Below are 224,652 nucleotides of genomic sequence, written 5' to 3'. Positions count from 1 at the left end.
TACCGGGCACCTGGCGGGGCTTCGACCACACCGGCATGGCCCGGCGGCTCGGCGCGAAGGGGGTGTTCGAGGCGTACGACGACCTGCCCGACGGCGACCCGTCGGTCCTGCCCGCGCCACCCGCGCGCGGCACCGACGTCCGCTGGATCCACTGGACCTCCGGCACCACCTCCGACCCCAAGGGCGTCCTGCACACCGACCGTTCCCTGATCGCGGGCGGCAGCTGCCTGGCACACGCCCTGCGCCCCACCGCCGACGACGTGGGGTCGATCGCCTTCCCGTACGCGCACATAGGCGGCCCCGACTACACGGTGATGCTGCTGCTGTACGGCTTCCCGGCGCTGCTGGTGGAGCAGTTCGCGCTGCCCGGCGCCCTGCCGGCGTACCGCGCGCGGGGGGTGACGATCGCCGGTGGCTCCACGGCGTTCTACTCCCTGTTCCTGGCCGAGCAGCGCAAGCGGCCCGGCACCCCCGTCGTTCCCTCCCTGCGGCTGCTCGCGGGCGGCGGGGCGCCGAAGCCGCCCGACGTCTACCACGCCGTCGTCCGCGAGATGGGCGTTCAGCTCACCCACGGGTACGGCATGACCGAGGTACCGATGATCACCATGGGCGCGCCGGACGACACCCCGGAGAACCTGGCGACGACCGAGGGACGGCCGCCGCGGGGCATGGAGATTCGGATCGTCGACGGGGAGGTGCGGCTGCGCGGGGAGGCCGTCTGCCGGGGCTATCTGGACCCGGCGCAGACGGCGGAGTCCTTCGACGAGCACGGCTTCCTGCGCACCGGCGACCTCGGGCATCTCACCGCCTCGGGGCACCTGGTCCTCACCGGCCGCCTCAAGGACGTGATCATCCGCAAGGGGGAGAACATCTCCGCCAAGGAGATCGAGGAGCTGCTGCACCGGCATCCGGCGGTCGCGGACGTGGCGGTGATCGGCCTGCCGGACGCCGACCGCGGGGAGCGGGTGTGCGCGGTGGTCGAACAGCCGCCTGGCGCCGGTGCGCTGACCCTGGAGAAGGTGACCGCGTACCTGCGCGCGGAAGGGCTGTCGGTCCACAAGCTGCCGGAACAGCTGGAGGTGGTCGACGCCCTGCCGCGCAACGACGCCCTGCGCAAGGTGCTCAAGTACAAGCTCAGGGAGCGCTTCTCGGCTACTGGGGGACGGTGAAGTACCGGGCGAACGCGGGGATGATCTCCGCCTCGCTCACCTTGCCGTCGCCGTCGCCGTCGAGCGAGGCGGCCGCGGCGCGCGCGACGTCCTCGGGCACGCCGAGCGCCCGCAGCACGCGCGCGAGGTCCTCGACGGCCGCCTCGCCGTCCGGAGCGGCGACGGCGAAGGCGGCGTGCAGGAAGGGGCGGGCGATCTCGGCGAAGCGGTCGGGGTTGTCGCGCAGCCGCTTGACCGCGCCGTTGACGAACTCCTCGCGGGTGATGCGCTGGTCACCGTCCCGGTCCGCTATCCCGGCCATGCCCTGCCAGAAGGCCTCCGCGCCGCCGTACAGCGCCTGTCCCTTGTCGGAGCGGGGCGTCGTGCCGAACTCCGCGAGCAGCGCCTTGGCCGCGCCGCTGAAGTCCTCACGGTCGATGTAGCCGTTGCCGTCCTGGTCGAAGGTGGCGAACCGGGCCGCGATCCTGCGCTCGTACTCGCTGCTGACCATGTCTTTCAGGCCGCCTCACGTCATGTCGGGGTGCTTCTCGCCAGGGAGCGTACGACGCCGCGGGCGGTTCAGGAGCGGGAAAACGACGGTTGTGCCAAGACCGGGGGAATTTTGGAACAACGGTGTGGCAGAGAGTTCACGCGGAGAGAGGACTGGCGTCGTCCGAGGTCGCGGAGGCCAGGTCGGGATGGACGTCGAACAGCCGCCGCACCCCCAGTGCGCCCAGCACACGGTTGACGTGCGAGCCGTCGGCCGCACCCTGGGCCGGGAGTATCAGCCGCAGCCGCCCTTGACAGGAGCGCAGCAGCCGGCGGGCCGCGATCAGCACCCCCACTCCGCTGGAGTCGCAGAACCAGACCTCGGAGAGGTCGAGGACGAGACTGTGACGCCCCTCGGCCACCGCGTCGTGCACGCGCTGACGCAGCACCGGCGAGGTCACCAGGTCCAGCTCGCCCGACACATGGAGCACGGCCCAGTCGCCCTGCTCGCCGCCGGTCACTTTGAACGCCACCACCATGCCCTTCGTCGCCGGAACGTGCGGAAACGGCCGGAACCACCTGGAAACGGAACCAGTTCCTACGCTTCCTTGCGGCGCGGCTGCCCAGCGGCCGTTCCCTGAAACACCTTGCCGAAAACGAAATCCGAACGAAAAAGGCTTGATTCTGTCGCATTCGATCCGGTTCGATCAGGTCTGGTCTCGCCCACCCTGGGTAGGCGCGGCCGGAAAGCGCACTACCACCTGCGCTTCGCCAAGGGGCGCGCATTGCCACAAAGGGGCGTGCGTTGTCAGACGTGCCGACTACATTCGAGGTGGCGATGGACGCAGGCTGGACACCGGGACGAAGCAGGGGGAGGGGGCCGCATGGCGAAGAAGGACGCACCGCCCCGCTGGGACCGCAAGATGCAGCAGCGACTCGCACGCGGTGAGGCGGCCGCCCTGGGCGAGCTCTACGACCGGTTCGCCTCCCTCGTGCACGGCCTGGCCCACCGCGTGCTCGACGACGAGCGGGCCGCCGACGGCATCACCCGCGAGGTCTTCATACACCTGTGGGAGCACCCCGACGCCTACGACCCCAAGCAGGGCCCCCTCCGCTCCTGGGTGGCCACCCTGACCCACCGCCTGGCCGTGCAGCGCCTGCGGGCCACCGAGACCGCCGCCCTCGCCGAAGGCGGCCACGGCTCGAGCGAGGACCTGGAGCTCAAGGTCCGCCACGCCTCCGTCGCCGCCCGCGCCGACTACATCGTCCAGTCCATGCCGGCCCCGCTGCGCGCCGCCCTGGAGCGGGCCTACTTCCAGCGCCGCGACTACCGCCAGACCGCCACCGACCTCGGCATCACCGAGGACGAGGCACGCCGCCGCCTCCGACTGGGTCTGCAACTGCTGTCCACGGCCCACGACGCCGCCCCGCCCGGATACGGAGGTGCGGTGTGACGGACCCGGACCACCACGAGCCGCACACCCCCGCCCACCAGCCCCGCATACCGATGCCGAGGGCCTCGGTCGAGGACACCGGGCTCCCCCTCCCCACGCTCCGCCCACCCCTCGGACACCACGTCCTGAAATCCCTGCTGGGCGCCTGGGCGCTGGCCGCCTGCTCCCCCGAGGAGACGACGGCGGTCGAGGACCACCTGGGCCTGTGCGGAAGCTGCGCCGACGAGGCGCGGCGGCTCCGCGAGGCGGTCGGCCTGCTGCAACGCCCCGACAGCCTCGACCTCGACCCCGGACTGCGCACCCGCATCCTGGCGTCCTGCCTCGACCGGCGCCCACCGCGCATCCCGGTCCCCGACTGGGCCAGGCCCTACGACGCCGAGACCGCGCGTCTCGACGCCCTGCTCCAGGACTTCGGCGACGCCGAGTGGCACGCGCCCGTACGGCTGCGCTGGTTCGACGGCACGGAACCGGCCAGCCGCCGCACGACCGTCGCCGGCGTCATCGCCCACCTCCTCGCGGTCGACGGCCTGATCGCCATCGCCCTCGGCCTGGACGACCCCCTCGGGGACACCGAGGCCGACCCACCGACGCCCACGGTCCGCACGGAGGCGTACTGGCGGGCCTCGCACTTCCCACCGACCCGCACGGTACGGGCACCCTGGCGCGAACAGGGCCACGGCATCGTGCGCACGGTGTCCTTCACCGGCGGCAGCACGGGCAGGCTGGGCGTGCCCTACGGCGTGGGCGAGCTGCCGCTGCACGACGCGATGATCGAGCGAGCCTTCGAGTGCTGGGTGCACGCGGAGGACATCGCGGACGCCGTGGACTACCCCTACGACCCGCCGTCCGCGCGCCACCTCAACAGCATGATCGACCTGGCGGCCCGCCTGCTCCCCACCACCCTCGCGGCACGCCGCAAAGCGGGCCTGGCATCTCCCGCCCACACCCCGCGCCACCTGGTCCCGGCCGGCACCCCCGGCCGAACCCTCCGCCTGGAGATCGAGGGCTCGGGCGGCGGCGAGTGGCTGATCCCGCTGGACTCCCCCGCCGAGACCGGCTCCGCCGATCACGAGGTGGCCCACGTAGCCCTGGACGGCGTCGAATTCTGCCGCCTGGCCGCGGGCCACGTCTCCCCCGACGAGGCGGCAGCGGGCCAGCTGGGCGACCGCGAGGCCATCAGAGACGTCCTGTTCGCGGCCGCATCCTTGAGCCGCATGTAGCACATGGGCCCCGGGCGTGGCCCCACGGACCCGCAGTCGCGTACGGCGAGAAGGGGCCGTGCCGGACCACCGCACGCGCTACAGCAACCCCCACCGGACAGCCGCAGGCACCGGCACCGGCACTACGCGAACACGACCGTCCGGCGCCCGTTCAGCAGAATCCGCCGCTCCGCATGCCACTTCACGGCCCGCGCCAGAGCCTGGCACTCCACGTCCCGCCCGATTCCGACCAGTTGGTCCGGATTGACATCGTGACGCACCCGCTCGACCTCCTGCTCGATGATCGGCCCCTCGTCCAGATCCGCCGTGACGTAGTGCGCCGTGGCGCCGATCAGCTTCACACCCCGCGCATGCGCCTGGTGGTACGGCTTCGCCCCCTTGAAGCTGGGCAGGAACGAGTGGTGGATGTTGATGATCCGCCCGCTCAGCTGCTTGCACAGATCGTCGGAGAGCACCTGCATGTAGCGGGCCAGCACGACCAGCTCCACACGCTCCTCCCGCACGATCTCCAGCAGCCGCGCCTCGGCCTGCGACTTGCTGTCCTTCGTCACCGGAATGTGGTGGAACGGAATCCCGTACGAACCCACGAGCTCGGCGAACTCGGTGTGGTTGGACACCACCCCGGCGATCTCCACGGGCAAGGCACCGATCCGCGCCCGGAACAGCAGATCGTTCAGGCAGTGCCCGAACTTGCTGACCATCAGCAGGATGCGCATCTTCTGGTCGGCCCGATGGATCTGCCACTCCATGCGGAACGAGTCACCGATCGCCGCGAAGCTGGCCCGCAGCTTCTCCACGGTCACCGGCGCCTCCGCCGAGAAGTGGACGCGCATGAAGAACAGCCCCGTGTCGTGGTCACCGAACTGCTGGCTGTCCTCGATGTTGCAGCCGGTCATGAACAGGTAGCTCGACACGGCGTGCACGATGCCCTTCTTGTCCGGGCACGAGAGGATGAGGACATACTGATCGGCCTCTGTGGCCTCTACGGCCGCGGCTCGATTGGGCTGCTCGTTCATGCACCACAGGGTCCCACAGCGACCTGAGCAGGCAGAAACCCGACCGACCGCCCCGCCTAGGCCGACCGCGTCAAGATCCGCAGCACCTCGAGCGTCCGAGGCGCCACCTCCGGATCCTCCCCGTCGCTCGTGGCCATCCGCACATGCGCGTCCCGAGCCGCCCGCACCGCCTCCGGCCAGGCCGGATGCTCCATGTACGAGGACACCGGCGCGTCCGGCCCCACCTGGTGCATGATCCGCAGCACCCGCAGCACCGCGGTGTCGACCAGCGCGGCCTCCTGCGAGTCCCGGAATATGGTCCCGACATACTTCTCGGCGGACCAGTGATCGAGCCAGGTGTCCTCGACCAGCCGGTACACGGCGTCGGTGACGTCCCCGTATCCCTCGACGCCCGCAAGCCAGACGTCCCGCTGGAACACCGGATCGGAAAGCATGTGCAGCGCGGAGCGCACATTGCTGCGCCAGCGCCACCACGGCATGTCGTTCAGTGGCATGCCACCCATCGTGGATGAGCGATGCCCGCGACGGGAAGGGTTCACCGAACCTTGTACTCCTTGCACACCTTGCACGGTCATCGATCGTACGTTCCTCGCCACAAGCCGTTCACCGGACCCCGTAATTCACCTGGACGCCACCTCGCGTTATGCAAAGGTCACTCAGAGATTAGTGATGTGGCGGAATCGTGCGTGTGCATGACCGGCAGGCGACGCAGCAGCAGAACACTCCTCTCCGTACTCACCAGGCCCGCCAAAGCCCTGCGCGCAGCGGGCGCCCTGGTGGCGTGTGCGTCGCTCACCGTCGGGTGCGGGGTGGTCCCCGGCCTCTCGGGCGGTGCGGGGGGCGACGAGATCACCGTCATGACCTGGGCGCCGCAGGACACCAACGCGACGAACAAGCCCGGCATGCCCGCCCTGGCGCTCGCCTACGCCCGCCACGTCAACGCGGGCGGCGGCATCAACGGCCGCAAGCTCAAGGTCGTGATCTGCAACGACCGCAACGACAGCGTGCACGCCGCGAAGTGCGCGCGCCGCGCGGTCAAGCAGAAGGTGGCCGCGGTGGTCGGCTCCTACAGCCAGTTCGCCGACTCGTTCTTCCCGATCCTGGAGGGAGCGGGCATCCCGTACATAGGTGGCTACGGCATCACGAACGCCGAGTTCACCAGCCCGCTGTCGTACCCGGTCAACGGCGGCCAGCCCGCGCTGCTGGCGGGCCTCGGCAGGCAACTGGCGAGCAGCTGCGGCCCGGTCGCGCTGGTCCGGCCGGACACCATCGCCGGTGACGAACTTCCCAACCTGCTCAATGCGGGCCTCGAAGCGGGGGGTCACCAGGACGCGACCGATCTGCGCGCGGCGGAGGAGGCCACCGAGTTCTACGCCCAGTCCGAGCAGGCCCTGACCCGGGCCACCGAGGACCCGTCGGCCCGCGGCTGTGTGGTGCCGGCGCTCGGCGACCGCACCAACACCTTCATGGACTCCTTCCGGCGCGACCGCGAGGACTACGAGGAGGTGCGCATGGGCACCGTGCTCGGCAGCGTCGACCAGACGGTCATCGACGCGACCGGCGGCGCGTCGAGCCCGTACGAGGGGGCGCACATCACCGGCTGGTATCCGGTGGAGACGGACAAGCGCTGGGACGGGATGAAGAAGGTCATCCGCGAACAGGCCTTCACCGACACCCGGATCGACCCCGCGGACGCGGGCGTGCAGACCACCTGGATCGCGTACACGGTCCTGGAGGCCGTCGTGAAGTCGCTCGGCGAGAACGAGGTGTCCGCCGACACGGTACGGCGCACCCTGGACGACGGTTTCAAGGTCACCACGGGTGGGCTCACGCCGACCCTGCGCTGGCAGTTCCAGGACGTGCTGGCCTCCGTCGGCCTGCCGCGCCTGGTCAACACCGACGTGACCCTCCAGATGGTGAAGGAGGGCCAGCTGGTGGCGGAACGCCAGGGCTCCATCGATGTGACGAAGACGCTGCAGGGCGCCGAGGACGAGGACTGACGCTCCCGCGCCTCGCGCCCGCCACCGTCCGCCCGTCACCGACTTCCCGCTCCCCGCCCCAGGGCCCTCACAGCTGGGTCGGCTGGCGCTCGGTCAGGCCGTACTTCCGGGCGATGGCGTTCCACAGCTTGGCGGCCTCGCCCTTCTGCGTGGTGGCGATGCCGCTCTGCTGGTTGCCGGCCGCGGTCTGGCCGGTGCTGCGGGCCTGCCCCTTCTTGCAGAGCTTGCCCCGCTGCCCGGCGACCTGGTCCGCCCAGGCCGCGTAGTGGTTGTCCGCGGACGCGGAGGCCTTCCAGGCCTTGTTCAGCGCGGCGGTCAGCGCCGCGTGTTCGGGCAGTGCGTCCACGGAGAGCCCGGCCAGCTGGGTGACGAGGCTGTTGCGCTGCTCGGCCGCGCCGCGCAGGTCCTTGGCGGCCTGGGCGAGATTGCCGCAGGACTTCACGTCACCGACGGCCCTGATCACCGTCGCCCGGCTGTCACCGCTGTCGGCGAGCAGCTTGTCCAGGGCGACGGCCTGCTGCTCGGCCGGGTCGGCGGACGGCGAGGACGAGGCCTCGTCGCCGGCGTCGGAGGAGGCCGTGGCGGACACGGGCTGGGGGTCCTTGTCCTGCTCACCGCCGCCACCGGCGAGCAGCGCCCCGGCGCCGATGCCGACCACGACGATGGCCACCCCGCAGGCCGCGATCAGCGGCACCTTGGAGCGGCCACGGCCTCCGCCGTCCCGGGCGGCCCGCCGCCCCTGCGCCGGGCCGGGCGTGTCGTAGGACGGCTGCGGGGCGGCATGCCCGGTGCTCTGCGGCCCCTGGTAGCGGGGCATGTGCTGGGTCGCGCCGGCCTGGCCCGCGTCGCCGCCCGGCCCGCTGCGGAAGAGGTTGTCGAACTCGGCGGGCGGCTGCCGGTCCCCGTACGCGCCCTGCCCGGACACGGGCGGGATGTACTGCGTGGCGTCGGCGTCGGATCCGGACGGCATGGGGCCGGCCGCCCCGCCGCGCTCCGGGGTCCGGCCGAGGTACGCCGTCGTCTCGGCGGGCCGGCCCGCCGGCCCCCCGGACGGCATCTCCGGCGGCAGCGCCCCCGGCCCGACCGGCGGGATGTACTGGGTGGCACCCTCGTCGTGCGAGGCGGGGCCGTAGGCCACGGGCGGCAGGTACTGGGTGGCCCCTGCGTCACCGGGTCCCCCGGTGACGGGCGGGATGTACTGGGTGGCGCCCTCGCTCCCGGACCCGCCGTGGGCGGGGTAGTGAGCTCCCACCGGCGGGATGTACTGCGTGGCGCCCTCGTCGCCGGACGCGGCCGCGACCGGCGGTATGTACTGGGTCGCGCCGTCGTCGGCCGGGGGCAGCGGCATGCCCGGCGTGCCGTGACCGGCGGGCGGCAGCGGAGCCGAGGCGCCCGGCTCGGGCAGCGGTGCGCCCTGGCCCGGCGCCCCGTACTCGCCGTACGACGCCGGTGCGCCACCGCCGTACGCCTCGTCGTGCGCTCCCGCGGGCGGGAGCGGGCCCGGCTGGTCCTGCGCCGCCCACGGGGCCGGCTGCTGCGCCTGCCACGGCTCGGCGGGCGGGGTCTGCCAGTCCTGGCCGGGCTGCGGGCCAGGGGCCTGGTGCTGTTCGGGGCCCCACGGCCGGCCCCAGGCCTGGCCGCCGGGCGGCGCCGACGCACGGGCGGGGCCGCCGTGCTGCGTGCCCGCGGGCCGGTCGGCCGGTCCGCCCGTCATACCCGGCAGCAGCGGCTCGCCACCGTCGGAGGGCAGCACGATGCCTTCGCGCGCGGGTCGCGCCGAGGGCTCCTCGCCCTGTCCGCTCTGCGTCACCGGGACTCCTACGAATGGGGGACCATCGGAATCGTCGGCTCACGCTACCGGGTCCCCCGAGCGGGTCGCCACGCAGCACAGGACCTGACCACCTGCCCTGTGACCGCCGTAACAAAACCGGCCCGCGGCACGCTGTTTACGTCACCTCCCACCTCCGGCGGCCTGGTTCGCCGCGCGTTCACGCCCATGCGAGGCACATTTCACGCGGCCGCCTGGAGGTCCAGCCGGGCCCCGAACTCCCTTACCACGGACTCCTCCTGGAACGGCTCCAGCCGCTGCTGGAGGTCCTCCAGATACTCGGCGCCCCGGTTCGAACGCAGGGTCCCGAGCAGTTCCACCGCCTTCAGCCCCGTCTGGCAGGCCTGCTCGATCTCGCGCTGCTGCACCTGTGCCGTGGCGAGCAGTACATAGCCGATCGCCCGCCGGCGCGCCCGCGACTCGGGGTGGCCGTCGAGTGACTCCCGCGCGCACCGGGCCGCCGCCTCCGCCTGGCCGAGGTCACGATGGCAGTGGGCCAGTTCGTCGGCGAGGTAGGCCTCGTCGAAGTGCTTGATCCACGCCGGGTCGTCGCCGGAGGCCCCGTCCGCCTGCTCCAGGGCGGTCACCGCCCGCCCGGCGGCCTCCTGGGTGGCGCGCGCGTCGCCCATCAGGGCGTGCCCGCGTGCCTCGGCGGCGAGGAACATGGCCTGCGCACGCGGCGTCACGCGCCCCCGCGCCCCCTCCTGCGCCGCCCGCGCCAACTGCGCGATCTCCCGCGGGTTTCCGAGCTGCGCGGCCAGGTGGCTCATGGACGCGGCGAGGACATAACCGCCGTATCCACGGTCACCGGCGGCCTGCGCGAGCCGCAGCGCCTGGATGTAGTAGCGCTGGGCGAGGCCCGGCTGGCCGGTGTCGACCGCCATGTACCCGGCGAGCTCGGTCAACCGGGCCACGGACGCGAAGAGTTCCCGCCCGACGGCCTCCCGGTACGAGCCGGCGAGCAGCCCCGAGACGACGCTGTTGAGGTAGTGCACGACGACCGGGCGCACATGCCCGCTGCCGAACCGGTGGTCCAGATCGACCAGCGCCTGCGTCATCGCCCGCACGGCCTCGACGTCCGACTGGCCCACGCGCGGGCCCGCCGAGCGCGCCACCTGCGCGTCGGGCGCCGAGATCAGCCAGTCGCGGCTCGGCTCGACCAGCGCGGAGGCCGCGACGGACGAACCGGACAGGAAGTCCCGGCGCCCCACGTCGCTGCGCCAGAGCTCGCAGACCTGCTCGATGGCTCCCAGTACCGTCGGCGAGAACTGGAGGCCGACGCCCGAGGCGAGGTTCTTGCCGTTGGCCATGCCGATCTCGTCGATCGTGACGGCACGGCCGAGCTTGCGGCCGAGCGCCTCGGCGATGATCGCCGGCGCGCGTCCGCGCGGTTGCTGTCCGCGCAGCCAGCGCGCCACGGACGTCTTGTCGTAGCGCAGGTCGAGACCGTGCTCGGCGCCGCACATGTTGACCCGCCGGGCCAGCCCGGCGTTGGAGCAACCCGCTTCCTGGATGAGCGCTTGCAGCCGTTCGTTCGGCTGCCGTGCGACGAGAGGCCTTGCGGCCATGGCGTACCCCCTGAGGCTGCGGTGCCCGCCCGCACACCGAGTTGTCGTGTCTTCCACGACCGGGACCCGGGCCCTTCGCGGGCGCCCGGGAGTTCCGGCCGTGAAGATCAATGCCCCGCTGACATACCGAAAATGCGAGACATGCGAGGATTGCCGGGGTACCGGCGGTTGCCGACCCCACACCTGGCTACCCAGCTGCCGCCGCGGATCCTCCCGCGCGCCCCCGGACATGCACCCGTGCGCCCCGGATGCCGAATCGATGCTCCTCCCCGGCGCCCGGTCCGGCCGTAACCCGAGGTGGGGCTGGGAGTTGTGTTGAGCGTGGAAGAGACGATCCCGGCCACCGAAGCCGCACAGATTCCGAAGCAGCGCGGGGAATCGCTGCTGGAAACCGCCGTTCGCTACGCCGAGGAGCGCCACTGGGACGTGTTCCCCGGCACCTGGCTGGAAGCCGTCGACGGAGTGCAGCGCTGCTCCTGCGGGGACGCCGCGTGCGGTGCGCCGGGGGCGCATCCGGCCCGGCCGGACTGGGCGACGCAGGCGACCGGCAGCGCGACGGTCGCGCGGCGGATGTGGCAGAAGCAGCCGAACGCCTCGATCCTGCTGCCGACGGGCCGGACCTTCGACGCGCTCTCCGTGCCGGAGACCGCCGGTTTCCTTGCGCTCGCCCGCATGGAGCGGATGGAGCTGACACTGGGACCGGTGACGCTGACCCCGGACCGGCGGATGCAGTTCTTCGTGCTGCCGGGCGCGTCGGTGAAGGTTCCCGACCTGGTCCGGAAGCTGGGCTGGTCGCTGGGGTCGCTCGACCTGGCCGCGCTGGGCGAGGGCAGTTACGTCGCCGCGCCCCCCACCCGCTACGGCTCACGCGGCGCCGTCCAGTGGGCCTGCCGCCCCACCCCCGCCAACCGCTGGCTGCCGGACGCCGAGGAGTTGATCTCCCCGCTCGCGTACGCCTGCGGACGGGACCGCTGACCAGCCCCCACGGAGCAGGGCTCCCCTTAGGGTTCTCATATGAACGAGGGAGCACAGGCGGCGACGGCGGCCGTACGCGTACACGGGCTCTGGAAGCGGTTCGGGGAGCACGTGGCGGTCTCCGGGATCGATCTGGAGCTGCCCGCCGGACGGTTCATCGGTCTGGTCGGGCCCAACGGCGCCGGGAAGACGACCACGTTGTCGATGGTGACCGGGCTGCTGCGCCCGGACCAGGGGTCCGTCGAGGTCGTCGGGCATGACCTCTGGCGCGATCCGGTGGAGGTCAAGGCCCGCATCGGGGTGCTGCCCGAGGGACTGCGGCTGTTCGAGCGGTTGTCGGGGCGTGAACTGCTGGCGTACACGGGCAGGCTGCGCGGTCTGCCCGGCAGCGAGGTCGACAAGCGGGCCACGCAGTTGCTGGACGTGCTCGATCTGGCCGGCGCGCAGCACAAGCTGGTCGTCGACTACTCGACCGGCATGCGTAAGAAGATCGGGCTCGCCGCCGCCCTGCTGCACAACCCCGAGGTGCTCTTCCTCGACGAACCGTTCGAGGGCGTCGACCCGGTGTCCGCGCAGACCATCCGGCGGGTGCTGGAGCGGTACACCGCCTCCGGCGCCACCGTCGTCTTCTCCTCCCATGTGATGGAGCTGGTCGAGTCGCTGTGCGACTGGGTGGCCGTCATGGCCGCCGGGCGGATCCGCGCCCACGGCCCCCTCGCCGAGGTCCGTGGCGACGCCCCCACCCTCCAGCAGGCCTTCCTCGAACTCGTCGGCGCGCACGACCGCGACGCCGGCTCCGACCTGGACTGGCTGGGCGGCGGCGCCCGATGACCAGCACCACGGCCACCCTCGTTCAGCTGAAACTGTCGCTGCTGCGGGGCGGCCTGCGGCAGTCCGCGGGGCGGCGCGCCGCCTACATCGCCTCCGCTGTCGTCACGCTGCTCTTCGCCGCGCTGCAACTGCTCGGCCTGATCCTGCTGCGCGGCAACGACCACGCCGGCGCCGTGATCGTGCTGCTGGTCGCCGTACTGGCACTGGGCTGGGCGGTGATGCCGCTGTTCTTCCCCGGCGGCGACGAGACCCTCGACCCCACCCGCCTCGTGATGCTGCCGCTGCGGGCCGGGCCGCTGGTGCGGGCGCTGCTCGCGGCCTCCCTGGTCGGCATCGGGCCCCTGTTCACGGTGTGCATGCTCGTCGGTTCGGTGATCGCGGTGGCGCGCGGTGCCGTGGCGTACGCCGTCGGCGTCGTCGCCGTGGCGCTGGCGCTGCTGGTCTGCGTGGCCCTGGCGCGGGCCGTCGCCGCCGCCAACATCCGGCTGCTGACCAGCCGCAAGGGACGCGATCTGGCCGTGCTGAGCGGCCTGGTCGTCGCGGTCGGCGCCCAGGTCGTCAACTTCGGCGCCCAGCGGCTCGGTTCGGCCGGTCTCGGGCAGCTCGAACCGGCCGCCGACGTGCTGCGCTGGGTGCCGCCCGCCTCGGCGCTGGGCGCCGTCGACGCGGCCGGGGACGGCTCGTACGGCATCGCCGCCGCCCAACTCGCCCTGACAGCACTGGCCCTGGCGGCGCTGGTCATGGTGTGGGCGCGGCACCTGGACCGGCTGATGACCGCGCCGGACGGCTCGACGATCCAGGCCATGGCCGACACCGCCGTACGCGACCGGTCGTCGCGCGGATGGGCGCGGCTGCTGCCGGGCGGCCGGACCGGGACCGTCATGGAGCGCAGCCTGCGCTATGTCTGGCGTGACCCGAAGACCAAGGCGGCCTGGGTGACCTCGCTGGCCATCGGGCTGATCGTGCCCGTGTTCAACGCGTTGCAGGGCACCGGGTCGATCTACTTCGCGTGCTTCGCCGCGGGCATGCTCGGCATCCAGATGTACAACCAGTTCGGGCAGGACACGTCCGCGTTCTGGATGGTCGCCATGACCATCTCCTCCACCCGCGACGCCTACGCCGAACTGCGCGCGCGGGCCTGTGCCCTGCTGCTGATCACCCTGCCGTACGCCGCCCTCGTCACGGTCGCGACCACGGCGCTGCTCGGCGACTGGGCCAGGCTGGCGGAGGTGCTGGGGCTGTCGTTCGCGCTGCTCGGCGCGATGCTGGCGACCGGGGCGTGGACCTCGGCGCGCTTTCCCTACTCCATCCCGCAGGAGGGCTACAAGAACGTGGCCCCCGGCCAGGCCGGCCTCGCCTGGATCGCGATCTTCGGCGGGATGGTGGCCGCGGCCCTGCTCTGCGCGCCCGTCATCGTGCTGACCATCCTGATCAACACCAGCGCGGACGGCGGCACATGGAGCTGGCTGCTGTTGCCGGCCGGGACCGGCTACGGGGCGGCGCTCACCTGGCTCGGGCTGCGGCTGGCGGCACCGCGCACGGCCCAGCGGCTGCCGGAGATCCTGGCGGCCGTCAGCAAGGGCTGAGCCGCGCCCCGGCGTCAACTCCTTTTGCGCGCCTGCCATTCGGGCTTACGATCCGGAGACGGCAGTCGGCGTTGGGGGGCGCGAGTGGCCAGATGGTTCGGCAAGTCCCGAGGACGGCAGCCCGGCGACGACGACCCGCTGGGCACCGCGGACGAACTGCGCCTGGCGTACGGGCAGACCGGCGACCCGGCCCTGCTGCGCCGGGCGGTCCAGGCGGCGGAACGGGCACGCGAGGGCTGTCCGGCCGACGACCCGCGCCACGCCGCAGCCCTGTCCGCGCTGTGCATGCTGTACCGGCTGCGCTGGGAGCGGGAACGCGACGCCCGGCTGCTGGACCGGTCGGTGACGTACGGCCGGGAGGCCGTCGAGGCCTCCCCGCCCGGCGATCCCGAACTGGGCCGGCACATGTCGTCGCTGGCCACCTCGCTGCAGGAAGTCTTCGACCGCACCGGCCGGCAGCGGGACATCGACGAGGCGATCGCCCTCTACCGCGGCTGCCTCGACCTCCTCGCGCCCGGCCACCCCGAACACGCCGGGCAGGAGTCCAACCTCGCCAACGCGCTGCTCCGCCGGTCCCAGAAGTTCCCCGACCCGGCCGCGCTGGAAGAGGCCGTACGGCACGCCCGCGCCGCGCTCGACCACACCCCGGCCCACGATCCGATGCACCCCGTGCGGCTCGTCAACCTCGGCGGCGCGCTGCTCGGGCTCGTGCAGAGCGGTCAGGTCCGGCACGCCGCCGAGGCGCAGACGCTGTACGAACGCGCCCTGCGCGAGTTCCCCCGCACCCATCCCGCGTACGCCTCCGTCCAGGGGGCGGTGGAGCGGATCCGGCACCTGCGCAGGGCACTCGGCAGCTGAGCCGCGAGAGGTCTGCGGTGACTGAACTCTGCTTGAAAATAAGGGACTTCGCCGGGCTCGACCGCTGGCGGTGGGAGCTGACCGATCCGGCCGACGGGCGCGTACTGGCCCGGCACGAGGTGCGGCTCGACCCCGGCTGCGCGCAGTACGAGGCCTTCCTCGACGTCCCGGGCCACCTCCGGCGGCACGCCGCGCCCGACCAGCGGACCGTGCGGGAGCGGGAGATCGTGCGGGAGGTGGGCGCGTGGATCGGCGCGGAGATCCTCGGCCCCGCCGCAGGCGTCCTGCCGGCCGCCGCCCCCGTGGTCGTACGGGTCGTGGTCCCGGCGGATGTCCCGGAGGCACGGCGGCTGCTGTACGTGCCGCTGGAACTCGCCCACCTCGACGGGCGGCCACTGGCCCTGCGCGGCGTCTCCCTCGTGATGCAGGTCGGGGACTGCGGTGACCCGCCCGGACCGGCGGCGGCCCGGCCGGTGCGGATGCTGGCGTTGTTCAGCCAGCCCCAGGGGAGCCGGGCGCTGAACCTGCGGCGGGAACGGCTGGCACTGACCGGGCTGTTCACCGGCGCCGGTCGGGACGTCGAGCTGCGGACCGTGCAGTACGGGGTGACGCGGGAGCGGCTGCGGGAGGTGCTGGCGGAAGGATGGGACGTCATCCATGTGTCCGGGCACGGGGCGCCCGGTGAGCTGCTGCTGGAGACCGCGGCGGGCGGGCCGGACCGGATCCGGGCACCGGAGCTGGGGGCGCTGCTGAGCGAGACACGGGGGGTCTCGCTGGTGACGGTGTCGGCGTGCTGGTCGGGGGCGTCGGCGGTACGGGAGCAGCGGCGGGCGCTCGGGGTGCCGACGGCCGGGGTCCCGGACGACGAGGCAGCCCACCCGGACGTGGTGGGCACGCTGGCCGGGGAGCTGGTGGGGCGGCTCGGGTGCGCCGTACTCGCCATGCGGTATCCCGTGACGGACCACTTCGCGATCGCTTTGGCGCAGGGGCTGTACCGCCGCCTGCTCGTCGACGGGGAGCCGCTGCCGGGGGCGCTGCGGGGGGTGCTGACGGAAGGGTGGTCGGCGCTGGAGGCGGGGACCCCGGCGCTGTTCGGGGCACGGGCCGCGCGGCTGCGGCTGGCGGCGGCACCCCTGCGCACGCCACCTGCCGATCCGCCACCCCCCGAACTCCCGCCCCCGCCCCAGCACTTCGTCGGCCGGGTCCCTCTCATGGCGCGCGCCGGTGCCGTGCTCGCCCCGCGCAGCGGCCGGTGCGGCGTACTGCTGCAAGGCATGCCGGGGGTCGGCAAGACGGCCTGCGCACGGGAGCTGGTGGCGACGCACGCGCACACCTTCGAGGAGGTCGTCTGGTTCAAGGCGCCGGAACGGACGGAGACGGACGCGCGGGAAGTCCTCGCGGCATTCTCGTCGATGTGGGAAGGGCTGGTGCCGGAACTCCCCAACGCCGAGGAACAGTTCGCGGAGTTCGCGGACGCCCTCGCCCGGTGTCTCGCGCGGCGGCGGGTGCTGCTCGTCGTGGACCATCTCGACGGGCTCCTCACCCCGGCCGGCGCCTGGCGGGACGAACGGTGGCAGGTGCTGCTCGCCGCCCTGTCGGAACACTCCGGGCCCGGTCGCCTCATCCTGACCGGCCGCGTACGCCCGCCCGGCCCGGGCCCCCGGGTGCCGACGGAACCGGTCGACCTGCTGAACCCGGACGAGGCCCTGCTCCTCGTGCGTGAACTGCCCCACCTCGCCCGCCTCGCCGACGGCCGCGCGCCCGGCGTGACCCCCGCCGCAGGCCGCCGTCACCTCACCGGTCTGCTGGACCTCACCCAGGGCCACCCCAAGCTGCTCGAACTCGCCGACGGCCAGGCGGCCGACCCGGCGCGGCTCACCGCGCTGCTGGGCTCCGCAGTACGCGCCCGGGCGGAGGCAGGCCTGGTGCCCGAGGGCTTCTTCACGGCCGGCCCGTCCGCCATCCGCGACGACGACCACGTGCGCGTGCTGCGCGTGTGGGCAGGCGGCATCGCCGACGCCCTCGCCCCCGCCCCGCGCGACCTTTTCCACGTCCTGTGCTGTCTGCAGGAGACCGACCGCACCCGCCCCGTCCTCGACCACAACTGGCCCGATCTGCGCGCCGGCCTCGGCCACCCCGACGCGCCCCTCGACCCGCTCCTCGACACCCTGGTCAGGTGCGGGCTGCTCACCCGCCGGTCCGCCCCGGCACCGCACAGGACGCGGGAGTCGTACGACATCCAGCCCGCCGTGGCCGCCGAGGGGCGGACGCGCGCCGGGGAGACGTTCCGGCAGCTGGTCGACACGCGGATGGCCGGGTACTGGGTACGGGTCTTCGAGATGGCGTGGCGCCGGGAGGGCACCGGCGCGGAAGGCGCCCACCTCGCCGGGCCGGTACTCGCGCGCGCGGGCCTGTCGGCGGCGCCCTACCTGATCCGGCAGCGGATCTGGCAGGGCGCCGAGGCGCTGCTCCAGGCCGTGCTGCGCCGGGACGGCAGCCGGGCGACCAGGGCGCGGGTGCTGCCCGTGCTGCGCCGGCTCGCCGCCCTGGCTGCCACCGGCACCGGCGCACCGCCGCCGCACGGCTCGCTGGCCGAGGTGCTGTGGGCGACCGACCCGGCGGCAGCCGAACGGCAGGCACGGGTGGCCCTGGCCGAGGCGCTTCAGCGGCAGGACCACGCGGGCGCCGCCACGGCGGCCGGTGCCCTGGCGGGTCTGTGTCTGCGCACCGGACGGCCCGCCGACGCGCTCGCCTTCGCCGACGCCGAGATCGCCCATGCCCGCGAGGCCGGGCTCGGCGTGTGGACGCGGCTGCTCGGCGAGGTGCACCGGCTGCACGTGCTGGTCGAACAGGGCGAGTCCGGCCGGGTCGTGGCCGAGGCAGCCGTACTGCTGCGGCGGATGCGCGAGTTGCCCAGGAAGCAGGTCGGCGCCGAGGGCGTGCTGTGGTGGGAGGTCTGGGAGGAGCTGTGCGACACCGCCCAGCGGGGCGCCGTGGACGCCGGGGAGTGGCGGACGGCGCTGGAGTACAACGCCGAACTGTGCGCGTCCACGGCGGGCCGTGGCGCGCCGGCCGCCGAACGGGCGCAGGCCCGCCTGCCCGCGTACATGCCCCTGCTGCGGCTCGGCCGCGTCCAGGAGGCGCTGGACCTGCTGGAGGAGTGCCGGGAGGTCTTCGAGGCCGCCGCCGACGATCTGCTGCTCGGCGAGGTGTTCGGCGCGCTCGCCACGGTGGAGGACGCGCGCGGGCGGGGCGAGGCGGCGCTCGCCCGGGGGCGGGACTGTCTGCGGTACGCCTATCGAGCGGGCGTCCCCTCGACCGTCGCCGTCGGCCACGCCAACTTCGGCACCTACCTGCACTCCCACGCGCGGGACGGCTCCGGTGCCGTCGCGCACCACCTCGCCGGGGTGCTGCTGGGCGTCCTCACCGGGGGCCGGACCGCCGGCGCCCTGGGCGCGGTCGTGGGTGATCTGCGGGAGTTCGGGACGGACGCCCGTCTGCCCGGCGGTCCGGACGCCCTGCACGCGCGCGTGGGGCTGGTTCCCGGCGTCGACCTCGCGGGGCTGCTCGGCCGGCTGGTGTCCGACGGCGGGCGGGTGCGGGAGGTACTGGCGGAGCTGGTGCGCAAGGCCCGCGAGGAGGCGGACGGGGGCGCTCTGGCGGCAGCGGTGTGGCGGATGGTGTGGGAGCCGGCGGTCGCGGCCCTCGTCGCCGCCGAGCGCGGCAACACCGCGGCCGGGGTGAAGCTGCGTCAGCATCTGGCGCGCCACGGGGCGATGACGCCACAGTTCGCGCCGCTCACCGGCGTACTGCGGGACATCCTCGACGGGGAGCGCGACCCGGGTGTGACGGCCGGACTGGGGCCGCTGGACGCCGACGTGGCCCGCCGCGCTCTCGGGGTGCTGCGCGGCGAGGAGGAGATCGCCGCCGAGCTCTGGCCCGCCCTGCATCTGAGCCTGGTCCTGGGCAACTTCGTGGCCACCGCCGCCGGCCACCGCGGAACCGCCGACGCCAACCGGGCCACCCTCGACGACTTCCACGCCGATCCCGCCCTGCGGGCGCTGGCCCCGGTGCTGGAGGAGATCCTCGCCGGGAGCCGCGACCCGGCACTCCCGGGACGGTTGCGGGAGCCCGCGCAGCGGGCGGTGGTGGGGGCGGTGCTGCGGTGCCTCGACGGGATCGAGGGAAGGCTGGGTCGAGAGACACGGTGAAGGGAGGGGCTGTGACGGAGGAACCGCGGCTGAACGACGTACGGCTCGGGCCGGACGGTTCGCTGGAGTACTTCGACGGGGCGCAGTGGAGGGCCTACCCAGACATACCGGACGACGAGGAGGCTCCGCCGCTCGCGGTGAGCCGGGACGACGAGCTGAGGCCCGCCGCCGGGAGTCGGGGCTACGACGGGCCGGACGCCGGGAGCCCGGAGGGCGGCAGGGGGCGGTGGCGCGGCGGCGCACGCGGGGACGACGGTGCGACGTGACCGTACCGCCGCCACCGGAAGGGTCCCCGGGCGCCCTCGGGACGCAGTTCGACGCGCTGCCCTCACCCCTGGACGCCGTGCCCGAGCTGCGGGCGGCGGCGCGGTGGATGATCGCCGCGTTCGGGGCGGTCGGGGCGGCGTTGATCGGGGCCGGTCCGCTGGTCGCCGTGGGCAAGGTGCACGGGCTCGGTGACGCGGTGGTCGCCGGCGCCGCCCTGGCCCTCGCCCTGAGCGGGGTCGCCCTTGCCGTCTGGCAGGTCACCCGGGTGCTGGAGCCGCCGGTGACCACGACGGCCACGCTCTCCGATCCCGCAGTACGCGGCCTGCGCGAGCTGATCGACGCCGCGCCCGCCGACTTCTTCGGCTCCGCCGCCACCGGCGTGGACGACCTGCTGCGGCACCGCACCGTCGCCGCGAACATCCAGCGCGCGATCGCCCGCGAACCCGACCCGCACCGGCGTGAACTGCTCCGCCGTCACCTGGCCCGCGCCCGCGCCAACATCGCCCGCACCGATCCCTATGTGCGCTGGCTGCTCGCCATGGCCCACGTCTGGCAGATCCGCGCGGCCCTGCACACGGCCCGGCGCTGGTGTCTGCTCGGGATCCTGCTGGTCACGACCGGTGCGGTGGCGTTCCTGACGGTCACGGGCAAGTGACACCCGGGCCAGCGGGGCAACGGGGCGACGAGGCGAGGGGAGACGCGGCAGCGGGCCAGCGCGGCAACGAGGCGAGGGCGACGAGACAAGCGGGCCAGGGGGCAATGGGGCAACGCGGCAGCGGGCCAGCGCGGCAACGAGACGAAGAGGCAGCGGAGCGCAGGAGCACCGGCGGCCTCGGGCGCCTCACCCGCCGAACGCCGACTCCAGGAACGGCTCGATCGCCGCGCGCCACGCCTCCGGCTGGTCGTAGTGGATGAGATGACCCGCGTCGGCGACCTCGGCGTACTCACCGCGCGGGAGGACGCGCACCATCTCCTGGGCCTCCGCCCTGCCGAGCTCGCCGTCGAGGCCGCGGACGACGAGGGCCGGGCAGCGCACCTGGGCCAGCTCGTCCCAGTGGGCGTCGTACACCCAGGTCTCGCGGGACTTCAGCATCTGCTCGACGTCGAAGACCGGCCGCCAGCCGTCCGGCGACTCGTGCATCACCTCGGCGTAGAACGCGCCACGGGCCGGATTCGGCCGCTCGACCCAGGGGTCGTCCTCGCCGAACCACTTGCGCACGTCGGCCAGGGTGGCGAAGGGGACGGGCCAGGACCCGAACCAGTTGACCCACTCACGCTGCGACGCGGCCCCCAGGGCGGAGGCCCGCATATCGCAGATGATCACGCCGCTGACCAGGTCGGGGCGTTTGGCGGCCAGCTGCCAGGCGGTGAGCGCGCCCATGGCGTGGCCGATCAGTACGGCGGGGGCGAGGCCGAGCTGTTCGAGGGCGGCCTCGGCGTCGTCGACGTACGCCTCACGGGTGTACACGGCCTGCGGGGGCTTCTCGCTCTGGCCGTGACCGCGCTGGTCGAGCGCCACGGCACGGTGACGTCCGGAGATCCAGCGGGCGGTGGAGGCCCAGTGCGAGGCGCGGCCCATCAGGCCGTGCAGTAACAGCACGCCGGGCGAGGGGTCGGGGCCGGTCGCGGAGCCGGCTGCGGGGTCGCCCGTCACCGGCTCGGGGTCGGTCTTCGGTGGGTCGCCGAACTCCCAGGCCGCGAGTCGTACGCCGCCCGCCCCGATCACGTCGATGCGTCGCGCCATTGCTTCCGGCACCCCCAAGCTCCGCTCGGACCCGCTCGTACCCGTCCTGGCCGTGCTGCTCGCCCTACGGCCCTACTGCCTCTGCTTGTCCTACTTGTCGTACCGCGCGCCCCACGGGACCGGTTCTGCCCCTGCAGACTATCGAATGGGCTTTCGAGAATGGGCTTTCTGCGGGCAACACCCCTCGTTTGAGTGACGCCGCTGCAGGAATGATCCCGCCGCCCCAGGGGAGATCTTCAGCGGGAGGCGGACCGCTCGGGGAAAAACGGTCCGAGGGGGATGACCCTGAGAGCTCGGGGCTCCGGGTCAGAACAGGGGAGGACAGGCCCCGGCGCCACACGGCGCCGGGGCCCTCCGTTCGCCTCCGGCACATCCCCACCCCGCCCCCTCGAACCCTCCGCTCAGGCGACAGCCTGGCACGCCGGGCGTCCGGGCGCTGCGATTCGGCATACCGAGTCCAGGATTCGACGAGAACCACCCGCCGGGTTGCTCGTCAGGTGAGCTGCGAGAGCCCCGCGAGCGGGGAGAACTCAGCGCTTGGCGACGAAGACGTGGGAGGCGACGTCCGACTCCAGTTCGGCAGCCTCGCCGCCGCTGCCCACCAGGACCCCGCCCGCCGACTCCGTCACGCTCACCACCGAACCGGGCTGCACACCCGCCCGGCGCAGCGTGTACATCAGCTGGGCGTCCGTCTGGATCGGCTCACCGATGCGGCGTACGACGACGGTCTTGCCTTCCACGCCCGGGTCGAGGTCGGCGAGCGAGACCATGCCCTCGTCCAGGAACGGGTCGGCGCCGTCCTTCTCGCCCAGCTCCTCCAGGCCCGGGATCGGGTTGCCGTACGGCGACTCGGTGGGGTGGCGCAGCAGCTCCAGGACCCGGCGCTCCACCGCCTCGCTCATCACGTGCTCCCAGCGGCAGGCCTCGGCGTGCACCTGCTCCCACTCCAGGCCGATCACGTCGACCAGCAGACATTCCGCGAGCCGGTGCTTGCGCATCACGCGCGTCGCCAGCCGGCGGCCCTCGTCGGTGAGCTCCAGGTGGCGGTCGCTGGCCACGGACACCAGGCCGTCGCGCTCCATGCGCGCCACCGTCTGACTCACCGTCGGCCCGCTCTGGTCCAGCCTCTCGGCGATACGGGCGCGCATGGGGACCACACCTTCCTCTTCCAGCTCAAGGATGGTGCGGAGATACATCTCCGTGGTGTCGATCAGTCCGGACATACGTGCCCCTTGATTAGCTCTGCCGAAGGCTCGACCGCTCTCCGGCGCGTGCGCTGGCCCTGGCTTCAATTCTGCCGGATACCACCGACAACCGTGCCGCGCCGCCGAAACCAGGTGGTACATGCTGATACGTGACCGCGGGACCCACGGCGCGAACGCCGCCCCCCGCGCCCGTATTGACATCCCACTGGTCCAGACCGCACCGTGATCCGCGACACAGTGCGTCACTGTGCGACTCAGTGCGAGACAGTGCGACTCAGTGCGAGTGCGTGAAGCGGAGCGAAGGAGCTCAGATGGGCGACAGCACGCCGGCCGACCAGTACCTCGACGCCGCTGTCGGTCTGCTGCAGCGTGTCCGTGCGGAGGAGTCCGGGAACATCGCGGCCGCCGGTCGGCTCCTCGCCGACACCGTCGCCGCGGGGGGCCGGCTGTTCGCCTTCGGCGCCGGGCACTCCTCGCTCGCCGCCCAGGACGTGGTCTACCGCGCGGGCGGTCTCGCGCTGATGAACCTGCTCGTCGTGCCCGGTGTCGTCGGCGTCGACGTCATGCCCGCCACCCTCGGCTCCGCACTGGAGCGCGTCGACGGCCTCGCCGCCGCCGTCCTTGACTCCTCCCCACTGCGCGCGGGTGACGTCCTGGTGATCATCTCCCTGTCCGGCCGCAACGCCCTCCCGGTGGAGATGGCGCTCAACGCCCGCGCCCTGGGCGTGCGGGTGATCGGCGTGACCTCGGTCGCGTACGCCGGCGAGACCTCGTCACGGCACTCCTCCGGGACGTATCTGAAGGACCACTGCGACATCGTCCTCGACTCGAAGATCGCGGTCGGCGACGCGGAGCTCACCCACGACCTGGTCCCCGCCCCCTTCGCCCCCGCCTCCACGGTGGTGACCGCGGCCCTGCTCCAGTCCGTCATGGCCACGGCGGCCGTCGAGCTGGCCGGCCGCGGCATCGAGCCTCCCCTGCTGCGCTCGGGCAACGTGGACGGCGGCCACGACTGGAACGGGCGGGTGCTGGAGGAGTACGGGGACCGGATCTTCTACCGGCACTGAGACCCCGTACCGGCACGGAGACCTCGTACCGGCACTGAGGGCCCCGTACCGGCACTGAGGCCCGGGGGCGCGCCGACCGAGCCCCGGCAGACGATCAGCCCGCCGCTCCGCCGGTCAGTCCCGCTGCTCCGCCGGAGGCCGTTCAGCCCCGGCCCTCCCCCACAAGCCCCGCCAGGTCCAGCGCCGTCGCGATGCGGACGGCCACGTCCTCGGCGTACACCGTGTCGGAACGCTCGAACGCACTGCGCCCGCTTCCCCGCAGAAACGTCACGACACCGAGCGTGCGCCCCCGGCTGCGCAGCACCGCGCACAGCGCGTGCACCGCGTCCGGCGGCCACTGCCTGGTCGTCGCCCACGCACGCGCCCGCTCGGCCGGCACACTGCCGACACTGGCCCGGACGGTGCCGATGCGCTCCACGCACTGCAACGCCGGATGCCCCTCGCCGTACCGCGCGGGCAACCCGGCGCGCCCCGAAAGCAGACTCGGCCCGGGCGCACCCGACGGCGTACCGGCAACCCGCACCAGCCGGACCGGCCCCACGGACTCCGCGTCGGACAGCGCACCGCCCGCCACCCGGTCGATCAGCGCATGGTCCGCGAAGCCGGCCAGCGCGAAGTCCAGGTGGACCGTCGCCGCCTCCGCCGCGTCCTCGCACTCGGCGGCCGCACGGGCGGCCCGGTGCAGCTGATTGCCGCGGAACCGCAGCAGCGCCGCCTCCTGCTCGCCCTGCTTGGCCTCGGTGACGTCCTGGAAAAGCCAGCCCACCCCGAGCGGAACCGGCTCCTCCGCCAGCGGCGAGGCCAGCCGCAGAAACCCGCTGCGCCAGCAACGCCGCTTCTCGCCCTCCGGCGTGCGCACGCTCACCCATATCTCCGCCGGCGCGGGCGGCGCGCCCTCACCCAGCACATGTGTGAGCGCGCTCTCCAGCTCCTCCACGCCCTGCGCCAGCAACTCGCCGAGCGGCCGTCCCAGCGCGGCCGTACGCCCGATGCCCAGCGCGCGGGCCGCGTGCTCGTTCACCACGGCGGGCCGCAGATCGGCGTCGACCAGGACCACCCCCCAGCTCGCGTCCTCGAACAACGCCTCGCTCAGCGCGATGGACCGCTCCAGATCGATCTGCGCGTGCACCTCACTGAAGGCGCAGTACACCCCCGCGGGCTTGCCGTCCGGGCCCGGCACCGCAGCCGACTGCGTCCGCACCAGCACCCGCCCGCCGTCCTTGGTCAGCAGCGCGAACTCGTGCACCTGGCGGCCCGGCGCGTTCATGGCGGACAGCAGCCGCCCCTCGACCTCCTCGGCGTCGGCGCTGCGCACGGCCCACCCGGCGAAGCCGTGCCGTCCCACCGCCTCCTCGGCCGTCCAGCCGAGAATCCGCTCCGCCTCGCGGTTCCAGTGCGTCACGACCCCGTCGGCGTCGAAAGCGCACAACGCCGCGTCCATGCCGTCCAGCAGGGCGGCAAGCAGATCCGAACCACCCGAACCCTCAGGTCCGTCCGGACCCTGCGGCCCCTCCGGGCCGTCAGGTCCCTGCGGACCGGGCTCGTCCGGTCCCAGTTCGTCCGTGGTCCCACTACGCCGGGAAGCACTCACCTGAACCCCCTGCAGGCTGCGTCAGCACGAACGGCGCGTCGGTTCGTTCACTTGCCATCATTCAACTCGAACGTGACGCAGCCCACATATGGTTCCCGCAAGATTGCCGGAATCGTTGTGCGGCGGAAACCCCGCGACAGCCCCGCGACAACCGCGCGACAACCGCCGACTAACTCTCGATGACCGAAAGCCGCAGGTCAACCCACTCGTCCTGCTCCCCGGGCAGCACATACCGGTCAACCTCGGCAAACCCACGCGCGGCGGCGAACCGCAGACCGTCCCCGTTGGCCGCCAGAACGCAGGTCTCCACCACACCGGCACCGAGCACGCGCGCGTGCGCGAGCCCGTCGTCGTAGAGCACACGGCCGATCCCCCGGCCCCGCCACTCGGGCAGCGCCCGGGCGATCACGGTCACCGCGCCGCCCTCCCGCTCCGGGGGCCGCACGGTCGAGCACCCCACGAGCGCCTCACCGACGTACGCGTTCACCAGCCGGTACCGCCCGCTCCGCTCCCGCACCTCCGCCAGGGAGAGCGCGCCGGGCGGCACCACGGTGTTGTGCACATGCCGCCACTCCTCCAGCATCCGCTCGCCCTCGACCGCCTCGATCCGCACCCCGGCGACCGGCCCACGCCGCGCGTACACCTCGATCTCGATCTTCATCCGGACGTCCGCCAGCCCGCACACCATCATGGTCGCGGCCGGCCGCACCTCCCCGAACACCCGGCGCAACACCGGCCAGCAGGGCTCGAAGTCGTCCCGCTCGGGCAGCAGGTACCGCACGCGCACGACATCCGCGAACGTACAGCCGGCCTCCGCCAGTGCCGCGCCTATGTTCCGCAGACACTGCTCGGCCTGCTCCACCACGTCGTCCGAGATGGACATGGCCGCGTAGTCGAACCCGGTCGTCCCGGACACATGCACCCAGTCCCCGTCGACGACGGCCCGCGCATACCCGATCCGCTCCTCGAACACCGACCCACTGAGAACCACCCGCCGCATTGTCATGCGCAGAACGCTAACGCGGGTCCCGTCAGCTTCACGGAAAAACGGTTGATGGCCGCCGGATGGCTTCCTAAGGTGGCGCGTACACGAGAAGGGAGGTGGTTCGGCACATGTATGCATACCGGACGCGTGAGGTGGCTGCGGGCTAGCGGCCCGGCACCACACTCTGTGCGGCGCCGGACCAGCACGTGAAAGACGCGTGCAGCCGGCCCAATCCCGAGCAGTCACCCGACCCGCGAGTCGCCGGTACGTCCGGCCGGCTCCTCCTTGGAGGAACCAGACTCGCGGGTCGTCTGCGTTCAGGGGGCCTTCGCGGGGTCAGCGGGCGATGTCGTCGTAGCCCGGGATGGAGCGCGGGTCGCGGGGGCCCGGGCCGATGTAGCGGGCGGAGGGGCGGACGAGGCGGCCGGTGCGCTTCTGTTCGAGGATGTGGGCGGACCAGCCGGCCGTACGGGCGCACGTGAACATCGAGGTGAACATGTGGGCGGGGACCTCGGCGAAGTCGAGCATGATGGCCGCCCAGAACTCGACGTTGGTGGCGAGGATCCGGTCGGGGCGGCGGTTGTGGAGTTCCTCCAGGGCCGCCTTCTCCAGCGCCTCCGCGATCTCGAAGCGGGGTGCGCCGAGTTCGCGGGCGGTGCGGCGCAGGACGCGGGCGCGGGGGTCCTCGGCGCGGTAGACGCGGTGGCCGAAGCCCATGAGGCGTTCGCCCCGGTCGAGGGCCTGCTTGACGTAGGCCTCGGCGTCGCCGGTGCGTTCGATCTCCTCGATCATGCCGAGGACGCGGGAGGGGGCGCCACCGTGGAGGGGGCCGCTCATGGCTCCCACGGCTCCGGAGAGGGCCGCCGCCACGTCGGCGCCGGTGGAGGCGATGACCCTGGCGGTGAAGGTGGACGCGTTCATGCCGTGCTCGGCGGCGCTGGTCCAGTAGGCGTCGACGGCCGCCACGTGCTTGGGGTCGGGCTCGCCGCGCCAGCGGATCATGAAACGTTCGACGACGGACTGGGCCTTGTCGATCTCGCGCTGCGGAACCATGGGGCGGCCCTGGCCCCGGGCGGACTGGGCGACGTAGGAGAGGGCCATCACGGCGGCCCGGGCGAGGTCCTCCCGGGCCTGTTCGGCGTCGATGTCGAGCAGGGGTTTCAGGCCCCACACCGGGGCGAGCATGGCGAGTGCCGACTGGACGTCGACGCGGATGTCGCCGGAGTGCACGGGGATGGGGAAGGGCTCGGCGGGCGGCAGGCCTGGGTTGAAGGCGCCGTCGACGAGCAGTCCCCAGACGTTGCCGAACGAGACGTGACCGACCAGGTCCTCGATGTCGACGCCCCGGTACCGGAGGGCGCCGCCCTCCTTGTCCGGTTCGGCGATCTCCGTCTCGAACGCGATGACTCCTTCGAGTCCGGGTACGAAGTCGGACATCAGGCGGCTCCTCGGATGTGTGCGACGGGCGGTTGTGGGCCACGGAGTGGTGCGGCACCCCGTGTGTGACCGGTCCTGCCGGTGCTGGTGACCGTGTCCGGGTGTGGAAACGGGTGATCGCCCGGGGGATCCACGGTCGGTCTGCGGACTCGCGGTCCTGGGCGGTCATGGGGGGTGATGCCCCGTGAGGCGGGCGGTCATCCAACCGGAAGGGCATCTGCACGATATCCCCGGGTGCCATCCTTGGGGAGAGGTGACGGCACCCAGTGCCAATGCGTGACGCACCACACCATGCCGAAGCCCTGCCGTGCATACGGCAAGATGACCGCGTGACCGACGAAGACACCGTCCCCGCTGCGCCCGATCCGGCCGCGATGCGCAAGCACTACCGGGCGGAGGGGCTGTCCGAGACCGAGCTGGCCGCCACGCCGGTGGAGCAGTTCGCGCGGTGGTTCAAGCAGGCCGCGACCGAGGGCCGGCTGTTCGAGCCGAACGCGATGGTGGTCTCCACGGCCGACGCGGAGGGCCGCCCCAGTTCCCGTACGGTGCTGCTGAAGCACTTCGACGACGCGGGCTTCGTCTTCTACACGAACTACGACTCCCGCAAGGCGCGTGATCTCGCCGAGAACCCGTACGTCTCGCTGCTCTTCCCCTGGTACACGATGGCCCGCCAGGTCATCGTGACGGGCATGGCGCGGCGCACGGGCCGGGACGAGACCGCCGCGTACTTCCGCACCCGCCCGCACGGCTCGCAGCTCGGTGCGTGGGCGAGCGCCCAGTCGACGGTGATCGGCACCCGCGCGGACCTGGACGCCTCCTACGCCGAGCTCGCGGCCCGCTACCCCGAGGGCGAGCAGGTCCCGGTCCCCCCGCACTGGGGCGGTTTCCGGGTGGTCCCGCGGACGGTGGAGTTCTGGCAGGGCCGCGAGAACCGCCTCCACGACCGCCTGCGCTACGTGTCGCAGGCGGACGGGGGGTGGGGGGTGGAGCGGCTCAGTCCGTGAGGGGCGGGCGCCGCGACCCGACGGGCCTTCGCCTCACCCCAACGTCTCCCCCAGCAGTGCCGCCCACTGTGTGACCACCCGGTCGCGGCGGGCGGTGTCGTCGGTGAGGAGGTTGGCGAGGCCGAGGCCGCGGGCCATGTCGAGGAGGCCCTGGACGGATTCGCGGACGCCGGGGCGGGATTCGTCGGCGGCGAGGAGGTCGACGGCTATGCGGTGGGTCTCGCGGCCGACGCGGGCCTCGAGTTCGGTGACGCGGGGGCGCAGCTGGTCCTCGTTGGAGGCGGCGACCCACAGGTGGAGGGCGGCGCGGAACAGCGGGCCGGTGTAGAGGTCGACGAGGGCGGCGACCACGGCGCGGCGGTCGCCTGCCGCGCCGTGCGGGAACAGGGCGCGCAGGGCGCCCGAGCGTTCCTCGGCGACGTACTCGACGGCGGCCGTGAAGAGGTCCTCGCGGGTCGGGAAGTGGTGCTGGGCGGCGCCGCGGGAGACGCCGGCGCGTTCGGCGACGACGGTGACGGTGGAGCCTGCCCAGCCGTGTTCGGCGAGGCAGGCCACGGCGGCTTCGAGGAGGCGCTGCCGGGTGGCGCGGCTGCGGTCCTGCTTGGGTACGCGGTCGGCGCGGTCCCCGGCGGTCACCGTCGTGACCGCGCCGGCCGCGCCGGCCGGGTTCACAGCACCCATGGTGGATCCCGTCGTTCTAGGAAGGCTGTCATGCCCTCGCGGGCGTCGGCGGAGGCGAACATCCGGGCCGAGAGGGCGGTCAGCTCCGCCGCGTCCCGGTCGAATGTCTGAAGCACCTTAGCCGTGAGCAGCCGTTTCGTCTCGGCCAGTGCCCGCGGTGCGGAGCGCCGCAGTCCGTCGAGGATCGGTTCGAGTACGGCGTCGGCGTCGTCGCCGGCCGCGGTGAGCAGGCCGATGCGGGCGGCCTCGGCGGCGTCGAAGCGTTCGCCGGTGAGGTAGTGGCGGGCGAGGGCGCGCGGGTCGGTGCGGGGCAGCAGGGGAAGGGAGATGACGGCGGGCGCCACGCCGATCCTGACCTCGGTGAACGCGAAGGTCGCCGTGCCGGACGCGGCGGCGATGTCGCAGGCGCCGAGCAGGCCGAGGCCGCCCGCCCGGACGTGGCCGGTGACGCGGGCGACGACGGGTCGGGGCAGTTCGACGATCTGGCGGAGGAGACCGACGAGGGCGTCCGGGTCGGGTGGGTCGCGCAGGTCGGCGCCGGCGCAGAAGGTGTTGCCGGTGTGAGTGAGGAGGACGGCGCGGACGTCGCCGTCCTTGCCGCAGTCGGCGAGCGCGTCGGCGAGTTCCCCGACGAGTGCGGCGGACAGGGCGTTGCGGTTGGCCGGGGAGTCGAGGGTGAGGGTCTCGACTCCCCGATCGCGTGTGCGGCCGATCAGCGTCACGCGGTCTCCCGGAGTTGGCGGCGCAGTATCTTGCCGGAGGCGGCGCGGGGGACGCCCGCGATGAAGCTGACCTGGCGGACGCGCTTGTAGGGGGCGACGCGTTCGGCGACGTGCAGCATGACCTCGTTCTCGGTGAGGTCGGGCGCGGTGGGGTGGCGGACGACGTAGGCGCGGGGGATCTCGTTCCCGTCGTCGTCGTACACGCCGATGACGGCGGCGTCGGCGATGCCCGGGTGGGTGAGGAGGAGGGCCTCCAGTTCGGCGGGGGCCACCTGGAAGCCCTTGTACTTGATCAGTTCCTTGACGCGGTCCACGACGAACAGCCAGCCGTCGCCGTCGACGTGCCCGACGTCCCCGGTGTGCAGCCAGCCGTCGGCGTCGATCATCGCGGCGGTGTCGTCGGGGCGGCCGAGGTAGCCCTTCATCACCTGGGGGCCGCGGATGAGGATCTCGCCGGGTTCGCCGGTGCCGAGGTCCTTGCCGGGGTCGTCGAGGGAGACGATGCGCATCTCGGTGCCGGCGATGAGCCGGCCGACGGTACCGGGCGGGGCGTCCGTCATGGCGTCCAGGGGGACGACGTGGGTGCCCGGGGAGAGTTCGGTCATGCCGTACGCCTGGCCGACGGGCGGCAGGTTCAGGCGCCGGGAGCAGGCGGCGGCGAGGTTCGCGTCCAGCGGTGCGGCGGCGCTGATGACGTACTTCAGGGACGACAGGTCGTACTGCGTGACCGCGGGGTGCTTGGCGAGGGCGAGGACGATCGGCGGGGCGACGTACAGGCCGGTGATGCGGTGGTTCTGGATGGCGGCGAGGAACTGCTCCAGGTCGAAGCGGGGCAGCACGACGACGGTGGCACCCACTCTCAGGGGAGCGTTCATCAGGGCGGTGAGGCCGTAGATGTGGAAGAAGGGCAGGACGGCGAGGATGCGGTCGCCTGGGCCCGCGCTGATCGCCGGCTGGAGCTGGGCGAGGTTGGTGGCGATCTGCCGGTGGGTGAGCATGACGCCCTTGGGGACGCCGGTGGTGCCAGAGGAGTACGGGAGGGCGGCCACGTCCTCGGCGGGGTCGATGGCGATCTGCGGCTCGGGGGCCGTGGAGGCCAGCATGTCGATCAGTGAGCGGTGTCCGGGCGCGCTGTCGCAGACGAAGATCTCCTGGACGCCGCCCGCGAGTTCGGCGGCCCGGCGGGCGGTGTCCAGCAGCGGGGAGACGGTGACGATCCAGCGGGCCGCCGAGTCGCGCAGCTGCTTGGCGAACTCCTCGGCCGTGGCGAGGGGGTGCACGGTGGTGACGGCGGCACCCGCGCGCGTGGCGGCGTAGAAGGCCGTGGGGAAGGCGATCGTGTTCGGGCTGTGCAGGGCGAGGACGTCGCCCTTGCGCACGCCGGCCTCGGTGAGCGCGGCGGCGATCCGCCGGTGGAACCGGTCCACCTGTTCGTACGAGAGGGTGGTGCCGTCGGTGCCGTCGACGAGGGCCGGCAGCTCGCCGAAGTCGGCGGCTCGGCCCAGTACGGCTTCGTGGATGGGGAGTTCTACGGGCGGGACGTCGGCGTACGCGCTGCGGAACACGGTTCCTCCAAGCGGTGCGGCCCGGCTCGGCCGAGCGTGCGGCTCAGTACGACTTGGGCAGGCCCAGGGTCTGGTGGGACACGTAGTTGAGAATCATCTCCCGGCTCACCGGCGCGATACGAGCCACGCGCGCGGCCGTTATCAGCGAGGCGAGGCCGAACTCGCGCGTGAGGCCGTTGCCGCCGAGGGTGTGCACGGCCTGGTCGACGGCCTTCACACAGGCCTCGCCCGCCGCGTACTTGGCCATGTTGGCGGCCTCACCGGCGCCGATGTCGTCGCCCGCGTCGTACAGGTGCGCCGCCTTCTGCATCATCAGGCGGGCGAGTTCGAGGTCGATGTGGGCCTGGGCGAGGGGGTGGGCGATGGCCTGGTGGGCGCCGATGGGCGTCTTCCACACGGTGCGCTCGCGGGCGTAGTCGAGGGCCTTGGCGAGCGCGTACCTGCCCATGCCGATCGCGAAGGCGGCGGTCATGATGCGTTCGGGGTTGAGCCCGGCGAAGAGTTGCAGCAGGCCGGCGTCCTCGTCGCCGACGAGCGCCTCGGCGGGCAGGCGTACGTCGTCCAGGGTCAGCTCGAACTGCTTCTCGGCGGCGTTGAGTTCCATGTCGATGGGACGCCTGTGGAAGCCGTCGGCGTCGGTGGGGACGATGAACAGGCAGGGCTTGAGGTTGCCGGTGCGGGCGTCCTCGGTGCGGCCGACGATCAGGACGGCGTCGGCCATGTCGACACCGGAGATGAACACCTTGCGCCCGGTCAGGAGCCAGTCGGCGCCGTCCCGGCGGGCGGTGGTGGTGATGCGGTGGCTGTTGGAGCCGGCGTCGGGCTCGGTGATGCCGAAGGCCATGAGGCGGGTGCCGTCGGCGAGTCCCGGGAGCCAGTCGCGCTTCTGCTCCTCGGTGCCGAAGCGGGCGATCACCGTGCCGCAGATCGCCGGGGAGACGACGAGCATGAGCAGGGGGCTGCCGGCCGCGCCGAGTTCCTCCAGGACGATGGCGAGTTCGGAGATGCCGCCGCCTCCGCCGCCGTACTCCTCGGGGAGGTTGACGCCGAGGTAGCCGAGTTTGCCCGCCTCCAGCCAGAGTTCGGTGAGGGGTTTGCCTTCGGCGACCGTCTTCGTGAGGTACTCGCGGCCGTAGCGCTTGCCGAGGGCGGCGACGGCCTCGCGCAGAGCCTTGTGCTCCGCGGGTTCGATGAGGGTGGTCATGCGGTTCCTCCGGGTGCGGGTGGTGGGTGGCTGGTCGCGCTCACGCGGCGGAGCCGCATGTTTCATGCAGCCCCGCGCCCCTCAGGTCGGCTGCACCACCGCCAGCAGCAAGCCCGGCTCCACCTGCTGTCCCGGCTTGGCGTGCAGTGCGGTGAGTGTGCCGTCGGCCGGCGCCGAGATCTGGTGCTGCATCTTCATCGCCTCCAGCCAGATCAGTGGCTGCCCGGCCGTCACTGCGACGCCCTCGGTCAGGCCCTCGGCCACGCGGACGACCGTTCCCGGCATGGGGGCGAGGAGGGAGCCGGGGGCGTGCTGGGTGGTGGCGTCGGGGAAGCGGGGCAGGGCGGTGAGGCGGGTGGCGTCGACGTACACCTGGTCGCCGTACCGGGCGACCTCGAACCGGCGCCGCACGCCGTCCACTTCGAGGACGACGGTGCGCGCGTCGGCGTGCACGACCCGTACGCCGTCCGCGACGATGCCGTCCCTCGTGTGCCGGTACCGGACCTCGATCTCCTCGCCCGCCCGCTCGTAGCGCTTGACCTGGGGCTGTGACGGGACGTTGCGCCAGCCGCCGAACCGGGAGCGGCCGTGGGCGTCGGCGAGGGCGGCTGCCAGCGGGGCGCAGGGGTCAGGGGTGGGTTCGGTGACTTCCTGAAGGTGGCGGTCGTAGAAGCCCGTGTCCATGCGGGCCGTCGTGAACTCCTTGTGGCGCAGGGAGCGGATCAGGAGGTCGCGGTTGGTGGTGGGGCCGTGGATCGTGGTGCGTTCCAGGGCGCCGGCCAGTTTGCGGACGGCCTCCGCGCGCGTGGGGGCGTGCGCGACGACCTTCGCGAGCATGGCGTCGTAGTGGACGCCGATCTCGTCGCCGCCGGTGCAGCCGGTGTCGAGGCGGACGCCTTCCGGGGCGTCGAGGCGGTGCAGGGTGCCGGTCTGCGGGGCCCAGTCCCGGGCGGGGTCCTCGGCGTAGAGGCGGGCCTCGACGGCGTGGCCGCGCGCGGGCGGCGGGTCCTGCTCCAGGGCGTGCCCCTCCGCGACGCGGATCTGCCCGGCGACCAGGTCGACCCCGAACACCGCCTCCGTCACCGGGTGTTCGACCTGAAGGCGGGTGTTCATCTCCAGGAAGTGCGCGCGGCCGTCCGCGACCAGGAACTCGACGGTCCCGGCGCCCTCGTAGGAGACCGCGCGGGCGGCCCGCACCGCCAGGGCGCACAGCTCCCGCGCGAGTTCCTCGGGGAGACCTGGTGCCGGGGCCTCCTCGATCACCTTCTGGTGGCGGCGCTGGAGGGAGCAGTCGCGGGTGCCGAGCGCCCAGACGGTGCCGTGGGCGTCGGCGAGGATCTGCACCTCGACGTGCCGGCCGTTCTCGACGTACGGCTCGATGAACACCTCGTCGTCACCGAAGGCACCGAGCGCCTCCGCGCGGGCAGCGGAGAGTTCGCCGTCCAGGTCCTCCAGGCGCCGTACGATCCGCATCCCGCGCCCGCCGCCGCCCGCGGCCGCCTTCACCAGGACCGGCAGGTCGGCCTCGGTGACCTTCTGCAGGGGTGCGAGCCCGAGCAGTTCCTTGGCGCGGGTCTTGGACGCCATCGTCTCGATGGCCTCCGGCGGCGGTCCGATCCAGCGCAGCCCCGCGTCGAGGACCGCGCGCGCGAAGCCGGCGTTCTCGGAGAGGAAGCCGTAGCCGGGGTGTACGGCGTCGGCACCGGCGGCGAGCGCGGCCTTGACGATCAGGTCGCCGCGCAGATACGTCTCGGCGGGCGCCGCCCCCGGCAGCCGTACGGCGGCGTCGGCCACGCGCGCGTGCAGGGCGTCTGCATCCGCGTCCGAGTGCACCGCGACAGTGCGGATGCCGAGTTCACGGCAGGTGCGGAAGATCCGGCAGGCGATCTCGCCCCGGTTCGCGACTAGAACGGAAGTAATCACTGGGCCTCACATCCGGAAGACGCCGAAGCCGCCGCGCACGCCCTCGTACGGGGCGGTGTGGAGGGCGGACAGGCACAGGCCGAGGACGGTTCGGGTGTCGCGCGGGTCGATGACGCCGTCGTCGTAGAGGCGCCCGGACAGGAACATCGGCAGGGACTCGGACTCGATCTGCTGCTCGACCATCGCGCGCAGGGCGGCGTCCGCCTCGTCGTCGTACGGCTGCCCCTTGGCGGCGGCGGACTGGCGGGCGACGATGGAGAGCACGCCCGCCAGCTGCTGGGGGCCCATGACGGCGGACTTGGCGCTGGGCCAGGCGAAGAGGAAGCGCGGGTCGTAGGCGCGGCCGCACATGCCGTAGTGCCCGGCGCCGTAGGAGGCACCCATGAGGACGGAGAGATGCGGGACGCGCGAGTTGGCGACCGCGTTGATCATCATGGCGCCGTGCTTGATGATGCCGCCCTGCTCGTACTCCCGGCCCACCATGTAGCCGGTGGTGTTGTGCAGGAACAGCAGCGGGATGTCGCGCTGGTTGGCGAGCTGGATGAACTGGGCCGCCTTCTGCGACTCCTCGCTGAACAGCACCCCTTGGGCGTTGGCGAGGATGCCGACGGGGTAGCCGTGCAGGGTGGCCCAGCCGGTGGCCAGGCTGGTCCCGTACAGCGGCTTGAACTCGTCGAAGTCGGAGGCGTCGACGATCCGGGCGACGACCTCGCGCGGGTCGAAGGGCACCTTCAGGTCGCCGGGCACGATGCCCAGCAGCTCCTCCGGGTCGTACTTGGGGGGCTCGGCCGGGCCCGGATCCTCGTACGCCTTGCGGTGGTTGAGGCGGGCCACGACCCTCCGGGCCTGGCGCAGCGCGTCCCGCTCGTCCACGGCGAAGTGGTCCGCGAGGCCCGACACGCGCGCGTGCATGTCGGCGCCGCCCAGGGACTCGTCGTCGCTCTCCTCACCGGTCGCCATCTTCACCAGGGGCGGACCGCCGAGGAAGACCTTGGCGCGCTCCTTGACCATGATCACGTGGTCGGACATGCCGGGGACGTACGCGCCCCCGGCCGTGGAGTTGCCGAAGACGACGGCGACGGTCGGGATGCCGGCCGCCGACAGCCGCGTGAGGTCCCGGAAGATGGCACCTCCGGGGATGAAGATCTCCTTCTGGGACGGCAGATCGGCGCCCCCGGACTCCACCAGGCTGATGCAGGGCAGGCGGTTGGCGAGGGCGATGTCGTTGGCGCGCAGGGCCTTCTTCAGGCTCCACGGGTTGCTCGCGCCGCCGCGTACGGTCGGGTCGTTGGCGGTGATCAGGCACTCGACGCCCTCGACCACGCCGATGCCGGTGACGAGGGAGGCGCCGACGGTGTAGTCGCTGCCCCAGGCCGCCAGCGGGGACAGTTCCAGGAAGGGCGTGTCAGGGTCGAGGAGCAGCTCGATGCGCTCGCGGGCGAGGAGTTTGCCGCGCCCCCGGTGCCGGGCGACGTACTTCTCGCCGCCGCCCGCGAGGGCCTTGGCGTGCTCGGCGTCCAGCTCGGCGAGCTTGCCGAGCATCGCGTCACGGTTCCCCCGGTACTCGGGGCTCGTGGTGTCGAGGGCGGAGGTCAGGACGGTCACAGGAGGGCCTCCGGGATGTCCAGGTGGCGGGAGCGCAGCCATTCGCCGAGGGCCTTGGCCTGCGGGTCGAAACGGGCCTGCGCGGCGACGCCTTCGCCGAGGATGCCCTCGACGACGAAGTTCAGGGCGCGCAGGTTCGGCAGGACGTGCCGGGTGACGGGCAGGTCGCGGGCCTCGGGGATCAGTTGCCGGAATCGGCCGGCGGTCAGCTCGTGGGCGAGCCAGCGCCAGGCGTCGTCGGTCCGCGCCCACACGCCGACGTTGGCGTCGCCGCCCTTGTCGCCGCTGCGGGCTCCGGCGACGAGGCCGAGGGGGGCGCGGCGTACCGGCCCGGCCGGCAGGGGCTGCGGCAGCGGCGGTTCCGCGAGGGGTTCCGGTACGAGGGTGGCGGCGGCCGGCGCGACCGGCATACGGCGTCCGTCGTCGAGGACGGCCGTGTGATCGACGGCGTCCTGAGCGACGTACCCGGCCTCGAAGACCCCGTAGGGAGAGCCCTTTCCCGGGGGCGCCACGACGTGGAAGCCGGGATAGCTCGCGAGGGCCAGCTCCACGGCAGCCCCGCTCAGCGCCCGCCCGGTCTTCGTCTCGTCCGGGTCCCGTACGACCAGCCGCAGCAGGGCGCTCGCGGTCTCCTCGGTACCGGCGTCGGGCCGGTCGGTGCGCGCCAGGTCCCAGCGGATCTCGGCGGGCGGCGCCTTGGCCAGCGCGTCCGCCATCTGCTGCCGGACGAGGGTGGCCTTGGCGTCGATGTCGAGTCCGGTCAGGACGAAGACGACCTCGTTGCGGAATCCGCCGAGCCGGTTGAGGCCGACCTTGAGGGTCCCGGGCGGCGCCTCGCCCCGCACGCCGTCGATCCGCACGCGGTCGGGGCCGTCCTGGGTGAGCCGTACGGTGTCGAGGCGCGCGGTGACGTCGGGGCCGGCGTACCGGGCGCCGCCCGTCTCGTACAGCAGCTGTGCGGTGACCGTGCCCACGTCGACGAAGCCGCCGGTTCCGGGGTGCTTGGTGATCACGCAGCTGCCGTCGTCATGGATCTCGGCGAGTGGGAAGCCGGGCCTGTGGGCGTCGGCCTGCCGCTCGTGGAAGAAGGAGTAGTTGCCGCCGGTGGCCTGGGTGCCGCACTCCAGGACGTGCCCGGCGACGACGGCGCCCGCGAGGCGGTCGTGGTCCCCCGGCTGCCAGCCGAAGTGGGCGGCGGCGGGCCCGGTGACCAGCGCCGCGTCGGTCACCCGGCCGGTCACCACGATGTCGGCGCCCTCCCGCAAGCAGGCGGCGATGCCGAAGCCGCCGAGGTAGGCGTGCGCGGCGAGGCTGCCCGGGTAGCGGGCGGTGAGGTCGTCGCCCTCCACGTGCGCGACCCGCAGGGGGATGCCCAGGCGGTCGGCCAGCTTCCTCACGGCTCCGGCGAGTCCGGCGGGGTTGAGCCCGCCCGCGTTGGTGACGACGCGGACACCCCGCTCGTGGGCGAGACCGAGGCACTCCTCCAGCTGGCGCAGGAAGGTCCGGGCGTATCCGGCGCCGGGGTCCTTCAGCCGGTCCCGGGCCAGGATCAGCATCGTCAGCTCGGCGAGGTAGTCGCCGGTGAGGACGTCGAGTTCGCCGCCGGTGAGCATCTCGCGCAGGGCGTCGAAACGGTCTCCGTAGAAGCCGGAGGCGTTGCCGATGCGCAGGGTCACCGGGCGTCACCCTTCGGCGGGCGGCCGTCGCCGGGCGGGCCCGCGAAGGCCTGGGCGATGCCGAGCCAGCGGTCCGCGTCCGCACCCTCGGCGCGCACGTCCACGTCGTCGCGGTGGGCGCGCTGGGTGACCAGGAGCGCGAAGTCGTAGGCGGTGCCGGTGACGCGCTGGGCGGCGCCGTCGGGACCGTACGTCAGCAACTCGCCCGAGGGGGCGACCAGCTCGACCCGGAACTCCTCGCCGGGCGCGGGCAGGCCGTGCGCCGCGAAGGCGAAGTCGCGGGCGCGGACGCCGATGCGGACGACGTGCTTCAGCCGGTCCGTAGGGGTGCGCTCGACCCCGAGGGCGTCGGCGACGTCCTGGCCGTGGGCCCACGTCTCCATGATCCGTCCGGTGGCCATGGAGGCGGCGGACATGGGCGGGCCGTACCAGGGGAAACGGGCACCGCGCGGTGCGGTGCGCAGGGCGGCGTCGAGGGCGGTACGCCCTTCCCTCCAGCTCGCGAGCAGTTCGGCGGGCGCCAGCCGCGCCCCCTCCTCGGCGCCGTCGTCCACGAAGGAGTCCGGCGCGGCGAAGGCCTTCTCGACCAGCGTCCGGAACGCGTCCTCGTCGGTGACGGCGAGCAGGGCGGAGCGGTCGGTCCAGGCGAGGTGGGCGATCTGGTGGGCGACGGTCCAGCGGGGCGCGGGGGTCGGCAGTGTCCAGCGCTCCGGCGGCAAGTCGGCGACGAGCCGGTCGAGTTCGTCGCTTTCGGCACGCAGGTCGTCGAAGACGGGGGTGGGGTCGGCCATGGGCAGGAGCGTGGCAGCGACACCGGAACAAATCAAGCACGCTTGCATGATTTTGTTTTGCCGATTCGCGGTGCCGGTGCGCATCGCTTTGACTACTCTCCGCCATGAGAGGTGGTCGGATTGCGGAGCCGCGAACTGGACCCGGGCGCATCGCCGTTGGACTACTACGGCTACGAGCTGCGGCGCTGCCGGGAGGCGGCCGGACTGACACTGGCGCAGCTCGGCTCGATCGTGTTCTGCACGGGGTCCCTGATCGGGCAGATCGAGACGGCGGCGAGGGTCCCCCAACGGGACTTCTCGGAACGGGTGGACGCCGCGCTGGGGACGGACGGGTTGTTCTCGCGGCTGGTGGGGCTGGTACTGCGGAGCCAGTTGCCGGGGTGGTTCCAGCCGTATGCGGAGATGGAGGGGCGGGCTACATATATCTCGACGTACCAGTCGCAGGTGGTGTACGGGCTACTGCAGACGCAGGAGTACGCGCGAGCGGTGCTGGGCGCGCCCCAGCCGGCGACTCTGGGCGAGCTGGTCGCGGCTCGCATGGAACGGCAACGCGTCCTCCGGAAGGAGAAGCCGCCGCTGGTGTGGGTCGTGCTGGACGAAGCGGTGCTGAACCGGCCCATGGGCAGCCGGGAGGTTATGCGGGACCAGCTGGCGCACCTGCTGAGCTTTCGTGACCAACGACGTGTGAAGGTACAGGTGTTGCCTTTTTCGGCGGGCGAACACCCCGGGTTGCCCGGCGCCTTCAATCTGCTGCGCTTCGGCGACGACCCGGACATTGTGTACACCGAGGACTTCATCCAAGGCCACATGACGGCCAATCCGGACACTGTCAGCGAGGGCTGGCTCCACTACGATCAACTCCGAGCTGCCGCGCTCTCGGTACGGGACTCGGCACAGCTGATCGCCCACGTGATGGAGGAGCGCTATGGGGAGCAACCCGAACGTGACGCAAGCGCGGTGGCGTAAGTCATCCCACAGCAGCAGCAGCGGCGGCGACTGCGTCGAAGTCGCCGCCCTCGGAGCCCACATAGCCGTCCGCGACTCCAAGCACCCCACCCACGGCACCCTCACCCTCGGCACGGACGCGTTCACCGCCTTCGTGGCAGCGGTCTCGCAGGTAGGCATCACAACGGGTCGGGCGTGACCTGCCAAATGGTGACGAGTTCCGCGCGCGGCGTGATCATGTAGAAGCCGCACCCCGATAGATTCCGGCGGCAATGCTCAGGTGCTCGCGGGCCTCTTGTCGCGAGCCCGCGAGTTGCGCGAGGTACGCGGCCCGGTGATATTCCTTCGCCGTCCCAGGGTGGCGTTCGATCTCGATCAGCGCGGACCAGTGCCGCAGGCAGGCGTGCACGGGGGCCAGAGAGCCATGCTCCACCGCCTCGGCGAGGGCCTTGTCCTTGGCCTGGTCGTACGCGGACAGGAGCTGCGGGGCCACCACGGCACACGCCGCGCGCAGGGCGTCCGGCGTCCGCTCCGGGCGCGGGATCAGCGGTCCGTCACCGGCTGTCTCGGTGTGCTGCACGCTCATGCTGACGTTCCCTTCGTGTCCCCTGCGCATCGCCGGTCACGCATCCGACTCCAGCCCCCAAGCCCCCCGGCGCGCCGCCCCGATCGTCAGGAAGGTGTTGCCGTCAGTGGTCGCTTGCGGCGGCCCACCTGGGTGCGTACCGCGCCCATGCTCGCCGCGATGACCAGGGCGATGGCCGCGGCCTCCATAGCGGTCAGGGACTGGTTCAGGACCAGGAAGCCGGCCGTCGCGGCGATGGCGGGCTCCAGGCTCATGAGGATGGCGAAGGTGGGGGCGGGCAGGCGGCGCAGGGCGAGGAGTTCGAGGGTGTAGGGCAGGACGGAGGACAGCAGCGCGACAGCCGCGCCGAGAGCGAGGATCTCCGGATCCAGCAGCTTCGTGCCCGACTCGGCGATGCCCAGCGGCAGGAACAGCACCGCCGCCACCACCATGGCGAGCGCCAGCCCGTCGGCCTGTGGGAAGCGGCGTCCCGTACGCGCGCTGAAGAGGATGTACGCCGCCCACATGGCGCCCGCCCCCAGCGCGAAGGCCGCGCCGACGGGGTCGAGGCTTTCGAAGGTGCCGCCGCCGAGCAGGAAGACACCCGCCAGAGCGAGGCCCGCCCAGACGAGGTTGATCGCGCGGCGGGAGGCGATGACGGACAGGGCGAGCGGGCCGAGCACCTCCAGGGTGACCGCCGGGCCGAGCGGGATGCGGTCCACGGCCTGGTAGAAGAGGCCGTTCATCGCGCCCATGGTGATGCCGAAGACGACGACGGTGCCCCAGTCGGTGCGGGAGTGCCCGCGCAGCCGGGGCCTGCACACCAGCATCAGCACGAGCGCGGCCACCGCCAGTCGCAGGGTCACGATGCCGAGCGCGCCGGCCCGCGGCATGAGGGTGACCGCGAGGGCGCCGCCGAACTGCACCGACAGCCCGCCGGCCAGCACGAGGCCGACCGGGCCGAGGGAGCCTGTGAAGCGGCCGCCCTGTCCCCCCTTCACCGGCGAGGGCGCGCTCGCCGCGGTCGGCGCGGAGGGGGACGTCGCCGGGGACGAGGGGCTGGCGCTGGGGGTGCTCACGGGGGCCTTCCAGGGGACGGGGGACGGATCCGGGGAACGTTCACCTCGCTGTACTTACCAGTCCAGGGTAATGGACTTGGTCAGGCGTGTGAACTTGTTTTGCCACTGACCACTGTGCCCTCCCCCACGGGCCCCGCGAAACGCCGTCTCACCCGGCGGACGACGCTTCGACCACGTTTCCCCCAGCGGATAGTCTCGCCTCGTGGCTGAGATCCGGATTCCCTCTGACATCAAGCCCGCGGACGGTCGTTTCGGCGCGGGTCCCTCCAAGGTGCGGACGGAGGCGCTGGACGCCCTGGCCGCGACCGGCACGTCCCTCATGGGCACCTCCCACCGCCAGGCCCCGGTCAAGAACCTGGTCGGCTCGGTGCGCGAGGGCATCCGCGAGCTGTTCCAGCTCCCCGACGGCTACGAGGTGGTCCTCGGCAACGGCGGCTCGACGGCGTTCTGGGACATCGCGACGCACGGCCTGATCGAGAACAGGTCGCAGCACCTGTCCTTCGGCGAGTTCAGCTCGAAGTTCGCCAAGGCCGCCAAGCTCGCCCCCTGGCTGGCCGAGCCCGACGTCATCTCCGCCGACCCGGGCACGCACCCGCAGCCGGAGGCCGCCGCGGGCGTGGACGTCTACGCGTTCACCCACAACGAGACCTCGACCGGCGTCGCCATGCCCATCAAGCGGGTGGCCGGCGCCGACGAGGGCGCGCTGGTCCTCGTGGACGCGACGAGCGGCGCCGGCGGCCTGCCGGTCGACATCGCCGAGACGGACGTCTACTACTTCGCCCCGCAGAAGTCCTTCGCCTCCGACGGCGGCCTGTGGATCGGCGTCTTCTCGCCTGCCGCGATCGAGCGCGCCGAGCGGATCCACGCGTCCGGCCGGCACGTGCCGGAGTTCTTCAGCCTGCCGACGGCGATCGACAACTCCCGCAAGAACCAGACGTACAACACCCCGGCGCTGGCCACCGTCTTCCTGCTCGACCAGCAGCTGAAGTGGCTCAACGGCCAGGGCGGCCTGGACTGGGCGGTGCGGCGTACGGCGGCCTCCGCGCGCACGCTGTACGGCTGGGCCGAGGACATCAAGTACGCCAACCCCTTCGTCGCCGACCCGGCCAAGCGCTCGCAGGTCATCGGCACGATCGACTTCACCGACGAGGTGGACGCGGCGGCCGTCGCCAAGGTGCTGCGCGCCAACGGCATCGTCGACACCGAGCCGTACCGCAAGCTCGGCCGCAACCAGCTCCGTGTGGCGATGTTCCCGGCGATCGACCCGGCGGACATCGAGGCGCTGACGAAGTGCGTCGACCACGTGATCGAGCAGATGTAGTCCCGCAACGGCATGCCCGCAACGGCACGAGGGAGGGCCCGGAGCGACGCTCCGGGCCCTCCCTGTTCTACGGCGTCAGCGGCTCAGCTTCTGGAAGCGGCGCACCGCCAGCGGCAGGAAGACCAGGGTCAGCACCACCGGCCACACCCCCGCCATCAGCAGCGCGTGCTGCTCGATCCAGGTCTCGCCCCCGCCGACCGGCGTCCCGAACAGCTCGCGGGTCGCCGCGGCCGTCGAGGAGATGGGGTTCCACGCGGCCACCCAGCCCAGCCAGTCCGGCATCAGCTGCGGGGCGACGAAGATGCTGGAGATCATCGTCAGCGGGAAGGCCACGGCGAACAGACCACCGGCCGCCTCCGGGTTGGGCACCAGCAGGCCGAGCCACACGCCGATCCAGATCAGTGCGAACCGCAGCCACAGCAGCAGCCCGAACGCGGCGAGGAAGCCCAGGCCCCCGTCCGGCCGCCAGCCCATGGCGAACGCGGTCAGCATCATGATGGCCAACTCGGCGCAGGCGACGATCAGATCGGTCACCCCGCGCCCGGCGACCACGGCCGAGGAGGCCATCGGCATCGAGCGGAACCGGTCGATGACGCCCTTGGTGGAGTCGTACACCACCACCGTGGCGGTGTTGATGAAGCCGAACGCCATCGTCATCACGAACATGCCCGGCATCAGGAAGTCCTGGTAGCTCCCGCCGCCGGGCACCTTCATGGCGCTGCCGAAGACATAGCCGTACAGCAGGACGGACAGGATCGGGAAGCCGAGCTGCCAGGCGATGTTGACGGGCTGGCGCTGGTAGTGCGTCAGGCCCCGGCGGACGATGTTCCAGCAGTCGGCGAGCAGCCAGTACATACGTCCCCGGGTGGCCGGTGCTGCCAGGTCGGCGGTACTCACGCGACGGTCTCCTTCGCTTCCGTGCGGTGTCCGGTCAGGTGCAGGAACACGTCGTCGAGGCTCGGCCTGCGCAGCCCGATGTCCTCGACCCGGACCCCCTCGTCCTGGAGGGTGCGGGCGACGTCCGTCAGCGCGGTCACCCGGTCGGCGACGGCCGCGTGCACACGCAACTCGCTCTCGTCCGCCTCCGGTTCACCGTCCGAGACGCGGGCGACGGCCTTCACCGCCCGTGCGATGTCCGCCCGCTCGGCGACCACGACCTCGATCCGGTCGCCACCGATCCGGTTCTTCAGCCCGTCCGGGGTGTCGTCGGCGATCGCGCGCCCCTGGTCGATGACGGTGACGCGGGAGGCCAGCTTGTCGGCCTCCTCCAGATACTGGGTGGTCAGCAGCACGGTCGTGCCGCCCGCCACCAGCTCCCGCACCGACTCCCAGACCTCGCCGCGGCTGCGCGGGTCGAGTCCCGTCGTCGGCTCGTCGAGGAAGAGGACCGCCGGGGCCAGGATCATCGACGCGGCCAGGTCGAGGCGGCGCCGCATGCCGCCGCTGTAGTCCCCGACGCCCTTGTCGGCGGCGTCGGTCAGGTCGAACTGCTCCAGCAGTTCGGTGGCGCGCAGCTTCGCCCGCTTCCCGCCCAGATGGAACAGCCGGCCGAACATCTCCAGGTTCTGCCGGCCGGTGAGCACCTCGTCCACCGCCGCGTACTGCCCGGTGAGACCGATGCGGGCCCGCACCTGGCGCGCCTGCCGCGCCACGTCCAGCCCGGCCACCGTCGCCCGGCCGCCGTCCAGCCGCAGCAGCGTGGCCAGGATGCGCACGGCGGTGGTCTTGCCCGCGCCGTTCGGCCCGAGCAGGCCGTGCACCGCGCCCTCACGCACCGTCAGGTCGAAGCCGTCCAGCGCGCGTTTCTCGCCGTAGCGCTTCTCCAGGCCCTCGGCCCGTACCGCGTATCCGTCACTCATGGGGTCCCCCTTCTCCTCGCAACCGAGTACACCGTACCCGATTACGCGTACGGTGTACTCGGTTTTTCTTCCGGCACCTAGACTGAGCCGTATGACGAGCGGCAAGGACGGCACCCGCGCCAGCGGCAGCGGCGACATCCAGCGGACCCTCGAACTGCTGTGGGACACCGGCCGGCGGCCCAGCCGCGGCCCCAAGCCGGGCCTGACGCTCGAGAGGATCGTGGAAGCCGCCGTCCGGGTCGCCGACGCGGAGGGCCTGGACGCGGTGTCGATGCGGCGCGTCGCGGCCGAGCTCGGCACCGGCGCGATGTCGCTGTACCGCTACGTCCCCGGCAAGGGCGAGCTGCTCGACCTGATGCTCGACCGTGTGCAGCGCCCGTCCCCCGACCCGTCCGGCCTCGGCGACACCTGGCGCACCGCCCTGGAGGCCCTGGGCCGCGCCACCCTCGACCTCTACCGCCGCCACCCCTGGCTGCTGCACGTCAACCAGTCCCGCCCGATCCTCGGCCCCGCCGCCATCGAGGGCATGGAGATCGTTCTCACCCGCATCCGCCCGATGGGCCTGTCCGACCGTGAACTGGTCTCGGCGATCATCCTGGTCGACTCCTACGTCGTCGGCGCCGCCCGCACCCAGGTGCACCAGCAGGAGGCGGAGCGCCGGACAGGCCTGACGGACGCCGAGTTCTGGCAGGCGCAGGTGCCGGTGCTGGAGAAGGTGATGGCCAGCGGCCGCTACCCGGTCATGGCATCCCTCGACGAGGACACCTGGGGCCCCGACTTCGACCACTTCGAGTTCGGGCTCCAGCGCATCCTGGACGGCCTGGAGGCGATCGTGGCCCAACGGCAGGCGCCGGCCTAGCCTTTGCGCCGCAGCCGGCCCAGTCCGAGGATCAGGGCGCAGGCCACGACCAGCGCGACCGCCCCGGTGCCGACCGAGAGGCCGCCGTCCTCACTCTTCCCGGCTGCCGAACCGCCCTCCCTGGAAGGGGACTTGCCCGAGCCGCCGGCCGGGGCACCGGGGGCGTCCATGGGCTCGACGGAGCTTCCCTCGCCCTCGTTGCCGAACATCACCTTCGTCCCGTCGGCGGTGTACGTCACCGACTCGCCCTGCCCCAGGGACGGCACGCCGAGCCGCCCGGTGCTCTTGATCCGGCCGTCGTTCCAGTCGTACGCGAGTGAGCCGAAGTAGCTGCGCACGACCAGTCGTCGGCCGTCCGGGGAGAAGGCGGCGTCGGTGGCCTCCAGGTCGGGGACGGCGGCGACGGGCTCGAAGACGTTGGTGCCGGAGGCCGACAGCTGCGCCGGCCCCTCGTAGAGATGGCCGCCCGCCTCGTTCTTGTCGATGATGTACGCGCGTCCGGTCCTCGGATGCACGACGAGGGACTCGGCGTCCCGCGCCCCGTCGGCGTACTCGACGACGTACTGCGTGGCCCGGACGGTCTCGTCCTTCAACTCCTCCGGCTCGGGGAGCCGGTAGATCCAGACGTGGTCCCAGGTGCCGCCGAGGTTGTCGCCGATGTCGCCGACGTAGATCTGGTCGCCCGGCCCGATGGAGATGGCCTCCACGTCGCGCGGGCGGCCGACGCCGGTGAGGGTGAGGGTGGCCACGGTCTCGCCGGTCGCGCCGTCCACGGCGTACAGATAGGCGCCGTCGTCGCTGTCGTTGTGGGTCCAGTAGATGCCGGGGTGCAGGCGGGAGGCCGCGAGGCCACTGGACTCGGTGATGCGCGGGTCCTTGATCGTGAACCCCTCGTCCCCGTCGGCGGCGGAGGCGGTCGGCACGGTGAGCGCGCCCGCGAGAAGGGCAGCGGCGAGGACGGTGAGTGATCGGCGCATGCCCCAAGACTGCCACTCCGAGCGGCTTTTCACCGGCGTGGTCGGCCTCACACCCCGCCCGCGGCGCCGATCGTCCATCATGAGCGGATGCTCAGGTTCATGCCCGTAGGCGACTCCATGACCATCGGCAGCGCGGGCGAACACACCTGGCGCTACCGGATGTGGCGGCACCTGTGCGAAACGTACGGCGGGCCCTTCACCCTCGTCGGCCCGCGCGAGACGCTGTACGACAAGACGGCCGAGGAGCCGGTGTCGTACGCCTACGCCGAACCGGACTTCCCGCGCGCCCACCTGGCCGGCTGGGGCGAGGGCTGGCTGCACATGGCGCCGCTGATCGGCGGGGCGGTACGCGAGTGCCGGGCGGACGTGCTGCTGGTCTCCCTCGGCCTGATCGACCTCGGCTTCTACACGAACGCCGAGCAGACGGCGCAGAACGTCCGCGCCTTCGTCGCGGGCGCGCGCGAGACGAAGGACCGCATCCGGATGGTCCTGCTGCCGGTGATCCCGAACGTGCGCTGCGTGTCCGACGCGCCCTTCGCCGAGCAGGTCACCGCCTTCAACGAGCTCCTCGCGAAGGCGGTCGCCGACCTGGACGAACCCCGCTCGCCACTGCTGCTGGCGACGCCGCCGGCGTCGTACGACATCCACACGGACACCTACGACGGCACCCATCCGAACGCGAGCGGCGAGCACAAGATCGCTCAGGCGTTCGCGGAGGCGCTGTACCAGGGGTGGGGCCTGGGCGGGGGCTACGAGGGCTGATCGGCGACGGCGCGCAGGCGCCGCACGAGGGCGTCGGCGCACCGGCGGGCCCCCTCGGGTGCCGCGCCCACGTCCAGCCCCAGGTACTCGGCCCGTGCCCGGGCAAGCGCCGGGCGCTGCTCGGGCGGAAGCCGTTCGAGGGCCCAGTCGGCGGCGGCGTCCTTGGAGCGGATGGTGCCGGTGGCGAGCGTGACCCGGACCCGGGCGAGGGCGAGCAGGTCAGCGGGCGGCGGGCCGTGGAGGGGCGCGTCGCCGTGCAGAGCCATGGTGAGCAGCGGAGCGAGATCCGGCATCGTCGCGGGCCCGGGCACGAACCCGCGCTCGTACTCCTCCCGCAGCCATTCGCCGCACAGGAACTCGCAGTTCGGCGGGTATCGCCAGGGGTTGACCTCGTCGCGACGCACGACGACCAGCTCGACCAGCAGATCGATGTCACTCTGCGGACGCAGCCCGGCGAGGGTGGCGGAGCCGTGGAGGCAGAGGCCGAGGATGTTGTTGCCGAGGGTGTGACGGAGGAGGCGTACGAGGGGGGTGGTACGGGCGGTCGGCATATGCGTTCCTCCCCGCGTCCTGGTTCCGTGCGTATCGTTGTACCGCGCGGCTGTGCCCGCTCGTGGGGCGGCCGGGGAGGAGCGCCACGATGACCGTCGTAATGACCGACAGGATCGAGATGGCCGACGACAACGCCCAGCGTCTGGACGAGTGGTTCGAGCTGCTGGAGCGGATGGTCCCCGAGGGAATCAAGGCTGAGGTCGTCGAGGGGGCCGTCCACATGGTGCCGCAGCGGAACACGCACTGGCAGATCATCCGCCGGATCATCCATGCGCTGGAGGACAGGTTCGGCAGGGACATCGAGGTGACGACCGACGTGCGCATCGACTTCCCCGGTTTCGAGAACGGCTTCTGCCCCGACGTGATGAAGCTGCGCGACGACGCGGAACGCGACCCGGAGCGCGGCTGGCGCCACGAGGACGTCGAGTTCGTCGCCGAGGTCATCTCCCGCGGCACCGGGATGAACGACTACGGCCCGAAGAAGGCCGCGTACGCGGAGGCCGAGGTTCCCGTGTACCTCATCGCCGATCCCTACCAAGGGCGCTGCCACCTCTTCACCGACCCCAAGGACGGCGAGTACCGCACCGAGTCCCGGTTCGACTTCGGCGAGCGTATCGACCTGACCCACACCCTCCTCGATCTCACCCTGGACACGGCCAAGTTCCCCCGCGACTGACCCGGCCGCCGCACCGCTTGCCTTGAGCCCACTTCAAGACGTTGGCTGTGGACCATGAAGTACACGCAGCTCGGACGCACCGGACTCAAGGTCAGCCGTCTCGTCCTCGGCACGATGAACTTCGGCCCGCAGACCGACGAGGCCGACAGCCACGCGATCATGGACGCGGCGCTGGACGCGGGCATCAACTTCTTCGACACCGCCAACGTCTATGGCTGGGGCGAGAACAAGGGCCGTACCGAAAGCATCATCGGCGACTGGTTCGCCCAGGGGGGCGACCGGCGGGACAAGGTCGTCCTCGCCACCAAGGTGTACGGCAACATGGCCGGCGACGGTTCCCCCGCCTGGCCCAACCACGACAAGCTCTCCGCGCTGAACATCCGCCGCGCCGTCGACGCCAGCCTCAAGCGCCTGCAGACCGACTACATCGACGTCTACCAGTTCCACCACATCGACCGCGCCACGCCCTTCGACGAGATCTGGCAGGCCATCGACGTCCTGATCCAGCAGGGCAAGATCCTGTACGTCGGCTCCAGCAACTTCCCCGGCTACAAGATCGCCCAGGCCAACGAGACCGCCGCCCGCCGTGGCGGCACCATCGGCCTCGTCAGCGAGCAGTGCCTGTACAACCTCTTCGAGCGCCGCGCCGAGATGGAGGTCATCCCGGCGGCGCTGGACTACGGCCTCGGCGTCATCCCGTGGTCGCCGCTGCACGGCGGGCTGCTGGGCGGTGTCCTGAAGAAGCAGGCCGAGGGCGGGCGCCGGGCCTCGGGCCGGGCCGCCGACACCCTGGCCGACCCGGCGGCACGCGGGCGGATCCAGGCATACGAGGACCTGCTCGACAAGCACGGAGCCGAACCCGGCGAGGCCGCCCTCGCCTGGCTGCTCACCCGCCCCGGCGTGACCGGCCCGATCGTCGGCCCGCGCACCACCGGGCAGCTGGACTCCGCGCTGCGGGCCGTCGAGCTGGAGCTGTCGGAGGAGCTGCTGGCCGGGCTGGAGGAAATCTTCCCGGGCCCGGGCCCGTCGCCGGAGGCGTTCGCCTGGTAGCCGAGGTCACACCTGGACACCCGAGGGGCGGGAACTGCGCGAGCCACAGCCCCCGCCCCTCGGGAGGTGCCGCAGCGCTACCTGACGGCCGACGCCACGGCCACCACAGCGAACATCAGTACAAGCGCACCGGCCATGATCCGGTTCCGGGTTTTCGGGTCCACGTACCGAGACTAACCGGCGCCGCCGAGCGGCCAGCGGCCGACCGCCTCGTAGCGGGGCTGCTCGCCCGGCACCCCGGACCGGGGCAGGTCGCTGCGCACCAGCGCCAGCTCGGCCACGGTCCAGGTGCGGCTGGTGAACCCGGCCAGGGCGTCGAGATACGGCCGTACGTTCCTGGCGTCCCGGCTGCGGGCCAGCGTGAGGTGGGCCTTGTACCTCCGGTGCTCCCCCATCTCCACCCCGGCCTTGCGCGCCGCCGCCTCCGCCCGCTCGGCCAGCAGCCGCAGCGTCGCGAGGTCGCCCTCGGCCCCGGCCCACAGGGCCCGGCCCTGCCCGAACTGACCCCCGCCCCGCACGGCCAGCTCGAACGCCGGCGTCCGCCGCGCGGCCCGCTCCAGCCGGGCCGACAGCTCCGGCACGACGTCCTCGGCCACCTCCCCGTAGAACGCGAGCGTGAAGTGCCAGCCGGGCCGGCCGGTCCAGCGCAGCCCGTCGGCACCGGGCAGCCCCCGCAGAGCGGTCACTTCCGACGCCAGTTCGCGAGCGACGTCCTCGGGGGGCAGCACGGCGGCGAAAAGTCTCATGGGGCCAGTCTGCCCGCGCGCACCGGCGTGTCCCGATCACCGTGCGTATCGTTGTACCGCGCGGCTGCACTCGGGTGAGCGGCAGCCGGGGAGGAGCGCCACGATGACCGTCCTCGCAGAGAGGATCGAGATGGCACACGACGGCGGCGACGAGCTCACGCTCGACACCTTGTTCGAGTGGCTGGAAGAGATGCCCATCCCCGAGGGATACCGGACCGAGATCGTCGGGGGGAACATCTGCATGGCACCGCAACGCGGCACTCATTGGCAGATCATTTTCGCCATTCTGGACCAACTGAGGACCAAGTACCCCCGCACACGACTGCTCTCCGACGTGCGCATCGACTACCCCGGACACCTCAACGGGTTCGCGACCGACGTCACCCTGATCGCCGACGGCGCGAAGGAGGACGTCAACGGCCGCTGGCACCACAAGGACGTCGAGTTCGTCGTCGAGGTCATCTCCAAGGGCACCGCCGTCAACGACTACGGCGCCAAGAAGACCGCCTACGCCGAGGCCGAGGTGCCGGTGTACCTGATCGTGGACCCGTACAAGGGCGAGTGGTGCCTGCACACCCTGCCGAGGGACGGCGAATACCACGGGTACGTCAGCTTCCCCTTCGGGGACGAGGTCGACCTGACCGGCACGGTGGTCGGCCTCGTCCTCAAGACCGACGAGTTCCCCCGCGACTGACCCGGCCCGCCGGATCAGGCCGCCGGCGCCAGTTCCTCCCGGCGTTCGCGGGGCACGAAGCGCACCCTCGGGTGGCCGCGGTGCCAGCCGACCGACAGCCGCAGGTTCCCGGCGCGGGCCAGGATCAGGCCGATGGCGGTGGCGGCCAGCGCCGCCACCGCGCCGCCGGTCGCGAGGCCGACGCGGGCGCCGTAGGTGTCCGTGATCCAGCCGACGATCGGGGCGCCGACCGGGGAGCCGCCCAGGAAGACCATCATGTACAGGGCCATGACACGGCCCCGCATCGCCGGGTCGGTGGCCATCTGGATGCCGGTGTTGGCGGTGACGTTGACCGTCATGCCGAAGACACCGAGCGGGATCATCAGCAGGGCGAACAGCCACAGCGACGGGGTCACCGCGGCCACGATCTCCACCGTGCCGAAGACCAGCGCCGCCGCGGCCAGCAGCCGCATCCGCGCCGTGCCCCGGCGTGCGGCGAGCAGCGCGCCGGTCACCGAGCCGACCGCCATCAGGGTGTTGAACAGGCTGTAGGTGCCGGCGCCGGCGTGGAACACGTCGTCCGCGAAGGCCGAGAGGTAGACGGGGAAGTTGAACGCGAACGTCCCTATGAAGCCGACCAGCACGATCGGCCAGATCAGCTCCGGGCGCCCGGCGACGTAGGTCAGTCCCTCACGCAACTGCCCCTTGCCGCGCGGGGCGCGCCGGACGGGGTGCAGTTCGCGCCCTCGCATCAGCAGCAGGCCGACCAGCGGGGCGACGTAGGACAGGCCGTTGAAGAGGAACGCCCAGCCCGTGCCCACGCCGGTGATCAGGATGCCGGCGACGGCGGGGCCGATCATGCGGGCGGACTGGAAGTTCGCGGAGTTCAAACTGACGGCGTTCTGGAGCTGGTCGGGGCCGACCATCTCGCTCACGAAGGACTGGCGGGCCGGGTTGTCGACGACCGTGGCGAGGCCGACGGCGAAGGCGGCGACGTACACGTGCCAGACCTGCACGTGGCCCGTCAGTGTCAGGGCGGCGAGTGCCAGGCCCGTGAACGCCATCGCCGTCTGGGTGACCAGCAGCGTGGGGCGCTTGGGGAGGCGGTCGACCAGGACCCCGCCGTAGAGACCGAGGAACAGCATCGGAAGGAACTGCAGCGCCGTCGTGACGCCGACGGCGGTCGCGGAGCCGGTCAGGCTGAGGACCAGCCAGTCCTGGGCGATGCGCTGCATCCAGGTGCCGGTGTTGGAGACGACCTGGCCGAGGAAGAAGAGGCGGTAGTTGCGGACCCTCAGCGAGCTGAACATCGAGGACTTGCGGGTGTCCCCGGCGGCGATGTCCGGCGGGTCGGTGGTGGGCGGGGCGTCGTGGGTGGTCGGTGCGGGGGCGGAGTCTGCTCCGGATCCCGTACTCAAAAGGGTTCGCCTCCCTACGGCGGTGCGGTTACAGGTGCGCGAGCTTCTCCAGCACGGGGGCGGCGGCGCGCAGTTTCGCCCACTCGTCCTCGTCGAGGTCCTCGGCCAGCGAGGCCAGGAACGCGTTCCGCTTGCGACGGCTCTCCTCGAGCATCACCTCGGCGCGCTCCGTCTGCGTGACGACCTTCTGGCGCCGGTCCTCGGGGTGCGGCTCCAGACGGACCAGCCCCTTGGCCTCCAGCAGCGCGACGATGCGGGTCATGGAGGGCGGCTGCACATGCTCCTTCCGGGCGAGTTCGCCCGGGGTGGCGGTGCCGCAGCGCGCCAGGGTGCCCAGTACCGACATCTCGGTAGGGCTCAGTGACTCGTCGACCCGCTGGTGCTTGAGCCGACGGGACAGCCGCATCACGGCCGATCGCAGGGAGTTCACGGCGGCAGCGTCGTCGCCATGGGTAAGGTCCGGCATGTGTTTAGCTTAACTCATTACCCTGGCTAAAGAACACCCGCGACACGCCCGGCTGCCCGTGAGACACGCCACGAAACCCTACCTTCACCCATACGAGTGATCCAGCCGCGGAACGTGACACGCCGCCCGGCGGCGCCCCCGACCCTCGTGCACATGGGGACCAGTGTGCTCAGCCTGCGAATAGACGGTGACCTGCTCGAGCGCCTGCGGCACCGGGCGGCCACACGCGGAATGAGCGTCCAGGACTACGTCGTCCGGACGCTCGTTCGCGATGACTTCGACGAGCGGTTCCAGGCCGCCGTCGAGGAGACGGAGCGGTTCTACGGGGTCACGTGAGACCCAGCGCCGGCATCAGGTAGTAGAAGGCGAAGACCGCCGCCACGGCGTACATCGCCGCCGGGACCTCCCGGCCCCTGCCCGCGGCCAGGCGCAGCACCACGAAGGTGATGAAGCCCATGCCGATGCCGTTGGTGATCGAGTAGGTGAACGGCATCATCAGCATCGTCACGAAGGCCGGAACGGCGATCGTGTAGTCCGACCAGTCGATCTCCCGGATCGAGCCGGCCAGGATCAGGAAACCGACCGCGACCAGCGCGGGCGTGGCCGCCTGCGAGGGGACCATGGTGGCGACCGGCGTCAGGAAGAGCGCCACGGCGAACAGACCACCCGTGACCATGTTCGCGAAGCCGGTGCGGGCGCCCTCGCCGACACCGGCGGTGGACTCCACGAAGCAGGTGGTGGCCGAGGACGAGCTGGCGCCGCCCGCGGCGACGGCGATGCCGTCGACGAACAGGACCTTGTTGATGCCGGGCATCTGCCCCTGGGCGTCGGTCAGCTTGGCCTCGTCGCTGACGCCCATGATCGTGCCCATCGCGTCGAAGAAGCACGACAGCAGCACCGTGAAGACGAACAGGATGCCGGTCAGCACCCCGACCTTGGCGAAGCCGCCGAACAGGCTGACCTGGCCGAGCAGGCCGAAGTCGGGGGTGGCGAGGGGATTGCCGGGCCACGTGGGCGTGGTCAGACCCCAGGACGGGACATCCGCGATCGCGTTGACGATCACGGCGAGCACGGTCATCGCCACGATCGAGATCAGGATCGCGCCGGACACCTTCCGCACGATCAGCGCCAGCGTGAGCAGTACACCCAGCACGAAGATCAGCACCGGCCAGCCGTTGAGGTGCCCGGTGGCGCCGAGCTGGAGCGGGACGGTGGTCTGGGCGGCGTCCGGAATGCGGGAGACGAAACCGGCGTCGACGAGACCGATCAGCATGATGAACAGGCCGATGCCGATGGCGATGGCCTTGCGCAGGCCGTAGGGCACGGCGTTCATCACGCGCTCACGCAGACCGGTGGCGACCAGCAGCATGACCACGAAACCGGCCAGCACCACCATGCCCATGGCGTCCGGCCAGGACATCCGCGGGGCGAGCTGGAGGGCGACGACCGAGTTCACGCCCAGACCGGCGGCCAGCGCGATCGGCACGTTGCCGATGACGCCCATCAGCAGGGTCGTGAACGCCGCGGTCAGTGCCGTCGCGGTGACCAGCTGAGCGTTGTCGAGCTGGTTGCCGTACATGTCCTTCGCGCTGCCCAGGATGATCGGGTTCAGCACGATGATGTAGGCCATCGCGAAGAAGGTGGCGAAACCGCCCCGGACCTCCCGGGCGAGCGTGCTGCCGCGTTCCGAGATCTTGAAGTAGCGGTCGAGGGCGCCGTACGCGGGCGCGCCGCCCGGCTGCTCGGGCGCGGGAGCCTTGGGTGAGGCCGAGGTGGGCATTGGTACTTTCCTACGAGCAGAACCGGTCAAAGGCAAACGGTTTCAGTATGAACATATGAGGGTCGATGTGCCATCTCCGCGCGTAGACCCTGCGCGCCACACCGGCGCGCAGCCCCGCCCACCCCGCCGGCCACGCGCCTCCCGGACCCGCGCGGCGGCCTCGTAAGCTGTCCCCATGGCGAAGTGGACCCCCAAGCACGAGGCGCCGGAGCCCCTGGAGGGCCCGGTGGTCGGCACCATCATCGGCGGCACGATCGTCTGGTTCGCCCTCTTCCTGGTCCAGTTGCCCTTCTACGGCTGGTTCGACGAGCACGGCCACACCTGGTGGCTGTGGACCTGCCTGGCCGGCGGCGGTCTGGGTTTCCTCGGCATCTGGTACGTCCGCAGGCGCGACGCCGCCATCAAGCGCGCGCAGACCCCCGAGGCCGCAGCCACCGACTCCCGGGCCAACTGAGCCCTCACCGCCGGCGGTCGTCGCGGCGTCCGTCTCGTGCCAGGCTGACAAGCGTGGGCCGAACGTCGCGGCGACGCGTACCGCCGTGGCCGCACCGGTGAGGAGCACAGTCATGGCGCAGCAGACCGACACCACCGAGGCGGACCGGGCCCTGAAGGCCAAGCACCGGGCGATCTGGGCCTCGGGCGACTACCCCTCCGTCGCCGCCGAGCTGATTCCGGAGCTGGGTCCGCTGCTGGTGCAGGCGTGCGGGGTGAAGGCGGGCGACCGGGTCCTGGACGTGGGCGCCGGGACCGGCAACGCCGCGATCCCGGCGGCGCTGGCCGGTGCGGACGTGGTGGCCGCCGATCTGACGCCCGAACTGCTGGAGACCGGACGCCGGACGGCCGCCAGGAGCGGCGTCGACCTGAGATGGCGGGAGGCCGACGCCGAGGCTCTGCCCTTCGCGGACGCGGACTTCGACACCGTGCTGTCCTGCGTCGGCGTCATGTTCGCCCCGCATCACCAGGCCGCCGCCGACGAACTGGTCCGGGTCTGCCGGCCGGGCGGCACCATCGGCCTGCTCAGCTGGACACCCGAGGGCTTCCTGGGACGGATGCTGGCAGCGCTGAAGCCGTACGCGCCACCGCCGCCGCCCGGTGCGCAGCCGGCCCCGCTGTGGGGAGACCCCGATCATGTGCGCGCGCTTCTCGGGGACCGGGTGACGGACGTGACCGCCGTGCGCCGGACGGTCGTGATCGACCGCTTCGGGACACCCGAGGACTTCCGCGACTACTTCAAGGAGCGCTACGGCCCCGTGATCGCCGTGTACCGGGCCAACGCCGCGGACCCGGAGCGCACCGCCGCACTCGACCGCGACCTGGCGGAGCTCGCCCGGCAGCACGACCGGGCGTCGGGTGGCGGACCCACAGTCATGGAGTGGGAGTACCTGCTGCTCACCGCGCGCCGCACGGACACCGCCCCCTAGGGCCGCCGCCCGGCCGTCGTACAACCGCCTTACGGCCACGGCACGGTCACGGTCCTTGCGAGGTCGGATCTTCCGCGCACTCGGCAGGTGAAGCGGTAGTTCCACACGTACCGTCGAATGCATGACGCACATCGACGCGGGCGCCGGTCTCGACCCCGTGCACCCCTTGCGCCTGCCCTCCCGCACCAGCGGACTGACCACCGCCGAGGTCGCCGAGCGGGTGGCGCGAGGGCAGGTCAACGACGTGCCGGTGCGCAGCAGCCGGTCGATGGCGGACATCGTCCGCGCCAACGTCTTCACCCGGTTCAACGCCATCATCGGCGTGCTCTGGGCGATCATGCTGGTCGTCGCCCCCATCCAGGACAGCCTGTTCGGCTTCGTCATCCTCGCCAACACCGGCATCGGCATCCTCCAGGAGTGGCGGGCGAAGAAGACGCTGGACTCACTGGCCCTCATCGGTGAGGTGCGGCCGACCGTACGGCGGGACGGGGCCGCCGCCGAGGTCGGCACGGCCGAGATCGTGCTGGACGACCTGATCGAGATCGGCCCGGGGGACAAGGTCGTGGTCGACGGCACCTGCGTCGAGGCCGACGGGCTGGAGATCGACGAGTCGCTGCTCACCGGCGAGGCCGACCCGGTCGTCAAACGGCCGGGGGACGAGGTCATGTCCGGCAGCTTCGTGGTCGCCGGGGCCGGAGCCTTCCAGGCGACCAAGGTGGGGCGGGAGGCGTACGCCGCCCAGCTCGCCGAGGAGGCGTCGCGGTTCACCCTGGTCCACTCCGAGCTGCGCTCGGGCATCTCCACGATCCTCAAGTACGTGACGTGGATGATGGTGCCGACCGCCATCGGCCTGATCATCAGCCAGCTGGTGGTGAAGGAGACCGACTTCAAGGACTCCGTCGCCCGCACCGTCGGCGGCATCGTCCCCATGGTCCCCGAAGGCCTGGTGCTGCTCACCTCCGTCGCCTTCGCGATCGGCGTGATCCGGCTCGGCCGCAAGCAGTGCCTGGTCCAGGAGCTGCCCGCGATCGAGGGTCTCGCCCGCGTCGACACCGTCTGCCTGGACAAGACGGGCACCCTCACCGAGGGCGGCATGGACGTGACCGAACTGCGCACGCTGGACGGCAACGACGAAGCGTACGTGCGGCAGGTGCTCGGCGCCCTCGGCGAGTCCGACCCGCGCCCGAACTCCTCCCTCCAGGCGATCATCGACGCCTACCCCGACAGCGAGGACTGGCGCTGCGTCGAGGCGCTGCCCTTCTCCTCCGCCCGCAAGTACAGCGGCGCGGCCTTCAGCGAGGGCAACGGCGAGTCCAGCACGTGGCTCCTCGGCGCCCCCGACGTACTGCTCCACGAGGACGACCCGACGCTCGCCGACACCGACCGGCTCAACGAACAGGGCCTGCGGGTGCTGCTGCTGGCCCGCGTCTCGGGCGAGCTGGACTCCCCCGGGATCACCCGCGACGCCAAGCCCGCCGCGCTCGTCGTCCTCGAACAGCGGCTGCGCCCCGACGCCGCCGACACCCTGCGCTACTTCGCCGACCAGGACGTCGCCGCCAAGGTCATCTCCGGCGACAACGCGGTGTCGGTCGGGGCGGTCGCCGGCAAGCTGGGCCTGACCGGCACGACGGTGGACGCGCGCCGGCTGCCCGCCGAGCGCGACCGGATGGCGGGGGCCCTGGACGAGGGCACCGTCTTCGGGCGGGTCACCCCGCAGCAGAAGCGGGACATGGTAGGAGCGCTCCAGTCCCGCGGGCACACGGTCGCGATGACCGGCGACGGTGTGAACGACGTGCTCGCCCTGAAGGACGCCGACATCGGGGTCGCGATGGGCTCGGGTTCGGAGGCGACACGGGCGGTGGCGCAGATCGTGCTGCTGAACAACAGCTTCGCCACGCTGCCGTCGGTGGTGGCCGAGGGCCGCCGTGTCATCGGCAACATCACGCGCGTGGCGACCCTGTTCCTGGTCAAGACGGTGTACTCGGTGCTGCTGGCGATCCTGGTGGTGTGCTGGCAGGTCGAGTACCCGTTCCTGCCGCGCCATCTGACGCTGCTGTCCACTCTGACGATCGGCGTCCCGGCCTTCTTCCTCGCCCTGGCGCCCAACAAGGAGCGGGCGAAGCCGAATTTCGTGCGGCGGGTGATGCGGTACTCGATCCCGGGCGGGGTGCTCGCCGCGGTGGCGACGTTCGCGACGTATCTGATCGCCCAGCGGTACTACACCGGGCCGGGGGCGCTGGCCGCGGAGACCAGCGCGGCGACGCTGACGCTGTTCCTGATCGCCATGTGGGTGCTCGCGATCGTCGCCCGGCCGTACACGTGGTGGCGGGTGGCGCTGGTGGCGGCGATGGGCGCGCTGTTCATGGTGGTGCTGGTGGTGCCCTGGCTCCAGGACTTCTTCGCGCTGCGGCTGGTGGGGATGACGGTGCCGTGGATCGCGGTGGGGATGGCCGCGGCCGCGGCGGTCGCCCTGGAGTTCCTCTGGAGGTGGGTCGACCGCCGCTTCCCCGCGTAGTTACTGGACGTCGACGTAGTCGCCGGTCGCGTTGACCGCCGGGACCGTCGTCTTGCCCTTGAACGTGAAGCGGTAGTAGCCGTCCGCCGACGCCGTGACCGTCGTCCTCAGCTCGCCCTTGCTGTTGGTCTTGATGCCCTTGACGTTGGTGTACGTCGTGACGTCCTTCTTGCGGTACTGAAGGGCGACCGACTGGTTCACGTACCCGACGTACTTGCCGGTCTCCCAGTTGGCGAGGGAGAGCTTGCCGGTGATGGTGAGGGTCTTGCCCTTCTTCACGGGCTCCGGCGAGGCGTTGACCGAGAGGGTGGAGGCACGCTGGATGAGGGTGGTCCCGAGGTCACCCTGTTCGGCGTAGCCGACCTTGGACATGTCGAAGTCCTCGCCCTCCGGGTCCTGGCCGTTGAGCGCGAGCGCGCCGGCGCCTGCCTTCCAGGTACCGGCCTCGGAGTTGAGCAGGTCCTCGCGCGGGTAGAAGTCGATCTTCCCGGTGCAGGTGGCGGTGGTGGCCGTGTTCACCGTGCAGGTCGCGGGCCTGACGCCGACCAGGGGGGCGCTGCTCGGGGCAGCGAGGTCACCGCGGTAGAGGACCGGGTTCGTCAGGAAGTCACTGGCCTTGACGTCGATGTCCGCGGCGTGGGTCATCTTGTAGGTGACCGTGGTGGAGTAGTGCGTCCCCGAGCCGAGCTTGACGGCCTTGGCGATCTTGAAGTCCGAGAACGTGACGTCCATGTCGTACGGCTGACCGGGGGCCCGGTCGCTCTTGTGCGCGGCCTGGCTGATCTTCGCGAACGCCTCGCGGTGGTCGAAGCCGTCGCCGCCGGCGGCGTGCGTGGCCGGTACGGCGAGGGCGGAGAGGGCCAGGGCGCCGGTGACGGTGGCGACAGTGGCACGTATGCGCATGCGTTCCCCAGATGGTCGCGAGTGATCTCGGAGCCTGTTGGCTCTCCTGATCAGATAGGCGAGTACGGGGAACGGTTGCCCGGGTGGGGGAAGTTGGCGGATTTCGTGGAGTACCGGTCCACCCGGGCGAGCCGTCGCCTACTTCACGTCGACGTAGTCACCCGCGACGCTGACCGCCGCGGTGCTCGGGATGCCCGAGTAGTTGAAGCGCCAGTAGCCGTCGTAGGACGCCTTGTAGGTGGTCTTCAGCGCACCGCCGGTGGCGGCGGTGATGCCCTTCACGTTCGCGTACGAGGTGGGACCGGACTTGCGGAACTGCAGGGCCACCTTCTGGCCGCTGAAACCGACGTACTTACGGGTCCCCCAGTCGGCACGGGTCAGCTTGCCGGTGACGGTCAGGGTGCCGCCCTTCTGCACCGGCTCAGGGCCGGCGTTGACCGTGAGCACGGAGGCGCGCTGGACCTTGTGGGTCTTGTAGAAGTCCGTGTAGAAGACCTCGCCGTCGTTGGCCAGGACGCCGACGGAGACGTTCCAGGTGCCGGCGAGGATGTTGGCGTAGAGGTCGCCCACCCCGTCGCCGTCCGCACCGGGCGTGGCGGTGATGGTGAGCATGCAGGTCGACGTCGTGGCACTGCTGGCCGTGCAGGAGGCGGCCTGCTCGTTCGGCGGGAGCCAGCCGTCGATGTCGTACTCGGGGTCGCTGCCGTGCCACAGGTCGATGTAGGCGTCCGAGATGCCGCTCGGGTGGCTGGCCTTCACGTACACCTTGATCGTCTTCGCGCCGGTGCCGACGACCACGTTGGTGTTGGAGTTCACCGTCACCGCGGTGATGGTGGGCGCTGCCGTCGCGCCGGTACGGAGGGACGGCTTGGCGGAGGAGGTGCCGAAACGCTCGGCGATGCCCGGACGGTTCAGCTCGACACCGTGCGGATCGGCCTGCGCGATCGGCGCGGCGAGGGCGGACAGGGCCAGGGCGCCGGTGACGGCGGCCACGGTGGCTCGTATACGCATGTGTTCCCCATGGAGGAGAGGGCCTCGCTGCCCTTCGTTCCCTGTGGCGCGTGAGCGCGACGAGGCCCAAGCGATCGTGGAGTCTGTTGACTCACGCGATCAGACCCACGCAGGTGGTGAAAGGTTGTACCACCCGTGAGGAAAATACGCGGCGACCGTGCACACCGATCCGCCCCGTCGACTCAGTCGAACCAGCGGTCCCGCGCCAGTTCCTCCGTCCGCGAGGGATCCTCCAGCAGGGCCGCCACCTCGAACCGCCGTGGCCACTGGCCCGCCGCCCAGGCGAGGCCGGCCGCGACGCCCTCCAGCGTGGCGGCGTGCAGCACCCCGTCGTCCGTGACCCGCCAGTCGATCTCCACCCCGTCGACGACCAGTTCCTCGTGCTCGACGTACGAGTCCGGCGTCCGCGCCCCCAGCAGGACCCGCACCGAGTCGGGTACGTCGTGCTCCGTGCCCTGCGAGTCGACCTCGCCCGTGACGGACTCGCTCAGCCGCCGCACCTGGAACAGCTCCGCCAGCTCGGCCGCCCGCGCCGGCGGGACCGGCAGCAGCGGCACGCCCGCCGTGAAGGGCAGCAGGTCGGGCGAGTCGACGACCACCGCACCGGCCGCGTCGACCACCTCGACCCGCCCGTCCACGACGGCCCGCAGCTCGTCGGGCAGGGTCACCTGCTCGGGGTCCAGCTCGGCCAGCGCGCCGTAGAGGGCGTGCAGTTGGGCGCCGGTGACCGGCCGCTCGGGGTCGGCGAGCCGGTCCAGCAGCTCGGCGCCGCCGCCCGGTTCGGCCAGGAGGGCCGCCACCGAGGTGCGGACGCCCAGCGCCCGGAGCACCTGCTCGTCGTCGAACCCGGTCGCGTCGGCCTCGTCGTACAGGCCGCGCAGCAGCGGATCGCCGCCGGAGGCGAGGAGACCGGCCGGGCGCCGGCCGTCCAGCACCGGGTGCCCCCGCAGCCACCAGGCCGTGTACGGGCGTACGACTTCATGGGTGCCGTCGGGCAGCAGGATCCGCACCGGCTGGGTGAGGGCGTCCCGCAGCGGCGGCCGCGCGAGCAGGGTCAGGGCCTGCGGCCACTTGTCGTCGTCGACGAGGTCCAGGTCCCGCACCGCGACCAGTTCGGTGGCGACCGGCGGCACCGGGGAGTCGGGGAAACGGTCGAGGATGTCCTCGCACCAGACGTCCACCGCGTCCAGCAGTCCGGGGTCGTCCGGCTCTGCGTACTCCCCTTCGCGGGGCTCCAGTTCGTCCGGGTCGAGGACGACGTCCGTGGCCCGGACGAGCGTGAAGTCGACCAGCACCCCGCACGCGGCCAGCGGCTGCTCACCGAAGCGCTCGGCGAACTCGGCATCCACGAAGGCGAGTTCGCCCTCGCGCATGACCTGCGCGAACGGGCCGCCGGGGAAGACCAGCTCACCGGCCGGCGCCGGCTCCCCCTCCTCGTCGGGGAGGGCCAGGGCACCGAGCCACGGCTCGTCCCCCGGTTCGAGACCGGCGTCGCGGACCAGGGTGAGCACGGTGTCCGCCAGCTCCTCGGCGTCCAGGGCGTCCTCCTCCCAGGACAGGGCACCCTCGTCGTCGAGCGAGGCGGCCACGGCGGCGCGCACCTGCGGCGTGGTGAGGACCGCGCGCGGCGTCGCGGGCAGCGCACCGAGCTTCTCCAGCAGCGGGTGGGCGGCGTCGGGGTGGGCGACCTTGAGGCCGAGCCGGGTGAGGGTCCCGGGTTCCACGCTCACGGCGTCGGGCGTGGGCAGCAGCACCTGCCGGGGCCCGATGGTGGTGCGGCCGTCGGCGAGCGGCACGGGCAGGCCGGTGAGCCGGTCGGGATCGACGCCCGCCAGGCTGTCGTACAGCCGCCGCCACCAGCCGGGCTCCTTCTCCAGCCCGGCCAGCCGGTCGACGGCGTCGGACAGCCGGAGCCGGGCGACCCCCAGCGTCCTCAGCTCCACCCGGCGTTCCAGACCGGCGGGCAGCAGGGTGGGCAGCACCTCGGCGAGCACCCGCACGGTGTCCGCGCCGGCCCCCTCGACGACCTCGGCGTCACGCGGCCGGAGCGACTCGGGCAGTTCCTCGTCGGGACCCGTGTGGGCCGGGGGCAGGAAGGACGTGCGCGGCAGCCGTTCCAGGATCGCCTGCCGCAGCGCCCCGTCCAGCTCGCCCTTGCCCAGCGGGCCGGGCACGAGGTCGATGATCCCGGCGGTCACCGGCCGCCAGCCGGCGAGCAGTTCGGCGTACACGTCCGCCGCCTTCTCGACCAGGAACCCGGTCAGCGGGCCGGGCGCGGCGTGCCGGCGGGTGGTGTCCAGCGGGAACGACGCGATGAGCAGCGCGGGCACACCGAGGGGCTCGTCGCTGGGCGTGGGGGCGTGCACGACGGGGCTGGTGCGCGGGTGCACGGGAGTGCCGTCGCCGTCCACGGGCACGGCCCAGGTGACCGACCAGTGCGGGCGCAGCCGCTCCTCGACGGGCCGGTCGGCGAGCAGTTCGGGCGTGAGCGGGCCGTGCGCGGCGGCGGTGCGCCACCGGTGGGCGCCGTCCCGCGAGTCCTCCACGACGGTCAGGGCACCCTCGGCCCGGCGGCGCAGCGTGCGGGGCGCGTCGGCGCCGGTCTCGATGACGACCTCCTCGAGACCCGGCAGGGAGAGCAGCAGGGAGTCGTCGACGGCGTGCAGCAGGCGCTCGGCGAGACCGGCGGCGGCCGTGTCGCGCAGGGGGAGGATGACGACGGTGTCGTACGGGTCGGGAGCGGTGCCCTCGGCGGCGAACGGCAGCCGCAGCAGGGGTACGTGACCGTCCCGGCGCCGGATCTCGTCGCCCAGGCCGGGGCTGTGCCGGGCGGTTTCGGCGGCGAGGTCACGGGCCTCGGCGAGGGACCAGCGGACACCGCCGTGCCGGCCGACCACCGCGGGCTCGTCGGTGACGGCGAGGACGGCCGCGAAGCCGACGCCGAACCGGCCGATCGAGGGCGTGTCCCGCTTGGCGGAGGCCCGCAGGGTGGCGAGCGACTCGACGCCGGCCGCGTCCAGGGGCGCGCCCGTGTTGGCGGCGACGAGGACGCCGTCGCGGAGGGTGAGGCGCAACCGGCCCGGCACACCGGCGCGGGCGGCCGCGTCGGCGGCGTTCTGGGCCAGCTCCACGACGAGCCGGTCCCGGTACCCGCCGAGTACGAGGTCCTCCTCGGCGTTGGCGTCCTCCCGGAAGCGGGCCGGACTGGTGGCCCAGGCGTCCAGTACACCGCGCCGCAGCCGGGCGGTCCCGAACGGATCGGCACCCTCGGCCGCCGGCCGCACGAACTTGCTCACGTTGACTCTCCTCATCGCCGTGAGGAGAAGGTATCGCCCCCGGCCGGTGAGACGCCGCCTGGCCGCCTCCGGGGCGGGGCGGGGCCAGGCACTCCCGCGCCCCTCGCGACGGCACCGACCCCACCACCGCCCGGCAGCGTCTCAGGCAGCGGAACGACCACCTGACGGCCCCTTCAGGGGCTTCTGGGGCCGCATTCACCCCTCGGAGTGAAGGCCGCCAACTCGCCCGTATGCAGCCGGAATTGCGGCCCTACGCTCACCACGGAACGCACTCGCGGCATGCGCCAGAGGCATAACCCCCCGGCCGCAGAATTGTGGAGGAACCTGGTGGCCGTGGATCTCTCCTTCTACACGTCATCCCTCTCACAGGAACTCCTGGCCGAAGGCGAAACGCGCCGTGCCTCGGAGGACGTCCTGGACGTCCTGGACGTGCGCGGTATCGATGTCCCCGAAGAGGTCCGCCGGCGCATCACCGACTGCGCCGACCCCGAGGTCCTCCGCCGCTGGCACCGGCGCGCGGTGACCGCGCCCTCGGCGGAGGCCATCTTCGTGGACGAGCAACCCTGACATCGGCGCCAGGGGCCCGGGACATCGACATCGCACGACCCGACGTGTCGCGCGAGCGAGCCGGGGCGGCCAAGTCGTGGAGCCCTACGAATGCCCCAGTTCCGCCGCCGCCTCGTCGGAGACGTCCGGTACCGAGCCGGAGTCCCGCGCCGGTCGCAGCGGGAACGGGTCCACCCGCGTCTCGTCGATCACCGGCGGGGCCGGCTGGGGCGGCTTCGGCATGACCGCGGCCTCGGAGTGCCCGCCGCAGCCGTAGGCCAGCGACACCACCCGTCCGTCGGCCGGGGAGAACTCGTTCGCGCAGACCCCGAAGGCCTGTCCCAGCGACCCCCCGATCGGCGCCAGGAAGCCACACGTCACGCACGCCGCGGGGGCCGCCTGGGCCATCGGGGTCTTCGGCCCGAACGACTCCTCCCAGCGGTCGGCCGCCACATGCAGGCCGTACCGCGACAGCACCCGGGCGCGCCGCATGCCCAGTTCCTCCGCGACGGCCGCGATGGAGCCCCGGGTCGGCACCGCCGGCAGGCTGGCCGGCGGTCCCGCGGTGACCTCCGCGTCCTCGGCCTCGACCAGTTCCGCCATGTCCTCGGAGACCGCGGAACTCGGCAGCGGCGTCTCCTCGCCGATCCAGCCCGGCTCCAGCCGCAGATCCTCGGCGTCCGTGGGCAGCAGATCGCCGGGCCCCATGTCCCCGGGCCGCAGCCGCTCGCTCCACGGCACCCATTCCGGCGCCAGCAGCGCGTCCGGGCCGGGCAGCAGCACGACCTCGTCCAGCGTCACGACCTTCGCGCGCGAGGCCCGCGCCACGGTCACGGCCCAGCGCCAGCCGCGGTACCCCAGTTCCTTGCACTCGAAGAAGTGCGTGACAACGCGGTCGCCCTCGGAGACCACCTCGGCGTGCTCCCCGACGACCCCGGGCGCGGCGGCCTCCTCGGCCGCGGCCCGTGCTAGGTCGACGGCCTCGGCGCACAGGCGGTCGGGGGTGCGGCTTCGCGTTGTCGCTGCGCTCACAGGTATCGCTTCTCTCCTACGCCGTCTCTCGGTGCGCCAGCCTGAAGGCGACGAGGCGGACGGAGCGGACCTGGGGACCGCGTCGACGTCCGCGCCCTGTCGCGCTCGGGCGCACCTGTGTCATCCATTCTGCGGGATGGCCGAGAGGCGCGCGGCCGAGAACGTTCGCCACGGCGCGCTACGCACGCTACCCCTTCGGCGCCGCTGGGCCTACACCGACGGGACATGATCGCCACTAAGTGCGCGTCCATACGCGCCGGAACCGCACTACTGACGCCCATCTCAGGGCACTATGAACGTCGTGGCAACCGCAAGGTCGCCCCAGGGCGCCACCGGAACCGGCGGCGTCAAGGGGAACAACCGAGGCGGCGGAGCGGGCCGTACGGGCGGCCGGCTCCGCTCGTTCACCCGTGCCCTGCACTTCCCGGTGACCGGCACCGCCCGCGGTATCCGCAAGGCCACCCACGCGCACGGCGCCGGCGAGTCGGGCCTCGGCAAACTGATCGAACTGCACGCCGTGAACGGCGCGGGCGACGTCATGATCACCATCGCCCTCGCCTCCACCGTCTTCTTCTCCGTCCCCACCGACGAGGCGCGCGGCCGCGTCGCCCTCTACCTCGCGATCACGATGGCGCCGTTCACCCTTCTCGCCCCCGTGATCGGCCCCCTGCTCGACCGGGTGCCGCACGGCAGGCGCGCGGCGATGGCGGGGGCGATGCTGGCCCGGGCGCTGCTCGCGCTGGTGCTGTCCGGCGCGGTGATCACCGGCGGTATCGAGCTCTACCCGGCGGCACTCGGCGTGCTGGTCGCGTCCAAGGCGTACGGCGTGGTCAGAAGCGCGGTCGTGCCCCGGCTGCTGCCACCGCGCTTCTCCCTGGTGAAGGCCAATTCCCGGGTCACCCTCGGCGGCCTGCTCGCCACCGGCGTGGCCGCGCCCGTCGGCGCCGGACTCCAGGCGCTCGGCCCACGCTGGCCGCTGTACGGCGCCTTCGTGATCTTCGTCGCCGGAACGGTTCTCTCCTTCACCCTGCCGCACAAGGTCGACTCGGCCAAGGGCGAGGACACGGCGCTGCTCGCGGCGGACGAGGCCCATCTGCACGGCCCGCACCGCAAGCCGCTCAAGCGCCCGGGACTGCGCACGGTCGGCATCGCGGTCACACACGCCCTCGCGGTCAACGCGGCGATCCGCTGTCTGGCCGGGTTCCTGATCTTCTTCCTGGCGTTCCTGCTCCGTGAGCATCCGCTGGCCGGGCAGAGCGCGGCGGTCTCGCTGGGCATGGTGGCCGTCGCCGCCGGCGTGGGCAACGCGCTGGGCACGGCGGTCGGAGCGTGGCTGAAGTCGCGGGCGCCGGAGGTGATCATCGTGACCGTCGTCGCGATCGAGCTGGCGGTCGCGGTCACGGCGGCACTGTTCTTCAGCGCGTTCCTGGTGGCCTGCCTCGCGGCCGTCGCCGGATTCGCGCAGGCGCTGGCCAAGCTGTCACTGGACGCGCTGATCCAGCGGGACGTGCCGGAGCTGGTGCGCACCTCGGCGTTCGCGCGCTCGGAGACGTTGCTCCAGATGGCCTGGGTGCTCGGCGGCGCGATCGGCATCGCCCTGCCGCTGAACGGCACCCTGGGCATGACGGTGGCCGCCGCCGTACTGGCCGCCGGCTGGCTGACCACCGTCCGCGGCCTGCTCGGCTCCGCCCGCCACGGGGGCCGCACCCGCCCGCGAGTGGCCTAACCACCGGCACGCCCCGTACCCCGCATGGGGAGGGGGCTGGACGTGCCCGATAGCCTTCGACCATGACCATGCAATCCGCTGTGCGACGCCGCCGCGCCGTCGCCGCCGCCGGCGCCGTTTCCGCCGGACTGCTCGTCCTGTCGGCCTGCGACAAGCCGTCGCCGATGTCGACGATCACCGTCGGCAGCTCTTCGCTCAGCGCCGAGGCCACCTGCGGAGGTGAGGGCGACGTCCTCAAGCCCGCGGATCTCACCAAGTGCCTGCAGGACGAGGACATCAAGTCGATCAGCGTCGGCCAGGACGAGACCGTCCGCTTCGGCGTCGACCCCGAGGTCGCCGACGAACGCTGGACGATCCTCTTGAACGGTCAGCCCCTGACCGACGACAGCGACAAGACCTACCGCACGATCCCGGGCAACGCGTTCTTCAACGCCCAGTACGGTGCCCAAGGCGACTCGACCCTGGTCTCCATCAAGGCGGGCGACGGCAAGAAGGACAGCCAGGCGGTCACCGGCCTGTGGTCCTTCAAGCTCAAGAAGGAAAACTGACCACGTCTCGCGCACAGTCCACCCCACACGTCCTCGTGGCCACCGCCGTCCCCGCCGAACGGGACGCGGTGGCACGGGCGTTCCCGGGCCCCGCCACGGAGGTCCCGCTGCCCGGCGCGGACCCCCTGCACCGCCTCCCGGCCGGCCCCGACCTGCTCGCCGCCGGTGTCGGCCCCGCCCTGGCCGCCGCCCGCACGGCGACCGCGCTCACCGCCGCCGCACTGCGCGGCAGCCCCTACGCCCTGGTCCTCTCGGCCGGCATCGCGGGCGGCTTCGCTCCCGGGGCGCCCGTCGGCTCGCTCGTCGTCGCCGACGAGATCACCGCCGCCGACCTGGGCGCCGAGACCGGCGAAGGCTTCCTCCCGGTCACCGAACTGGGCTTCGGCACCGTCACCCACCGTCCGCCACAAGCACTCGTACGGGACGCCGCGACCGCCACCGGAGCCCGCCCCGGCACGGTTCTCACCGTCTCCACCGTGACCGGCACCGCCGCCCGCGCAGCCGCCCTGCGCGAGAGCCACCCCCGTGCCCTCGCCGAGGCCATGGAGGGCTTCGGCGTCGCGGAGGCCGCCGCCGCGCACGGCACGCCCGTCCTGGAGCTGCGCGCTATCTCCAACCCGGTGGGCCCGCGTGACCGCGCCGCCTGGCGGATCGGTGAGGCGCTCGCCGCACTCACGGACGCCTTCGGGAAGCTGGCCCCCGTACTGGAGAGTTGGAAACCGGCATGAGCCGACTGCACATCGCGTACTCGCCCTGCCCCAACGACACCTTCGTCTTCGACGCCCTCGCCCACGGCCGCGTCCCCGGCGCGCCCGGCCTCGACGTGACCTTCGCGGACATCGACATCACCAACGGCATGGCCGAGCGCGGCGAGTCGGACGTGCTGAAGGTGTCGTACGCCGTGCTGCCCTACGTCCTTCGCACCTACACCCTGCTGCCGTGCGGCGGCGCGCTGGGCCGGGGCTGCGGCCCGCTGGTGCTGACCCGGGAGCCGGGCACCGACCTGACCGGCCGGACGGTCGCGGTGCCGAGCGAGACGTCGACGGCATATCTGCTGTTCCGGCTGTGGGCCGCCGACACTCTGCCCGGCGGGGTCGGCGAGATCGTCGTCATGCCGTTCCACGAGATCATGCCGGCGGTGCGGGACGGGAAGGTGGACGCGGGCCTGGTCATCCATGAGGCGCGGTTCACCTACCAGAACTACGGCCTGCACAGGCTCGCCGACATGGGCGGGCACTGGGAGGACACCACCGGGCTGCCGATCCCGCTGGGCGCGATCATCGCCAAGCGGTCACTGGGGACCCGGACGCTGACCCGGCTCGCCGAGGCCGTCCGCACATCCGTGCACATGGCCTGGGAGGATCCCGAGGCGTCCCGTCCGTACGTCATGGCACACGCCCAGGAGATGGACCCGGCCGTCGCGGACCAGCACATCGGGCTCTACGTCAACGAGTTCACCGCCGGTCTCGGCGAGGACGGCTATGCGGCCGTACGCGGTCTGCTCACACGTGCGGCGGCCGAGGGGCTGGTGCCGCCCCTCGGCCCGGATGCGCTGGATTTCCCGTAGAGCGGGTCTAGACGTCGAGCTGATCGGCGACCGCGCGGAGCAGACCGGCGATCTGCTTGCCGGAGGTCTTGTCGGGGTAACGGCCCTTTTCCAGCATCGGCGTGATGTTCTCCAGGAGCGTGGTCAGGTCCTGGACGATGGAGGCCAGTTCGTCCGGCTTCTTGCGCTGGGCGGCGGCGAGCGACGGGGTCGGGTCCAGGATCGTGACCGAGAGCGCCTGGTCGCCACGCTGACCGGCGACCACCCCGAACTCCACGCGCTGACCCGGCTTGAGGGTCTCGACTCCGGCGGGGAGAACCGAGGAATGGACGAAGACGTCACCGCCGTCGTCACGGGAGAGAAAGCCGAAGCCCTTCTCGCTGTTGAACCACTTGACCTTGCCGGTAGGCACGTCTGTCCTCGTCCTCGTACTCGTCGGAAAACTGCTTCTGAAACGGCTCTTGATAGCACTTGGGCGGGTCGTCCATGACCCGCCGGTACCAAGGCTAATGGTCTTCAGGCCGGTGACAAGACGTCGCCCGGTTGTTCCTTCGCGCTGGGAACTACCCTGGTCGGGTGCGTGACAAAACCCAACCGAATTCCGCCGGGCCCGGTGACCGACTGATCCGTGCCGGTGCCGTCGTCTTCCTCGTCGGAGCCGTGGCCACTCTGGTCACGGTGGCTCCGCTGTTCCTCGGTACGACGCCTTTTCCGACGTACATGTTCGGATTGAGCATGCTCATGGGCGCCGGCTTCCTCATCGCCGGGGCGGGGATGCTCCGGGCGATCGCGGCGGGCCGGCGTCAGGCGCGCGGCGCGTCGAGATAGGCCGAAAGCCATTCCGGGAACTCGCCCAGGCCGGTGAGTACGGCGTCGGCGCCCGCCAGCCGCAGCTCCTCGGCGTCACAGGGGCCGGTCGCCACCGTCACCGACAGCGCGCCAGCCGCGCGGGCGCCACGGACGTCGCCGGTGTGGTCGCCGACGTAGACGCCCGCGCCGTGCTCACGCAGCGCCGCCGCCTTCGCCTCCGCCCACAGGTCGCCGACCACCGCGTCGGGCTCGATGCCGAGGTGGGCGAGGTGCAGCTTGGCGTTGGGCTCGAACTTGGCGGTGACCACGACCGTGCGCCCACCGGCGGCCCGGACCGCCGCCATCGCCTCGTGCGCGCCGGGCATGGCAGGGGTCGCGGCGATCGCGATGTCCGGGTACATCGACCGGTAGACGCCGGCGATCGCGGGGATCTCGTCCGCCGGGAACCAGTGCCGCAGTTCCTGCTCCAGCGGCGGCCCCAGCCGGGTGATCGCGAGATCGGCGTCGATGTACGTCCCCGTCCGCTCGGCCAGCGCCGTGTAGCAGGCGTGGATGCCGGGGCGGGAGTCGATGAGCGTCATGTCGAGATCGAAGCCGACGGTGAGCGGGCGCGAGGTCATGCCCGCCATTGTGCCGACCGAAGACACGGCCAGATGAACGGGGTGTGAGGGAGCCCCCCGACCCGTCGCCCCCCCAGGGGCGCGGGGAACTGCGCGACCAGCCCCACGAACCCGCACCCCACCACGACCCGCACCACGCACACCCCCAGGGCGCGGGGAACTGCGCGACCAGCCACGATGGCGCCGCACCCGACCACGCACCACCGCACCCCACCCCCCAGGGGCGCGGGGAACTGCGCGACCAGCCCCCACGAACCCGCACCCCCGCAACGGCCACCGCGCCCCCGCTCACCCCTTCCTCTGTGACCGCCACACCAGGAACAGCGCCGACGCCACCGCCGCACCCCGCAGCACCCAGGGCCAGGTCCCGGACAGGGCGTCGTGCATCTGCCCGTCGGCGATCGGGGCGCCCCAGCGGCCGTCGAGTCGGCCCCACAGCCAGCCGAAACCGACGGCCACCGCGGCGCCGGGCAGGATCATCACCGCCCACTTCATCTCCCACCTGGTCAGCCGGCGGGAGGCGTACGCGATCAGCCAGCCGACGGCGAGCGGGAGCAGGTTGCCGAGTACGGCCCCGGCGGCCAGGAGGGCGGCGGCGAGCAACAGGAGGGGGTTGTTCCAGTTCCCGGGTGACGGCCTGAGACGGCGACGCGCCGGGGCCTGACCGGCACCGGACTCCACGTCCGCCTCCGCGGCGGCGTCCGACGTCTCCGGCGCGCCCGGCGCGGGCTCGGCCCCCTTCTGCTCCACCGGCGGCTTGAGCAGCTCGGGGATCTCCACGCCACCGACGAACCCCGGCACGCTGTCGCCGACCCCGAAGGGGCTGCTGTCCACTCGCCACCAGTCGGGCCGGGTGGCGTCGTCGCCGAGTTCGTGCTCGCCCGCGCGGTGCGGCGGAGCGGGCGCGTCGGCGGGCGGCACCGGCGTCTGCGGACCGGCGGGCCGGGGCGGCGGCACGACCCTGCGCAGCCCCCTGCCCCTCGGCTGCGCCTCCCTCTCCGGCGTCTTTCGCGGTTCGGGCACGGCGGCGCCCGGCGTCTGCACCGACCCGCCGCTCCCACCGTCGCCGGCCGCGGCGACCACCTCGTCCGGGTCGCCGATGCGGGAGAGGATGCGGCGGACGGCGGCGGGGCTGTCGACGACGGACCTGGCGCGGCGCCGGCCGATCTCGTCGCGCAGCTGGGAGACCAGGCGCATACGGGTGGCGGAGGGCAGCTGACGCTGCTGAGCCACGTCACCGACGCGGCTCAGATACTCGTAGACGACCTTGTCGCTCTCGATCCCCACGCTGTCCCCTCCGGGGCGGGTGTGCCGGTTTCGCCGTATCGCACGACGTTAGCGCAGGGCGGCGCACCCGACGCCCGGTCAGGCCCGCCCCGCCACACTGCCGACCCGCTACCGTGGACCGGATGAGCACCGAGGAGAAGCCGGCGGCCCCGCGTTCCCTCGCGGAGGCGCTTCGCGCGCGGGACGACGACTCGCTGTCCGCGCTTCTGCGCGCCCGGCCCGATCTCGTCACGCCCGTCCCCACCGACCTCACGCAGCTCGCCACCCGTGCCGGCACGCGTGCCTCGGTGGTCCGCGCCCTGGAGCGGCTGGACCGCTTCGCCCTCCAGACGGCCGAGGCGCTGGCCGTGGCGGCCGACCCGGCGACGTACGGGGAACTGCTCGGGCTCATGGCCGGTGACGACGGCGACCCCCTCGTCACCGCCGCCCTGCCGCGCGCCCTCGGCACCCTGTGCGAGCAGGCCCTCGTCTGGGGTCCCGACGACCGGCTGCGCCTGGTGCGCACCGCACGGGAGCTGCTCGCGCCGACGCCTCAGCATCCGTCACCGACCGGGCTGGGCCCGACCGTCCAGGAGGCGACGGCGGGGATGTCGCCCGGCCGGATCCAGGAGCTCGTCACGGCCGCCGGACTGCCCTCCACGCACGACGCGGTCTCCGCGACGGCCGCCCTCGCCGCCCTGTTCGGCGATCGCACCCGGATGTCCGCGCTGCTCGACGAGGCTCCGGCCGACTCGGTGGCTGTGCTGGAGCGGCTCGTGTGGGGGCCGCCGTACGGCCAGGTCACCGCCGATCCGGCGCCCCGGCTGCGCTGGCTGCTGGACCGCGGGCTGCTGCTGCCGACGGCGCCCGGCACGGTCGTACTCCCCCGCGAGGTCGCCCTGCACCTGCGGGGCGGCCTGGCGCACCGCGCGCCGGAGCCGGTGGCGCCGCCCGTCGAGGTGGCGGCCACCCATCGTCCACAGGTTGTGGACACCACGGCGGCCGGGCAGGCGTACACGACGCTGGCGACCGTCGAGGAGCTGCTGAAGGACTGGGACGAAGGCGGCCCGGCGGTGCTGCGGGCGGGCGGGCTCAGCGTCCGCGACCTGAAGCGGACCGCCGTCGCGCTCGACGTGTCCGAACCCGTCGCCGCGTTCTGGGTCGAGCTCGCCTACGCGGCGGGCCTGATCGCCTCCGACGGCGAGGCCGACGAGCGGTACGCGGCGACCCCGGCCTACGACGAGTGGCTGGAGCAGCCCGCGGCCGAGCGCTGGGCCCGGCTCGCGCAGACCTGGCTGACGGCGACCCGGACGGCCGGGCTGGTGGGCGGCCGGGACGCCAAGGACCGCGCGCTGGCCGCCCTGGGCCCGGGACTCGACAGGTCGGCCGCCCCTGAGGTCCGGCACCGGGTGCTGGGCCTGCTGGCGGAGTTGCCGGAGGGGGCGGCGCCGACGGGCGAGTCGGTGCTGGCACGGCTGCGGTGGGAACGGCCGCTGCGACGGGACCCGCAGCGGGACGGCCCGCGGGACACCGGCCCCGACGCCGACCTGCGGGTGCGGCTCGCCCGGTGGGCGCTCTCCGAGGCCGAGTTGCTCGGTGTGACCGGGCGGGGGGCGCTCTCGGCGCAGGGGCGTGCTCTGGTGGGTGCCCACGCCCCGGCGCACGCGCCCGACGAGGAGCCCGAAGGCCCCGGCGACAAGCTCCCCGTCCACCACCGCCCCGCTCCTCCCCTCGAACCCCTCACCCCAGCCGAACAGTCCGTCGCCTCCGCCACGGCCGCCCGGCTGCTCGCGCCGCTGCTGCCCGAGCCGCTGGACCACGTCCTGCTCCAGGCCGATCTGACGGCGGTGGCGCCGGGCCCGTTGCAGCGGCACCTCGCCGACACGCTGGACGTGCTCGCCGACGTGGAGTCCAAGGGCGGCGCGACCGTCTACCGCTTCACGCCCGCCTCCGTACGCCGCGCCCTGGACGCCGGCCGGGCCGCCTCCGACCTGCACGCCTTCCTCACCGAGCACTCCCGTACCCCGGTCCCGCAGCCGCTGGCGTACCTCATCGACGACGTGGCCCGCAGACACGGGCATCTGCGCGTGGGCGCCGCCTCGGCGTACGTGCGCTGCGACGACGACGCGATGCTGGGCGAGATCCTCGCCGACAAGCGGTCCGCCGGACTGCGGCTGCGCCGCCTGGCGCCGACCGTGCTGGCCGCGCAGGCCGATCCGGCCGCCCTGCTGGAGGGGCTGCGCGCGATGGGCTTCGCGCCCGCCGCCGAGTCCGCCGAGGGCGACGTGCTGATCACGCGCGCGCACGCTCGCCGTACCTCACCGCGCACCCCGCCCGAGCCGGTGCCGGAGGGCCCGCCCACGCCCGACGCCACGCTCCTGACCGCCGCCATCCGCGCGATCCGGGCGGGCGACCTGGCCTCGACGACGCCACGGAAGGTCCCGGCGCCCACCGCCGCGGGCGGCGGCCTGCCGCGCACCGGGTCCGCCGAGACCCTCGCCACCATGCAGGCCGCGGTCCTGACCGGCCAGGCCCTGTGGATCGGGTACGTCAACGCCGAGGGCGCCGCCAGTCAGCGGGTGATCGCGCCGGTGCGGGTGGAGGGCGGCTTCGTGACGGCGTACGACCACACCGCCGACGAGGTCCGCACCTACCCGCTGCACCGGATCACGGGCGTGGCCGAGCTGGCGGACGAGTAGCCGCCGCCCGCCTCACCTCTTCGGGCGTACCGCGGGATTCATGCGCGCCACGCCGGACACTTCCCACCCATGAGGGAGCTTGGGGAACGTCCCGCATCGCCGTGCCGTGGGCCGGGCAGCCAACGGAAGTCCTGATCATGCCCGGGCCGCCCGTCCAGGGACCCGGGCGAGCACAGCCGAAAGGAAACCCCCCATGCGAGCTGCCCGTCGTGTCGCCGCCGTGCTGTCCGCCACCGCCGTGATGCTCGGCGCCCTCACCACCCAGGCCGCCGCCATCGCCATCGACGTGGCCGGACTGGTCCTGGAGACGCCGCAGATCTGACGCCCGCGTGTTCCTCGGGCCGGTCCCCGCGTCCCGGGTCCGGCCCGCCCCTACGGACCCCCTGAAAGGCCCTCACGTCCCCATGCGTTCCAAGCTCCCCGTCAGTGCCCGGTCCGCCGTCGCCGTCTCCGCCGCCGCGCTGGTGACCGCGGCCGCCCTCGTGGCGGCGCTCGCGCCCGAGGCCTCGGCGGCACCGGCCGCGCCGCTGCCCCTGCCGATCGCGCAGCCCGGAGGCGAACCGCTCGTCAACATCGACGGGCACGTCTTCGCCCAGCCGCTGATCAACAACCTCACCCTGCCCACTCCGAGGTAGCCCGGCGCAACCGGTAGCTGTCCCCCTCCAGGCGCACGATCTCGGCGTGGTGGGCCAGCCGGTCCACCATCGCCGGGGCGGCGGGGCCGCCGAACACCTCGTCCCACCGCGCCGGTGGGCGGTCGCCGGTCACGATCAGCGAGCCGCGCTCGTAGCGGTGCGCGACCAGCCGGAAGAAGAGCTGCGAGGTGGCGGTGTCGAAGGGCAGATAGCCGACCTCGTCGACGATCAGCAGGGCGTAGCCGTCGAGGTGGCGCAGCTCGTCCACGAGCCTGCCGTCGCTCTGTGCCGCCGCCAGCCGGGCCGCCCACTCGCCCGCGGTCGCGAACAGCACCCGGTGCCCCGCCTGGCAGGCGCGCACCCCGAGGCCGACGGCCAGGTGCGTCTTGCCGGTGCCGGGCGGCCCGGTGAAGACGACGTTGCGCCGGGCGGTGACGAAGTCCAGCTTGCCCAGCCGGGCCACCGCTTCCCGGTCGAAGGACCGCAGATGCTCGGCGTCGAAGTCCTCCAGCAGCTTCCGGGCGGGGAACCCGGCGGCGCGCAGCCGCTCCTCGGCGCTCGGTGCCTCCTCCCGCTGGGCCGGGATGACGACCCGCTCGGCCCGGCCTTCCTCGGCGGCGTGGTGCTGCGAGGGCTGGGGCGCGCTGTGGTGAGCCCGCTCGGCCTGCGCCGCCATCGGCCCCGACATGTACGCCAGGATCGCCGCCGACACGATGAACGCCATGTGGATCACCGTCCCCCACAGCAGGGAGTGCCGGGAGGTGTGGTGGACATCCACGAACATCTGGAGCAGATGCACCGACGAGATGCCGACGATGGCCGTGGCCAGCTTGACCTTCAGCACGTTGGAGTTGACGTGCGAGAGCCATTCCGGCTGGTCACGGTGGCCCTGGAGGCCGATGCGCGACACGAAGGTCTCGTAGCCGCCGACGATCACCATGATGAGCAGGTTCGCGATCATGACGACGTCGACGAGCTTGAGCACGGCGAGCATGACGTAGGTCTCTGTCGCCGCCCCGGTCACGCACCGGAGAATTAAGGTCCAGAGCTCGTTGAAGAACTTGTAGACGTACACCCCCTGGGCGGCCACGAGGCCGAAGTACAGGGGAGCCTGCAGCCAGCGCGTGGCGAACAGCGCGTAGCCGAGAGTCGTGGACGGCGGGGACGGGGCACTGGTGATGTCCTGCACGCCGTGCACAACGATCAGGCACACTGGACGTTTGGCCCGCGCGGAAGGAATGTAAGTACGTGAACGGTCCACTCATCGTCCAGTCCGACAAGACCCTCCTGCTGGAGGTCGACCACGAGCGTGCCGACGACTGCCGCCGGGTGATCGCGCCGTTCGCGGAACTGGAGCGGGCACCGGAGCACATCCACACCTACCGGGTGACGCCGCTCGGGCTGTGGAACGCGCGCGCCGCGGGGCACGACGCGGAGCAGGTGGTGGACGCGCTGGTGCAGTACAGCCGCTACCCGGTGCCGCACGCCCTGCTCGTGGACATCGCCGAGACCATGGACCGCTACGGGCGGCTGACGCTGAGCAAGCACCCGGCGCACGGCCTGGTGCTGACCAGCACCGACCGGCCGGTCCTGGAGGAGGTGCTGCGCTCCAAGCGGATCGCGCCGCTGGTGGGCGCCCGCATCGACCCGGACACCGTGGCCGTGCACCCCTCCGAGCGCGGGCAGATCAAGCAGGTGCTGCTGAAGCTGGGCTGGCCGGCCGAGGACCTCGCCGGGTACGTCGACGGCGAGGCGCACCCGATCGAGCTGGACGAGGACGGCTGGGCACTGCGGCCGTACCAGAAGCAGGCCGTCGAGAACTTCTGGCACGGCGGGTCCGGGGTCGTCGTCCTGCCCTGCGGTGCCGGCAAGACGCTGGTCGGCGCCGGGTCCATGGCGCAGGCGAAGTCGACGACGCTGATCCTCGTGACCAACACGGTCTCGGCCCGGCAGTGGAAGCACGAGCTGGTGAAGCGGACCTCGCTGACCGAGGAGGAGATCGGCGAGTACAGCGGCACGAAGAAGGAGATCCGGCCGGTCACCATCGCCACCTACCAGGTGCTGACGACCAGACGGAAGGGCGTCTACCCGCACCTGGAGCTGTTCGACTCCCGGGACTGGGGGCTGATCGTCTACGACGAGGTCCACCTGCTGCCGGCGCCGGTCTTCAAGTTCACGGCCGACCTCCAGGCGCGGCGGCGGCTGGGGCTGACCGCGACGCTGGTGCGCGAGGACGGCCGGGAGTCCGACGTGTTCTCGCTGATCGGGCCGAAGCGGTTCGACGCCCCGTGGAAGGAGATCGAGGCGCAGGGCTACATCGCGCCCGCGGACTGCGTGGAGGTCCGGGTCAACCTCACCGACTCCGAGCGGCTGGCGTACGCGACGGCGGAGCCCGAGGAGAAGTACCGCTTCTGCTCGACGACCGAGACCAAGCGCAAGGTGACCGAGGCGATCGTGCGCCGGTTCGCCGGACAGCAGATCCTCGTCATCGGGCAGTACATCGACCAGCTCGACGAGCTCGGGGAGCATCTCGGCGCGCCGGTGATCAAGGGCGAGACGTCCAACGCCCAGCGCGAGAAGCTCTTCGACGCCTTCCGCGAGGGCGAGATCAGCGTGCTGGTCGTCTCCAAGGTCGCCAACTTCTCCATCGACCTGCCGGAGGCGACCGTCGCCATCCAGGTCTCCGGGACGTTCGGATCGCGGCAGGAGGAGGCGCAGCGGCTGGGTCGTGTACTGCGCCCGAAGGCCGACGGCCACCAGGCGCACTTCTACTCCGTCGTCGCCCGCGACACGATCGACCAGGACTTCGCGGCCCACCGCCAGCGGTTCCTGGCGGAACAGGGCTACGCGTACCGGATCGTGGACGCGGACGAGTTGCTGACCGAGAGCTGACGCCCCAGCAGTGTGCGCAGGGCCGCCGCGGTCAGTGCCGCCAGGCCCAGGAGCGGGTAGGGCGAGGCCAGCGGCTGCTGCCACCAGGGGAGCTGCAGATCCAGGTCGCCCTGATGGGGGACGAGCCACATGGTGCGCGCAGTGAAGAGGAACGTCACGGCGAGCGCCAGCCAGGCGCGGCCGTCCGCCAGCAGTACGGCGATGACGGGGACGCACCAGACCCAGTGGTGGGACCAGCTGATCGGAGAGACCAGCAGCGCGGTCACGGCCGTCATGAGCAGGGCGTGGCGGTCGCCCGGCGTGCGGCGGATCAGCCACAGGGCGCCGGCCACGACGGCCAGGGCGGCCGCCACCCAGGCGGGGCCCGGCGCCGGGTCGCCCAGGGCACGGGCGAACAGGCCCTGGAGCGACTGGTTGTCGATGATCCACGGCTTGCCCACCCGGTCGGTCTCGTACAGCCGGCGCAGCCAGAAGTCCGCGCTGGCGGCAGGCAGGGCCAGCGCGCCGAGGGCGACGGTCGCCGCGAACGCGGCCGTGGCGACGGCGGCCTCACGGCGGCGGCCGCGCAGCAGCAGGTACGCGATGAAGACGGCCGGCGTGAGCTTGACACCGGCCGCGATGCCCACGGCAAGGCCCTTGGCGGGGGCGCCGGGCGGGCGGGTGAGGTCCCACAGGACCAGGCAGGCGAGGGCGAGGTTGATCTGGCCGTAGAGGAGGGTCTGGAAGACCGGCTCCAGCCACAGGGCGAGGGCGGTGATCGCGCAGAGGGCGGGCAGGCGCAGCGGGCGGCCCGCCAGACGGGCGGAGAGGTGCACCAGGAAGCCGGTGAGCCACGTGTTGGCCGCGAGGAACCCGGCCTTGAGGACCGCGACCGGGACACAGGCGGCGGGGGTGAACAGGAGTGCGGCGAAGGGGGGATAGGTGGCGGGGAGATGCCACCGGGTGACGGTGAAGCCGTACAGGTCCTGGCCGTGCAGTACGGCCGCGCCCTCGGCCCGGTACACCAGGGCGTCGGCCATGGCCGGGCGTTGCACGACGCACAGGACGGCGAAGGCCGCAACGGAGACGGCCAGGAGTGTCGCGGGTGCTGCCGAGCGTGATCGTCTCGTCACCCCGTGACACTAGACGCTCACTTGCGGCGGACGCCCGCCTCCTCGCCGTACTCGCCGAGGATGACCACATCGAAGGCGGCACCGGCGAACACCCGCACGGCCCGCAGGGCTTCGCCGAGACGGTGCCGATGGCTGCCGGTGAGGGCCGTGGCTCCGGAGGGGCGGTGCGGGGCGGGGGCCGGGGTGAAGGTCGCTGCACTCATGTGTCCATGGTGGATTTCGCACCGTGCAGGCGGCATCGGTCTCGGGACCGAACCTCGGTGACCCGGGGTAGCCCCTGAGAGGGAGCGGTGGGCCTGAGGGGGGAGGAGCCAGGAGAGCGCGTCCCCTAGGGGGCCGTAGGGCGGGGACGGGCCCGCGGGGCGGACCGCGTGCGGGCGGGCGGGCGGATATTCGGTGGCCCGCCCTGTGCCGCTCACCTAGAATCTCCGCTCTTGCCCGCCTCCCTCGGGGAGCGCCGCCGCCCGGCCGGAAACCGGGGGCATCCCGCACCGCCACCCCTGGCCCCCCGGAGGCACCGCCGTGTCCACGCCCGCCGACGATCCGCTCGCCCGTGAGCGCTCCCACCTCGCCGCGTCCCGTGCCGCGCTGCGGGCGATGCGGGAGGACGTGGAGTCGCTCGACATCGGCGACGTCACCGCGAACTGGGTCAACGCCCAGATCCTGGAACGCCAGATCGGCGAGCGCATCAAGGCCCTCGCCGACCTCAGCGACACCCCGCTGTTCTTCGGCCGCCTGGACTATCTGCACGCTCCGGGCGCGGAGCGGGCCGAGCGCGCGGGCGGGGAACGCCCGCGGCCGGAGGAGGCCTATCGGACACTGCACATCGGGCGTCGGCATGTGCACGACGCGGACGGCGACCCCATGGTCATCGACTGGCGGGCGCCGGTCTCGCAGCCGTTCTACCGGGCCTCCAAGAAGGACCCGATGGACATCGGACTGCGCCGCCGGTTCGGTTACACCGGCGGGGAGCTGACGGCCTACGAGGACGAGCACCTGTCCGACCCGGCCGAGGCGGCACGGGCCAGCAGGCTGCTCCAGCAGGAGATCGAGCGCCCCCGAGTCGGCCCGATGCGCGACATCGTCGCCACGATCCAGCCGGAGCAGGACGAGATCGTGCGCAGCGGGCTGGGCGGCTCGGTGTGCGTCCAGGGCGGCCCCGGCACCGGAAAGACCGCCGTCGGCCTGCATCGCGTGGCCTACCTGCTCTACGCCCATCGCGACCGGCTGGCCCGCACCGGCACCCTCGTGATCGGCCCGAACCGCTCCTTCCTCCACTACATCGAGCAGGTGCTGCCGGCACTGGGCGAGTTGACGGTCCGGCAGGCGACGGTCGACGACCTGGTGGCGCATGTGGAGGTACGCGGCACGGACGACGCGGCGGCGGCGCTCGTCAAGGGGGACGCGAGGATGGCGGAGGTCGTCCGCCGGGCGCTGTACGCGCAGGTGACGATGCCCGCGGAGCCGGTCGTCGTGGTGCGCGGCGCACGGCGGTGGCGGGTGCCGGCGTACGAAGTCGAGGAGATGGTGCGGGAGTTGCTGGACCGGGGCATCCGGTACGGCGCCGCCCGCGAGGCCCTGCCGCAGCGGATCGCGCATGCCGTGCTGGTGCAGATGGAGCGGTCGGGTGAGGCGCCCGACGACCGGGTGCAGGACGCCGTGGCCCGCGACAGCGCCGTGAAGGCGGCGGTCAAGGCGATCTGGCCGGCCGTGGACCCGGCGAAGCTCGTGCTGCGGCTGCTGACCGACGCGGGCTTCCTCGCCGAGCACGCGGAGGGCGTGCTCAGTGAGGACGAGCAGAAGACGATCCTGTCGGCGAAACCGGCGCGGTCGGTGAAGTCGGCGAAGTGGTCGGCGGCGGACGCGGTGCTGATCGACGAGGCGAAGGACCTGATCGACCGCACGCCGTCCCTGGGCCATGTCGTCCTCGACGAGGCGCAGGACCTGTCGCCCATGCAGTACCGGGCGGTCGGCCGCCGCTGCACCACCGGGTCCGCGACGGTCCTCGGCGACCTGGCGCAGGGCACCACACCGTGGGCGACACGCAGCTGGCAGGAGGCACTGGCCCACCTGGGCAAGGACGACGCGGTGGTCGAGGAGCTGACGGCCGGTTTCCGTGTCCCGGCGGACGTCATCGCGTACGCCTCGCGTCTGCTGCCGCACATCGCGCCCGGGCTGACGCCGGTGGCGTCGGTGCGGGAGAACCCCGGCGAGTTCCAGGTGCGCCGGGTCGCGGGCGACACGGACGTGGTGGCGGCCTGCGCCGAATCACTCACCCACGAGGGCTCGATCGGCCTGATCGCCGCGGACGCCCGCGTCCCCGCGCTCGCGGAGGCGCTCGGCTCGGCCGGCATCGGCCATCTGGCCCCCGGCGAGGAGACGTCGCGGGAGACCCGGCTGACCCTGGTCCCGGCCTCCCTGGCCAAGGGCCTGGAGTACGACTACGTCGTCCTGGACGAGCCCCAGGCCGTCGTCGACGGCGAGCCGGACGAACGGACGGGACTGCGCCGCCTGTACGTGGCACTGACACGGGCGGTGTCCGGCCTGACGGTGACACACACGGCCCCCCTCCCGGCCCAGCTCACCTGACACCACACGGGCCGCCGTGCCTCCCGACGCCCGCCCGGCGGTTGGCGTCACGGGGTCGGCCCACCCGGCCTCCCCGGCCCGGCTCACCCGACGCCGCGCGGATAGCCGCTGCCGCCCGGCCCAGCTCACCTGACACCACACGGGCCGCCTTGCCGCCCGGCGGGTCGTCGCTCGGGCTTCCGGGCGGCTGGCGGCACGGCGGGGGGCGGGCGGCGACGGGCAGGGGCCGAGCGCGGGAGCTGCCGGTCAGGCTCCCTGGGGGGTGCCGTCCAGCACGGCCCGCCACTCGGCGACCGCCGGCGCCGACACCGGCTCCTGCCAGCCCCCCGGCCGCGCCGCCCCGCCGATGTGGAACGCGTCGGCCCCGGCGGCCACCAGTTGCGGCACGTGCTCCAGGCGCAGGCCGCCGCCCACCAGGATCTGCTGCTCGTACCCCGGCTCGCCGCGCCGCCCCGCCTCGGCGAGCAGCACCGGCAGTCCCTCGTCCACGCCTCCGGCCGCCCCGGCCGTGAGATAGGTGTCCAGGCCGGGCATACCGTCCAGCGACTTGCGCAGCGCGTCCCGGTCGGCCGCCCGGTCGATGGCCCGGTGGAAGGTCCACCGGCACCCGGCCAGCGCGCCGGCCACGCTTTCCACCGCGTCGAGGTCCACCCCGCCGTGCGCGTCGAGGAACCCGAGCACGAACTCCTCGGCCCCGGCCTCCCGCATCCGCCCGGCCACCTCGACGAGCCGCCGCACCTCACCGGCCGCGAACCCGTCCGCCAGTCGCAGCATCACGCGCAGCGGAATGTCGACGGCGGCCCGGATCGCGACGAAGGTCTCGACGGACGGCGTGAGCCCGTCCGCCGCCATGTCGGTGACCAGTTCGAGGCGATCCGCGCCTCCGGCCTGGGCGGCGATCGCGTCCTCGGCGTCGAGGGCGATCACCTCCAGGACTGCACGCGTGCTCATGGCACCCCTTTCTTGGGCATTCCCCGAAGCGGCTACAGGTCTAGTCCAATATCAGGGTACGCCCGCGGGGAACGAGCCCGCGAGACCGCGTCGCGCCCCCACCGGGGCCCAGCGCCGCGCCGGTCAGCCGATGATGTTCAGCTCCCCCACCTGCACGCCCGCCAGCTCGAACCCGGCCGCGTCCACCGAGCGCCCCGAGTACAGCCGCACGAGCGTCGACGCGTCGCCGATGTACCGCCCCGGCGGCCGGTCCCCGCTCGCGTCACCGAGCCTCAGCGGCTCGTCCATGTCGTCGAGGTCGGCGTGCAGCGCCACGTGCCCCCGCTCCCGCGTGATCCGGACCAGCAGTTCGAGCGCGTACGGCAGTCCCTTCCCGGCGTACGCCCCCGGCTCCCCGAGCGCCGCGCGCACGTCCCCCGCGTGCACCCACGCGCCCAGCGCGAGCCCGTCCAGCGCGCCGCCCGCCTCGGCGATCACGGGCCCCGCCCCGGTCATCCCGCGCTCCAGCTCGTCGACGATCTGCGCGTTCGTCCATCCGGCGCGCTCCGCGATGTGGCGGACGTTGGACTCGGGCGAGAACACGCCCTCCTCGAACCGCCCCTCCACCGCCCGCAGGAGCGCCGACGAACAGTGCGCCAGCACGTCCCGCACCGTCCACCCCGGACAGGCGTCGGCGGGCCTGGCGAAGTCCGCGTCCGCCCGCTCCCGCAACCACGGGATCAGCTGATCCCGCTCCACCACCAGCAGCCGTCCCGGCAGTTCCGGGTCCCGTACCTCGCCGTGCATGTCAGCTGAAGTCATGCACCCACGCTAGGCGCAGAATTGACGGCATGCCCGAACCCCGCACGCTTCGCGTCCGCTTCCGTCAGGCGCTGGAAGCCGCCCGGGCCCCCGAGGGCGGCCCCGATCCGGTTCCGTACGCCGACAATCTGATCACCCGCTGGCAGGAGCCGCAGCGGCACTACCACACGTTGACCCACCTCACGGCGGTGCTCGACCACATCGACGTGCTGGAGGAGTACGCCGACGCCCCCGATCTCGTCCGCCTCGCCGCCTGGTTCCACGACGCGGTCTACCTCCCGGACCGCTCCGAGAACGAGGAACGGTCCGCCCGGCTGGCCGAACGCGCGCTCGCCGAGGCGGGTGTGCCCGAGGCGAGGACCGCCGAAGTCGCCCGTCTGGTCCGCCTCACCGCGGGCCACGCGCCCGCCGACGACGACCGCAACGGCCAGGTCCTGTGCGACGCCGACCTCGCGATCCTCGCCTCGCCGCCGTCGGCGTACGCCGCCTACACGGCCGCCGTCCGCGAGGAGTACGGCTTCGTCCCCTCCGAGGCCTTCCGCGCGGGCCGGTCCGCCGTCCTGCGCGACCTGCTCGCCCTGCCGCGCCTCTACCGCACCCCCTACGGCGCGGAGCACTGGGAGGCGACCGCCCGCTACAACGTCACCTCCGAGCTGGAAATCCTGTCGTCCTGAGGACCTTTCGTCACCTACCCTGCGCCGCATGGCAGACACGGGTGGGGACATGGTTCAGCAGGCCGTCACGAGCGCCGTCGCGGTGCTGGGGACGGTCACGGACCGCGACTGGCGAGAGGTCGACGCGGGCAGAACGGCGTGGAGTTGCCGCCGGACGGCCGAGCACGTCGCGAGCTGCCTGCTGGCGTACGCGGGGCAGCTCGCCGGACGCGCACGGGACGCGTACGTGCCCTTCGAGATCACGCTCGACGGCGAAGGCGGCCTCGACCCGGCCGGCAACGACGGCGTGCTCCACGTCCTGGAGACGACGGGCGCGTTGCTCACCGCGGCGATCCGCACCACGCCCCGTGAGGTGCGCGCCTTCCACCCGTACCCCTTCCGCAGCGCGGGCCGCGAGGGCTTCGCGGCGATGGGCGTCGCGGAGGTGCTGCTCCACACCCACGACATCGCCGAGGGCCTCGGCCTCGCCTACGAACCACCGGCCGGTCTGTGCACCTACGTCCTCGGCACGATCTTCCCGCACGTCCAGCCCGCCGCCGACCCCTGGCGCACCCTCCTGTGGGCCACCGGCCGCGGCGATCTCCCGGGCCGCGCCCCGGTCACGGACTGGCGCTGGTGCAACAACCTCGTCATCCCCGCCGGCCGCCTCACCCTGGAGGGCGTCACCCCGCGCGCCGCCGCCGACCTCGCCACGGGCGGCGACGGCGGGTTCGAGTGGGTCGAGGGCGGCCCCTTCGAGGGCACGCGCGAGGCCGCCGGGATGACGGTGAAGGCGTACGAGTCGGGCGTGCACCGCCCGGAGTTCGGCCTCTACGTCCTGGTGCGGCACGAGGACGGCCGGGCGATCGGTGGCATGGGCTTCCACGGCGCGCCCGGCGAGGACGCCCGCGCCGAGATCGGCTACGACCTCACCGAGCCGGCCCGCGGCCAGGGCTACGCCACCGAGGCCCTGCGCGCCCTCGCGGACTGGGCCCTGGCCCGGGAGGACGTACGGTCCCTGTTCGCGACGGTGGAACGGGACAACGCACGGTCCCAGGGGGTGCTGGAACGGACCGGATTCACCCGGGTGAGCGCGGACGACGAGGACCAGGTCGCCTACGAGCTGCGGCAGCCGTGAGTCCCCGGGCGGCTGCCTACCGCCCCTTCGGCCTGCGCAACCCCGCCCCCTGCAACAGCCGCACCACCTCCCGGCTGCTCACCTCCACCGCTCCCGCGTCGACCGCGTCGGCGTAGCGGTGGGACGGGATGTCGTAGTGGTCCCGCTCGAAGGCACGGCGGGGGACGCCGAGACCCTCGGCAAACGTGTGCAGCTCGTCGTACGAGACGTCGCTCACCAGGTGGGACCACATACGGCCGTGGCCGGGCCAGGTCGGCGGGTCGATGTAGACGGTCACGACGGAGACGGCTCGCCCGGGCACGACGCGAGCGAGCCGACCGCCGCGACCTTCACGCCGGCCTTGTGGCACACCCAGTGCGGATCGGGTCCGAGCTCCGGTTCGACGTCCAGGGCGTGCGGGTCGCCGGAGCCGCAGACCGGGCAGAGGGGCCAGCGGCCGTAGCGGTCGAGCAGGGCGTCCTGCACGTCCTGGGCGATCAGGCCGGCGACGTACTCCGCGCCGTCCGGCCACTGTTCCACCCACCAGCGCCGCTGGACGACCGACTCCTCGACCAGCGAGACGACGTCCGCCTCGGCGACCTGGCTCGCGACCAGGTCGGCGAGCACGAGGGCGCGGGCAGCGTGCAGCGCCTGCTCCAAGGGGCTGATGGGATCCATGCCCCTATTGTGCGCACTCTTGACCGCGACGCCGAGCCGAAAATATCTTTCACCTGTGACCCGTGAAGTGAAGGAAACTTTCGGCAACGGCACCCGGACCGGACCGGCCCCGGCATCCGGGCCCGGCCCGGCGCCCCGCACGAGTCCGCCCGCGCCCGCCGCCCTCGCCGCCAAAGTGCGCACACTCGCCCCGTCGATGACCCGCTCCATGCAGCGCGTCGCCGAGGCGGTGGCGAACGACCCGGCCGGCTGCGCGGCCCTCACGGTCACCGGCCTCGCCGAGCTCACCGGCACCAGCGAGGCGACCGTCGTGCGCACCGCCCGCCTCCTCGGCTACCCCGGCTACCGCGACCTGCGCCTCGCACTCGCCGGCCTGGCCGCACAGCAGCAGTCGGGGCGCGCACCCGCCATCACGACCGACATCGCGGTCGACGACCCGATCGCCGACGTCGTCGCCAAGCTCGCCTACGACGAGCAGCAGACCCTCGCCGACACGGCGGCCGGACTCGACACCGCCCAGCTCGGCGCGGCGGTCACCGCGCTCGCCGCCGCCCGGCGCACCGACGTGTACGGCTTCGGCGCGTCCGGTCTGGTCGCGCAGGACCTCACGCAGAAGCTGCTGCGCATAGGGCTCATAGCCCACGCGCACAGTGATCCGCACCTCGCCGTGACCAACGCCGTGCAGCTGCGCGCGGGTGATGTCGCCATCGCGATCACCCACTCGGGGTCGACGACCGACGTCGTCGAGCCGCTGCGCGTGGCCTTCGAACGCGGGGCCACGACGGTGGCGATCACCGGCCGCCCGGACGGGCCCGTCGCGCAGTACGCCGACCACGTCCTGACGACGTCCACGGCCCGGGAGAGCGAGCTGCGGCCCGCGGCGATGTCCTCCCGGACCAGTCAACTGCTGGTGGTGGACTGCCTGTTCGTGGGGGTGGCGCAGCGGACGTACGAGTCGGCGGCGCCGTCGCTGGCCGCCTCGTACGAGGCGCTGGCGCATCGGCATCGCAGTGACCGAGGCAGGCCGTAGGGCTTGCCGCCGTGATGTGTCCGCGGGCCGTCCGTGGCTGGTCGCGCAGTTCCCCGCGCCCCTTGGCCGACGTGACCTGAACCCATATTGGAAAGAGCCGCTTGTCATGACTTCCATGTCCGAGCCCCAGGATCTGCAGGCCCAGCTGGAGACCCTGACCACCGAGGCGTTCCGCCCGGAGCTGTCGGAGATCGACCGGCTGCCCACCCTGGAGATCGCCCAGCTGATGAACGGCGAGGACGCTCTCGTGCCCGCCGCCGTCGCCCGGTGCCTGCCCCAGATCGCCGCGGCGATCGACGCCGTCGCCGCCCGGATGGCCCGCGGCGGCCGGCTCGTCTACGCCGGCGCCGGTACCGCGGGCCGCCTCGGCGTGCTGGACGCCTCCGAGTGCCCGCCCACCTTCAACACCGACCCCACCCGGGTCGTGGGCCTGATCGCGGGCGGCCCCGCGGCCATGGTCACCTCCGTCGAGGGCGCCGAGGACTCGGGGGAGCTGGCGCGGCAGGACCTGGACGCGATGCGGCTCACCCCCGACGACAGCGTGGTCGGCGTCTCCGCCTCCGGCCGCACCCCGTACGCCGTCGCCGCCGTCGAGCACGCCCGCGCGCACGGCGCGCTGACCGTCGGCCTGGCCTGCAACGCGCACAGCGCCCTCGCGGCCGCCGCCGACCACGGCATCGAGATCGTCGCCGGCCCCGAGCTGCTCACCGGCTCCACCCGCCTGAAGGCGGGCACGGCTCAGAAGCTGGTCCTCAACATGCTGTCGACGATCACGATGATCCGGCTGGGCAAGACGTACGGGAACCTGATGGTCGACGTACGCGCCTCGAACGAGAAGCTGCGCGCGAGGTCCCGCCGTATCGTCGCCCTGGCCACGGGCGCGTCGGACAAGGAGATCGAGCAGGCCCTGGCCGCCACCGACGGCGAGGTCAAGGCGGCCATCCTGACGATCGCCGGCGGGGTGGACGGCGGCACCGCCGCCCGCCTTCTGGAGGAGTCCGGCGGCCATCTGCGCGCGGCACTCGGGGCGGCGGCCCGCTGACCCGCACCCTCGGGTCATGCGCACTGACCCTGCCGAAGCCGCCGCCGCGATCCTGTCGGGAGTCGGCGGCCCCGCCAACGTCACCTCCGTCGCCCACTGCATGACCCGCCTCCGCCTGGGCCTGGCCGACCCGGCCCGGGTGCGGGAGGAGGCGCTGCGAGCGGTCCCGGGCGTGCTGGGGGTGGTCGTGGACGGGGACGCGTACCAGGTGGTGCTGGGGCCCGGCGTGGTGGCCCGGGTCACGGGCGAGTTCGAGGCGCTGGTGGGCGGACGGGCGCCGGCGGACTGCGAGGCACGGACCGGCGGGCGGGCACCGCAGGAGGGCGGCACGTCGACGGCCGGGCAACTGGCGGCGCAGGGCGCCGCGTTGAAAGAGGCGCAGCGGCGGCGCAACGCGACTCCCGTCAAGCTGGCACTGCGCCGGGTGGCGAACATCTTCGTCCCGCTCATCCCCGCCCTGATCGGCTGCGGCATCCTCGCGGGATGCAACGGCCTGCTGGTCAACGCCGGTTGGCTGCCCGCGATCACCCCCGCGCTCACCGGTGTCGCCTCCGCCTTCATGACCCTGATCGCGGTGTTCGTCGGTCACAACACGGCGAAGGAGTTCGGCGGCACGCCGGTGCTCGGCGGCGCCGTCGCGGCGATCGTGGTGTATCCGGGGGTGGTGAAGGTGACGGCGTTCGGCGTCGCGCTCTCCCCCGGCCAGGGCGGAGTGCTGGGCGCACTGGCGGCGGCGCTGCTCGGGACGTACATCGAGAAGTGGTGCCGCGGCCGGATCCCGCCGGCCCTGGACGTGCTGCTCACCCCCACCCTGACGATCCTGCTCGCCGGCCTGGCGACGCTGTACGGCCTCATGTTCGTGGCCGGCGCCCTGTCGACGGCGATCGGCACCGCCGCGAACTGGCTCCTCGCCACCACCGGGGCCCTGGCCGGCCTGGTCCTGGGCGGCCTGTTCCTCCCGCTCGTCATGCTGGGCCTGCACCAGGCCCTGATCCCCATCCACGCCACCCTCATCGAGCAGCAGGGCCACACCGTCCTCCTGCCCCTGCTGGCCATGGCGGGCGCGGGTCAGGTGGGCGCGGCGGTCGCGGTGTACGTCCGGCTGCGCCACGACACCTCCCTGCGTACGACCATCAGGTCCGCGCTGCCGGCCGGGCTGCTCGGGGTGGGCGAGCCGTTGATCTACGGCGTCTCCCTCCCTCTCGGCCGCCCGTTCCTCACGGCCTGCGTGGGCGGCGCGGCGGGCGGCGCCTTCGTCGGCCTGTTCGCGATGCTCGGCGACCCGGTGGGGGCGACGGCGATCGGGCCCTCGGGGTGGGCGCTGTTTCCGCTGCTGGCGGGGCGTGGGGGGATGGCCACGTCGCTGGCCGTCTACGGGGGCGGGCTGCTCACGGGCTATGTCGTGGGCTTCCTGGCGACGTACGCGGTGGGCCTGACGTCCGCTTCCACCGGGGCGCCCGGCAGCGGCCGTCCCAACGGCCTTGGTCCGCGGCAGGATTGAGCCATGCCCACCGAGACGGACGAGAACGGCGACGGCAACGAGATCGAGCTGAGCGAAGACGAACTCCGCGAGATCGCGGGCTACGCCGCCGGCTGCGCGCGCAAAGTGCTGACGCTCTTCGAACAGAGCCTTCCCGACGACCCGCGCCCCCGCGAGGCGATCGACGCCGCGGACGCCTTCGCCGGGGGTGGCCGGCGTACGGCCGCCCTGCGCCGGAGCGCCTGGGCGGCGTACAGAGCGGCGCAGGAAGCGGATGCCATGGTCACCGCCACCCCCGCCGCAGCCACCGCCACCGCCGCGGCCGCGGCTGACGCGGCGCGGGCGGCGAGCCATGCGGCCGCCGCCGGCTATCTGCACCCCCGGGCGAGCGCGCACCAGGTGAAGCACATCCTCGGCGCGGCGGCGCACGCGGCGCGGGCGCAGGAGCTGGCGTCCGGCGAGGACCGGCAGGTGACCTCGGGCACGCTCGACCGGGCATGCCGGCACGCGCCGCCCGCCGTCACCGCCGTGCTCTCCCGGCTGCCCGGCGCGCCTGGCGGAGGCGGGCGTGTGGGCGAGTTGATCCGCGCACTCGACGCAGCACTGCGCGCCTGAGCACACCGGACCCTGACCGGCGAGGTCGCCGGCGCCGAATGCCTCAAGGGGCACGGGTCGTTGCACCCGGGGAGGTACGTGGTCCTCTGCCCCTCCCCTGCCTCGTGCCGGATGATCCGAGGTCGACCGACGACGGAGGGACACGGAGATGCGGGCGAACGGGAAGCAGCGAACGGCCGGTCAGGAGAACTCCGGCGCGCAGTCCACCACTCGCCGGATGCCCACGGCCGCCGGCACGGGCCGTACGGACGCGGACACCGCGGCCGCACTGCAACGCAGCATCGGCAACGCCGCGTTCGCGCGGATGATGAGCGAGCGGCATCAGCACGACGCGGGGTGCGGACACGACGACGCGGTGCAGCGCACCGCCGCCGACGAGGTGGGCTCCGTGGTGCGCTCCGCGGGCAGCCGGCTGGCGCCCGCGTTGCGGCGCGAGATGGAGGACCGCTTCGAGGGTGAGGACTTCTCGGACGTCACCGTGCACACCGGCAGCGCGGCCCGGCGTTCCGCCGAGGCGGTCGGGGCCGAGGCGTACACCACCGGCACCCACCACATCGTGTTCCGCCGCGCCGTCGACAAGAAGACGCTCGCGCACGAACTGGAACACGTCCGGCAGCAGCGAGCGGGAGCCGTGGCCGGAACCGACGACGGCGGCGGGCTGCGGGTCAGCGACCCCTCCGACCGGTTCGAGAAGGCGGCCGAACGCAAGGCGGAGCAGGTGATGCGGGGCGGGCAGGCGCGGGGGCCTGCCGAGACGGGGGCACCCGGCGCGGCGGCACGTCCGGCGGCCGGTCCCGCGGCCGCGGTGCAGCGCATGCCGAGGAAGAAGGGCGCGTCGAACAACGCGACGGCGGGCCAGTCCACCACGGAGGTGTCCGCCGCCCCCAAGAGCGAGTTCGAGAAGATAGTCGACTACCTCGAGGAGCTCAGCCCGGAATTCCAGGCGAAGAAGCCGAACGAGAAGGAAGACATCCTCTCGGACCTCGGCATCACCCCGGACAGTGACCTCTACACGCTCACCGACGTGGACACCGAGGATTTCCGGACCGATTTCCTCGCGGCGGTCGAGACGACGAAACACGCGTCCGGCTACTCCGGGACGGGTGGCGGAAGCAGCGACTGGGCGGCGAGCGCGGTGACCGCCGCGCACAAGCAGATGCGCATCGACCATCCGCACTGGGGCGACAACACCACCCTCCATCACAAGATCGCCCGTAGCGAGCTGGACGCGATCCTCGCGTCGGCCGACCGGGACGGGGCGCGGGCGAGGCCGCTCTTCGACTTCCTGGACGAAGTGCGGGCGGTTCTCGACTCGACGGCCGGAAACAAGAAGGCACTGCACAACATGCCCGCCAACCTGGAGATGGGGCCGTCGAGCGACACCCGGACGGGGGACCCGGGCTCCGGTACCGACTACAACTTCACGCCTCAGGGCGCGATGACGCCACGGTCGAACGAGCTCGAGGAGGCCCGGAAGCTGGCGACCCAGCCGCCCGTGGACTGGCAGGCCGTCGCGGACAGGCTCCGGGAAGCGCAGCGTCTTCACGTGGCCCAGCACCAGGGCGCCATACTGTCCCCGCCCGACCTCGCCCGCTGGCAGAGGGTGGGCGCGAAATGGAAGAAGGCCTCCGACTGACGTAGGGCCTGTCGGACAGGCCCTGGGGGCGCCGTGCGTCCGCGGGCTGGTGTTCGGTCACCATTGCCTCGTACCGTCGCAGGCCCGCGCCGGTCAGGAAGGACCACAGGCGACCGCTCATGAATCACGCTCAGCTCACCGCCCTCGGGCGCGCTCTCCGGCTGCTCGGGGAGCATGGCGAGGCCCTCACCGGTGACACCCCCGACGCACGGCTGCACGAGGTCAGGACCGATCTGCGGCGGGCTCTGGACCTGCTGGAGGAGAGCGTCACCACCGCCGCGCCCAGCACCCGCTGTGCCGAGCATCCGGCGGGTCCCGTCGACGAGAGCGCGCCCGACCGGTGCCTGCTGTGCGAGACCCGGCGCCGCGCGGCGCGGCGTGCCGAGTTCAACGGGCCCGCGGCGCCCGCCGCGCACACCGGTTCCGCGCCGTCCCGGTACGGCGTGCGCGGTGACCGGCCGCAGCCCCAGCAGCGGTGGCTGCCGGAGCTGTGGAACGGGCAGGAGTGGCAGTTGTGCGGCACCCCGCGCCGGGACCGCCGGGAGGCCGAGCTGTACCTGGCGGCCCAGCGGCGCGGTTCGCGGCCCGCGACGGCGTACCGGCTCGTGCACGAGTTCACCGACTACGAGGTGCTCCGGGTGTGGGGCACGCCGGTGCGCGTCGACATCGAGCCGATGGGCAATCCGTGACCGGCGGCGGTCACGCCTTCGCGGACTCCGGCAGCGGCCTGTGCGCCGTCGGGGGCGCCGCCCCGGACGCCTTGCCGCCGGACTGCTGACGCGGCAGGAACGACGCCCAGCTCAGCTCAGCGACCCCAGCGACGCCGCGTCCCACGGCGTGAGCTCGTCGAGCCGGCCCGCGAGCACCTTCGCCGCCCACCGCGGATCCTGCAGCAGCGCCCGCCCCACGGCGACCAGGTCGAACTCGTCACGCTCCAGCCGGTCCAGCAGGTTGTCGATGCTGCCCACACCGGCGCCCTTGCCGGCGAACGCGCCGAGGAACTCCCCGTCCAGGCCCACCGACCCGACCGTGATCGCGGCCTTGCCGGTGAGCTTCTTGGTCCAGCCCGCGAGGTTGAGGTCCGAACCCTCGAACTCCGGCAGCCAGTGGCGGCGTGTCGAGGCATGGAAGCCGTCGACGCCGGCCGCCGCGATCGGGGCGAGGATCGCCTCCAGCTCCTGCGGGGTCTCGGCGAGCCGCGCGTCGTACGCCTCCTGCTTCCACTGCGAGTAGCGGAAGAGGACCGGGAAGTCCGGCGAGACGGAGGCACGTACGGCGGCCACGATCTCGGCGGCGAACTTCGTACGGGCCACCGGGTCACCGCCGTAGGCGTCGGTACGGCGGTTGGTGCCGGCCCACAGGAACTGGTCGATGAGGTAGCCGTGGGCGCCGTGCAGTTCGACCCCGTCGAAGCCGATCCGCTCGGCCGCGGCGGCCGCCTCGGCGAAGGCCTCGACGACGTCGTCCAGGTCCTGCTGGGTCATCACCCGCCCGGTGCCCTCGGAGCCGTCCGGCCGCACCCCGGACGGGCCGACCGCCGGGGCGTCGGGGTACGGCGGCTCGCCCTGACGGCGCACCATGCCGATGTGCCACAGCTGCGGCACGATCTTCCCGCCCGCCGCGTGCACCTGCTCCGCGACCTTCGCCCAGCCCGCCAGCTGCTCCTCACCGTGGAAGCGCGGGACGGAGTCGCTCTCCCCGGCGGACTCGTGCCCGACGTAGGTGCCCTCGGTGACGATCAGGCCGACGCCCGCCCCGGCCCTCCGGGAGTAGTACGACGCCACGTCCGCGCCGGGTACGCCGCCCGGCGAGAACTTGCGGGTCATCGGCGCCATCACGATCCGGTTGGGGACGGTGAGGCCGCCCACGGTGAAGGGCCGCGCAAGGACCTGGGCCGCTCGGGAGAGGTGGGGGGAGGCGGTGACGGTCACGTGGTAACTCCTCGGAATGCCGGTTGACGTCTCACGCACACGCACGGGCTTCACGGAAGGTTCATGCGTATGCGAATTATGCGCATGCATGGAAGCACACCTCCGCGTCAACCACCCTGCGGCGCGCGCCATTCCGTCCCGCACGACAAACCTTCTGTGATCCGGGCCACGATGAACCGGGAGCACGGTCGGCCGGGGTCGACAGCTACGCCCGCGAGCTGGGCATGGACCCCCTGAGCCGGCTGGCAGGAGGCCGTCGCGCCGGTCGGGACCTGGGCGCCGGACCGGACGTACGACCTGCTCACCTGCGTGCACGGGCTGCACTACGTCGGCGACCAGCTCGGCCTGCTCGCCCGCGCCGCCTCCTGGCTCGTCCCGGACGGGCTGCTGATCGGCGCACTTCGACCCGCACTCGGTGCGCGGCGCGGACGGCTCACCGGCCGGGCGGGCGGCGGTGCCGAACGACGTCCGTCAGCCCGCCGTCGCCACGGGCACTACGCCCCCGGCGTGTGAAACGCCCGAGGGCGGCACCCCCTGTCTCCAGGGGGTGCCGCCCTCGGTACTTACGGACGGGTCCGATCCTCGAAAAGGATCAGAAGTCCATGTCACCGCCCGGCATGCCGCCGCCGGCCGGGGCCGCGGCCTTCTCCGGCTTGTCGGCGATGACGGCCTCGGTGGTGAGGAACAGCGCGGCGATGGAGGCGGCGTTCTGCAGGGCAGAGCGGGTCACCTTCGCCGGGTCGATGATGCCCTCGGCGATCATGTCGACGTACTCACCGGTCGCGGCGTTCAGGCCGTGGCCGACGGGCAGGTTGCGCACCTTCTCGACGATGACGCCACCCTCGAGACCACCGTTGACGGCGATCTGCTTGAGCGGGGCCTCCAGGGCGAGCTTCACGGCGTTGGCGCCGGTCGCCTCGTCGCCCTCCAGGTCCAGCTTCTCGAAGACCGTGGAGGCCTGGAGCAGGGCCACGCCACCACCGGCGACGATGCCCTCCTCGACGGCCGCCTTCGCGTTGCGAACGGCGTCCTCGATGCGGTGCTTGCGCTCCTTGAGCTCGACCTCGGTGGCGGCACCGGCCTTGATGACGGCCACGCCGCCGGCCAGCTTCGCCAGACGCTCCTGGAGCTTCTCGCGGTCGTAGTCCGAGTCGCTGTTCTCGATCTCGGCGCGGATCTGGTTGACCCGGCCCGCGACCTGGTCGGCGGAGCCGGCGCCGTCGACGATGGTGGTCTCGTCCTTGGTGATGACGACCTTGCGGGCGCGGCCCAGGAGGTCCAGGGTCGCGTTCTCCAGCTTGAGGCCGACCTCCTCGGAGATGACCTCGCCGCCCGTGAGGATGGCGATGTCGCCGAGCATGGCCTTGCGGCGGTCACCGAAGCCCGGGGCCTTGACGGCGACGGACTTGAAGGTGCCACGGATCTTGTTGACGACCAGGGTCGACAGGGCCTCGCCCTCGACGTCCTCGGCGATGATCAGCAGCGGCTTGCCCGACTGCATGACCTTCTCCAGGAGCGGGAGCAGGTCCTTGACGTTGGAGATCTTGGAGTTGGCGATGAGGATGTAGGGGTCCTCGAGCGACGCCTCCATGCGCTCCATGTCGGTGGCGAAGTACGCCGAGATGTAGCCCTTGTCGAAGCGCATACCCTCGGTGAGCTCCAGCTCCAGACCGAAGGTCTGGGACTCCTCGACGGTGATGACGCCTTCCTTGCCGACCTTGTCCATGGCCTCGGCGATGAGCTCGCCGATCTGGGTGTCGGCGGCGGAGATGGAGGCCGTGGAGGCGATCTGCTCCTTGGTCTCGACCTCCTTGGCCTGGTCGAGCAGGGCGCCGGAGACGGCCTCGACGGCCTTCTCGATACCGCGCTTGAGGGCCATCGGGTTGGCACCGGCGGCCACGTTGCGCAGGCCCTCACGGACGAGCGCCTGGGCGAGGACGGTGGCGGTGGTCGTACCGTCGCCGGCGACGTCGTCCGTCTTCTTGGCGACTTCCTTGACCAGCTCGGCGCCGATCTTCTCGTACGGGTCCTCGAGCTCGATCTCCTTGGCGATGGAGACACCATCGTTGGTGATCGTGGGGGCGCCCCACTTCTTCTCGAGGACGACGTTGCGGCCCTTGGGGCCGAGCGTCACCTTCACGGCGTCCGCGAGCTGGTTCATGCCGCGCTCGAGGCCGCGCCGCGCCTCCTCGTCGAACGCGATGATCTTGGCCATGTGAAGTGGTCCCTCCAGGACTGGGGGTGATTCCTTCGGACCGCGCCCGCGCCCGCGACGGACGGCTCGCCTGCCTCGTGGTTCCTTGCCCCACCCGGCCTGCGGCCTCACCGACCCGGTCCTTCTTTGTCACTCTCACCTTCAGAGTGCTAACGCAATGATTAGCACTCGCCCCTGCCGAGTGCAAGCGCCTCCCCGGATCCGGGCCGGGGGCTCCGCCACCCGCGAACACCGGATGCGGGCACAAGGCGGGCACAGGGGGGGCACAAGGCGCGCCCCAGGGGGCGCACGCCGAAGGGCCCGCCCCTCCGGAGAGGTACGGGCCCTTCGAACAAAAACGTCACATGCGGTGGTCGCGCGCTTAAGCGGTGACGCGAACCATGTCGGCCTGCGGGCCCTTCTGACCCTGCGAGATCTCGAACTCGACCCGCTGACCCTCTTCGAGGGTCCGGTAGCCGTCCATCTGGATCGCGCTGTAGTGGACGAAGACGTCCGCACCACCGTCGACCGCGATGAAGCCGTACCCCTTCTCCGCGTTGAACCACTTGACGGTGCCCTGAGCCATGCCTAACTCCCCTATTACTGGCCCTTGCACAGATCCGCACTTCGCGGATCCGGGTCAGACCTCGCCCCCTGTTCACCGGGGGCGTGCGCCGGAACGCGTCGACCGCGGCTGAATGTATCTGTCCAACTGCCGTCTGCAACAGGTCAATCGGACGAGAAATCTGGGTGCAGACGGTCGGCAATTTAGGGAGAATCTGCCCGAATTCAGGGCAAGTCGGGCTCCATAAAAGGAATGAAAGGCGCAAAAGAGCCACACACTTTGGCTACTTCTCATCGCACCGGAGCCGGAACTCATATGCGTCCGGCATGTCACCTCGCGACGCGTTCCCCAACTCTACCGCGCTCAACCACACTGAATTGCCCCCTCCGCTTCTCTCACGGAGGGGGCAATTCGATGAACATTGAGTAACCGGACTTACTCACGGTAACGCGTGGGCGGTTTCGGCGGCCTTTCAGCCTCCGGCCACCGCCGGAATGATGGACACGCCTGCGCCGTCCGGGGTCGCCGTCTCCAGCCCCTGCTCGAAGCGGACGTCGTCGTCGTTGACGTACACGTTGACGAACCGGCGCAGCTTGCCCTGGTCGTCCAGGACCCGGGCGGCGATGCCGGTGTGGTTCTTCTCCAGGTCGTCGATCACCTCGGCGAGGGTCGCCCCGTCGGCGGTGACTTCGGCCTGGCCACCGGTGTAGGTGCGCAGGATGGTCGGGATACGGACAGTGACGCTCACGTGGAACCTCCGGTCAGGGTGACGCCCCAGGGGGCGGGGACTGGGAGCCGGCGCCCACCGGCCCGCAGACGAAGTGCAAAGCTCTCTTACGCGAGACCAGCCTCGCGGAACGAGTCGAGGCTCGGCCGGATCGTCGCCGTGAGTCCCGTCCCCGCCACCGCGTCCAGAGTCTTCAGACCGTCACCGGTGTTGAGTACGACGGTGGTGAGCGACGGGTCCAGCGCCCCGTTCTCGGCCAGCTTGCGCGTGACCCCGACGGTCACCCCGCCCGCGGTCTCCGCGAAGATCCCCTCGGTCCGCGCGAGCAGCTTGATCGCGTCCACGACCTGAGCATCCGTCACGTCCTCCACCGCGCCGCCGGTACGCCGCGCGATGTCCAGCACGTACGGCCCGTCGGCCGGGTTGCCGATGGCCAGCGACTTGGCGATGGTGTTCGGCTTCTGCGGCCGTACGACGTCGTGCCCCGACTTGAACGCGGTCGACACCGGCGAGCAGCCCTCGGCCTGCGCCCCGAAGATCTTGTACGGCCTGTCCTCGACGAGACCGAGCTTGATCAGCTCCTGGAGCCCCTTGTCGATCTTCGTCAGCTGGGAGCCGGACGCGATCGGCACCACGATCTGGTCGGGCAGCCGCCAGCCGAGCTGCTCGCAGATCTCGTACGCCAGGGTCTTGGACCCCTCCGCGTAGTACGGCCGCAGGTTCACGTTGACGAAGCCCCAGCCCTCGCCCGCCGGATCGCCGATGAGTTCGGAGCAGAAGCGGTTCACGTCGTCGTAGTTGCCCTCGATGCCGACGAGTTCGCCGCCGTAGACCGCGGCCATCACGACCTTGCCCTGCTCCAGGTCGTGCGGGATGAACACGCAGGAGCGGAAGCCGGCCCGGGCGGCGGCGGCGCCGACGGCACCGGCGAGGTTGCCGGTGGAGGAGCAGGAGAGAGTCGTGAAGCCGAAGGCCCGCGCGGCCTCCAGGGCCTGGGCGACCACCCGGTCCTTGAAGGAGTGGGTCGGGTTGCCGGAGTCGTCCTTGACGAACAGCTTGCCGGGCTCCACGCCGAGTTCACCGGCGAGGCGGTCGGCCTGGACCAGCGGGGTCCAGCCCGGGTTCAGGTTCGGCTTGCCGGCCACGTCGGCGGGGACGGGCAGCAGCGGCGCGTAACGCCAGATGTTCGACGGGCCCGCCTCGATGCGCTTGCGGAGCTCCTCCGCTTCGTACGCGGAGAAGTCGTAGGCGATCTCCAGCGGGCCGAAACACTCCTCGCACGCGAAGACCGGGCCGAGCGGGACGCGGTGGCCGCATTCGCGGCAGGACAGCGCCGCGGCGGGACCGAGGTCGACGGTGGGGTTGCTGGTGCTGCTTGCGACAGTCTGCACAGCCATGTGAGGCGAGGCCCTTTCTCCTCATCTTCCTCACGACGCATCTCGCCGTGAGACGGAATTGGCACCTTCCCTAGCCGGGAGCCTCGCGGAACGATCGAGAACGATCTACGAGAACCGACTGGAGGGTTGCCGGGGCTTCAACGGGCCGTTTCCCTCTGCCCCTCTGGATGAGCTGTATGTGGTTGTCATGCCGTGGTGCGCGCCGACGGCCCCCGACATGCGATGGTCACCAGCGTTGTTCAAGACTGTAACCGAAGGCCAGGACTGCTGAGATAGTCGTCCGAACCGCGAGATGGATCACGAAATGCAGAGGAGCACCGGACCGTGCTGGAGGAAGTCGAGCGCTGGCTGAGCACCCGCTCCTGGTCGCTGGCCGACCGGCCGCTCCACACGGTCCTGGCCGCGAAGCACGGCACGGGCCAGACGATCAGTGTCGTGCTGCCCGCGCTGGACGAGGAGGAGACCGTCGGTGACATCGTCGCCGCGATCCGGCACGACCTCGTGGAGCAGGTGCCGCTGGTCGACGAGATCGTGGTGGTCGACTCCGGATCCACCGACCGCACCTCCGAGGTGGCCGCCGCGGCGGGCGCCCGGGTGGAACACCGCGACGGGATACTCACGCGCGTCGCGCCCGTCCCCGGCAAGGGCGAGGTGCTGTGGCGCTCGCTGCTCGTCACCCGCGGCGACATCGTCTGCTTCATCGACGCCGACCTGAAGGAGTTCTCCTCGGACTTCGTCACGGGCATCGTCGGACCGCTGCTCACCGATCCGGACATCGCCCTCGTCAAGGGGATGTACGACCGCCCCCTGGGCGACGCCGCCGGGCAGGGCGGCCGGGTGACCGAGCTGGTGGCACGCCCGCTGCTGAACCTGCACTGGCCGCAGCTGGCCGGCTTCGTGCAGCCGCTCGGCGGTGAGTACGCGGCCCGGCGCTCGCTGCTGGAGCAGCTGCCGTTCCCGGTCGGGTACGGCGTGGAGCTGGGCATGCTCGTGGACTCCCTGCATCTGGTCGGGCTGGACGCCCTCGCCCAGGTGGACGTCGGCGTGCGCAAGCACCGTCACCAGGACGGGCAGGCGCTCGGCCGGATGGCGGCGGCGATCTACCGCACGGCCCAGCTCCGGCTGGCCCGCGGCCACCTCGTCCGCCCGTGCCTCACCCAGTTCGAACGGGTGGAGGACGGGTTCGAGCCACGGACGTACTCGGTGGACACGGAGGAACGCCCGCCGATGGTGGAGATCGCGGAGTACGCGGCCCGGAAAGTGGCCTGAGCGCTGGGTACGGCAGCGTACGGCTGTATACGGCCGCCTTTCGGTCTCGAACCGTACGTTTGAGCGGATCAGGAGAGGGCTAGGTTGAGGCGTATGGCTTCGACGTACGGTCCTGCGCAGGTACTGGTGGCCTCCAACCGGGGCCCGGTCTCGTACGAGGTGCGTGACGACGGCTCGCTGCACGCCAGGCGTGGTGGCGGCGGGCTCGTCTCCGGCCTCTCCGCGATCGGCCCCGACGCCGGCGCGCTGTGGGTGTGCTCCGCCCTCGGCGACGGCGACCGCGAGGCGGTGCGGCGCGGCGTGGGCGAGTCCGGTGTGCGGATGCTGGACATCGCGGCCGGGGTGCACGCCGACGCGTACAACGGCATCGCCAACTCCGTGCTGTGGTTCGTGCACCACATGCTGTACCAGACGCCGCTGGAGCCGGTCTTCGACGCGGAGTTCCGGCGGCAGTGGGCGGCGTACGAGGCATACAACCGGTCGTTCGCCGAGGCGCTGGCCCAGGAGGCGGCCGAGGGCGCCGCGGTGCTGGTGCAGGACTACCACCTGACGCTGGTGCCGGGGATGCTGCGCGCACTGCGGCCCGACGTGCGGATCGGCCATTTCTCGCACACCCCGTGGGCGCCGCCGGAGTACTTCCGGATGCTGCCGGACGACGTCGCGGGACAGGTGCTGCGCGGGATGCTCGGCGCGGACCGGCTCGGCTTCCTCACCCGGCGGTGGGCGGACGCCTTCACGGCCTGCTGCGAGACGTTCACCGGAGGGCTCGGGGACACACGGATCGGCGTGCACGGGCTCGGGGCCGACGCCGACTTCCTGCGCAAGCGCGCCCACGAGGCCGACGTCGAGGAGCGGATGGCCGCGCTGCGGGCGGAGGTCGGCGAGGGCCGCAGGACGATCGTCCGCGTCGACCGGACCGAGCTGTCCAAGAACATCGTGCGCGGACTGCTGGCCTACCGGCAGCTGCTCGACGACCGCCCCGAGTGGCGCGAACGGGTGGTTCACGTCGCCTTCGCCTACCCCTCGCGGCAGGACCTCGCCGTGTACCGCGACTACACGGCCGAGGTGCGGCGGGTGGCCGAGGAGATCAACGAGCGCTACGGGACGCCGGGCTGGACGCCGGTCGTGCTGCACGTGAAGGACGACTTCGCCCGCTCGCTCGCCGCCTACCGGCTCGCGGACGTGGCCCTGGTCAACCCGATCCGCGACGGCATGAACCTGGTCGCCAAGGAGGTGCCGGTGGTGTCCGACGAGGGATGCGCGCTGGTGCTGTCCCGGGAGGCGGGGGCGTACGAGGAACTGCGCGAGGACGCGATCGCGGTGAACCCGTACGACATCACCGGCACGGCCGGCGCGCTGCACGAGGCGCTGACCATGCGGGCCGGGGAACGCGCCGAGCGGACGAAGCGGCTGGCGGCCGCCGCCACCGCCCTGCCTCCGGCCCAGTGGTTCCTCGACCAGCTGACCGCCCTGCGCGATCAGCCCTCCAGCTGAGCCGCGAGACCCGCGAGCAGTCCGACCACGCCCTGCGGGCCGGCGACCACCAGGTCGGCCCGCTCCCGCAGCTCGGTCACCTCGTCGCTGCCGCTGCACACCAGCAGCCCCGGTGTGCCCTCCGAGCGGAGCGTGCCGACCGCCGCGTACGCGGGGAGGTCGCCGAGGTCGTCGCCCGCGTAGAGGACGGACTCGGCGCCCCGTTCCCGGAGGTAGTCGAGGAGGGCCACGCCCTTGTCCATGCCGGGCGGGCGCAGTTCCAGGACCATGCGGCCGGGCTCGACGATCAGTCCGTGCCGGGCGGCGAGGTCCGTCAGGGGTCCACGCAGGGCCTCGAACGCGGCCTGCGGGTCGCCGGCGCGGCGGGTGTGGACGGCGATCGCGCGGCTCTTGTCCTCGATCCACGTGCCCGGCCCGGCGCCTTCGCGGCCGAGCAGTCCCGGCAGCTCGTCCCGGACGGCGGCGACGCCCGGGTGCGGGGCGGGCGCGCTGACCTCGCCGCTGACGGCGTCCCAGCGTTCGGCGCCGTAGTGACCGAGGACGACGAGGTGCTCCAGACCGGGGACGCCCGCGAACCCGCCGTGGCGTACGGCGACGTCGGCCGGGCGCCCGGTGATCACCGCGACGGCGGCCACCTTCGGGGCGAGGGCGGCGAGCGCCGGCACGGCGTCCGGGTGGGCGCGGGCCTGCTCCGGGTCGGGCACGATCGGGGCGAGCGTCCCGTCGAAGTCGAGCGCGATCACCGCCTTGCCGGGCCGTGCGAGGATCGCGTCGAGCCCGGCCCGCCCGGCGGAGGTGGCGGGCGTGGGGAGAGTCTTGCCGGTTTCGGTCTCGTGGCTGCCCATACCGCGACCCTATCCATCCTGACGCCGGTCCGGCGGCCCCGCCGGACCGGCGCTACCGCTCCGCCCGGCGCCGCTGCCGTATCCGCCGCAGGCGGTTGACCGTCACCGGGTCGTGCGCCAGTGCCCGCGGGTCGTCGAGCAGGGCGTTGAGCAGCTGGTAGTAGCGGACCGGGGCCAGGCCCAGCTCCTCACGTATCGCGCGCTCCTTGGCGCCGGGGCCCAAGAAGCCACGGCGCTCCAGGGCGAGGACGTCCTGTTCCCGTCGGGCGAGCTGCTGCTGGTCCATGCTCAGCACGGTAGCCGCCCCCACCGACAACGGGTCCGGCCCCGGCCGGTCCTGCGCTAGCGGGCCGTCGAGCTCTCCGCCGTCGTGGCCGTCGACTGGAGCCGGCCCAGGATCGCCGCCGGGCTGCCGCCCGGTGCCACGGCGGAGCCGATCCGCTTCTTGACCTCCGCGCTGACCGACGCCCACGACGTCTTGCCCACGGGATAGATCTCGGCGAGGGCGAGTTCGTCGAGGAAGGGCTTGAGGTCCCGGTCCTGCGGCGCCCCGCTCATCGCGTCGGAGGCGGAGTTGGTGACCGGCAGCAGGTCGTACTCGCGGGAGAAGTCGAGGACGTTCTGCTCGCTGTACACGAAGTCGAGGAACTCGCCGACCTGCTCCTTGTGGCCGTTCTGCTTGAAGGCGAGCATCCAGTCGGCGACCCCCATGGTGGCCTTGGACTCGCCGTCCACGCCGGGCATCGGCACCATGCCGTACTCCACGCCCTGCTTCTCGGCCATCTTCATCAGGGACGGATGCCCGTTCAGCATGCCGACCTCGCCCTTGGCGAAGGCGGCGAAGGCGTCGGCCCGGTCCAGCTTGCCGGGGGCGACCGGCCCGGTGAGCCCCTCGCCGACCAGCTCGTCGCGCAGCCAGGTGAAGGTCGCGACGTTCTCCGGGGAGTCGATGGTGTACCTGCCGACCGCGTCGGCGTAGCCGCCGCCCCCGCTGAGCAGCCACTGCATGGTCTCGGCCTGCGCCTCCTCCGAGCCGAGCGGCAGGGCGTACGGGTACTTCACACCGTCCGCCTCCAGCGCCTCGGCGGCGTCGGCCAGCTCCGCCCAGGTGGCCGGCGCGGTGAGACCGGCCTTCTCGAAGAGCTCCTTGTTGTAGAAGAGCAGCCGGGTGGAGGCGGCGAACGGCATGCCGTACTGCACCCCGTTGACCTGCCCCGCCCCCGCGAGCGCCGAGGAGAACCCGGCCTGGACGGGTATGGAGAGCAGGTCGTCCGCGGTGTAGAGCAGATCGTCGGCCGCGTAGTCGGCGTACGCCCCGATCTGCGCCATGTCGGGCGCCTTCCCGGCGTCGACCATCTCCTTGACCTCGCGGTCGACGTCGCTCCAGGAGTACACGCTGACCTCGACCTGGACGCCGGGATGGTCGGCCTCGTAGGCGTCGACCAGCTTCGCCCAGTACTTCTCGGAGCTGTTCGCCGCGCTGTCGCCGTAGTCCGCGGCCACGAGTCTGAGCGTGACGTCGTCGGAACCTCCGGTGAGGCCGCAGCCGCCCAGGACCGCCGTCATGCCCAGTGCGGACATCACCGCGATCATTCCTTTTCTGCGCCGCCGCTGCACGCTGTAGCCCACCCTGTCCATACGTCGTTCACGTCGTCCGAATTACGGATCAAGGTCTACACCACGCAAGTGGACTAGACCTCTTCCGGGTGCACGGGCCACACTGTCCCCCGTGAGACACGTCATCGCCCTCGATGTGGGCGGCACCGCGATGAAGGCCGCCCTGGTCGGGGCGGACGGCGCCCTGCTGCACCAGGCACGCCGCGCGACCGGCCGCGAGCACGGACCGCAGGCGGTCGTCGACGGCATCCTCGACTTCGCCGCCGAGCTGCGCGCGTACGGCGACCGGCACCTCGGCTCCCCCGCGTCCGCCGCCGGAGTCGCCGTCCCCGGCATCGTCGACGCACAGCGGGGCATCGCCGCCTACGCGGCCAACCTCGGCTGGCGTGACGTACCGCTGCGCGCGCTGCTCACCGGGCGGCTCGGCGGCCTCCCGGTCGCCCTCGGCCACGACGTGCGCACCGGCGGACTCGCCGAGGGCCGGATCGGCGCGGGCCGGGGAGCCGACCGCTTCCTGTTCGTCGCGCTGGGCACCGGGATAGCGGGCGCGATCGGCATCGACGGCCGGGTGGAGTCCGGCGCCCACGGCTTCGCGGGCGAGATCGGCCATGTCGTCGTACGTCCCGGCGGGACGCCCTGCCCGTGCGGCCAGCGCGGCTGCCTGGAACGGTTCGCGTCCGCGTCGGCGGTCAGCGAGGCGTGGGCCACGGCGACCGGTGACGTCCAGGCGGACGCGGCGGACTGCGCGAAGGCGGTCGAGTCCGGCGACGCCCGCGCCGTGGAGGTCTGGCAGCAGGCCGTCGACGCCCTGGCCGACGGCCTGGTCACCGCCCTCACCCTGCTGGACCCGGGCACGCTCGTCATCGGTGGCGGGCTCGCGGAGGCGGGGGAAACCTTGTTCACACCACTGCGCGACGCGGTCCGGCAGCGCGTCACCTTCCAGAAGCTGCCGGCGATCCTCCCCGCGGCCCTCGGGGACACCGCGGGATGCCTGGGAGCCGGCCTGCTGGCCTGGGATCTCCTCGACCGAACCGACCGCAAGGAGGCAACGCCCTGATGGCAACCCCCACAGGGGCGCGGGGAACTGCGCGACCAGCGACCACGCACCCGCAGCCCGCGACGGCCGGAGCACCCCTGGTGCTGACCGGCGCCCACGTGGTCCTGCCCACCGGAACCATCGAGAACGGCCGAGTGGTCGTCGAGGGCACCCGTGTGGCCGCCACCTCCGCACCCGGCGTCCAGGGGGTCGACCTCACCGGCCACTGGATCGTCCCCGGCTTCGTGGACATCCACAACCACGGAGGCGGCGGCGCCTCCTTCACCTCCGGCACCGTCGACGAGGTCCTCCAGGGCATCCGCACCCACCGCCTGCACGGCACGACCACCCTGGTCGCCTCCACCGTCACCGGCGACATGGACTTCCTCGCCCACCGCGCCGGCCTGCTGTCCGAGCTGGCCGAGCAGGGCGAGATCGCCGGCATCCACTTCGAGGGGCCCTTCATCTCGCCGTGCCGCAAGGGCGCCCACTCGGAGGAACTGCTGCGCGACCCGCAGCCGGCGGACGTGCGCAAGCTGATCGACGCGGCCCGCGGCCAGGCCAGGATGCTGACCCTCGCCACCGAACTGCCGGGCGGCATCGACTCGGTACGGCTGCTGGTGGAGCACGGCGTGATCGCGGCGGTCGGCCACACGGACGCTACGTACGAGCAGACGGTCGAGGCGATCGACGCGGGCGCGACCGTCGCCACGCACCTCTTCAACGCGATGCCCACGCTCGGCCACCGCGCCCCCGGCCCGATCGCCGCCCTGCTGGAGGACGAGCGCGTCACCGTCGAGCTGATCAACGACGGCACGCATCTGCACCCGGCCGCCCTGGAACTGGCGTTCCGTCACGCGGGCGCGGAGCGGGTCGCCTTCATCACGGACGCCATGGACGCGGCCGGTTTCGGCGACGGCCGCTACATGCTCGGCCCGCTCGAGGTCGAGGTCAGCGAGGGCGTGGCCCGGCTGGTGGAGGGCGGCTCGATCGCCGGCTCGACGCTCACCCAGGACCGCGCGTTCAAGCGGGCGGTGACCGTCGACCGCATTCCGGTCGAGGACGTCGTGAAGGCCCTGTCCGCCAACCCGGCACGGCTGCTCGGCCTGGACGACCGGATCGGCTCCCTGGAGCCCGGCAAGGACGCCGACCTGGTCGTCCTGGACGCGGACTTCGACCTCAAGGGCGTGATGCGCCGGGGAGAATGGGTGGTCGATCCCCAACTGGACTGAATGTTCCGCCAGTAGCCGGACGGCGGCCGCCCCGGGGACTGGGCGGCCCGCCGTCTCTTTGGCATGATCGACCCTCCGGAAAACGAGAAACGCATCCTCGGGGGAGGTCGGCACGGGTGATCCTCACGGTCACGCTGAACACCGCTCTCGACATCACCTACCGCGTACGGTCCCTGCGGCCCCACACCAGCCACCGCGTCTGTGAGGTGAGCGAACGCCCCGGCGGCAAGGGCCTCAACGTGGCCCGGGTGCTGGCGGCGCTCGGGCACGAGGTGACGGTCACGGGCTTCGCCGGCGGCGGTACCGGACGGATCGTCCAGGACCGGCTCACGGCCACGCCCGGCGTGGTCGACGCGCTGGTCCCGATCGGCGGCGCGACCCGGCGCACGATAGCCGTGGTCGACGAGCGCACCGGCGACACCACCCAGCTCAACGAACCCGGCCCGGCGATCACGCCGCCCGAGTGGTCCGCCTTCCAGGAGGCCTACGAGGACCTGCTCACGCCGGCCTCGGCGGTCGCCCTGTGCGGCAGCCTGCCGCCGGGGGTGCCGGTCGGCGCGTACGCGGGCCTGATACGCACCGCCCGCGCGGCCGGTGTACCGGTGCTGCTGGACACCAGCGGCGAGCCGCTGCGCCGCGGGGTCGCCGCCCGGCCCGACGTGGTCAAGCCCAACAGCGACGAACTGGCCGAACTCACCGGCGCGCACGAGCCGTTGCGCGCCGCGCACGCCGCCCGCCGGCGCGGCGCCCACGCGGTCGTCGCCTCCCTGGGCCCGGAGGGCCTGCTGGCAGCCACCCCGGAGGGCACCTGGCGGGCCACCCCGCCCACCCGGATCCACGGCAACCCGACCGGTGCCGGGGACTCCGTCACGGCGGGCCTGCTGGCCGGACTGGTGGAACGCCTGCCGTGGCCCGAACGCCTGATCCGCGCGGTCGCCCTGGCGACAGCCACGGTGCGGGCCCCGGTCGCAGGCGAGTTCGACCGGGGGACCTACGAGGAACTGCTGGGGAGGGTCGCGGTGACAGCGCACGAGGCCGCAGCGTAAGCACCTACCTGGGTACTGCCCGCACTTGGAGGGTGGCCGCACTCAGTTGCACGGTCGGCCACGCTCGCCGTGGCCGACCGTCACTTCCAACCTGCGATGAGCCGCAACTGGTCGATGTTGGCATCGCACGAGTTGCCGGTCTCACACGAAAGCTTGATCGTGTTGGTCCCCTTGTTCAGCTGGACGTTCCCCCACGTCTCGGTCCAGCCCTTCTCGTAGGCCCCCTCGGGAGCCTTCGCGAAGTTGGCCATGTTCAAGGGCCGGGTCTGGGCCGTGCCATTGATCGTCAGGGTGGCGTTGGCGTCCTTGCCGGGCACGCCGTAGCCGACGAACAGCGTGTACTTGCCGGACTCGGGGATGCCGTTCACCGTCCAGGTGGCCGAGGCGCCGACGGCGTTGAAGCCGGTCACGTAGACACCGCCGTCCGCCTTGGCGCCCTCGATGTCGGACGCGGTGGTGGCACCGCCGCCGAGCTGAAGCGCCTTGGCGTCGATCGCCGGCAGGTCGGCCTCGCTGTCCGCGCTGCTCTCGCCCGACGGAGTCGACTCGGCGCTCTGCTCGGCGGTCGGGGTGGGAGCCGGCTGGTCGCCGGCGTTCTTGTCGTCGTCGCCGCCCAGCATGGCCACGCCGATGCCGATGACGACCGCCGCGACCACCGCGATCGCGCCGATCAGCAGGCCCTTGGTGTTGGGCCCGCGGCCGCGGCCGCCGCCGCCCGAGCCGTGGCCGGGCATCGGGGACTGGGTGGTCTGCGCGCCGCCGGGGAACGTCTCGGGTGCGGCGTAGTGCGCGTTCGGCCGGCCGTAGGTGCCCTGCTGCTGCGGCGGCACGTTCGGCTGGCCGTAGGCCTGCTGACCGTACGGCCGCTCGCCGACCGTACGCACCCTGCTGACCGAGTTCGGGTAGCCGTAGCCGCCGGACGGGGGCTGGGCGCCGTTGGCCTGACCGTCGGCGTACAGGTAGCCGAACGGGTCGTCGTCCTCGGGCGTGCTCGCGCCGTTGTTGCCGGGCGTCATCCCTTGGTACTCCTCAACAGGTGCGGAACGGATGCGGTACGTGTGGTGAGAATGGCGAGCCTACCCGCTTCCGGTGGCCCAAACGGGTGACCCGAGTCGCATCACCCTGTCGACCTGCTGATCATCCCGCACGGCGGTGCTGTCTGGGACGAGATCGTTTCTCGACGTACATCCGCTCGTCGGCGGACTTCAGCACCTCGTCCGCCGTCATGCCGCAGTGCGCCCAGCCGATGCCGAAACTGGCCCCGACCCGGACGGCCCGGCCCTCGGCCCGGATCGGCTGGATGATCTCGTTGCGCAGCCGTACGGCGAGGTCCTGGGCGTCCGCCCGGCCGAGCCCGTCGGCGAGGATCACGAATTCGTCGCCACCGAGCCGGGCGACCGTGTCGCCGTCCCGGACGCCGTTGCTGAGCCGCCGGGCGACCTCGATCAGCACGGCGTCGCCCGCGTTGTGGCCGAACCGGTCGTTGATCGACTTGAAGCCGTCGAGGTCGCAGAAGAGCACCGCGAGCCCCTTCGTGCCGTCGTCGTGTTCACCCTCGGGGGCGACGGTGTGCACATGGTGGTCGTAGACGTCGTACGCGTCCTTGCCGCCCGGCACGAAGTCGAAGCCGTGCCCGCCGGCGTCGTAGACGGGATGGCCGAAGGCCGCGTCCTGCGACGCGAAGGCGCCGTGGTGCCCCGTCTGCGGGCGCTGGCAGAGCCGGGCCGCGAGCCGGGAGCGCAGCTCGGCGGAGTTCGGCAGGCCGGTGAGCGAGTCGTGGGAGGCGCGGTGGGCGAGCTGGAGCTCGCGGCGCTTGCGCTCCTCGATGTCCTCGACATGGGTGAGCAGGAAGCGGGGGCCGTCGGCGGCGTCGGCGACGACGGAGTTGCGCAGGCTGACCCAGACGTAGGTGCCGTCCCGGCGGCCCAGGCGCAGCTCGGCCCGGCCGCCCTCCGCGGAGGTGCGCAGGAGCGTGCCTATGTCCTCGGGGTGGACGAGGTCGGAGAAGGAGTAGCGGCGCATCGCGGAGGCCGGGCGGCCCAGGAGCCGGCACAGAGCGTCGTTGGTGCGCAGTATGCGGCCGTGCTGGTCGCCGCCCATCTCGGCGATGGCCATGCCGGAGGGCGCGTACTCGAACGCCTGCCGGAAGCTCTCCTCGCTGGCCCGCAGGGCCTGCTGCTCGCGCTCCAGGCGGACCAGCGCGCGTTGCATATTCGCACGTAGACGCGCGTTGCTGATGGCGATGGCGGCCTGGAAGGCGTACATCTGGAGCGCCTCGCGGCCCCATGCGCCGGGGCGGCGGCCGTTGCGCGGCCGGTCCACGGACAGGACGCCGATCAGTTCGCCGGAGGTGGCGCCGCCCTGGGCGCCCGGCGCGTACATCGGCGCGAAGAGGCGGTCCGAGGGGTGCCACTCGTCCTCGAAGCGCGGCGCCGGCCCCTCGGTGTACCACTGCGGAACGTCGTCGTCGTCGAGGACCCAGCCCTCGGTGTGCGGTATGAAGACGAGGTCGCCCCACTGCTCGCCCATGCTCAGCCGGCGCTCCCAGGACTCCCGGGAGCCGACCCGGCCGGTGATCAGGGCCTCGGCGGCGGGGTTGCCGGAGAAGGCGGCGACGACGAGATCGCCGTCCGGGCGTACGAGGTTGACGCACGCCAGCTCGTAGCCGAGGGCGCTGACGACCCCGTTCGCGACCGTCTGCAAGGTGTCCGCCAGGCTGCGGGCCGTGTTCATGTCGGCCATGACCTGGTGCAGTTGTCGCAGGGACGCAAGGCGGACGTACGGCTCCGACTCGGTCTCCATGCTCGCCCTCCCCCCGAGTCCTAGCGGCGATTCAAGGGTTCTCTTCGGCGCCCTTTTCTGAGTGGTGCCCTTACAGCTTCCAGTACAGCTTCCCGCCACTGAATCACAGCGCGCTGCTCACTCGGTACACAGGGTCAACAATTAATGCCCCTTGTGACTCAAGTCACAGTAGAAGATGAACAATTGAGTGGAGTTTCTGCGTTTTTCCCGTGCGTTTAACGAACGCAAAATTTGTGCGAGTGTCCCGCGAGTGTCCATCGTGTGTCCATGACCGTCCGTCGCAGGTCCTAGGACCGCCTTCGGGCCGGGGTCCGATGCGGAGCGCACGCATCGGAGATTAGCGTTTCGGGTGTGCCGAACACACACGCAGCCGTACCGCCCGTCACCGTTCCCGCCCAGCCGTCCCCGGCCTCGGCCGTTGGGCATGCTGTGGGGGTGACCAACGACGAGTTCCGTGCCGCGATGTCCCGGCTGGCCGCAGGGGTGGTCCTGGTGACCGCGCGCGAGCCGGCGCTCGATCCCGACGACCCGCGGGCGCCGGCGGGCGAGGACGTGGGCATGACGGCGACGGCCTTCATGTCCGTCTCCCTCGACCCGCCCCTGGTCATGGTCAGCCTGCGCGACGGCTCCCGCATGGACGACCTGCTCGCCGAGCAGCCCGAGTGGGCGGTCTCGGTCCTGTCCGAGAGCCAGCGGCACATCGCCGGCCGGTTCGCCATGAAGGGCCGCATCAGCGACCGCCTGCTGTTCGAGGACATCCCCTACGTCCGCGGTGAGACGACCGGAGCGCCCCTGGTGGGCGGCGCGCTGGCCACGCTGGAGTGCCGGACGGAGCAGCGAGTGGCGGCCGGTGACCACACGCTGGTGATCGGGCGGGTGCTGACGGCCCGGGTGCCCAGCGCGGACGGGGGACCGCTGCTGTACTTCAAGGGGCGGTACCGGCACCTGGGGTGAGCCGCCGAAGCGCCGGGCGCCGCCGTGGACGCCGACAGGACCCTGACGGATGGGCGGCGGGAAATGTGACGGGGTGCACCGGGCGCGAGAGGGGAATCCGGCACCGGACGGCTCGGCGGCCGCTGATTTTTTGTTCAGTACATGCTGACCAATTGTTTAGTAGCCGCCGCTCGCCCTACGCCGTGACAGCCGGCCGTTTCCTACCTCCCGCCAATCGGCGGTCAATGCCAGTCGCGGCCGGACCGCCCTCGCTTGGTGTCGGACCGCTGCTTCTTCTCACGGAGCCGGCGTTCGTTGATGCCGCGCGGGATACGGGTGGGCCTGCGCGGCCTGGGCGGGGGCGCGGTGGCCTCGGCGAGGAGCGCGGCAAGGCGCACGGCCGCCGCCTCACGGTTGCGCCACTGGGAGCGGTGCTCGGAGGAACGTACGGTGACGACCCCGTCGACCAGCCGGCCCGCCAGCCGCTCCAGCGCACGCTGCTTCCACACCTCGGGCAGGGCCTCGGTGGCCGCCAGGTCGAACCGCAGCTCGACGCTGGTGTCGCTGGTGTTGACATGCTGGCCACCGGGCCCGGAGGAGCGCGAGAAGCGCCACTGGAGCTCGGCCTCGGGGAGCGGGACGGAGCCACGGATGACGTGCGGGCGACCGGACATGACTGACATGTTCCCGCCTGAACGGGGTCGGAGTCACCCGAATAACGCCGCCGGACGCGGCAGCCGGGTAAAGAAAGTAAAGCGCGGGGAACCCATGGCACCACCTGCGGCGTTCATAGGGGTAGCTGTAGCTTCAGCAACGGCACCGCATAGCGCACGCTTCGAGGGAAGGAACTCCCGACCATGGCTGTAAGCCTGTCCAAGGGTGGCAACGTCTCGCTCACCAAGGAGGCTCCGGGCCTGACCGCCGTCACCGTGGGCCTCGGCTGGGACGTCCGCACCACCACCGGCACCGACTTCGACCTCGACGCCTCCGCGATCGCGGTCAACACGCAGGGCAAGGTCTTCTCGGACCAGCACTTCGTCTTCTTCAACAACAAGCAGACGCCGGACCAGACGATCGTCCACACCGGTGACAACCGCACGGGCGAGGGCGCGGGCGACGACGAGCAGATCAACGTCAACCTGGCCGGTCTGCCCGCCGACATCGACAAGATCGTCTTCCCGGTCTCGATCTACGACGCGGAGAACCGCACGCAGAACTTCGGCCAGGTCCGCAACGCCTACATCCGCATCATCAACCAGGCAGGCGGCACCGAGATCGCCCGCTACGACCTCTCCGAGGACGCCGCCACCGAGACCGCCATGGTCTTCGGCGAGCTCTACCGCAACGGCGCCGAGTGGAAGTTCCGCGCCGTGGGCCAGGGCTACGCCTCGGGCCTGGTCGGCATCGCCCAGGACTTCGGTGTGAACGTCTGAGCGACGCTCACCCCGGCAGCCTGAACACCGGGCCCCTCATCGCCCCGCGGTGAGGGGCCCGTGGCATGCGCGGCCCCACATCCGTCCCGGATGCCGCCCGCCCTCGCCCGGCAGAGCGCGCCGCCGGCGGCCAGCATCGCCGCCGGCGACACGCATTCCCTCGCGTGGAGCGCGCCCCCGGCCTCACGGCCGATCCGGCTTCCCCTCCCCGTACAGCCAGTCCTCCCAGACGCCGCCGAAATCCTTCTCCGGCGCCTGCTCCTCGACGAACTTGGTGAAGTCCTCCGTGCTCGCGTTGCCGTGGCGGTGGGCCGTGGCCCAGTCACGGAGCAGGGCACGGAAGGCGGTGTCGTCGGCGAGCGTCCGGCGGATCTTGTGCAGGACCATCGCGCCCCGGTCGTACACCGGGCTGCCGGAGATGTGCGCGGCGCCGGGCGGATCCGCGGGCGGGAAGGACCAGACGGCCGCGTTCTCCTCGGGGGTGGTGTAGCGGGTACCGGCGTAGAGCTCGTCGAAGGTGCGCTGGGCGCTGCCGCCGCCGTGGTCCTCCGCCCACAGCCACTCCGCGTATGTGGCGAAGCCCTCGTTGAGCCACATGTCCCGCCAGGACTTGGGCGTGACGGAGTCGCCGTACCACTGATGGGCGAGCTCGTGGACGAGGAGCGGGACGTCGGGGGCGCCGGGGAAGACGGGACGGGTCTGGGTCTCCAGGGCATAGGCGACGTCGCCGGGACGGTCGACGATCACGCCGGTGGAGGTGAAGGGGTACGGACCGAAGCGCTCCTGCGCCCAGGCGAGGACCTCGGGGAGCCGCGCCAGGACCTCACGGCTCCCGGCGGCCTCGGCCGGGTCGACGGCGGTGTACACGGGCAGCCCGTCCGGGGTCTTCGTGCGGCTGATGTCGTAGCGGCCGACGGCGACGGTGGTGAGGTAGCTCGCCATGGGCCGGCCCATGTGCCAGGTGGCGGTCGTACGGCCGTCGGTGGTGCGCTCGGACCTCAGTTCGCCGTTGGACACCGCCCGCAGGCCCTTCGGCACGGTCACCTCGATGTCGTACGACGCCTTGTCCGAGGGGTGGTGGTTGCCGGGGTACCAGGCCATCGAGCCGACCGGCTGGCCCAGCGCCAGCGCGCCGTCCGCCGTGGGCAGCCAGCCCTCCCGCGAGCTGTCCGGGTCGGTGACGGTGGCCGGCGTACCGGAGTAGCGGACCGTCACGCGGAAGGTGCGGCCCTCGGTGAGGTCGTCGTGGGGGCGGACGGTCAGTTCCTGGCCCGCGCGGTTCCAGCGGGCGGCGGTGCCGTCGACGGTGACCTTCTCGACGCGCAGTCCCCTCAGGTCGAGGTTGAAGGCGGAGAGGTCCTGTGTCGCACGTGCGGTGATCGTCGTACGGCCGGTGAGGTGGCGGGTGCCGGGGGTGTAGTCCAGGGCCAGGTCGTAGTGGGTGACGTCGTAGCCGCCGTTGCCCGCCTTCGGGAAGTACGGATCGCGCAGGCCTGAGCCGCCGGGGGTGCCCCCCTCGACACCGCTGCTCGCACACGCGGTCAGTGCGAGGGCCAGCAGGGCGGCGGGGACGACCGGTACAAAACGGGACACGTCTTTGATCCTACGAAAGGCGTGACACCATCGCGTACGTGCTCGACATCGGCTACGCCCTCTCCAACCGCTTCCCGGACCCACCCCAGACCGACTACCGCCGCGCGGACGTGCACGCCCTGCGCCACGACCTTTTCTGCGGTGACGTCTATCTCGCCGACACCAAGTCGGACCGGGAGCTTTCCACAGCCTGGGGATGGGTGCCGGTACTCGACTTCGCGTGGGCACTGTGCGACATCGTCGAGCAGCTGGACCGTGATCCGGCGGGCTCTCGCGCCTCCCGCCCCCAGCACGCGGAACTGGACTTCACCGAGTCCACCGACCGTCTGCTCTTCGAGCGCCGCTTCGGCTGGGTCGACGTCGAGGCCGACTGGCAGCCGGCCGAGGAGCCGCCCCTCACCTTCTCCCACAGCGAACTGCGCCGCGAAGCACGGGACTTCCTGCACGACCTGGTCGCCGACCTGTGCGATCTGCACGAGGACCTGGAGGAGAACCCGGCGATCTGGTCGCTGCAGGCAAGGTTCCCGCGGGTGCCGTGACGCGGCGGGGGGCGGGGATGCGGCGCGCGCCCCGCGCCGGGGGCGCTCACTGGGGTGCCTGCGCCGGGGGCCACCAAGCCGGGGCGGTCACCTGCACCGGGGGCCGGCTCACTGAGGGCGGTCACCTGCACCGGGGGCCGACTCACTGAGGGCGGTCACCTGCCCTCGTGGCCACCACCCGGCAGGCACTCACCTGCACCCGTCGCCCACCACACCCGACACGGCAACCTGCGCCAACGAGCCACCCCCCGGCAGACGCTCACCTGCACCGATCGGCCACCCCCGGCAGACGCTCACCTGCACCGATCGGCCACCCCCGGCAGACGCTCACCTGCACCGATCGGCCACCGCACCGCACCCGGTCCCCCGCACCGCACCCGTCATCCCCCTTCGACCCTGATCCCCAACTCCCCCGCCAGCACCGGCGCCAGATCCAGCAGCTGGCTCGCGCTGATCACAGCCCCCGACAGCCGGTCGATCCCCCGCGTGATCTCCAGCGGCGCCGCTCCGCGCAGGTCCACGTCGGTCAGGGTGGCCGTGGTGAAATCCGCACCCGTCAGAGCGCAGTCCACGAACTCGACGCGCTCCAGGGACGCGCCCCCGAAGTCCGGCTCCACCAGGACGCACCCCTCGAAGACCACGTCCTTCAGCCGGGCCCCCCGAAGGTTCAGGAAGTCGAGCTTGCCACCCCGGACCAGGACGCGTTCCAGTGCGGAGCCGTGCAGTTGCGTGCCGCCCAACCGGGCGTCGAGCAGTTCGACGTCGCGCAGAGTGACCTCCGACATGTCCGTCCCGACGCCGCGCGGGGCGGTGAGCACCGAGTCCAGGAAGCGGGCCCGGTGCAGTCGCGTCTCGTCCAGAGCGCATCGCGTCAACGCGCAGTCCATGAAGCGGGCGCCCCCGCCGTCCTGCCCACCGAGCTCCGCACCCTGGAACTCCACCCCGTCGTAGTCCCCGTCCGGCTCCAGCCCACCCCCTCCGTACGCCTCCAGCTCCGGCAGCCTCAGCTCCGGTCGTCGTGCCGCCTTCACGCCGCCCGCCGCTCGCCTCACCATGCCCCCATCCTGCACCCCACCACTGACAATCACCCTGACCTGCGCAGACGCCCCGCCCCGAGAGTGGGAAGCGCCCCGATCGACCGTCGATGTCACATCGGAGGCGCCTCGCGCAGTCGTACTTCCGGAAACAGAGAGGCGAACCCGAGCAAGGGAGACCGACCCCATGCCCCACCTCACCGTCATCGGCGGCGGCTTCGCGGGCCTCACCGCCGCCATCGCCGCCGCCGAAGCGGGCGCGAAGGTCACCGTCCACGAGGCCCACCACACCCTCGGCGGCCGGGCGCGCACCGCGGAGGGCCCCTACCGGACGAACGAGGGCCCGCACGCCCTCTACAACGGCGGCCCCCATTGGACCTGGCTCTCGCGTCGCGACCTGATCGGCCCCCTCGCCGCGCTTCCGCCCTGGGAAGCCGCCCGGCTGCGGCTGCGGCACAAGGGCGTGCTGCGCCGCCTCCCGCCCTTCGCCATGCTGAAGCTGCTGCGCCACCCGGCGCGTCAGGCGCCCGTCGACATCGACTTCCTTACGTGGGCCACCGAACAGGTGGGCGAGGAGGGCGCACGGGCCGCCGCGCACTACGCGGCCGTCGCTCTCTTCCACCACGACCCCGGCATCCTGTCCGCCGCGTTCGTGCAGGAGCGACTGCGCCGGTCCACGAAGTTGCCACCCGAGGCGCACTATCCGCGCGGCGGCTGGTCGGGCGTCGTCGACCGGATGGCCGCGCGTGCCTGGAATCTGGGCGTCCGGATCGAGACCCTGTCCCGGGTCGACACCCTCCCCACCGGCACGCCCGTGATCGTCGCCACCTCCCTCGACGCCGCCCGCCGCCTCCTCGGCGACGACTCGCTGACCTGGCCGAGCGGCCGTACGGCCCTCATCGACCTGGCCGTACGCACCCGGCGCGGCGACCCCTTCGTCATCAGCGACCTGGACGCGCCCGGCTGGCTCGAACGCTTCACCGCGCAGGACCGCTCCCTCGCCCCCGCCGGCGAGCAGCTCGTCCAGGGCCAGATCCCGATCGCCCCGCACGAGTCCCGCGCCGACGGCATCGCCCGCGCCGAGCAGTTGCTCGATCTCGGGTACGACGGCTGGCGCGACCGCGTCGCCTGGCGGCGCGAGGCGATCGCGAGCGGCCGTACCGGCGCCGTGGACCTGCCCGGGACCACCTGGCGCGACCGGCCCGCGGTGCGACGCGGCGACGGCGTGTACCTGGCAGGCGATCAGGTCGCCGCGCCCGGCGTCCTGTCGGAGGTGTCCTTCAACAGCGCCCTGACCGCCGTATCCCTGGCACTTGGACAGCACGGCACCCGGCCGCTTGACCTCGAGCGCGCTTGAGGTCGAAGAGTGTCAGTCACCACCGGCCACCGGCCACCGGCCACCAGTCACAGGGGGACCCATGCACGCCATCCGCCTCCACGCCTTCGGACCCGCAGAGAACCTCGTGGCCGAGGAGGTCGAGGACCCCGTACCGGGTCCCGGCCAGGTCCGTGTCGCCGTCGCGGCCGCCGGCGTACACCTGCTCGACGCGGCGATCCGCGCGGGCCACGCCGGGCCGGGCCCCGCGCCGGCCCTGCCCACCGTCCCCGGCCGCGAGGTCGCCGGAGTCGTCGACTCGCTCGGCGAGGGCACCGACGAGTCCTGGCTCGGCAAGCGCGTCGTCGCGCACCTGGGCTTCGTCCCCGGCGGCTACGCCGAACTCGCGGTCACCGACACCGACCGCCTGCACGAGATCCCGGCGGGCCTCGACTTCGCCGAGGCGGTCGCCATGATCGGCACAGGGCGTACGGCGATGGGCATCGTGCAGTTCGCCGAGCCGGGCCCGGGCGACGTGGTCGTGATCCCGGCCGCCGCCGGGGGCCTCGGCACCCTCCTCGTGCAGTACGCCAGGAACGCGGGCGCCACCGTCATCGGCCTGGCCGGCGGCCCGGACAAGACGCGGCGGGTCGCCGCGAACGGCGCCGATCTCGCCGTCGACTACCGGGACCCCGCCTGGCCGGAACAGGTCCGGGCGTACGACGGCAAGGTCACGATCGTCTACGACGGGGTCGGCGGCGACATCGCCCGTACGGCCGTACGGCTGCTCGCCCCCGGCGGCAGACACGTCGTCTTCGGCTGGTCCGCCGAGGGCATCCGGGGCGGCGGACCGCTCGTCGTCGAAGGCGTCACGGTGCAGGTGCTCGGCCCACCGATGCTGGAGAAGGCGGGCGGCCCGAATCCCCTGCGCACCCTGGAGCTGCGGTCTCTCGCCGAGGCAGCCGCGGGCCGGCTGACCCCCGCGGTCCACCGCTTCCCGCTCACCGAGGCCGCCGCCGCACACCGGGCGCTGGAGAACCGCGACACGACCGGCAAGGTGGTCCTGGAACCGTAAAGACCTGACCGGGTGGGGCGTGGCATCACGGGAGGTACGCCCTGATTCATGGTCTTCTGTCCGAATGACCGCGCCTAGGACCGGAGACCCCAGGGCTTCCGCCGATGCCGACCCCCACCGCTGGTGGGGGCTGGTGGTGATCGCCCTCGCCCAGCTGATGGTCGTCCTCGACTCGACGATCGTGAACATCGCGCTGCCGTCGGCCCAGGAAGAACTCGGGATGTCCGACGGCAACCGCCAGTGGGTGATCACCGCGTACACCCTCGCCTTCGGCGGCCTGCTGCTGCTCGGCGGGCGGATCGCCGACCTGATCGGCCGCAGGCGCACGTTCGCCATCGGGCTGATCGGCTTCGCCGCCGCCTCCGCGCTGGGCGGCGCCGCCGTCACACCGGGGATGCTGTTCGGCGCCCGCGCCCTTCAGGGCGCGTTCGCGGCCGTGCTCGCCCCGTCCGCGCTGAGCCTGCTCGCCACGACGTTCACCGACCCCAAGGAGCGCGGCAAGGCCTTCGGCATCTTCGGCGCTCTTGCGGGCAGCGGCTCCGCCATGGGCTTCATCGTGGGCGGGGTGCTCACGGAGTACCTCAACTGGCGCTGGTGCCTGTACGTCAACACCCCCATCGCGTTGCTCGCGCTGCTCGGCGCCTTCACCGTCCTGCGCGACCGGCCCGGGCGGCCGGGCGCCCGCCTCGACGTGCCCGGCGTACTGCTCGGCTGCGGCGGACTGGTCGCGCTGGTCTACGGCTTCAGCGAGGCCGAGTCCCACGGCTGGGCCCACCTGTCCGTCCTCGGACTGCTCGCGGCGGGCGTCGCGCTGCTGGCGGCCTTCGTGTGGTGGCAGACCCGGGCACCGCTGCCGCTGCTCCCGCTGCACATCGTCAGGGACCGCAACCGCGCGGGCTGCTATCTGACGATGATGCTGGCCATCATGGGGATGTTCGGCCTGTTCCTCTTCATGACCTACTACTTCCAGGTCGTCCTCGGCTACTCGCCGGCGTGGAGCGGCCTCGCCTTCGTGCCCATCACCGCCGCGACCGTCATCGGCTCCACCCAGATCGCGGGCCGCCTGCTCCAGCACGTGCCGCCCCGCACCATGATGGCCCCGGGGATGTTCCTGTCCGCGTCCGGCATGGTGCTGCTCACCCAGCTCACCGTGGACTCCTCCTACGTCGTCGACATCCTGCCCGGCCTGATCCTGGTGGGCCTCGGCATGGGCCTGACCTACATGCCGGTGTTCGCCACGGTGACGGCGGGCGTCGCCCCGCAGGACTCGGGCGTCACCTCGGCGACCCTCAACACCTCGCAGCAAGTGGGCGGTTCCATCGGTACGGCCCTGCTGAACACCATCGCCAACACCAGCACCGCCGCCTTCCTCACCGCCCAACTCACCCGGTCCGCCGAACCCGCGGAGGTGGCCCGCGAGGCCGTCGTCCACGGCTACACGGTCGCCCTGTGGTGCGCTGCCGGCCTGATGCTCATGGCGGGCCTGGTCACGGCCCTGATGGTGACGGCACGGGCCCCCAAGCACGCGGCGGCGCCGAAGGCACCGGTTCCGGAGGCCGCGGGCTAGCCGCCGTCCACGGCCGCGCACCGCCCCCCGAGGCAACCGGCCGACCGCCGGCCATGGCCGCCGCGGCTCTGTCCCGGCCGGCGCCCGTCTGTCAGCAGGACGGCGTCACTCGCCCCCACTCGCGCTCACACCCGGCCCCGCAGCCGCCGCGCGATCTCCAGCTGCTCGGCCTGCACGGGCCGGCCGTCCTCGATCTCCCACAGGCAGTTCTGGAGCACGCGCCCGAGGGTCCATGCGCGCGCACGCGCGCGTTCCAGCCCGATCACGTCCGTCATGGCGTCGAACCGGCGGCGGACCTCACCGGCGTCGAACCGGTTGTCGATGGCGGGCAGCAGGTCGAAGCCGGGGTCGCCGGCCAGCGGCTTGGGGTCGATGGCGAGCCAGGGAGCGCGGTCGGAGGCGAGGACGTTCTCGAAGTGCAGGTCCCAGTGCAGCAGACGGTCCCCCGGCTCGTCCACGACCTCCCGTACGGCGGCGGCGCAGTCGGCGATCAGGCGGCGGGCCTGCGGATCCGGGACCCGCTCCAGCGCCCAGGGGGTCTGCTCCAGCATCGCCCGCGCGATGTCACCGAGCCTGCGCATGCCGGCCGGGGCCGGGCCGGAGGTCAGGTGGGCCAGCAGCCGGGCGATGACCAGCACGGCCTCGTGGGAGTCGGGCAGGTGGGACAGCATCCGGGCGGGGTCGAGGCGTTCGAGGAGCATCGTGCCGGTCTCCGGGTCGTGGTCCAGCAGCCGTACCGCCCCGTCGCCGTCCCACACCCGCAGGGCGACGGGCTCGCCCACGCTCTCCTCGTCGAGCAGCTGCAGCTTCAGCACCGCGCGCGTGCCGTCCGCCCGGACCACGGGCAGGACCAGCGCGGACACGCCGTACATCGAGGGACCCTCGATCCGCAGCTCCCAGCGCTCCAGGAAGGCGGCCACCAGCCGCGGCAGCCCGGCGACGAAGGCGCTGCCCTCCTCGCCGTTGTACATCGCCTGGGACGCGGCCAGTTCCTCGGGAACATCGATCACGGAGAAGACCCTACGGACGGACCGGCGACCGCTTCGACCCCATTCCGCCGAACCGCTCCGCCCCCATTCCACCGCACCACGTCTCCCGGGGCCTTGCGCACGCTTCGAGTGCCGACCGGCCCACAGAACGACGAAATCCGAAGGAGACAGCTCCCGAGACCACGGGTAACGTCCCGGCCATGAGCAGCTCGGCAAGCGGCGTGGTGAACGGCGGCGTCTCCTTCTGGTTTGCCCAGGAAGGCTTCCCCGTCCCCCGGGAGCCCCTCTCCGGCGACGCCTCCGCGGACGTCGTGATCGTCGGCGGCGGCTACACGGGGCTGTGGACGGCGTACTACCTGAAGAAGGCCGCGCCCTTCCTGCGGGTCACCGTCCTGGAGCAGAAGTTCTGCGGCTACGGCGCCTCCGGCCGCAACGGCGGCTGGCTGTACAACGGCATCGCGGGCCGCGACCGGTACGCGCGCGTGCACGGCCACGAGGCCGCCGTACGCCTTCAGCGGGCCATGAACGACACCGTGGACGAGGTCATCAGGGCCGCCGGCGAGGCGGGCATCGAGGCCGGCATCCACAAGGGCGGCGTCCTGGAAGTCGCCTGCACGCCCGCCCAGCTGGCCCGTCTGAAGGCGTTCCACGCGCACGAGTTGTCGTACGGCGAGAAGGACCGCGAGCTGTACGGCGCCCGCGCGACCGCGGAACGGATCAGGGTGGCCGGCGCGGTCGGCTCCTCCTGGACACCGCACGGGGCCCGGATCCACCCGGTGAAACTGGTGACCGGCCTGGCGCGGACCGTGGAGGCCCTCGGTGTGACCATCCACGAGGCGACGCCGGTGACGGAGATCCGCCCGCAGCACGCGGTCACCCCGTACGGCACCGTCCGCGCGCCCTACGTGCTGCGCTGCACGGAGGGCTTCACAGCGTCCCTGAAGGGCTTCAGGCGCACCTGGCTGCCCATGAACTCCTCGATGATCGCGACCGAGCCGCTCACCGGGGAACAGTGGGAGAAGGTGGGCTGGGAGGGCCGCGAGACGCTCGGCGACATGGCCCACGCCTACATGTACGCCCAGCGCACCGCCGACGGCAGGATCGCGCTCGGCGGCCGCGGTGTGCCGTACCGCTTCGGCTCCCGCACCGACAACGACGGCCGTACCCAGGACGCGACGGTCGCGGCCCTGCGGGAGATCCTGGAGCGCTTCTTCCCGGCCCTGACCGGCGTCCGGATCGAGCACGCCTGGTCGGGTGTCCTCGGCGTACCCCGCGACTGGTGCGCCACCGTCACCCTGGACCGCGCCACGGGCCTCGGCTGGGCGGGCGGCTACGTCGGCTCCGGCGTCGCCACCGCCAACCTCGCCGCCCGCACCCTGCGCGACCTGGTCCAGCTCGACTCCGGCCAGGGCACCCGCACGGAACTGACGGACCTGCCCTGGGTCGACCACAAGGTCCGCAAGTGGGAACCGGAACCCCTGCGCTGGCTGGGCGTCCACGGCATGTACGCCACCTACCGCACCGCCGACCGCCGCGAACTCACCACCCACAGCGCCGAGCCGTCCCGACTGGCCCAGCTGGCGGACCGGGTGGCAGGACGCCACTGAGCCCGGGGCACGCCCGCGCGATCCATGATCACGGGGGCGTCGACGCACGTCACACCAAGAGCCCCCTGTCGGATTCGAACCGACGACCTTCGCTTTACAAGAGCGGCGCTCTGACCAGCTGAGCTAAGGAGGCCTGCACGCGCGCGTGGGCGGCGTGCCCGTGCAGTGTACCCAGCTCCCACGCCCTCCCTGTCGAAAATTCCCGCGAAGTTCACAGGGGCTGGGGTACTGACAGAACACGTGAACGCGGGGTACCGTCCTCACGCAGTTCACGCGTGTGGACTACACCACCTTCCTACAACGGATCGTCCGGCACGTTCCTGCCGGTAGAAGGGGGCCCATTCACCATGGCCACTGTCTCGTTCGACAAGGCGACCCGGATCTACCCGGGTTCCGACAAGCCCGCCGTCGACGCACTCGACATCGAGATCGAGGACGGAGAGTTCCTCGTTCTGGTCGGCCCGTCCGGCTGCGGCAAGTCCACCTCCCTGCGGATGCTGGCCGGCTTGGAGGACGTGAACTCCGGCGCCATCCGCATCGGCGACCGCGACGTCACGCACCTGCCGCCGAAGGACCGGGACATCGCCATGGTGTTCCAGAACTACGCGCTCTACCCGCACATGACCGTCGCCGACAACATGGGCTTCGCGCTCAAGATCGCCGGCGTCAACAAGGCGGAGATCCGGCAGAAGGTCGAGGAGGCCGCGAAGATCCTCGACCTCACCGAGTACCTGGACCGCAAGCCGAAGGCGCTCTCCGGTGGTCAGCGCCAGCGTGTCGCCATGGGCCGCGCGATCGTGCGTGAGCCGCAGGTCTTCCTCATGGACGAGCCGCTGTCCAACCTGGACGCCAAGCTCCGCGTCTCCACCCGTACGCAGATCGCCTCGCTGCAGCGCCGCCTCGGCATCACCACGGTCTACGTCACCCACGACCAGGTCGAGGCCATGACCATGGGCGACCGGGTGGCCGTGCTGAAGGACGGTCTGCTCCAGCAGGTCGACTCCCCGCGCAACATGTACGACCGCCCGGCGAACCTCTTCGTCGCCGGCTTCATCGGCTCCCCCGCGATGAACCTCGTCGAGGTGCCGATCGCCGACGGCGGTGTGAAGTTCGGCAAGAGCGTCGTGCCGGTCGACCGGGACGCCCTGTCCGCCACCACCGACAAGACGGTCACCGTCGGCGTCCGTCCCGAGCACTTCGACGTGGCCGGCGCGGAGGCCGAGCAAGGCCTCGCGATCACGGTGAACGTCGTCGAGGAGCTCGGCGCCGACGCCTACGTCTACGGCACCGCCCAGCTCGGCGACACCGCCAAGGACCTGGTGGTCCGCGTCAACGGCCGCGACGTCCCGGAGAAGGGCAGCACGCTGAACGTCGTGCCGCGCTCCGGTGAGACGCACGTCTTCTCGACGTCGACGGGTGCGCGCCTCTCCGACTGAGCCGCCTGCCGGTCGACCGGCCGACGGAAACACCCAACCCGGGTAATTCACCCAGGTTGACGAATCGGGCCCCGCAGCATGGCCGCGGGGCCCCTTTTCGTGTCGACAAATACCCCGGCACACTGGGCCATTTCGAGCAGCGTGCGTCAACCTCGCACTCAGAAAAAGCCGTCTCTTCGTCACCCGTACCGGTGACCAAATGTCGCCAAATCATTACCGGGCGCTACCCTCACTCGCGTGAAGCACTCCACCACCTCACTGACGCGACGCGGCCAGGGCCCCGCCCGCCGGATCGGCCGCTCACTCGCCCTCGTTCTGCCCGTCGTCCTGGTGCTCTCCGGGACGCTCGCCGTCACGCGGGTCAACTGGTCGGGAGATCCCGAGAGCTCGGTGCTCACCGCAGCAGACGTCTCGGCCTCCGGACCCCACGCCCGCACGGCGCACCGCGCACCTCACGAGGTGCTGCGCGACCAGCTCCTCACCGAGCTCCAGGAGACCAACCCGGGCACCGCCCTCACCCACCTCCAGCAGGCGGTGGACGAGCGCCCCTCGCTGGCCCGCCACTGCGCCTCGATCGCCCGCGCCCTCGGGCAGGCCGCGGTCCGTATCTACGGCCCGACGCGCGCCCAGTCCTACTCCCGCCCCGTTTGCGACACCTCGTTCGCCTCGGGCGTCCTGGCCGCCCACGGCTGACCCACGAGCACCAGAGCGACCTGGAGCCCCGCTCCGGCCCCCGGGCCACCGGCGGGGCTCCCACGCGCCACCACAGCCCGACGCAGTCCACCCCATGAGCCACCTCACCCACAGACCCGCCACGCCCCGCACCACCGCAGGGCAGCGAAACCGCTCGCCCGTCCGCCCGTCCGCGTCCATCCAGCCGACGCCCCGCGACCACCGACCCGTGTAACAGCTCCCTCCGCCACCGCAGGGCTCCACGCCCGCCCCACCGGCCGGTGTGACAGCCCCCTCCGCCACACCACGCCCGCCCAGCCACCCCTCCACCGCCACCGGCCCGGAGCACCGCCCCTCCACCGCCACCGGCCCGGAGCACCGCCCCTCCGATGACCGCCCCCCTCAGGGCCCGGCGACCGCCCCTCCGACCACCCGGCCCCCACGACCCCCGGCCCCCGGGGCGCACCCCCTCGGCCACCGCGCCCCCCGCCACCACCGGCCCCCAGGACCCACCCCTCGGCCACCGCGTCCCCCACCCCCCAGGCCCCCGGAATCACCCTGGCCGGTGCCGCGTACAGTGCCGGGCATGACCGATCCGAACGCCGCCTCGCGTCCCGTCCAGGCCGTCATCCTGGCCGGAGGCCAGGGCTCCCGGCTGCGCCCCTACACCGACGACCGTCCCAAGCCGATGGTCGAGATCCCCGGCACGGGCACGCCGATCATCGGCCACCAGCTCAACTGGCTCGCCGAGGAGGGCGTCACCGACGTCGTGGTCAGCTGCGGCCACCTCGCCGAGGTCCTGCAGGAGTGGCTGGACTCCGCCGACCTGCCGGTCCGCGTCACCACCGTCGTCGAGTCGGAACCCCTCGGCCGGGGTGGCGGCCTGAAGTACGCCGCCGCCCAGCTCCCCCACCCGGACCGCCCCTGGTACGCCACCAACGGCGACATCTGGACCCGCTTCTCGCTGCGCGACATGGCCGACTTCCACACCGAGCGCGACGCCATAGCGACCCTCGCCCTGGCCCGCCCCCGCATCCCCTGGGGCGCGGTGCAGACGGACGGCTTCGGCCACATCACGGACTTCATCGAGGCCCCGCCGACGACGTACGAGGTCAACGCGGGCGTGTACGTCTTCTCGCCGGAGTTCGCCGGGATGCTCCCCGAGCGCGGCGACCACGAGCGCACCACGTTCCCGCACCTGGCCCGTGAACACCGCCTGGCCGGCTTCCCGCTCCCCCAGGGCGCGTACTGGCGCGCCATCGACACCGCGAAGGACCTCACGGAGGCAGCGAAGGAACTGGCCGCGCTGGGCCGTTGAGCGCAGGACCCTCGCAGGCCCCGCCGCTCACGCACGACAGCACGACAGCACGACAGCACGACGGCGCAACGGCACGACGAAGGGGCCCCGCGCTCACACAGGCGGGGCCCCGTCGTCGTACCGAGGAAACGGTCTAGCCCAACAGCCCCCCGACCAGCCCGGGCTGCCCGGCGGACGACTCCTCCTCGCCGGACCCCGTACCGCCCGTGGATCCCGAACCGCCCGTCGAGCCGCTGCCGCCGCCCCCGGACGTGGGACCGCTGCTGGTGCTCGGAGCCTCTTCGACGGGGGACGTCTGCTGCGGTGGCGCCTGCCCCGCCGGACCCTGCGTCTGGCTGGGCGAGCCGCCGGTCGCCGTCCCGGATTCGCGGGTCGCACCCGGCGTGGTCGCCGCGCCCGCGGTGGGCGCGGCCGAGGTCGCGCCCTGCGTAGGCGAGCCGGCCGAGGCCGACGGCGTGCTGCTCTGCCGGCGTTCACCGGGCGTGGAGGGCAGCGGCGAACCGGGCAGTTCGTTGCGCGGCGCCTCGCCGGGCCCCGGGACGACGACCCGGTCGGAGTCCCGCACCGCGCCACCGAGCAGTGAGCCCACCAGCAGCGTGATCCCGGTGACGATCGCGGTGACGAGGGCGCCCCGGCGCAGCACGTACCGCCGCAGCTCCCAGATGTCGGAGCGGGGGCCCAGCCGCCGCCAGGCGAGCCCGGCCAGCCGCCCGTCGACCGAGTAGACGGGCGCCCCGGCGATGATCAGCGGCGACCAGGCGGCGAGGTAGATGATGTCGGGGGCGTCGTAGACGGGGACGCTCTTCCAGCTGACGGTGACGAGCAGCGCGGCGGAGAGCAGCGCACCGCCGACCGCGGCGACCCGCTGCCAGCAGCCCAGGACCGTGAGCACGCCCACGATGACCTGCGCGAAGGCGATCACGAGGCCGGAGCCGACCGGGTGCTGGAGCGCGAACTGGCGCAAGGGCTCGGCGACTTCCCAGGGATGCAGGGTGTTGAGCCACTTGACCATGGAGCCGCGGTCGCCGCCGTCGAAGTAGACGGGGTCGCAGAGCTTGCCCATGCCGGCGTAGACGGAGATGGCGCCGAGGAAGACGCGCAGCGGTAGCAGGACGACACCGAGGTTCATCCGGCGGCCGGGGAAGTAGGCGTGCCGCGCCGGATCCTCGCCGTGCCGCCGGGAGCGCGGCTCGGCGTCCTCGTCGTCCAGGCCGGCATCCTCGTCGACGTCGTCGGCGTAGCCGCCGTCGAAACGCTCCCCGGCGTAGGCGGGGGGTGCGTCGTACGCGCCCTCGACGGTCCGCATGGCCGGCAGCAGTCGCGTACCGAGGCCCTCCGGGGTGCGCTGGGCGCCGACCACGGGGGTCTCGACGGTCTGGTCGAGGTCGCCGTAGCCGTCGTAACCGTCGTAGCCCTCGTAGCGGCCGTATCCGGGGCCGGCGTCGACGCGCGGGATGACCTGGGTGGCTCCGGCGTCCGCGGACGCCTCCTCCGGGTGGCGGACGCCCGCACCGCGCACAGCCTGGAGCAGGCGGTGGGCGCCGGTGTCGTCGGGAGCGGACCGGCCGCTCCACACGACCGGGCGGCGGCGGGCGTCGCCGGCCTGGGTCGCTCTGCCCGCCGTCCCGACGACCGGCATGCGGGCGGCGTCCTCGGTGGCGCTCAAGTACCGTGCGACCCGCGGCGACTGGGCGCGGCGCGAGGAAGTGCCCAACTGCACGCGGAAGCTGGCGTGATTGACGATGATCTGCGCCGGGTCGCTCGGCACCTTCACCATGCTCAGCGCGGGAGCGTCGTCGAATCCCGACGAACGGTCCCCCGTGGGTGTGCGGGGTGTTCTGGTGTCCACACTCATCTAACCGAGTGACGTGTGTTTAGGACACTGCTTTGACCCGCCGGATCTGTCCGGACCGCGTCAAGCTTGCCCGGACCGCCCGGAACACCCCGAGTGGGTGACTATGACGAACGCTTGTTCAGGCCCGCCGCCGCGCCGCCTCGTACAGCACGATCCCCGCCGCCACACCGGCGTTGAGCGACTCCGCGCCACCCGGCATCGGAATCCGCACCCGGTAGTCGCACGTCTCGCCGACCAGCCGCGAAAGGCCCTTGCCCTCGCTGCCGACCACGATGACGACCGGCCCTCCCAGGGCTTCGAGCTCCCCGAGTTCGACCTCGCCGTCGGCGGCGAGCCCGACCACGACGATCCCGGCCTTCTTGTACGCCTCCAGCGCGCGCGTGAGGTTGGTGGCGCGCGCGACCGGCGTACGGGCGGCCGCACCGGCGGACGTCTTCCAGGCGCCGGCGGTCATACCGGCCGCGCGCCGCTCGGGCACGACGACACCGTGGCCGCCGAACGCGGAGACGGACCGCACGACCGCGCCGAGGTTGCGCGGGTCGGTCACCCCGTCCAGGGCGACGATCAGCGGGTCCTCGCCCCCGTCGGCGGCCGCGTCGGCCAGGTCCTCGGGGTGGGCGTACTCGTACGGCGGCACCTGGAGGACGAGGCCCTGGTGGTTGAGCCCGTTCGTCATCCGGTCGAGCTCGGGGCGCGGCGCCTCCATGAGGTTGATGCCGCCGCGCTCGGCCGCGAGCTGGAGCGCTTCGCGGACCCGCTCGTCGCTGTCGATGAACTGCTGGACGTACAGCGTGCTGGCGGGCACCCCGTCGCGGAGCGCCTCGAAGACCGGGTTGCGCCCGACGACCAGCTCGGACGTCCCCTTGCCACCGGCGCGCCGCTGCTGCGGACGCCCCTGCGTGCGCCGCACCTTGGCGGCGGCGGCACGCTGCTTGGCGTGGCCCTTGCGCATCTCGGCGGGGGGCGTCGGCCCCTTGCCCTCGAGGGACCGGCGCCGCTTGCCGCCGCTGCCGACCTGCGCGCCCTTCTTGCCGGACATGCGGCGGTTGTTCGCGGCCATGATCTACCTGTCTGTGGGTGCGTACGTACGTCTATGAAGTGTGCCGCCCGGATCCGCGAGCGGCACACCGTGGTGCCGGAACCTCGGCTCTCGCGTCGGCTCCTGCCTGCAGCTCGTCACCTCGGCTCCCGCCTCGGGCCGCCGCTCAGCGCGAGCCGAGACTCCAGCGGGGCCCCTGCGGGCTGTCCTCGATGACGAGGCCGGACTGCTTGAGCTGGTCGCGGATGGCGTCCGCGGTGCCCCAGTCCTTACGGGCGCGGGCCGCCTCACGCTGGTCCAGGACGAGGCGTACGAGGCTGTCGACCACGCCGTGCAGATCCTCGCTGCGGTCGCCCTCGCCCGCCCAGTGTGCGTCCAGCGGGTCCAGGCCGAGGACGCCGAGCATGGCGCGCACCTCGGCGAGGCGGGCGACCGCGGACTCCTTGTCGTCGGCGGCCAGGGCGCTGTTGCCCTGCCGGACCGTGTTGTGCACGACCGCGAGAGCCTGCGGCACTCCGAGGTCGTCGTCCATCGCCTCGGCGAAGGCGGGCGGCACCTCGGTGGCGGGGTCGACCGGACCGCCGGCCAGCTCCACCACGCGCTGCACGAACCCCTCGATCCGCGCGAACGCGGACTCGGCCTCGCGCAGGGCCTCCTCGCTGTACTCGATGGTCGAGCGGTAGTGCGGCGTGCCGAGGTAGTACCGCAGCACGATCGGCCGCCACTGCTTGACCATCTCCGACACCAGCACCGAGTTGCCCAGCGACTTGGACATCTTCTCGCCGCTCATGGTGACCCAGGCGTTGTGCAGCCAGTACTGGGCGAAGTCGTCGCCGAAGGCCTTGGCCTGGGCGATCTCGTTCTCGTGGTGCGGGAAGATCAGGTCCAGGCCGCCGCCGTGGATGTCGAAGGCACTGCCCAGGTACTTGTGCGCCATGGCCGAGCACTCCAGGTGCCAGCCGGGGCGCCCACGGCCCCACGGCGTCTCCCAGTCGGGCTCGCCGGGCTTGGAGGCCTTCCACATGGCGAAGTCGCGCGGGTCGCGCTTGCCGGTGATGCCGTCCTCGGCGGGCTGGCGCATCTCGTCCAGGTCCTGCCGGGACAGCTCCAGGTAGTCCGGCCAGGACCGCACGTCGAAGTAGACGCTGCCGTCGGCCTCGTAGGCGTGCCCGCGCTCGATGAGGCCGCGCATCATCTCGACCATCTCGGTGATGTGGCCGGTGGCGCGCGGCTCGTACGTCGGCGGCAGGCAGCCGAGCGCGCGGTAACCGTCGTCGAACGCGCGCTCGTTCTCGTACCCGATGGACCACCAGGGGCGGTTCTGCTCGCCCGCCTTCCAGATGATCTTGTCGTCGATGTCGGTGACGTTGCGGACGAACGTCACGTCGTAGCCGCGGTACTCGAACCAGCGGCGCAGGATGTCGAAGTTGAGTCCGGAGCGGATGTGCCCGATGTGCGGGGCCGCCTGCACGGTGGCACCGCACAGGTAGATCGAGACACAACCCGGCTGAAGCGGGGAGAAGTCACGGATCTGCCGGGCGCTGGTGTCGTACAGGCGAATGGTCACCACTCCAGGGTAGTGGGCCGGGAGCTATGCCTCGTGCCCCTTGTGGACAAGGGCGCCTGTTCGTCACATGCCCTTCGGGCCGGCCTCAGCCGCTGCGCACCACCAGTGCCGTGGCCACCGCCATCAGACCTTCGCCGCGGCCGGGGAAGCCGAGCCCGTCCGTGGTGGCGCCGGAGACGGAGACCGGGGCGCCGGCCGCCTCGGAGAGCACCTTCTGGGCCTCGTCCCGGCGCTTGCCGATCTTCGGACGGGGGCCGACGACCTGCACCGCGACGTTGCCGATCCGGAACCCCGCCGCGCGCACGATCCGGGCGGCCTCGGTGAGCAGCGCCACGCCCGAGGCCCCGGACCACTCCGGCCGTCCGGTGCCGAAGTGCTGTCCCAGGTCGCCGAGCCCGGCAGCGGAGAACAGCGCGTTGCACGCGGCGTGCGCCACGACGTCGGCGTCGGAGTGCCCGGCAAGACCGGGCCCCGCGTCCTCCCATCTCAGGCCGGCGCACCACAGCTCGCGGCCCTCCTCGAAGGCGTGGATGTCGGTGCCGATGCCGACCTGCGGGAGCGGTGCCTCAGAAGCCATCGTTGAGCCTCCTGCGGGCGAGGACCGCCTCGGCGAGCACCAGGTCCAGCGGGCGGGTGACCTTGAACGCCTCTTCGTGCCCCGGCACGACGACGACGCGTTCGCCGAGCTGCTCGACCATGCCGGCGTCGTCGGTGACGTCGCTCGTGACGGTCCCGTGCGCCCGCAGCAGTGTCTCGCGGTCGAAACCCTGCGGGGTCTGCACGGCGCGCAGCCGCGCCCGCTCCGGCGTGGCCAGCACGGGCTCCGGCTCGCCGGGCGTCCGCGCGGGCTCGACCTCCTTGACGGTGTCCGCCAGCGGCAGCGCCGGCACCACCGCGGGCGCGCCGTCGCGGACCGCCTCGATCACCGCGTCGACGGTGTCGACCGGGACGAGCGGGCGGGCGGCGTCGTGCACCAGCACGATGTCGTAGCCGGGCGGCAGCGCGTCGAGGCCGAGCTTGACCGACTCCTGCCTCGACTCGCCGCCGGGGACGACCAGGAAGTCGGTGCGCTCGGGCAGGGCGTGCGCGTCGAGCAGGGACTTGACCTCGGCGGCGCCGTCGGGCGGGGCGACGACGACCACGAGGGAGACGGCACGGGATGCGGCCAGCGCGCGTACGGCGTGGATGAGCATGGGCGTGCCGTTCAGCGCGCGGAGCGCTTTGGGGGCTCCCGGACCGAGGCGTACGCCTCGGCCGGCGGCCGGGATGACCGCAGCGGTACGGACTCCTGCGGGCGAAGGGCGCGAAACGTCAGACATCGGTTCCTGTCAGGTTTGTGTGCTCGGCCTACATGGGTATGGCCTCAGCGTGCAAGAGTGCGGGCGCGCACCGCTCTGACCGGACCCTTCCGTGACCCTGGTCGAGCCGGCCGCCCGGGCACGGCACGCACAGTACCGGGGGGAGTTTTCCTCGGCGTAGGCGGACGTACGGGACGTACGACGGCCATCCGGCAGGGGACGCGCGGATGGCCGGAATACGACCATATGGTTCGGGTACGAACATGCCGCAGCGCCCGGCGACTGGAATTCCGTCATCGGGCACCGCGGCATTTCGATGTGCTGAGCGGAGCGGGCCTGCCTCACGTCAGGAGGCGAGCACCTCGTCGAGCAGAGCCTCGGCCTTGTCCTCGTTCGTGTTCTCCGCGAGGGCGAGCTCGCTCACCAGGATCTGGCGGGCCTTGGCGAGCATGCGCTTCTCACCGGCGGAGAGTCCACGCTCGCGCTCACGACGCCACAGGTCACGCACGACTTCCGCGACCTTGATGACATCGCCGGAGGCGAGCTTCTCCAGGTTTGCCTTGTAACGACGCGACCAGTTCGTGGGCTCCTCGGCGTACGGCGCGCGCAGCACCTCGAAGACCCGGTCCAGCCCGTCCTGACCGACCACATCACGCACGCCGACGAACTCCGCATTGTCCGCTGGCACACGTACTGTCAGGTCACCCTGGGCGACCTTCAGCACCAAGTAGGTCTTGTCCACGCCTTTGATCTGGCGAGTTTCGATGGCCTCGATCAGCGCGGCCCCGTGATGGGGATAGACCACGGTGTCGCCAACCTTGAACGTCATGTGACAGGTACCCCTTCCGTGGCTATCCAGGGTAACACGGAAACGGCGGCTTCTGAATGGCGTTTTCGCAGGTCAGGGCATATCTCGGGGCTTGACAACAGCAACAGGAACGTGCTTCGGACGGCCTCCGGAACAAGGTATTCGCAGGTCGGAGCGGCTCTCCGGGCCGACTGAAACGTGCACGTCACACTCGTCCGGCACCCCTGCCAGGCGCCTGAACATCCCTAAATGTCTGGTTCCAAACGCTCGAGTTCCGCTACTCCGTTCGGCGCCCTGGGGCCGGTCCGAGACGTTTCCAGAATTGATCACGACACTCCGCCACGCCTCTCCGGTGATCAATTTCCGGGTGGCCGCGCATTCCTTCACGTAAATTTCGCGAAGGCTTATGTGAATGCCGTACCGGCGCCGACGCGCCCGGACAGGGAGGGCCCGCGTACCCCCTGCGGAGGGAAGCCTGGTGGTCGTGGGGGAGGGTCGGGTGCGGCCGCCCGGGAACGGCTCGGTAACCTGAGGCCGCTGACAGCCACTTAGGGCGGCTTTACAAGGAAAGCTGCCCGTGCGTTCAAGGAGTTGCCGCCGCCGTGAGCAGCAGCCTTCGACGCGGCGCCCTCGCCGCCTCCGCCATCGCGTTCTCGATCGCCTCGCTCGCCGCCTGCGGCGCCGGCAACAACTCGCAGACCCTGGAGATCAGGCCGGACAACGCGGCCACCAGCGTCGGCGACATCAAGATCCAGAACGCCGTGGTGATCACCCAGGCCGACCCGGAGGCGACCGGCCCGGCCGCCGTCTCCGCCACCGTCTTCAACTCCAGCGACCGGGCCCAGACGCTCGAGTCGATCAGCCTCGACGGCACCGAGCAGGTCAAGCTGACGCCCGCGTCGGGCAAGGGCGCGCTGTCCATCCCGGCGGGCGGCTCCGTCGTCATCGGTGGCAAGGGGAACGCCTCGGCGGTCCTGCAGAACGCGGAGTCCCTCACCGACGGCAACGCCCACAAGGTCACCTTCGCGTTCAGCGAGACCGGTGACGTGAGCCTGGAGGCGTTCATCGTCCCGGCCGAGGGCTACTACGCCTCCTGGGGCCCGAGCGGGTCTCCGGCGGCGAGCGCCTCCCCGTCCCCCACGGCGACCGCTGGGGCCGGTGAGGGCGCTGAGGCCGGCGACGAGGGCGCGACCGGCACTCCGGAGGACACCGCCTCCGGCACGCCCGCCGATCCCGCCTCCGGCTCGGACGCCGGGTCGGCGGAGGGTGACGCCGGTCACTGACCGCCGCACACGGACGCACACGGGTACACGAAGAAGGGCGGGACCTCACGAGGAGGTCCCGCCCTTCAGTGCTGGTACGTGGGCCGGTCTACGGCTCGAACTTGTAGCCGAGGCCGCGCACCGTGACCAGGTAGCGCGGCGCGCCCGGGTCCGGCTCGATCTTGGCGCGCAGTCGCTTGACGTGGACGTCGAGGGTCTTGGTGTCACCGACGTAGTCGGCGCCCCAGACGCGGTCGATCAGCTGCATACGGGTCAGCACCCGGCCCGCGTTGCGCAGCAGCATCTCCAGGAGGTCGAACTCCTTCAGGGGCAGGTCGACCTTGGAGCCGGCGACCGTGACCACGTGGCGGTCGACGTCCATGCGGACGGGACCGGCCTCCAGGGCCGCCGGGGTCACCTCCTCCGGCTCACCGCGGCGGCGCAGGACGGCCCGGATACGGGCGACCAGCTCACGCGAGGAGAACGGCTTGGTGACGTAGTCGTCTGCTCCTATTTCCAGCCCGACAACCTTGTCGATCTCGCTGTCCTTGGCCGTCACCATGATGACGGGGACGTTGGAGCGGCCGCGCAGCTGGCGGCAGACCTCCGTGCCCGGCAGGCCGGGCAGCATCAGGTCGAGCAGGACGAGGTCGGCGCCGTTGCGCTCGAACTCGTCGAGACCGTCGGGCCCCGTGGTCGCGACGGCGACCTCGAAGCCCTCCTTGCGGAGCATGTACGACAGGGCGTCGGAGAAGGACTCCTCGTCCTCGACGACGAGCACACGGGTCACGGAAGGACCTCCGGGGCGGGAAGCGGTTCGTACGATGGTCTGGCGGGGGACGAGTCGGCGGACTGCCCGGCCTCGTCGTCGAGGGAGGGGTGCTGGTGCGCCCGGTCGCGGGCCAGACCCGCCTCCGGCAGCCGCAGCGTGAAGGTGGAGCCCTGTCCCTCGGAGCTCCACACCGTGACCTCCCCGCCGTGCGAGGCGGCCACGTGCTTGACGATGGCGAGCCCGAGGCCCGTGCCACCGGTGGCACGGGAGCGGGCGGGGTCGACGCGGTAGAAGCGCTCGAAGATGCGCTCCTTGTCCTTGTCGGAGATGCCGATGCCCTGGTCGGTCACGGCGACCTCGATGGTGTCCCCGCCGGAGCCGCTGACCCGGCGGGCGGCGATGCCGACGCGGGTGCGGGCGGGGGAGTAGTTGACGGCGTTCTCCACCAGGTTGCCGAGGGCGGCCGCCAGCTGGCTGCGGTTGCCCCAGACGTGCAGGTCGGCGGTGCCGCCGGCGGCCATGGTGATCTGCTTGGTGCCCGCCTGGTGGCGGCAGCGGTCGACGGCCTCGGCGACCAGTTCGTCGACCCGGACCGGCTCGGCGTCCTCCAGCGGGTCGTCGTTCTGGACCCGGGAGAGGTCGATGAGCTCCTGCACCAGGTTGGTCAGCCGGGTCGCCTCGATCTGCATCCGGCCGGCGAAGCGCTGCACCGCCTCCGGGTCGTCGGAGGCGTCCATGACGGCCTCGGAGAGGAGGGAGAGCGCGCCGACGGGGGTCTTGAGCTCGTGGCTGACATTGGCGACGAAGTCGCGCCGTACCGCCTCTATCCTGCGGGCCTCGGTGAGGTCCTCGACCAGCAGCAGCACCAGCCGGGAGCCGAGGGGCGCGACCCGGGCGGAGACGGCGAGCGCCTCGCCGCGGCCGGAGCCCCGCCGGGGCAGGTCCAGCTCGACCTGGCGTATCTCTCCGTCACGCCGGGTGTCGCGGGCCATCTGGAGCATGGGGTCGACCGCGAGCCTGCCGCCCCGCACCAGCCCGAGGGCGTACGCGGCGGAACTGGCCTTGACGACCGCGTCCGCCTCGTCGAGGACGACGGCCGAGGAGCGCAGCACGGACAGCACGGTGTCCACGCCGGGCGGCAGCACGGGGTCGGTGTGCAGGGAGGTTCGGGTGGGTCGCTTCAGGTCGCGTTCGCTCCAGCGGAACGCCAGCATGGCGATGACACCGGTGAGCACACCGGCGATCGCTGCCGCTGCGGCGACCGCCGCGTTCACGTCCATGCACCCAGGTTAGGCATGCGCTACCCCTTACCCACAGCCGTCCGAGTGGGACCTCGAACACTCGTCGCCCAGAGTTCACCTTGGAGCCAGTATTGATTCATTTGGGGTGGCCGAAACGGACGCGTAGGGACCGGAACGTGGGAGCGTGGGGTTCGCACCACCGGTTCACGACGGGGTCCCGGCATGTCCGGGTGCTTCGGCAGGCCCCCATGAATCCCCCAGGACATCGCACGAGAGGGAAACCTGATGCGGGACGCGTACCATGAGGAACTTGACTCGATCGGCGACGGCCTGGTCGAGATGGCCCGCCTGGTCGGGTCGGCGATCGGACGCGCCACGACGGCCATGCTCGACGCCGACCTGAAGCTGGCCGAAAGTGTCATCGAGGGCGACAAGAAGGTCGACGACCTGCAGCACGACCTGGAGGCCCGGGCGATAGCCCTGCTGGCCCGCCAGCAGCCGGTGGCCACGGACCTGCGCATCGTGGTGACGTCGCTGCGGATGAGCGCCGACCTGGAGCGTTCCGGCGACCTCGCCCAGCACGTCGCCAAGCTCGCCCGCCTGCGCTTCCCCGAGCGCGCGGTCCCCCAGGACCTGCACGCGACGCTGCTGGAGATGGGTCAGCTCGCGCAGCGTCTGATGGCGAAGACGGCCGAGGTCATCATCACCAAGGACATCGACCTGGCGATGCAGCTGGAGCAGGACGACGACGAGATGGACCAGCTGCACCGCACGCTGTTCCAGCACCTGATGGAGGACCGCTGGAAGCACGGCATCGAGACGGCGGTCGACGTGACGCTGCTCGGCCGCTATTACGAGCGGTTCGCGGACCACGCGGTGGCGGTGGCCAAGCGGGTGGTGTTCCTGGTGACGGGTGAGCACGCGGATGAGCTCCAGGCGGATGTCGTGCCGGGGGTTGAGGGGGCCTGAAGGCGGGGCCGAGGAGCCTGAAAGGGGCTCCTGAGGTCCGTCGGGGGCGCATTTCCGCCTCTGTGCGCCGTTGATGCGCCCGGAGAAGCGGGCATGGAATGGGCACAGGCACAGTGCCTTGAGGAGGGACCCATGGCCGAATCCCCCAGCACGCCCCGTACGCCCACGCCCGACCCCACGCAGGAACGCCCCACCGAGCAGCCCGCCGACATCAGGAGCCTGAACCTGATCGGCGCGTGCGGCTGCGGCTCGGGGTGCACGTGCGGGTGCCAGCAGGGAAATCCCTGCCAGTGCGGCTGATGTTCTTACGCAGGTGAAGGGCCCCCGGCGAAACCGCTGGGGGCCCTTCGCGCTTCCCGCGTCGCCGTGGCCCCGCGTGCGGGCGCAGCATGGAGGAGGAAGCGACCCAGCGGGCAGCACGGAAGGAGGTGCGAGGCCATGCCCCAGTTCATGGACGTCCACCGCGGCATGCGCGGCATCACCGCGGACGAGCTCCACTCGGCCCACCAGGCCGACCTCGCCATAGAGAACGAGGAGAGCGTGCACTTCAAGCAGGCCTGGGCGGACCCGGACTCCGGAATCGTCTACTGCCTCTCCGAGGCACCTTCGGCAGAGGCGGTCCAGCGCATCCACGAGCGGGCGGGACACAAGGCGGACGAGGTCCACGCGGTACCGCTGACGATCTGACGCGCGGCCCTTGTCACGGATCGGGCCAGGTCGCTGACGCCCGGAGACGGCCCCGGCACAGGAACAAGCCCCCCGCCTGTAAAAGCCGCAGGCAGGGGGCTCACTTGGAGGCGGCCTCACCTCACGGAGACATCAGCCGCCGTCTGGACGCGGGGCGCGCAGGTGCGCCCGTTCCTTCAGCTCTTCCTCGTCGACCAACGTGAGCATCGGCTGACCCGGCGCACACACCATGGTCACGACGAACTTGTCCGGTTCGTCGGCGCTGGCGTTGCCGTCCTGGTAGTGGATCACGTCACCGCCCGGCTCCCAGAACGTCTCCCCGGCCTTGACCACGCGCTCCGGCTCACCCTCGATCTCGAACCGGACCGCGCCCTCCATCACGTAGCCGAACGCCGGCCCCGAGTGGCGATGCGGAGGGAGCCCGGGGTGACCAGGAGGCCACTCGACGAGGATCGTCATCGCCGATCCGCCTTCGGGGAAGAAGGGCGGATTGACTTCCTGCAGCATCTTGACCTCGGGTGGCAGCGAGACCTGGTTGCCCTCGGCCGGGGACTCGTGCGCTGGGTTCTTCTCCGACATCTACCCCACCTCCGTAGGCCTGCCGGGAATGGACGCCGGCCACAGCTCACATCCGTGGCACACCACTCCCAGACCCACCCTGCCTCACGCCGGTGGGCGCCACAATCCGGAGGCCATGTCCGAGCGGGTCGGTGAGATCAAGGCGCCTTGGCATACCAGGCGCTGTCCGGTGGATCATGTGGCTGCGACGGCCCCAGGCCGGTTCCCGCGGGCCGGACTTCGCCGGTTGCGATTCTGCCCCCGGGCACGGGCAGGACCGCCAGTGCGGTGTCCGCGATGTTCCGCAGCGTCTCCGGGTCCAGGCCGGCCTTGCCCACCGCCTCGATACCGCGGACCACCGTCAGCAGCAGTGCCGCCAACCGCTCCGGATCCGCCTCGCTGTCAATGTCGCCGTGGCGCTGGGCGGCACTGATCTCCGTCCGCAGCAGGGTCAGCAGTGCGGTCATGGTCTCGGCCGACCGTCCGGCGACCGTCGGATCGTGCTGGGCCAGTTCCGCCGCGCCCTTGGCCAACAGGCACCCGCGGCGCTCGGTGTCGGAGGCGGTGTTCTCCGCCATGAGGTGCACGTATCCGGACAGCCGGGCCAAGGCCTCCGCGTCCGGGCCACCTGCCAGCCGTCCCTCGGCAACCTCGACGACCGCGGTGCACCAGTCGCCGAACACACGGTGGAACAGCTTGCCCTTGTCGCCGAACGCGCCGTACAGGCTGCCCTTGCCCAGGCCGGTCGCCTGCGCGATGTCGTCCATCCGGGTTCCTGCGTAGCCGGTCGCCCAGAACTGTTCCCGGGCCCGCTCCAGGACTTGGCGTTCGTCGAATGCGCGTGGTCTCGGCATGGTTTCAGCCTACCCATTCTTGACTCGATCGTCCATTACGGCATACGTTATGGACGATCCATTCCAGAACTTAGGGGTTCGACATGCCAGGCGTGCTGCAGGACAAGGTGGCCGTGATCACCGGAGGGACCAGCGGGATCGGGCGGGCCATCGCCCACCGTTTCGTCCAGGAGGGCGCACGGGTCTTCGTGACCGGCCGGGACATCGACCGCATCGAAGCGGCGGTCAAGGAGATGGGGCCTGCGGCCACCGGCGTACGGTCCGACGTCTCGGTCCTGGCCGACCTGGACGCCCTCTACGCACGAGTCCGCGAGGAGGCCGGACGCATCGACGTGCTGGTGGCCAACGCGGGAATCGTCGCGGACGCCGCGCTCGGCGCCCACACCGAGGCGAACGTCGACCTGACGCTCGCCGTCAACGTCAAGGGCCCGCTGTTCACCGTCCAGAAGGCGCTTCCGCTGCTGGCGGAGAACGCCTCCGTCCTGGTCGTCGGCTCGAGCAACAGCGTGCGGCCCCATGAGCAACTCGAGGTCTACAGCGCCTCCAAGGCGGCGGTGAGCAACCTCGTGCACAACTGGGCCCGGCAGTCGCGGGAGCGCCGATTCCGGGTCAACGTGCTCAGCCCGGGACCCACGCGGACCCCTGGCCTGCTGGGCGCCGCGGGACCGGACGCCGACCGGTTCGCCGAGGCCGTCGTGCCACTGGGGCGGCTGGCCGACGCCGAGGAAATCGCCGAGGCCGCCCTCTTCCTGGCCTCGGACGCCTCGTCGTTCGTCACCGGCGCCGAACTCTTCGCCGACGGCGGCTACACCCGGGCCTGAACGACGGCCGGTGGCGCGCGTCCGGCCCCCTCGAAGTCACGGGCGCACTCCCGGTTCCGGTCGGGGATCACTCCGGCGGCACGAGTGCGCGCCGGTGTCCCCGCGCAGGCGCCAGAGCGGAGTGGAGACAGGAGCCGGAGCCCGGAGAGCGCACGGCCCCATCGCCCTGCCGGCCCGATGACCGCCCCAAGAGAGCCTCAAGCCCCCTACTCGCGAAGAATCGCAGGTAGGGGGCTTGATCAATACCGGCTGGTACCGGCTACTTCTTCTTGCCCTGGTTCTTGACCGCCTCGATCGCCGCCGCGGCCGCCTCCGGGTCGAGGTACGTGCCGCCGGGGACGACCGGCTTGAAGTCGGCGTCGAGTTCGTAGGACAGGGGGATGCCCGTGGGGATGTTCAGGCCCGCGATCTCGGCGTCTGAGATGCCGTCCAGGTGCTTGACCAGGGCGCGCAGGGAGTTGCCGTGGGCGGCGACCAGGACCGTGCGGCCGGTGAGGAGGTCGGGGACGATCGCGTCGAACCAGTACGGGAGCATGCGGACGACGACGTCCTTCAGGCACTCCGTCTGCGGGCGGATCTCCGGCGGGAGGGTCGCGTAGCGCGGGTCGGAGAACTGGGAGTACTCGGCGTCGCGGTCCAGCGCGGGCGGCGGGGTGTCGTAGGAGCGGCGCCACAGCATGAACTGCTCCTCGCCGAACTCGGCGAGGGTCTGCGCCTTGTCCTTGCCCTGCAGGGCGCCGTAGTGGCGCTCGTTCAGGCGCCAGGAGCGGTGGACCGGGATCCAGAGGCGGTCGGCGGCCTCCAGGGCCAGCTGCGCCGTGCGGATGGCGCGCTTCTGGAGGGACGTGTGGACCACGTCGGGCAGCAGGCCGGCGTCCTTCAGCAGCTCACCGCCGCGCGTCGCCTCCTTCTCGCCCTTCGGGGTCAGGTTGACGTCCACCCAGCCGGTGAACAGGTTCTTCTCGTTCCACTCGCTCTCGCCGTGGCGGAGGAGGATCAGCTTGTACGGTGCGTCGGCCATGGCTTCGAGCCTACCTAAGCCCGAGCGGCCCGAGAGGGCCGAGGGGCGGCGGCAGAAAGGGCCCGTGTGGCCCGGAGCACGCACCCGCCGTGTCCACCTTCCCGCTGAATTTTTGGTTAACTCCTACGCAACCCTCCCCCACAGTCGACTGTCTGTTCATCGCAGGACCGGTATGGGGGTACACGAAGAGGAGCTCTGAACGTGACCGTGCGTTCCTTTGCGCGGCGGATGAAACCGCGAGTCGAGCGGAAGGCCGCCGAGCAGGTGTGGCAGCTGCGTACCATGCGGCGGCGCCGCAGAGCAGCGGTCGGCGATCCGGTTCTGCGCCCGGTGGCGGTGCGAGGCCAGCGGCTGTACGGCCGGGTCGTGACCCGGTTCACCGCCGCCGAGGCGGCCGCCGCCAACCTCGACCTGGTGGTCTCAGCGCTGGAGCAGGAGGGGATCTCGTACTTCCTCGTGCCGGTCTCCCGGGTCCGTCACACCGTGGGTGTGAACGCCGTGGACCGGGAGCGGTTCCTGGCCGCCCTGGAGGCGCGGAACACCGGAAAGGCCGTGTTCATCGGCAGGCCGGTGGCCGGCGGCCAGCTCAAGCACCCCGCGATGTTCCTGGACGGCGTACTGCCCGCCAAGCTGCGTACGGCTCCCGTGCTGCGGATCGGCGAGAACCACCTCGGTCCCGCCGGCCAGCTGCTCGCCGGACCCGAGCTGGCCTGCGACGTCGAGTTCTGGGAGGACGGGGCCGAACTGCTCGCCACCGAGCAGGGGGAGCAGCGACTGGCGAAGGTGCAGCCGCAGGCGTCCGAGGACGTCTTCCGCGAGTCCCTGATCACGCCGCGCAACAACGGCGTCACCGACGTGCTGCCGGCGGCCGAGCAGAAGCCCGCCACGGTGCGGGTCGGCGATCGGGAGCTGCCGAGCTTCGCCCCGCTCACCCTGCCGACCGTGAATCGCGTCACCTTCCCGGTGGATGTCGTCTACACCTGGGTCGACGGCGAGCAGCCGGAGATGCGGGCCAAGCGGGCCCGGTACCAGGGCCGCGGCACGGCCGAGATCCTGGACAAGGAGACCAACGCCTCCCGCTACACGAGCCATGACGAGCTGAAGTACTCGCTGCGCTCGCTGGCGATGTACGCCGACTTCGTCCGGCACATCTACATCGTCACGGACGGCCAGAAGCCGCACTGGCTCGACGACTCGGCCGAGGGCATCACGGTCGTCGACCACCGCGACATCTTCCCCGAGGGCGTGCTGCCCGTCTTCAACTCGCACGCGATCGAGACCCGGCTGCACCACATCCCGGGCCTGTCGGAGCACTACCTGTACTTCAACGACGACGTGTTCGTCGGCCGCCGGATCACCCCGGAGCACTTCTTCCACGGCAGCGGCCTGATGAAGATTCCGGTGTCCCCGCTGAAGATCGGCATCGGCAAGCCGCACGCCGAGGAGACGGCCACCAACTCCGCCAGCAAGAACGTCCGCGCGCTGCTGCTGGAGAAGTTCGGCCGGATGACGACGAACAACTTCATGCACACCCCGTTGCCGCAGCGGCGCGAGACGCTGCTGGAGCTGGAGGAGCTGTTCCCGGAGGACGTCACCCGCACGATGGCGTCCCGTTTCCGCTCGCCCACGGACATCGCCATGACGGCGCCGCTGCTGTACCAGTACGCGCTGATGACGGGCCGGGGCGTGCCGGGCAAGTTCGGCTTCCGGTACGTCAACATCAGCCGTCCGGACGCCGACAGCCGCCTGGACGACCTGCGCAAGAACCGCCGCTTCGACTTCTTCTGCCTGAACGACGTCGATGTGCCGCCGCAGGAGCGGGAGCAGGTCAGCGTCCGGATGCACCAGTTCCTGGAGAACTACTTCCCGTTCCCCAGCCCGTACGAGAAGCACGGCGCGAAGCAGACCGGCGCGCAGTCGGGGACGCGGACCGAGTCGCCCATGGGGAAGTCCGTCGGCCGGCAGGCCGGGGAGCCGGCGCAGAAGCCGGCCGTCGGCTCCGAGCAGCAGCCCTCATAGGGCAACGGCCATGGGAATCCGTCACCGTCTCGCGGCGCGCCCGGGCCTGCGGGCCGCCCGGGACCTCGCGCTGCGCCTCAGGCTGAGGCTGCCGGCCGGGGTCTGGGCGCTGCGCGCGTCCCGGGCCCGCCGGCGGCTGCGGGCCGACGTCCCCGGCCTGCGCCGGGTCACCTTCGGCCCGGCGCGGCTGTACGGGCGTATGGTCACCGGCTACACCGCGGCGGACGCCGCCGCCACGGATCTGGAGCGGGTGTGCGCCCTGCTGGACGCGGCCGAGGTGCCGTACTTCCTGGTCCCCGCCGCCCAGGGGTACGCCGGGCCGCGTCAGGTGATCGGCGTCGCGGAGACGCACCGCGGCACGGTCCTCGACCGGGCGGCGCGGCACTTCGCCGGCACGGCGGCGTTCGTCGGTGCCGTCGGCCCTGACGGCACCGTCACCATGGCGGTGCTGTGGGCCGACGGGGGGCTGCCGCGGGCGCTGCGGCGGGCCGCCGTGCTGCGGACCGGCGAGGTGCGCCTCGGGCCGCAGGGGCAGGTGCTGGGCGGCCTGGAGACGGGCTGCGACATCGAGTTCTGGCAGCACGGCGAGGACCTGGGCACGGACCCGGGCCATCTGACCGTGCCCGGCGTCCAGTTGCCGGACGCCTTCGGGACGGCGCTCGTCGCGCCGCGCCGCAACCCGGTCTCGGAGGTGCTCCCGGTGTCGGCGCAGCGGCCGGCCGTGGTGGACGCCCGGCGCCGCAGCGTGCCGACGTTCGCCCCGTTCGCCGAGCCGCGGATCGACGAGGTGTGCTTCCCCGTCGACGCCGTGTACACCTGGGTCGACGGGGAGGACCCGGCGATGGCCGCGAAGCGCCGCGCCCATCAGGCGGTCTCCGGCAGCGTCATCGCTCCGCGCGAGACCGGCGACTCCCGCTACACCAGCCATGACGAGCTGAAGTACGCGCTGCGCTCGCTGGAGATGAACGCCGGGTTCGTCCGGCACGTCTACCTCGTGACCGACTCGCAGGTCCCCGACTGGCTGGATCCGCGGGCGGAGGGCCTGACCGTCGTCGACCACCGGGACATCCTCCCGGCCGACGCGCTCCCGGTCTTCAACTCGCACGCGATCGAGAGCCGGCTGCACCACATCCCGGGCCTGTCGGAGCGCTATCTCTACTTCAACGACGACGTCTTCATCAACCGCCCGGTGGGGGCCGAGCACTTCTTCCACGGCAACGGCATCGCCCGCATCCCGCTGTCCCCGCTGAAGCTCGGGGTCGGCGACCCGCATCCGATGGAGCCGGCCCCGAACTCGGCGGGGAAGAACACCCGCGAGGTGATCCGGCGCTTCCACGGCCGCCAGATCACGCACAAGTCGCTGCACACCCCGCATCCGCAACTGATGGCGGTGATGCGGGAGATGGAGCAGCTCGGCATCGAGGAGCTGGAGCGGACGTCGTACTCACGGTTCCGCGCCACCACCGATGTCGCCCCGGCGTCCACGCTGCACCACCACTGGGCGATCGCCACCGGCCGGGCCGTACCGGCGGACTACCGCTTCCGCTACGTCCAGCTGGGCACACCGGACATGCGGCGGCGGCTGGCCCGGCTGGAGGCCGGCGAGGACGTCGACTTCTTCTGCCTCAACGACGTGGACACCGACCCCGCGGAGCGGGCGGCGGCCCAGGCGGCCATCCATGCCTTCCTGGAGCGGAAGTATCCGTTCGCCAGTCGCTTCGAACGGGCGGCGGAAGTCGCCCCGCAGCCCTCTCGATTGACGCTCCCCGTCAATTGAGTGGCGGGCCCGCGGATCCCGTTTGTAAGTTGTGGGCTCCGCTTGCGCCGCTTACAGCTGTGGGGGATCCGCGATGTCGTCAGCCGCCCTGAGACGTGCCGTCCGGGAGAGCGTCTCAGGGCTCCCCCGCGAGTTCTGGTGGCTGTGGACCAGCACGCTGATCAACCGGCTCGGCGGGTTCGTGGCCACCTTCATGGCCATGTACCTGACCATCGACCGCGGCCACTCCGCCTCGTACGCCGGACTGGTCGCGGCCCTGTACGGCCTGGGCGGCGCCGTCCTCTCCCTCGGCGGCGGCGTCATGGCCGACCGGCTGGGGCGGCGGCCGACGCTGCTCATCGCCCAGTCGTCGATGGCGGTGTCCGTCGCGCTGCTCGGGTTCGTGCGGCACCCGGTGGCCATCGCCGCCGTCGCCTTCCTGGTGGGCGCGGCCTCCAGCGCCTCCCGGCCCGCGGTGCAGGCGATGATGGCGGACATCATTCGCCCCGAGGACCGGGTCCGCGCGTTCTCGTTGAACTACTGGGCGATCAACCTCGGCTTCGCGATCTCCTCCACCGCCGCCGGCTTCATCGCCGAGGTCAGCTACCGCGCCGGCTTCCTGCTGGAGGCGGGCATGACCATGATCTGCGCGATCGTCGTCTTCGTGAAGCTGCCGGAGTCCAGGCCCGACCGGACGGCCACGGCGAAGCAGGCGGACGCCGTCTCCCTCGGCACCGTGCTGCGGGACGGCCGCTTCATGGGTGTCGTGGGGCTGTCCTTCCTGCTCGCGCTGATCTTCCAGCAGGGCTCGGTCGGCCTGCCGATCGCGATGGGCGAGGCCGGCTTCACGCCCGCCGACTACGGCATGGCCCTCGCCGTCAACGGCGTACTGATCGTCGCGCTCCAGATCCCCGTCACCCGCTACATCGAGCACCGCGATCCCCGGCGGCTGCTGATCATCTCGTCGCTGCTCGCCGGGTACGGCTTCGGCCTCACGGCGTTCGCCGGATCGGTCGCCCTCTTCGCGCTGACCGTCTGCGTGTGGACCCTCGCCGAGATCGTCATGGCGCCCACCCAGACCGGCCTCGTCGTCGCCCTCTCCCCCGACCACGGGCGCGGCCGCTACCAGGGCATGCACACCATGTCCTGGTCGGTCGCGGGCCTGATCGCGCCGCTGATGTCGGGTGTCGTCATCGACCGGTACGGCGCGCAGTGGCTGTGGGGAATCTGCGCGGTGGTCGGTACGGCGGCGGCGTTCGGGTACGCCGTCCTGATGGGCCGCCTCCCCCGGCGCGAGCCGGCCGTCATCGCGGCGCCTTCCCCGGCGAAGTCCGGGGTCGGCACCGCCTGACCCGGCGCTACGGGTGCATCCGGGCGCCCTTGAGGGCCTTGTCCACGGCATTGCGCGGGCCGTGGACCGCCAGCCCCACCAGGTCCAGCTCCCCCGTCGGCACGGCCCGTACGGCCGCCCGGTTGTCCCGGTCGTTGCCCGTCGCGAACAGGTCCGAGGTGAACACCGCGCGCGGGAGGGCCCGCGAGAGCACGCGCGCGTGGGCCGCGGTCAGGGTTTCCTTGGTGCCCTCGAAGACCAGCACCGGCTGGCGGAACATCGGCAGGTAGGGCACGCCGTCGGCGTCCTCGTAGGGTTCCCCGATCACCTCGGGGACCTCCCGGCCGAGGCCGCTGACCAGGAAGGCGGTGACGTTCAGACGCTGCCAGGTCTCCAGGTCCTCGCGGAGCAGGACGGCGATCTTGGTGTCGAAGCGGCCGGCGGGATCAGGTGCGGAATCGTTCATGGGAGCAGCCTGCCGACCGTCGTACGGGCCGGTCTTGTACGTTTTTTGCATGGCCCAGCAGCGGGAGGTCTCCGCCTGGCGGCCGTCCGTCCCGGGCGTCGTCGAGGTCTTCCACGCCCACTTCACCGAGTACGCCTATCCGATGCATGTCCATGAGGCGTGGACGTTGCTGATCGTGGACGACGGCGCCGTGCGGTACGACCTCGACCGGCATGAGCACGGCACCCCCCACGACACGGTCAGCCTGCTGCCGCCGCACGTCCCGCACAACGGCTCGGCCGCCACCCCGCACGGCTTCCGCAAGCGGGTGCTGTACCTGGAGGGCCCGCTGCTGACCGACGAGCTGATCGGGCCCGCGGTCGACGGGCCCGATCTGCGCGATCCGGTGCTGCGGCGGCGCGTCGGGCAGTTGCACGCCGCGCTGGCCTGCCCCGGTGACGAACTGGAGGCCGAGAGCCGGCTGACGCTGATCGGGGACCGGCTGCGCGCCCATCTGCGGCCACGGCTCGCCACCACCGGCCCACGCACCGACCCCGCCCTCGCCCGGCGACTGCGTGAACTCCTCGACGAGCGGGTCGTCGACGGGCTGTCGCTGGGCGAGGCGGGCGCACTCCTGCAGGCCCATCCCGCCCATCTGGTACGGGCGTTCAGCGGGGCGTACGGCATCGCACCGCACCAGTACCTGAACTCGCGGCGCGTCGAGCGCGCCCGGCGGCTGCTGCTGGCGGGCGCCCGCCCGGCCGAGGCGGCGGCCGCCACCGGGTTCTACGACCAGGCCCATCTGACGCGGCACTTCCGGCGGTTGGTGGGCGTGACCCCGGGACGCTACCGGGAGGGCGCGCCGCCCTCGGGCTCGTCGCGCTGAATCAGATGCGCGAACGCCTCCAGGTTCCTGGTCGACTCGCCTCGCGAGACCCGCCAGGCGTACTCCTTGCGGATCGCCGAGGCGAAGCCCATCTCCAGAAGGGTGTTGAAGGCGCCGTCGGCGGCCTGGAGGATCTGCCCGAGCAGCCGGTCGACCTCGTCCGCGGTGACGGCGGCGAGCGGCAGCTTGCCGGTGACGTAGATGTCGCCGAGCGGGTCGACGGCGTAACTCACGCCGTACAGCTTGAGGTTGCGCTCCAGGAGCCAGCGGTGGACGGCCGGTTCGTTCTCGTCGGGGTGGCGGATCACGAAGGCGTTCAGCGACAGGGAGTGGCGTCCCGCGATCAGGGAGACCGTCGTCGACAGCTTGCGGGTGCCGGGCAGCTTGACCACGTAGTGGCCGGGCGTGGGGCTCTCCCACTCCAGCTCGGCGTCCTTGAACACACCCTCGAGGACCTGCGCGGCCCGCTGCTCTGCATCGCCCATGGCGGCAGCGTACGTCAGGCGTGCTGGGCCCGGGCGCGGCGGCGGTGCGACTGCAGGGCCGCCGAGTAGACCTCCGCCGTGGCGGCGGCCGAGGCGTCCCATCCGAAGGAGCGGGCGTGGCGGGCGGCGGCCGTGCCGAGCCGGGCACTCAGCTGCGGGTCGTCGGCGAACTCGCGCAGCACGCGCGCGTACGCCGCCGGATCGTGCCCCTGGACGAGGAATCCGGTCGCGCCGTCCCGCACGGCGACCGGGAGCCCGCCGACGGCGGCGGCCAGCACCGGCGTCCCGGCCGCCTGCGCCTCGATGGCGACCAGGCCGAACGATTCGCTGTACGACGGCATGACCAGCACGGACGCGGCCCGGAACCAGTCCGCGAGCTGATCCTGGCCGACGGGCGGGCGGAACCGCACGACATCGGCGATCCCGAGGCGCGCGGCCAGTTTCTGCAGGCCCTCCGGCTTGGCGAGGCCGCTGCCGCTGGGGCCGCCGACGACCGGGACGACCAGCCGGGAGCGCAGGCCGGGCCGCTGGTCGAGCAGGACGGCGACCGCGCGCAGCAGCACGTCGGGGGCCTTCAGGGGCTGTATCCGGCCCGCGAAGAGGGGGATCAGCGCGTCCTGCGGCAGGCCCAGGCGGGCGCGGGCGGCGGCGCGGCCGTCGGCCGGGTGGAAGCGGTCGAGGTTGACCCCCGGGTGCACCACGGCGACCTTGGCGCGGCCGGCGGCGTAGTGCCGTACCAGCTCGTCGGCCTCCTCGGCGGTGTTGGCGATCAGCCGGTCCGCGGCGGCCACGATCTGGGTCTCGCCGATGACCCGGGCGGCGGGCTCGGGGGTGTCGCCGTCGGCGAGGTTGGCGTTCTTGACCTTGGCCATGGTGTGCATGGCGTGCACCAGGGGGACGCCCCAGCGCTGGGCGGCGAGCCAGCCGACGTGGCCGGAGAGCCAGTAGTGCGAGTGCACGAGGTCGTAGTAGCCGGGGCGGTGGCCCGCCCAGGCCTGCATCACACCGTGCGTGAAGGCGCACAGCTGGGCCGGGAGGTCCTCCTTGGCCAGGCCCTCGTAGGGGCCCGCGTCGACGTGCCGGACGAGCACGCCGGGGGCCAGCTCCACGGCGGGTGGCAGGGCGCCGGTGGTCGCGCGCGTGAAGATCTCGACCTCGATGTTGAGGGCGGCGAGGCGCTGAGCGAGCTCCACGATGTAGACGTTCATGCCGCCGGCGTCGCCGGTGCCGGGCTGGTGGAGCGGTGAGGTGTGCACGGAGAGCATCGCCACGCGGCGTGCGCGGCGGTGCCCCAGGCGGAGCCGCGAGGGGGCCGCCGGCGAGCGGCGACCGAGCCTGCTGACGTATTGGCTCACGTGCCGTTCCTCCCTGCCGCGGGCATGCCTGACCGAGGACGCCGGGCCCTCCGAACCTGTGCAACGCCGGAGGTGGGTGCTCCATTTCCGGTGACTGGTTTTTTGCTGAATCATTACTGCTGATCGCTCAACCGTTCGACGCGCGGCAGCGTTCTGCCGCCACCTGGACGGAGATGTCCGGCGAAGCACTGCCCAGGCACCCCTACCCTCGTACGTATGACAGCCCGCCCCACGGCCCTCCCGCACCCTCGGCTTCGCCCGAGCGGGCGGACCCCTGCCGTGGGGACGGTGACGCGCGGGACGACCAATCCGAACCGGCTGCGGCGCATGGACCGCTGGATCGCCGCCACACACGGCCACGAACTGCGCCGCGTCAGCGATCCCGTCGCCGTCGACCTCGGCTACGGCGCCGCTCCCTGGACCGCCGTCGAGCTTCTGACGCGGCTGCGCGCGACCGCGCCCCGCGCGCGCGTGGTCGGCGTCGAGATCGAACCCGCGCGCGTGGCCGCGGCGCAGCCGTATGCGCGCGAGGGGCTCGCCTTCCGGCACGGCGGCTTCGAGATCCCGCTCCCCCGCCGGCCCCATCTCATCCGCGCGGCGAACGTCCTGCGCCAGTACGACGAGGCGGAGGTCGCCGGCGTATGGGCACGGCTGTGCGCGCGACTCGCGCCCGCCGATCCCGTGCGGGGTTCGCGCGGCGGGCTGCTGGTCGAGGGGACCTGCGACGAGATCGGGCGGCGGCACGTGTGGGTCGCGCTCGGGCCGGAGGGCCCGCGCACGGTGACCTTCGCGACCAGGCTCGGCTCCCTGGAGCGCCCCTCGGACCTGGCGGAACGGCTGCCCAAGGCGCTGATCCACCGCAATGTCCCCGGCGAGCCGGTGCACGCCTTCCTGCGTGACTTCGACCGCGCCTGGGCGGCCGCCGCGCCCTACGCGTCGTACGGCGCCCGCCAGCGCTGGATCCGGGCCGTGCGGGACCTGGCGGCCGACTGGCCGGTGACGGACGGTCCGGCGCGCTGGCGGCAGGGGGAAGTGACGTTGTCCTGGGGGGCGTTGGCACCGCGCGGGTGACAGGCCCGCTCGCCGCCGCGGGTGAGCGGCGCCCAGCGGCCTCGGCACCGAAACCCGCGGGTGAGCGGCGCCCAACTGCGTTGGCGCCCCGGCCGTTCGGCTTTTCCCCCTCGTTTCCCCGGTGAGCCGGATCTCACGGAACGATCTCCGTGAGTCGTTCGTCACAGAAGGCGGGGGGATCGTCGTGCGACGGCCGGAATGGGGGAGGGAGTCACTGCCTCTGTCGTTTTGCGCCACGGCATGGCACGATCGCCCGGGCGTTCGATGTTACTGACGGGCAATCAGTTTGGGGGCAGGGAATGGCCAGGGGCAAGCGCGGTCTGATGGCGGCAGCGGTGACCGTGGTCTGCGCGGTCACCGTGCTGGCAGCCCCCGGAATGGCGTTGGCGGCACCCGCGCCGACCCCCACCCCCTCCACCACCGCGGGCTCGGCCCCCGCCACGAACGAGGAGCTGGAGGCCGTCCGCAAGCAGCTCGACACCCTCTACCGCGAGGCCGCCTCCGCCACCGACGCCTACAACGCGGCGGAGGAGAAGGCGCAGCGGCAGTCCGCCGAGATCGTCGCGCTGGCGAAGCGGATCGTCGAAGGCAAGGAGAAACTCACCGAGTTGAAGCGGCGCGCCGGTGCCGCAGCCGCCGCCCAGTACCGCACCGGTGGCCTCCCGCCGGAGGCCCATCTGATGCTCAGCGACAACCCGGGCGAGTTCCTCGAGGGCAGCGGCCGGGTCCGCCAGGGCGAACGCGCCACGAAACACCTGCTGGCGGAGCTGACCCGCACCCAGCAGGACCTGGAGCAGTACGCCAGGGACGCCTCCGCCCAGTGGAAGAAGCTGGAGGCCGGCCGCAAGGCGAAGGCCGCCGCCCAGAAGAAGATCGAGCAGCGGATCGCGGCGGCGGAGAAGCTGGAGTCGCAGCTGGAGAAGGAGGAGAGGAAGCGCCTGGCCGAACTGGAGGAGCGGGCCGCCTACGCGGCGCAGACCGCCTGGCTGGGCTCCGGAATCCTCGACGAGTTGGACGGCACCGCCACCGAGCAGGGCACGAAGGCCGTGAAGTTCGCGACCGAGCAGATCGGCAAGCCGTACGAATGGGGCGCCGAGGGCCCGAAGACGTACGACTGCTCCGGTCTGACCTCCCAGGCCTGGGCGGCGGCCGGCAGCGCCATCCCGCGCACCTCGCAGGAGCAGTGGAAGCAGCTGCAGCGCGTCGGCATCGAGGACATGCGCCCCGGTGACCTGATCATCTACTTCGGTGACGCCAGCCACGTCGGGATGTACGTGGGCGACGGCGCGATGGTGCACGCGCCGCGGCCGGGCCGGGCGATCACGATCGCGGGGGCGGGCTCGATGCCGATCCTGGGCGTCGTAAGACCGCAGACGGACTGAGGGACCGGTCCGGTAACGCCCCGCGGATCGCGGTGACGTGGCGCACGTGACCCATCCCACCCGCCTCCGCCGCCAAACCCACCACCGACGTGACCTTCGTCATCCCGGAGCGGACGGCGTCCTGTCCAACTGCGGTACGGAACGCGGCATATGACGGTGGCCGATCCCTGAGCGGCGTGCCTCACACCATTCCACTGCGGCGCCGGCACCCGCTATGGTCCCGGTCGGTGGGTCGAGGTCCCTCGCACCCGCCATGCCCTCGGGGGGAGGGAAGGAACCCAGGACAATGCCCGTACCCGTACCGCGGCAGAGAGCGATCCCGGCCGTGGAGAGTGGTCAGGCGCAGGCCGCGCCCGCAGTCCGCGGCCTCTCCGGTGCATCCGGTGATCCCGGTACTGAGGCTCCGCGCAAGGAAGCGCACAAGGAAGAGAAGGCCCAGAAGACCACCATCAGCACGACCACGGACACCAACCTCACGCTGCTGCTGATCGAGGACGATCCCGGCGGCTCCCCGATCGTGCCCGAGATGCTCGACCAGGCCGGCAAGCCGATCAGGGTTCGCACCGCCCGCAACCTCACCGAGGCCGAGCGGCTGCTGACCGACGACGTCCACTGCATCCTGCTGGACCTCGCCCTGCCCGCTCCCGGCCGTGCCGAGGACAGCGACGACGAGCTGTACGTCCTGCGCCACGTGCTGGAGCTGGCGCCCCGGCACGCCGTCCTCGCCCTCACCGCGTCCGGCGACTCCGAGCGTGGTGCCCAGGCGGTGCGCGTGGGCGCCCAGGACTACCTGTTCCGCGACGAGCTGGACGGGCGGCTGCTGAGCCGCGCGATCCGCTACGCCGTGGAGAGGAAACGTTCCGACTCGGCCGAGCGGCGGCTCGCCGAAGGCCGTCTGCGGGCTCAGGAGAACCGCCGGCTGGAGCGTGGTCTGCTGCCCACGCCGCTGCTGCACGGCTCTCCGCTGCGCTTCGCCGCCCGCTACCGCCCCGGCCGCTCGCGCGCGCTGCTCGGCGGTGACTTCTACGACGTCGTGCGCACCCCCGACGGCACCGTGCACGCCATGATCGGCGATGTCTGCGGACACGGCCCCGACGAGGCGGCACTCGGCGTGGAGCTGCGCATCGCGTGGCGCGCGCTGACGCTGGCGGGCCTGTGCGGCGACGAGCTGCTGAACACCCTCCAGCAGGTGCTGGAGCACGAACGCCCCGACGACGAGATCTTCGCGACCCTGTGCACGGTCGACATAGCGCCGGACGGCCGCCGCGCGGGCCTCTGCCTGGCCGGTCACCCGGCGCCGCTGATCGCCCGCCCGGGCCGCGCGCCGCGCCTGCTGCCGTACGACAACAACGGTCCCGCCCTCGGCCTGCTGCCGGGTGCGCGCTGGCCGCGCATGCAGGTGGAGCTGGGCCCGGAGTGGAGCCTGATGCTCTACACCGACGGCCTGATCGAGGGCCACACGGGCCAGGGCCGCGAGCGGCTCGGCCAGGACGGCATGGTGGAGATGATCAGCCGGCAGCTGTCCCAGGGGCTGCGCGGGGAGCAGCTGCTGCGGGAGGCGGTCAACGAGGTCCGCGAACTCAACGGCGGCGAGCTCGCGGACGATGTGGCCGTGCTGCTGCTGGACCGGGTGCCGTAGCGACGGGGCCGCGGCGGTGAGCCGGTGGCACGACGCCGGCCTTCACGGCCCCGGGGGCCGCACTCCGGCGGTGCCGGTTACCGTCCGCCGTTGTACGGGCCGTACGGGCCGTCGCTGCTCGAACCGCGGCGGGCACGGCCACCGCCCGGCAGGCCACGCAGGGCCGGGCGTACGTCGACCATGTACACGATCGTCGCGATCAGGCCGATGATCGGCAGGAACGACAGGATGTTGAAGATCAGGTTCACCACGAAGGCGAGCCCGAGGATGATCAGCCAGAAGGGCTTGGTCTGCTTGTCGGCCGCGCGGTAGGCGTCCTCGCGACGCGTGGCGGCGTCGATCAGCGCGAAGCCGCTGAAAAGGATCAGGGCCATGCTCAGCAGCCACATGAACCCGACGAATCCCTGCATCAGCACAACGTCCACCACCCGTATCGGCTAAGTCCCTACGCGGTCACCGTACCCGCAACCGTCTGCCCGCTACCCGAAGAACGGGCCGGGCACCCCAGGAGTGCCCGACCCGTTACCGATCACCCGTCCGTGTCACCGGGCGGGACCGCGGACGCCGTCCGCGGGGAGTGTCACTTGGCCGACGGCGTGGTCTTCTTCGCCGGGGTCGCCTTGCGAGCGGCCGGAGCCTTCTTCGCGACGGGCTTCTTCGCCGTGCCGGCGTCGGCCGGAGCCGTGGCGGGCTTGCTCGCCTTGGCCTCGGCCGGCTTGCTCTCCGGCTCGACGGCGATGGCGAGCTCCTCGATCTCCTCGGCGGCCTCGCCCCGCCAGGTCCGCACGGCCTGCTCACCGTGCTCGGCGACCTTCTCGTAGGTCTCGCGGGCCTTCACGGCGTACTCGGCGGCCATGCCGACACCGCGCAGGGCGAGGTCCTGGGCGGTCTCGCCCAGCTTCTTGAGGTCGGAGTCGAGGGAACCGAGGAACTCGTTGACCCTGGTCTGGACGTTCTCCTGCGTCTCCTTGACGCGGGCGGTGGCCTTCTCCTGGACGGCCTTGGGGTCGGTGTTGCGGACGGCGTCGATGCGGGCCGGTGCCTCGTTGCGCAGCTGGTCGACCAGGCTGGGCACCTTCTTGGCCTGCTGGAAAGCCAGGTCGGCGGTGCCGGCGGCGAAGTAGAGCGGCCGCGGGTCGGTGAGGGTCTTGCGCAGGTCGTCGGTGATGGCCATGGTGCTGGTCCTCCCGGTGGCTTTCTGTGAGGGTTTCGGGGCCCCGCCGCGTCCGGCCGGCTCAGCCGGCGGATCGCCGCCGCGGGTCGGCGTCGCTACCGTCGGCAGAGCGGGTGTCGCGTACGGCGCCGTCGCCGCTGCCGCTGCTGCCGTCGTCGTCTCTCGCGCCGCTGCGATCGCTGTCTCTCATGCCGCTGCGATCGCTGCCGTCGCGACTGTCGCTGCGGTCGCTGTCGTCACTCGGGTCACCGTCCTGCGCCGCGCTCACCCTGCCGGCCTCGAAGCCGTTCTCCTTGCGGAACGACTCGTAGACCTGGAGCAGCACCTGCTTCTGCCGCTCGTTCAGCGTGGGATCGGCGAGGATGACGGCGCGCGTCTCCACCTCGTCCCGGTCCCGCTCGGCGTCGAGGATCCCGGCCCGCACGTACAGCGTCTCGGCGGAGATCCGCAGCGCCTTGGCGACCTGCTGCAGCACCTCCGCGCTCGGCTTGCGCAGCCCGCGCTCGATCTGGCTCAGATACGGATTGGACACCCCGGCGGCGTCGGCGAGCTGCCTGAGCGACAGCTGCGCGTTGCGCCGCTGCTCACGCAGATACTCGCCGAGATTGCCGACGTTGAGCGATGCCATGCCTCCACCATGCCGCGCCCTGCTAACAATTGCAAGCAACCCGCTTGCAAGAGTGCGCCACACCACCCGTACGGCAGCACCGGGCGCCCCGCGCGGCAGACTGGCGCCATGACCGCAACGGACGCCAAAGCCGATCTCCACTTCTCTCTGCAGTCCGCCCGCGACGCCCTGCTGTGGAAGCTGGAAGGGCTCCCGGAGTACGACATCCGCCGCCCCCTCACGCCGACGGGTACCAACCTTCTGGGCCTCGTGAAACACGCGGCGAGCGTGGAGTTGGGCTATCTCGGCGACACCTTCGGGCGGCCCTCCGGTGAGCCGCTGCCCTGGCTCGACGAGGGTGCGGAGGTCAACGCGGACATGTGGGCCACCGCCGGCGAGTCCCGCGAGTTCGTCGTGGGGCTCTACCGCCGGGCGTGGGCGCACGCGGACGCGACGATCGACGCCCTGGCGCTGGACACCCTCGGCAAGGTGCCATGGTGGCCCGACGGCAAGGACGAGGTGACGTTGCATCACGCCGTCGTCCGCGTGATCGCCGACACGCACCGGCACGCCGGGCACGCCGACATCCTCCGCGAGCTGATCGACGGAGCCGTGGGGATGCGGGAGGACAACACCAGCATCCCCACGGGCGATTCGGCGTGGTGGGAGGAGTACCGGGGCCGGCTGGAGCGGGCGGCCCGGGAAGCGGGCGGGGGCGTGTGACGGCGGGAAGGGCCCGGAGGCGAGAGGTGGGAGCCGGGCCAGGGGAGCCCTGACGCTGAGCCCTGCGCACTTCGGCCTCCCTTCCGGCTCACCGCGTCAGGTGGACGTCTGCCCGTCGAGCGTCTCGCGCAGGATGTCCGCGTGCCCGGCGTGCTGGGTGGTCTCGGCGATGAGGTGCAGCACCACCCCGCGCACACTGCGCACCGCTCCCGGCTCGTTCCACGGCGCCTCCGGAAGCGGGTGCGTCGCCGACAGGTCGGGGACCGAGGCGAGGGTCTTCTCGCTCGCGGCGGCGACCTCCTCGTAGCGCCGCAGGATCCCGGCCAGCGTCTCGCCGGGCTGCATCGCGAAGTCGTTCTGGTGGTCGATCATCCACTGCGGCACCGCGCGTGCGGTACCGGCCGCGAGGTCCGCCCAGGTGACACCCTCGGGCAGGTCGAAGTTCATCGCGGAGCGCCCCTCGACCGCGAAGCGCATCCAGGACTCCTCCATGGACGCGACGTGCTTGATCAGCCCGCCCAGGCACAGCGCGCTCACCGTCGGGCGTTCACCCGCCTGTTCGTCGCTGAGGTCGCGCGTCGTCCTGACGAGGGCGGCTCGCGCCGTCGCGAGAGCGGCGAGCAGGTCGGTGCGCTCGTCGTGGGGAGGGGAGGCGGGGGTGGTGTCGGCAGCCATGATGGTCGGGCCCTTCCGGTCGTTGTCGGTTTTCGGCACGGATTCACCGTCGCATCGGAAGCGGTCAGGTGGTGGCCGCTACTCCGGGCAGGATGCCGGGCATGCCGAAGACCTCAGCGCGACTGCTGTCGCTGCTCTCCCTGCTCCAGGCGCGCCGGGACTGGCCGGGCGCACTGCTGGCCGAGCGGCTGGACATCAGCCCCCGCACCGTGCGCCGCGACGTCGAACGCCTGCGTGAGCTGGGGTATCCCGTCGTGACCGTCAAGGGCCCGGACGGCGGCTACCGGCTCGCCGCGGGCAGCGACCTGCCCCCGTTGCTGTTCGACGACGAACAGGCGGTCGCCCTGGCCGTCGCCCTCAGGAGCGCCACCACCTCCGGGGCCGGCATCGAGGAAGCCGCGGCCCGCGCGCTGACCACCGTGCGTCAGGTCATGCCCGCACGGCTGCGTCACCGCGTCGACACGGTCCAGGTCACCGCCGTCGAACAGCCCGGGCGCCGGCCGGAGACCCCGGTCGGCAGCGGCGTGCTGATGACGCTCGGCGCGGTCACCCACGCGCGGGAGGTGCTCCGCTTCGACTACCCGCCCGGCGTGGACGACTCCGGCGTCCCGCGTCCACCGCGCCGGGTGGAGCCCCACCACGTCGTCACCTGGGGTGGCCGCTGGTACCTCGTCGCCTGGGACCTCGACCGCGCGGACTGGCGTACCTTCCGCGCCGACCGCATCACGCCGCGCGTGCCCACCGGGCCCCGCTTCACCCCGCGCGTACTGCCGGGAGGCGACGTGGCCGCCTTCGTCACGGACCGGTTCCGAGGCTCCGGCGGAGCCGGTGACTGGCCGTGTCGCGGCGAGGTGATCCTCGACCTTCCCGCCACCGCCGTGTCCCGGCACAGCCATGACGGAGTCGTCGAGGAACTCGGCCCGGACCGCTGCCGCCTCGTCCTGGGATCCTGGTCGTGGCCGGGCCTGGCGTCCCTCATCGGCAGATTCGACGCCGGCATCGAGGTCGTCGGCCCGCCCGAACTCCGGGAGGCCTTCGCGCACCTGGCCCGCCGCTACGCCGAGGCAGCGAGCATACGGCGTGACGCCGGCTGACGGTTCGGTCACGTCCCGCGCACCCACGCCGCCACCACACCGAGGTCCGCATCGGTGAGCCCCACCCGATGGTCCACGCGATGCAGCAGGGCCCGCCCAGGGTGGTGGGCGGTCACCCAGTCCTGGTCGGCCGCGCCGATCTCGTCGTCGAGCCACACGAAGGGCCGGCCCGCCGCCCAGGCCACGAGCGGCCGGGTCTTCCAGTGCAGCGGGCCGGGCCGCTCGGCCTCCTCCGGCCAGTCCACGACCGGCAGCGGGGGCAGGCCGAGCCAGGGCGCCATGGCCTCGTTCGCCTCGTCCAGCCAGGTGGTGGCCCACACCAGTTCGCAGCCCAGCGCCCGCAGCCGCGGGCCCAGCGCCGGATCGACCCTGCTCAGCAGCGGGTTGCCGGAGCCCTGCCCGGAGGGCGTCTCGAACACCGCATACGGATCCGCCGACCCGAACGGAAGCAGCGTGCCGTCGATATCCAGGAAGAGGAGCATCGAGTCCAGGCTACTGTTACCCCCATGACTGCCGGGTTTGCGGCCAAGTGCCGCGAGCGAGTTGGGTGCCCGGCCTCTGAATGAGGCCGCGGCGGGCCAGGAGTCCGCCGATCTCTCTCCGCGCCTACGCGCGTTCGATCACAGATCCGAGATCCCCGATCCCCGATCACCGATCACCGATCACTCGTGACGATCACGAACCGGAGAGAGAAGAGAACCACGAACATGCCCGACAACAGTGTCAACGACTTCAACCAACAGGTCATCGAGGAGTTCCGCGCCAACCGGGGCCGCGTCGGCGGCTACTTCGAAGGCGCCCGCCTCATCCTGCTCACCACCACCGGCGCCCGCACGGGAGCCGAGCACACCACCCCCGTGGCCTACCTCCCCGACGGCGCCGACCGCATCCTGGTCATCGCCTCCGCGGGCGGCGCTCCCCGGCATCCCGCCTGGTACCACAACCTTCTCGCCCATCCCGAAGTCACCGTGGAGAGCGGTGCGTTCACATACCGGGCGCGGGCCGAGGTACTGAAGGGCGAGAAGCGCGACCAGGCCTTCGCGCGAGCCGTCGAGACGGACGCCGGCTGGGCGGAGTACCAGCGGAAGGCGGGCCGGGTGATACCGGTCGTGGCACTGTACGAGATCGCGGGCGGCCCGCCGAACATCAACGCCGGCTCCATGGGCGAAGCGATCAAAGTCGTCCATGACGCCTTCCGGCGCGAACTCGCTCTCATCCGTGAGGAGATGAGCAAAGGCACGGAAGGCGGCAGCCCTCTCGGCGCCCAGTTGCGCGCCAACTGCCTCACCTTCTGCCACGGGCTGCACAACCACCACACCGGCGAGGACCTCGGCCTGTTCCCCTTCCTCGCCGACCGCCACCCCGACGCCGCCCCCGCCGTGGCACGTCTCCGCGAGGAGCACGAACGCATCGCCGCCCTGGTGGAGGACCTGCGCACAGCGCTCGGCACGGCCGACCCGGCCGCCGCCCGCGCCGAGGTCGAGCGCCTCACCCGGGAACTGGAGGCGCATCTGACGTACGAGGAAGAGCAGTTGATCCCCCTGCTCGACGCCTGACCTCCGCACGGCGGGACGCCTCCTGGAGGATCACCCTGGAGGCGCCCCGCCCTCAGAAGGGCAGCACGCGCGCGTGCACGACGTCCAGCCGCGACACGGCCCGCGTCACCACCACGTACAGCCGGTGCAGCCCCCGCCCCGCCGCCGGCTCCCCCGCCACGATCGCCGCCGGTTCGACGGCGACGACATGGTCGTACTCCAGCCCCTTGACCACACTCGCCGGCGCCACCGTCACCCGGGCACCGGGCTCCTCCGGACCCGCCACGTCGATCCCGGACTCCGTGAGCGCCTCCCGCACCCACCCGGCGTCCGTGTCGGCCGCCACGACCCCCACCGACCCCTCCCGACGCAGTGCGTCCCGCACGGCCGCCACGACCGCCCCGCGCAGGTCACCCGCGGCCTCCCGGATCCGCAACTCCCCGTCTTCACGCACCGACCGCGCCTCCGGCACGTCCACACCCAGCCGCCGCAGCAGCCGGTTGGCGAGCCCCAGCACAGCCGCCGGCACCCGGAACCCGGTCGTCAGCGGCACCACCACCGCTTGCGGCTTCCCCAGGTGGCGTAGCTGTGCGTCCCAGCCGCGGGCCGCCCACGGCGTGGTGCCCTGCGCGAGATCCCCGAGGACGGTCAGCGAGCCGAAGGGCGAGCGGCGGGCGATGGCGCGGCATTCCATCGGGGAGAGGTCCTGGGCCTCGTCGACGACGACATGGCCGTACCCCTGGGGGTGTTCGAGGAGCCCGGCGACCTCGTCGAGAAGGACGAGGTCGGCGGCCGACCAGCGCGCCGACCTCCACGTCCGCGGCGGCCGGGCCCACAGCAGCGCCTGCTGCTCCTCGCCGTCGAGCTGTCCGTCACAGGCGCGCGACAACGCCTCGGGGTCGGTGAGCAGTTCGGCGACGAGCTCCTCCGGACGCACCCGCGGCCACACGGTGTCGAGGTGAGCACCGATCGCCCGTGATCGTTCGATCTTCCGAACCCAGGTGTTCGTACGGGGGCCGCTTCGCCGTTCGGCCTGCGCCCGCACCCGGGCCACCACGCGCGCCCGAAGCCGTTCCCTCCCCACCTGATACGGCGGCTCCTCGGCCCGTACCCCGTCGAGGATCGCCCGCAGCTCCTCGGCTCCGACCCGCCAGCGGTACGACCCGTCCGGTACGGCGAGGCAGTCGTCGCCGGCCCGCACGCGCGCGTACAGCGCGCGGCGCAGCACCCCGGCCATGCGGGCGTCGTGTTTGACGGCGGCCGTGCGCGGGTCGTCATCCCCCGTGACCGGATGCCGCGCGATCTCCTCGCCCAGCGTCGACTGCCGGACACCGCTCTCCCCCAGGGCCGGCAGGACCTCCGAGATGTACGACAGGAAGGCGCGGTTGGGGCCGAGGATCAGCAGGCCGGCGCGACGCACGCGCTGGGGGTGGGTGTAGAGGAGATAGGCGGCGCGGTGCAGGCCGACCGCGGTCTTGCCGGTGCCGGGGGCGCCCTGCACGCACACGGAGCCGCCCAGGTCGCTCCGTACGAGGTCGTCCTGCTCGGGCTGGATCGTCGCGGCGATGTCCCGCATGGGCCCGACGCGGGGCCGTTCGATCTCGCGGGCGACGAGGTCACTGGGCCGGGACTCGCCGCGCCCGAGGTGCTCGTCCTCCAGGGCGGTGAGGTCGGCGGAGTCGCCCCGGCTGCCGGGCGCCCAGCCGAAGCGGCGGCGTACGGCGACGCCCTGCGGGTCGCGGGCGCTCGCCTGGTAGAAGGCGCGGGAGACGGGGGCGCGCCAGTCGACGACGAGGGGCGGCACGGCGGGGTGCTCGGCGATACGCACCCGGCCGATGTGCAGTGGCTGCCGGGCGGCCTGCGGACGCTGCTCTGCGGGGTCCGTGCCGAAGTCCAGCCGGCCGAAGAACAACGGCCCTTCGGGCAGCTCCCGCAGCTCCCTGGCGCGGCTGCGCAGCCGGTGCCCGAGGACCTCGGCGTCGGCGCCGGACGCGGAGACGTCCTCGCCGGTGACGACGTGGTCATGTGCGCCGTCGATCATGGCGGCGAGCGCGGTGCGGCAGTTGTCGTGGTGGGCGCGTTCCTGGCGGAGGGCGTGGTCGAGTGCCGTCATTCCGGTGAGCGTACCGGATAACGTAACCGAGTAAAGTTTTTTAGTCAGTCTCACCTAATGCACGGTGAGCCACGGCAACCCCGCCCCCAGCACCCCGAACGCCCGCTCCGCCGCGCCGACGGCCTCCGCCCGTACGGCCACGGCCCGCTCCCCTGCCGCCATCCGCCGCCAGTTCTCCTGCGCCAGCACCCGCTGGACGGCGACGATCTGGCCGGCGGCCAGCCGCGCGTCGAGCCCCCCACCGAGCGCCTCCGCCAGCGCCACCTCGGAGCGCTCCAGGTACTGGTACAGCCGCGCGACCAGCGCGGGAGTGCCGTACAGCAGCCCATGGAAGGCGAGCACGCCCGGCTCGTCGTTCAGCCCGGTGACCGGATCGAACCGCTCCAGCCCGTCCAGGAAGTGCCGCCGCAGGGCGACCAGCGGCGCCTCGGCCCCCTCACCGACCACCCGCGCCGCCTCGCCCTCGTGATCGGCGATGCGGTGCAGGACGAGGTCCTCCTTGGCCGGGAAGTAGCGGAACAGCGTCGGCTTGGAGATCTCGGCAGCGGCAGCGATCTCGGCGACCGGCACGGCGTCGAACCCCTTCTCCAGGAACAACCCGATCGCCAGGTCCGACACCACCTGATACATCCGCTGCTTCTTGCGCTCACGCAGCCCGATCTCGCTCATGCGCCGAGCCTACGGGGGCCGGGTCACGCCAGGGCCCGGGTCAGATAAGGGCCGGCCGTGGGGCGGAGCGGCAGACCCAGCGAGGCCGTGGCGGCCACCAGGGTCATCGCGTACGAGTCCACCGCACGCCGTACGTTCGGCGCGTCGAGGCTCGCTCCGGTCACCAGGCGGTCGAGGTCGACGTACGCCGAGCGGATGATCTCGATCCAGCGGTAGACCCGCCAGTCCTTGCGCCAGTCACAGGTGTAGACGTCGGACAGCCGGCTCTCCCAGCGGCGGAACATACGGTCGCGGATCTCCGGCCGGGTGGGGGTGAGGTGCATGTGCCGGACGAGGTCGTAGAGGGGGTCGCCGACCAGGGCCATCTCCCAGTCGATCAGCGTCAGGGCCGGCCAGTCGTCCCGGCGGACCAGGTTCCACGGGTTGAGGTCGCCGTGCAGCAGGGCGGGCTTGCGCGGGGTCACCTCGTAGCGGGCGAGGATCTCGCGAAGGCGTGCGGCGTCCGGGAGGCCGAGCAGCCGTGCGAGTTGCTGGGACCTCTTCGGCAGATCGCGGACGAGCGCGACGAGCTGCTCGCACAGCCAGGCGTGGAAGCCGCCGTCGCCGGCGGTCGGGTCCACCTGCTTGTACTTCACCTCGGTCAGGGCGCACAACTGGTCGACCAGCCCGTCCGCCTCGTGCGGCAGCAGGCCGTGCACCGGGTGGTTCGGGGGACGGTCGATGTCGCGCGATCCGGCGTACGGCCCTACATAGGTGTGGATGGTGAAAGGTTCACCCTGGTAGCACCTGCCCAGGGCCAGCGCCTTCGGTGCCGCGACCGCGACCTGCGACTCCTCGATGGCCCCGAGCACGGCGTGCTCGCTGAGGTAACTGGGTTCACGACGGCACAGGTTCGCCACCTTGCGGCGTACGACCACGGGGAAGTCCACCCCGTCCACCCGGACCACAGAGTTGAGATGGGCGGTGCCCTTGAACACCCGGCCGGCGGGGGCGGCACCCTCCTCCCGCAAGGCGTCCGTCACCGCCCGACGCGGGAAGTCGGCGCGTTCCGGCAGCCGCTCGTCCGGCGTCCAGCCGAAGGCCCGCGCCAGTGGTTCGCGGACACCGGTGAGCGCCGCGAGCCGGGACGCCCGCCAGCGGAAGAGGATCTGCTCGATCTCCCGGGGGCGCGGCACGTTGCTGAGCCCGAGCGGTTCCTCGGCCGTGCGAAGAGCCAGCCGTACAGCCGCTGCCGCGTCCCGCAGGCTCTGCTCGTCAAAGGAGTTCTCCAGCGAACGCGCGGCGCGCACGATGTCCGGATAGACGGACTGGGCCTGTTCGAAGGCGAGGTAGTGCCGAAGGTCCTTGTGCAGCCCGTGCACGGCGGCCGGGCGGACCCGCCCCATCTCCTCGGCCCACGCCACGATCACTTCCGGCTCCTGGGAGGCGGGATACCCCATACGTACGAGGTGGATGGCGAGGTCGTGCAACGGGTCGCCGTAGGTGGCGAGTTCCCAGTCGACGCCGACCAGGGCCGGCTCATCTGACGTCGGCACGATCAGGTTGTCACGGTGCAGATCCGTGTGGAGCAGGCTGTACGGCCGCCGTGTCATGGCCGGTACGCGCTCGCCGAGCCGCACCAAGGCGTCCTCCGGGACGCCCAGCGCCTTGAACAGGCCGCCGAAGGCGGACCAGTTGGGCCTCCGGATCTGCTCGTCCGCGAGGCGGGTCAGGGTGCGCAGAAAGCCCTGGCTGTCCGTGTCGTTGGTGGGCCAGCGCGTCGGGAGGGGCGGCAGCGCTCCCCGGCGCACCTGGGCCATCGAGGCGAGCAGCCGGGCAGCTTCCTTCAGCTGCATGGGGTCCAGAGGCTTACCGTTTCCGCAGACCTCGGAGAGCGGCACGCCGTCCACATAGCTGTGGATGGCGAACCCGTCCCCTTCGAGGAGGCACTGCGGCACATCGGGCAGGGCGCCGCCGACCGCGTCGAGGATCTGGGCCTCGTCCCGCCAGGTCCGGATCACCAGCGGTAACGCGTCGTCGCGACGGATCCGTACGATCACGGGCGTGCCCGGCGGCTCGCCCAGCAGCCGTGCCAGGTCCGGGGTAAGGAATCGCACATAGTTGCGGTTGTGATGGCCCGTGCCGACGCTCCCGCCCTCCACCGCGCCCGCCACGAAGGCCCTCACGGCCGGGGGCAGGTCACCGTCGGCGCGCGTCCCGCGCAGGCGCCGGGTAACAGGACGTGCGCGCACTGGCCGCTCCGGGGTCTTCGCGCGAGGGGTGGACGGGTTCGGGCAGAGAGATGAACGGGCAGAGATGTGTACGGGCAAACGGTAGGGCCGACTCACCTTCCACACGAGCCGAGTCGGCGCCGAGGTCGGCTCGACGGGTGGTGCGCCACTCTTGTGGGTGATGCCGTTCGAGCGCGGCCGATTCGCCGACTCACCCGTACGGTTGTGAGCGCTTGCTCATGCGGTGGTCGCATGCTAGCGCACGCCGCTCACCGTCCGGTCGACTCCACCACGCGCAGCACCGGCTCCAGCGACCCGACGACGACCGTGGCCCCGGCGTCCCGCAGGACGGCGGCCTTACTGGCGTTACGCGCGTAGCCCAGGAAACCGGTGCCGGCCCGCGATGCGGCGTGCAGGTCGGACGGTGTGTCGCCGATCATCAGCGCCTCCCCCGGGGCAGCCCCGACGGCCGTCAGTGCCTGATTCAGGCTGTGCGGGTGCGGCTTGAGCCGAGCGAGGTCCCGGGTACGGCCGTAGATGTGCGGGGCGAAGCAGGGGAGCAGACCGCGGCCCTGCAGATAGCTGCGGGCCGTGCGCGCCGAGTTGTTGGTGGTGACGGCGAGCCGGGAGCCGACCGCCTGCCATGTGCGTATCAGCCGGTCGGCGTACTCGGTCGGCCACGCGGAGGACGCCGCTCGCAGCTCCTCCGTGGTCAGACGTTCCTCCAACTCGGCGATGAGGTCGCTGCCGGGATGCCTGCTGTCCACGGCACGCAGGATGTCGTGCGGGTCACGGGCCTGTCTCTCCTGCTCCGACAGCAGGCCGCCCAGTCCCCGTTGGTCGAGCCACTTCACCAGGTCACGCGCCACGTCCTCAGCCGAATGCCCGGCGAACAGCCGGCAGATGGGGCCGTCGAAGTCCCACAGGACGACACGGGCGCGGGCGATCAGCCGGCGCAGGGCCTCGGTCTCGTCGTCGGTCTCCGCAGTCACATGATCAGCCTGCGTCGCATCAGAAGTCACTCAAAGAGTGTCAGGTCCGTCGTGATGGTTTCCCAGAGGGCGTTGAACCACATCTGCGATTGCTCCACAAACGCCGCGTCCCGGCGGCCGGAGTCCTGCTCGAAGGAGAAGAGGAGGGACTCGCTGCCGAGGACGTCGTACATGTCCAGGGGCCCGGTGCCGTCGTCCTCGGCGCGGCGGGTGACCATGTAGTACGCGATCAGGGCCTCCTCGCCGTTGAGCAGGTACAGCTTCACCGGCGGTGTGAACGGCAACGCGCGGAAGGTGACCTGGACGTCGATGCCGTGGGAGGCGCGCAGGGAGCGGAGGTTGTGCTGGAGGACGTGGCCCTGGGCGTTGCGCTGGGAGAGCCAGCGCCTGTGGACGGGGTCCTCGTCGCCGCCGCCCTCGACGGAGATGGGGAAGGCGAGGTTGATGTCCCGGGAAGGCAGCAGGATGCGTACGTCGACCGACGTGGGACGGACGCGGCCCTCGTGGATCGCGCGGACCGGCTCGCTCAGCGCCAGCATCAGGGTCTCGGCGGTCAGGCAGGCGGCGTCGATGCGGACGTGCGGGGCGGAGAACGCGGCCGTGAGCCGCGGCGCGAGGCCGACCATCGTGGGCTGGGGCTCGCTGCTCGCCACCGCCGGTACCGCGATGCGCGGCGGGCTGCCCTTGCTGACGTTGCTGAGCAGTCCGTCTTCCTGGAGCGCGCGCAGGGCCTGGCGGACGGTGCCGCGCTCCACGCCGAACTCCTCGGCGAGTTCGGCCTGCGTGGGCAGGCGGTCGCCCGCCTTGAGGGCGCCGCTGCGGATGCGCTCCCGCAGCGTGTCGGCGATGTTCTGCGGCGAGAGCCTTCTGCTGCCGTTCACTGCCACGTTCTCCTGAGTCACGACCAAACGCTACAACTCAAAGCCATCTAACGGCAGTTGCCTGCGAGTTGTTTATGGATGTCTGCCAAGTGGGGACAACTTAAGCAGAGTTGGTTGCCAACTTCGCGCTACCTCAACCGAGTTGGCGGAAGCTTTGCCTCCCCGGCGGCCAGAAGGGGGAACCACCGTGCCGGCCCTCGCTCTCCTCTCCGCAGTCTTCGTCGTCGGCTTCGAACAGGTCGTCGCCTGGCAGTACGGCGCCACCGGCGTCGTCGGCCTGCTCCTGCTCACCGTAGGCATCAAGGCGAAGAGCCCGACCGTCAGCTCCATCGGGGCGGTCGTGCTCGCACTCCTCGTGACCGGCCCCGCCATGTGAACGACCCGCACCCACGGGAGGCGTCAGTTCGTGAGCACCAGCTCCGAACTGATCGTCTCCCACAACGCGTTGAACCACAGATGGGACTGTTCCACGAAGGCCGCGTCGCGCAGCCCGGCGCCCTGCTCGAAGGCGAACAGCATCGACCGGGTGCCCTCGGCGTCGTACAGCTGGAGCTGTTCATGGTCGATCTCCTCCTCGCGGCGCCGGAGCGTGTAGTAGGCGAACAGCGCCTCCGACTCGTTGAGCAGGTAGAGCTTCACCGGCGGCGTGAACGGCAGGGCACGGAAGGAGACCCGCACGTCGATCCCGTGCGTGGAGCGCAGCGCCAGCAGGTTGTGCTGAAGCACCTGCCCCTGGGCGTTGCGCATCGCCAGCCACCGCTGGTGCAGCCGGTCGGCGTCCGCGGGATCGAGGTCCACCGGCGCCGGGAAGGCGAGGTCGATGTCCCGGCTGGGCAGCAGGACACGTACGTCGACCTTGGCCGGTTTCAGCTCACCCGCGTGGATCCGGCGCAGCGGCTCGCCGATCGAGAGGGTGAGCGATATCGACGTCAGGCACAGGGCGTCGATCTCGACGTGCGGCGCGGCGAACGCGGCCGCCACCCGGGGCGCCAGGGCCACGGTGGTCGGCTGGGGCGGGGCTTCCGGGCCGGCCGGCGCCCAGCCGGGGTCGGGGGCCACCGTCGCCGGACTCCCTTTGGACACGTTGGTCAGCAGCCGCTCCTGCTGCAGGATGCGCAGGGCCTGCCGGACGGTCCCCCGGTCCACGCCGAACTCGTCCGCCAACTGCGCCTGCGTGGGCATGCGCCGGCCCGGCTGCAGCACCCGGTCCCGGATCCGCGTGCGCAGTTCGTCGGCCACCTCGCGGTGTGACATCTGCGGCCGCTGTGGCCGCTTCCGTCCATTGACGGAGACGTGTTCGCGCTCCACGACCGAACACTACAACTTCTCGCCATCTTCCGTCAGTTCAGAAGTAGGTGGTTATGAGACGCTCCCAAGTGGAGATAACTGAAGTGAAGTTGGTCGCCAACTTCGGCAACATGGTCAAGAGTCCCGAGTGTTGGCCACCAGGGCGGAACGTTCGAAGGGGGACCGAATGCCGCTCATCGCCATCGTCATCGCCACCCTGGCCATCGGGGTCGAACAGTTCATCCAGTGGAGGTTCGGACCGATGGGCATCGTCGCCCTGGTCGCGCTCACCATCGGGATCAAGGCCAAGAACACCATGATCGGCGGCATCGGAGCAGTGCTCCTGGTGATGCTGCTCGCCCAGACGGGCTGACCGGGCTCCCTTCCGGAGGGGAGCCGGGAGCTCGGTCGGTCCGCCCAGCCACAACTGCACACCGACAACTGCACACCGACAACTGCACACCGACAACTGCACAGTCACGGCTACACGGTCACGACCGCACAGTCACAACTGAACAAGCAGAGGGACAGCCACAACTGAAGAGCACGCTACGGATAGCAAGAAGCGTCCACCGTCGCCGGCAGAGGGGAGTACTAGAACAGGTCCGGGCACCAAGGCCGCCTGGACGTGCGCAGCAGGGCGTCGGCCGAACGGGCGGCGCCCGCTCGTTCTTCCCGCACCCGGCCCAGCGCGGCCAGCCGCACCGCTGACTCGTCACCCAGCCACAGCGCCGCCAGATCGGCGACGTCCAGCGTGAGATCGGCGCTCGCACTGCTCGGCGCACAGGACGCGCCCTGCTCCGACGCCTCCAGCCGGTACCGCCCGCCCGCGAACCCGCCCGCGTCGACGACCTCCAGCACCAGCGAACCCGATCCCTCGTACGTCCGCGCCTGGAGCGCCCGTACGACGTCCAGCACCCGCACCCACAGCCAGTCGGCCTGCTCGGTCAGGCGCGCGGCGCGCGGGTCCGGCAGGAACATCGGCAGCAGGTCGTCCGGGGCCCGCCAGCCCGACTTCACTTGCGTGATCCAGTCGATCGAGCACAGGAAGTGCCACAGGGCGCGCTCGGCGGCCGGTGTCACCGCGATCAGCCAGTTCACATCGGCGGTGTTCTGCGGCTGCTTGCCGTGCCACTTGTCGTCCGACTCGTAGGAGACCAGTCCCTCGACCTCGCCCGTGGCCGAGCGGTACAGGGCGTAGTAGGGCTCCGTCCACGAGCTCTGGAAGCGCGCGGCGCCGGTGTTGATCCGCCACCAGAGGTCGCTGCGGCTGACCGCGCCCGGCTGGGTACGGCGGAGGCGCTCGTGCAGCTCCGGGCCCAGCTTGCGGACGTCCTCGGCGTCCACCAGGTCTATCCGCCCGCCGTCCTGCGGCCCCGACCACCGGCGGTCGAGGCCGGTCCGCGGTACGTCGACGGTCCACTCGGCGGCCGTGGTGGCGGGGCCGAAACCGTAGCGGCCGTAGATCGGGTACTCGGCGGCGACGAGCGTCGCGACGACGTCCCCGCGTTCCTTGGCTGCCGTCAGGTCCTGGGCCATCATGCGGCTGAGCAGGCCACGGCGGCGGTGCGTCGGGCTGACGGTGACGTTCGAGACGGCGTCGGCCGGCACGAAGGCGCCGCCCACGGCCGTGACCTCCTGTGCGAAGGAGCGGAAGGTCGCCACGCACCGGTCCCCGTCGAACGCCCCCAGCAGCCGCCCCGGAACGAACTGGGCACGCCGTGCCTGAAGTTGCTCCTCGGCCAGCGTGGGCCGTTGCAGGAAGCCGACGTTCATGGCGCGATGCCAGTCCGCCAACTCCTCTTCGGTGATCGGACGTACGGGGAGCTCGTCGCGGCGCGTCATGAGTGCACCGTAGGCACAGGAGGGCGCGGGTGTCGCGGGATTTTCCAGCGGGGATGCGCGGCAGGACACCGCACCGGGCAGGTCGGGGCGCGGGGCCCCACCCGACGGGGCCGCGCGCCCCGCCCGAGCGGGGCCCCGCGTCACATCAGCAGGTCGTCCACCTGCGCCTCCCCCTCCCGGTACCGGCGCGCGATCTCCGCGCTGCACTCGTCCGCCGTCCGCTGCAACCGCTGCCGGCGCCGGGACACCTGCTGCTCGTAGCGCACGAGCCGTCCCATCGCGGTGGTCAGTTCCCCGTCGGTACGGGCATCCAGCGCGGACAGTTCGACCTCGGCCAGCATCTCCGCCGCGAGCCGCCGGTACTCCTCGTTGTGCGGCGTCCCCAGCGTGACGTGGCGCGCGGAGGAGCGGTGCCGGGCCGGGGCGTCCTTGAGGATCTCCGGCAGCCGCTGGACGACGGACGCCTCGGCCGGGCCGGTGTCCACCAGGGACGCCGGCCCCCTGCGCGCCAGCTCGGCGCGCAGGATGTCGATACGGCCCTGGAGCAGGCGTCGTACGTAACTGAGGTCCGCCTCGTCGCGCTGGGAGTCCCGGCGCAGGGAGCGCAATTCGGCCAGGCTCAGCGTGGTCAGATCGTGCGCGGGCGGATCCGGCGGCAGCTGTGGACTGTCCGTGCGTTGCACGGGTGGCCGGAGTGACTCCCCGGCTCCCGCTTGGGTCAACGAGACAGCCCCAGGCGGCTGCCCGGTACTCGGTGTTCTCATATGCCTCAACCGTCCCCTCGACCGGCGTGTGGCGCCATCGTGCCACCCCAAGTGGTCCGTATGTGACCGAGTGCCCCCGAACGGCCCCAGATGGGGGGTTAGGGATCAAAAAGAGCGCCGGTACGGACCACCCGCGAAGCCGGGCGACGCGGCCCGGCATGATGGCCTTATGCGAGCAGTGGTGCAGAGGGTGGACGGCGCGAGCGTCGTCGTCGACGGCGAGACGGTGGGGGAGATCACCGGCGAGGGGCTGTGCGTCCTGGTCGGTGTGACGCACGAGGACACCAAGGAGAAGGCGGCCCAGCTCGCCCGCAAACTGTGGTCGCTGCGGATGCTGCACGACGAGAAGTCGTGCAGCGACATCGGCGCCCCGCTCCTGGTGATCAGCCAGTTCACCCTTTACGGCGACGCCCGCAAGGGCCGCCGTCCCACCTGGAACGCAGCCGCGCCCGGTGACGTCGCCGAGCCGCTCGTCGACGAGGTGGTCGCGCAGCTGCGCGCGCTGGGCGCGACGGTGGCGACGGGCCGGTTCGGCGCCCGGATGCGGGTGGGGCTGACGAACGACGGCCCGTTCACGGTCCTGCTGGAGATCTGAGCCTCAGGGCTCGACGACGACTTCCTGGGCCGCGGCCGTCGTGTCCGCCACCAGGCGGGCGTCCACCGGCACGTTCCGCTTCACCAGCGCCAGCGCCACCGGACCGAGCTCGTGGTGGCGCACGGACGTCGTCACGAAGCCGACCCTGCGGCCGTCGGGACCCTCGTCGGCGAGCCGGAGCTCGGTGCCGTGCGGCGGCAGGTGCACCTCGCTGCCGTCGAGGTGGAGGAAGACCAGCCGGCGCGGCGGCTTGCCCAGGTTCTGCACCCGGGCGACCGTCTCCTGCCCCCGGTAGCAGCCCTTCTGCAGATGCACCGCGGTGCCGATCCAGCCCAGCTCGTGCGGGATGGTGCGGTGGTCCGTCTCGAAGCCGAGCCGGGGCCGGTGCTGCTCGACGCGCAGCGCCTCGTACGCCAGGATCCCGGCCGCGGGTCCGGCCTTCGCGGCGAAGGCCTCCAGCTCGGCACGCGGCAGGAAGAGATCACGGCCGTGCGCCGTCTCCCGTACGACGGCCTTGTCCGGCACCTCGGCGATGGAACCGGCCGGCAGGTGGACGACGGCGAAGTCGGCGGTGCGGTCGGCGACCTCGACCCGGTAGAAGAACTTCATCGACTCCAGGTACGCGATCAGGGCGTCCTGGGTGCCGGGTTCGACGTGGGCCCAGACGGTCGTGCCGTCGTCCACCAGATAGAGCGCGTGTTCGATGTGACCGTTTGCGGAGAGGACCAGCGCCTCGGTGGCCTCACCCACGGGCAGTTCGCTGACGTGCTGGGTGAGCAGCAGGTGCAGCCAGCTCAGCCGGTCGTCGCCGGTGACGGTGACGACCCCGCGGTGCGAGAGGTCGACGAAACCGGTGCCGTCGGCGAGGGCGCGCTGCTCGCGGAACAGGTCGCCGTAGTGAGCGGCGACACCTTCGTCCAGCCCTTCGGCGGGGACGGCGCCGGGCAGGGACAGCAGAGGGCTCTTCATACGCTAAGCCTACGACCCGGTACTTGAACCCTCGCCGGTCGCGCTCCTGGCTTCCGGGTCCCCGCCCGCCGCGCAGTCCGCGCACCGGCCGAAGATCGCGAAGTGCTTCATGTCGGTGTCGAAACCGAAGGTCTCGCGCAGCTTGGCGGTGAACTCGGCGGCCACGGAGACGTCCGCCTCGATCACGTCGGTGCAGTCACGGCAGACCAGGTGGAGATGGTGGTGCCGGTCGGCGAGGTGGTACGTGGGCGCGCCGTGCCCCAGGTGGGCGTGGCTCACAAGGCCCAGCTCCTCCAAGAGCTCCAGCGTCCGGTAGACGGTGGAAATGTTGACCCCCGACGCCGTCTTCCGCACTTCAGCGAGGATGTCGTCGGGGGTCGCGTGCTCCAGGGTGTCCACGGCTTCGAGCACGAGTTGCCGCTGCGGCGTCAGCCGGTAGCCGCGCTGCCTGAGGTCGCTCTTCCAGTCGGTGCTCACCACACCCACGAGTCTAGGGCTACTTGAAGAAAGCGATCCCGTCGTCGGGCAGGTCGCCCGGCAGGGCCTTCGCCCAGCGCTCGACGTCCTCCGGGGTGACGACCTTCTTCAGCTGCGCCGACATGTACGGGCGCAGCTCGACCTCCGGGGTCTGCTTCTCTCCCACCCACATGAGGTCGCTCTTGACGTAGCCGTACAGCCGCTTGCCGCCGCTGTAGGGGCGGGAGGCCGCGGTGCGCGCGACGGCGTCCGTGACCAGGTCGATCTGCGGCTTCTGGTCGGCCAGCTCGCCGTACCAGATCTCGATGACGCCGTCGTCGCGGGTCATCGTGACCTCGACCTTGCGGGCGGCGTCGATGCGCCAGAAGCCGTGCTCGGACTCCAGCGGCCTGACCTTGTTGCCGTCCTGGTCGAGCACCCAGCTGTGGGAGTGGTACTCCAGGAAGTCCCGGCCGTCGTGCGTGAAGGTGACCTCCTGCCCGAAGTTGCACTTCTCGGCACCGGGGAAGTCGTGCACGCCCGCGCCCGCCCAGTTGCCGAGCAGGAAGGCGAGGGGGACGAGGTCCTTGTGGAGGTCGGACGGGATCTCGATCATGAGCAGCTCAGACGTCTCGTACGGGTAGGGGGAGGATCAGCGCTGGCCCTGGTACAGCTTCTTCACGACCAGACCGGTGAAGGCGAGGACACCGACGCAGACCAGGATCAGCAGGATTTCGAAGAAGAGGGTCACGGGATGCTCCTTGGTGAGCGGGGTGCGTGGTACACAAGGCCGGGCCCCAGCTTACGCGGCTGCGACCCGGCCCTCCTTGTGAGGTACGCCCTCAGCCCAGCAGCTGGCTCTGCAGGACGACCGTCTGCCGGAACGGCACGGCCGGCACCCCGCCCTTGCGGGACTGCACGATCACCGCGTAGACGTCGCCGGCCGCGAGATAGGCCTGGCGGACCTGCTCGGCGCCGTACGGCTCCGGTTCGGCGTAGGCGGTGCGGGCGATCCCGCGGACCGTGGCCGACTCGGGGAACTTCGCGTCGTACTCGGTGTCAGGGGCGCCACGCAGCGGGTACGTGGGCCAGGCGAACGCCAGGGCGTCGGGTGCCATCTCGGTGTCCACGACCTGCGCGGTGTCGAACTGGAGCAGGTAGATCCGGGTCCGGACGCCGTCCGGCGTCGTCCAGCCCCGGGCGGCGATGTGCCGCAGGCCGGTGTCTACGAGTTTCCGCCGCAGCAGCTCCCGGTCCTCCTCGGCGTACTCCGCCAGGTAGTCCTCCGACGCCAGCCAGCCGTCCGCGCCGCGCAGCGTCTTGGCCTCCCGCGCTCCGGCGGGGGCGGGCAGCACGAGGGCGCGCAGGTCGGCGTGGTGGGCGCCGGCCGTGTTGCCGTCGGCGAAGGGGCCCGGGCTGCCGACGGGCAGCGGCGGCCTGGTCAGCTCGGGGTAGTCCCAGCGGCCGTCCGACTCCGTGGCGAGGCCGGGGAGGTCCGTGCGCGCCAGGCCCGTGATCCCGTACGCCGTGCCGGTGCCGACGGCCGCGAACACGAGCGCGGCGGCGGTCCAGCGCGCCACGGCCCGCAGGACACGGCGGTCCCGGGGCGCGGGGGCCGGAGCCACGGGGGGAGCAGCCGGCTGCGGCGGTTCGGTGACCCGCTGGTCGAGCGGCTGGGCCTGCGTGGTGCTGTCGGTCATATCGCCTTCCCGGGTTCGGCGATGCGGTCGAGTTGGAGGCGCAGGAGCGAGGCGACTCCGGCGCTGTCGAGCGTGCCGGTGCCGTACGCGGTCGCCGTGACCAGGACGTCACCGACATGGGCGGAGCAGAGCACGGCGGCGAGCTCCTCCTGGCTTCCCCCGGGCGCCCCGAAGCACTCGGCGTTCTTGTGCCCCTTGATCTTCGGTCCCTTGCGGCCGCCCAGGGCGCCGACGAGCTTCCGCTGGAACTGAGAGAGGTCACGGACCGCGGTACGGTCCTCCATCTGCGTCAGCACGACGCTCACCGAGTAGATCTCCTCGTTGTAGAAGTACGGCTTCGCCTCCCCGCTGAAGTAGCTGCGCATCGCCATGCCCTTGACGCGCTGCCGGTCGATCTCCTTCTCCAGCTCCTTGCGCGCGGAGCGGGACAGGCCGCGCAGGGACTGCTTGCGCAGCGCCGTGGCCTGGGCGCCGCTGAGCCGGGCGTCGGAGCCGAACTCGCCGATGTCGGGGCCGCGGACCCAGCCGTCGGTGCCGTAGGGCACGAGCATGCCCGCCAGCCCGGTGGCGATCGGCGCCTTCCTCTCCTCGCCGGTCTCCTTCGGGAACTTCCAGCGCGGGGCGCCCGCGTCCCGGTCCGCGTCCCGCACGGTCACGACGGTCGCGCTCACGCCGGCGACCAGTGCTCCGGCGAGCAGCAGGCAGCCGGCGACGGCCGCCACCCGCCCGCGCCGCACCGGTTTGCGCGGCGGTGCGTCCACCGGTGCGCCCGCCCCCTCCGGCAGCGGCTCCGGCACCTCCGGCTGCGCCTGGTCCTGCGTGGCTCCGGTCTCCGTCACAGCCGCTCCATCTGCCGTTCTGCCAGGTCCATGACCGTCTTTCTCGCGATCCGCCGGTCGCCGTAGATCCAGATCTCCATCGCGATGTCACCGCGCCAGGCGTGTGCCTCGGCGGTGTACAGCGGCTCGTATCCGGGCTTGTTGCCGGGCCGGGGGTGGACGTAGGCCATGCCCTCGCCGGTGCCGGGGACGTTCCAGCTCTCGACGCCGCTGGCGCGCTCCGCCCAGTCCTGGAGGTTGGCGACGGAGTCGACCGCCGCCATCGAGTCCTCGTGGCGGAACTGCACGAGACGGATCTCCACGCTGTACGAGTTGCCGACCTCCCAGCCGGCGACGGCGGCCCGGCGGAACTCGTCCGAGACGAGGGAACTGAACTTGCTGCCCGGCTCGGTGAAGGTGCCGGCGTAGACCGGGAGGTCCATCCAGCCGTCGGAGCCGGACAGCCACTCGGCCTCCTTCGCGCCGGCCGGCTTCTTCAGCAGCAGCTTGCGCAGGTCGCCTTCGGTGCGCACCTTGCGGTCCTGCGCGGCCGACAGCGGCTCCGGGGCCGGCCCGGTCGCCTGCGGCAGCACCGGCTGGGACAGCGGCGGCAGCGGTTCGGGCGCGCGGCCGGCCTGTACCTGGTATCCGGCGCAGATGCCCGCGACGACACCGAGTACGGCCGCGCCGGTGATCAGAAGGGCGGTACGGCCACGGCGTCGGGGCCGCGTCCGAGGCGGCTCCGGCGATGCCTGTACGGCCTCCGGGATCACGTCCGCGTCGGCGGTGTCCGGCGTTCCCGGTCTTTCAGAGTCTTCCACGACGTCCCCCACAGGACATGAAGCGCGGATTCCACTACCGCGCCTCACAGGTGACCCATGGCCCAGGCGTCCGGTTGTAAGGATCTTGATTACGATTCAGCCATGGCGAAGAAGATGGTGATCAAGGTGACGGCGGGGGCCGATGCTCCCGAGCGGTGTTCGCAGGCGTTCACGGTCGCCGCGGTGGCCGTGGCGAGCGGAGTGGACGTCTCCGTGTGGCTGACCGGCGAGTCCGCCTGGTTCGCGCTGCCGGGGCGGGCGGCGGAGTTCGAGCTGCCGCACGCCGCCCCGCTGCCCGACCTGATCGACTCCGTGCTGACCGCCGGGCGTCTCACGCTGTGCACGCAGTGCGCTGCCCGCCGGGACATCACGGAGAAGGACGTCATCGAGGGCGTACGGATCGCGGGGGCGCAGGTCTTTGTGCAGGAGGCGCTCGCGGAGGACACGCAGGCGCTCGTCTACTGACGCACGCCGGTCGTCAAGGGGTCTCGGTCCAGAGGCAGAACGGGTGGCCCGCCGGGTCGAACAGGACGCGCACACCGGCCTGGGGCTGGTACCCGGCGGGCGTGGCGCCCTCGGCGACCGCCCGCGCCGTCTCCGCCTCCAGATCCTCGACCTCGATGTCGAGGTGGAGCATCATCTGCTGGTCACCGGGGTGCCGGGAGGGCCAGACCGGGCGTACGTACCGGGCTCGGTCTCGAACGCCAGGGCCGTGCCCTCGCTGCCGGGCGGTGGGCCGATGAGCACCCAGTGAGGCTCCTCGCGGCGCACCTCGTAGCCCAGCAGACGCCGGTAGAAACCGGCCAGTTCATGCGCGTCGTGCGCGTCCAGCACCACGGTGGACAGTCTCGCGGGCGACATGGCCGCCTTCTTACCGCGGCTTCTTCTTGCCGTCCAGTTCGTCCCACCACTCGTCGGACTGCGGATCGCCGGACGGGTCGTCCCACCAGCGGTCGTCCGGGCCCCGGCGATTGGCGACCATCGCGGCGACGGGAGGGATCACCATGGCGACCACGCACATCCCCACGGCCGCGGCCGTCGACCACAGGCGTACGACTCCCCAGGCCAGGACGAACAGCCCGATGCAGATGCCCATCATGGCGAAGTAGACGTGCCGTCGGCGCGCGTACATAACTCCAGCGTAGGTCCGCGTCCGTGATCCGCACGCGAAAGGGCCGCGCCCCAGGTGTCCGACCCATGGGACGCGGCCCCTGCGCTCGGCGCCGGGTCGTCAGACCGCGATCGCGACCTCCGCGAGGCCGCCCTGCTGGGCGACGACCGTACGGTCGGCGGTGGCACCGCCGGGCACGAGGGCGCGCAGCGTCCAGGTGCCCTCGGCCGCGTAGAAGCGGAACTGGCCCGTCGCGGAGGTCGGCACCTCGGCCGTGAACTCGCCGGTCGAGTCCAGCAGACGGACGTAGCCCGTCACCGGCTCGCCGTCGCGGGTCACCTGACCCTGGATCGTGGTCTCACCGGGCTTGATCGTCGAGGCGTCGGGGCCGCCGGCCTTCGCTCCGCACATGTCGAATCTCCTGAGGGGTCTTGAAGGTCGGGGCTTACTTGTTGGCGCCGAGCTCGATCGGCACGCCGACGAGGGAGCCGTACTCGGTCCAGGAGCCGTCGTAGTTCTTGACGTTCTGCACGCCGAGCAGCTCGTGCAGGACGAACCAGGTCAGCGCGGAGCGCTCACCGATACGGCAGTAGGCGATGGTGTCCTTGGCGAGGTCCACCTGCTCCTCGGCGTAGAGCTCCTTGAGCTCCTCGTCCGACTTGAAGGTGCCGTCGTCGTTGGCGTTCTTCGACCACGGGATGTTGCGGGCGGTCGGGACGTGGCCCGGGCGCTGCGACTGCTCCTGCGGCAGGTGCGCGGGGGCGAGCAGCTTGCCGGAGAACTCGTCGGGCGAGCGGACGTCGACCAGGTTCTGCGCGCCGATGGCGGCGACCACGTCGTCACGGAAGGCGCGGATCGAGGTGTCCTGCGGCTTGGCCGTGTAGACGGTGGCCGTGCGCTCCGGCACCTCCTCGACCAGCTCGCGGGCGTCCAGCTCCCACTTCTTGCGGCCACCGTCGAGAAGCTTGACGTTGTCGTGGCCGTAGAGCTTGAAGTACCAGTAGGCGTACGAGGCGAACCAGTTGTTGTTGCCGCCGTAGAGGATCACCAGCGTGTCGTTGGCGATGCCCTTCGCCGACAGGAGCTTCTCGAAGCCCTCCTGGTCGATGAAGTCACGGCGGACCGGGTCCTGGAGGTCCTTGGTCCAGTCGATCCGGATGGCGTTCCTGATGTGGTTCTTCTCGTAGGCGGAGGTGTCCTCGTCGACCTCGACAATGGCGATGTCCGAGTCGTCCAGGTGCTCCTGCAGCCAATCGGCGTCTACCAGGACGTCGCTGCGGCTCATGCTCTTTCTCCTCCGGGGCAGTTGCGGCGGGGCGTGCGAGTGCGAAGGGGTGCGCGTGCCGGGTACGGCGTGGCGCACGAGTGCCCTGAGCAGGGCAGGGGAACGCGGAAGTCGGAGCTTCCGCTCAGAAGGTGCGACAGAGCATGGCGGCAACGCGGCACAGGTCTACTGCCCGCCGCTTCGTGAGGTCCGCCTGTCGCTTCATGCCGTCGAGCTTAGGGACGGACCGGCGGGCGTGTCACCGGTGTGTCGCATCGTGAGACAGGATCGTCCGACATGCGGGAACACAGAAGCGCCCGGCCAGCCGCGGCACGGCTCCCGGGCGCTTGCGCACGCTCTCTCATCTGCGGTACGGACGAGGCGTCTCGCCTGCCGGACAGCCGCACGATGTCCGGCCCGGTCCTACCCGGCCAGCCGTACGTTCGAACCCGCCACCGAGATCTCCAGGCCGTTCGGCGCCGCCTCGACCTTGTCGAGTTCGATGCCGCCGGGCAGGTCGTCGATGGCCTGCTGGAAGTCGGTGATCTCACGGACCGAGTTCTCGGCGAGGTCGAGCCCCGCCAGGTCCGGCAGGGAGTCGGTGCGCACCTCGACGTTGTCGCCCTTGACGCTCACCGCGCTGAGCACGGAGAGCTCCCTGGTGCCGATCACCGGGGCGTCGATCTCCAGCCCGACCTCGATCTTTCCGTTGCCGCCGTCGGAGAGGCTCACCACGCGGGCCGTGATGCCGGGGGCGACCTGCGTGGGCTCCGACTTGGCGGCCTTGAGCAGCTCGTCGTACGCGATGGTCGCCGTGCCGGTCGCGGAGGCGGCCGTGGCGGAGCTGAAGTCGCCGGAGAAGTCGACGCCCTTCAAGTTCGCCCGCAGGTCGTCGATGCGGATGCGCTCGCCGTCGCCCGCGGCCGCCTCGTAGTCCTGGATGCCGATCTCGACGTCGTCCAGCGTGCCGCCCGCCACCTGGGTGAGGAAGGGGAAGCCGTTGATCGACACCTCGGGGGTGCTGGACAGGCCCTCGTTCGTCCGCACCCGGTCCGCGACCTCGCCCTCGGCGAAGTTCACCGCGAGCCGGTCGGCGGCCACGAACAGGCCGCCCAGGATCACGACGACGATCAGAAGTATTCGCAGCGCGCGCATTTTCCCCACCCCGGCGATCGGTCTCGGACGACGGTCACCGTAACCCCAAAGGCAACACCGGTCGCGGAATTGTCGATCACCTGTGACAGGCGGACCTCAGACCAGCGCGCGCCCGAGCACCCACACCACCGGCGCCGCGGCGCTCAGCGGCAGGGCCACACCGGCGGTGAAGTGGACGAACCGGGACGGATAGTCGTAGCTCGCCACCCGGTGGCCGATCAGGGCGCACACCCCGGCCGCCGCGCCGAGCAGGGCGCCCTCGCCGTTGCCCACGCCGGTCAGCCCGCCGGCCGCGATGCCGGCCCCCGCCGCCGCGAGCAGCGCCACCACCACGGAGGCGGGCGTCGGCAGCGGCAGCGCCCGGGCCAGGACGGCCACGGCCACCGCGACGGCGCCGAGGACGACCGCGTCCGGCCCGGCGGCCAGATAGCCGGTCGCGACGACGGCCAGCGCGGCCGAGACGACGGTCGCCATCAGGCCGTACATCCGGGTGTCCGGGTCGGCGTGCGAGCGCAGCTGCAGCACGAGGGTGAGCAGCACCCACACCCCGAGCGTGCCGAGGATCGCGGCCGGCGCCTGCTCGCGGCCCGCGACCAGCAGCGCCACGTCCGCGGTCAGCGCGCCCGCGAACGCGAGCGCGATGCCCTGGCGGGCCGGCCACATGCCGTTCAGCCGGAACCAGCCCGCCGCCGTCACGGCCTGGAGCAGGACCAGCGGCACGAGCAGGCCCCACGCGCCGAGCGCGGCGCCGCCGGCCATCAGCAGTCCGAGCACCGCGGTGAGCGCGGCCGGCTGCAAGCCGGGCTCGATGATGGGCGACCGCCCCTCCAGCCGGGCCCGCTGCGCGGCCGTGAGCGGCGCCTCGGGAGCGGCGGGGGGCTCGGCGGCGTGCTGGGGCTGCCCGTGCGGCTCCTGCGCCCACTGCCCGTTCTCCGGCTGCTGCTGCGGAACGTACGCCGGGGTGGCCGGCTGGGTCTGTGTGTCCCAGGTCCGGCCCTCCCACTGCTGGGTGTACGGGCCCCCGTACGGCTCCTGCTGGTACTGGGCCTGCGGGTGCTGGGCCGGATGGTACTGGGCCGGATGGTGCTGCGGGGTCTGCTGGTAGTGGGGCCGGTCCTGCTGGTACGGGGCCTGTGCCTGCTGGTACGGGGCCTGTGCCTGCTGGTGCGGGGCCTGTGCCTGCTGGTACTGCGCGGCCTGTGCCTGCTCGTGCCGGGGTTCGTCCTGCTGGTGGCGGGGAGCCCGGCCCTGCTGGTACTGGGGCTGTCCCTGCCGGTAGGGGTCGTACCCGGCGTCGTACGCGCCCTCGTACGGCTGGTTGCTCATCGGTGTGGTCACCCTCCTGCGAACGGCGGGAGCACCTCGACCGTGCCGCCCTCGGCCAGCCGTACCGTCTCATGCCCGCGGGTGCCCACGGGGTCACCGTCGACGAGGAACGAGCATCGCTGCAGGACGCGCACCAGTTCACCGGGGTGTCGCTCGCGCACCGCGTCGAGCGCCCCGGCGAGCGTCGCCGCGTCGAAGCGCTCCTCGGCGATCCCGGCGGCGGCCTTCGCGGCCGCCCAGTAGCGCACCGTGACCTTTGCCATCTCGTCCTCAAGTCGGTCGGCGGAACCTGGCTGTGAATACCGTCAGGCTAGCCCGCCGCGCGGGCGGCCCAGTCCCCGATACGGGCCAGGAGGGCGTCGGTGGCCGCGTGCTCGGCATGGCCCATGCCGGGCTCCAGCCAGAGTTCGCCGTGGTCACCGGCGGCCTCGGCCAGCATGTGGGGGTGGTCGACGGGGAAGTAGCCGTCGCGGTCGCCGTGGACGATGAGCAGCGGCGTCGGCGCGATCCGGGGTACGGCCTCGACCGGCGAGAGCGGGACGGGGTTCCAGCCCCGGTGGTGGATGCGGGTACGCAGGCCGTAGCGGCCGAGCAGCCGGCCCTCGGGCCGGGTGACCAGCCAGTGGACGCGACGCATCGGTGCCGTACCCCGGTAGTACCAGCGGGCCGGGGCGCTCACCGACACCACCGCCCCGGTCTGCCGGGCGTTGAGCGCGGCGTGCCGGAGCACCACCGAGCCGCCCATGGAGAAGCCGACGGTGACCACGCGCGCGTGCCCCTGTTCGCGCGCCCACGCCACCGCCGCTGCCAGGTCGAAGACCTCGCGGTCGCCGAGGGTCGAGCGCCCGCCGGAGGCCCCGTGGCCCCGGAAGGAGAACGTGATCACGGCGCCGTACCGCCCCAACGCCGTGGCGACCCGTCGCACGTGCGGCTTGTCGACATCGCCGGTGAAGCCGTGGGCGACGACGAACACCGGGTGGCCGGCAGGTGGCGGCGGCGTTTCGTATACGACCGCGCCCGGTTCGTACAGCGCGTCGACGCGCACACCGTCGGCGGTCTGCAGAAACGTCCGCGACGGCGCGGGTCTGCCCGCCCCCGGCGTCTCACACTGCGGACGGACGGTGGTGGAACGTGCCACTTGGCCTGCCGGACCGTTGCTCATGTGGGCTATTCTGCTGTGCAGAGGACTCGGGCAGCGTTGCCCCCGGGTCCTTTTGTGCTTTCGGAAGCGTTGTATACGAGGCGGAGAACCACAGGTGACCGCCGGTGTACGGGCCCCGGGATCGCAGAGCGGTGCCGCATCGCACAACGTCCTCGCAGGGACCGAGGAGGAACCAGACGTATGAGTTCTCTGCTGCTCCTGACCAACGCCCTCCAGCCGTCGGCGGAAGTACTGCCCGCGCTCGGCCTGCTGCTGCACAACGTGCGAGTGGCTCCGGCGGAGGGCCCCGCCCTCGTCGACACCCCCGGTGCCGACGTCATCCTCGTCGACGGCCGGCGCGACCTCCCCCAGGTCCGCAGCCTCTGCCAGCTGCTCCGCTCCACCGGGCCCGGCTGCCCGCTCGTCCTCGTCGTGACCGAGGGCGGCCTCGCCGCCGTCACCGCCGACTGGGGCATCGACGACGTCCTGCTCGACACCGCGGGGCCCGCCGAGGTGGAGGCCCGCCTGCGGCTCGCGATGGGCCGGCAGCAGATCGTCAACGACGACTCCCCGATGGAGATCCGCAACGGCGATCTGTCGGTGGACGAGGCCACGTACAGCGCCAAGCTCAAGGGGCGCGTGCTCGACCTGACGTTCAAGGAGTTCGAGCTCCTGAAGTACCTCGCGCAGCACCCGGGCCGGGTCTTCACCCGCGCCCAGCTGCTCCAGGAGGTCTGGGGCTACGACTACTTCGGCGGCACCCGCACGGTCGACGTCCACGTACGGCGGCTGCGCGCCAAGCTCGGACCCGAGCACGAGTCGCTGATCGGGACCGTCCGGAACGTCGGTTATCGATTCGTTACGCCGGAGAAGGTGGACCGCGTCGCGGACGAGACGAAGGCCAGGGCGGCCCGGCCGAAGCCGGAGGATGCGGGCGAGACGGCCTCACCGGCCGTCGCCGAGGTTCCCGCGGACGCGTAGCGGGGGCGCGGGCGCGCCCCCAGCGGTGCGCCCGCCCGCGCACGGGTTCGCACAACGCTCCGTACGCCCTGCCCAGCGGGGGTCCATCCGCGTAGACTCCGCGCGTGGCCAAGGTGACTCGGGATGATGTGGCACGGCTGGCGGGTACCTCCACCGCCGTGGTCAGTTACGTCATCAACAACGGACCCCGGCCGGTCGCCCCGGCCACGCGCGAGCGTGTCCTCGCCGCCATCAAGGAGCTGGGCTACCGGCCCGACCGGGTGGCCCAGGCGATGGCCTCACGGCGCACCGACCTCATAGGCCTGATCGTCCCCGACGCCCGCCAGCCCTTCTTCGGGGAGATGGCGCACGCGGTGGAGTGGGCGGCCGCCGAGCGCGGAAAGATGGTCCTGGTCGGGAACTCCGACTACGTCGGCGAGCGCGAGGTCCACTATCTGCGGGCGTTCCTCGGGATGCGGGTCTCCGGGCTGATCCTGGTCAGCCACGCGCTGAACGACCTGGCGGCCGCCGAGATCGACGCCTGGGACGCCCGGGTCGTCCTGCTCCACGAGCGCCCCGAGGCCATCGACGACGTCGCCGTCGTCACGGACGACCTGGGCGGCGCCCAGCTCGCCGTACGCCATCTGCTGGAGCACGGCTACGAGTACGTGGCCTGTATGGGCGGCACCGCCGAGACGCCCGCCGTCGGCGACCCCGTCTCCGACCACGTCGAGGGCTGGCGGCGCGCCATGGCCGAGGCCGGGCTGCCCACGGAGGGACGGCTCTTCGAGGCGCCGTACAACCGCTACGACGCCTACCGCGTCGCCCTGGAGTTCCTCTCCGGCCCCGACCGCCCACCCGCCGTCTTCTGCTCCACCGACGACCAGGCCATCGGCCTGCTGCGGGCGGCGCGCGAGCTGCGGATCGACGTGCCCGGGGAGTTGGCGGTGGCCGGCTTCGACGACATCAAGGAGGCGGCGCTCGCGGACCCGCCGCTCACCACGATCGCCTCCGACCGCTCCGCGATGGCGCGGGCGGCGGTGGACCTCGTCCTCGACGACGGGCTGCGGGTGGCGGGCTCGCGCCGGGAGCGGCTGAAGGTGTTCCCCTCGCGGCTGGTGGTACGCAGCTCCTGCGGCTGCTAGCACACCGGGCCTTATATCGGGCATACAACGTTCTGCCGGGCTTCTCAGGCAGCACTCAGGGTGCTCTCATGGTCGGGCGACACGCTCATGGACATGACCGAGAGCTTCCGCCGCGACGGCGCGTACGAGAACTACGGGAACCCGTACCAGGGCGGGCAGCAGCACGCCCCCTCTCCTGTCGACCCCGAGTGGCCCCCGCCGCCCGCGCACCAGCCGACGGCGGGGACGGCGGGGGCGCCGCACCGGCCGACGGCATTGCTCGCCGAGCCCGTCGCCGCGCCGCCCGGGCCCAGGAAACGCAGCCGCGGGACCGTCGCGCTGCTGGCCGCCGTGGCGATCGTCGCCGCGGCCGTCGGCGGCGGCACGGCCTACGGCTTCCAGGAGCTCGCCGGTGGCGACACGGTGGCCTCCGCCGGCACCGGCACCGACGTCGTGCCGGCGAGCCGGAAGGGCACCGTCGCCGGCGTGGCCAAGGCGGTCAGCCCGAGCATCGTCGAGATCAGCGCCGCCACGAACGCCGGGTCGTCCACCGGCTCCGGCGTGATCATCACCGGTGACGGCGAGATCGTCACCAACAACCACGTGGTCTCCGGCGCCTCCCAGGTCAAGGTGACCACCAGCGACGGCAAGGAGTACACCGCGCAGGTCGTCGGTACCGACAGCAGCAAGGACCTCGCCCTGATCAAACTCGACGACGCCTCCGGACTGAAGGCGGCGACCCTGGGCGACTCCGACGGTGTGCAGGTCGGCGACGAGGTCGTGGCGATCGGCTCGCCCGAGGGCCTGACCGGCACGGTGACGAGCGGCATCGTCTCCGCGCTGGACCGTGACGTGACCGTCTCCACCGAGGAGGGCCGGCAGCAACAGCAGCCCGGCGGGGGCTGGCCGTTCGAGTTCGACGGCAGGGAGTTCAACGGCGACACCGGGTCGTCCACGACGACGTACAAGGCGCTCCAGACCGACGCCTCCCTCAACCCCGGCAACTCCGGGGGTGCGCTGATCGACATGAACGGCGACATCATCGGGATCAACTCCGCGATGTACTCGGCGGCGGGCTCGTCGTCCGACGCGGGCAGCGTGGGCCTCGGGTTCGCGATCCCGGTCAACACCGTCAAGGCCGACCTGGCCAAGCTGCGGGCGGGTGCGACGGACTGAGGGCGGCGGACCACAAGGGCGGACCGGCCGCCGTCCGCAGACATGCGAGGCTGGCAGCGTCAGCCTCCGCCTCCCCATCGCACCCGAGGAATCCGAGCCATGAGCCCCGCCGAAGGCGACCGTGACCCCCAGCGCATCCTGATCGTCGACGACGAGCCGGCGGTGCGCGAAGCACTCCAGCGCAGCCTCGCCTTCGAGGGGTACGACACCGAGGTCGCCATCGACGGCGCGGACGCCCTGGAGAAGGCGGCCGGGTACCGGCCCGACCTGGTCGTCCTCGACATCCAGATGCCCCGCATGGACGGCCTGACCGCCGCGCGGCGCATCCGGGGCGCCGGGGACACGACCCCCATCCTGATGCTGACGGCCCGCGACACGGTCGGTGACCGGGTGACGGGGCTGGACGCCGGGGCGGACGACTACCTGGTCAAGCCCTTCGAGCTGGACGAGCTGTTCGCCCGTATCCGCGCCCTGCTGCGGCGCAGCTCCTACGCCGCCGCGCAGGCGGCGGCCGGTGCGCACCAGGACGAGGCGCTGGTCTTCGCCGACCTGCGCATGGACCTCGGGACGCGGGAGGTGACGCGGGGCGGGCGGCCGGTGGAGCTGACGCGCACCGAGTTCACGCTCCTGGAGATGTTCATGGCCCATCCGCGGCAGGTCCTCACCCGGGAGCAGATCCTGAAGGCGGTGTGGGGCTTCGACTTCGAGCCGTCGTCCAACTCCCTGGACGTGTACGTGATGTACCTGCGCCGCAAGACGGAGGCCGGGGGCGAGCCGCGGCTGGTGCACACGGTGCGGGGCGTGGGGTACGTGCTGCGGCAGGGCGGCGCGGAGTGAACAGGATGACCCGCGGCTTCCGTGCCCTGCCCATCCGCTCCCGGCTGGCGCTGCTGGTGGCGGCGGCGATGGCGTTCGCCGTAGCCGCGGTGTCCGTGAGCTGCTGGTTCGTGGTGCGCAACAAGCTGTACGACGAGATCGACGACGACCTGCAGGCGTCCATCGGCTCCGTGTCACGCATCGAGGTCGCGGCCGCGCTCGGCGCCTGCGGCCAGGCGCCGGCGACCGGCCCGCTCGGGCCCCGGTCGGACAGCTACGTCCAGATCGTGCGGTCGGACGGCGAGGCCTGCCCGTTCGCCGGTTCGGCGGGCACGATCAAGGTCGCCGACGCCGACACGGCCATGGCCAAGGCCCCGCAGGAGCGGAACGGCACGCTGCGCACCGGCCAGGACAGCGACGGCGATCCGGTGCGCGTACTGACCACGGCGCTCGTGGTCAAGGTCAGTCCCGGCGAGCAGTACGTCGCCGGGGACTCCGCGCTGGTCCTCGGCATCTCCCTCAACGGCACCCGGCGCACCCTCAACGAACTCGCCCTGCTGCTGCTCATCGTCTCCGGCGTCGGAGTCGTGGGCGCCGGGGCCGCCGGTCTGGCGGTGGCCCGGGCGGGCCTGCGCCCCGTCGACAAGCTCACCGAGGCCGTGGAGCACGTCGCCCGCACCGAGGACCTCCGCATCCGCATCCCCGTGGAGGACGACAGCGAGGACGAGGTCGCCCGGCTCTCGCGGTCGTTCAACTCCATGACCTCCGCCCTGGCCAGCTCCCGCGACCTGCAACAGCAGCTCATCGCCGACGCCGGTCACGAGCTGCGGACGCCGCTGACCTCGCTGCGCACCAACATCGAGCTGCTCACGCGCAGCGAGGAGACCGGCCGCCCCCTGCCCGAGGCGGACCGCAAGGCGCTGCTGGCCTCGGTGAAGGCCCAGATGACGGAGCTGGCCGCGCTGATCGGCGACCTCCAGGAACTGTCCCGGCCGGACGTGGACCAGCACGCCGGCAGGGCGCAGGTGATCGCCCTGCACGACACCGTCGAGTCCGCACTGCGCCGCGCCCGCCTGCGGGGCCCGGAGCTGACGATCACGGCCGACGTGCAGCCGTGGTACGTACGCGCGGAGCCGTCGGCGCTGGAGCGGGCGGTGGTCAACATCCTCGACAACGCGGTGAAGTTCAGCCCCGGCGGCGGCGCCGTCGAGGTGGTGCTGAACGACGGGGTCCTCACCGTCCGCGACCACGGCCCCGGCATCCCCGCCGACGAACTCCCCCACGTCTTCGACCGCTTCTGGCGTTCACCCACCGCACGCGCACTGCCAGGCTCCGGCCTCGGCCTGTCCATCGTGGCCCGCACGGTGCAGCAGTCGGGCGGCGAGGTGACCCTGAGCCCGGCGGAGGGCGGCGGCACGCTGGTGACGGTACGACTGCCGGGGGCCCCGACGCCTCCGCCGGAGACCGCGCAGGCCACCGGCTGAGCACTCCGGCCGGCCGCGGCTCACCGACGCCGAGGCCACCGGCCAAGGGGGCGGCCGGCCCGCTGGACGCCTACGGGGTCCTGACAGATCCGTCCGGCGGGCGCAGATGATCGACAAGTGCCCGGAACCGGCCCCACACCTCAGCCGGCGTCCCGTCGCCCAACCGGTAGTGCAGGGCGGGCCCGGCGGCGTGACCGAGCGGCACGGGCGCGAGGCCGTGCGGCGGGGACTCCGCACGCGACCGGCCGACGCGCCGGGCCTCTTCCCGGCCGAGCGTGAAGGTGACCGGCACCGGCGGCGCCCCGGCTCGCGCGGGGACGGTCAGGTCGCGTCGGCCCGCGCGCAGGGACGCGAGCAGGGTGACGAGGCCGTGGCTCGCGTCGAGTTCGACGGCGAGCTCCTCCAGGGCGTGCAGGGGCGGCCGCTCGTCCTCGCCGTAGCCGAGCGCGACGGTGATGTCCTCCTCCACGCCCGCCGGTGTGCGCCGTACCCGGACCGTGGCCAGGACGGGGCGGTCGGGGTGCCCGACCGCGATCAGCCAGGTGGGGCGGGGTGCGCGGGACTTGGCCAGGTCTGTCAACCCCCTTGTCGACCAGGGCACGTTGACCGGTTCGGCGGTGCTCCACCCGGCAGGCGCGGTGCCCGTCAGATGGCGGAAACAGGTCTCCAGCGCGTGCCCGAGGACCAGGTACGGTTCGGCGGGGTGACGGGTACGGAGGGTCAGCAGGAACTGGCGCTCACCCGTGACGGCACCGGCTGTGAAGGCCCCGGCGACGGGCGTGGAGCCCTGCTCGCCGGATACGGGGGTGAAGGTGCCGCCCTTCCAGTGCAGCACGGCGCCGGACAACCCGTCGTAGTAGCCGTGGTCGGGGTCCTGGACGACCCAGCGGTTGGGCAGGCCCCGCAGAGCGGTGCGGGTGGCCAGGGTGAGACGTGCGGTGGGCGGGGTGACGATCTGCAGGGCACGGTCGCTCTCGTTCGCCGTGCGCAAGGCGTCGGAGAGCCAGCTGGTCAGGGGGACCAAGGGGCGGTCCTGGATGACCACGGCGGTTTCCGGGGTGAGGACGTCCACGGCGGGGCCACCGGTGGCGGACGCCACGGCGGAGACATCCGTGGTCAGCGGGACGACCTCGGTGCAGGCGGCCTCGGCGGGCCATACCGTGCCGCCCAGAACGGTGACCAGGCGCCCGGCGAAGGAGCCCGCGAGACGTCCGGCCTCCGCCACGGCCGTGGAGGCACGAGCCTCCGTCCACCACACCGGCCCGGTCTGCCCGGCCCCGTCCACACCGTCCACGCCGTCCACGCCGTCCACGCCGTCCAGCAGGCGGGAAGTCTCGCCCGGAACCTGGACCAGGACGGGAGCCTCCACGGAGACGAGGGGACGGCCGCCGGGGTCGCAGAGCTGGACGACCGCGCCGGCGGCGAGGGTCTGCACGCCCAGGTCGGGGCCCCCGGCGTACATGCCTGCCAGCAGCGTGCGCAGGTCCGGCATCGTGGGGGTGAGGGCGATGACGTCCTTGGTCACAGGGCCCCTCCGGCGGCTTCGGTGCTCATGTCGGGAATTCGCCCAACCAGCTCCGCTTCAGCAAGTGCTCGGGCAGATACTCCGAATCGACCTCGATGGGACGACCGGCGTCGTAGGCGAGGCAGGCGAGGGCGAGAGGCGCGAGGGCGACATCGCCGTCGCTGGTCTCCTGGCGTTCCTCGACATCCGCCGTCCAGTACTCCTTGTGCAGTTGTACGGCCTGCACCAGGGCCTCATTGAATTTCTCCGGATCCCGGCTGATGAAGCGGAAGAACATGTTGATCGGCGGATAAAGGACCTTGAGCATCAGCTCCCGGTCGACATACCGAAGCCGGTCGGGATCCGTCTTGTCGAAGGCGGCGGTCAGCTTCTCGCCCAGCCCAGGACGCTCCAGCCAGTACGTCTGGAGGGCGTCGACCCAGTCGTAGATGTACTCCTCGAACACCGCGTCCGAAGCACGCAGCGTCTCGATCGGCACCTGGCACAGCTGGGTCAGCCGAGCCTCGTCACGACAGATCACCGCAAGCCAGAAGGCGTCCAGCCAGGTCCCCGCGTCCACGAAGTGCCGGATCCCCACGGCCGGGATGGTGCGCACCTTGTGAGCGATCATGCACTCGACGGTGGACCCTTCGGGAGCGGTCGCCGAGGCGAAGAGGGCGGAGCCGACCTGCATGGCGGTGGTCCAGGCTTCCCAGGTTTCCAGGAATTCGGCGGTGGGATCATTGCGGCATTGGGATTTGGCGGTGCTCAGTGCGCTGCTGAAGGTCATGCCGATGCCATCCGGCCACTCCGCCAACTCCTCGATGCGCTTGAGCATGCGTTCATTGCGCACCTCCCGAAGCCGCTCCGGATCAGGATGGCTACCTTCCAGCCTTGGCCGGGAAATCCTCGTGAGCACGGACAACTTCCTCATTTCGCGATATTGAACTGCTTCATCTCGTAGCCAGCGTACTGAGCACCGTCAGCACGTGCCTTTACAAGGACATAGTCGACTTTGCCCCCCTTGAGCGCGGTACCGAGTTCATCCGCCAGAGCCAGCTCGGCATCAGCCTGCTCCAGCAGGCCCCTGTCCTCGTACCTACTGGCCCTCTCTCGCATCTCATGGAGGATCGTCTCGAAATACTCCCGCGTCCCCTGCGTAACCAACCGCCCGCTATGCCCCTTACGCACCCCGAGCGGAGCCCTGAGCGACCCCTTCGCCTCGACCACCACATACCGACCGTCCGGCGTCCGGTAGACCTGATCGAACCGGTTGTTGCCGAACGCCCCGTCGTCCACGCGTACCGCGCCGGGGTAGTGCTCAGGCACCGCGTGTCTCTCGGCGACCTCCTCGCCGAAGATCTCTCTCTGCCGGTTCGCGTCGCCGTGCAGCGGCGAGTGCTCCGCGTCGGCCCGGTGCATGGCCTCGGCCAACTCCTCGGTGCGGTGTGCCGCGTACGCCTTCTCGGCGTCGCTGAGCTTGCGCTCCGCGGCCGTGTCGAGCGCGATGGCCTCGTCCCGTCTGGCCGCCTGCTCATCCAGGTGGCGGAGATTGCCGGCGTCGACCGCCGAACGCGTTCCCTGGATCGGGTCCTTGTGGAGGTAGTGCTCCCTGAGCGCCGGCGGCATGTCGCTCTTCGCGATCCAGTTCCCGGGGTTGTACGGGTCGGGCACGATCTGCGGAACGGGCCGGCCGTAGCTGCTGTGGGCCGATGTGGAGCGCCGGTAACCGTTGGATCTGTAGTGATCCCTGAACCACTGAGGGTCGTTGTTGGCCCGCTCGACCTGCTGCCGCATGATCTCGCGGTCGACCTCGAGCGGGTTCCGGCTGCCGGGGGCCTGGCCGTCGTGGCCACCGCTGCCGCCGGCTCCTCCGCTGCTGGGCGGCGGCACTCGGCCGGTGCCGGGACCGGACACCTGCGCGTGCCCCGCCCCGGTACCCGGGGTATCGGTGTGATGGGAGGTGCCCGCATGAGCAGCCGTATCCGTCGTCCGTGACCCCGCGCCGACAGCTGCCAGTTCGCTCTCCCGCCCCGCGGTGGCCTCCGCGGTGACGGATCGTTCCGGCATCGGAGCGTCGGTGACGGCCTTGCCGTCCTTGAGGACGATGAAGCTGCCGTCCTCGACGACGAGCACCGTACGCCCGGCGGCATCGGAGAATTCGAGGACACTGTGAGCGGCACGCGCGCCGGCCATATGGTCCATGCCACGCAGGTTCGCCGTCACTTCGGCGATCTTGGGCATCGCCTGCCCCGTCACCTTGGCCGCCGCGCTGAACGGGTCGATGGCGTCGCCGACCTTCGCGACCGCTGCCGCGGCCTTGGCCGCGCTTCCCGCCCGCCCCGCCGACGCCGCCTTCAGCGGGCCCGCGCCCAGTGTGAGGCCGTTGAAGACAACCGTCGCCGCGGCGCGGGCCGGGTTCTCCTCCCACTGGTCCCAGGCGACGAAGCCCTTGGCGAACTCCTTCGCGTACGCCTTGCTGCCCTGAGCGAAGTCCGTCGCGAAGACACCCGTGGGTTCCTCGCCACCGGCCTCCATCAGGTAGGTCTCCGCGCCGACCACCACCCGGGCCAGGCCCGACCAGGAGTCCTTGAACTCCTGCGACCCGTTGATCCCGGCCAGGGAGAACATCCCGTCGACGGTCCCCCAGACGTTGTCGACGATCAGTCCGTCCCAGACGAAGCTCTTGAAGTAGTGGTCGAAGTCCTCCGGGTCCCACCAGTCATGGGACTGGGACACCGGCGTACCCCAGGGCAGTTCCCTGGCCTGGTCGAGCACCTCGGCGCTGTAGCCGTACAGTTCCGCGCCGAGCGGCTTGAACTGCTTGGCCCCGGTGTTCATCACGTACTGGGTGCCGTCGACCAGTGCGGTGATCGTGTTGTGACAGGCGATCTCGGCCGCCGTGAACGCCTCCTGCGCCACCGCGACCTCGTGCATCAGCGTCTGATGCTCCTGGACCTTTTCCGCGTCGTCGGTCCAGTTCTCGTCGAACGCTCCGCTGCTGGTCCTCAGTCCCGCCACGAACGCCGTGGCCTCGCTCCGTAAACGCTCCAACCGCTCGGCGATCGGGGCTACTTCCGCCGCGTACGTCCGCAGGGCGTCGGCAACCGTGGCGACCTTGTCCGCGAAGCTGTCGGCGGCATCGCGTGCGGGCGCGGTGCCGGCGAACAGGTCCTCCGCCTCCGGCGCCCGGTAGAAGGCCGAAAGCCCCTGGAACTGCCGATGCGCCTCCCCGCCGGCCCGGCGGATTCCGTCCGCGTCGACGCGCAGGGCGTCGACGTGCTGCTCCAACTGGCCCAGATCACCGGTGAACAGCGGGATCGACTCGGGCTTGATCACAGGCGGCCGGTCTTCCACCCGGCCGGCATGTCGGGTACGACCAGCCCGGCCGCCCTCCGCTGCGCCTCGGCCGCCATCTCCAGGTCACCCTCGCGGTAGGCCACGGCTGCCTCGACCGCACCGTTGACCGACCGGCCGACGCGCACACCGACGAAACTCAGCTCGTCCGTCGTGCCCGCCATGAACTCCGCGAGAGCCGCCGCCACCAGGCCGCCCTGACTCCCGTGCCCGCCGCTCGCCCCACCCGGAGCGAGCGTCCCGGCCGACCTGGCGGCACCTTCCATGTCGTCCGCGTACGCCTGGGCGATCTCCGCCAGGACCGTCATGACGTCCCCCACGTGGGAGACCACGGTCGCGACGCCGGACGGACTGACGTCCCAACCACTCACTGCAACCCCCCGCGCCTCACTCGCCCCCTGATCTCGAACATACTGTCGCACGAGGAATTGCAGACGCAACGCAGCACAGCGGGAGTTGGCCGGATCCGGCCGCTCGCAGAGGTGAGGCTCAGTCACTTCTGAGCTCAGTTGCGGCCGACCGCCAGCCCGGAGCCCGTCAGCCGTACCCGGATTCCCTCCTTCTCCACCCGCACGTCCCGCAGCCGCACCTCGCCCTGCTCCGGCTCGGGCAGTTCGAAGGCGAGGGACAGCCGGTCGGCGAGGACCGGGCGGGTGAGCCGGGGCAGGGCGTCGAGGAGGCCGGGGTCCAGGCCCAGCCGGCGCAGCACCTCGGGGTGGTCCAGCGCGAGGTCGACGAGGTTGAGGCGGACGGCCTGCCGGGCGAACCGCGTCGAGCCGGTCAGCTCGGCGAGCTTGCCGTCGTCGGCCAGCGCCTCGCGTACGGCGGAGTCGGGCACGCCGAGGCGCTCGACGATCGCGGGAACGGACAGCAGCGCCTTCGCCTTGCGGGTCTCCCGGGCGAGGCCGGCGGCCGCCTTCGGTGTCAGGTGCAGGCCCTCGGAGGCGCGGGTCCCCGGGCGGTACGTCGCCAGGTCGCCGATGTCCAGGCGCATCCCGCCGATGTGCGTCGCGATGCCCCGCTCCCCCTGCCGCCGTATCTGTGCCTCGGCCCGCAGCCGCAGGTCGTGCCCGGCGACCGGCAGGGTGCCGCTGGCCCGTACCCGGTCGCGGCCCTCCCCGGTGAAGGTCACCTGGGACGCGCCGAGCTCACGGTTGAGGTCGGCGAAGGACAGCAGGACGTCGCCCTCCAGCCGGGGCACCCGGGCGCCGCGCACCGACGTCGGGCCGTCGCCCGACAGCGTCACGTCGCGCGCGGTGGCCGAGACGCGGGCCAGCGAGACCCGGTCGGCGGCGACGTCCGGGACGGTCAGCCGTACCGCGTCCAGGCGCTTGTCGCCGAGCTGCGTCAGGAAGGGGAAGCCGTCGATCTCGACCTCGGGTGCCGCGGCCAGTCGCAGGCGGTCCCGCAGCGCGTCCGCGGCCCGGTGCTCTGCGTAGAGCACCGCCCAGCGGTCGGCGAGGGTGAGGAACGCGGCGCCGGTCAGCAGGACCACCGTCGCCTTCAGCGCGAACGGCAGCCCCGCGAACCGGCCGCGCCGCCGGCGGCGTGGGCCGCCCCGGCGGTGGTTGGGCGGGGCCCATGGCTCGTCCTCCTCGGGCCGGCCGGGACCGAGGAGGTCCGTGGGGGGATGCGTCAAGGTGTGGTGGGGGGTACGCATCGATCTATCCGAACATGCGTACCGGCCCCACCCGCAACCTCAATCGGAGGTATGCGATCCAGTTCACTGCGGACTCCCGGCCACAGTGAACTGGTCGCGGTCCTTGCCGCTACCGCACGACCGTGATGCGGTTCGCCGCCGGCGGCGCCATCGGGTTCGCCGCGGAGGAGTTGGCGGTCAGGTACTTCTCCAGGGCCGTCAGGTCGTCCTCGCCGACGAGGTCGTCGGTGCCCTGCCCGAGCGTCGGGAAGCCGTCGCCGCCGCCCGCGAGGAAGCTGTTGCTCGCGACACGGTAGACGGCCGACGGGTCGATCGCCGCGCCGTTCAGCTTGATGGAGTCCGTGACGACCCGGTCGGCGCCGCTCTTGGTCAGGTCCAGGGTGTACGTCAGTCCGGCCGACGGCTGGAGCACCTTCGGGGCGGCCTCGTTGGCGCCGCTCACCTGCTCCTTGAGTACCTGGATCAGCTGGGCGCCGGTGAGGTTCTGGAGGTTGACGGTGTTGGCGAACGGCTGGACCGTGAAGCCCTCCGCGTACGTCACCACGCCGTCACCCTCACCGGCCTTCGCCGCGTAGGTGAGCGGCGCGCGGATACCACCGGGGTTCATCAGCGCCAGGTCGGTCTCCGGGTCCAGCTCCTTGCCGTAGGCGAACTGGGCGTCGGCGATGAGGTCGCCGAGCGGGGACTCGGTGCCCGTGCTGGTGATGTCGGCGGAGATGTGGCCGATGGCCCGGTTGCCGATCGGGGCGGCGAGGGTGTTCCACCTGTCGATCAGGCGGGTCATGTCCGGTGCCTTGGGGACGTCCCGGGTGACCACGTGGTTGGCCGACCTCACGGCCGTACGGGCGATGTCACCCGTCCACCGGTCGTAGGTGAGGGTGGTGTCCGTGTACAGACGGCCGAACGAGGCGGCCGAGGTGACCATGCGGGGCTTGCCCGCCGGGTCGTCGATGGTGCACACGTACGGCGCGTGGGTGTGGCCGGTGACGAGCGCGTCGACCTGCGGGGTGACGTTCTTGGCGATGTCGAGGATCGGGCCGGAGATGCCGTCGCCCGCGCCCGGGGAGTCGCAGTCGTAGTTGTACGCGGTCCCGGCCGGGAAGCCGCCCTCGTGGATCAGGGCGACGATGGACTTCACGCCCTGCCGCTGGAGGACCTTGGCGTACTTGTTGATCGTCTCGACCTCGTCCTTGAAGACGAGGCCCTTGACGCCCTCGGCGGAGACGATGTCCGGGGTGGCCTCCAGGGTCACACCGATGAAACCGACCTTGACGCCGTTCTTCTTCCACACCCAGTAGGGCTTGAGGAGAGGCTTCTTCGTCTTCTCCTTGAGGACGTTCGCGGCGAGGTAGGGGAAGTCGGCGCCCTTGAACTTCTTGTCCGTGTAGCAGCCCTCGGTGGGGTGGCAGCCGCCGTTCTGGAGGCGGGCCAGCTCCTTGGCTCCCTCGTCGAACTCGTGGTTGCCGACGCTCGTCACATCCAGGTCGAGCTTGTTCAGCGCCTCGATGGTGGGCTCGTCGTGGAAGAGACCCGAGATCAGCGGGGAGGCGCCGACCATGTCGCCGCCGGCCGCGGTGATCGAGTACCGGTTGCCCTCGCGGGCCTCGCGCAGATGCGTGGCCAGGTACTCGACGCCGCCCGCGTCGATGGTCTTCGTGGTGCCGTCCGGCTGGAGTTCGGTGACGCGGCCGGAGGAGCCGGCCGGCGGTTCCAGGTTGCCGTGCAGATCGTTGAAGGACAGCAGCTGCACATCCTGGTAGCGACTCGGCCGGTGGCCGCCGTGGCTGTCGTGCGCGCTCGCGTTCGACGGCATCGCGGCGGCCAGCGCGCCGACGGTGGTGAGTCCGGCGGCCGCGGCGAGCAGTCGGGTGGTACGGCGTCTGCGGTGCGGCTCGGGTGTGACCGGCATGTGCTCCCCTGTGAGTCGTCTCAAGCCTTTGTTCGATCGCCCGAAGCCTAGAGTCAACGCGCGTAGCGGCACAGGGGGTTCATGGTTACATCCTGGTATCCACAGGCGTTTTCCCATGCTTTTCCCCCCGCGCTCCCCGTGCCGCCACTTTGCCCCGCCCGCCCCTTACCCTCGTAGGTATGACCAGCGACGACAGCGCACGGACCGGCGGCCCCCTCTCCCGTTCCCTGGAGACCCGCGCCGCGCTCACCCCGGAGCAGAGCGAGGCCGTGCTCGAGCTGCTCGCCACGGCCGCGCGGGGTGACGGTCAGCAGGCGGTGTCCGAGCAGGGCAGGCTGCGGATCCGCGGCGGTGCCCGCCAGGGCGTGTCCCATCTGCTGCTCACCGCAGGCGGCCAACTCGTCGGCTACGCCCAGCTGGAGGACACCGATCCGGTGGAGGCGCCGGCCGCCGAACTGGTCGTCCACCCCGCGCACCGCGGCCACGGGCACGGCCGTGCCCTCGGTTCCGCCCTGCTCGCCGCGTCCGGCAAGCGGCTGCGGGTGTGGGCGCACGGCGGCCATGCCGCCGCCCGGCACCTGGCCCAGGTGCTGGGTCTCACGCTGTTCCGCGAACTGCGCCAGATGCGCCGGCCGTTGGCCGGGCTCGACCTGCCCGAGCCGGTATGGCCGCAGGACGTGACCGTGCGCACCTTCGTGCCGGGGCAGGACGACGCGGCCTGGCTGGCCGTCAACGCCGCAGCCTTCGCCCACCACCCCGAGCAGGGTTCGCTCACCCAGCGGGACCTCGACGACCGCAGGGCCGAGCCGTGGTTCGACCCGGAGGGCTTCTTCCTCGCCTTCCGCGGCGACGAACTCGTCGGCTTCCACTGGACGAAGGTGCACGCCGAGGAGCAGCTGGGCGAGGTGTACGTGCTCGGCGTCGCCCCGGGCGCGCAGGGGACCGGGCTGGGCAAGGCGCTCACCTCGGTCGGCCTGCGGCATCTGGCGGCGCAGGCGCTGCCGACGGCGATGCTGTACGTCGACGCCGACAACAAGGCGGCGGTGAGCGTGTACGAGCGGATGGGCTTCACGACGTACGAGACGGATCTGATGTACCGCACCGAGACGTGAGACATTCCGGCACATAACCCCCTGATGCGGGCGGCAATCTTGACGCCGCCCGCATTCATACACCACCCTTTCACTACTCAATTAGTGAAAGGGTGGTGTGCGAATGGTCGAATACCGTATCGACCGGCGTAGCGGCGTCGCCACCTACGTCCAGATCGTCCAGCAGACCAAACAGGCGCTGCGGCTGGGCCTGTTGCAGCCCGGCGACAAGCTGCCCACGGCGCGCGAGGTCGTCGAGGCCACCGCCATCAACCCGAACACCGTCCTGAAGGCCTACCGCGAACTGGAGCGCGACGGCCTCGTCGAGGCGCGGCGCGGGCTCGGCACGTTCGTCCGGCGGTCGCTCGGGGCCGCACCGGCCGACTCGCCGTTGCGGGCGGAGCTGGTGCTGTGGGCGCAGCGCGCACGCGGGGCGGGGCTGGAACGGGAGGACGTGGCCGCGCTCTTCGCCGCCGTCCTCGACGAGCAGTTCACGGCACATCAGCGGCACGAGGGGGACCAGGCATGACCGACACCGCCATCGAGGCGGCCGCACTGGGCAAGAGGTTTCGGCGCAGGGGGCGGCAGGCGCTGGACTCCTGCACCTTCCGGCTGCCCGCCGGTGCCGTCTGCGCCGTCATGGGACCCAACGGCGCCGGCAAGTCGACCCTGCTCGCCCTCGCCGCCGGACTGGCCACCCCGACCGAGGGCACGCTCACGGTGCTCGGCGGCACCCCGGCCCAGGCCCGCGAGCGTCTGGCGTACGTCGCCCAGGACAAGCCGCTGCACCCGCAGCTCACCGTCGGCGAGACCCTGCGCCTCGGCCGCGAACTCAACCCCCGGGTGTGGGACGCGGCCGTCGCCGAGCGGGTCGTCGCGGACGGCGACCTCGACCCGGACGACCGGATCCGCGTCCTGTCCGGCGGTCAGCGCAGCCGGGTCGCGCTCGCCCTCGCGCTCGGCAAGCGGCCCGAACTGCTGCTGCTGGACGAGCCGATGGCCGACCTCGACCCGCTCGCCCGGCACCAGCTGATGGGCACACTGATGGCCGACGCCGCCGAGCGTGGCACCACGGTCGTGATGTCCTCACACGTCGTCGCCGACCTCGAGGGCTCCTGCGACCACCTGCTCCTGCTCGGCGCGGGACAGGTCCGGCTCGCCGGCCCCCTGGACGACCTGCTCGCCGCGCACACCCTCGTCACCGGCCCGGCCGGCGGCGACCTCGGCCCGCACACCGTCGTCGAGTCCCGCACGACCGGCCGCCAGCTCACCGCCCTGATACGCGCCCGGGGCCCGGTCGACGCCCGCTGGGAGACGGCGGAGCCGTCCCTGGAGGAACTGGTCCTGTCCCATCTGCGCTCCGCCGAGGCACCGGCACTCCGCCTCGACGCCCCCGAGGAGGCCGCCGTATGACCGCCGTGACCGCTCCCGCGCGCCATGGCCGTGTGCACGGCCTGACCTGGGCGCTGCTCCGCCTGCACCGCTCGGCGCTGTGGTTCTGGCTGATGCTGCTGACCGTGGCGGCGGGGGCCCTGCTGTGGGCGTACGGCCCGGGTGTGGCCGCGGCCGAGGCGGTGTACCGGAAGCTGGACTGCGGGCCCGGGTACTGCGACACGAGCCTCTCCGCGTTCCAGCGCTACGACCTCGCCGTCGCCGTCGGCGGCGGTCTGCTCACCGTGTCGCCCGTTCTGATCGCCGCGTGGGCGGGCGGCTCACTGATCGGCCGCGAGCTGGAGCAGGGCACCGCCCGGCTGGCCTGGACCCAGTCCGTGACGCCGGTCCGCTGGCTGGCGGCGAAGCTCGCCGTCCCCGCCGCCCTCATCACCGCGGGCACCCTGCTCCTGACCCTGCTGCACCGGCTGCTGTGGTCGGCGGACGGGCCCCTGCGCGCGGCAACCGGCACGCGCGTCTGGTACGGCGGCTTCACCTTCGCCGCCAACGGCACCCTCGCCACCGCCTACGCCCTGCTCGCGCTGGCCGTCGGCGCGCTCGCCGGTCTGCTCACGCGCCGCAGCACGGCCGGCCTCGGCCTCGGCGTCCTGGGACTGCTGACCCTGACGGCGATCGTGTCCGAGCTGCGCCCGCGGCTGTGGCCGGCCGAGACGGTGACCGGTACCCACGGCTACCCCGGCATCGGCGGTGGTTCGCTCGTCGACGAGGGCGCCCTCACCGCGGCCGGCGCGCGCGTGCAGGACCCGATATGCATCGACGACGCCAAGTGCCTCGCCGAGCACGACGTCGTCGCCTTCTATCGCGACTACCACCCGACGTCCCACTTCTGGCCACTGCAGCTGGTGGAGACGGGCATCGTCCTCGCCCTGACCGCCTTGGCGACGCTGGCCGCATTCCAGCTGCTGAAGCGCCGCACCACCTGACCGGGAACGAGGGGCGGCCGAGGACGGAAACCGCGCGTCGCGGCCGGCCACGTGACCGACGTCAGGGCCACCATGGGCACAGGGGCCCGGCGCAGACGCACAGGGCCGCCCCGGCCGGCCCCTCCCGAAGCCCCCCGAGGCCGTCGAGGCTCCCCGAGACCCCCGGGGAGCCGCCCCCCGCTATCCCGCACGTCATGTCTCCGTAACCATCGATTCAGCCAGACTTGCAACGCTCAGCCAATGACGCCCGCTGTGCCAGAGCCTTCGCCACCCCCCGAGGGTCGCGCGGGATACGGGGCCCCGGTGATCCCGCCCGCCCTCTCCGACGCGCCCGTTTCGCCCCAGGCGCGGAAGAATGGGGCCATGAGCCAGCAGAACGCCCCGGCAGAGGTCCAGCACGCGCAGCCCTCCGTGGGCTCCATCGCCGCGCACCGCTCCCACGCGGTCTCGGCCACCGTCTCCGACCTGGAACCCGACCTCGACGCCGACCTCGATGTCTACGAGGAGACGACCGTCGACGGGGTCCAGCTGCCCCAGGGCCGTTTCCTGGACCGGGAGCGCAGCTGGCTCGCGTTCAACGAGCGGGTCCTGGAACTCGCCGAGGATCCGAACACGCCCCTTCTGGAGCGCGCCAACTTCCTCGCGATCTTCGCCAGCAACCTGGACGAGTTCTTCATGGTCCGGGTCGCGGGACTGAAGCGCCGTATCGCCACCGGCGTCGCCACCCGCTCCGCCTCCGGCCTGCAGCCGATGCAGGTGCTGGAGATGATCTGGGCCCGCTCCCGCGAGCTGATGGCCCGGCACGCCGCCTGCTACCACGAGGACGTCGCCCCCGCGCTCGCCGAGGAGGGCATCCACCTGGTCCGCTGGAGCGAGCTGACCGAGAAGGAACAGGCCCGCCTGTTCACCCTCTTCCGGCACCAGATCTTCCCGGTGCTGACCCCGCTGGCCGTGGACCCCGCGCACCCGTTCCCCTATATCTCCGGCCTGTCCCTGAACCTGGCCGTCGTCGTACGCAATCCGGTCAGCGGCCACAAGCACTTCGCCCGCGTCAAGGTGCCCCCGCTGCTCTCCCGCTTCCTTGAGGCCACCCCCGGCCGGTACGTCCCGCTGGAGGACGTCATCGCCGCGCACCTCGAGGAGCTCTTCCCCGGCATGGAGGTGCTGGAGCACCACGCCTTCCGGCTGACCAGGAACGAGGACCTGGAGGTCGAGGAGGACGACGCCGAGAACCTGCTCCAGGCACTGGAGAAGGAACTCATGCGCCGCCGGTTCGGCCCGCCGGTCCGCCTGGAGGTCGAGGAGTCCATCGACCGCGAGGTGCTGGACCTGCTGGTGCGCGAGCTGAAGATCGGCGAGGCCGAGGTCTACCCGCTGCCCGGGCCGCTCGACCTCACCGGCCTGTTCCGCATCCACCGCCTCGACCGCCCCGAGCTGAAGTACCCGAAGTTCGTCGCCGGCACCCACCGTGACCTGGCCGAGGTCGAGTCCGCGTCCGCGCCCGACATCTTCGCCGCGCTGCGCGCCAGGGACGTCCTGCTGCACCACCCGTACGACTCCTTCTCCACCTCCGTGCAGGCCTTCCTGGAGCAGGCGGCGTCCGACCCGGACGTCCTCGCGATCAAGCAGACGCTGTACCGGACCTCGGGCGACTCGCCCATCGTGGACGCGCTGATAGACGCCGCCGAGTCCGGCAAACAGGTCCTCGTGCTGGTCGAGATCAAGGCCCGCTTCGACGAGCACGCCAACATCAAGTGGGCGCGCAAGCTGGAGGAGGCCGGCTGCCACGTGGTCTACGGCCTGGTCGGCCTGAAGACCCACTGCAAGCTGTCGCTGGTGGTCCGCCAGGAGGGCGACACCCTGCGGCGCTACAGCCACGTCGGCACCGGCAACTACCACCCGAAGACGGCCCGCCTCTACGAGGACCTCGGCCTGCTCACCGCCGACCCGCAGGTCGGCGCGGACCTGTCCGACCTGTTCAACCGGCTCTCCGGCTACTCGCGCCGGGAGACCTACCGCCGGCTGCTGGTCGCGCCCAAGTCGCTGCGCGACGGCCTGATAGCGCGGATCAACAAGGAGGTCCAGCACCACCGAGCCGGACGTCCCGCCTACGTCCGCATCAAGGTCAACTCGATGGTCGACGAGGCCGTCATCGACGCCCTGTACCGCGCGTCCATGGCAGGTGTCCCGGTCGACATCTGGGTACGCGGCATCTGTGCGATCCGGCCGGGCGTGACGGGCCTGTCGGAGAACGTCCGGGTCCGCTCGATCCTCGGCCGCTTCCTCGAGCACTCCCGGGTCTTCGCCTTCGGCAACGGCGGCGAACCCGAGGTGTGGATCGGCAGCGCCGACATGATGCACCGCAATCTCGACCGCCGCATCGAGGCGCTGGTGCGCGTCGTCGACCCGGCGCACCGCGCCGCGCTCAACCGGCTCCTCGAAACCGGTATGTCCGACTCCACCTCCTCCTGGCACCTGGGCCCGGACGGCGAGTGGACCAGGCACGCGGTGGACGCGGACGGCGGGCCCCTGCGGAACATCCAGGAGATGCTCATAGACGCCCGGAGGCGCCGGCGTGGCACAGCAACACCTTGACCCGACCGACCCGATGGCCGGGCCGGTGACAGGAGACGCCCTCGCGGGCTACCTGCGCGCCCAGGCCACGGAGTTCCTCCGTGCGCTCCGGCAGCACCGGGAGACCGGTGCCGGGTCCGCACACAACGGCACGGAGGAGACCGTCGACGCGGCGCGAGCCCTGCGCCGCTCGGCCCGCCGCATCAGCGGCAGCCTGCACACGTTCCGTCCGTTGCTGGACAGCGACTGGTCGGAGGGCATGCGCCCGGAGCTGGCCTGGCTCTCCGGCACGCTGGCCCTGGAGCACGCGTACGCGGCGCGCCTGGAGCGGCTGCTGCAGGCGCTGCACCGGCTGTCGGGGGCGACGTTCCCGGCACAGTCGGTCAACGCGGCCGCGGGGGTGGCGGCGGGCGGTCGCGCCGCCGGCGCGGCCCGGGTGGCCTCGGGGGCGCCGCCCACCGCCGGTCCCCCGATGGCCCCGGAACGCGGCAACCTCACCGTCGGTGCGGCCAAGGCGGGCGCCCTGCTCGAACGCCAGCTCACCCTCGCCCGGACGCGGGCCCACTCCAGCGCGCTGCAGGCGCTCGGCTCCTCCCGCTTCCACGCGGTCGCCGACAAGGTCGCCGTGCTGGCCAGCGAGGTTCCGCTGACCCCCGCGGCGCTCACCGCCGACCTGCGTCCGCACGCGGCGGCGGCCGAGGAGCGCCTCACGGCCGCGGTGGCCGTCCTGCCCCTGGTCACCGCGGGTCACCCGTACAACGCGGAGGCCCTGATCCACGGCCTCTCCCCGGACCCCGCCCCGCACCCCCAGGACGCTCCCTGGCACCAGGTCCGCCTCCTGCTGCGCCTGCACCGCTACGCCCGCGAGGTCCTGCAGGGCACGGACGCCCCGGTCGACGTCCGCCTGCTGACCGCGGGACAGGCCCTCAACCGGCACCGCGACGCCGCCGAGGCGGCAGCGGCCGCCGCCGCGGCGGCCCGTACCCCCCGCATCGCCCCGGCGACGGCGTACGCGCTGGGCGTGCTGCACGCCGACCAGCGGCACGAGGTGGAGGCGGCACGGTTCGAGTTCCAGCAGTCGTGGCAGAAGCACACGGTAGGCACTTCCTGAGCGCGCGAGGGGGGCGGTGAACAGCCCTTGACCAATACGAACGACACCCCCGTCCGGGCGGCCGGCTGCGTGCTGTGGCGCCGCTCCCGCACCGCCGCCGGACCTGAGATCTGCCTGGTCCACCGCCCGAAGTACGACGACTGGTCCCACCCCAAGGGCAAGCTGAAGCGCGGTGAGGACCCGCTGGCCGGCGCGCTGCGGGAGGTCGAGGAGGAGACCGGCTACGCCGCGGCGCCGGGCGCCGAACTGCCCACGCTGCACTACCTGGCGAACGGCCGCCCCAAGCAGGTCCACTACTGGGCGGCCGAGGCCACCACCGGCGGCTTCAGCCCGAACGACGAGGTCGACCGGATCCTGTGGCTGCCTCCCACGGCGGCCCGGCTGCGCCTGACCCAGCCGCGTGACCGCGAGCTGGTCGACGAACTCCTGGCGACCCTGCGCCACGCCCGCGACGCCTGACGTTCCCACCGGGACCGTCAGGATCCGGCCACATGCCCAGCCGCGTCCGTCCGTGCCTGGCTCCGCGCCCGGCGCGCGGGCCCGCGCCAGCCGCAGACGCAGCGGGCCACGCAGAACGGCCCCTGCTCGACCGTGCTCGCGCGATGCTCCGGACGGTCCTGACCTGGGGCGAACCGATCCTGCTCTGTCACGCCGACAACGTTACCCAGCCAAGGTGAACAGCCGGTCAGGCGGGAGTAAGCGTCTCGCCCGGATCCGCCGGCCGCCCCGCGCACCCGGTCCGCATACGCCCCGCGCACGCCTCCACCACCCCAGGCCCGGCGTGACGGCTCAACCTACCCGTCGTTAACCGGAACAAAGGGGGGGCCGAGACGGACGTACGGCTGGGGGTAGGCAGACGATGGCGGAGCAGTACGGCAGGACGGGCGGGACGGTCGTGGCGGCGGGGCTGACGGCCTGCGCCTGCCTTCTCGCCTCCGGATGCACGAGCAGCGGCGCCGCCGCCGACGACGCCCGCCCCGCCGACCCGGTCGGCACCCTGCACCGCGCCGCCGACGCACTGGCCGACGCCGGCACGTCCAAGGCCCGTACGTCGATGGAGATGGCGACCGGCGGCACCCGCGTCACCATCCGCGGCGAGGGCGTCTACGACTTCGGCCACCGGCGCGGCCGGCTGAAGGTGCTGCTCCCCCAGGACCCGTCCGGCCAGAGCGAGCACCGCCCGATCACCGAACTCCTGGCCCCCGGCGCCCTCTACATGAAGAACCGCGGCGCCGGGGTCCCGGCCGACAAGTGGGTACGGGTCGACACGGCGACACTCTCGGACGGGAACCTGGTCACGGGCGGGGCCACCGACCCCTACGCCGCCGCCGAGGTGCTGCGCGGCACCCGCACCGCGACGTACGTCGGCCGGACCGAGGTCGCCGGCACCGAAGTGCACCACTACCGGGGCACCGCCGATCTCGCCAAGGCCGCCAGGGCGGCGTCCCCCGGGGGCCGGGCGTCGCTCGCCGCGGCGGCGAAAGGGTTCGCCACCGCCGAGGTCCCGTTCGACGTCTTCCTCGACGACGAGGGCCGGATCCGCAAGGTCAGACACCGCTTCAGCTTCGTCAACGGGCGGCAGGAGGGCACCGTGGCGGTCGCCTCCACGACGCTGCTCTACGACTTCGGCGCCCCCGTCGACGTGAGCCTGCCGCCCGAGGAGGACATCTACGCGGGCCGGATCGCCGAGGAGTGACCGGCGTGAACTAGCCCGTCCGTGCCATGCGCGTTGTGTAGGCCACTCCCTACTCTAGGAAGCCGGTGACGGCAGAGAAGAGGTGATGCACGTGGCTCCGGTCGGCGGTACGGCAGTTCAGGACCACGTGGCCCTCGCCGAGATCGAACTGTGCGGAGAGCTGATCATCGCGGCCTCCGCGGCGGACGAGGACCGGCTGAGTCTGGAGAGCATCGACGAGGTCCTGAGGGTGGCCGAAGAACGCGGGGGCGACGCGCCCGCTCGGTGAGCGCGGAAGTGAGCGCCGGAAGTGAGCGAAAGCTCACGTCCGCAGCAGCCGCCCGATGGCCTTCGTGGCCTCCTCGACCTTGGCGTCGATCTCGTCCCCGCCCTTCAGCGCGGCGTCGGCGACGCAGTGCCGCAGATGCTCCTCGAGCAACTGCAGGGCGAAGGACTGCAGGGCCTTCGTGGACGCCGAGACCTGCGTGAGTATGTCGATGCAGTAGACGTCCTCGTCGACCATCCTCTGCAGCCCCCGGATCTGCCCCTCGATCCTCCGAAGCCGCTTCAGATGCTCGTCCTTCTGCTTGTGGTAGCCGTGGATGCCCCGGTCGTGGTCGGTCACCACGCCCTCGCCGGCCTCGGTGGTCGTCATCACGCACCCTCCATCCACATACCCCTACTGGGTATATCGTACCGAACTTTGCTGGGTATAGGCCCCTTGGTCACTGCCCGGCGCCGGCCACCGAACCGCCCCCGTACAGATGCACGGAATACATGGGCGACACTGGGGGACGGCCCATTAGCCGTGGCCGGATGATGCGCCTAGCATCAGCCTGTCCGAAACCGAAGCACCCCGAGGACCCCACGTGCGCTTTCGTCTGACCCCCAGGGAGACGAGCTTCTATGACATGTTCGCCGCATCCGCGGACAACATCGTCACGGGCTCGAAACTCCTGATGGAACTGCTCGGGGCGGACGCTTCCGCCCGGGCCGAGATCGCAGAGCGTATGCGGGCAGCGGAACACGCCGGTGACGATGCCACTCACGCGATCTTCCACCAGCTGAACTCCTCGTTCATCACGCCCTTCGACCGCGAGGACATCTACTCCCTCGCGTCCTCCCTCGACGACATCATGGACTTCATGGAGGAGGCCGTCGACCTGGTCGTCCTCTACAACGTCGAGGAACTTCCCAAGGGTGTCGACCAGCAGATCGAGGTCCTCGCCCGCGCCGCCGAACTGACGGCCGAGGCCATGCCCCACCTGCGCACGCTGGAGAACCTCACCGAGTACTGGATCGAGGTCAACCGCCTCGAGAACCAGGCCGACCAGATCCACCGCAAACTTCTGGCCCACCTCTTCAACGGCAAGTACGACGCCATCGAGGTGCTGAAGCTCAAGCAGATCGTCGACGTCCTCGAAGAGGCCGCCGACGCATTCGAGCACGTGGCGAACACGGTGGAGACCATCGCCGTCAAGGAGTCCTGACTCGTCCATGGACACCTTCGCCCTGGTCGTGACCATCCTGGTCGCCCTCTTCTTCACCTACACCAACGGCTTCCACGACTCGGCGAACGCGATCGCCACGTCCGTGTCGACGCGCGCCCTGACGCCGAAGGCCGCTCTGGCCATGGCCGCGGTCATGAACCTGGCCGGCGCGTTCCTCGGCAGCGGCGTCGCGAAGACGGTCAGCGAAGGCCTGATCGAAACGCCCAAGGGCTCCACGGGCATGGGGATCCTCTTCGCCGCCCTCCTCGGCGCCATCACCTGGAACCTCATCACCTGGTACTACGGCCTCCCGTCCTCCTCCTCCCACGCCCTCTTCGGCGGCATGGTCGGCGCGGCGCTGGCCGGCGGCACGCAGGTCTACTGGCACGGTGTGCTGGACAAGATCGTCATCCCCATGTTCGTCTCGCCCGTGGTCGGCCTGATCGTCGGCTACCTGGTCATGACGGCGATCATGTGGATCTTCCGCAACTCCAACCCGCACAAGACCAAACGCGGCTTCCGCATAGCGCAGACCGTCTCGGCGGCGGGCATGGCCCTCGGCCACGGCCTCCAGGACGCCCAGAAGACCATGGGCATCGTCGTGATGGCCCTGGTCATCGCCGACGTCGAGGACTACGGCGACCCCATTCCCCTCTGGGTCAAGATCGCCTGCGCCCTGATGCTCTCCCTCGGCACCTACGCCGGCGGCTGGCGCATCATGCGCACCCTCGGCCGCAAGATCATCGAACTCGACCCCCCGCAGGGCTTCGCCGCCGAAACCACGGGCGCGTCGATCATGTTCACCACGGCCTTCCTCTTCAAGGCCCCCATCTCGACCACCCACGTCATCACCTCGGCCATCATGGGCGTCGGCGCGACGAAGCGCGTGAACGCCGTCCGCTGGGGCGTCGCCAAGAACATCGTCCTGGGCTGGTTCATCACGATGCCCGCGGCAGCCATCGTCGCGGCCTGCGCCTTCGGCGTCGTACACCTGGCCTTCCTCTAGCAACCCGCGAGGGCGACGGACGTACAGCCCGCACCCACCCACGCCGCCGCGGACCCGCACTCGCGTACGGCGGGAAGGGGCCGTGCCGCGGGGTCTCCGCCCGCAGCGGTTGGCGCGTCAACCCGGGCGAGTCGGTGAGAGACCGATTCCGCGCCGTTCCGAGGCCGGACACCCTTGGGCACGGCCCCGCCCCACCCCGCCACCGCACGTGCTACAGCAACCCCCACCGGACAGAAACGGGCCGTCGCAGGCACCGGCGCGAGGGGGCCCGACCCACCCGCCACCCACCGGCGCCACAGCCCCCCGAACGCGAGAAGGCCGCCGCATGGCGCCGCCGGAAGGCCGGAAAACGATGGGGGCCCGCCCCCGGGAGCCAGGGGCGGGCCCTTTTCGTCCTCGCGGTGGCACCGCCATGCAGCACCGCGAGGGGCTTGATCAGCCGAAACGCCCGGAGATGTAGTCCTCCGTGGCCTGGACCGACGGGTTGGAGAAGATCCGCTCCGTGTCGTCGATCTCGATCAGCTTGCCCGGCTGCCCCACGGCAGCCAGGTTGAAGAACGCCGTCCGGTCCGACACACGCGCGGCCTGCTGCATGTTGTGCGTCACGATGACGATCGTGAAGCGCTCCTTCAGCTCCCCGATCAGATCCTCGATCGCCAGCGTGGAGATCGGGTCGAGCGCGGAACACGGCTCGTCCATGAGCAGCACGTTCGGCTCGACGGCGATCGCCCGCGCGATGCACAGCCGCTGCTGCTGACCACCCGACAGCCCCGACCCCGGCTTGTTCAGCCGGTCCTTGACCTCGTTCCAGAGGTTCGCTCCCTTGAGCGACTTCTCCACGATGTCGTCCAGCTGGGACTTCTTGTACGACCCCAGCAGTTTCAGCCCCGCCGCCACGTTGTCGTACACCGACATCGTCGGGAACGGGTTCGGCCGCTGGAACACCATGCCGACCTCACGCCGCACGGCCACGGGGTCGACCCCCGTCCCGTACAGGTTCTCGTCGTCGAGCATGACCTTGCCCTCGACCCGCCCGCCCGGAGTCACCTCGTGCATCCGGTTGAGCGTCCGCAGGAACGTGGACTTGCCGCATCCGGACGGCCCGATGAAGGCCGTGACCGAACGGGGCTCGATGGTCATCGAGATGTCCTCGATGGCACGGAACGAGCTGTAGTAGGCGCTGAGGCCGCTGACATCAATGCGCTTGGCCATGTGAAATCACTGCTTCTTTCAGAATTCGGTCGCTGTGTGGCCGCGTCAGCGACCGGACTTGGGGGCCTTCCAGCGGGCGATGCCGCGGGCCAGCAGGTTCAGGATCATCACGAAGGCGATCAGCGTCAGCGACGCCGCCCACGCACGGTCGTACGCAGGTTCGGCACCGGCGCTCTGAGAGTACTGCTGGTAGATGTACAGCGGCAGCGAGGCCTGGGCCCCTTCAAACGGGTTGTTGTTGATGAACGGGTTACCGAACACCAGCAGCAGCACGGGCGCGGTCTCACCGGCGATACGGGCGACCGCCAGCATGATGCCGGTGGTGATACCACCGAGCGCCGTCGGCAGGACGACCTTCAGAATCGTCCGCCACTTCGGCACGCCCAGCGCGAGAGACGCCTCACGCAACTCGTTCGGCACGAGCTTGAGCATCTCCTCCGTCGAGCGCACCACGACCGGCATCATCAGGATCGCGAGCGCCAGCGAGCCGGCGAAGCCGAAGGGCTGCATCTCGAAGATCAGCATGATGCTGAGGATGAACAGACCGGCGACGATCGACGGGATGCCCGTCATGACGTCGACGAAGAAGGTGACCGCGCGGGCGAGATTGCCCCGCCCGTACTCGACGAGGTAGATCGCGGTGAGCACACCGATCGGCGCGGCGATCAGCGTGGCGAGGCCGACCTGCTCCAGGGTGCCGATGATGGCGTGGTAGATACCGCCACCCACCTCGCGGTCACCGACGACGCCCATCGAGTGGGTCAGGAAGTAGACGTCCAGCACCTTGGTGCCGCGCTGCACGGTCGCCCAGACCAGCGAGGCGAGCGGCACCACGGCGAGCAGGAAGGCGACCCAGACCAGCGAGGTGGCGATGCGGTCCTTGGCCTGCCGCTTGCCCTCGACGGCCGTGGCGATCGCGAAGGTGCCGAGGATGTAGACGATCGCGGCGATCAGACCCCACTGGATACGGCTGTCCAGTCCGGCCGCCAGGCCGATGGCCACGGCGACGGCGAGGGAGCCCGCGGCGATCCCGTAGGGGGCCCACTTGGGCAGGTTGGCGCCGCGCAGCGAGCTCGGGCGCTTGGTGACGACGGCGTGGCTCATGCGTTGGCCCCCGAGTACTCCTTGCGGCGGGCGATGATCGCGCGGGCCGCGCCGTTGACCAGCAGCGTGATGACGAACAGGACCAGGCCGGAGGCGATGAGCGCGTCACGGCCGAAGGTGTCCGCCTCACCGAACTTGCTGGCGATGTTCTGGGCGAACGTACCGCCGCCCGGGTCGAGCAGGCTGGTCTGGATGAGGAAGGAGGGGGAGAGCACGGTGGCGACGGCCATCGTCTCGCCGAGCGCGCGGCCGAGGCCGAGCATCGAGGCGGAGATCACGCCGGAGCGGCCGAACGGCAGCACCGCCATGCGGATGACCTCCCAGCGCGTGGCGCCGAGGGCCAGGGCCGCCTCCTCGTGCATCTGCGGGACCTGGCGGAAGACCTCGCGGCTGACGTTGGTGATGATCGGCAGGATCATGATCGCCAGCAGGATGCCGACCGTGAGCATCGAGCGGGCCGGGCCGCCCTCCCAGGAGAAGATGCCGGTCCATCCGAAGTACGCGTCGAGCCAGCTGAACAGGCCGCCCAGCTGCGGAACGAGGATCAGGGCGCCCCAGAGGCCGTACACGATGGACGGCACGGCGGCGAGCAGGTCGATCACGTAGGCGATCGGGCCGCTCAGCCGGCGCGGGGCGTAATGGGTCAGGAACAGCGCGATGGCGACCGCGATCGGGACCGCGATCAGCATGGCGATGATCGAGGAGACCACGGTGCCGAAGGCCAGCACGGCGATACCGAAGACCGGCGGCTGAGTGCCCGTGTTCCACTCGAAGGTGGTGAGGAAGTTGCCCTCGTCCTTGCTGATGGCGAGGACGGCGCGGTAGGTGAGGAAGACCGCTATCGCGGCCATGATCACCAGCAGCAGGATGCCCGACCCACGGGACAGACCGAGGAAGATCCGGTCACCGGGCCGGGTGGCGCCGCGGGCGGCGCGCTTGCGCTCGGTCTCCGTCGGCTGGGGCATGGGTGGAGGCGCGTCAGTGTTCTTGGTCGTTATGTCCATCAGGTTCTCCGGTCTGCGGAGCCGGACTTGTGGTACGGCTCCTGGCGGCGGTGCACCGGACGGTGCGGAGCCCGGCCCCCGGGTCGGGGGCCGGGCCGCGCACTCAGGTCAGCTCAGGCCCTCGATGGTGGTGCGGACCTTGGCGATGATCTCGTCGGGGATCGGCGCGTAGCCGGCCTCGGCCAGCAGGCCCTGGCCGTCCTCGCTCGCGACGTAGTTCAGGAACGCCTTCGTGGCGGGCAGGCTGTCGGCCTTGTTGCCCTTGTCGCAGACGATCTCGTAGGTGACCAGGGTGATCGGGTACGCACCCTCGGCCTTGGTCTTGTAGTTGATCTCCAGGGCGAGGTCCTTGCCCTGGCCGACGACCTCGGCGTCCGCGATGGCGGCGGTGGCACCGTCGGTGGAGGCCTTGACCGGCTCGGCGGCGCCCGTGTCGATGGCGACGACGTCCATGCCCTCGGCGTAGGACAGCTCCATGTAGCTGATGGCGCCGGAGACCTGGGAGACCTGCTGCGCGACACCGGAGGAACCGGACGCGGACTGGCCGCCCTTGGCCTGCCAGGCCTTACCGCCCTCGTACTCCCAGTTGTCGGGGGTGGTGGCGATCAGGTACTTGGTGAAGTTGTCCGTGGTGCCGGACTCGTCCGAGCGGTGGAAGGCCTGGATCTTCAGGTCGGGAAGGTCGGCCTCGGGGTTCAGCTTCTTGATCGCCGGGTCGTTCCACTTGGTGATCTTGCTGTCGAAGATCTTGGCGATCGTCTCGGCGTCCAGCACCAGGTTGTCGACACCCGGGATGTTGTAGGCGAGGGCGATCGGGCCGCCGACCATCGGGAGGTCGATGCCCTGGCCGCCCTGGCAGACCTCCTTGGAGGCCGCGATCTCTTCCTCGTCCAGCGCGGAGTCGGAGCCGGCGAAGGCGACCTGACCCTGGTTGAACGCGGTGATACCCGCGCCGGAGCCGGAGCCCTTGTAGTTGATCTGGACGTCCTTGCAGGCAGCGGTGAACTGCTTGACCCAGGCGTCGATGGCGTTCTTCTGCGCGGAGGAGCCGTCGGCCAGCAGCTGACCCTTGGCGTCACCGCAGTCGATCGCGCCGGCGGCGGGGGCACTCGCGGACGCGTCGCCACCGTTGCCGGTGTCGTCGGAGCCGCACGCCGTGAGGGCCAGGGCGCCGGAGACGGCGAGAGCACCGAGGGTGAGGGCCCGCCGGTTCATGCGCTGAAGCTTCACTTTCGGGAGTTCCTTCCAGGAGCCGCCGTCCTGTTCGGCGGCGTGCGAAGTTTGTTCGATGCGGACGCGTTTTCGAGCACCCCGTCATCGGTAAGGCCGAAATTAGGCAGAACAGGTGAAGCCGCCTATGGCCGTAAGTGAACGGAGGGTGAACCCCTGCGGTCGGTGCGGTTAGGTCACGGAATGCTCACGGGGAGAACACGTGAAGGTCCCAACCGGACCCGCACCGGCGTAAACGCCCCTCATCAACCTCCCTCAGCGCACCTGGGTGCGGACATAACCGGAATTGCCGAGAAATTTACCTGAACCCCCACACCCCAGGTCAAGACCTCCCCGACCACCGTGACGGTGTGTGACTGATCCAGGTAAGAGCCGGTTCGGAAACGCCGCCGGGCGCAACCCTCGCCCCCGTTGAGCCGTCTCGTCCCACGTAAGCGGTGGGAGCGGGAGGCAGGCGCATGGAACGGCGTTCGTTCATCGGGGGCGGGGCAGCCGCGGTCGTGGGGATCGCGTCGGCGGCGGCGTGCAGCGGCGGTTCCGGTACCGCCACGGCCACCCCCACCACGAGCCGGGCCCCCACCCCGGCGGAGACCGGGCTCCGCACCACCGCCACCACGACAGCCCCGGCGACCGCCACCAGGGCCGCCGCCGACTGGCAGGCGCTGGCCCGCGATCTGGACGGCACCCTGGTCCGCCCCGGCGACGCCTCCTGGACGACCGCCCACCAGCTCTACAACACCCGCTTCGACACACTGAAGCCCGCCGCCGTCGCCTACGTCGCCCACCAGGAGGACATAGGCACGGCCCTCGCCCACGCCCGCGCCCGCGGCATACGCGTGGCGATCCGCAACGGCGGCCACTCCTACGCCGGCTGGTCGTCCGGCAACGGCCGTCTGATCATCGACGTGTCCCGGCTCGACCGCGTCCGCGCGAGCGGGAGCACCGCCGTCGTCGGCGCCGGCGCCAAGCTGATCGACGTCTACCGTTCCCTCGCCGCCAGGGGCGTCACCATCCCCGCCGGCTCCTGCCCCACCGTCGGCGTCTCCGGCCTCGTGCTCGGCGGCGGGCACGGTGTCGTCTCCCGCGCGTACGGCCTGACCTGCGACAGCCTCACCGCCGCGACCCTGGTCACGGCCGGCGGCAAGCAGATCACCGCCGACGCCTCCCACCACAGTGACCTCTTCTGGGCCCTGCGCGGCGCGGGCAACGGCAACTTCGGCGTCGTCACAGAACTGCACTTCCGAACCCACCCGGCCCCGCAGACGGTCTCGGCGTATCTCACCTGGCCGTGGAGCAAGGCGGCGGCGGTCGTGAAGGCCTGGCAGGAGTGGGGCCCGGACCAGCCCGACGAGATCTGGTCGTCCCTCCACCTGGCGAACGCCGCCGGTGGCACCCCCACCGTCTCCGTCGCCGCCTTCTCCCTCGGCACCTACGGCGAGCTCCAGAACGCCGTGGACCGCCTCGCCGCCCGGGTCGGCGCCTCCGCGTCCCACGTCTCGCTCAAGCGCCGCTCGTACGAGGAGTCGATGGAGGTCTACGCCGGCTGCTCCTCCTTCGCCACGGACGCACAGTGCCACCTTCCCGGCACGACCCCCGGCCGCTCCCCACAGGGCGCCCTGGGCCGCGAGACGTACGCCGCCCGGTCCGACTTCTTCGACCGTTCGCTCCCGGCGGCGGGCATCAGCACGCTGCTCGCCCAGGTGACGGCGGTACGCGGCGGCGCGGGCAGCATCGCCTTCACGGCACTGGGCGGCGCGATCAACCGGGTCTCACCGACGGCGACGGCCTTCGTCCACCGCCGCTCGCGGATGCTGGCCCAGTACATAGCGTCCTGGCGGGCGGGCACGTCCGGCACCACGGCCCAGTCCTGGCTGACCTCGGCCCACGGCGCGATGCGCCCCTACGCGTCGGGAGCGGCGTACCAGAACTACACGGACCCGACGCTGAAGAACTGGCGGGAGGCGTACTACGGGGCCGCGGCCCCGCGCCTGACCAAACTGAAGCGGATCTACGACCCGAACAGGATGTTCACCTACCCCCAGGCTCTGTAGCGCCCCGGCCAGGAACGGAACGGCCCCGACTCCCGAAGCGTGCGTCCCCGGCTCAGGGGCGGAGCAGCCAACCTGGGGCTGTGCCCACCTCAGGCCCGGCCTGCGATCGACCCGGCCCGCGATCCCGCGCCCGCCCGTGCACCGCCGCGCGAGCGCTACGCGGCGAGGTCACGCTCCTCCGCCTCCGTGGCCTCCCTGCGCGCCCCCGGAATCAGAGCTTCCGGCTCCTCCACCGCGGGCCGCCGCCGCACCAGCCGGCCGGCCCGGGGCGACCGTTCCACAGCCGTCATCACGGGCGTCAGCATGGCCATGGCCAACGGCGACAGCAGCAGTGCGACGGCTGTCCCCAGCGCGAACCCGCCGACGACGTCCGTCGGATAGTGCACGCCCATGTACACCCGGCAGAAACCTTCGAGCAGCGCCAGCCCGATCCCGGCCAGGCCGAACTTCCGGTGCGCGACGAACAACCCGACCCCGAGCGCCATCGCGATGGTCGCGTGGTCGCTCACGAACGAGAAGTCGGACTTCCCGGCGACCAGGACCTCCAGCCCCTCGTGCTCGAAGAAGGGCCGGGGGCGCTCCACGAACCCCCGTATCGGCACGTTCACCAGCACCGCGATGCCCGCGGCCAGCGGCGCCCACACCAGCGCCGCGGCGGAAGCCGCCGCCTCGTCGCCGGAGATCCCGGGACGCCGCCGCACGGTCCACCAGCAACACACCACCAGCAGCACCATCGCGAGCAGCAGCCCGTACTCACCGACGAACTCCATGCCCCGGTCGAACCACCGCGGTGCGTCCTTGGCCAGGCCATTGATGTCGTAGAGCAGCTCGACGTCAGGGTTCGACCCGGATTGCGCGAGTCCAGCCATGATGCAGCGGCCCCTTCGTCGTCGTCTGTCCGGCGCATCCGTGCATGCGCCGCTCTGCCACCCCCGTGGTCAGTAGATCCGCGTCGATCCGCTGTGTGGATCCGTCCCGCCGGAGCCCGCTGAGACGTGCCCCGGCCGACGTCCGCTCGGCTACGTCAACAGGAACGCACGAACTCCGTCACTACGTTCCACATTCCACGGAATGATCACGCAGACGTTATCGAAGAGAGATACATCGCCGCAGCTCAGGGGTGTGGTTCACGCTCTGTCTCGCCTCGCTTCAGACCGCCGAGGGGAGCGCTTTCGCGCCATCCTCGGTTACCCGCGTCGCGCCGAAGTAGTCGGGGGTGTCGATCGGGTCGAACCTGATCACCGTGTTCCGCCGCGGTGCGTTGATCATGTACCCGCCGCCGACATAGATCCCCACGTGCCGGATGGCCCGGGAGTTGGTGAGGTCGTCCGAGAAGAACACCAGATCACCGGGGAGCAACTCGCTCCGCTGCGGATGGGGCCCGGCGTTGTACTGGTCGTTGGCGACCCGGGGCAGGGTGATCCCCACACTCTCGTACGCCGCCTTGGTCAGACCCGAGCAGTCGAACCGTCCGCCCTGCTCAGGCGTGCCGTTGCCGCCCCACAGGTACAGCGTGCCGAGCTTCTTCTGCGCGTAGTGGATGGCGCCGGCGGCCTGCTCCGACGGATCGACCCGCCCGACGGGCGCGGCGAAACTCTCCTGGAGCGTCGTGATGACCCGGACGTAGTTCTGGGTCTCCTTGTACGGCGGCACGCCCCCGTACTTGATGACGGCGTAGGCCCCCGCGTTGTACGCGGCGAGCATGTTCTTCGTCGCGTCGCCCGGCACGTCCTTCACGTACTTCGCGAGCGTGCAGTCGTACGACGCGGCCGACGGAATCGCGTCATTCGGGTCCCACACGTCGCGGTCCCCGTCCCCGTCCCCGTCGATGCCGTGCGAGGCCCAGGTCCCCGGGATGAACTGCGCTATCCCCTGCGCCTGCGCCGGGCTCTGCGCGGTCGGATTGAACCCGCTCTCCTGGTACAACTGCGCGGCGAGCAGCGCGGGGTTGATGGCCGGGCACAGATTGCCCCACTTCTGCACCAGCGTCTGATAGGCGGCGGGCACGGACCCCTTGGCCAGCTTCCGCCCGGCCCCGCCCACGCCGTTGACCAGATTCCCGGCCACGACGTACACCCCGACAACCAGCAGCATCACGAACGCGACCCCGGCCCCCGTCGCGGCCACCGCCACGACCCACGCCTTACGCACAGTCAACCGCCCCTCACCGCCCGGGAGTACGCCCACGTCAGTGTAGAGGCGCACCCCACGAACGACGCGAAGCTTCCCGGCCTCCCTACCACCTGACCGCTTGTCAGTCCCTTGGCCTACTGTGCCGGTCATGGCGCTGACAGACATCACCCGCCCCGAGATCGAGCAGGCGCTCGTGGAGTTCCGCCCTCGGCCAGGCGGGCGGTGCTGCGCCGAAGCCAGGGGCGCTGCGAGAACCCGCACTGCACCGGTCAGCCGGCCGACGTGACCGACAGAGGGCAGTCGATCACCGAAGTGGATCACATAATCGACCTCGGCCTCGGCGGCCGCGACCACCCGAGTCAGATGGTGGCCCTCTGCCCGAACTGCCACGCCGTCAAGACCCGTGGCAGCAGTCGTGAATCGTTGCGCTCATCGCTGCTCGGGATTGCGGCGGAGCGCCATGCGGCGGCGCTGGCGGCTGTGTCGAGCCCGGCCCGGGATCAGTCCCTGCCAAGTCCGGCCACACCCGCACCCGCACCCACAGCCGGCAGCACCGGGAAGCCCACCCCCGTCATCTCCTCCGAGGCCCTCCACAGCTGACGCGCGGTCTGCGGATCACTCGCCGCCGCCGACCGGCCCACCAGCGTCGGCGCGCCCCGCATCTCGCCGAGGCCGTCCGGGCCCACGTAGCTCGCGCCCGGCAGGTCCATGACCGCCGCGTACAGGGTCGGCAGGGCGCCCGCCTTGTCGTCCTGGGCGAAGACCCTGTTGCCGAGCTGCATGGCGACGCGGGAGACCGGGTTGGACGCGTGGCTCTGGAGGTTGGTGGCCGCGTAGCCGGGGTGGGCGGCGACGGCGCGGACGCGTGAGCCGGCCTCCGTCAACCGACGCTGGAGTTCCAGGGTGAACAGCAGGTTCGCCAGCTTGGACCGGGCGTAGGCGCGGACCGGCGTGTAGCCCTTCGTCAGGTTCAGGTCGTCGAAGTCCATGACGGCACCGCCCCAGCGATGCGCTCCCGACGACACGGTCACGACGCGGTCGGTGACGTACGGCAGCAGCAGGTTGGTCAGCGCGAAGTGCCCGAGATGGTTCGTGCCGAACTGCATCTCGAAGCCGTCCTTGGTCCGCAGCTCGGGCAGCATCATCACGCCCGCGTTGTTGATCAGCAGGTCCAGCGGACGGTCGCCCCACTCCTGCGCGAACTCCCGCACCGACGTCAGATCCGCGAGGTCGAGGCGCCGGACCTCCGTACTGCCGCGCACCCTCCCCGCCGCCGCGCGCCCGCGCTGCGTGTCCCGCACCGCGAGGACCACATGCGCCCCCGCCTCCGCCAGCGCGTCGGCGGCCGCGAGGCCGATACCGCTGTTGGCGCCCGTGACGACCGCCGTCCGTCCGGCGAGGCCGGGCATCCGGTCGAGGTTCCACTTGCTCGTGTTCTTCGTAGTAGCCATGAGCCTCAATGTAGGCATCGCCAACAATGCTGTCAACGACAACAAAGGTGACGTCGCCAACAATGCTGCCACCGTCAACATCGAGATACGATGAGAGGCATGCCCGCGACCCGCCCCTACCACCACGGAGACCTGCGCGCCGCCCTGCTCGCCGGCGCGGAACGCACCCTGCGGGACAAGGGCGCCGCCGCGCTGTCCCTGCGGGAACTCGCCCGCGAGACCGGCGTCAGCCACGCCGCCCCCGGACGCCACTTCAGGGACAAGCAGGCCCTCCTCGACGCGCTCGCCCTCACCGGCTTCGAACGCATGACCAGAACCCTGGAGGCCGCGGACGACCCCGAACTCCCCACGGAGGAACGGCTCACCGCACTCGCGCGCGCCTACCTCGGGTTCACCATCGACAACGCCGAGCTGCTGGAACTGATGTACGCCCGCAAGCACGACCCGGACGTCTCCGAGCAGCTCGCCGCCGCCGTGGAGCGCACGATCTCGCCGTTCCTCCGCCTGATCTCGGACGCCCAGCGACGCGGCGAGATCGTCGAGGGCGACCCCGAGCGCATCACCCTCCACGCGGGCGCCACCCTGCACGGCATCGCCGCGTTCGCCGCCAACGGCACGTTCCCGCCCGAGGCCGCCCTCGACAGCGTGGGCGAGGTCGTGCACCACCTGCTGCACGGGCTGCGCCCCCGCTGACCCCGCGTCACCGCCCGTACCGTTCGCGGCGATAGCCTTCACCCGGAGAACATCGACGCGACCGCTCAGGTCGTAAAGAGGCTCAACGACGGCACCACATCCCAGGTTCCGCACCCACCTCGTTGCCCGGCGTTACCTGCCGTGATACACAGAGTGACCATACGAGCTATTCGTACGAAACCCGCCAAGCAATGACGCCAAGTCGACATCCGGCAGCGCCATTGTCAGCGAGAATGAGGCCTGACCTCTGCGCACCGCAGGGGACTGCGGAACTACCCAACAGGGGCGGTGACTTACATGCTCTTTGCGGCCGACGAGGGAGACATCAACACCATCATCGGCGGGATCGCTCCGGACTGGGGCCCCTTCGGCAGCCTGGGCAACGAGGCGAAGGTGATGATCGAGGTGGTGATGGCGGTCGCCATCCTCATCTGCCTCGGCATCGCCATCTGGGGGGCGGCCAAACAGCGCATCGGTGCGACGGCCCTCCGGGACACCTTCAGCGCGGAACAGGGCAAGGGCCTCATCATCGCCGGCCTCACCGGGGTCTTCATCATCGGTTCCCTCGGCACGCTGTTCACCATCGTGTACGGCATGGCGGTGTAAGCGCCCACCACGTCCTCCCCGGGCGCGCCCGGTCCCCACTATCCCCACCCGCCCGTCGTGCCCACCGGCTGAGGTTGCGTTTCCCTGATGTCCCTGATGTCGAGTCACCACACCGCGCCCGCGCGGGAACCAGCGCGGCTACCGTCGTACACCTACGCGGTCATTCGGTACGACGGTCTCCGCTACGACATCGAGGGGGCGGACGCGGTATGAGTCCCGGGGACGAACACGAGCCTTCCGGCGGTTACGCCGGAACCGGGCACACGCGTACCCGGCTGCCGGACGGCGAGCCCTACGACGGCGCACCCCGCCGCCCGCGCAGCTCCTCCCGGAGCCTCGTCACGGTGGTCGGCGTGGTCGTCCTCCTGATCGCCGCGATCGCTTTCGCCAACCGCGGCGGAGACGAGCCGACACGGACGGAGGGCAGCGCGTCGGGCCCCCAGACCTCATCAACGGCAGCAACCGGCGAACGCCCGGTGCAGACGGAGTCGGGGGGGATTCCGACGGGGTTCGCGCAGACCGAGCAGGGGGCACAGTCGGCGGCGGCGAACTACGCTGTGGCACTCGGTTCGACAGGGATGTTCAACAAGAACAGCCGGCACAGCATCGTAGAAACCCTCTACACCTCGGAGGCGGCAGCCGGTTTGAAGGGCCCGATGGACGAGGCCTATTCGACCAATTTCCTCAGCAAGTTGGGGCTGGATGCCAACGGCAATCCACCCGCGGGCAACACATTCGTCTCACGCGTGGTTCCGGTGGGCACGACCGTCGAGAGGTACAGCGACACCAGCGCAAAGGTCGCCGTCTGGTACATGGGGCTCATCGGCATGTCCGGGGTGAAGTCGACCGACCCCGTCACCTCCACGTGGAAGACCTGGACGTTCGATCTGCAATGGTCCAGCGACGACTGGAAGATCGTCAGGGACTCGCAGAAGGACGGCCCCGCCCCGGTGCCCGGCGACGACCGAGCGGCAGCCTCCGAGGAGATCAGCAAGGCCATCCAGGAGTACGGAGGGTTTACGTATGCCCGGTAACCCGCATCGCGTGCTCAAGCTCGCCGGCGCCGTAGCAGCCGTACAGGCGGCGGCCGTGCTCTCGGCCACCCGTGCCTTCGCCGCGCCCACGCCTTCACCCACGCCGAGCAATGACCCCTGCGATCTCATCGTCGGCGAGGCCAAGAAGTACTGCGAACGAGGCGAAGGCGCCCGCAGCGGAGGCAGCTCACCCACCCTCGACCCCACCTCCACCCTCGACCCCCTCTCCTCCCTCGCCAAGGGATGTGCCGACGCCGCCGCCTGGACCATCGACAAGCTCAGCGCGGCCGTGAAGGACACCGCAAACGTCGACTTCACGAACGAGAAGTTCCTCCAGCAGTACGCGGTCGTCTTCGCCGCGTCCACCATCCTCACGCTCCTCCTGTGGCTCCTGGCCGTCGCCAAGCGAGCCGTCCGGGGCGTGCCCCTGGCCACCGCCATCGGCGAAGCCATCGGCTTCCTCTGGCTCACCGTCCTGGCCTCCGCCTTCACCCCGCTGATCCTCTACACCGTCGTCTCGGCCACGGACGGCGTCTCCGAGGTCCTCGCCAAAGCCACCGGCGACCAGACCGACGCCTTCTTCGGCAACTTCTCCGGCGCCCTGGAGAAGGGCGAGGACATCGGCGGCGGCCCGATCATGCTGATCGTCGTCTCCCTGGTCAGCATCCTCGCCGCCGGCGTCCTGTGGCTGGAGCTCGTCATCCGGGCCGCCCTGCTCTACGTCGGCGCCCTCCTCGGCACCGTCGTCTACGCCGGCCTGGTCGACAAGAACCTGTGGGGTCACGTCCGCCGCTGGGCCGGCATCATGATCGCGGTCATCCTCGTGAAGCCCGTCATCGTGATCGTCCTCGGCCTGGCCGGCGCCCTGAGCGCCGACGACGGCCCCGACGCCTTCTCCGCCGTCGTCTCCGGCCTCGCGATCATCCTGCTCGCCATCTTCGCGTCCGCGATGATCTACCGCTTCGTCCCCGGCTTCGGCGACGAGATCGCGGGCTCCCGCAACAACCGCATCATGCAGAACGCCGAGGGCAAGGCCGCCGCCGTCATCAGCTCCCCCGCGACCCTGGTCGCCCAGGGCATCAAGACCCACAGCACCCGCGCGGACAACAACGGCCAAGCCCAGTCCGGCGGTGGCGGCGCGCGCCCGGCCAACCAGGCCGCCGGCGGCGTCGCGGCGCACAGCTCCCGCCCGTCCAGCGGCGGCGGATCCGCCCCCTCCGCCGCACCCGCCCCCCGCTCCGCCAGCCCCATCAACACGCCCCACGCCAGTAACGCCCGCAACAGCAGCAACCGCTCGGGAGGTGATGGGCGTTGACGGCCGAGTCCCACCTGTCCCATCCGGTCACGCCCCGCCGTACCTATCTGATCGGCCGCGCCCGGCCGAACGCCATCGTCGGCCGGAACCGGGAGACCGGCGAGATCGCCCTGATCATCATGGGCGCCTTCCTCGGCATGATGTGCGGGCTCCTCGTCCCGGTGCTGTCGCTGCGGATCGTGCTCCTCATGGGCTTCCCGATGCTCGCGCTGGCCGCGGTCTACGTGCCGTACAAGCACCGCACGCTCTACAAGTGGTTCGAGATCAACCGCAGCTACAAGCGCACCCTGCGCAACAACGCCACCTACCGCTCGGCCGCCGCCGAGGCCGGCACCCGCCTCGACGGGCGCGAGGTCGAGGTCGGCCCGCCGCCCGGCATCGGCCGGATCACCTGGCTGTCCGCCCCGTTCGGCCCCGACGAGATCGCGGTCCTGCTGCACGCGGACCGCAAGACCGTCACCGCCGCCATCGAGATCGAGGGCCCCGGTGTCGGACTGCGCGACAGCGAGGACCAGGAAGCCCTCGTCGACCGCTTCGGCACCCTGCTGAAGCACGTGGCGAACGGCGACGGCTTCGTCACCCGCCTGCAGATGCTCGCCCGCACCCTCCCCGCCGACCCGGACGCGCACGCCAAGGACGTCGCCGTACGCGGCGACGACCGCGCACCGACGTGGTTGCAGCAGTCGTACGACCAGCTCCAGTCGATGGTGTCCACGAGCAGCGAGCAGCACCGCGCGTACCTCGTCGCCTGCATGCACTACGGCCGTGAACTCGCCGCCGAGGCAAACGCCATGGCCCGCGCGGCCCGCCCGCACGGCGGCAAGGCCGACCGCGACGCCGGCCTCGCGGTCGTCATGGCCCGCGAGCTGACCGACATCTGCTCCCGGCTCCAGGAGGCCGACATCCGCGTACGCCAGCCCCTCGGCCAGGGCCGGCTCGCCTCGCTGATCCACTCCATGTACGACCCGGACCACCCGATCGACCACATCCAGGCCATGACGAAACGCAACGCCTGGCCGGCCGAACTGGACGCCACGGAGGCGACCTTCCTCCAGGCCAAGACCCGGGAATCCGCCACCCGCGCGCCGTGGTGCCACGCCACGGCCTGGGTCAAGGAGTGGCCGATGACTCCCGTCGGCGTCAACTTCCTGGCCCCGCTGCTCGTCCACACCCCGGACGTGATCCGGACGGTCGCCGTCACGATGGATCTCGAACCGACCGAGATCGCCATCGAACGCATGCTCACCGAGAAGACCAACGACGAGGCCGAGGCGTCCCGTGCCGCCAAGATGAACCGCACCGTCGACCCCCGCGACATCGCCGCCCACAACCGCCTGGACCAGCGCGGCGAGGACCTCGCGAGCGGCGCCGCCGGCGTCAACCTGGTCGGCTACATCACCGTCTCCTCCCGTCACCCGGAGGCACTGGCCCGCGACAAGCGCACGATAAGAGCGTCGGCCGGAAAGTCCTATCTGAAGCTGGAGTGGTGCGACCGCGAGCACCACCGGGCCTTCGTGAACACGCTCCCGTTCGCCACCGGAATCCGAAGGTAGGGGTTGATGCCCTGATGCGGGACCCGCTCTCCGTCATCACCGAAGCCTTCACGTCCTTCCTGTTCGGGAAGGTGGAGACCACCCGGCTGCCGGTGCGCACCTCCACGGGCCAGGCCCAGGCGGTCTACCTGCCCACCGCCGCCCCCGGCCTCGGCGACTCCGGCGTCATCATCGGCCGCGAGGTCTACTCCGGGAAGGGCTACATCTACGACCCCTTCCAGCTGTACGGCCAGCAGCTCCCGGCCCCGCACTGGCTGGTCCTCGGCGAGTCCGGCAACGGCAAGTCGGCGCTGGAGAAGACGTACGTCCTGCGCCAGCTGCGCTTCAAGGACCGCCAGGTCGTCGTCCTCGACGCCCAGGGTGAGGACGGCGTCGGCGAGTGGAACCTCATCGCGCAGGAGCTGGGGATAACTCCCATCCGTCTGGACCCGATGGCGGCCCTGGACCACGGCATCCGCCTGAACCCCCTGGATCCGGCGATCACCACCACCGGCCAGCTGGCCCTGCTGCGCACCATCATCGAGGTCGCGCTGGGCCACGGCCTGGACGAACGTTCCGGCTTCGCCCTCAAGGTGGCGCACGCCTACGTCAACGAGACCATCGTCGAGCGGCAACCGGTCCTCACCGACATCGTGGAGCAGCTACGGCACCCCGAGCCGGAGTCGGCCGAGTCGATGAACGTCGACATAGACGACGTACGGGCGTGGGGCCTGGACGTGGCGCTGGTCCTGGACCGGCTGGTCGACGGTGACCTCCGGGGCATGTTCGACGGCCCCACGACGGTCGGCATCGACCTGGACGCCCCGCTCACCGTCTTCGACCTCTCCCACATCGACCGCAACTCCATCGCCATGCCGATCCTGATGGCGATCGTCGGCGTCTGGCTGGAGCACACCTGGATCCGCCCCGACCGGAAGAAGCGCATCTTCCTGGTCGAGGAGGCCTGGCACATCATCAACAGCCCGTTCGTCGCACAGTTGTTCCAGCGGCTGCTGAAGTTCGGCCGCCGACTGGGTCTTTCGTTCGTCGCCGTGGTCCATCACCTGTCCGACGTGGTGGACGGGGCGGCGGCGAAGGAGGCCGCGGCCATCCTGAAGATGGCCTCGACCAGGACGATCTACGCGCAGAAGGCCGACGAGGCACGGGCGACGGGACGGGTGCTGGGTTTGCCCAGGTGGGCCGTGGAAATCATCCCCACACTGACACCGGGCATCGCGGTGTGGGACGTCAACGGCAACGTCCAGGTCGTCAAACACCTGGTCACGGAGACGGAACGCCCGCTGGTCTTCACCGACCGTGCCATGACCGAGTCCTCCGCCGACCTCACCGACGACGCCCTGCGCGCCGCCGAGCTGGAGGCGGAGGAACGGGCGGCGGCGTTCATGGAACAGCACCTCGGCGACTCCGAGTCGACGGTGGCGTAAGACGGTGGCGTAAGGGGACGGCGTGAGAGCGGACGACCACCGGCGGGAAGCCCAGGGCGGAATCCCCGACGGCCTGCTGATCGGCATACTCGGGTTCCTGCTCGGGATGACCCTGCTGGTCTGGTCGGCGACCGGCCTGGCGGGCTGGTTCTCACACGGGGCGTGGCCGCAGGGCGTGACGTTCGCCCGGACGCCGCTGGCCATGCGCCACCTCGTCGCCCAGCCGCACGACATCACCGGCGCCTGGCCGGACACGCCGGGAGCACAGCTCTCGGGGTACGGGCTGTTCTGGGGCCTGTTCATCGGCCAGATGATGGTGCTGCTCGTACTGACGATCTTCGTGATGGGCACGACGGCCCGCTGGAGAGCGGGCAAGGTGAGCCGCCGGGCGGCCACGCAGCAGGCACCGGCCCCCGAACCGGCGGCCTCCCACGAGGTCCCGGCCCCGAGGCCCGCGGCGTCCGCGGCCGTCCCCGCGGCTGTGGCACCCACAGCGGTGGCAGCAGGCCCTGGCGCCGCAGAGCCCGCCGCGACGGCACCGGGGCCGAAACCGGCGGAAGCGCACACGAGCGAGCCGGAAAAGGTGCCCCACACCGCCCTGTTCGGCGGCACACGGATCGGCGGGTGGGAGAAGATCCACGCGACGACGCGGGAGACCCGCCGGGCAACCGCGACCGAGGCCATCCGCGAAGCGGACGGCCCCACCCTCGTCGTCACCTCCAATCCGGCCCTGTGGCAGGACACCAAGGACGCCAGATCCAAGCTGGGCCCCACCCTCCTCTACGACCCCACCCACACCTGCGACACCCCGGCCCGCATGCACTGGTCACCCATCACCCACTGCGAGGACAAACAGACGGCCGTCGCGAGAGCCGCCGCACTCCTGACGCCGGTGAGCCCCACCTCACGGCTCGACCAGGCGGTGGGCGACACCGCACAGACCCTCCTGCGCAGTTACCTGCACGCCGCCGCCCTGGACAACCGCACCGTCCGCCATGTCCACCGCTGGTCCCAGGGCACCCAGATGCAGGAAGCGGTACGCACCCTCCGTACCCATCCCAAGGCAGCTCCCGGCGCCGCCGGCGAACTCGAGGCCGCCCTCACCGCACATCCCGAACGCCGTGACATGGCCCATGAGTTGACCGCCCGTGCGCTCTCCTCGCTGTTCACGCTCAACATCCGCGAGTCGTGCACACCCAACCGAGCCGACGCCCTCGCCCTGGATTCCTTCGTCGCGGAAGGGGGCACGCTTTATGTGGTCGGTGAATCCATCGAGGACCCCCGCACCAACCCGGGCGCGATGCCCCTGCTCACCGCGCTCGTGTCCAGCGTGGTCGAGCACGGCCGGCGCATGGCCGAACGGTCATCCTCCGGTCGGCTCGACCCACCACTCACCCTCGTCCTCGAGGACGTCGCGGCGGTGGCCCCCGTCCCCCAGCTCCCGTGGCTGCTCGCCTCCGGCGCCGACCAGGGCCTGCCCACCCTCGCCCTCGTCCGCTCCCGTGAACAGGCCCGCACCCGCTGGCCCCACGACGAGCTCCCGGTCTGACGTCAGCCCCGCTCCAGCACGAACTCCCGCTCACAGGCACCGGCCTGGCCGGGCAGCGGGACCGTCAGCCCACTGGCCTCGAACCCCACCTTCCGGTAGAAGGCCTGCGCACGCCCGTTCTCCTCGTGCACGATGAGCCGCACCCGCTCGAGACCGCGCCCCCAGCACCACTCCAGTGCCTCATCGAACAGCAACTCGGTCAATCCGCAGCCCCGATGCTCGGGCCGCATGTACACACCCACGACATGCCCCTGCCGCCGCTCGACGGGGAACCCGGCCCAGTCCGTCGTCCCCGGCTCCTCGACGAGCACGGTCACCGTCCCGACCAACTCCCCGTCCGGCCCCTCGGCGACGACCTGCTGCGCCTCTGCCTCCCCCTCCGCGGCCCGCTCCGCCCGCTCGCGCCAGAACGACTCCGGCCGGGCCAGCGCCTCCTCGTACGTCTCCAGGAAGGCGATCCGCGCGACTGGATCCCGTAGCGCGGCAAGCCGCAACTCCCGCATCGCCGGCCACTCCCCGGCTCGCAACGACCGGACCACGTACCGCTCTTCGGCGCTGGTGCTCATGGGCCCACCGTAGTACCCCCCTGAACGCAGAAAACCCCGCATCCGAAGATGCGGGGTTTTCCTCAATATTTGTTCGGCGGCGTCCTACTCTCCCACAGGGTCCCCCCTGCAGTACCATCGGCGCTGTAAGGCTTAGCTTCCGGGTTCGAAATGTA

The 224,652-nt window shown here is 71.8% G+C and carries 217 protein-coding genes, 1 tRNA gene, 1 rRNA gene, 1 pseudogene and 1 riboswitch (1 of these 221 only partly in view); of the genes and pseudogenes, 104 read left to right on the top strand and 116 right to left on the bottom strand.

The window, feature by feature from the left end:
* Positions 1–1,169 carry the 3' portion of a class I adenylate-forming enzyme family protein gene (locus tag ACIHCM_RS23015; protein WP_399898818.1) on the top strand. Its footprint begins 343 nt before the window's first position, so the window shows 1,169 of its 1,512 coding nt (coding positions 344–1,512); the start codon falls outside the window, past its left edge; the stop codon is at positions 1,167–1,169.
* Here the strand turns inward: ACIHCM_RS23015 and ACIHCM_RS23010 are convergent.
* Together ACIHCM_RS23010 and ACIHCM_RS23005 are read right to left on the bottom strand one after the other, a co-directional pair.
* Positions 1,153–1,659, bottom strand: coding sequence for an EF-hand domain-containing protein (locus ACIHCM_RS23010; protein ID WP_399898718.1), 507 nt, complete (start codon positions 1,657–1,659; stop codon positions 1,153–1,155). The two genes, ACIHCM_RS23015 and ACIHCM_RS23010, sit on opposite strands and share 17 nt — an antisense overlap.
* Positions 1,660–1,795: 136 nt before the next feature.
* A complete protein-coding gene (locus ACIHCM_RS23005; protein ID WP_399898715.1) occupies positions 1,796–2,176 on the bottom strand; it encodes an STAS domain-containing protein in 381 nt (126 codons plus the stop codon).
* A gap of 345 nt (positions 2,177–2,521) precedes the next feature.
* Here ACIHCM_RS23005 and ACIHCM_RS23000 point away from each other — a divergent pair, with 345 nt between their 5' ends.
* Entirely contained in the window at positions 2,522–3,091 is a 570-nt protein-coding gene (locus ACIHCM_RS23000) for a sigma-70 family RNA polymerase sigma factor (protein ID WP_399898712.1), read from the top strand.
* Positions 3,092–3,144: 53 nt separating this feature from the next.
* Complete coding sequence (locus tag ACIHCM_RS22995; RefSeq protein ID WP_399898815.1) at positions 3,145–4,311, top strand: maleylpyruvate isomerase N-terminal domain-containing protein; 1,167 nt, start codon at positions 3,145–3,147, stop codon at positions 4,309–4,311.
* 122 nt (positions 4,312–4,433) lie between these two features.
* Here the strand turns inward: ACIHCM_RS22995 and purU are convergent, their stop codons facing one another.
* Positions 4,434–5,327, bottom strand: a complete 894-nt coding sequence (gene purU, locus ACIHCM_RS22990) for a formyltetrahydrofolate deformylase (protein ID WP_399898709.1) — start codon at positions 5,325–5,327, stop codon at positions 4,434–4,436.
* Between the two features lie 56 nt (positions 5,328–5,383).
* On the bottom strand, positions 5,384–5,902 hold the full coding sequence (locus ACIHCM_RS22985; RefSeq protein WP_399898707.1) for a hypothetical protein: 519 nt from the start codon (positions 5,900–5,902) through the stop codon (positions 5,384–5,386).
* Between the two features lie 117 nt (positions 5,903–6,019).
* Between ACIHCM_RS22985 and ACIHCM_RS22980 the strand changes: the two genes are divergently transcribed.
* Entirely contained in the window at positions 6,020–7,327 is a 1,308-nt protein-coding gene (locus ACIHCM_RS22980) for an ABC transporter substrate-binding protein (protein WP_399898704.1), read from the top strand.
* Between the two features lie 67 nt (positions 7,328–7,394).
* On the opposite strand, the gene ACIHCM_RS22975 is transcribed toward ACIHCM_RS22980, so the two are convergent.
* Together ACIHCM_RS22975 and ACIHCM_RS22970 are read right to left on the bottom strand one after the other, a co-directional pair.
* On the bottom strand, positions 7,395–9,137 hold the full coding sequence (locus ACIHCM_RS22975; protein ID WP_399898701.1) for a hypothetical protein: 1,743 nt from the start codon (positions 9,135–9,137) through the stop codon (positions 7,395–7,397).
* Positions 9,138–9,337: 200 nt separating this feature from the next.
* Positions 9,338–10,723 (bottom strand): transcriptional regulator, encoded by a 1,386-nt coding sequence (locus tag ACIHCM_RS22970; RefSeq protein ID WP_399898698.1) that lies wholly within the window; start codon positions 10,721–10,723, stop codon positions 9,338–9,340.
* A gap of 312 nt (positions 10,724–11,035) precedes the next feature.
* Between ACIHCM_RS22970 and ACIHCM_RS22965 the strand changes: the two genes are divergently transcribed.
* The 7 genes from ACIHCM_RS22965 to ACIHCM_RS22935 all read left to right on the top strand — a co-directional run bounded on the left by ACIHCM_RS22965 (position 11,036) and on the right by ACIHCM_RS22935 (position 20,106).
* Positions 11,036–11,698: a bifunctional DNA primase/polymerase gene (locus ACIHCM_RS22965; RefSeq protein WP_399898695.1), complete on the top strand. Its 663-nt coding sequence runs from the start codon at positions 11,036–11,038 to the stop codon at positions 11,696–11,698.
* A 39-nt stretch (positions 11,699–11,737) separates the two neighbouring features.
* Positions 11,738–12,529 (top strand): ABC transporter ATP-binding protein, encoded by a 792-nt coding sequence (locus ACIHCM_RS22960; RefSeq protein ID WP_399898692.1) that lies wholly within the window; start codon positions 11,738–11,740, stop codon positions 12,527–12,529.
* On the top strand, positions 12,526–14,115 hold the full coding sequence (locus ACIHCM_RS22955; RefSeq protein WP_399898690.1) for a transporter: 1,590 nt from the start codon (positions 12,526–12,528) through the stop codon (positions 14,113–14,115). The genes ACIHCM_RS22960 and ACIHCM_RS22955 overlap by 4 nt, the downstream gene beginning before the upstream one ends.
* 84 nt (positions 14,116–14,199) lie before the next feature.
* Complete coding sequence (locus ACIHCM_RS22950) at positions 14,200–14,973, top strand: hypothetical protein (RefSeq protein WP_399898687.1); 774 nt, start codon at positions 14,200–14,202, stop codon at positions 14,971–14,973.
* 17 nt (positions 14,974–14,990) lie between these two features.
* Positions 14,991–19,184 carry a CHAT domain-containing protein gene (locus ACIHCM_RS22945; RefSeq protein ID WP_399898684.1) on the top strand — a complete coding sequence of 1,398 codons (4,194 nt, stop codon included), beginning with the start codon at positions 14,991–14,993 and terminating at the stop codon, positions 19,182–19,184.
* Between the two features lie 11 nt (positions 19,185–19,195).
* Complete coding sequence (locus tag ACIHCM_RS22940) at positions 19,196–19,450, top strand: hypothetical protein (RefSeq protein ID WP_399898681.1); 255 nt, start codon at positions 19,196–19,198, stop codon at positions 19,448–19,450.
* On the top strand, positions 19,447–20,106 hold the full coding sequence (locus ACIHCM_RS22935; RefSeq protein WP_399898678.1) for a hypothetical protein: 660 nt from the start codon (positions 19,447–19,449) through the stop codon (positions 20,104–20,106). The genes ACIHCM_RS22940 and ACIHCM_RS22935 overlap by 4 nt, the downstream gene beginning before the upstream one ends.
* A 186-nt stretch (positions 20,107–20,292) precedes the next feature.
* Here the strand turns inward: ACIHCM_RS22935 and ACIHCM_RS22930 are convergent, their stop codons facing one another.
* Positions 20,293–21,195 (bottom strand): alpha/beta fold hydrolase, encoded by a 903-nt coding sequence (locus ACIHCM_RS22930; RefSeq protein WP_399898675.1) that lies wholly within the window; start codon positions 21,193–21,195, stop codon positions 20,293–20,295.
* A gap of 530 nt (positions 21,196–21,725) precedes the next feature.
* Positions 21,726–22,418, bottom strand: a complete 693-nt coding sequence (locus ACIHCM_RS22925; RefSeq protein ID WP_129796318.1) for a metal-dependent transcriptional regulator — start codon at positions 22,416–22,418, stop codon at positions 21,726–21,728.
* Positions 22,419–22,711: 293 nt separating this feature from the next.
* Between ACIHCM_RS22925 and ACIHCM_RS22920 the strand changes: the two genes are divergently transcribed.
* Entirely contained in the window at positions 22,712–23,467 is a 756-nt protein-coding gene (locus ACIHCM_RS22920; protein ID WP_399898672.1) for an SIS domain-containing protein, read from the top strand.
* Positions 23,468–23,609: 142 nt separating this feature from the next.
* Here ACIHCM_RS22920 and ACIHCM_RS22915 read toward each other — a convergent pair whose 3' ends face one another.
* The 3 genes from ACIHCM_RS22915 to ACIHCM_RS22905 form a co-directional block, all read right to left on the bottom strand.
* Complete coding sequence (locus ACIHCM_RS22915) at positions 23,610–25,058, bottom strand: PAS domain-containing protein (protein WP_399898669.1); 1,449 nt, start codon at positions 25,056–25,058, stop codon at positions 23,610–23,612.
* Between the two features lie 169 nt (positions 25,059–25,227).
* Complete coding sequence (locus ACIHCM_RS22910; RefSeq protein ID WP_399898666.1) at positions 25,228–26,064, bottom strand: GNAT family N-acetyltransferase; 837 nt, start codon at positions 26,062–26,064, stop codon at positions 25,228–25,230.
* A 315-nt stretch (positions 26,065–26,379) separates the two neighbouring features.
* The gene (locus ACIHCM_RS22905; RefSeq protein WP_399898663.1) at positions 26,380–27,480 is read right to left on the bottom strand and encodes a citrate synthase 2; all 1,101 of its coding nucleotides are present in this window, start codon (positions 27,478–27,480) and stop codon (positions 26,380–26,382) included.
* Between the two features lie 329 nt (positions 27,481–27,809).
* Between ACIHCM_RS22905 and pdxH the strand changes: the two genes are divergently transcribed.
* Complete coding sequence (gene pdxH / locus ACIHCM_RS22900; RefSeq protein WP_399898660.1) at positions 27,810–28,484, top strand: pyridoxamine 5'-phosphate oxidase; 675 nt, start codon at positions 27,810–27,812, stop codon at positions 28,482–28,484.
* 33 nt (positions 28,485–28,517) lie between these two features.
* Here the strand turns inward: pdxH and ACIHCM_RS22895 are convergent, their stop codons facing one another.
* From ACIHCM_RS22895 to ACIHCM_RS22860, 8 genes are all read right to left on the bottom strand, one after another.
* The gene (locus tag ACIHCM_RS22895; protein ID WP_399898658.1) at positions 28,518–29,165 is read right to left on the bottom strand and encodes a TetR/AcrR family transcriptional regulator; all 648 of its coding nucleotides are present in this window, start codon (positions 29,163–29,165) and stop codon (positions 28,518–28,520) included.
* Positions 29,153–29,887, bottom strand: coding sequence for an enoyl-CoA hydratase family protein (locus ACIHCM_RS22890; RefSeq protein WP_399898655.1), 735 nt, complete (start codon positions 29,885–29,887; stop codon positions 29,153–29,155). The genes ACIHCM_RS22895 and ACIHCM_RS22890 overlap by 13 nt, the downstream gene beginning before the upstream one ends.
* A complete protein-coding gene (locus tag ACIHCM_RS22885) occupies positions 29,884–31,452 on the bottom strand; it encodes a 4-coumarate--CoA ligase family protein (RefSeq protein WP_399898652.1) in 1,569 nt (522 codons plus the stop codon). The genes ACIHCM_RS22890 and ACIHCM_RS22885 overlap by 4 nt, the downstream gene beginning before the upstream one ends.
* Positions 31,453–31,495: 43 nt before the next feature.
* A complete protein-coding gene (locus tag ACIHCM_RS22880) occupies positions 31,496–32,656 on the bottom strand; it encodes an acyl-CoA dehydrogenase family protein (RefSeq protein ID WP_399898651.1) in 1,161 nt (386 codons plus the stop codon).
* A gap of 81 nt (positions 32,657–32,737) precedes the next feature.
* Positions 32,738–34,579: a biotin carboxylase N-terminal domain-containing protein gene (locus ACIHCM_RS22875; protein WP_399898648.1), complete on the bottom strand. Its 1,842-nt coding sequence runs from the start codon at positions 34,577–34,579 to the stop codon at positions 32,738–32,740.
* Positions 34,580–34,585: 6 nt separating this feature from the next.
* Complete coding sequence (locus tag ACIHCM_RS22870; protein ID WP_399898645.1) at positions 34,586–36,184, bottom strand: acyl-CoA carboxylase subunit beta; 1,599 nt, start codon at positions 36,182–36,184, stop codon at positions 34,586–34,588.
* Positions 36,181–37,860 (bottom strand): acyclic terpene utilization AtuA family protein, encoded by a 1,680-nt coding sequence (locus ACIHCM_RS22865; protein ID WP_399898642.1) that lies wholly within the window; start codon positions 37,858–37,860, stop codon positions 36,181–36,183. Before ACIHCM_RS22865 ends, ACIHCM_RS22870 begins: the two co-directional genes overlap by 4 nt.
* Positions 37,857–38,651 (bottom strand): TIGR03084 family metal-binding protein, encoded by a 795-nt coding sequence (locus tag ACIHCM_RS22860; RefSeq protein WP_399898812.1) that lies wholly within the window; start codon positions 38,649–38,651, stop codon positions 37,857–37,859. The genes ACIHCM_RS22865 and ACIHCM_RS22860 overlap by 4 nt, the downstream gene beginning before the upstream one ends.
* A gap of 120 nt (positions 38,652–38,771) precedes the next feature.
* Between ACIHCM_RS22860 and ACIHCM_RS22855 the strand changes: the two genes are divergently transcribed.
* Positions 38,772–39,617: a helix-turn-helix domain-containing protein gene (locus ACIHCM_RS22855; protein ID WP_399898640.1), complete on the top strand. Its 846-nt coding sequence runs from the start codon at positions 38,772–38,774 to the stop codon at positions 39,615–39,617.
* A complete protein-coding gene (locus ACIHCM_RS22850; RefSeq protein WP_399898637.1) occupies positions 39,595–39,795 on the top strand; it encodes a DUF397 domain-containing protein in 201 nt (66 codons plus the stop codon). The genes ACIHCM_RS22855 and ACIHCM_RS22850 overlap by 23 nt, the downstream gene beginning before the upstream one ends.
* A 36-nt stretch (positions 39,796–39,831) precedes the next feature.
* On the opposite strand, the gene ACIHCM_RS22845 is transcribed toward ACIHCM_RS22850, so the two are convergent.
* Positions 39,832–40,182: a DUF6247 family protein gene (locus ACIHCM_RS22845; protein WP_399898634.1), complete on the bottom strand. Its 351-nt coding sequence runs from the start codon at positions 40,180–40,182 to the stop codon at positions 39,832–39,834.
* 86 nt (positions 40,183–40,268) lie between these two features.
* A complete protein-coding gene (locus ACIHCM_RS22840; RefSeq protein ID WP_399898631.1) occupies positions 40,269–41,240 on the bottom strand; it encodes an EamA family transporter in 972 nt (323 codons plus the stop codon).
* 202 nt (positions 41,241–41,442) lie between these two features.
* Between ACIHCM_RS22840 and serC the strand changes: the two genes are divergently transcribed.
* Positions 41,443–42,561 (top strand): phosphoserine transaminase, encoded by a 1,119-nt coding sequence (gene serC, locus ACIHCM_RS22835; RefSeq protein ID WP_399898629.1) that lies wholly within the window; start codon positions 41,443–41,445, stop codon positions 42,559–42,561.
* 75 nt (positions 42,562–42,636) lie between these two features.
* Here the strand turns inward: serC and ACIHCM_RS22830 are convergent, their stop codons facing one another.
* Together ACIHCM_RS22830 and ACIHCM_RS22825 are read right to left on the bottom strand one after the other, a co-directional pair.
* Entirely contained in the window at positions 42,637–43,458 is an 822-nt protein-coding gene (locus ACIHCM_RS22830) for an ABC transporter permease (RefSeq protein ID WP_399898626.1), read from the bottom strand.
* Positions 43,455–44,420: an ATP-binding cassette domain-containing protein gene (locus ACIHCM_RS22825; protein ID WP_399898625.1), complete on the bottom strand. Its 966-nt coding sequence runs from the start codon at positions 44,418–44,420 to the stop codon at positions 43,455–43,457. The genes ACIHCM_RS22830 and ACIHCM_RS22825 overlap by 4 nt, the downstream gene beginning before the upstream one ends.
* Before the next feature lie 91 nt (positions 44,421–44,511).
* Between ACIHCM_RS22825 and ACIHCM_RS22820 the strand changes: the two genes are divergently transcribed.
* Positions 44,512–45,279, top strand: a complete 768-nt coding sequence (locus tag ACIHCM_RS22820; RefSeq protein WP_399898622.1) for a TetR/AcrR family transcriptional regulator — start codon at positions 44,512–44,514, stop codon at positions 45,277–45,279.
* Here the strand turns inward: ACIHCM_RS22820 and ACIHCM_RS22815 are convergent.
* Entirely contained in the window at positions 45,276–46,256 is a 981-nt protein-coding gene (locus ACIHCM_RS22815; protein WP_399898619.1) for a WD40 repeat domain-containing protein, read from the bottom strand. The two genes, ACIHCM_RS22820 and ACIHCM_RS22815, sit on opposite strands and share 4 nt — an antisense overlap.
* A gap of 87 nt (positions 46,257–46,343) precedes the next feature.
* Here ACIHCM_RS22815 and ACIHCM_RS22810 point away from each other — a divergent pair, with 87 nt between their 5' ends.
* The gene (locus tag ACIHCM_RS22810) at positions 46,344–47,018 is read left to right on the top strand and encodes an SGNH/GDSL hydrolase family protein (RefSeq protein WP_399898617.1); all 675 of its coding nucleotides are present in this window, start codon (positions 46,344–46,346) and stop codon (positions 47,016–47,018) included.
* On the opposite strand, the gene ACIHCM_RS22805 is transcribed toward ACIHCM_RS22810, so the two are convergent.
* Positions 47,006–47,569, bottom strand: coding sequence for an aminoglycoside adenylyltransferase domain-containing protein (locus ACIHCM_RS22805; RefSeq protein WP_399898614.1), 564 nt, complete (start codon positions 47,567–47,569; stop codon positions 47,006–47,008). The two genes, ACIHCM_RS22810 and ACIHCM_RS22805, sit on opposite strands and share 13 nt — an antisense overlap.
* Positions 47,570–47,658: 89 nt before the next feature.
* On the opposite strand from ACIHCM_RS22805, the gene ACIHCM_RS22800 reads away from it, so the two are divergent.
* Together ACIHCM_RS22800 and ACIHCM_RS22795 are read left to right on the top strand one after the other, a co-directional pair.
* On the top strand, positions 47,659–48,246 hold the full coding sequence (locus ACIHCM_RS22800; protein WP_399898611.1) for a Uma2 family endonuclease: 588 nt from the start codon (positions 47,659–47,661) through the stop codon (positions 48,244–48,246).
* A 54-nt stretch (positions 48,247–48,300) separates the two neighbouring features.
* Positions 48,301–49,296, top strand: coding sequence for an aldo/keto reductase (locus ACIHCM_RS22795; protein WP_399898608.1), 996 nt, complete (start codon positions 48,301–48,303; stop codon positions 49,294–49,296).
* Between the two features lie 173 nt (positions 49,297–49,469).
* Here ACIHCM_RS22795 and thpR read toward each other — a convergent pair whose 3' ends face one another.
* On the bottom strand, positions 49,470–50,042 hold the full coding sequence (gene thpR, locus ACIHCM_RS22790) for an RNA 2',3'-cyclic phosphodiesterase (protein ID WP_399898605.1): 573 nt from the start codon (positions 50,040–50,042) through the stop codon (positions 49,470–49,472).
* A gap of 103 nt (positions 50,043–50,145) precedes the next feature.
* Between thpR and ACIHCM_RS22785 the strand changes: the two genes are divergently transcribed.
* Positions 50,146–50,736, top strand: coding sequence for a Uma2 family endonuclease (locus tag ACIHCM_RS22785; RefSeq protein ID WP_399898603.1), 591 nt, complete (start codon positions 50,146–50,148; stop codon positions 50,734–50,736).
* Positions 50,737–50,750: 14 nt separating this feature from the next.
* Here the strand turns inward: ACIHCM_RS22785 and ACIHCM_RS22780 are convergent, their stop codons facing one another.
* Both ACIHCM_RS22780 and ACIHCM_RS22775 read right to left on the bottom strand, forming a co-directional pair.
* Complete coding sequence (locus tag ACIHCM_RS22780; protein WP_399898600.1) at positions 50,751–52,133, bottom strand: MFS transporter; 1,383 nt, start codon at positions 52,131–52,133, stop codon at positions 50,751–50,753.
* Positions 52,134–52,161: 28 nt separating this feature from the next.
* Positions 52,162–52,599, bottom strand: a complete 438-nt coding sequence (locus ACIHCM_RS22775; protein WP_399898597.1) for a MarR family winged helix-turn-helix transcriptional regulator — start codon at positions 52,597–52,599, stop codon at positions 52,162–52,164.
* Positions 52,600–52,752: 153 nt separating this feature from the next.
* On the opposite strand from ACIHCM_RS22775, the gene ACIHCM_RS22770 reads away from it, so the two are divergent.
* On the top strand, positions 52,753–52,935 hold the full coding sequence (locus tag ACIHCM_RS22770) for a ribbon-helix-helix protein, CopG family (protein ID WP_399898594.1): 183 nt from the start codon (positions 52,753–52,755) through the stop codon (positions 52,933–52,935).
* On the opposite strand, the gene ACIHCM_RS22765 is transcribed toward ACIHCM_RS22770, so the two are convergent.
* Positions 52,928–54,379: an NCS2 family permease gene (locus tag ACIHCM_RS22765; protein ID WP_399898593.1), complete on the bottom strand. Its 1,452-nt coding sequence runs from the start codon at positions 54,377–54,379 to the stop codon at positions 52,928–52,930. The genes ACIHCM_RS22770 and ACIHCM_RS22765 overlap by 8 nt on opposite strands.
* A 175-nt stretch (positions 54,380–54,554) precedes the next feature.
* Here ACIHCM_RS22765 and ACIHCM_RS22760 point away from each other — a divergent pair, with 175 nt between their 5' ends.
* The 3 genes from ACIHCM_RS22760 (at position 54,555) to ACIHCM_RS22750 (ending at position 58,315) form a co-directional block, all read left to right on the top strand.
* Entirely contained in the window at positions 54,555–54,833 is a 279-nt protein-coding gene (locus ACIHCM_RS22760; RefSeq protein WP_399898591.1) for a DUF2530 domain-containing protein, read from the top strand.
* A gap of 112 nt (positions 54,834–54,945) precedes the next feature.
* Positions 54,946–55,800, top strand: a complete 855-nt coding sequence (locus ACIHCM_RS22755; RefSeq protein ID WP_399898589.1) for a class I SAM-dependent methyltransferase — start codon at positions 54,946–54,948, stop codon at positions 55,798–55,800.
* A 121-nt stretch (positions 55,801–55,921) separates the two neighbouring features.
* Complete coding sequence (locus ACIHCM_RS22750) at positions 55,922–58,315, top strand: HAD-IC family P-type ATPase (protein WP_399898587.1); 2,394 nt, start codon at positions 55,922–55,924, stop codon at positions 58,313–58,315.
* On the opposite strand, the gene ACIHCM_RS22745 is transcribed toward ACIHCM_RS22750, so the two are convergent.
* The 3 genes from ACIHCM_RS22745 to ACIHCM_RS22735 form a co-directional block, all read right to left on the bottom strand.
* Positions 58,316–59,218, bottom strand: a complete 903-nt coding sequence (locus ACIHCM_RS22745) for a hypothetical protein (RefSeq protein WP_399898585.1) — start codon at positions 59,216–59,218, stop codon at positions 58,316–58,318. It lies immediately after the preceding gene.
* Between the two features lie 138 nt (positions 59,219–59,356).
* On the bottom strand, positions 59,357–60,229 hold the full coding sequence (locus tag ACIHCM_RS22740) for a calcium-binding protein (RefSeq protein ID WP_399898583.1): 873 nt from the start codon (positions 60,227–60,229) through the stop codon (positions 59,357–59,359).
* A gap of 182 nt (positions 60,230–60,411) precedes the next feature.
* Positions 60,412–63,525 (bottom strand): sacsin N-terminal ATP-binding-like domain-containing protein, encoded by a 3,114-nt coding sequence (locus ACIHCM_RS22735; RefSeq protein ID WP_399898582.1) that lies wholly within the window; start codon positions 63,523–63,525, stop codon positions 60,412–60,414.
* A gap of 327 nt (positions 63,526–63,852) precedes the next feature.
* Here ACIHCM_RS22735 and ACIHCM_RS22730 point away from each other — a divergent pair, with 327 nt between their 5' ends.
* Complete coding sequence (locus tag ACIHCM_RS22730; RefSeq protein WP_399898580.1) at positions 63,853–64,092, top strand: hypothetical protein; 240 nt, start codon at positions 63,853–63,855, stop codon at positions 64,090–64,092.
* 84 nt (positions 64,093–64,176) lie between these two features.
* Here ACIHCM_RS22730 and ACIHCM_RS22725 read toward each other — a convergent pair whose 3' ends face one another.
* A complete protein-coding gene (locus ACIHCM_RS22725) occupies positions 64,177–65,103 on the bottom strand; it encodes a DUF3027 domain-containing protein (RefSeq protein ID WP_399898578.1) in 927 nt (308 codons plus the stop codon).
* 301 nt (positions 65,104–65,404) lie between these two features.
* Here ACIHCM_RS22725 and ACIHCM_RS22720 point away from each other — a divergent pair, with 301 nt between their 5' ends.
* The 4 genes from ACIHCM_RS22720 (at position 65,405) to ACIHCM_RS22705 (ending at position 68,944) form a co-directional block, all read left to right on the top strand.
* The gene (locus tag ACIHCM_RS22720; RefSeq protein WP_399898576.1) at positions 65,405–66,829 is read left to right on the top strand and encodes an MFS transporter; all 1,425 of its coding nucleotides are present in this window, start codon (positions 65,405–65,407) and stop codon (positions 66,827–66,829) included.
* A gap of 80 nt (positions 66,830–66,909) precedes the next feature.
* Positions 66,910–67,377, top strand: coding sequence for a DUF2771 domain-containing protein (locus ACIHCM_RS22715; RefSeq protein ID WP_399898809.1), 468 nt, complete (start codon positions 66,910–66,912; stop codon positions 67,375–67,377).
* A gap of 35 nt (positions 67,378–67,412) precedes the next feature.
* Positions 67,413–68,105 carry a futalosine hydrolase gene (locus ACIHCM_RS22710; RefSeq protein WP_399898574.1) on the top strand — a complete coding sequence of 231 codons (693 nt, stop codon included), beginning with the start codon at positions 67,413–67,415 and terminating at the stop codon, positions 68,103–68,105.
* Positions 68,102–68,944, top strand: coding sequence for a 1,4-dihydroxy-6-naphthoate synthase (locus ACIHCM_RS22705; RefSeq protein WP_399898572.1), 843 nt, complete (start codon positions 68,102–68,104; stop codon positions 68,942–68,944). Before ACIHCM_RS22710 ends, ACIHCM_RS22705 begins: the two co-directional genes overlap by 4 nt.
* Positions 68,945–68,951: 7 nt before the next feature.
* Here ACIHCM_RS22705 and ACIHCM_RS22700 read toward each other — a convergent pair whose 3' ends face one another.
* A complete protein-coding gene (locus ACIHCM_RS22700; RefSeq protein WP_399898570.1) occupies positions 68,952–69,335 on the bottom strand; it encodes a cold-shock protein in 384 nt (127 codons plus the stop codon).
* Between the two features lie 164 nt (positions 69,336–69,499).
* Between ACIHCM_RS22700 and ACIHCM_RS22695 the strand changes: the two genes are divergently transcribed.
* Positions 69,500–69,751, top strand: a complete 252-nt coding sequence (locus tag ACIHCM_RS22695; RefSeq protein WP_399898568.1) for a hypothetical protein — start codon at positions 69,500–69,502, stop codon at positions 69,749–69,751.
* On the opposite strand, the gene ACIHCM_RS22690 is transcribed toward ACIHCM_RS22695, so the two are convergent.
* Positions 69,727–70,362 carry an HAD family hydrolase gene (locus ACIHCM_RS22690; protein ID WP_399898567.1) on the bottom strand — a complete coding sequence of 212 codons (636 nt, stop codon included), beginning with the start codon at positions 70,360–70,362 and terminating at the stop codon, positions 69,727–69,729. The genes ACIHCM_RS22695 and ACIHCM_RS22690 overlap by 25 nt on opposite strands.
* A gap of 279 nt (positions 70,363–70,641) precedes the next feature.
* Positions 70,642–71,640: a hypothetical protein gene (locus ACIHCM_RS22685; protein WP_399898565.1), complete on the bottom strand. Its 999-nt coding sequence runs from the start codon at positions 71,638–71,640 to the stop codon at positions 70,642–70,644.
* Positions 71,641–71,762: 122 nt separating this feature from the next.
* Here ACIHCM_RS22685 and ACIHCM_RS22680 point away from each other — a divergent pair, with 122 nt between their 5' ends.
* The 3 genes from ACIHCM_RS22680 (at position 71,763) to ACIHCM_RS22670 (ending at position 74,953) form a co-directional block, all read left to right on the top strand.
* Positions 71,763–74,318, top strand: a complete 2,556-nt coding sequence (locus ACIHCM_RS22680) for a helicase-associated domain-containing protein (protein WP_399898564.1) — start codon at positions 71,763–71,765, stop codon at positions 74,316–74,318.
* A gap of 193 nt (positions 74,319–74,511) precedes the next feature.
* Positions 74,512–74,640 carry a hypothetical protein gene (locus ACIHCM_RS22675; RefSeq protein WP_399898562.1) on the top strand — a complete coding sequence of 43 codons (129 nt, stop codon included), beginning with the start codon at positions 74,512–74,514 and terminating at the stop codon, positions 74,638–74,640.
* Positions 74,641–74,722: 82 nt separating this feature from the next.
* A complete protein-coding gene (locus ACIHCM_RS22670; protein ID WP_399898560.1) occupies positions 74,723–74,953 on the top strand; it encodes a hypothetical protein in 231 nt (76 codons plus the stop codon).
* Here the strand turns inward: ACIHCM_RS22670 and istB are convergent.
* On the bottom strand, positions 74,931–76,142 hold the full coding sequence (istB, locus tag ACIHCM_RS22665; RefSeq protein WP_399898558.1) for an IS21-like element helper ATPase IstB: 1,212 nt from the start codon (positions 76,140–76,142) through the stop codon (positions 74,931–74,933). The genes ACIHCM_RS22670 and istB overlap by 23 nt on opposite strands.
* A gap of 59 nt (positions 76,143–76,201) precedes the next feature.
* On the opposite strand from istB, the gene ACIHCM_RS22660 reads away from it, so the two are divergent.
* Positions 76,202–77,845 (top strand): DNA repair helicase XPB, encoded by a 1,644-nt coding sequence (locus tag ACIHCM_RS22660; RefSeq protein ID WP_399898556.1) that lies wholly within the window; start codon positions 76,202–76,204, stop codon positions 77,843–77,845.
* Here the strand turns inward: ACIHCM_RS22660 and ACIHCM_RS22655 are convergent.
* Entirely contained in the window at positions 77,797–78,957 is a 1,161-nt protein-coding gene (locus ACIHCM_RS22655; RefSeq protein ID WP_399898554.1) for a glycosyltransferase 87 family protein, read from the bottom strand. The genes ACIHCM_RS22660 and ACIHCM_RS22655 overlap by 49 nt on opposite strands.
* A 17-nt stretch (positions 78,958–78,974) precedes the next feature.
* Positions 78,975–79,160 carry a hypothetical protein gene (locus ACIHCM_RS22650; protein ID WP_365451729.1) on the bottom strand — a complete coding sequence of 62 codons (186 nt, stop codon included), beginning with the start codon at positions 79,158–79,160 and terminating at the stop codon, positions 78,975–78,977.
* A 319-nt stretch (positions 79,161–79,479) separates the two neighbouring features.
* On the opposite strand from ACIHCM_RS22650, the gene ACIHCM_RS22645 reads away from it, so the two are divergent.
* Entirely contained in the window at positions 79,480–81,546 is a 2,067-nt protein-coding gene (locus tag ACIHCM_RS22645) for a HelD family protein (protein ID WP_399898552.1), read from the top strand.
* Positions 81,547–81,792: 246 nt separating this feature from the next.
* On the opposite strand, the gene ACIHCM_RS22640 is transcribed toward ACIHCM_RS22645, so the two are convergent.
* Both ACIHCM_RS22640 and ACIHCM_RS22635 read right to left on the bottom strand, forming a co-directional pair.
* Positions 81,793–82,497, bottom strand: coding sequence for a copper homeostasis protein CutC (locus tag ACIHCM_RS22640; protein WP_399898550.1), 705 nt, complete (start codon positions 82,495–82,497; stop codon positions 81,793–81,795).
* Positions 82,498–82,620: 123 nt separating this feature from the next.
* Positions 82,621–83,298 (bottom strand): maleylpyruvate isomerase family mycothiol-dependent enzyme, encoded by a 678-nt coding sequence (locus tag ACIHCM_RS22635; protein WP_399898548.1) that lies wholly within the window; start codon positions 83,296–83,298, stop codon positions 82,621–82,623.
* Between the two features lie 29 nt (positions 83,299–83,327).
* Here ACIHCM_RS22635 and ACIHCM_RS22630 point away from each other — a divergent pair, with 29 nt between their 5' ends.
* Both ACIHCM_RS22630 and ACIHCM_RS22625 read left to right on the top strand, forming a co-directional pair.
* Complete coding sequence (locus ACIHCM_RS22630) at positions 83,328–83,972, top strand: hypothetical protein (protein ID WP_399898546.1); 645 nt, start codon at positions 83,328–83,330, stop codon at positions 83,970–83,972.
* Between the two features lie 28 nt (positions 83,973–84,000).
* On the top strand, positions 84,001–85,089 hold the full coding sequence (locus tag ACIHCM_RS22625; RefSeq protein WP_399898544.1) for a GNAT family N-acetyltransferase: 1,089 nt from the start codon (positions 84,001–84,003) through the stop codon (positions 85,087–85,089).
* 16 nt (positions 85,090–85,105) lie between these two features.
* Here ACIHCM_RS22625 and ACIHCM_RS22620 read toward each other — a convergent pair whose 3' ends face one another.
* Together ACIHCM_RS22620 and ACIHCM_RS22615 are read right to left on the bottom strand one after the other, a co-directional pair.
* Positions 85,106–85,366 carry a DUF4031 domain-containing protein gene (locus ACIHCM_RS22620; protein WP_399898542.1) on the bottom strand — a complete coding sequence of 87 codons (261 nt, stop codon included), beginning with the start codon at positions 85,364–85,366 and terminating at the stop codon, positions 85,106–85,108.
* The gene (locus tag ACIHCM_RS22615) at positions 85,363–85,746 is read right to left on the bottom strand and encodes a hypothetical protein (RefSeq protein ID WP_399898541.1); all 384 of its coding nucleotides are present in this window, start codon (positions 85,744–85,746) and stop codon (positions 85,363–85,365) included. The genes ACIHCM_RS22620 and ACIHCM_RS22615 overlap by 4 nt, the downstream gene beginning before the upstream one ends.
* Before the next feature lie 55 nt (positions 85,747–85,801).
* Here ACIHCM_RS22615 and ACIHCM_RS22610 point away from each other — a divergent pair, with 55 nt between their 5' ends.
* From ACIHCM_RS22610 to ACIHCM_RS22585, 6 genes are all read left to right on the top strand, one after another.
* Complete coding sequence (locus tag ACIHCM_RS22610; RefSeq protein ID WP_399898539.1) at positions 85,802–86,776, top strand: MurR/RpiR family transcriptional regulator; 975 nt, start codon at positions 85,802–85,804, stop codon at positions 86,774–86,776.
* Positions 86,777–86,882: 106 nt separating this feature from the next.
* Complete coding sequence (gene murQ, locus ACIHCM_RS22605; protein ID WP_399898537.1) at positions 86,883–87,818, top strand: N-acetylmuramic acid 6-phosphate etherase; 936 nt, start codon at positions 86,883–86,885, stop codon at positions 87,816–87,818.
* 16 nt (positions 87,819–87,834) lie between these two features.
* Entirely contained in the window at positions 87,835–89,319 is a 1,485-nt protein-coding gene (locus ACIHCM_RS22600) for a PTS transporter subunit EIIC (RefSeq protein ID WP_399898535.1), read from the top strand.
* Between the two features lie 3 nt (positions 89,320–89,322).
* Positions 89,323–89,913, top strand: a complete 591-nt coding sequence (locus tag ACIHCM_RS22595) for a putative immunity protein (RefSeq protein WP_399898533.1) — start codon at positions 89,323–89,325, stop codon at positions 89,911–89,913.
* Positions 89,914–90,061: 148 nt separating this feature from the next.
* Entirely contained in the window at positions 90,062–91,549 is a 1,488-nt protein-coding gene (locus ACIHCM_RS22590) for a DUF4157 domain-containing protein (protein WP_399898531.1), read from the top strand.
* Between the two features lie 119 nt (positions 91,550–91,668).
* Positions 91,669–92,238, top strand: coding sequence for a hypothetical protein (locus ACIHCM_RS22585; RefSeq protein ID WP_399898529.1), 570 nt, complete (start codon positions 91,669–91,671; stop codon positions 92,236–92,238).
* Between the two features lie 111 nt (positions 92,239–92,349).
* Here the strand turns inward: ACIHCM_RS22585 and ACIHCM_RS22580 are convergent, their stop codons facing one another.
* A complete protein-coding gene (locus ACIHCM_RS22580; protein ID WP_399898527.1) occupies positions 92,350–93,480 on the bottom strand; it encodes an NADH:flavin oxidoreductase in 1,131 nt (376 codons plus the stop codon).
* A 309-nt stretch (positions 93,481–93,789) separates the two neighbouring features.
* Here ACIHCM_RS22580 and ACIHCM_RS22575 point away from each other — a divergent pair, with 309 nt between their 5' ends.
* Positions 93,790–93,993 (top strand): hypothetical protein, encoded by a 204-nt coding sequence (locus ACIHCM_RS22575; protein WP_399898525.1) that lies wholly within the window; start codon positions 93,790–93,792, stop codon positions 93,991–93,993.
* A 79-nt stretch (positions 93,994–94,072) separates the two neighbouring features.
* Here ACIHCM_RS22575 and groL read toward each other — a convergent pair whose 3' ends face one another.
* The 4 genes from groL to thrC form a co-directional block, all read right to left on the bottom strand.
* A complete protein-coding gene (gene groL, locus ACIHCM_RS22570) occupies positions 94,073–95,695 on the bottom strand; it encodes a chaperonin GroEL (protein WP_399898523.1) in 1,623 nt (540 codons plus the stop codon).
* Between the two features lie 361 nt (positions 95,696–96,056).
* Entirely contained in the window at positions 96,057–96,260 is a 204-nt protein-coding gene (locus ACIHCM_RS22565; protein WP_004986573.1) for a cold-shock protein, read from the bottom strand.
* Positions 96,261–96,711: 451 nt separating this feature from the next.
* Positions 96,712–96,987 (bottom strand): ubiquitin-like small modifier protein 1, encoded by a 276-nt coding sequence (locus tag ACIHCM_RS22560; RefSeq protein ID WP_393108605.1) that lies wholly within the window; start codon positions 96,985–96,987, stop codon positions 96,712–96,714.
* Between the two features lie 86 nt (positions 96,988–97,073).
* A complete protein-coding gene (gene thrC / locus ACIHCM_RS22555; protein ID WP_399898520.1) occupies positions 97,074–98,363 on the bottom strand; it encodes a threonine synthase in 1,290 nt (429 codons plus the stop codon).
* Between the two features lie 18 nt (positions 98,364–98,381).
* Positions 98,382–98,537, bottom strand: a riboswitch (SAM riboswitch).
* Positions 98,538–98,687: 150 nt separating this feature from the next.
* Between thrC and ACIHCM_RS22550 the strand changes: the two genes are divergently transcribed.
* Both ACIHCM_RS22550 and ACIHCM_RS22545 read left to right on the top strand, forming a co-directional pair.
* Positions 98,688–99,632 (top strand): glucosyl-3-phosphoglycerate synthase, encoded by a 945-nt coding sequence (locus ACIHCM_RS22550; protein WP_399898518.1) that lies wholly within the window; start codon positions 98,688–98,690, stop codon positions 99,630–99,632.
* 93 nt (positions 99,633–99,725) lie between these two features.
* Entirely contained in the window at positions 99,726–101,126 is a 1,401-nt protein-coding gene (locus ACIHCM_RS22545; RefSeq protein ID WP_399898516.1) for a trehalose-6-phosphate synthase, read from the top strand.
* Here ACIHCM_RS22545 and otsB read toward each other — a convergent pair.
* The 3 genes from otsB to ACIHCM_RS22530 are packed head-to-tail and all read right to left on the bottom strand — an operon-like array spanning position 101,111 to position 103,552.
* Positions 101,111–101,971, bottom strand: coding sequence for a trehalose-phosphatase (gene otsB / locus ACIHCM_RS22540; protein ID WP_399898514.1), 861 nt, complete (start codon positions 101,969–101,971; stop codon positions 101,111–101,113). The genes ACIHCM_RS22545 and otsB overlap by 16 nt on opposite strands.
* Positions 101,972–102,023: 52 nt before the next feature.
* A complete protein-coding gene (locus tag ACIHCM_RS22535; protein ID WP_399898512.1) occupies positions 102,024–102,257 on the bottom strand; it encodes a DUF3263 domain-containing protein in 234 nt (77 codons plus the stop codon).
* 56 nt (positions 102,258–102,313) lie between these two features.
* On the bottom strand, positions 102,314–103,552 hold the full coding sequence (locus ACIHCM_RS22530; RefSeq protein ID WP_399898510.1) for an extracellular solute-binding protein: 1,239 nt from the start codon (positions 103,550–103,552) through the stop codon (positions 102,314–102,316).
* 148 nt (positions 103,553–103,700) lie between these two features.
* On the opposite strand from ACIHCM_RS22530, the gene ACIHCM_RS22525 reads away from it, so the two are divergent.
* The 3 genes from ACIHCM_RS22525 to ACIHCM_RS22515 all read left to right on the top strand — a co-directional run bounded on the left by ACIHCM_RS22525 (position 103,701) and on the right by ACIHCM_RS22515 (position 106,902).
* Entirely contained in the window at positions 103,701–104,645 is a 945-nt protein-coding gene (locus tag ACIHCM_RS22525) for an ROK family protein (RefSeq protein WP_399898508.1), read from the top strand.
* Positions 104,645–105,856 carry an N-acetylglucosamine-6-phosphate deacetylase gene (nagA, locus tag ACIHCM_RS22520; RefSeq protein WP_399898506.1) on the top strand — a complete coding sequence of 404 codons (1,212 nt, stop codon included), beginning with the start codon at positions 104,645–104,647 and terminating at the stop codon, positions 105,854–105,856. The genes ACIHCM_RS22525 and nagA overlap by 1 nt, the downstream gene beginning before the upstream one ends.
* A 116-nt stretch (positions 105,857–105,972) precedes the next feature.
* The gene (locus ACIHCM_RS22515; RefSeq protein WP_399898504.1) at positions 105,973–106,902 is read left to right on the top strand and encodes a 1-phosphofructokinase family hexose kinase; all 930 of its coding nucleotides are present in this window, start codon (positions 105,973–105,975) and stop codon (positions 106,900–106,902) included.
* Positions 106,903–106,982: 80 nt separating this feature from the next.
* Here ACIHCM_RS22515 and ACIHCM_RS22510 read toward each other — a convergent pair whose 3' ends face one another.
* Positions 106,983–107,918, bottom strand: a complete 936-nt coding sequence (locus ACIHCM_RS22510) for a carbohydrate-binding protein (protein WP_399898502.1) — start codon at positions 107,916–107,918, stop codon at positions 106,983–106,985.
* A 121-nt stretch (positions 107,919–108,039) separates the two neighbouring features.
* Positions 108,040–109,704, bottom strand: a complete 1,665-nt coding sequence (cdgB, locus tag ACIHCM_RS22505; protein ID WP_399898500.1) for a diguanylate cyclase CdgB — start codon at positions 109,702–109,704, stop codon at positions 108,040–108,042.
* A 351-nt stretch (positions 109,705–110,055) separates the two neighbouring features.
* Here cdgB and ACIHCM_RS22500 point away from each other — a divergent pair, with 351 nt between their 5' ends.
* Positions 110,056–110,658, top strand: coding sequence for a flavin reductase family protein (locus tag ACIHCM_RS22500; protein ID WP_399898498.1), 603 nt, complete (start codon positions 110,056–110,058; stop codon positions 110,656–110,658).
* Between the two features lie 221 nt (positions 110,659–110,879).
* Here ACIHCM_RS22500 and arfB read toward each other — a convergent pair whose 3' ends face one another.
* Complete coding sequence (gene arfB, locus ACIHCM_RS22495) at positions 110,880–111,320, bottom strand: alternative ribosome rescue aminoacyl-tRNA hydrolase ArfB (RefSeq protein ID WP_399898496.1); 441 nt, start codon at positions 111,318–111,320, stop codon at positions 110,880–110,882.
* Positions 111,321–111,494: 174 nt separating this feature from the next.
* On the opposite strand from arfB, the gene ACIHCM_RS22490 reads away from it, so the two are divergent.
* Positions 111,495–112,070: a TerD family protein gene (locus tag ACIHCM_RS22490; RefSeq protein WP_399898494.1), complete on the top strand. Its 576-nt coding sequence runs from the start codon at positions 111,495–111,497 to the stop codon at positions 112,068–112,070.
* Between the two features lie 183 nt (positions 112,071–112,253).
* Here the strand turns inward: ACIHCM_RS22490 and ACIHCM_RS22485 are convergent, their stop codons facing one another.
* Complete coding sequence (locus ACIHCM_RS22485) at positions 112,254–113,663, bottom strand: M1 family metallopeptidase (protein WP_399898492.1); 1,410 nt, start codon at positions 113,661–113,663, stop codon at positions 112,254–112,256.
* Between the two features lie 38 nt (positions 113,664–113,701).
* Between ACIHCM_RS22485 and ACIHCM_RS22480 the strand changes: the two genes are divergently transcribed.
* Positions 113,702–114,202 (top strand): hypothetical protein, encoded by a 501-nt coding sequence (locus ACIHCM_RS22480; protein ID WP_399898490.1) that lies wholly within the window; start codon positions 113,702–113,704, stop codon positions 114,200–114,202.
* A 380-nt stretch (positions 114,203–114,582) separates the two neighbouring features.
* Here ACIHCM_RS22480 and ACIHCM_RS22475 read toward each other — a convergent pair whose 3' ends face one another.
* Positions 114,583–115,257, bottom strand: a complete 675-nt coding sequence (locus tag ACIHCM_RS22475; RefSeq protein WP_399898488.1) for a pentapeptide repeat-containing protein — start codon at positions 115,255–115,257, stop codon at positions 114,583–114,585.
* Between the two features lie 166 nt (positions 115,258–115,423).
* Here ACIHCM_RS22475 and ACIHCM_RS22470 point away from each other — a divergent pair, with 166 nt between their 5' ends.
* The 3 genes from ACIHCM_RS22470 to ACIHCM_RS22460 all read left to right on the top strand — a co-directional run bounded on the left by ACIHCM_RS22470 (position 115,424) and on the right by ACIHCM_RS22460 (position 119,193).
* Complete coding sequence (locus tag ACIHCM_RS22470) at positions 115,424–116,593, top strand: FAD-dependent oxidoreductase (protein ID WP_399898486.1); 1,170 nt, start codon at positions 115,424–115,426, stop codon at positions 116,591–116,593.
* Positions 116,594–116,654: 61 nt separating this feature from the next.
* On the top strand, positions 116,655–117,626 hold the full coding sequence (locus tag ACIHCM_RS22465; RefSeq protein ID WP_399898484.1) for a zinc-binding dehydrogenase: 972 nt from the start codon (positions 116,655–116,657) through the stop codon (positions 117,624–117,626).
* 64 nt (positions 117,627–117,690) lie between these two features.
* Entirely contained in the window at positions 117,691–119,193 is a 1,503-nt protein-coding gene (locus tag ACIHCM_RS22460) for an MFS transporter (RefSeq protein ID WP_399898482.1), read from the top strand.
* Positions 119,194–119,318: 125 nt separating this feature from the next.
* On the opposite strand, the gene ACIHCM_RS22455 is transcribed toward ACIHCM_RS22460, so the two are convergent.
* On the bottom strand, positions 119,319–120,164 hold the full coding sequence (locus tag ACIHCM_RS22455; RefSeq protein WP_399898806.1) for an aminoglycoside phosphotransferase family protein: 846 nt from the start codon (positions 120,162–120,164) through the stop codon (positions 119,319–119,321).
* 218 nt (positions 120,165–120,382) lie between these two features.
* Here ACIHCM_RS22455 and ACIHCM_RS22450 point away from each other — a divergent pair, with 218 nt between their 5' ends.
* The gene (locus ACIHCM_RS22450; RefSeq protein ID WP_399898480.1) at positions 120,383–121,789 is read left to right on the top strand and encodes an NAD(P)/FAD-dependent oxidoreductase; all 1,407 of its coding nucleotides are present in this window, start codon (positions 120,383–120,385) and stop codon (positions 121,787–121,789) included.
* Positions 121,790–121,848: 59 nt separating this feature from the next.
* Here the strand turns inward: ACIHCM_RS22450 and ACIHCM_RS22445 are convergent.
* Positions 121,849–121,922 (bottom strand) — tRNA-Thr (locus ACIHCM_RS22445).
* Positions 121,923–122,136: 214 nt separating this feature from the next.
* On the opposite strand from ACIHCM_RS22445, the gene ACIHCM_RS22440 reads away from it, so the two are divergent.
* The 3 genes from ACIHCM_RS22440 to ACIHCM_RS22430 all read left to right on the top strand — a co-directional run bounded on the left by ACIHCM_RS22440 (position 122,137) and on the right by ACIHCM_RS22430 (position 125,215).
* A complete protein-coding gene (locus tag ACIHCM_RS22440) occupies positions 122,137–123,225 on the top strand; it encodes an ABC transporter ATP-binding protein (RefSeq protein ID WP_399898478.1) in 1,089 nt (362 codons plus the stop codon).
* Positions 123,226–123,462: 237 nt separating this feature from the next.
* On the top strand, positions 123,463–123,918 hold the full coding sequence (locus tag ACIHCM_RS22435) for a hypothetical protein (RefSeq protein ID WP_399898476.1): 456 nt from the start codon (positions 123,463–123,465) through the stop codon (positions 123,916–123,918).
* Positions 123,919–124,483: 565 nt separating this feature from the next.
* Positions 124,484–125,215 carry an NDP-sugar synthase gene (locus ACIHCM_RS22430; protein ID WP_399898474.1) on the top strand — a complete coding sequence of 244 codons (732 nt, stop codon included), beginning with the start codon at positions 124,484–124,486 and terminating at the stop codon, positions 125,213–125,215.
* A 133-nt stretch (positions 125,216–125,348) separates the two neighbouring features.
* On the opposite strand, the gene ACIHCM_RS22425 is transcribed toward ACIHCM_RS22430, so the two are convergent.
* From ACIHCM_RS22425 to ACIHCM_RS22400, 6 genes are all read right to left on the bottom strand, one after another.
* Positions 125,349–127,070 (bottom strand): DoxX family protein, encoded by a 1,722-nt coding sequence (locus ACIHCM_RS22425; protein ID WP_399898472.1) that lies wholly within the window; start codon positions 127,068–127,070, stop codon positions 125,349–125,351.
* A 118-nt stretch (positions 127,071–127,188) separates the two neighbouring features.
* A complete protein-coding gene (gene rlmB / locus ACIHCM_RS22420) occupies positions 127,189–128,130 on the bottom strand; it encodes a 23S rRNA (guanosine(2251)-2'-O)-methyltransferase RlmB (protein ID WP_399898470.1) in 942 nt (313 codons plus the stop codon).
* Between the two features lie 145 nt (positions 128,131–128,275).
* On the bottom strand, positions 128,276–129,676 hold the full coding sequence (cysS, locus tag ACIHCM_RS22415; RefSeq protein ID WP_399898468.1) for a cysteine--tRNA ligase: 1,401 nt from the start codon (positions 129,674–129,676) through the stop codon (positions 128,276–128,278).
* 85 nt (positions 129,677–129,761) lie between these two features.
* The gene (gene ispF / locus ACIHCM_RS22410; RefSeq protein WP_399898466.1) at positions 129,762–130,253 is read right to left on the bottom strand and encodes a 2-C-methyl-D-erythritol 2,4-cyclodiphosphate synthase; all 492 of its coding nucleotides are present in this window, start codon (positions 130,251–130,253) and stop codon (positions 129,762–129,764) included.
* Entirely contained in the window at positions 130,243–130,995 is a 753-nt protein-coding gene (gene ispD / locus ACIHCM_RS22405) for a 2-C-methyl-D-erythritol 4-phosphate cytidylyltransferase (protein WP_399898464.1), read from the bottom strand. The genes ispF and ispD overlap by 11 nt, the downstream gene beginning before the upstream one ends.
* Positions 130,996–131,320: 325 nt before the next feature.
* Positions 131,321–131,803: a CarD family transcriptional regulator gene (locus ACIHCM_RS22400; protein ID WP_003953493.1), complete on the bottom strand. Its 483-nt coding sequence runs from the start codon at positions 131,801–131,803 to the stop codon at positions 131,321–131,323.
* Positions 131,804–132,384: 581 nt separating this feature from the next.
* Here ACIHCM_RS22400 and ACIHCM_RS22395 point away from each other — a divergent pair.
* Complete coding sequence (locus ACIHCM_RS22395) at positions 132,385–133,065, top strand: copper chaperone PCu(A)C (RefSeq protein WP_399898462.1); 681 nt, start codon at positions 132,385–132,387, stop codon at positions 133,063–133,065.
* Positions 133,066–133,153: 88 nt separating this feature from the next.
* Here the strand turns inward: ACIHCM_RS22395 and ACIHCM_RS22390 are convergent, their stop codons facing one another.
* Complete coding sequence (locus tag ACIHCM_RS22390; protein ID WP_109496890.1) at positions 133,154–133,834, bottom strand: response regulator transcription factor; 681 nt, start codon at positions 133,832–133,834, stop codon at positions 133,154–133,156.
* Complete coding sequence (locus tag ACIHCM_RS22385; protein ID WP_399898459.1) at positions 133,831–135,096, bottom strand: sensor histidine kinase; 1,266 nt, start codon at positions 135,094–135,096, stop codon at positions 133,831–133,833. Before ACIHCM_RS22385 ends, ACIHCM_RS22390 begins: the two co-directional genes overlap by 4 nt.
* 246 nt (positions 135,097–135,342) lie before the next feature.
* On the opposite strand from ACIHCM_RS22385, the gene phoU reads away from it, so the two are divergent.
* The 3 genes from phoU (at position 135,343) to ACIHCM_RS22370 (ending at position 136,713) form a co-directional block, all read left to right on the top strand.
* Positions 135,343–136,026 carry a phosphate signaling complex protein PhoU gene (gene phoU, locus ACIHCM_RS22380; RefSeq protein ID WP_399898457.1) on the top strand — a complete coding sequence of 228 codons (684 nt, stop codon included), beginning with the start codon at positions 135,343–135,345 and terminating at the stop codon, positions 136,024–136,026.
* A 132-nt stretch (positions 136,027–136,158) separates the two neighbouring features.
* Positions 136,159–136,326, top strand: a complete 168-nt coding sequence (locus tag ACIHCM_RS22375) for a hypothetical protein (protein WP_399898455.1) — start codon at positions 136,159–136,161, stop codon at positions 136,324–136,326.
* Between the two features lie 138 nt (positions 136,327–136,464).
* On the top strand, positions 136,465–136,713 hold the full coding sequence (locus ACIHCM_RS22370) for an SCO4226 family nickel-binding protein (RefSeq protein WP_399898453.1): 249 nt from the start codon (positions 136,465–136,467) through the stop codon (positions 136,711–136,713).
* 132 nt (positions 136,714–136,845) lie between these two features.
* Here ACIHCM_RS22370 and ACIHCM_RS22365 read toward each other — a convergent pair whose 3' ends face one another.
* Together ACIHCM_RS22365 and ACIHCM_RS22360 are read right to left on the bottom strand one after the other, a co-directional pair.
* The gene (locus tag ACIHCM_RS22365) at positions 136,846–137,292 is read right to left on the bottom strand and encodes a cupin domain-containing protein (protein WP_399898451.1); all 447 of its coding nucleotides are present in this window, start codon (positions 137,290–137,292) and stop codon (positions 136,846–136,848) included.
* A gap of 137 nt (positions 137,293–137,429) precedes the next feature.
* Positions 137,430–138,125 carry a TetR/AcrR family transcriptional regulator gene (locus ACIHCM_RS22360; RefSeq protein ID WP_399898449.1) on the bottom strand — a complete coding sequence of 232 codons (696 nt, stop codon included), beginning with the start codon at positions 138,123–138,125 and terminating at the stop codon, positions 137,430–137,432.
* 83 nt (positions 138,126–138,208) lie between these two features.
* On the opposite strand from ACIHCM_RS22360, the gene ACIHCM_RS22355 reads away from it, so the two are divergent.
* On the top strand, positions 138,209–138,946 hold the full coding sequence (locus ACIHCM_RS22355; protein ID WP_399898448.1) for an SDR family NAD(P)-dependent oxidoreductase: 738 nt from the start codon (positions 138,209–138,211) through the stop codon (positions 138,944–138,946).
* Positions 138,947–139,205: 259 nt separating this feature from the next.
* Here the strand turns inward: ACIHCM_RS22355 and ACIHCM_RS22350 are convergent, their stop codons facing one another.
* Positions 139,206–139,967 (bottom strand): phosphoglyceromutase, encoded by a 762-nt coding sequence (locus ACIHCM_RS22350; RefSeq protein ID WP_399898446.1) that lies wholly within the window; start codon positions 139,965–139,967, stop codon positions 139,206–139,208.
* A gap of 201 nt (positions 139,968–140,168) precedes the next feature.
* Here ACIHCM_RS22350 and ACIHCM_RS22345 point away from each other — a divergent pair, with 201 nt between their 5' ends.
* From ACIHCM_RS22345 to ACIHCM_RS22335, 3 genes are all read left to right on the top strand, one after another.
* Entirely contained in the window at positions 140,169–141,986 is a 1,818-nt protein-coding gene (locus ACIHCM_RS22345) for a stealth family protein (protein WP_399898444.1), read from the top strand.
* A gap of 10 nt (positions 141,987–141,996) precedes the next feature.
* Positions 141,997–143,763 carry a stealth conserved region 3 domain-containing protein gene (locus ACIHCM_RS22340; RefSeq protein ID WP_399898442.1) on the top strand — a complete coding sequence of 589 codons (1,767 nt, stop codon included), beginning with the start codon at positions 141,997–141,999 and terminating at the stop codon, positions 143,761–143,763.
* 73 nt (positions 143,764–143,836) lie between these two features.
* Positions 143,837–145,093: an MDR family MFS transporter gene (locus tag ACIHCM_RS22335; RefSeq protein ID WP_399898440.1), complete on the top strand. Its 1,257-nt coding sequence runs from the start codon at positions 143,837–143,839 to the stop codon at positions 145,091–145,093.
* 7 nt (positions 145,094–145,100) lie between these two features.
* Here ACIHCM_RS22335 and ACIHCM_RS22330 read toward each other — a convergent pair whose 3' ends face one another.
* Complete coding sequence (locus ACIHCM_RS22330; protein WP_399898438.1) at positions 145,101–145,589, bottom strand: DUF2000 family protein; 489 nt, start codon at positions 145,587–145,589, stop codon at positions 145,101–145,103.
* Here ACIHCM_RS22330 and ACIHCM_RS22325 point away from each other — a divergent pair.
* Positions 145,588–146,403, top strand: coding sequence for an AraC family transcriptional regulator (locus tag ACIHCM_RS22325; RefSeq protein ID WP_399898436.1), 816 nt, complete (start codon positions 145,588–145,590; stop codon positions 146,401–146,403). The genes ACIHCM_RS22330 and ACIHCM_RS22325 overlap by 2 nt on opposite strands.
* Here ACIHCM_RS22325 and ACIHCM_RS22320 read toward each other — a convergent pair.
* Positions 146,364–146,888, bottom strand: a complete 525-nt coding sequence (locus tag ACIHCM_RS22320; protein WP_399898434.1) for a YbjN domain-containing protein — start codon at positions 146,886–146,888, stop codon at positions 146,364–146,366. The genes ACIHCM_RS22325 and ACIHCM_RS22320 overlap by 40 nt on opposite strands.
* A 14-nt stretch (positions 146,889–146,902) precedes the next feature.
* Entirely contained in the window at positions 146,903–148,243 is a 1,341-nt protein-coding gene (gene mshA, locus ACIHCM_RS22315; protein ID WP_399898432.1) for a D-inositol-3-phosphate glycosyltransferase, read from the bottom strand.
* 279 nt (positions 148,244–148,522) lie between these two features.
* Here mshA and ACIHCM_RS22310 point away from each other — a divergent pair, with 279 nt between their 5' ends.
* From ACIHCM_RS22310 to ACIHCM_RS22300, 3 genes are all read left to right on the top strand, one after another.
* Positions 148,523–149,314: a class I SAM-dependent methyltransferase gene (locus ACIHCM_RS22310; RefSeq protein ID WP_399898804.1), complete on the top strand. Its 792-nt coding sequence runs from the start codon at positions 148,523–148,525 to the stop codon at positions 149,312–149,314.
* 299 nt (positions 149,315–149,613) lie between these two features.
* Positions 149,614–150,696 (top strand): NlpC/P60 family protein, encoded by a 1,083-nt coding sequence (locus ACIHCM_RS22305; protein ID WP_399898430.1) that lies wholly within the window; start codon positions 149,614–149,616, stop codon positions 150,694–150,696.
* Positions 150,697–150,982: 286 nt separating this feature from the next.
* Positions 150,983–152,335 carry a PP2C family protein-serine/threonine phosphatase gene (locus ACIHCM_RS22300; protein ID WP_399898428.1) on the top strand — a complete coding sequence of 451 codons (1,353 nt, stop codon included), beginning with the start codon at positions 150,983–150,985 and terminating at the stop codon, positions 152,333–152,335.
* A 77-nt stretch (positions 152,336–152,412) separates the two neighbouring features.
* On the opposite strand, the gene ACIHCM_RS22295 is transcribed toward ACIHCM_RS22300, so the two are convergent.
* The 3 genes from ACIHCM_RS22295 to ACIHCM_RS22285 all read right to left on the bottom strand — a co-directional run bounded on the left by ACIHCM_RS22295 (position 152,413) and on the right by ACIHCM_RS22285 (position 154,137).
* Entirely contained in the window at positions 152,413–152,745 is a 333-nt protein-coding gene (locus tag ACIHCM_RS22295; RefSeq protein ID WP_174864723.1) for a DUF2516 family protein, read from the bottom strand.
* Positions 152,746–152,915: 170 nt separating this feature from the next.
* A complete protein-coding gene (locus ACIHCM_RS22290) occupies positions 152,916–153,509 on the bottom strand; it encodes a hypothetical protein (RefSeq protein ID WP_399898426.1) in 594 nt (197 codons plus the stop codon).
* A 61-nt stretch (positions 153,510–153,570) separates the two neighbouring features.
* Positions 153,571–154,137, bottom strand: a complete 567-nt coding sequence (locus tag ACIHCM_RS22285; RefSeq protein ID WP_399898424.1) for a helix-turn-helix domain-containing protein — start codon at positions 154,135–154,137, stop codon at positions 153,571–153,573.
* A 108-nt stretch (positions 154,138–154,245) separates the two neighbouring features.
* Here ACIHCM_RS22285 and ACIHCM_RS22280 point away from each other — a divergent pair, with 108 nt between their 5' ends.
* Positions 154,246–154,839: a DinB family protein gene (locus ACIHCM_RS22280; protein ID WP_399898422.1), complete on the top strand. Its 594-nt coding sequence runs from the start codon at positions 154,246–154,248 to the stop codon at positions 154,837–154,839.
* Between the two features lie 96 nt (positions 154,840–154,935).
* Here ACIHCM_RS22280 and ACIHCM_RS22275 read toward each other — a convergent pair whose 3' ends face one another.
* Positions 154,936–155,514, bottom strand: a complete 579-nt coding sequence (locus ACIHCM_RS22275) for a DinB family protein (RefSeq protein WP_399898801.1) — start codon at positions 155,512–155,514, stop codon at positions 154,936–154,938.
* Between the two features lie 101 nt (positions 155,515–155,615).
* On the opposite strand from ACIHCM_RS22275, the gene ACIHCM_RS22270 reads away from it, so the two are divergent.
* Positions 155,616–156,608, top strand: a complete 993-nt coding sequence (locus ACIHCM_RS22270; RefSeq protein WP_399898420.1) for a helix-turn-helix transcriptional regulator — start codon at positions 155,616–155,618, stop codon at positions 156,606–156,608.
* 8 nt (positions 156,609–156,616) lie between these two features.
* Here the strand turns inward: ACIHCM_RS22270 and ACIHCM_RS22265 are convergent, their stop codons facing one another.
* The gene (locus ACIHCM_RS22265; RefSeq protein WP_399898418.1) at positions 156,617–157,090 is read right to left on the bottom strand and encodes an HAD domain-containing protein; all 474 of its coding nucleotides are present in this window, start codon (positions 157,088–157,090) and stop codon (positions 156,617–156,619) included.
* Between the two features lie 225 nt (positions 157,091–157,315).
* Between ACIHCM_RS22265 and ACIHCM_RS22260 the strand changes: the two genes are divergently transcribed.
* Positions 157,316–158,164 (top strand): nitroreductase/quinone reductase family protein, encoded by an 849-nt coding sequence (locus ACIHCM_RS22260; protein ID WP_399898416.1) that lies wholly within the window; start codon positions 157,316–157,318, stop codon positions 158,162–158,164.
* A 52-nt stretch (positions 158,165–158,216) separates the two neighbouring features.
* Here ACIHCM_RS22260 and ACIHCM_RS22255 read toward each other — a convergent pair whose 3' ends face one another.
* The 5 genes from ACIHCM_RS22255 to ACIHCM_RS22235 form a co-directional block, all read right to left on the bottom strand.
* Positions 158,217–160,256: a HelD family protein gene (locus tag ACIHCM_RS22255; protein ID WP_399898414.1), complete on the bottom strand. Its 2,040-nt coding sequence runs from the start codon at positions 160,254–160,256 to the stop codon at positions 158,217–158,219.
* Positions 160,257–160,310: 54 nt separating this feature from the next.
* The gene (locus tag ACIHCM_RS22250; protein ID WP_399898412.1) at positions 160,311–160,925 is read right to left on the bottom strand and encodes a TetR/AcrR family transcriptional regulator; all 615 of its coding nucleotides are present in this window, start codon (positions 160,923–160,925) and stop codon (positions 160,311–160,313) included.
* A gap of 23 nt (positions 160,926–160,948) precedes the next feature.
* Entirely contained in the window at positions 160,949–163,156 is a 2,208-nt protein-coding gene (locus tag ACIHCM_RS22245) for a phosphotransferase family protein (RefSeq protein ID WP_399898410.1), read from the bottom strand.
* Between the two features lie 248 nt (positions 163,157–163,404).
* Positions 163,405–164,127, bottom strand: coding sequence for an HAD family hydrolase (locus ACIHCM_RS22240; RefSeq protein ID WP_399898408.1), 723 nt, complete (start codon positions 164,125–164,127; stop codon positions 163,405–163,407).
* A 26-nt stretch (positions 164,128–164,153) separates the two neighbouring features.
* A complete protein-coding gene (locus tag ACIHCM_RS22235) occupies positions 164,154–165,035 on the bottom strand; it encodes a GntR family transcriptional regulator (protein ID WP_399898406.1) in 882 nt (293 codons plus the stop codon).
* 160 nt (positions 165,036–165,195) lie between these two features.
* Here ACIHCM_RS22235 and ACIHCM_RS22230 point away from each other — a divergent pair, with 160 nt between their 5' ends.
* On the top strand, positions 165,196–165,384 hold the full coding sequence (locus ACIHCM_RS22230) for a hypothetical protein (protein ID WP_399898404.1): 189 nt from the start codon (positions 165,196–165,198) through the stop codon (positions 165,382–165,384).
* Between the two features lie 23 nt (positions 165,385–165,407).
* Here the strand turns inward: ACIHCM_RS22230 and ACIHCM_RS22225 are convergent, their stop codons facing one another.
* The gene (locus ACIHCM_RS22225; protein ID WP_399898402.1) at positions 165,408–166,262 is read right to left on the bottom strand and encodes a winged helix-turn-helix domain-containing protein; all 855 of its coding nucleotides are present in this window, start codon (positions 166,260–166,262) and stop codon (positions 165,408–165,410) included.
* A 220-nt stretch (positions 166,263–166,482) separates the two neighbouring features.
* Between ACIHCM_RS22225 and ACIHCM_RS22220 the strand changes: the two genes are divergently transcribed.
* Positions 166,483–166,668, top strand: coding sequence for a hypothetical protein (locus tag ACIHCM_RS22220; RefSeq protein ID WP_399898400.1), 186 nt, complete (start codon positions 166,483–166,485; stop codon positions 166,666–166,668).
* A gap of 221 nt (positions 166,669–166,889) precedes the next feature.
* On the opposite strand, the gene ACIHCM_RS22215 is transcribed toward ACIHCM_RS22220, so the two are convergent.
* Both ACIHCM_RS22215 and ACIHCM_RS22210 read right to left on the bottom strand, forming a co-directional pair.
* Complete coding sequence (locus ACIHCM_RS22215; protein ID WP_399898398.1) at positions 166,890–168,140, bottom strand: GNAT family N-acetyltransferase; 1,251 nt, start codon at positions 168,138–168,140, stop codon at positions 166,890–166,892.
* Positions 168,141–168,280: 140 nt separating this feature from the next.
* Positions 168,281–168,904 (bottom strand): aerial mycelium formation protein, encoded by a 624-nt coding sequence (locus tag ACIHCM_RS22210; protein WP_399898396.1) that lies wholly within the window; start codon positions 168,902–168,904, stop codon positions 168,281–168,283.
* A 169-nt stretch (positions 168,905–169,073) separates the two neighbouring features.
* Between ACIHCM_RS22210 and dtd the strand changes: the two genes are divergently transcribed.
* On the top strand, positions 169,074–169,499 hold the full coding sequence (gene dtd / locus ACIHCM_RS22205; protein ID WP_399898394.1) for a D-aminoacyl-tRNA deacylase: 426 nt from the start codon (positions 169,074–169,076) through the stop codon (positions 169,497–169,499).
* 3 nt (positions 169,500–169,502) lie between these two features.
* On the opposite strand, the gene ACIHCM_RS22200 is transcribed toward dtd, so the two are convergent.
* The 6 genes from ACIHCM_RS22200 to ACIHCM_RS22175 all read right to left on the bottom strand — a co-directional run bounded on the left by ACIHCM_RS22200 (position 169,503) and on the right by ACIHCM_RS22175 (position 174,263).
* Entirely contained in the window at positions 169,503–170,468 is a 966-nt protein-coding gene (locus tag ACIHCM_RS22200; RefSeq protein WP_399898392.1) for a YgfZ/GcvT domain-containing protein, read from the bottom strand.
* A gap of 9 nt (positions 170,469–170,477) precedes the next feature.
* Entirely contained in the window at positions 170,478–170,948 is a 471-nt protein-coding gene (locus tag ACIHCM_RS22195) for a Fur family transcriptional regulator (protein ID WP_399898390.1), read from the bottom strand.
* A gap of 16 nt (positions 170,949–170,964) precedes the next feature.
* On the bottom strand, positions 170,965–171,540 hold the full coding sequence (locus tag ACIHCM_RS22190) for an FABP family protein (RefSeq protein ID WP_399898388.1): 576 nt from the start codon (positions 171,538–171,540) through the stop codon (positions 170,965–170,967).
* Between the two features lie 226 nt (positions 171,541–171,766).
* The gene (locus ACIHCM_RS22185; RefSeq protein ID WP_399898386.1) at positions 171,767–172,624 is read right to left on the bottom strand and encodes a hypothetical protein; all 858 of its coding nucleotides are present in this window, start codon (positions 172,622–172,624) and stop codon (positions 171,767–171,769) included.
* Complete coding sequence (locus ACIHCM_RS22180) at positions 172,621–173,463, bottom strand: hypothetical protein (RefSeq protein ID WP_399898384.1); 843 nt, start codon at positions 173,461–173,463, stop codon at positions 172,621–172,623. Before ACIHCM_RS22180 ends, ACIHCM_RS22185 begins: the two co-directional genes overlap by 4 nt.
* A complete protein-coding gene (locus ACIHCM_RS22175; RefSeq protein ID WP_399898382.1) occupies positions 173,460–174,263 on the bottom strand; it encodes a hypothetical protein in 804 nt (267 codons plus the stop codon). Before ACIHCM_RS22175 ends, ACIHCM_RS22180 begins: the two co-directional genes overlap by 4 nt.
* 102 nt (positions 174,264–174,365) lie before the next feature.
* Here ACIHCM_RS22175 and ACIHCM_RS22170 point away from each other — a divergent pair, with 102 nt between their 5' ends.
* Positions 174,366–174,728, top strand: coding sequence for a DsrE family protein (locus ACIHCM_RS22170; protein ID WP_399898380.1), 363 nt, complete (start codon positions 174,366–174,368; stop codon positions 174,726–174,728).
* 13 nt (positions 174,729–174,741) lie between these two features.
* Here ACIHCM_RS22170 and ACIHCM_RS22165 read toward each other — a convergent pair.
* From ACIHCM_RS22165 to ACIHCM_RS22125, 9 genes and pseudogenes are all read right to left on the bottom strand, one after another.
* Positions 174,742–175,124: pseudogene (locus tag ACIHCM_RS22165) on the bottom strand (VOC family protein).
* A gap of 10 nt (positions 175,125–175,134) precedes the next feature.
* Positions 175,135–175,395, bottom strand: coding sequence for a DUF3099 domain-containing protein (locus ACIHCM_RS22160; protein ID WP_399898378.1), 261 nt, complete (start codon positions 175,393–175,395; stop codon positions 175,135–175,137).
* A 99-nt stretch (positions 175,396–175,494) separates the two neighbouring features.
* Positions 175,495–175,785, bottom strand: coding sequence for a DUF1416 domain-containing protein (locus ACIHCM_RS22155; protein ID WP_365444639.1), 291 nt, complete (start codon positions 175,783–175,785; stop codon positions 175,495–175,497).
* Positions 175,786–175,819: 34 nt separating this feature from the next.
* Positions 175,820–176,659, bottom strand: a complete 840-nt coding sequence (locus tag ACIHCM_RS22150) for a sulfurtransferase (protein ID WP_399898376.1) — start codon at positions 176,657–176,659, stop codon at positions 175,820–175,822.
* A 124-nt stretch (positions 176,660–176,783) separates the two neighbouring features.
* Positions 176,784–176,864, bottom strand: a complete 81-nt coding sequence (locus ACIHCM_RS22145) for a putative leader peptide (RefSeq protein WP_350310325.1) — start codon at positions 176,862–176,864, stop codon at positions 176,784–176,786.
* A 197-nt stretch (positions 176,865–177,061) separates the two neighbouring features.
* Positions 177,062–177,793: a DUF2993 domain-containing protein gene (locus ACIHCM_RS22140; protein ID WP_399898374.1), complete on the bottom strand. Its 732-nt coding sequence runs from the start codon at positions 177,791–177,793 to the stop codon at positions 177,062–177,064.
* A gap of 96 nt (positions 177,794–177,889) precedes the next feature.
* On the bottom strand, positions 177,890–179,119 hold the full coding sequence (locus tag ACIHCM_RS22135) for a hypothetical protein (RefSeq protein ID WP_399898372.1): 1,230 nt from the start codon (positions 179,117–179,119) through the stop codon (positions 177,890–177,892).
* Positions 179,120–179,127: 8 nt separating this feature from the next.
* Positions 179,128–179,382, bottom strand: a complete 255-nt coding sequence (locus tag ACIHCM_RS22130) for a MoaD/ThiS family protein (RefSeq protein WP_399898370.1) — start codon at positions 179,380–179,382, stop codon at positions 179,128–179,130.
* 47 nt (positions 179,383–179,429) lie between these two features.
* Positions 179,430–180,281, bottom strand: a complete 852-nt coding sequence (locus ACIHCM_RS22125; RefSeq protein WP_399898368.1) for an alpha/beta hydrolase — start codon at positions 180,279–180,281, stop codon at positions 179,430–179,432.
* A 180-nt stretch (positions 180,282–180,461) separates the two neighbouring features.
* Between ACIHCM_RS22125 and ACIHCM_RS22120 the strand changes: the two genes are divergently transcribed.
* The 5 genes from ACIHCM_RS22120 to ACIHCM_RS22100 all read left to right on the top strand — a co-directional run bounded on the left by ACIHCM_RS22120 (position 180,462) and on the right by ACIHCM_RS22100 (position 185,820).
* Positions 180,462–181,241 carry a winged-helix domain-containing protein gene (locus ACIHCM_RS22120; protein ID WP_399898366.1) on the top strand — a complete coding sequence of 260 codons (780 nt, stop codon included), beginning with the start codon at positions 180,462–180,464 and terminating at the stop codon, positions 181,239–181,241.
* Between the two features lie 104 nt (positions 181,242–181,345).
* Positions 181,346–182,365, top strand: a complete 1,020-nt coding sequence (locus tag ACIHCM_RS22115; RefSeq protein ID WP_399898364.1) for a LacI family DNA-binding transcriptional regulator — start codon at positions 181,346–181,348, stop codon at positions 182,363–182,365.
* Positions 182,366–182,458: 93 nt separating this feature from the next.
* The gene (locus ACIHCM_RS22110; protein ID WP_399898362.1) at positions 182,459–183,520 is read left to right on the top strand and encodes a S1C family serine protease; all 1,062 of its coding nucleotides are present in this window, start codon (positions 182,459–182,461) and stop codon (positions 183,518–183,520) included.
* A gap of 99 nt (positions 183,521–183,619) precedes the next feature.
* Entirely contained in the window at positions 183,620–184,357 is a 738-nt protein-coding gene (locus ACIHCM_RS22105) for a response regulator transcription factor (protein ID WP_399898360.1), read from the top strand.
* A gap of 5 nt (positions 184,358–184,362) precedes the next feature.
* On the top strand, positions 184,363–185,820 hold the full coding sequence (locus tag ACIHCM_RS22100; protein ID WP_399898358.1) for a sensor histidine kinase: 1,458 nt from the start codon (positions 184,363–184,365) through the stop codon (positions 185,818–185,820).
* Between the two features lie 70 nt (positions 185,821–185,890).
* On the opposite strand, the gene ACIHCM_RS22095 is transcribed toward ACIHCM_RS22100, so the two are convergent.
* From ACIHCM_RS22095 to ACIHCM_RS22070, 6 genes are all read right to left on the bottom strand, one after another.
* Complete coding sequence (locus tag ACIHCM_RS22095) at positions 185,891–187,345, bottom strand: DUF6177 family protein (protein ID WP_399898356.1); 1,455 nt, start codon at positions 187,343–187,345, stop codon at positions 185,891–185,893.
* 25 nt (positions 187,346–187,370) lie between these two features.
* Complete coding sequence (locus ACIHCM_RS22090) at positions 187,371–188,162, bottom strand: immunity 49 family protein (RefSeq protein ID WP_399898354.1); 792 nt, start codon at positions 188,160–188,162, stop codon at positions 187,371–187,373.
* A gap of 92 nt (positions 188,163–188,254) precedes the next feature.
* Positions 188,255–190,663 (bottom strand): hypothetical protein, encoded by a 2,409-nt coding sequence (locus ACIHCM_RS22085; protein ID WP_399898352.1) that lies wholly within the window; start codon positions 190,661–190,663, stop codon positions 188,255–188,257.
* Positions 190,660–191,052, bottom strand: coding sequence for a DUF6507 family protein (locus tag ACIHCM_RS22080; protein WP_399898350.1), 393 nt, complete (start codon positions 191,050–191,052; stop codon positions 190,660–190,662). Before ACIHCM_RS22080 ends, ACIHCM_RS22085 begins: the two co-directional genes overlap by 4 nt.
* Before the next feature lie 134 nt (positions 191,053–191,186).
* Positions 191,187–192,341 carry a DUF2993 domain-containing protein gene (locus tag ACIHCM_RS22075; RefSeq protein ID WP_399898348.1) on the bottom strand — a complete coding sequence of 385 codons (1,155 nt, stop codon included), beginning with the start codon at positions 192,339–192,341 and terminating at the stop codon, positions 191,187–191,189.
* Between the two features lie 109 nt (positions 192,342–192,450).
* Positions 192,451–194,250 carry a bifunctional metallophosphatase/5'-nucleotidase gene (locus ACIHCM_RS22070; RefSeq protein ID WP_399898346.1) on the bottom strand — a complete coding sequence of 600 codons (1,800 nt, stop codon included), beginning with the start codon at positions 194,248–194,250 and terminating at the stop codon, positions 192,451–192,453.
* Between the two features lie 179 nt (positions 194,251–194,429).
* Here ACIHCM_RS22070 and mshD point away from each other — a divergent pair, with 179 nt between their 5' ends.
* The 9 genes from mshD (at position 194,430) to ACIHCM_RS22025 (ending at position 203,365) form a co-directional block, all read left to right on the top strand.
* Positions 194,430–195,362 carry a mycothiol synthase gene (gene mshD, locus ACIHCM_RS22065; protein ID WP_399898344.1) on the top strand — a complete coding sequence of 311 codons (933 nt, stop codon included), beginning with the start codon at positions 194,430–194,432 and terminating at the stop codon, positions 195,360–195,362.
* A gap of 103 nt (positions 195,363–195,465) precedes the next feature.
* Positions 195,466–195,870 (top strand): GntR family transcriptional regulator, encoded by a 405-nt coding sequence (locus ACIHCM_RS22060; protein ID WP_399898342.1) that lies wholly within the window; start codon positions 195,466–195,468, stop codon positions 195,868–195,870.
* The gene (locus tag ACIHCM_RS22055; protein ID WP_399898340.1) at positions 195,867–196,754 is read left to right on the top strand and encodes an ABC transporter ATP-binding protein; all 888 of its coding nucleotides are present in this window, start codon (positions 195,867–195,869) and stop codon (positions 196,752–196,754) included. The genes ACIHCM_RS22060 and ACIHCM_RS22055 overlap by 4 nt, the downstream gene beginning before the upstream one ends.
* Positions 196,751–197,716: an ABC transporter permease gene (locus ACIHCM_RS22050; protein ID WP_399898338.1), complete on the top strand. Its 966-nt coding sequence runs from the start codon at positions 196,751–196,753 to the stop codon at positions 197,714–197,716. The genes ACIHCM_RS22055 and ACIHCM_RS22050 overlap by 4 nt, the downstream gene beginning before the upstream one ends.
* Before the next feature lie 240 nt (positions 197,717–197,956).
* Positions 197,957–200,311, top strand: a complete 2,355-nt coding sequence (locus ACIHCM_RS22045) for an RNA degradosome polyphosphate kinase (RefSeq protein ID WP_399898336.1) — start codon at positions 197,957–197,959, stop codon at positions 200,309–200,311.
* Positions 200,292–201,401 (top strand): CHAD domain-containing protein, encoded by a 1,110-nt coding sequence (locus ACIHCM_RS22040; RefSeq protein ID WP_399898334.1) that lies wholly within the window; start codon positions 200,292–200,294, stop codon positions 201,399–201,401. The genes ACIHCM_RS22045 and ACIHCM_RS22040 overlap by 20 nt, the downstream gene beginning before the upstream one ends.
* A gap of 27 nt (positions 201,402–201,428) precedes the next feature.
* Positions 201,429–201,860, top strand: coding sequence for an NUDIX hydrolase (locus ACIHCM_RS22035; RefSeq protein ID WP_399898332.1), 432 nt, complete (start codon positions 201,429–201,431; stop codon positions 201,858–201,860).
* A 400-nt stretch (positions 201,861–202,260) separates the two neighbouring features.
* The gene (locus ACIHCM_RS22030) at positions 202,261–203,097 is read left to right on the top strand and encodes a hypothetical protein (RefSeq protein ID WP_399898330.1); all 837 of its coding nucleotides are present in this window, start codon (positions 202,261–202,263) and stop codon (positions 203,095–203,097) included.
* A gap of 85 nt (positions 203,098–203,182) precedes the next feature.
* Positions 203,183–203,365 (top strand): hypothetical protein, encoded by a 183-nt coding sequence (locus tag ACIHCM_RS22025; protein ID WP_399898328.1) that lies wholly within the window; start codon positions 203,183–203,185, stop codon positions 203,363–203,365.
* A 33-nt stretch (positions 203,366–203,398) separates the two neighbouring features.
* Here the strand turns inward: ACIHCM_RS22025 and ACIHCM_RS22020 are convergent, their stop codons facing one another.
* Complete coding sequence (locus ACIHCM_RS22020; RefSeq protein WP_230885534.1) at positions 203,399–203,731, bottom strand: metal-sensitive transcriptional regulator; 333 nt, start codon at positions 203,729–203,731, stop codon at positions 203,399–203,401.
* Positions 203,732–203,945: 214 nt separating this feature from the next.
* On the opposite strand from ACIHCM_RS22020, the gene ACIHCM_RS22015 reads away from it, so the two are divergent.
* The gene (locus ACIHCM_RS22015; RefSeq protein ID WP_399898326.1) at positions 203,946–204,566 is read left to right on the top strand and encodes a DUF47 domain-containing protein; all 621 of its coding nucleotides are present in this window, start codon (positions 203,946–203,948) and stop codon (positions 204,564–204,566) included.
* A gap of 7 nt (positions 204,567–204,573) precedes the next feature.
* Positions 204,574–205,572: an anion permease gene (locus ACIHCM_RS22010; RefSeq protein WP_399898324.1), complete on the top strand. Its 999-nt coding sequence runs from the start codon at positions 204,574–204,576 to the stop codon at positions 205,570–205,572.
* Between the two features lie 435 nt (positions 205,573–206,007).
* On the opposite strand, the gene pstB is transcribed toward ACIHCM_RS22010, so the two are convergent.
* The 4 genes from pstB to pstS all read right to left on the bottom strand — a co-directional run bounded on the left by pstB (position 206,008) and on the right by pstS (position 210,122).
* On the bottom strand, positions 206,008–206,784 hold the full coding sequence (gene pstB, locus ACIHCM_RS22005) for a phosphate ABC transporter ATP-binding protein PstB (RefSeq protein WP_399898322.1): 777 nt from the start codon (positions 206,782–206,784) through the stop codon (positions 206,008–206,010).
* Positions 206,785–206,829: 45 nt separating this feature from the next.
* Complete coding sequence (gene pstA / locus ACIHCM_RS22000; protein ID WP_399898320.1) at positions 206,830–207,888, bottom strand: phosphate ABC transporter permease PstA; 1,059 nt, start codon at positions 207,886–207,888, stop codon at positions 206,830–206,832.
* Positions 207,885–208,892 (bottom strand): phosphate ABC transporter permease subunit PstC, encoded by a 1,008-nt coding sequence (gene pstC, locus ACIHCM_RS21995; protein WP_399898318.1) that lies wholly within the window; start codon positions 208,890–208,892, stop codon positions 207,885–207,887. Before pstC ends, pstA begins: the two co-directional genes overlap by 4 nt.
* A gap of 108 nt (positions 208,893–209,000) precedes the next feature.
* On the bottom strand, positions 209,001–210,122 hold the full coding sequence (gene pstS / locus ACIHCM_RS21990) for a phosphate ABC transporter substrate-binding protein PstS (RefSeq protein ID WP_399898316.1): 1,122 nt from the start codon (positions 210,120–210,122) through the stop codon (positions 209,001–209,003).
* A 458-nt stretch (positions 210,123–210,580) separates the two neighbouring features.
* Between pstS and ACIHCM_RS21985 the strand changes: the two genes are divergently transcribed.
* Positions 210,581–212,173 carry an FAD-binding oxidoreductase gene (locus ACIHCM_RS21985; RefSeq protein WP_399898314.1) on the top strand — a complete coding sequence of 531 codons (1,593 nt, stop codon included), beginning with the start codon at positions 210,581–210,583 and terminating at the stop codon, positions 212,171–212,173.
* A 155-nt stretch (positions 212,174–212,328) separates the two neighbouring features.
* On the opposite strand, the gene ACIHCM_RS21980 is transcribed toward ACIHCM_RS21985, so the two are convergent.
* Complete coding sequence (locus ACIHCM_RS21980) at positions 212,329–213,042, bottom strand: phosphatase PAP2 family protein (RefSeq protein ID WP_399898312.1); 714 nt, start codon at positions 213,040–213,042, stop codon at positions 212,329–212,331.
* A gap of 280 nt (positions 213,043–213,322) precedes the next feature.
* On the bottom strand, positions 213,323–214,330 hold the full coding sequence (locus ACIHCM_RS21975) for an NlpC/P60 family protein (protein ID WP_399898310.1): 1,008 nt from the start codon (positions 214,328–214,330) through the stop codon (positions 213,323–213,325).
* A 198-nt stretch (positions 214,331–214,528) separates the two neighbouring features.
* Here ACIHCM_RS21975 and ACIHCM_RS21970 point away from each other — a divergent pair, with 198 nt between their 5' ends.
* Positions 214,529–214,906, top strand: coding sequence for an HNH endonuclease (locus ACIHCM_RS21970; protein ID WP_399898308.1), 378 nt, complete (start codon positions 214,529–214,531; stop codon positions 214,904–214,906).
* Here ACIHCM_RS21970 and ACIHCM_RS21965 read toward each other — a convergent pair.
* Positions 214,807–215,757: an oxidoreductase gene (locus ACIHCM_RS21965; RefSeq protein ID WP_399898306.1), complete on the bottom strand. Its 951-nt coding sequence runs from the start codon at positions 215,755–215,757 to the stop codon at positions 214,807–214,809. The two genes, ACIHCM_RS21970 and ACIHCM_RS21965, sit on opposite strands and share 100 nt — an antisense overlap.
* Before the next feature lie 90 nt (positions 215,758–215,847).
* Here ACIHCM_RS21965 and ACIHCM_RS21960 point away from each other — a divergent pair, with 90 nt between their 5' ends.
* The 7 genes from ACIHCM_RS21960 (at position 215,848) to ACIHCM_RS21930 (ending at position 223,931) form a co-directional block, all read left to right on the top strand.
* Positions 215,848–216,450, top strand: coding sequence for a TetR/AcrR family transcriptional regulator (locus ACIHCM_RS21960; RefSeq protein ID WP_399898304.1), 603 nt, complete (start codon positions 215,848–215,850; stop codon positions 216,448–216,450).
* A gap of 297 nt (positions 216,451–216,747) precedes the next feature.
* Positions 216,748–217,056, top strand: a complete 309-nt coding sequence (locus tag ACIHCM_RS21955) for a hypothetical protein (RefSeq protein WP_006136301.1) — start codon at positions 216,748–216,750, stop codon at positions 217,054–217,056.
* A 209-nt stretch (positions 217,057–217,265) separates the two neighbouring features.
* Complete coding sequence (locus tag ACIHCM_RS21950) at positions 217,266–218,090, top strand: hypothetical protein (RefSeq protein ID WP_399898302.1); 825 nt, start codon at positions 217,266–217,268, stop codon at positions 218,088–218,090.
* Positions 218,080–219,405 carry a hypothetical protein gene (locus tag ACIHCM_RS21945; protein WP_399898300.1) on the top strand — a complete coding sequence of 442 codons (1,326 nt, stop codon included), beginning with the start codon at positions 218,080–218,082 and terminating at the stop codon, positions 219,403–219,405. Before ACIHCM_RS21950 ends, ACIHCM_RS21945 begins: the two co-directional genes overlap by 11 nt.
* Positions 219,402–220,958 (top strand): SCO6880 family protein, encoded by a 1,557-nt coding sequence (locus ACIHCM_RS21940; protein ID WP_399898298.1) that lies wholly within the window; start codon positions 219,402–219,404, stop codon positions 220,956–220,958. Before ACIHCM_RS21945 ends, ACIHCM_RS21940 begins: the two co-directional genes overlap by 4 nt.
* Before the next feature lie 14 nt (positions 220,959–220,972).
* Positions 220,973–222,382: an ATP-binding protein gene (locus ACIHCM_RS21935; protein ID WP_399898296.1), complete on the top strand. Its 1,410-nt coding sequence runs from the start codon at positions 220,973–220,975 to the stop codon at positions 222,380–222,382.
* Between the two features lie 22 nt (positions 222,383–222,404).
* Positions 222,405–223,931 carry a type VI secretion protein gene (locus ACIHCM_RS21930; protein ID WP_399898294.1) on the top strand — a complete coding sequence of 509 codons (1,527 nt, stop codon included), beginning with the start codon at positions 222,405–222,407 and terminating at the stop codon, positions 223,929–223,931.
* A gap of 2 nt (positions 223,932–223,933) precedes the next feature.
* Here ACIHCM_RS21930 and ACIHCM_RS21925 read toward each other — a convergent pair whose 3' ends face one another.
* On the bottom strand, positions 223,934–224,497 hold the full coding sequence (locus tag ACIHCM_RS21925) for a GNAT family N-acetyltransferase (RefSeq protein ID WP_399898293.1): 564 nt from the start codon (positions 224,495–224,497) through the stop codon (positions 223,934–223,936).
* 71 nt (positions 224,498–224,568) lie between these two features.
* Positions 224,569–224,652 (bottom strand): 5S ribosomal RNA (gene rrf / locus ACIHCM_RS21920); the annotation flags it as partial.

It is taken from the genome of Streptomyces sp. NPDC052023 (genome assembly GCF_044548465.1).
Taxonomy (GTDB): Bacteria; Actinomycetota; Actinomycetes; order Streptomycetales; family Streptomycetaceae; genus Streptomyces.
Note: the sequence above shows the minus strand (reverse complement) of the source record. Positions and strands in the feature narration are given on the sequence as shown.

Bases quoted from the DNA above. Each gene is read 5' to 3' on its own strand.
- ACIHCM_RS23010 (WP_399898718.1), bottom strand. From the start codon at position 1,659: ATGGTCAGCAGCGAGTACGAGCGCAGGATCGCGGCCCGGTTCGCCACC.
- ACIHCM_RS23005 (WP_399898715.1), bottom strand. From the start codon at position 2,176: ATGGTGGTGGCGTTCAAAGTGACCGGCGGCGAGCAGGGCGACTGGGCC.
- ACIHCM_RS23000 (WP_399898712.1), top strand. From the start codon at position 2,522: ATGGCGAAGAAGGACGCACCGCCCCGCTGGGACCGCAAGATGCAGCAG.
- ACIHCM_RS22995 (WP_399898815.1), top strand. From the start codon at position 3,145: ATGCCGAGGGCCTCGGTCGAGGACACCGGGCTCCCCCTCCCCACGCTC.
- purU (WP_399898709.1), bottom strand. From the start codon at position 5,327: ATGAACGAGCAGCCCAATCGAGCCGCGGCCGTAGAGGCCACAGAGGCC.
- ACIHCM_RS22985 (WP_399898707.1), bottom strand. From the start codon at position 5,902: ATGACCGTGCAAGGTGTGCAAGGAGTACAAGGTTCGGTGAACCCTTCC.
- ACIHCM_RS22980 (WP_399898704.1), top strand. From the start codon at position 6,020: ATGACCGGCAGGCGACGCAGCAGCAGAACACTCCTCTCCGTACTCACC.
- ACIHCM_RS22970 (WP_399898698.1), bottom strand. From the start codon at position 10,723: ATGGCCGCAAGGCCTCTCGTCGCACGGCAGCCGAACGAACGGCTGCAA.
- ACIHCM_RS22960 (WP_399898692.1), top strand. From the start codon at position 11,738: ATGAACGAGGGAGCACAGGCGGCGACGGCGGCCGTACGCGTACACGGG.
- ACIHCM_RS22955 (WP_399898690.1), top strand. From the start codon at position 12,526: ATGACCAGCACCACGGCCACCCTCGTTCAGCTGAAACTGTCGCTGCTG.
- ACIHCM_RS22930 (WP_399898675.1), bottom strand. From the start codon at position 21,195: ATGGCGCGACGCATCGACGTGATCGGGGCGGGCGGCGTACGACTCGCG.
- ACIHCM_RS22925 (WP_129796318.1), bottom strand. From the start codon at position 22,418: ATGTCCGGACTGATCGACACCACGGAGATGTATCTCCGCACCATCCTT.
- ACIHCM_RS22920 (WP_399898672.1), top strand. From the start codon at position 22,712: ATGGGCGACAGCACGCCGGCCGACCAGTACCTCGACGCCGCTGTCGGT.
- ACIHCM_RS22910 (WP_399898666.1), bottom strand. From the start codon at position 26,064: ATGACAATGCGGCGGGTGGTTCTCAGTGGGTCGGTGTTCGAGGAGCGG.
- ACIHCM_RS22905 (WP_399898663.1), bottom strand. From the start codon at position 27,480: ATGTCCGACTTCGTACCCGGACTCGAAGGAGTCATCGCGTTCGAGACG.
- ACIHCM_RS22895 (WP_399898658.1), bottom strand. From the start codon at position 29,165: ATGGGTGCTGTGAACCCGGCCGGCGCGGCCGGCGCGGTCACGACGGTG.
- ACIHCM_RS22880 (WP_399898651.1), bottom strand. From the start codon at position 32,656: ATGACCACCCTCATCGAACCCGCGGAGCACAAGGCTCTGCGCGAGGCC.
- ACIHCM_RS22860 (WP_399898812.1), bottom strand. From the start codon at position 38,651: ATGGCCGACCCCACCCCCGTCTTCGACGACCTGCGTGCCGAAAGCGAC.
- ACIHCM_RS22845 (WP_399898634.1), bottom strand. From the start codon at position 40,182: ATGAGCGTGCAGCACACCGAGACAGCCGGTGACGGACCGCTGATCCCG.
- ACIHCM_RS22825 (WP_399898625.1), bottom strand. From the start codon at position 44,420: ATGAGTGACGGATACGCGGTACGGGCCGAGGGCCTGGAGAAGCGCTAC.
- ACIHCM_RS22820 (WP_399898622.1), top strand. From the start codon at position 44,512: ATGACGAGCGGCAAGGACGGCACCCGCGCCAGCGGCAGCGGCGACATC.
- ACIHCM_RS22815 (WP_399898619.1), bottom strand. From the start codon at position 46,256: ATGCGCCGATCACTCACCGTCCTCGCCGCTGCCCTTCTCGCGGGCGCG.
- ACIHCM_RS22810 (WP_399898617.1), top strand. From the start codon at position 46,344: ATGCTCAGGTTCATGCCCGTAGGCGACTCCATGACCATCGGCAGCGCG.
- ACIHCM_RS22805 (WP_399898614.1), bottom strand. From the start codon at position 47,569: ATGCCGACCGCCCGTACCACCCCCCTCGTACGCCTCCTCCGTCACACC.
- ACIHCM_RS22800 (WP_399898611.1), top strand. From the start codon at position 47,659: ATGACCGTCGTAATGACCGACAGGATCGAGATGGCCGACGACAACGCC.
- ACIHCM_RS22795 (WP_399898608.1), top strand. From the start codon at position 48,301: ATGAAGTACACGCAGCTCGGACGCACCGGACTCAAGGTCAGCCGTCTC.
- thpR (WP_399898605.1), bottom strand. From the start codon at position 50,042: ATGAGACTTTTCGCCGCCGTGCTGCCCCCCGAGGACGTCGCTCGCGAA.
- ACIHCM_RS22785 (WP_399898603.1), top strand. From the start codon at position 50,146: ATGACCGTCCTCGCAGAGAGGATCGAGATGGCACACGACGGCGGCGAC.
- ACIHCM_RS22775 (WP_399898597.1), bottom strand. From the start codon at position 52,599: ATGCCGGACCTTACCCATGGCGACGACGCTGCCGCCGTGAACTCCCTG.
- ACIHCM_RS22770 (WP_399898594.1), top strand. From the start codon at position 52,753: ATGGGGACCAGTGTGCTCAGCCTGCGAATAGACGGTGACCTGCTCGAG.
- ACIHCM_RS22765 (WP_399898593.1), bottom strand. From the start codon at position 54,379: ATGCCCACCTCGGCCTCACCCAAGGCTCCCGCGCCCGAGCAGCCGGGC.
- ACIHCM_RS22760 (WP_399898591.1), top strand. From the start codon at position 54,555: ATGGCGAAGTGGACCCCCAAGCACGAGGCGCCGGAGCCCCTGGAGGGC.
- ACIHCM_RS22755 (WP_399898589.1), top strand. From the start codon at position 54,946: ATGGCGCAGCAGACCGACACCACCGAGGCGGACCGGGCCCTGAAGGCC.
- ACIHCM_RS22750 (WP_399898587.1), top strand. From the start codon at position 55,922: ATGACGCACATCGACGCGGGCGCCGGTCTCGACCCCGTGCACCCCTTG.
- ACIHCM_RS22745 (WP_399898585.1), bottom strand. From the start codon at position 59,218: ATGCGCATACGTGCCACTGTCGCCACCGTCACCGGCGCCCTGGCCCTC.
- ACIHCM_RS22740 (WP_399898583.1), bottom strand. From the start codon at position 60,229: ATGCGTATACGAGCCACCGTGGCCGCCGTCACCGGCGCCCTGGCCCTG.
- ACIHCM_RS22705 (WP_399898572.1), top strand. From the start codon at position 68,102: ATGAGCCGACTGCACATCGCGTACTCGCCCTGCCCCAACGACACCTTC.
- ACIHCM_RS22690 (WP_399898567.1), bottom strand. From the start codon at position 70,362: ATGGCGGGCATGACCTCGCGCCCGCTCACCGTCGGCTTCGATCTCGAC.
- ACIHCM_RS22680 (WP_399898564.1), top strand. From the start codon at position 71,763: ATGAGCACCGAGGAGAAGCCGGCGGCCCCGCGTTCCCTCGCGGAGGCG.
- ACIHCM_RS22675 (WP_399898562.1), top strand. From the start codon at position 74,512: ATGCGAGCTGCCCGTCGTGTCGCCGCCGTGCTGTCCGCCACCGCCGTG.
- ACIHCM_RS22670 (WP_399898560.1), top strand. From the start codon at position 74,723: ATGCGTTCCAAGCTCCCCGTCAGTGCCCGGTCCGCCGTCGCCGTCTCC.
- ACIHCM_RS22650 (WP_365451729.1), bottom strand. From the start codon at position 79,160: ATGAGTGCAGCGACCTTCACCCCGGCCCCCGCCCCGCACCGCCCCTCC.
- ACIHCM_RS22640 (WP_399898550.1), bottom strand. From the start codon at position 82,497: ATGAGCACGCGTGCAGTCCTGGAGGTGATCGCCCTCGACGCCGAGGAC.
- ACIHCM_RS22635 (WP_399898548.1), bottom strand. From the start codon at position 83,298: ATGACTTCAGCTGACATGCACGGCGAGGTACGGGACCCGGAACTGCCG.
- ACIHCM_RS22630 (WP_399898546.1), top strand. From the start codon at position 83,328: ATGCCCGAACCCCGCACGCTTCGCGTCCGCTTCCGTCAGGCGCTGGAA.
- ACIHCM_RS22625 (WP_399898544.1), top strand. From the start codon at position 84,001: ATGGCAGACACGGGTGGGGACATGGTTCAGCAGGCCGTCACGAGCGCC.
- ACIHCM_RS22615 (WP_399898541.1), bottom strand. From the start codon at position 85,746: ATGGATCCCATCAGCCCCTTGGAGCAGGCGCTGCACGCTGCCCGCGCC.
- murQ (WP_399898537.1), top strand. From the start codon at position 86,883: ATGACTTCCATGTCCGAGCCCCAGGATCTGCAGGCCCAGCTGGAGACC.
- ACIHCM_RS22600 (WP_399898535.1), top strand. From the start codon at position 87,835: ATGCGCACTGACCCTGCCGAAGCCGCCGCCGCGATCCTGTCGGGAGTC.
- ACIHCM_RS22595 (WP_399898533.1), top strand. From the start codon at position 89,323: ATGCCCACCGAGACGGACGAGAACGGCGACGGCAACGAGATCGAGCTG.
- ACIHCM_RS22590 (WP_399898531.1), top strand. From the start codon at position 90,062: ATGCGGGCGAACGGGAAGCAGCGAACGGCCGGTCAGGAGAACTCCGGC.
- ACIHCM_RS22585 (WP_399898529.1), top strand. From the start codon at position 91,669: ATGAATCACGCTCAGCTCACCGCCCTCGGGCGCGCTCTCCGGCTGCTC.
- groL (WP_399898523.1), bottom strand. From the start codon at position 95,695: ATGGCCAAGATCATCGCGTTCGACGAGGAGGCGCGGCGCGGCCTCGAG.
- ACIHCM_RS22565 (WP_004986573.1), bottom strand. From the start codon at position 96,260: ATGGCTCAGGGCACCGTCAAGTGGTTCAACGCGGAGAAGGGGTACGGC.
- thrC (WP_399898520.1), bottom strand. From the start codon at position 98,363: ATGGCTGTGCAGACTGTCGCAAGCAGCACCAGCAACCCCACCGTCGAC.
- ACIHCM_RS22545 (WP_399898516.1), top strand. From the start codon at position 99,726: ATGGCTTCGACGTACGGTCCTGCGCAGGTACTGGTGGCCTCCAACCGG.
- otsB (WP_399898514.1), bottom strand. From the start codon at position 101,971: ATGGGCAGCCACGAGACCGAAACCGGCAAGACTCTCCCCACGCCCGCC.
- ACIHCM_RS22535 (WP_399898512.1), bottom strand. From the start codon at position 102,257: ATGGACCAGCAGCAGCTCGCCCGACGGGAACAGGACGTCCTCGCCCTG.
- ACIHCM_RS22530 (WP_399898510.1), bottom strand. From the start codon at position 103,552: ATGTCCGCACTGGGCATGACGGCGGTCCTGGGCGGCTGCGGCCTCACC.
- nagA (WP_399898506.1), top strand. From the start codon at position 104,645: ATGGCAACCCCCACAGGGGCGCGGGGAACTGCGCGACCAGCGACCACG.
- ACIHCM_RS22510 (WP_399898502.1), bottom strand. From the start codon at position 107,918: ATGACGCCCGGCAACAACGGCGCGAGCACGCCCGAGGACGACGACCCG.
- cdgB (WP_399898500.1), bottom strand. From the start codon at position 109,704: ATGGAGACCGAGTCGGAGCCGTACGTCCGCCTTGCGTCCCTGCGACAA.
- arfB (WP_399898496.1), bottom strand. From the start codon at position 111,320: ATGTCAGTCATGTCCGGTCGCCCGCACGTCATCCGTGGCTCCGTCCCG.
- ACIHCM_RS22490 (WP_399898494.1), top strand. From the start codon at position 111,495: ATGGCTGTAAGCCTGTCCAAGGGTGGCAACGTCTCGCTCACCAAGGAG.
- ACIHCM_RS22475 (WP_399898488.1), bottom strand. From the start codon at position 115,257: ATGGTGAGGCGAGCGGCGGGCGGCGTGAAGGCGGCACGACGACCGGAG.
- ACIHCM_RS22470 (WP_399898486.1), top strand. From the start codon at position 115,424: ATGCCCCACCTCACCGTCATCGGCGGCGGCTTCGCGGGCCTCACCGCC.
- ACIHCM_RS22465 (WP_399898484.1), top strand. From the start codon at position 116,655: ATGCACGCCATCCGCCTCCACGCCTTCGGACCCGCAGAGAACCTCGTG.
- ACIHCM_RS22460 (WP_399898482.1), top strand. From the start codon at position 117,691: ATGACCGCGCCTAGGACCGGAGACCCCAGGGCTTCCGCCGATGCCGAC.
- ACIHCM_RS22455 (WP_399898806.1), bottom strand. From the start codon at position 120,164: ATGTACAACGGCGAGGAGGGCAGCGCCTTCGTCGCCGGGCTGCCGCGG.
- ACIHCM_RS22450 (WP_399898480.1), top strand. From the start codon at position 120,383: ATGAGCAGCTCGGCAAGCGGCGTGGTGAACGGCGGCGTCTCCTTCTGG.
- ACIHCM_RS22440 (WP_399898478.1), top strand. From the start codon at position 122,137: ATGGCCACTGTCTCGTTCGACAAGGCGACCCGGATCTACCCGGGTTCC.
- ACIHCM_RS22430 (WP_399898474.1), top strand. From the start codon at position 124,484: ATGACCGATCCGAACGCCGCCTCGCGTCCCGTCCAGGCCGTCATCCTG.
- ACIHCM_RS22425 (WP_399898472.1), bottom strand. From the start codon at position 127,070: ATGAGTGTGGACACCAGAACACCCCGCACACCCACGGGGGACCGTTCG.
- rlmB (WP_399898470.1), bottom strand. From the start codon at position 128,130: ATGGCCGCGAACAACCGCCGCATGTCCGGCAAGAAGGGCGCGCAGGTC.
- ispF (WP_399898466.1), bottom strand. From the start codon at position 130,253: ATGGCTTCTGAGGCACCGCTCCCGCAGGTCGGCATCGGCACCGACATC.
- ispD (WP_399898464.1), bottom strand. From the start codon at position 130,995: ATGTCTGACGTTTCGCGCCCTTCGCCCGCAGGAGTCCGTACCGCTGCG.
- ACIHCM_RS22400 (WP_003953493.1), bottom strand. From the start codon at position 131,803: ATGACGTTCAAGGTTGGCGACACCGTGGTCTATCCCCATCACGGGGCC.
- ACIHCM_RS22385 (WP_399898459.1), bottom strand. From the start codon at position 135,096: ATGGACGTGAACGCGGCGGTCGCCGCAGCGGCAGCGATCGCCGGTGTG.
- phoU (WP_399898457.1), top strand. From the start codon at position 135,343: ATGCGGGACGCGTACCATGAGGAACTTGACTCGATCGGCGACGGCCTG.
- ACIHCM_RS22375 (WP_399898455.1), top strand. From the start codon at position 136,159: ATGGCCGAATCCCCCAGCACGCCCCGTACGCCCACGCCCGACCCCACG.
- ACIHCM_RS22370 (WP_399898453.1), top strand. From the start codon at position 136,465: ATGCCCCAGTTCATGGACGTCCACCGCGGCATGCGCGGCATCACCGCG.
- ACIHCM_RS22365 (WP_399898451.1), bottom strand. From the start codon at position 137,292: ATGTCGGAGAAGAACCCAGCGCACGAGTCCCCGGCCGAGGGCAACCAG.
- ACIHCM_RS22360 (WP_399898449.1), bottom strand. From the start codon at position 138,125: ATGCCGAGACCACGCGCATTCGACGAACGCCAAGTCCTGGAGCGGGCC.
- ACIHCM_RS22355 (WP_399898448.1), top strand. From the start codon at position 138,209: ATGCCAGGCGTGCTGCAGGACAAGGTGGCCGTGATCACCGGAGGGACC.
- ACIHCM_RS22350 (WP_399898446.1), bottom strand. From the start codon at position 139,967: ATGGCCGACGCACCGTACAAGCTGATCCTCCTCCGCCACGGCGAGAGC.
- ACIHCM_RS22340 (WP_399898442.1), top strand. From the start codon at position 141,997: ATGGGAATCCGTCACCGTCTCGCGGCGCGCCCGGGCCTGCGGGCCGCC.
- ACIHCM_RS22335 (WP_399898440.1), top strand. From the start codon at position 143,837: ATGTCGTCAGCCGCCCTGAGACGTGCCGTCCGGGAGAGCGTCTCAGGG.
- ACIHCM_RS22325 (WP_399898436.1), top strand. From the start codon at position 145,588: ATGGCCCAGCAGCGGGAGGTCTCCGCCTGGCGGCCGTCCGTCCCGGGC.
- ACIHCM_RS22330 (WP_399898438.1), bottom strand. From the start codon at position 145,589: ATGCAAAAAACGTACAAGACCGGCCCGTACGACGGTCGGCAGGCTGCT.
- ACIHCM_RS22320 (WP_399898434.1), bottom strand. From the start codon at position 146,888: ATGGGCGATGCAGAGCAGCGGGCCGCGCAGGTCCTCGAGGGTGTGTTC.
- ACIHCM_RS22305 (WP_399898430.1), top strand. From the start codon at position 149,614: ATGGCCAGGGGCAAGCGCGGTCTGATGGCGGCAGCGGTGACCGTGGTC.
- ACIHCM_RS22300 (WP_399898428.1), top strand. From the start codon at position 150,983: ATGCCCGTACCCGTACCGCGGCAGAGAGCGATCCCGGCCGTGGAGAGT.
- ACIHCM_RS22295 (WP_174864723.1), bottom strand. From the start codon at position 152,745: ATGCAGGGATTCGTCGGGTTCATGTGGCTGCTGAGCATGGCCCTGATC.
- ACIHCM_RS22290 (WP_399898426.1), bottom strand. From the start codon at position 153,509: ATGGCCATCACCGACGACCTGCGCAAGACCCTCACCGACCCGCGGCCG.
- ACIHCM_RS22285 (WP_399898424.1), bottom strand. From the start codon at position 154,137: ATGGCATCGCTCAACGTCGGCAATCTCGGCGAGTATCTGCGTGAGCAG.
- ACIHCM_RS22280 (WP_399898422.1), top strand. From the start codon at position 154,246: ATGACCGCAACGGACGCCAAAGCCGATCTCCACTTCTCTCTGCAGTCC.
- ACIHCM_RS22275 (WP_399898801.1), bottom strand. From the start codon at position 155,514: ATGGCTGCCGACACCACCCCCGCCTCCCCTCCCCACGACGAGCGCACC.
- ACIHCM_RS22270 (WP_399898420.1), top strand. From the start codon at position 155,616: ATGCCGAAGACCTCAGCGCGACTGCTGTCGCTGCTCTCCCTGCTCCAG.
- ACIHCM_RS22265 (WP_399898418.1), bottom strand. From the start codon at position 157,090: ATGCTCCTCTTCCTGGATATCGACGGCACGCTGCTTCCGTTCGGGTCG.
- ACIHCM_RS22260 (WP_399898416.1), top strand. From the start codon at position 157,316: ATGCCCGACAACAGTGTCAACGACTTCAACCAACAGGTCATCGAGGAG.
- ACIHCM_RS22255 (WP_399898414.1), bottom strand. From the start codon at position 160,256: ATGACGGCACTCGACCACGCCCTCCGCCAGGAACGCGCCCACCACGAC.
- ACIHCM_RS22250 (WP_399898412.1), bottom strand. From the start codon at position 160,925: ATGAGCGAGATCGGGCTGCGTGAGCGCAAGAAGCAGCGGATGTATCAG.
- ACIHCM_RS22225 (WP_399898402.1), bottom strand. From the start codon at position 166,262: ATGTCACACCGCGAGGTGGCCGACGAACTGCGCACGCGGATCCGGGAC.
- ACIHCM_RS22220 (WP_399898400.1), top strand. From the start codon at position 166,483: ATGCCGCTCATCGCCATCGTCATCGCCACCCTGGCCATCGGGGTCGAA.
- ACIHCM_RS22215 (WP_399898398.1), bottom strand. From the start codon at position 168,140: ATGACGCGCCGCGACGAGCTCCCCGTACGTCCGATCACCGAAGAGGAG.
- ACIHCM_RS22210 (WP_399898396.1), bottom strand. From the start codon at position 168,904: ATGAGAACACCGAGTACCGGGCAGCCGCCTGGGGCTGTCTCGTTGACC.
- dtd (WP_399898394.1), top strand. From the start codon at position 169,074: ATGCGAGCAGTGGTGCAGAGGGTGGACGGCGCGAGCGTCGTCGTCGAC.
- ACIHCM_RS22200 (WP_399898392.1), bottom strand. From the start codon at position 170,468: ATGAAGAGCCCTCTGCTGTCCCTGCCCGGCGCCGTCCCCGCCGAAGGG.
- ACIHCM_RS22190 (WP_399898388.1), bottom strand. From the start codon at position 171,540: ATGATCGAGATCCCGTCCGACCTCCACAAGGACCTCGTCCCCCTCGCC.
- ACIHCM_RS22185 (WP_399898386.1), bottom strand. From the start codon at position 172,624: ATGACCGACAGCACCACGCAGGCCCAGCCGCTCGACCAGCGGGTCACC.
- ACIHCM_RS22170 (WP_399898380.1), top strand. From the start codon at position 174,366: ATGGCGAAGAAGATGGTGATCAAGGTGACGGCGGGGGCCGATGCTCCC.
- ACIHCM_RS22160 (WP_399898378.1), bottom strand. From the start codon at position 175,395: ATGTACGCGCGCCGACGGCACGTCTACTTCGCCATGATGGGCATCTGC.
- ACIHCM_RS22155 (WP_365444639.1), bottom strand. From the start codon at position 175,785: ATGTGCGGAGCGAAGGCCGGCGGCCCCGACGCCTCGACGATCAAGCCC.
- ACIHCM_RS22150 (WP_399898376.1), bottom strand. From the start codon at position 176,659: ATGAGCCGCAGCGACGTCCTGGTAGACGCCGATTGGCTGCAGGAGCAC.
- ACIHCM_RS22145 (WP_350310325.1), bottom strand. From the start codon at position 176,864: ATGAAGCGACAGGCGGACCTCACGAAGCGGCGGGCAGTAGACCTGTGC.
- ACIHCM_RS22140 (WP_399898374.1), bottom strand. From the start codon at position 177,793: ATGCGCGCGCTGCGAATACTTCTGATCGTCGTCGTGATCCTGGGCGGC.
- ACIHCM_RS22135 (WP_399898372.1), bottom strand. From the start codon at position 179,119: ATGAGCAACCAGCCGTACGAGGGCGCGTACGACGCCGGGTACGACCCC.
- ACIHCM_RS22130 (WP_399898370.1), bottom strand. From the start codon at position 179,382: ATGGCAAAGGTCACGGTGCGCTACTGGGCGGCCGCGAAGGCCGCCGCC.
- ACIHCM_RS22125 (WP_399898368.1), bottom strand. From the start codon at position 180,281: ATGAGCAACGGTCCGGCAGGCCAAGTGGCACGTTCCACCACCGTCCGT.
- ACIHCM_RS22120 (WP_399898366.1), top strand. From the start codon at position 180,462: ATGAGTTCTCTGCTGCTCCTGACCAACGCCCTCCAGCCGTCGGCGGAA.
- ACIHCM_RS22110 (WP_399898362.1), top strand. From the start codon at position 182,459: ATGACCGAGAGCTTCCGCCGCGACGGCGCGTACGAGAACTACGGGAAC.
- ACIHCM_RS22105 (WP_399898360.1), top strand. From the start codon at position 183,620: ATGAGCCCCGCCGAAGGCGACCGTGACCCCCAGCGCATCCTGATCGTC.
- ACIHCM_RS22100 (WP_399898358.1), top strand. From the start codon at position 184,363: ATGACCCGCGGCTTCCGTGCCCTGCCCATCCGCTCCCGGCTGGCGCTG.
- ACIHCM_RS22090 (WP_399898354.1), bottom strand. From the start codon at position 188,162: ATGCTCAAGCGCATCGAGGAGTTGGCGGAGTGGCCGGATGGCATCGGC.
- ACIHCM_RS22075 (WP_399898348.1), bottom strand. From the start codon at position 192,341: ATGCGTACCCCCCACCACACCTTGACGCATCCCCCCACGGACCTCCTC.
- ACIHCM_RS22070 (WP_399898346.1), bottom strand. From the start codon at position 194,250: ATGCCGGTCACACCCGAGCCGCACCGCAGACGCCGTACCACCCGACTG.
- mshD (WP_399898344.1), top strand. From the start codon at position 194,430: ATGACCAGCGACGACAGCGCACGGACCGGCGGCCCCCTCTCCCGTTCC.
- ACIHCM_RS22060 (WP_399898342.1), top strand. From the start codon at position 195,466: ATGGTCGAATACCGTATCGACCGGCGTAGCGGCGTCGCCACCTACGTC.
- ACIHCM_RS22055 (WP_399898340.1), top strand. From the start codon at position 195,867: ATGACCGACACCGCCATCGAGGCGGCCGCACTGGGCAAGAGGTTTCGG.
- ACIHCM_RS22050 (WP_399898338.1), top strand. From the start codon at position 196,751: ATGACCGCCGTGACCGCTCCCGCGCGCCATGGCCGTGTGCACGGCCTG.
- ACIHCM_RS22045 (WP_399898336.1), top strand. From the start codon at position 197,957: ATGACGCCCGCTGTGCCAGAGCCTTCGCCACCCCCCGAGGGTCGCGCG.
- ACIHCM_RS22030 (WP_399898330.1), top strand. From the start codon at position 202,261: ATGGCGGAGCAGTACGGCAGGACGGGCGGGACGGTCGTGGCGGCGGGG.
- ACIHCM_RS22025 (WP_399898328.1), top strand. From the start codon at position 203,183: ATGCACGTGGCTCCGGTCGGCGGTACGGCAGTTCAGGACCACGTGGCC.
- ACIHCM_RS22020 (WP_230885534.1), bottom strand. From the start codon at position 203,731: ATGACGACCACCGAGGCCGGCGAGGGCGTGGTGACCGACCACGACCGG.
- ACIHCM_RS22010 (WP_399898324.1), top strand. From the start codon at position 204,574: ATGGACACCTTCGCCCTGGTCGTGACCATCCTGGTCGCCCTCTTCTTC.
- pstB (WP_399898322.1), bottom strand. From the start codon at position 206,784: ATGGCCAAGCGCATTGATGTCAGCGGCCTCAGCGCCTACTACAGCTCG.
- pstA (WP_399898320.1), bottom strand. From the start codon at position 207,888: ATGAGCCACGCCGTCGTCACCAAGCGCCCGAGCTCGCTGCGCGGCGCC.
- pstC (WP_399898318.1), bottom strand. From the start codon at position 208,892: ATGGACATAACGACCAAGAACACTGACGCGCCTCCACCCATGCCCCAG.
- ACIHCM_RS21985 (WP_399898314.1), top strand. From the start codon at position 210,581: ATGGAACGGCGTTCGTTCATCGGGGGCGGGGCAGCCGCGGTCGTGGGG.
- ACIHCM_RS21980 (WP_399898312.1), bottom strand. From the start codon at position 213,042: ATGGCTGGACTCGCGCAATCCGGGTCGAACCCTGACGTCGAGCTGCTC.
- ACIHCM_RS21965 (WP_399898306.1), bottom strand. From the start codon at position 215,757: ATGGCTACTACGAAGAACACGAGCAAGTGGAACCTCGACCGGATGCCC.
- ACIHCM_RS21960 (WP_399898304.1), top strand. From the start codon at position 215,848: ATGAGAGGCATGCCCGCGACCCGCCCCTACCACCACGGAGACCTGCGC.
- ACIHCM_RS21955 (WP_006136301.1), top strand. From the start codon at position 216,748: ATGCTCTTTGCGGCCGACGAGGGAGACATCAACACCATCATCGGCGGG.
- ACIHCM_RS21950 (WP_399898302.1), top strand. From the start codon at position 217,266: ATGAGTCCCGGGGACGAACACGAGCCTTCCGGCGGTTACGCCGGAACC.
- ACIHCM_RS21945 (WP_399898300.1), top strand. From the start codon at position 218,080: ATGCCCGGTAACCCGCATCGCGTGCTCAAGCTCGCCGGCGCCGTAGCA.
- ACIHCM_RS21935 (WP_399898296.1), top strand. From the start codon at position 220,973: ATGCGGGACCCGCTCTCCGTCATCACCGAAGCCTTCACGTCCTTCCTG.
- ACIHCM_RS21925 (WP_399898293.1), bottom strand. From the start codon at position 224,497: ATGAGCACCAGCGCCGAAGAGCGGTACGTGGTCCGGTCGTTGCGAGCC.